This is a genomic window from Natronorubrum thiooxidans (genome assembly GCF_900156475.1).
GTDB classification, from domain to species: domain Archaea; phylum Halobacteriota; class Halobacteria; order Halobacteriales; family Natrialbaceae; genus Natronorubrum; species Natronorubrum thiooxidans.
Map to the genome: position 1 here is coordinate 112,353 of NZ_FTNR01000004.1, position 170,794 is coordinate 283,146.

167 protein-coding genes, 2 tRNA genes, 1 rRNA gene and 5 pseudogenes (1 of these 175 running past the window's edge) are annotated in these 170,794 nt (G+C 63.2%); 72 read left to right on the forward strand and 103 right to left on the reverse strand.

Annotated features, from left to right (window positions below; all coding sequences use genetic code 11):
- Window positions 1-343, forward strand: the 3' portion of a protein-coding gene (locus tag BW940_RS07285; protein WP_076608536.1) for a DUF7344 domain-containing protein. The gene continues 224 nt to the left of window position 1, outside the view; 343 of the gene's 567 nt are visible here — the last part of the coding sequence; its start codon lies off the left edge, out of view; the stop codon is at window positions 341-343.
- A 55-nt stretch (window positions 344-398) separates the two neighbouring features.
- On the opposite strand, the gene BW940_RS07290 is transcribed toward BW940_RS07285, so the two are convergent.
- Complete coding sequence (locus BW940_RS07290) at window positions 399-854, reverse strand: hypothetical protein (protein WP_076608537.1); 456 nt, start codon at window positions 852-854, stop codon at window positions 399-401.
- Between the two features lie 290 nt (window positions 855-1,144).
- Here BW940_RS07290 and BW940_RS07295 point away from each other — a divergent pair, with 290 nt between their 5' ends.
- The gene (locus BW940_RS07295) at window positions 1,145-2,326 is read left to right on the forward strand and encodes a redox-regulated ATPase YchF (RefSeq protein ID WP_076608538.1); all 1,182 of its coding nucleotides are present in this window, start codon (window positions 1,145-1,147) and stop codon (window positions 2,324-2,326) included.
- Window positions 2,327-2,391: 65 nt separating this feature from the next.
- Here BW940_RS07295 and BW940_RS07300 read toward each other — a convergent pair whose 3' ends face one another.
- On the reverse strand, window positions 2,392-3,252 hold the full coding sequence (locus tag BW940_RS07300; protein ID WP_076608539.1) for a UbiA family prenyltransferase: 861 nt from the start codon (window positions 3,250-3,252) through the stop codon (window positions 2,392-2,394).
- 130 nt (window positions 3,253-3,382) lie between these two features.
- Here BW940_RS07300 and BW940_RS07305 point away from each other — a divergent pair, with 130 nt between their 5' ends.
- Window positions 3,383-5,074, forward strand: a complete 1,692-nt coding sequence (locus BW940_RS07305; protein ID WP_076608540.1) for a thiamine pyrophosphate-binding protein — start codon at window positions 3,383-3,385, stop codon at window positions 5,072-5,074.
- Window positions 5,075-5,378: 304 nt separating this feature from the next.
- Entirely contained in the window at window positions 5,379-6,326 is a 948-nt protein-coding gene (locus BW940_RS07310) for a hypothetical protein (protein ID WP_076608541.1), read from the forward strand.
- Window positions 6,327-6,431: 105 nt separating this feature from the next.
- Here the strand turns inward: BW940_RS07310 and BW940_RS07315 are convergent, their stop codons facing one another.
- Window positions 6,432-7,895 carry an FAD-binding oxidoreductase gene (locus tag BW940_RS07315; protein ID WP_076608542.1) on the reverse strand — a complete coding sequence of 488 codons (1,464 nt, stop codon included), beginning with the start codon at window positions 7,893-7,895 and terminating at the stop codon, window positions 6,432-6,434.
- A 172-nt stretch (window positions 7,896-8,067) separates the two neighbouring features.
- On the opposite strand from BW940_RS07315, the gene BW940_RS07320 reads away from it, so the two are divergent.
- On the forward strand, window positions 8,068-8,394 hold the full coding sequence (locus BW940_RS07320; RefSeq protein ID WP_076608543.1) for a hypothetical protein: 327 nt from the start codon (window positions 8,068-8,070) through the stop codon (window positions 8,392-8,394).
- A gap of 54 nt (window positions 8,395-8,448) precedes the next feature.
- Window positions 8,449-9,525, forward strand: coding sequence for a TIGR04024 family LLM class F420-dependent oxidoreductase (locus tag BW940_RS07325; RefSeq protein WP_394329398.1), 1,077 nt, complete (start codon window positions 8,449-8,451; stop codon window positions 9,523-9,525).
- A gap of 27 nt (window positions 9,526-9,552) precedes the next feature.
- Here BW940_RS07325 and BW940_RS07330 read toward each other — a convergent pair whose 3' ends face one another.
- From BW940_RS07330 to BW940_RS07340, 4 genes are all read right to left on the reverse strand, one after another.
- On the reverse strand, window positions 9,553-9,810 hold the full coding sequence (locus BW940_RS07330) for a DUF5789 family protein (protein ID WP_076608544.1): 258 nt from the start codon (window positions 9,808-9,810) through the stop codon (window positions 9,553-9,555).
- 123 nt (window positions 9,811-9,933) lie between these two features.
- Window positions 9,934-10,899, reverse strand: coding sequence for an NADPH:quinone reductase (locus tag BW940_RS07335; protein WP_076608545.1), 966 nt, complete (start codon window positions 10,897-10,899; stop codon window positions 9,934-9,936).
- 65 nt (window positions 10,900-10,964) lie between these two features.
- A complete protein-coding gene (locus BW940_RS21465) occupies window positions 10,965-11,114 on the reverse strand; it encodes a hypothetical protein (RefSeq protein WP_159440159.1) in 150 nt (49 codons plus the stop codon).
- A 59-nt stretch (window positions 11,115-11,173) separates the two neighbouring features.
- Window positions 11,174-12,295: a pyridoxal phosphate-dependent aminotransferase gene (locus tag BW940_RS07340; protein ID WP_076608546.1), complete on the reverse strand. Its 1,122-nt coding sequence runs from the start codon at window positions 12,293-12,295 to the stop codon at window positions 11,174-11,176.
- 145 nt (window positions 12,296-12,440) lie between these two features.
- Here BW940_RS07340 and BW940_RS07345 point away from each other — a divergent pair, with 145 nt between their 5' ends.
- Window positions 12,441-13,094 (forward strand): DUF6517 family protein, encoded by a 654-nt coding sequence (locus tag BW940_RS07345; RefSeq protein WP_076608547.1) that lies wholly within the window; start codon window positions 12,441-12,443, stop codon window positions 13,092-13,094.
- Window positions 13,095-13,218: 124 nt separating this feature from the next.
- On the opposite strand, the gene BW940_RS07350 is transcribed toward BW940_RS07345, so the two are convergent.
- Both BW940_RS07350 and BW940_RS07355 read right to left on the reverse strand, forming a co-directional pair.
- Window positions 13,219-14,082: a 2-oxoacid:ferredoxin oxidoreductase subunit beta gene (locus BW940_RS07350; protein ID WP_076608548.1), complete on the reverse strand. Its 864-nt coding sequence runs from the start codon at window positions 14,080-14,082 to the stop codon at window positions 13,219-13,221.
- On the reverse strand, window positions 14,079-15,836 hold the full coding sequence (locus BW940_RS07355; protein WP_076608549.1) for a 2-oxoacid:acceptor oxidoreductase subunit alpha: 1,758 nt from the start codon (window positions 15,834-15,836) through the stop codon (window positions 14,079-14,081). The genes BW940_RS07350 and BW940_RS07355 overlap by 4 nt, the downstream gene beginning before the upstream one ends.
- A 151-nt stretch (window positions 15,837-15,987) precedes the next feature.
- On the opposite strand from BW940_RS07355, the gene BW940_RS07360 reads away from it, so the two are divergent.
- On the forward strand, window positions 15,988-16,656 hold the full coding sequence (locus BW940_RS07360; protein ID WP_076608702.1) for a ferredoxin--NADP reductase: 669 nt from the start codon (window positions 15,988-15,990) through the stop codon (window positions 16,654-16,656).
- 85 nt (window positions 16,657-16,741) lie between these two features.
- The gene (locus BW940_RS07365) at window positions 16,742-17,134 is read left to right on the forward strand and encodes a hypothetical protein (RefSeq protein ID WP_076608550.1); all 393 of its coding nucleotides are present in this window, start codon (window positions 16,742-16,744) and stop codon (window positions 17,132-17,134) included.
- A 39-nt stretch (window positions 17,135-17,173) separates the two neighbouring features.
- On the opposite strand, the gene mce is transcribed toward BW940_RS07365, so the two are convergent.
- The 14 genes and pseudogenes from mce to grpE form a co-directional block, all read right to left on the reverse strand.
- On the reverse strand, window positions 17,174-17,557 hold the full coding sequence (gene mce / locus BW940_RS07370) for a methylmalonyl-CoA epimerase (protein ID WP_076608551.1): 384 nt from the start codon (window positions 17,555-17,557) through the stop codon (window positions 17,174-17,176).
- Window positions 17,558-17,765: 208 nt separating this feature from the next.
- Window positions 17,766-18,571: pseudogene (locus BW940_RS07375) on the reverse strand (aldo/keto reductase).
- 57 nt (window positions 18,572-18,628) lie between these two features.
- Window positions 18,629-18,814, reverse strand: a complete 186-nt coding sequence (locus tag BW940_RS07380) for a hypothetical protein (protein ID WP_076608552.1) — start codon at window positions 18,812-18,814, stop codon at window positions 18,629-18,631.
- A 151-nt stretch (window positions 18,815-18,965) separates the two neighbouring features.
- Entirely contained in the window at window positions 18,966-20,648 is a 1,683-nt protein-coding gene (locus tag BW940_RS07385) for an acyl-CoA mutase large subunit family protein (protein ID WP_076608553.1), read from the reverse strand.
- Window positions 20,649-20,764: 116 nt separating this feature from the next.
- A complete protein-coding gene (locus BW940_RS07390) occupies window positions 20,765-21,091 on the reverse strand; it encodes a hypothetical protein (RefSeq protein ID WP_076608554.1) in 327 nt (108 codons plus the stop codon).
- 4 nt (window positions 21,092-21,095) lie between these two features.
- Entirely contained in the window at window positions 21,096-21,680 is a 585-nt protein-coding gene (locus tag BW940_RS07395) for a GNAT family N-acetyltransferase (RefSeq protein WP_076608555.1), read from the reverse strand.
- A 96-nt stretch (window positions 21,681-21,776) separates the two neighbouring features.
- A complete protein-coding gene (locus BW940_RS07400) occupies window positions 21,777-22,712 on the reverse strand; it encodes a hypothetical protein (RefSeq protein WP_076608556.1) in 936 nt (311 codons plus the stop codon).
- Window positions 22,713-22,982: 270 nt separating this feature from the next.
- Window positions 22,983-24,374: a uracil-xanthine permease family protein gene (locus BW940_RS07410; protein WP_076608558.1), complete on the reverse strand. Its 1,392-nt coding sequence runs from the start codon at window positions 24,372-24,374 to the stop codon at window positions 22,983-22,985.
- Between the two features lie 192 nt (window positions 24,375-24,566).
- A complete protein-coding gene (gene hpt, locus BW940_RS07415; protein WP_076608559.1) occupies window positions 24,567-25,112 on the reverse strand; it encodes a hypoxanthine/guanine phosphoribosyltransferase in 546 nt (181 codons plus the stop codon).
- A gap of 78 nt (window positions 25,113-25,190) precedes the next feature.
- Entirely contained in the window at window positions 25,191-25,937 is a 747-nt protein-coding gene (locus BW940_RS07420; RefSeq protein WP_076608560.1) for an acyl-CoA synthetase family protein, read from the reverse strand.
- A gap of 94 nt (window positions 25,938-26,031) precedes the next feature.
- Entirely contained in the window at window positions 26,032-26,631 is a 600-nt protein-coding gene (locus tag BW940_RS07425; protein WP_076608561.1) for a DJ-1/PfpI family protein, read from the reverse strand.
- 163 nt (window positions 26,632-26,794) lie between these two features.
- Window positions 26,795-27,961, reverse strand: a complete 1,167-nt coding sequence (dnaJ, locus tag BW940_RS07430) for a molecular chaperone DnaJ (RefSeq protein WP_076608562.1) — start codon at window positions 27,959-27,961, stop codon at window positions 26,795-26,797.
- A 332-nt stretch (window positions 27,962-28,293) separates the two neighbouring features.
- Entirely contained in the window at window positions 28,294-30,204 is a 1,911-nt protein-coding gene (gene dnaK / locus BW940_RS07435; protein ID WP_076608563.1) for a molecular chaperone DnaK, read from the reverse strand.
- Window positions 30,205-30,369: 165 nt separating this feature from the next.
- On the reverse strand, window positions 30,370-31,326 hold the full coding sequence (grpE, locus tag BW940_RS07440; RefSeq protein WP_076608564.1) for a nucleotide exchange factor GrpE: 957 nt from the start codon (window positions 31,324-31,326) through the stop codon (window positions 30,370-30,372).
- Window positions 31,327-31,504: 178 nt separating this feature from the next.
- On the opposite strand from grpE, the gene BW940_RS07445 reads away from it, so the two are divergent.
- The gene (locus BW940_RS07445) at window positions 31,505-32,944 is read left to right on the forward strand and encodes a DEAD/DEAH box helicase family protein (RefSeq protein ID WP_143823876.1); all 1,440 of its coding nucleotides are present in this window, start codon (window positions 31,505-31,507) and stop codon (window positions 32,942-32,944) included.
- 17 nt (window positions 32,945-32,961) lie between these two features.
- Here BW940_RS07445 and BW940_RS07450 read toward each other — a convergent pair.
- Window positions 32,962-33,921, reverse strand: a pseudogene (locus BW940_RS07450) (TIGR03885 family FMN-dependent LLM class oxidoreductase).
- A 238-nt stretch (window positions 33,922-34,159) separates the two neighbouring features.
- Between BW940_RS07450 and BW940_RS22345 the strand changes: the two are divergent.
- Together BW940_RS22345 and BW940_RS07455 are read left to right on the forward strand one after the other, a co-directional pair.
- Entirely contained in the window at window positions 34,160-34,294 is a 135-nt protein-coding gene (locus BW940_RS22345) for a hypothetical protein (protein WP_268875530.1), read from the forward strand.
- A gap of 2 nt (window positions 34,295-34,296) precedes the next feature.
- A complete protein-coding gene (locus tag BW940_RS07455; RefSeq protein WP_076608566.1) occupies window positions 34,297-35,769 on the forward strand; it encodes a sodium/proline symporter in 1,473 nt (490 codons plus the stop codon).
- A 49-nt stretch (window positions 35,770-35,818) separates the two neighbouring features.
- Here the strand turns inward: BW940_RS07455 and BW940_RS22445 are convergent, their stop codons facing one another.
- Window positions 35,819-36,058: a hypothetical protein gene (locus BW940_RS22445; RefSeq protein WP_076608567.1), complete on the reverse strand. Its 240-nt coding sequence runs from the start codon at window positions 36,056-36,058 to the stop codon at window positions 35,819-35,821.
- Window positions 36,059-36,280: 222 nt separating this feature from the next.
- Here BW940_RS22445 and BW940_RS07465 point away from each other — a divergent pair, with 222 nt between their 5' ends.
- Window positions 36,281-37,813 (forward strand): DUF790 family protein, encoded by a 1,533-nt coding sequence (locus BW940_RS07465; protein WP_076608568.1) that lies wholly within the window; start codon window positions 36,281-36,283, stop codon window positions 37,811-37,813.
- 72 nt (window positions 37,814-37,885) lie between these two features.
- Here BW940_RS07465 and BW940_RS07470 read toward each other — a convergent pair whose 3' ends face one another.
- Together BW940_RS07470 and BW940_RS07475 are read right to left on the reverse strand one after the other, a co-directional pair.
- Window positions 37,886-38,392 carry a DUF7122 family protein gene (locus BW940_RS07470; RefSeq protein ID WP_076608569.1) on the reverse strand — a complete coding sequence of 169 codons (507 nt, stop codon included), beginning with the start codon at window positions 38,390-38,392 and terminating at the stop codon, window positions 37,886-37,888.
- The gene (locus tag BW940_RS07475) at window positions 38,389-39,300 is read right to left on the reverse strand and encodes an RsmB/NOP family class I SAM-dependent RNA methyltransferase (protein ID WP_076608570.1); all 912 of its coding nucleotides are present in this window, start codon (window positions 39,298-39,300) and stop codon (window positions 38,389-38,391) included. Before BW940_RS07475 ends, BW940_RS07470 begins: the two co-directional genes overlap by 4 nt.
- Before the next feature lie 134 nt (window positions 39,301-39,434).
- Between BW940_RS07475 and BW940_RS07480 the strand changes: the two genes are divergently transcribed.
- Window positions 39,435-40,175 carry a proteasome assembly chaperone family protein gene (locus tag BW940_RS07480; RefSeq protein ID WP_076608571.1) on the forward strand — a complete coding sequence of 247 codons (741 nt, stop codon included), beginning with the start codon at window positions 39,435-39,437 and terminating at the stop codon, window positions 40,173-40,175.
- 74 nt (window positions 40,176-40,249) lie between these two features.
- Here BW940_RS07480 and BW940_RS07485 read toward each other — a convergent pair.
- Window positions 40,250-40,375, reverse strand: a pseudogene (locus BW940_RS07485) (trimeric intracellular cation channel family protein); the annotation flags it as partial.
- 127 nt (window positions 40,376-40,502) lie between these two features.
- Here BW940_RS07485 and BW940_RS07490 point away from each other — a divergent pair.
- The 3 genes from BW940_RS07490 (at window position 40,503) to BW940_RS07500 (ending at window position 42,496) form a co-directional block, all read left to right on the forward strand.
- Window positions 40,503-41,345: an aldo/keto reductase gene (locus BW940_RS07490; protein WP_076608573.1), complete on the forward strand. Its 843-nt coding sequence runs from the start codon at window positions 40,503-40,505 to the stop codon at window positions 41,343-41,345.
- 101 nt (window positions 41,346-41,446) lie between these two features.
- Window positions 41,447-42,217 (forward strand): hypothetical protein, encoded by a 771-nt coding sequence (locus BW940_RS07495; protein WP_076608574.1) that lies wholly within the window; start codon window positions 41,447-41,449, stop codon window positions 42,215-42,217.
- An 87-nt stretch (window positions 42,218-42,304) separates the two neighbouring features.
- Window positions 42,305-42,496 carry a DUF7333 family protein gene (locus tag BW940_RS07500; RefSeq protein ID WP_076608575.1) on the forward strand — a complete coding sequence of 64 codons (192 nt, stop codon included), beginning with the start codon at window positions 42,305-42,307 and terminating at the stop codon, window positions 42,494-42,496.
- 118 nt (window positions 42,497-42,614) lie between these two features.
- Here BW940_RS07500 and BW940_RS07505 read toward each other — a convergent pair whose 3' ends face one another.
- The 3 genes from BW940_RS07505 to BW940_RS07515 form a co-directional block, all read right to left on the reverse strand.
- Window positions 42,615-43,586, reverse strand: coding sequence for a phosphoadenosine phosphosulfate reductase family protein (locus BW940_RS07505; RefSeq protein ID WP_076608576.1), 972 nt, complete (start codon window positions 43,584-43,586; stop codon window positions 42,615-42,617).
- 399 nt (window positions 43,587-43,985) lie between these two features.
- The gene (locus tag BW940_RS07510; protein WP_076608577.1) at window positions 43,986-44,564 is read right to left on the reverse strand and encodes a DUF2150 family protein; all 579 of its coding nucleotides are present in this window, start codon (window positions 44,562-44,564) and stop codon (window positions 43,986-43,988) included.
- 75 nt (window positions 44,565-44,639) lie between these two features.
- Window positions 44,640-45,488, reverse strand: a complete 849-nt coding sequence (locus tag BW940_RS07515; protein WP_076608578.1) for a TatD family hydrolase — start codon at window positions 45,486-45,488, stop codon at window positions 44,640-44,642.
- Between the two features lie 370 nt (window positions 45,489-45,858).
- Here BW940_RS07515 and BW940_RS07520 point away from each other — a divergent pair, with 370 nt between their 5' ends.
- A complete protein-coding gene (locus BW940_RS07520; RefSeq protein ID WP_076608579.1) occupies window positions 45,859-46,185 on the forward strand; it encodes a hypothetical protein in 327 nt (108 codons plus the stop codon).
- A gap of 407 nt (window positions 46,186-46,592) precedes the next feature.
- Here the strand turns inward: BW940_RS07520 and BW940_RS07525 are convergent, their stop codons facing one another.
- Window positions 46,593-47,081, reverse strand: coding sequence for an NYN domain-containing protein (locus BW940_RS07525; RefSeq protein WP_076608580.1), 489 nt, complete (start codon window positions 47,079-47,081; stop codon window positions 46,593-46,595).
- Between the two features lie 120 nt (window positions 47,082-47,201).
- On the opposite strand from BW940_RS07525, the gene gcvT reads away from it, so the two are divergent.
- Together gcvT and gcvH are read left to right on the forward strand one after the other, a co-directional pair.
- Entirely contained in the window at window positions 47,202-48,320 is a 1,119-nt protein-coding gene (gcvT, locus tag BW940_RS07530; RefSeq protein ID WP_076608581.1) for a glycine cleavage system aminomethyltransferase GcvT, read from the forward strand.
- The gene (gene gcvH, locus BW940_RS07535) at window positions 48,320-48,703 is read left to right on the forward strand and encodes a glycine cleavage system protein GcvH (RefSeq protein WP_076608582.1); all 384 of its coding nucleotides are present in this window, start codon (window positions 48,320-48,322) and stop codon (window positions 48,701-48,703) included. The genes gcvT and gcvH overlap by 1 nt, the downstream gene beginning before the upstream one ends.
- A 75-nt stretch (window positions 48,704-48,778) precedes the next feature.
- Here the strand turns inward: gcvH and BW940_RS07540 are convergent, their stop codons facing one another.
- From BW940_RS07540 to BW940_RS07550, 3 genes are all read right to left on the reverse strand, one after another.
- A complete protein-coding gene (locus tag BW940_RS07540) occupies window positions 48,779-48,979 on the reverse strand; it encodes a hypothetical protein (protein WP_235847778.1) in 201 nt (66 codons plus the stop codon).
- A 5-nt stretch (window positions 48,980-48,984) separates the two neighbouring features.
- Window positions 48,985-49,695 (reverse strand): helix-turn-helix domain-containing protein, encoded by a 711-nt coding sequence (locus BW940_RS07545; protein WP_076608584.1) that lies wholly within the window; start codon window positions 49,693-49,695, stop codon window positions 48,985-48,987.
- Between the two features lie 154 nt (window positions 49,696-49,849).
- A complete protein-coding gene (locus tag BW940_RS07550; RefSeq protein WP_076608585.1) occupies window positions 49,850-50,599 on the reverse strand; it encodes a competence/damage-inducible protein A in 750 nt (249 codons plus the stop codon).
- Window positions 50,600-50,948: 349 nt separating this feature from the next.
- Between BW940_RS07550 and BW940_RS07555 the strand changes: the two genes are divergently transcribed.
- Both BW940_RS07555 and BW940_RS21055 read left to right on the forward strand, forming a co-directional pair.
- Entirely contained in the window at window positions 50,949-52,310 is a 1,362-nt protein-coding gene (locus BW940_RS07555) for a hemolysin family protein (RefSeq protein WP_076608586.1), read from the forward strand.
- 251 nt (window positions 52,311-52,561) lie between these two features.
- Entirely contained in the window at window positions 52,562-53,722 is a 1,161-nt protein-coding gene (locus tag BW940_RS21055; RefSeq protein WP_076608587.1) for a CARDB domain-containing protein, read from the forward strand.
- Between the two features lie 234 nt (window positions 53,723-53,956).
- On the opposite strand, the gene BW940_RS07565 is transcribed toward BW940_RS21055, so the two are convergent.
- On the reverse strand, window positions 53,957-55,471 hold the full coding sequence (locus tag BW940_RS07565; RefSeq protein WP_076608588.1) for a hypothetical protein: 1,515 nt from the start codon (window positions 55,469-55,471) through the stop codon (window positions 53,957-53,959).
- A 474-nt stretch (window positions 55,472-55,945) separates the two neighbouring features.
- Between BW940_RS07565 and BW940_RS07570 the strand changes: the two genes are divergently transcribed.
- The 4 genes from BW940_RS07570 (at window position 55,946) to BW940_RS07585 (ending at window position 58,395) form a co-directional block, all read left to right on the forward strand.
- Window positions 55,946-56,176, forward strand: coding sequence for an AbrB/MazE/SpoVT family DNA-binding domain-containing protein (locus BW940_RS07570; protein WP_076608589.1), 231 nt, complete (start codon window positions 55,946-55,948; stop codon window positions 56,174-56,176).
- Window positions 56,177-56,551 carry a type II toxin-antitoxin system VapC family toxin gene (locus BW940_RS07575; protein WP_076608590.1) on the forward strand — a complete coding sequence of 125 codons (375 nt, stop codon included), beginning with the start codon at window positions 56,177-56,179 and terminating at the stop codon, window positions 56,549-56,551.
- A gap of 43 nt (window positions 56,552-56,594) precedes the next feature.
- Window positions 56,595-58,088 (forward strand): replication factor C large subunit, encoded by a 1,494-nt coding sequence (locus BW940_RS07580; RefSeq protein ID WP_076608591.1) that lies wholly within the window; start codon window positions 56,595-56,597, stop codon window positions 58,086-58,088.
- 106 nt (window positions 58,089-58,194) lie between these two features.
- Window positions 58,195-58,395, forward strand: a complete 201-nt coding sequence (locus BW940_RS07585; protein WP_076608592.1) for a hypothetical protein — start codon at window positions 58,195-58,197, stop codon at window positions 58,393-58,395.
- Here BW940_RS07585 and bioD read toward each other — a convergent pair.
- From bioD to bioB, 4 genes are all read right to left on the reverse strand, one after another.
- Complete coding sequence (gene bioD, locus BW940_RS07590; RefSeq protein WP_076608593.1) at window positions 58,392-59,087, reverse strand: dethiobiotin synthase; 696 nt, start codon at window positions 59,085-59,087, stop codon at window positions 58,392-58,394. The two genes, BW940_RS07585 and bioD, sit on opposite strands and share 4 nt — an antisense overlap.
- A 3-nt stretch (window positions 59,088-59,090) precedes the next feature.
- A complete protein-coding gene (locus BW940_RS07595; protein WP_076608703.1) occupies window positions 59,091-60,299 on the reverse strand; it encodes an aminotransferase class I/II-fold pyridoxal phosphate-dependent enzyme in 1,209 nt (402 codons plus the stop codon).
- A gap of 157 nt (window positions 60,300-60,456) precedes the next feature.
- Entirely contained in the window at window positions 60,457-61,566 is a 1,110-nt protein-coding gene (locus tag BW940_RS07600) for a transcriptional regulator (RefSeq protein ID WP_076608594.1), read from the reverse strand.
- Between the two features lie 24 nt (window positions 61,567-61,590).
- Window positions 61,591-62,697, reverse strand: coding sequence for a biotin synthase BioB (gene bioB / locus BW940_RS07605; RefSeq protein WP_076608595.1), 1,107 nt, complete (start codon window positions 62,695-62,697; stop codon window positions 61,591-61,593).
- Between the two features lie 172 nt (window positions 62,698-62,869).
- On the opposite strand from bioB, the gene BW940_RS07610 reads away from it, so the two are divergent.
- Window positions 62,870-63,763 (forward strand): haloalkane dehalogenase, encoded by an 894-nt coding sequence (locus tag BW940_RS07610; RefSeq protein WP_076608596.1) that lies wholly within the window; start codon window positions 62,870-62,872, stop codon window positions 63,761-63,763.
- A 3-nt stretch (window positions 63,764-63,766) separates the two neighbouring features.
- On the opposite strand, the gene rbcL is transcribed toward BW940_RS07610, so the two are convergent.
- On the reverse strand, window positions 63,767-65,017 hold the full coding sequence (gene rbcL, locus BW940_RS07615; RefSeq protein ID WP_076608597.1) for a type III ribulose-bisphosphate carboxylase: 1,251 nt from the start codon (window positions 65,015-65,017) through the stop codon (window positions 63,767-63,769).
- A 295-nt stretch (window positions 65,018-65,312) separates the two neighbouring features.
- Here rbcL and BW940_RS07620 point away from each other — a divergent pair, with 295 nt between their 5' ends.
- Window positions 65,313-66,152, forward strand: a complete 840-nt coding sequence (locus BW940_RS07620) for a hypothetical protein (protein WP_076608598.1) — start codon at window positions 65,313-65,315, stop codon at window positions 66,150-66,152.
- 98 nt (window positions 66,153-66,250) lie between these two features.
- Here BW940_RS07620 and BW940_RS07625 read toward each other — a convergent pair whose 3' ends face one another.
- Entirely contained in the window at window positions 66,251-68,356 is a 2,106-nt protein-coding gene (locus BW940_RS07625) for a hypothetical protein (protein ID WP_076608599.1), read from the reverse strand.
- A gap of 139 nt (window positions 68,357-68,495) precedes the next feature.
- Between BW940_RS07625 and glyA the strand changes: the two genes are divergently transcribed.
- From glyA to BW940_RS07640, 3 genes are all read left to right on the forward strand, one after another.
- A complete protein-coding gene (gene glyA, locus BW940_RS07630; protein ID WP_076608600.1) occupies window positions 68,496-69,743 on the forward strand; it encodes a serine hydroxymethyltransferase in 1,248 nt (415 codons plus the stop codon).
- A 114-nt stretch (window positions 69,744-69,857) separates the two neighbouring features.
- On the forward strand, window positions 69,858-70,670 hold the full coding sequence (locus tag BW940_RS07635) for an alpha/beta fold hydrolase (protein WP_076608601.1): 813 nt from the start codon (window positions 69,858-69,860) through the stop codon (window positions 70,668-70,670).
- 100 nt (window positions 70,671-70,770) lie between these two features.
- Window positions 70,771-71,664 carry a bifunctional methylenetetrahydrofolate dehydrogenase/methenyltetrahydrofolate cyclohydrolase gene (locus BW940_RS07640; protein ID WP_076608602.1) on the forward strand — a complete coding sequence of 298 codons (894 nt, stop codon included), beginning with the start codon at window positions 70,771-70,773 and terminating at the stop codon, window positions 71,662-71,664.
- A gap of 10 nt (window positions 71,665-71,674) precedes the next feature.
- Here BW940_RS07640 and BW940_RS07645 read toward each other — a convergent pair whose 3' ends face one another.
- On the reverse strand, window positions 71,675-72,400 hold the full coding sequence (locus BW940_RS07645) for a DUF7117 family protein (protein WP_076608603.1): 726 nt from the start codon (window positions 72,398-72,400) through the stop codon (window positions 71,675-71,677).
- Between the two features lie 370 nt (window positions 72,401-72,770).
- Between BW940_RS07645 and BW940_RS07650 the strand changes: the two genes are divergently transcribed.
- The 6 genes from BW940_RS07650 to BW940_RS07670 all read left to right on the forward strand — a co-directional run bounded on the left by BW940_RS07650 (window position 72,771) and on the right by BW940_RS07670 (window position 78,095).
- The gene (locus BW940_RS07650; RefSeq protein ID WP_076608604.1) at window positions 72,771-73,439 is read left to right on the forward strand and encodes a cupredoxin domain-containing protein; all 669 of its coding nucleotides are present in this window, start codon (window positions 72,771-72,773) and stop codon (window positions 73,437-73,439) included.
- Window positions 73,440-73,794: 355 nt separating this feature from the next.
- Complete coding sequence (locus BW940_RS21750) at window positions 73,795-73,941, forward strand: hypothetical protein (RefSeq protein WP_173834864.1); 147 nt, start codon at window positions 73,795-73,797, stop codon at window positions 73,939-73,941.
- 565 nt (window positions 73,942-74,506) lie between these two features.
- The gene (locus tag BW940_RS07655; protein ID WP_076608605.1) at window positions 74,507-74,782 is read left to right on the forward strand and encodes a PadR family transcriptional regulator; all 276 of its coding nucleotides are present in this window, start codon (window positions 74,507-74,509) and stop codon (window positions 74,780-74,782) included.
- Between the two features lie 202 nt (window positions 74,783-74,984).
- Window positions 74,985-76,277 (forward strand): MgtC/SapB family protein, encoded by a 1,293-nt coding sequence (locus BW940_RS07660; RefSeq protein ID WP_076608704.1) that lies wholly within the window; start codon window positions 74,985-74,987, stop codon window positions 76,275-76,277.
- A gap of 46 nt (window positions 76,278-76,323) precedes the next feature.
- Window positions 76,324-77,667: an aminotransferase class III-fold pyridoxal phosphate-dependent enzyme gene (locus BW940_RS07665; RefSeq protein ID WP_076608606.1), complete on the forward strand. Its 1,344-nt coding sequence runs from the start codon at window positions 76,324-76,326 to the stop codon at window positions 77,665-77,667.
- A gap of 56 nt (window positions 77,668-77,723) precedes the next feature.
- A complete protein-coding gene (locus BW940_RS07670; RefSeq protein WP_076608607.1) occupies window positions 77,724-78,095 on the forward strand; it encodes a hypothetical protein in 372 nt (123 codons plus the stop codon).
- On the opposite strand, the gene BW940_RS07675 is transcribed toward BW940_RS07670, so the two are convergent.
- From BW940_RS07675 to BW940_RS07690, 4 genes and pseudogenes are all read right to left on the reverse strand, one after another.
- The gene (locus BW940_RS07675; RefSeq protein WP_084776739.1) at window positions 78,083-78,997 is read right to left on the reverse strand and encodes a CPBP family intramembrane glutamic endopeptidase; all 915 of its coding nucleotides are present in this window, start codon (window positions 78,995-78,997) and stop codon (window positions 78,083-78,085) included. The two genes, BW940_RS07670 and BW940_RS07675, sit on opposite strands and share 13 nt — an antisense overlap.
- A gap of 93 nt (window positions 78,998-79,090) precedes the next feature.
- Window positions 79,091-80,383: a phosphoribosylamine--glycine ligase gene (purD, locus tag BW940_RS07680; protein ID WP_076608608.1), complete on the reverse strand. Its 1,293-nt coding sequence runs from the start codon at window positions 80,381-80,383 to the stop codon at window positions 79,091-79,093.
- Window positions 80,384-80,456: 73 nt separating this feature from the next.
- Window positions 80,457-83,150, reverse strand: coding sequence for a DEAD/DEAH box helicase (locus tag BW940_RS07685; RefSeq protein WP_076608609.1), 2,694 nt, complete (start codon window positions 83,148-83,150; stop codon window positions 80,457-80,459).
- A pseudogene (locus tag BW940_RS07690) lies at window positions 83,150-84,712 on the reverse strand (ribonuclease H-like domain-containing protein). The gene BW940_RS07685 and the pseudogene BW940_RS07690 overlap by 1 nt, the downstream one beginning before the upstream one ends.
- A gap of 116 nt (window positions 84,713-84,828) precedes the next feature.
- On the opposite strand from BW940_RS07690, the gene thyA reads away from it, so the two are divergent.
- From thyA to BW940_RS07720, 6 genes are all read left to right on the forward strand, one after another.
- Window positions 84,829-85,845, forward strand: coding sequence for a thymidylate synthase (gene thyA / locus BW940_RS07695; RefSeq protein ID WP_076608610.1), 1,017 nt, complete (start codon window positions 84,829-84,831; stop codon window positions 85,843-85,845).
- Window positions 85,842-86,381, forward strand: coding sequence for a dihydrofolate reductase (locus tag BW940_RS07700; protein WP_076608611.1), 540 nt, complete (start codon window positions 85,842-85,844; stop codon window positions 86,379-86,381). Before thyA ends, BW940_RS07700 begins: the two co-directional genes overlap by 4 nt.
- 353 nt (window positions 86,382-86,734) lie before the next feature.
- Complete coding sequence (locus BW940_RS07705) at window positions 86,735-87,151, forward strand: calcium-binding protein (RefSeq protein ID WP_076608612.1); 417 nt, start codon at window positions 86,735-86,737, stop codon at window positions 87,149-87,151.
- Between the two features lie 575 nt (window positions 87,152-87,726).
- Complete coding sequence (locus tag BW940_RS07710; protein ID WP_143823878.1) at window positions 87,727-88,341, forward strand: calcium-binding protein; 615 nt, start codon at window positions 87,727-87,729, stop codon at window positions 88,339-88,341.
- 231 nt (window positions 88,342-88,572) lie between these two features.
- The gene (gene acnA, locus BW940_RS07715; protein ID WP_076608614.1) at window positions 88,573-91,308 is read left to right on the forward strand and encodes an aconitate hydratase AcnA; all 2,736 of its coding nucleotides are present in this window, start codon (window positions 88,573-88,575) and stop codon (window positions 91,306-91,308) included.
- Between the two features lie 109 nt (window positions 91,309-91,417).
- Window positions 91,418-93,595, forward strand: a complete 2,178-nt coding sequence (locus tag BW940_RS07720; protein ID WP_076608615.1) for a thioredoxin domain-containing protein — start codon at window positions 91,418-91,420, stop codon at window positions 93,593-93,595.
- A gap of 50 nt (window positions 93,596-93,645) precedes the next feature.
- Here BW940_RS07720 and BW940_RS07725 read toward each other — a convergent pair whose 3' ends face one another.
- Both BW940_RS07725 and BW940_RS07730 read right to left on the reverse strand, forming a co-directional pair.
- A complete protein-coding gene (locus BW940_RS07725) occupies window positions 93,646-94,017 on the reverse strand; it encodes a TlpA family protein disulfide reductase (RefSeq protein WP_076608616.1) in 372 nt (123 codons plus the stop codon).
- Between the two features lie 74 nt (window positions 94,018-94,091).
- The gene (locus tag BW940_RS07730) at window positions 94,092-95,729 is read right to left on the reverse strand and encodes a globin-coupled sensor protein (RefSeq protein ID WP_235847779.1); all 1,638 of its coding nucleotides are present in this window, start codon (window positions 95,727-95,729) and stop codon (window positions 94,092-94,094) included.
- A 223-nt stretch (window positions 95,730-95,952) separates the two neighbouring features.
- On the opposite strand from BW940_RS07730, the gene BW940_RS07735 reads away from it, so the two are divergent.
- A complete protein-coding gene (locus BW940_RS07735) occupies window positions 95,953-96,927 on the forward strand; it encodes a PLP-dependent cysteine synthase family protein (RefSeq protein ID WP_076608617.1) in 975 nt (324 codons plus the stop codon).
- A gap of 110 nt (window positions 96,928-97,037) precedes the next feature.
- Window positions 97,038-97,727: a hypothetical protein gene (locus BW940_RS07740; protein WP_076608618.1), complete on the forward strand. Its 690-nt coding sequence runs from the start codon at window positions 97,038-97,040 to the stop codon at window positions 97,725-97,727.
- Between the two features lie 102 nt (window positions 97,728-97,829).
- Here BW940_RS07740 and BW940_RS07745 read toward each other — a convergent pair whose 3' ends face one another.
- The 3 genes from BW940_RS07745 to BW940_RS07755 all read right to left on the reverse strand — a co-directional run bounded on the left by BW940_RS07745 (window position 97,830) and on the right by BW940_RS07755 (window position 100,911).
- The gene (locus BW940_RS07745; protein ID WP_076608619.1) at window positions 97,830-98,384 is read right to left on the reverse strand and encodes a DUF5804 family protein; all 555 of its coding nucleotides are present in this window, start codon (window positions 98,382-98,384) and stop codon (window positions 97,830-97,832) included.
- A gap of 40 nt (window positions 98,385-98,424) precedes the next feature.
- Window positions 98,425-99,603, reverse strand: a complete 1,179-nt coding sequence (locus BW940_RS07750) for a tRNA sulfurtransferase (protein ID WP_076608620.1) — start codon at window positions 99,601-99,603, stop codon at window positions 98,425-98,427.
- A 78-nt stretch (window positions 99,604-99,681) separates the two neighbouring features.
- Window positions 99,682-100,911, reverse strand: a complete 1,230-nt coding sequence (locus BW940_RS07755) for an MFS transporter (protein WP_076608621.1) — start codon at window positions 100,909-100,911, stop codon at window positions 99,682-99,684.
- A gap of 231 nt (window positions 100,912-101,142) precedes the next feature.
- Between BW940_RS07755 and BW940_RS07760 the strand changes: the two genes are divergently transcribed.
- Complete coding sequence (locus BW940_RS07760) at window positions 101,143-101,481, forward strand: DUF7344 domain-containing protein (RefSeq protein ID WP_076608622.1); 339 nt, start codon at window positions 101,143-101,145, stop codon at window positions 101,479-101,481.
- 106 nt (window positions 101,482-101,587) lie between these two features.
- A complete protein-coding gene (locus BW940_RS07765) occupies window positions 101,588-102,268 on the forward strand; it encodes a DUF4336 domain-containing protein (protein ID WP_076608623.1) in 681 nt (226 codons plus the stop codon).
- 36 nt (window positions 102,269-102,304) lie between these two features.
- Here BW940_RS07765 and BW940_RS07770 read toward each other — a convergent pair whose 3' ends face one another.
- Both BW940_RS07770 and cyaB read right to left on the reverse strand, forming a co-directional pair.
- Window positions 102,305-103,510 (reverse strand): methionine adenosyltransferase, encoded by a 1,206-nt coding sequence (locus tag BW940_RS07770; protein WP_076608624.1) that lies wholly within the window; start codon window positions 103,508-103,510, stop codon window positions 102,305-102,307.
- Between the two features lie 94 nt (window positions 103,511-103,604).
- On the reverse strand, window positions 103,605-104,150 hold the full coding sequence (gene cyaB / locus BW940_RS07775; protein WP_076608625.1) for a class IV adenylate cyclase: 546 nt from the start codon (window positions 104,148-104,150) through the stop codon (window positions 103,605-103,607).
- Between the two features lie 88 nt (window positions 104,151-104,238).
- Between cyaB and BW940_RS07780 the strand changes: the two genes are divergently transcribed.
- Window positions 104,239-105,204, forward strand: coding sequence for an FKBP-type peptidyl-prolyl cis-trans isomerase (locus BW940_RS07780; RefSeq protein ID WP_076608626.1), 966 nt, complete (start codon window positions 104,239-104,241; stop codon window positions 105,202-105,204).
- A gap of 98 nt (window positions 105,205-105,302) precedes the next feature.
- Here the strand turns inward: BW940_RS07780 and BW940_RS07785 are convergent, their stop codons facing one another.
- A complete protein-coding gene (locus BW940_RS07785) occupies window positions 105,303-105,929 on the reverse strand; it encodes an RAD55 family ATPase (protein ID WP_076608627.1) in 627 nt (208 codons plus the stop codon).
- 213 nt (window positions 105,930-106,142) lie between these two features.
- Here BW940_RS07785 and pyrB point away from each other — a divergent pair, with 213 nt between their 5' ends.
- The 3 genes from pyrB to BW940_RS07800 all read left to right on the forward strand — a co-directional run bounded on the left by pyrB (window position 106,143) and on the right by BW940_RS07800 (window position 108,773).
- Window positions 106,143-107,093, forward strand: coding sequence for an aspartate carbamoyltransferase (gene pyrB, locus BW940_RS07790; RefSeq protein WP_076608628.1), 951 nt, complete (start codon window positions 106,143-106,145; stop codon window positions 107,091-107,093).
- The gene (gene pyrI / locus BW940_RS07795) at window positions 107,086-107,574 is read left to right on the forward strand and encodes an aspartate carbamoyltransferase regulatory subunit (protein WP_076608629.1); all 489 of its coding nucleotides are present in this window, start codon (window positions 107,086-107,088) and stop codon (window positions 107,572-107,574) included. Before pyrB ends, pyrI begins: the two co-directional genes overlap by 8 nt.
- A gap of 359 nt (window positions 107,575-107,933) precedes the next feature.
- Window positions 107,934-108,773, forward strand: a complete 840-nt coding sequence (locus BW940_RS07800) for a hypothetical protein (RefSeq protein WP_076608630.1) — start codon at window positions 107,934-107,936, stop codon at window positions 108,771-108,773.
- 231 nt (window positions 108,774-109,004) lie between these two features.
- Here BW940_RS07800 and BW940_RS07805 read toward each other — a convergent pair whose 3' ends face one another.
- From BW940_RS07805 to BW940_RS07825, 5 genes are all read right to left on the reverse strand, one after another.
- Window positions 109,005-109,481 carry a hypothetical protein gene (locus tag BW940_RS07805; RefSeq protein WP_076608631.1) on the reverse strand — a complete coding sequence of 159 codons (477 nt, stop codon included), beginning with the start codon at window positions 109,479-109,481 and terminating at the stop codon, window positions 109,005-109,007.
- Between the two features lie 68 nt (window positions 109,482-109,549).
- Window positions 109,550-110,317, reverse strand: coding sequence for an enoyl-CoA hydratase/isomerase family protein (locus BW940_RS07810; protein WP_076608632.1), 768 nt, complete (start codon window positions 110,315-110,317; stop codon window positions 109,550-109,552).
- A gap of 213 nt (window positions 110,318-110,530) precedes the next feature.
- Window positions 110,531-111,205, reverse strand: coding sequence for a helix-turn-helix domain-containing protein (locus BW940_RS07815; protein ID WP_076608633.1), 675 nt, complete (start codon window positions 111,203-111,205; stop codon window positions 110,531-110,533).
- A 147-nt stretch (window positions 111,206-111,352) separates the two neighbouring features.
- Window positions 111,353-111,874 (reverse strand): molybdopterin-guanine dinucleotide biosynthesis protein B, encoded by a 522-nt coding sequence (locus BW940_RS07820; RefSeq protein ID WP_076608634.1) that lies wholly within the window; start codon window positions 111,872-111,874, stop codon window positions 111,353-111,355.
- 230 nt (window positions 111,875-112,104) lie between these two features.
- Window positions 112,105-112,770, reverse strand: a complete 666-nt coding sequence (locus BW940_RS07825) for an MBL fold metallo-hydrolase (protein WP_076608635.1) — start codon at window positions 112,768-112,770, stop codon at window positions 112,105-112,107.
- A gap of 305 nt (window positions 112,771-113,075) precedes the next feature.
- On the opposite strand from BW940_RS07825, the gene BW940_RS07830 reads away from it, so the two are divergent.
- Window positions 113,076-114,611: a hypothetical protein gene (locus BW940_RS07830; RefSeq protein WP_449406676.1), complete on the forward strand. Its 1,536-nt coding sequence runs from the start codon at window positions 113,076-113,078 to the stop codon at window positions 114,609-114,611.
- Between the two features lie 188 nt (window positions 114,612-114,799).
- Here the strand turns inward: BW940_RS07830 and BW940_RS07835 are convergent.
- Window positions 114,800-114,873: transfer RNA gene (locus BW940_RS07835), tRNA-Lys, on the reverse strand.
- 171 nt (window positions 114,874-115,044) lie between these two features.
- Between BW940_RS07835 and BW940_RS07840 the strand changes: the two genes are divergently transcribed.
- A complete protein-coding gene (locus BW940_RS07840; RefSeq protein ID WP_076608637.1) occupies window positions 115,045-116,493 on the forward strand; it encodes a DHH family phosphoesterase in 1,449 nt (482 codons plus the stop codon).
- Between the two features lie 4 nt (window positions 116,494-116,497).
- On the opposite strand, the gene BW940_RS07845 is transcribed toward BW940_RS07840, so the two are convergent.
- The 10 genes from BW940_RS07845 to BW940_RS07890 all read right to left on the reverse strand — a co-directional run bounded on the left by BW940_RS07845 (window position 116,498) and on the right by BW940_RS07890 (window position 127,968).
- Complete coding sequence (locus BW940_RS07845; protein WP_076608707.1) at window positions 116,498-116,791, reverse strand: PRC-barrel domain-containing protein; 294 nt, start codon at window positions 116,789-116,791, stop codon at window positions 116,498-116,500.
- A gap of 236 nt (window positions 116,792-117,027) precedes the next feature.
- Window positions 117,028-118,170, reverse strand: a complete 1,143-nt coding sequence (locus tag BW940_RS07850) for a phosphotransacetylase family protein (protein WP_076608638.1) — start codon at window positions 118,168-118,170, stop codon at window positions 117,028-117,030.
- Window positions 118,167-120,263 (reverse strand): acetate--CoA ligase family protein, encoded by a 2,097-nt coding sequence (locus BW940_RS07855; protein WP_076608639.1) that lies wholly within the window; start codon window positions 120,261-120,263, stop codon window positions 118,167-118,169. The genes BW940_RS07850 and BW940_RS07855 overlap by 4 nt, the downstream gene beginning before the upstream one ends.
- A gap of 84 nt (window positions 120,264-120,347) precedes the next feature.
- The gene (locus tag BW940_RS07860; protein ID WP_076608640.1) at window positions 120,348-121,460 is read right to left on the reverse strand and encodes a metal ABC transporter permease; all 1,113 of its coding nucleotides are present in this window, start codon (window positions 121,458-121,460) and stop codon (window positions 120,348-120,350) included.
- Window positions 121,457-122,200 carry a metal ABC transporter ATP-binding protein gene (locus BW940_RS07865; RefSeq protein WP_076608708.1) on the reverse strand — a complete coding sequence of 248 codons (744 nt, stop codon included), beginning with the start codon at window positions 122,198-122,200 and terminating at the stop codon, window positions 121,457-121,459. Before BW940_RS07865 ends, BW940_RS07860 begins: the two co-directional genes overlap by 4 nt.
- A 148-nt stretch (window positions 122,201-122,348) precedes the next feature.
- Window positions 122,349-123,725 carry a metal ABC transporter substrate-binding protein gene (locus tag BW940_RS07870; protein WP_076608641.1) on the reverse strand — a complete coding sequence of 459 codons (1,377 nt, stop codon included), beginning with the start codon at window positions 123,723-123,725 and terminating at the stop codon, window positions 122,349-122,351.
- A 162-nt stretch (window positions 123,726-123,887) separates the two neighbouring features.
- On the reverse strand, window positions 123,888-124,565 hold the full coding sequence (locus tag BW940_RS07875; protein ID WP_076608642.1) for a hypothetical protein: 678 nt from the start codon (window positions 124,563-124,565) through the stop codon (window positions 123,888-123,890).
- A 233-nt stretch (window positions 124,566-124,798) separates the two neighbouring features.
- Window positions 124,799-125,221 carry a hypothetical protein gene (locus BW940_RS07880; RefSeq protein ID WP_076608643.1) on the reverse strand — a complete coding sequence of 141 codons (423 nt, stop codon included), beginning with the start codon at window positions 125,219-125,221 and terminating at the stop codon, window positions 124,799-124,801.
- A 93-nt stretch (window positions 125,222-125,314) separates the two neighbouring features.
- Window positions 125,315-126,433, reverse strand: a complete 1,119-nt coding sequence (locus tag BW940_RS07885; protein ID WP_076608644.1) for a YhjD/YihY/BrkB family envelope integrity protein — start codon at window positions 126,431-126,433, stop codon at window positions 125,315-125,317.
- 65 nt (window positions 126,434-126,498) lie between these two features.
- Window positions 126,499-127,968 carry an aldehyde dehydrogenase family protein gene (locus tag BW940_RS07890; protein WP_076608645.1) on the reverse strand — a complete coding sequence of 490 codons (1,470 nt, stop codon included), beginning with the start codon at window positions 127,966-127,968 and terminating at the stop codon, window positions 126,499-126,501.
- Window positions 127,969-128,174: 206 nt separating this feature from the next.
- On the opposite strand from BW940_RS07890, the gene dpsA reads away from it, so the two are divergent.
- Window positions 128,175-128,720 (forward strand): DNA starvation/stationary phase protection protein DpsA, encoded by a 546-nt coding sequence (gene dpsA / locus BW940_RS07895; protein ID WP_076608709.1) that lies wholly within the window; start codon window positions 128,175-128,177, stop codon window positions 128,718-128,720.
- Window positions 128,721-128,907: 187 nt separating this feature from the next.
- On the opposite strand, the gene BW940_RS21755 is transcribed toward dpsA, so the two are convergent.
- Window positions 128,908-129,075, reverse strand: coding sequence for a hypothetical protein (locus tag BW940_RS21755; protein ID WP_173834865.1), 168 nt, complete (start codon window positions 129,073-129,075; stop codon window positions 128,908-128,910).
- 114 nt (window positions 129,076-129,189) lie between these two features.
- On the opposite strand from BW940_RS21755, the gene BW940_RS07900 reads away from it, so the two are divergent.
- Both BW940_RS07900 and BW940_RS07905 read left to right on the forward strand, forming a co-directional pair.
- On the forward strand, window positions 129,190-129,702 hold the full coding sequence (locus BW940_RS07900; RefSeq protein ID WP_076608646.1) for a macro domain-containing protein: 513 nt from the start codon (window positions 129,190-129,192) through the stop codon (window positions 129,700-129,702).
- A gap of 155 nt (window positions 129,703-129,857) precedes the next feature.
- Complete coding sequence (locus BW940_RS07905) at window positions 129,858-130,280, forward strand: universal stress protein (RefSeq protein WP_076608647.1); 423 nt, start codon at window positions 129,858-129,860, stop codon at window positions 130,278-130,280.
- Between the two features lie 90 nt (window positions 130,281-130,370).
- Here the strand turns inward: BW940_RS07905 and BW940_RS07910 are convergent.
- A tRNA-Trp gene (locus BW940_RS07910) sits at window positions 130,371-130,545 on the reverse strand.
- Between the two features lie 52 nt (window positions 130,546-130,597).
- A complete protein-coding gene (locus BW940_RS07915) occupies window positions 130,598-131,500 on the reverse strand; it encodes a DUF5794 domain-containing protein (protein ID WP_076608648.1) in 903 nt (300 codons plus the stop codon).
- 550 nt (window positions 131,501-132,050) lie between these two features.
- On the opposite strand from BW940_RS07915, the gene guaB reads away from it, so the two are divergent.
- Window positions 132,051-133,553: an IMP dehydrogenase gene (guaB, locus tag BW940_RS07920; protein WP_076608649.1), complete on the forward strand. Its 1,503-nt coding sequence runs from the start codon at window positions 132,051-132,053 to the stop codon at window positions 133,551-133,553.
- 88 nt (window positions 133,554-133,641) lie between these two features.
- Here guaB and BW940_RS07925 read toward each other — a convergent pair whose 3' ends face one another.
- From BW940_RS07925 to BW940_RS07950, 6 genes are all read right to left on the reverse strand, one after another.
- On the reverse strand, window positions 133,642-135,315 hold the full coding sequence (locus tag BW940_RS07925) for an AMP-binding protein (protein WP_076608650.1): 1,674 nt from the start codon (window positions 135,313-135,315) through the stop codon (window positions 133,642-133,644).
- Between the two features lie 88 nt (window positions 135,316-135,403).
- Complete coding sequence (gene cmk / locus BW940_RS07930) at window positions 135,404-136,015, reverse strand: (d)CMP kinase (protein WP_076608651.1); 612 nt, start codon at window positions 136,013-136,015, stop codon at window positions 135,404-135,406.
- 132 nt (window positions 136,016-136,147) lie between these two features.
- A complete protein-coding gene (locus BW940_RS07935; protein ID WP_076608652.1) occupies window positions 136,148-136,612 on the reverse strand; it encodes a hypothetical protein in 465 nt (154 codons plus the stop codon).
- Between the two features lie 17 nt (window positions 136,613-136,629).
- Window positions 136,630-138,225 (reverse strand): sodium/proline symporter, encoded by a 1,596-nt coding sequence (locus BW940_RS07940; RefSeq protein WP_076608653.1) that lies wholly within the window; start codon window positions 138,223-138,225, stop codon window positions 136,630-136,632.
- Entirely contained in the window at window positions 138,218-138,718 is a 501-nt protein-coding gene (locus tag BW940_RS07945; RefSeq protein WP_076608654.1) for a hypothetical protein, read from the reverse strand. The genes BW940_RS07940 and BW940_RS07945 overlap by 8 nt, the downstream gene beginning before the upstream one ends.
- 291 nt (window positions 138,719-139,009) lie before the next feature.
- Window positions 139,010-139,489, reverse strand: coding sequence for a cupin domain-containing protein (locus BW940_RS07950; RefSeq protein WP_076608655.1), 480 nt, complete (start codon window positions 139,487-139,489; stop codon window positions 139,010-139,012).
- 128 nt (window positions 139,490-139,617) lie between these two features.
- On the opposite strand from BW940_RS07950, the gene BW940_RS07955 reads away from it, so the two are divergent.
- Window positions 139,618-140,097 carry a hypothetical protein gene (locus BW940_RS07955; RefSeq protein ID WP_084776741.1) on the forward strand — a complete coding sequence of 160 codons (480 nt, stop codon included), beginning with the start codon at window positions 139,618-139,620 and terminating at the stop codon, window positions 140,095-140,097.
- A gap of 147 nt (window positions 140,098-140,244) precedes the next feature.
- Here BW940_RS07955 and BW940_RS07960 read toward each other — a convergent pair whose 3' ends face one another.
- Window positions 140,245-142,008 carry a YcaO-like family protein gene (locus BW940_RS07960; protein ID WP_076608711.1) on the reverse strand — a complete coding sequence of 588 codons (1,764 nt, stop codon included), beginning with the start codon at window positions 142,006-142,008 and terminating at the stop codon, window positions 140,245-140,247.
- 130 nt (window positions 142,009-142,138) lie between these two features.
- Here BW940_RS07960 and BW940_RS07965 point away from each other — a divergent pair, with 130 nt between their 5' ends.
- Window positions 142,139-142,339 carry a hypothetical protein gene (locus tag BW940_RS07965; RefSeq protein WP_076608656.1) on the forward strand — a complete coding sequence of 67 codons (201 nt, stop codon included), beginning with the start codon at window positions 142,139-142,141 and terminating at the stop codon, window positions 142,337-142,339.
- Window positions 142,340-142,378: 39 nt separating this feature from the next.
- On the opposite strand, the gene BW940_RS07970 is transcribed toward BW940_RS07965, so the two are convergent.
- From BW940_RS07970 to BW940_RS08005, 9 genes are all read right to left on the reverse strand, one after another.
- Window positions 142,379-142,816, reverse strand: coding sequence for an RNA-binding protein (locus tag BW940_RS07970; RefSeq protein WP_076608657.1), 438 nt, complete (start codon window positions 142,814-142,816; stop codon window positions 142,379-142,381).
- Between the two features lie 48 nt (window positions 142,817-142,864).
- Window positions 142,865-143,068, reverse strand: a complete 204-nt coding sequence (locus BW940_RS07975) for a DUF1918 domain-containing protein (protein ID WP_076608658.1) — start codon at window positions 143,066-143,068, stop codon at window positions 142,865-142,867.
- 73 nt (window positions 143,069-143,141) lie between these two features.
- Window positions 143,142-143,438, reverse strand: coding sequence for a hypothetical protein (locus BW940_RS07980; protein ID WP_076608659.1), 297 nt, complete (start codon window positions 143,436-143,438; stop codon window positions 143,142-143,144).
- Complete coding sequence (locus BW940_RS07985; RefSeq protein WP_076608660.1) at window positions 143,435-144,244, reverse strand: succinylglutamate desuccinylase/aspartoacylase family protein; 810 nt, start codon at window positions 144,242-144,244, stop codon at window positions 143,435-143,437. The genes BW940_RS07980 and BW940_RS07985 overlap by 4 nt, the downstream gene beginning before the upstream one ends.
- Window positions 144,245-144,374: 130 nt before the next feature.
- Window positions 144,375-144,551 carry a hypothetical protein gene (locus tag BW940_RS21760; protein WP_173834866.1) on the reverse strand — a complete coding sequence of 59 codons (177 nt, stop codon included), beginning with the start codon at window positions 144,549-144,551 and terminating at the stop codon, window positions 144,375-144,377.
- Window positions 144,552-144,685: 134 nt separating this feature from the next.
- Entirely contained in the window at window positions 144,686-145,366 is a 681-nt protein-coding gene (locus BW940_RS07990) for a type 1 glutamine amidotransferase domain-containing protein (protein ID WP_076608661.1), read from the reverse strand.
- Between the two features lie 145 nt (window positions 145,367-145,511).
- Window positions 145,512-146,516: a DHH family phosphoesterase gene (locus BW940_RS07995; protein ID WP_076608662.1), complete on the reverse strand. Its 1,005-nt coding sequence runs from the start codon at window positions 146,514-146,516 to the stop codon at window positions 145,512-145,514.
- Between the two features lie 128 nt (window positions 146,517-146,644).
- A complete protein-coding gene (locus tag BW940_RS08000) occupies window positions 146,645-146,860 on the reverse strand; it encodes a hypothetical protein (RefSeq protein WP_076608663.1) in 216 nt (71 codons plus the stop codon).
- Window positions 146,861-147,072: 212 nt separating this feature from the next.
- Entirely contained in the window at window positions 147,073-147,498 is a 426-nt protein-coding gene (locus BW940_RS08005) for a DUF3054 domain-containing protein (protein ID WP_076608664.1), read from the reverse strand.
- A gap of 131 nt (window positions 147,499-147,629) precedes the next feature.
- On the opposite strand from BW940_RS08005, the gene BW940_RS08010 reads away from it, so the two are divergent.
- Window positions 147,630-148,325 carry a J domain-containing protein gene (locus BW940_RS08010; RefSeq protein ID WP_076608665.1) on the forward strand — a complete coding sequence of 232 codons (696 nt, stop codon included), beginning with the start codon at window positions 147,630-147,632 and terminating at the stop codon, window positions 148,323-148,325.
- Here BW940_RS08010 and BW940_RS08015 read toward each other — a convergent pair whose 3' ends face one another.
- The 9 genes and pseudogenes from BW940_RS08015 to ligA all read right to left on the reverse strand — a co-directional run bounded on the left by BW940_RS08015 (window position 148,326) and on the right by ligA (window position 155,717).
- On the reverse strand, window positions 148,326-148,949 hold the full coding sequence (locus BW940_RS08015) for a toll/interleukin-1 receptor domain-containing protein (protein WP_076608666.1): 624 nt from the start codon (window positions 148,947-148,949) through the stop codon (window positions 148,326-148,328). It abuts the gene before it with no gap.
- A gap of 43 nt (window positions 148,950-148,992) precedes the next feature.
- Window positions 148,993-149,409, reverse strand: coding sequence for a hypothetical protein (locus BW940_RS08020; protein WP_076608667.1), 417 nt, complete (start codon window positions 149,407-149,409; stop codon window positions 148,993-148,995).
- 78 nt (window positions 149,410-149,487) lie between these two features.
- On the reverse strand, window positions 149,488-150,132 hold the full coding sequence (gene tpiA / locus BW940_RS08025; protein WP_076608668.1) for a triose-phosphate isomerase: 645 nt from the start codon (window positions 150,130-150,132) through the stop codon (window positions 149,488-149,490).
- 178 nt (window positions 150,133-150,310) lie between these two features.
- Window positions 150,311-150,856, reverse strand: a complete 546-nt coding sequence (locus BW940_RS08030; protein ID WP_076608669.1) for a multiprotein bridging factor aMBF1 — start codon at window positions 150,854-150,856, stop codon at window positions 150,311-150,313.
- A 63-nt stretch (window positions 150,857-150,919) separates the two neighbouring features.
- Entirely contained in the window at window positions 150,920-151,531 is a 612-nt protein-coding gene (locus BW940_RS08035) for a CDP-alcohol phosphatidyltransferase family protein (protein ID WP_076608670.1), read from the reverse strand.
- Complete coding sequence (locus BW940_RS08040; RefSeq protein ID WP_076608671.1) at window positions 151,528-152,064, reverse strand: adenylate kinase family protein; 537 nt, start codon at window positions 152,062-152,064, stop codon at window positions 151,528-151,530. Before BW940_RS08040 ends, BW940_RS08035 begins: the two co-directional genes overlap by 4 nt.
- Window positions 152,061-153,188: a histidinol-phosphate transaminase gene (gene hisC / locus BW940_RS08045; protein WP_076608672.1), complete on the reverse strand. Its 1,128-nt coding sequence runs from the start codon at window positions 153,186-153,188 to the stop codon at window positions 152,061-152,063. Before hisC ends, BW940_RS08040 begins: the two co-directional genes overlap by 4 nt.
- A 182-nt stretch (window positions 153,189-153,370) precedes the next feature.
- Window positions 153,371-153,933: pseudogene (locus BW940_RS08050) on the reverse strand (OsmC family protein).
- Window positions 153,934-154,022: 89 nt separating this feature from the next.
- Window positions 154,023-155,717 carry an ATP-dependent DNA ligase LigA gene (ligA, locus tag BW940_RS08055; protein WP_076608673.1) on the reverse strand — a complete coding sequence of 565 codons (1,695 nt, stop codon included), beginning with the start codon at window positions 155,715-155,717 and terminating at the stop codon, window positions 154,023-154,025.
- Window positions 155,718-155,829: 112 nt separating this feature from the next.
- Here ligA and BW940_RS08060 point away from each other — a divergent pair, with 112 nt between their 5' ends.
- The 9 genes from BW940_RS08060 to BW940_RS08100 all read left to right on the forward strand — a co-directional run bounded on the left by BW940_RS08060 (window position 155,830) and on the right by BW940_RS08100 (window position 164,606).
- Entirely contained in the window at window positions 155,830-157,383 is a 1,554-nt protein-coding gene (locus BW940_RS08060) for a hypothetical protein (protein ID WP_076608674.1), read from the forward strand.
- 137 nt (window positions 157,384-157,520) lie between these two features.
- Window positions 157,521-158,102: a TetR/AcrR family transcriptional regulator gene (locus BW940_RS08065; RefSeq protein WP_076608712.1), complete on the forward strand. Its 582-nt coding sequence runs from the start codon at window positions 157,521-157,523 to the stop codon at window positions 158,100-158,102.
- Window positions 158,099-159,613, forward strand: a complete 1,515-nt coding sequence (locus tag BW940_RS08070) for an MATE family efflux transporter (protein WP_076608675.1) — start codon at window positions 158,099-158,101, stop codon at window positions 159,611-159,613. The genes BW940_RS08065 and BW940_RS08070 overlap by 4 nt, the downstream gene beginning before the upstream one ends.
- Before the next feature lie 242 nt (window positions 159,614-159,855).
- Window positions 159,856-160,848 (forward strand): 2-phospho-L-lactate transferase, encoded by a 993-nt coding sequence (gene cofD, locus BW940_RS08075; protein WP_076608676.1) that lies wholly within the window; start codon window positions 159,856-159,858, stop codon window positions 160,846-160,848.
- A 3-nt stretch (window positions 160,849-160,851) separates the two neighbouring features.
- Window positions 160,852-161,604: a tRNA-dihydrouridine synthase gene (locus BW940_RS08080; RefSeq protein WP_076608677.1), complete on the forward strand. Its 753-nt coding sequence runs from the start codon at window positions 160,852-160,854 to the stop codon at window positions 161,602-161,604.
- Between the two features lie 65 nt (window positions 161,605-161,669).
- The gene (locus tag BW940_RS08085; protein ID WP_076608678.1) at window positions 161,670-162,521 is read left to right on the forward strand and encodes a triphosphoribosyl-dephospho-CoA synthase; all 852 of its coding nucleotides are present in this window, start codon (window positions 161,670-161,672) and stop codon (window positions 162,519-162,521) included.
- On the forward strand, window positions 162,518-163,135 hold the full coding sequence (locus BW940_RS08090; RefSeq protein WP_076608679.1) for a DUF447 domain-containing protein: 618 nt from the start codon (window positions 162,518-162,520) through the stop codon (window positions 163,133-163,135). The genes BW940_RS08085 and BW940_RS08090 overlap by 4 nt, the downstream gene beginning before the upstream one ends.
- Window positions 163,136-163,214: 79 nt before the next feature.
- Window positions 163,215-164,192: a hypothetical protein gene (locus BW940_RS08095; protein WP_076608680.1), complete on the forward strand. Its 978-nt coding sequence runs from the start codon at window positions 163,215-163,217 to the stop codon at window positions 164,190-164,192.
- Window positions 164,193-164,414: 222 nt separating this feature from the next.
- Window positions 164,415-164,606 (forward strand): 30S ribosomal protein S17e, encoded by a 192-nt coding sequence (locus tag BW940_RS08100; protein WP_076608681.1) that lies wholly within the window; start codon window positions 164,415-164,417, stop codon window positions 164,604-164,606.
- A 224-nt stretch (window positions 164,607-164,830) separates the two neighbouring features.
- Here the strand turns inward: BW940_RS08100 and BW940_RS08105 are convergent, their stop codons facing one another.
- Complete coding sequence (locus BW940_RS08105) at window positions 164,831-165,088, reverse strand: hypothetical protein (protein ID WP_076608682.1); 258 nt, start codon at window positions 165,086-165,088, stop codon at window positions 164,831-164,833.
- A gap of 222 nt (window positions 165,089-165,310) precedes the next feature.
- Between BW940_RS08105 and asd the strand changes: the two genes are divergently transcribed.
- Window positions 165,311-166,345, forward strand: a complete 1,035-nt coding sequence (asd, locus tag BW940_RS08110) for an aspartate-semialdehyde dehydrogenase (RefSeq protein ID WP_076608683.1) — start codon at window positions 165,311-165,313, stop codon at window positions 166,343-166,345.
- A 151-nt stretch (window positions 166,346-166,496) separates the two neighbouring features.
- Entirely contained in the window at window positions 166,497-166,871 is a 375-nt protein-coding gene (locus BW940_RS08115) for a DUF7344 domain-containing protein (RefSeq protein ID WP_076608684.1), read from the forward strand.
- 9 nt (window positions 166,872-166,880) lie between these two features.
- On the opposite strand, the gene BW940_RS08120 is transcribed toward BW940_RS08115, so the two are convergent.
- Complete coding sequence (locus BW940_RS08120; RefSeq protein WP_076608685.1) at window positions 166,881-167,312, reverse strand: universal stress protein; 432 nt, start codon at window positions 167,310-167,312, stop codon at window positions 166,881-166,883.
- Window positions 167,313-167,450: 138 nt separating this feature from the next.
- Complete coding sequence (locus BW940_RS08125; protein WP_076608686.1) at window positions 167,451-168,470, reverse strand: D-2-hydroxyacid dehydrogenase; 1,020 nt, start codon at window positions 168,468-168,470, stop codon at window positions 167,451-167,453.
- 122 nt (window positions 168,471-168,592) lie between these two features.
- Between BW940_RS08125 and BW940_RS08130 the strand changes: the two genes are divergently transcribed.
- Window positions 168,593-169,984 carry an NAD(P)/FAD-dependent oxidoreductase gene (locus BW940_RS08130; protein ID WP_076608687.1) on the forward strand — a complete coding sequence of 464 codons (1,392 nt, stop codon included), beginning with the start codon at window positions 168,593-168,595 and terminating at the stop codon, window positions 169,982-169,984.
- A gap of 541 nt (window positions 169,985-170,525) precedes the next feature.
- Here the strand turns inward: BW940_RS08130 and rrf are convergent.
- Window positions 170,526-170,647, reverse strand: a 5S ribosomal RNA gene (rrf, locus tag BW940_RS08135).
- Between the last annotated feature and the right edge of the window lie 147 nt (window positions 170,648-170,794).

The window sequence follows — 170,794 nt, forward strand, 5'->3', positions numbered from 1 at the left end:
CGAAAACCTGACTTCGAGTCAGCGCCAGCGCGTCTACATCTCGCTGTACCAGACACATCTCCCGAAACTCGACACGCACGGGATCATCGAGTACGACAAGGATCGAGGCACGATCGAGCCGACGTCGCGTGTTTCCGAACTCGTTCCGTATCTGACCGGCCTCGAGACGTCGACCGACCGCGATCCATGGCCTCGCCGGTATGCGGGAGCTGTGGGGTGTTGTGGGCTGATCGTCGGAGCGATCGCGGGCGGACTCGTCTCGATCCCGTGGGTCGTCGCTGCGGTGAGCATCACCGTCGTTTTCACGCTGGTGACGACTCTTCATGCTTATTCTGTCCAGTAAGCTCATCTCGGTCTCGAGGAGACGCGACGAGAACACGGCGACAGTGCGACGACCGTCAATCGGCGCGGGAGAGTGGGGTCGCCGTGTTCGAGTCGTGGGCGTGTGCGTCAAGCGCCCGATGGGCGTAGAAGGCGACCGAGAAGTCCTGTGGGCTGGGAATCGCACAGGCGAGCCACCCGATCCCGACCGTCGTCACGATCGGTGACTCGGCTGGGACGATGCCACTTGCACCCAACCCGAAGACGGGAACCGCGAGGGCGAGTGGCGCGAGCGCAGCAACTCGGAGGACCATGGCCGACTCTCGGCCGGTCGGGTGCGGCTGGACGACAGCCCACGGACAGCTCGTCAAAAGCCCGACGATGCCGTCGGTTCGTCCAGGAGCGTAGGTCACGGTGTAGTCGACGCTGGCGAGGGTCAAGACCAGCGCGTGTGCACACTCGTGAGCCACCAGGCCAATGACGACCGTCAGGACGAGGAGACTGCCAGCAACAACCACATTCGTTCCAATCATGGCGATGCGTCAGACGGCCACCGGTCGGCGTGCTCCTGTGGGGCCATCCCACGCACTTGGTGTGAGGGAGTGGGGCCGCAAACCCATCCGGATTCATTTGTTCGAGTATTAATTACAGCCACACTGCTGGCCAACGCGTGCTGTATCGACCGCTTGCGACCACGAATGGGTCTCTCCCGGCCGAGATCGGGTGCGACGACCGAACGCAGCCCGCACGGTCGATGCGATCACGGAGTTCCTCGAGCGCGGGAATCGAAAGACAGTTTGAACGGACGATGCTACGGGGAGGCATGCTTTCGATCGCGCTTGCCGGAAAGCCAAACGCCGGCAAGTCCACGTTTTACACCGCGGCGACGATGGCGGAGGTCGACGTCGCCAACTACCCCTTTACGACTATCGACGCGAACCGGGGCGTCAGCTACGTTCGAACCGAGTGTCCCTGCCTCGAGCGCGAGGAGCGCTGTAACGCCGACAACTGCGAGGACGGCAAGCGCTACGTCCCGATCGAACTGTTAGACGTCGCGGGGCTCGTTCCCGGAGCCCATGAGGGGAAAGGTCTCGGCAACCAGTTCCTCGACGAACTCACCAATGCGGACGTGATCATCAACGTCATCGACGCCTCCGGCGGCACGAACGAGAAGGGCGAACCCGTCGACATCGGCGCACATGACCCACTCGAGGACATCGACTTCGTCGAAGAGGAGATGGACCTCTGGCTGGCGGGCATCGTCGAGAACAACTGGGAGTCCGTCGAGCGCAAGTCTCGCTCGCCCGATTTCGACATCGACGAGGTGCTTGCGGACATGCTCTCGGGCTTTGGCGCGTCGCCGACCCAGATCGCGATCGTCCTGCGAGATCTCGACTACCCCGACGACCCCATCCAGTGGGAGGACCACCACCGCGAGGCGCTCGCCCGTGACGTCCGTCAGCGCACCAAACCAATCGTCGTCGCGGCGAACAAGATCGACATCGCGCCCCAGGAGAACGTCGAAAAACTGCTCGACCTTGACAAACCCGTCATCCCCACCACCGCGGAAGGCGAACTTGCGCTTCGCCGGGCCGCAGAAAACGGCCTCGTCAACTACGACCCCGGCGACGAGGACCTCGAGATCGACGATAGCGTCACTGACGCCCAGCGGGAGGCCCTCGAGGGACTCGCAGAAACGATGGCCGACCACGGCGGCACGGGCGTCCAGTCCGCGCTTGATTACGCCGTCTACGACCTGCTCGAGCACATCACCGCGTACCCGGTCGAGGACGCCTCGAAGTGGTCGGATGGCAGCGGGAACGTCCTCCCCGACGCCTTCCTCTTGCCCGACGGCTCGACGCCCGTCGATCTCGCCTACACCGTCCACTCCGACATCGGCGACGGCTATCTCCACGCCGTTAACGCGAAGTCGAGTCGAGAGGTCAGCGACAGTTACGAACTCGAGGAGGGTGACGTGATCAAGATCGTTTCGACGGCTTCCTGACACCGACGACGGAGCAGTCGGCTACTGAGAGACAGTCTGTGTTTGATCGCCAATGACCTCGTGCTTCAGATGAGCGGAGCCAGCGGCTCGAACCAGACCGCGGCGACGAGGACGGCCAGAAACACGTACGAGCCCCGAATGAGCAACATCGTCGCGATTTCGGGCGTGGCTCGCCGGGCGACAAACCCGACCGCGGCAAAGGCGAGCGCCGCGAGCATCGCCGTCGGGGGAAAGACGCGAGCGATCGCGAGGGCGACGACGGCGAGCAACGCGGCTCCCATCATCCCGTAGGCGATCGCGTGCGCCCGTCGCGGCCCGACCACTACGGCGACGGTTCGTTTCTGGATCGAACGATCGTAGTCGTAATCCTGTGCGTCGTCGATGACTTTGATCCCCGAGAGGAGCACGAGGAAGACGAGCGCAAACCCGAGCGGGACAGCGGTGAGCGTCTCGGCCTGGACGTAGAACCCGCCGACGAGCGAGAGCGCGATGCCCAATGGGTAGCCCACCGTCGCCGTCACGGGGTGCATATCGAGCTGAGGTGCGTGATGGTAGGCAATCACCCACGTCGGCAGCGCTAGTGCGGCTGCGACCCAGTCGACGAGGACGAACAAGAGGAGACAACACAGCGCGAATGTCGCCGTCGAGAGTGCGAGTGCGACTCGACAGCCGCGTTCGGTCAGCGGATGGTCGTCGTCCTCGCCACGGATGTGGAAGTCCACGTAGCCGTCTTTGACGTGGGCGGTGTAGACCGCCGCGAACATCGCGACGACGTGGACCGCTGCAAGCGTTGCCTCGAGGTGCCCCGCCAGAATCGCCCCGAACAGCGACGCTGCAAGCGGCGGCGTCATAAACACGGGATGGACCTGCGACCAGAACGCCCGCGCGGTCGCGTCGATACCGTGGTCAGCTCTCGCGAGGGCCATGCCTCGAGCGACAACGAACTGAAATATAATACCCTGCCCGGTATGGCACTCGATGCAATCGGCAGCCGACGATCGCGGGTCGTTCTCCGAAACACACAGGTTGATGTGTGGTCCCGTACCACAGTCTGCCATGACAGCAGCATATACCGGTGCTGATCTCTTCACTGACGCACTCGAGTCCTACGGCGTCGACTACGTCTTCGGCAATCCGGGGACGACGGAGTTACCGATCATCGAATCGATCGGCACGAGCGACCTCGAGTACGTCCTCGGATTGCACGAGGACATCGCAGTCGGGATGGCCTCGGGCTACGCCCAGACGCGACGCTATCATGCCCACCATGACGACTCGATCACGCCTGCCGGCGTGGTAAACCTCCATATTGCGCCGGGGCTGGCCCACGGGCTCGGAAACCTTTATGCTGCCAAGATCACCGGCGCGCCGCTGGTCGTCACGGCGGGCAACCACAGCACCGATTTCCGCCACGAAGAACCGATTCTGAGCGGCGAGCTCGCCGGGATGGCCGAGCAGTTCTGCAAGTGGTCCGACGAGGTGTTGGACGTCGCCGCGTTGCCGACGATGCTCCGGCGGGCGTTCCGCGTCGCGATGACGCCGCCGACCGGGCCCGTCTTCCTCGGCCTCCCGTTGGACGTCATGCTGGCCGAAACCGACGCCGAGCCCGAACGCCTCGGCCCGATACCGAACGCCGGCAGCGGCGACCCCGCCCAACTCGAGCACGCTGCCGACCTGCTGGTCGAGGCCGACAACCCGGTGCTGGTCGTCGGCGACCACGTCGCACGGTCGGGGGCAGCGGCGGTTGACGCGGCGGTCGACCTCGCGGAAGCGACCGGCGCTCGTGTCCACGGCGAAATCCTCGCCTCCGAGGTCGACTTCCCCACCGACCACGACCAGTGGGTGTCCTACATCCCGCCGAACGAGGACCTCGCCAGGACGTTGCTCGACACCGACACGGTCGTCTTCGCCGGCTGTTCGACCAACACGACGCTGACCCGCCACGAGGAGGCGCTGGTCGACTCGTCGACGACCTGCATCCATCTCAGCGACGACGACTGGCAGGTCGGCAAGAACCAGCCCGCCGATGCAGCCATCGTGGGTGATCCTGGCCTGATCTTTCAGGGGCTGCTCGAGCGCGTCCAAGAGCGCATATCCGACACGACCGTCGAAGAACGCCTCGAGCACGTCGACGCGGTCAAAGCGATGGCCGAACCGAAGCTGTCCGAGATGGGGATGGGCGACGCCGAGGACGATCCTCGAGCGTCGAAAGCCGAACTGGTCGACGCGATGGAGCGCGTGGCCGGCGACGCGTCCGTCGTTGATGAGGGGATCACCTCGAAGTACGCGATGCTCGCCCGCTGGGACCTCGCACCCGAGCAGTACATTTCGAACAAGGGTGGTGGCCTCGGCTACGGGCTTCCCGCATCCGTGGGTGCAGCCATCGCCGAAGGCCAGCGCGACGAGCCCCGTGATGTCGTCGGCTTCATCGGCGACGGCTCGTATCTCTACTATCCCCACTCGATCTACAGCGCGGCCCGCCACGACGTCGATCTAACGGTCGTTATTTCGGACAACCGCAACTACCGCATCCTGAAGGACAACACGCTGAAGCTCATGGGTGGCGCGGAGGACGACTACGCGTTCACCGGCATCGACTTCGAGCCGGCCGTCGACTTCGTCCAGAACGCAAAGAGCCACGGTGCTCGAGCCGAGCGCGTGGAATCGCCCGACGAGATCGAAGGGACACTCGAGGAAGCACTGGCGCATGAAGGCGTCGACGTGCTCGACGTGTTGGTCCACGACTGACTCGAGCGGATCGGTGGTCGCCGCCGGCAGCGAAAACTGACGTCCGGTTGGTCTCGTCGCTATCGACCGTCGCTACATACGCGCTGTCGAAATCGGTCAGTTATTGTTAACCAGCCGATAGGATGATGATCCATGAGGTGGTAGCGAACACTCCACCCGCTATGGCGAGTGTGTCCGCTTATCGACCGCTTGTACTCCCGTCAGCTACCGATGACGTGCAGCGCCATACTGAGTGGTGGGCACGTACGGGAAGTACGCTCGCCGAGAGAGTTACCTGCTCGAGCGGATTCGAGAATATTCACCAATGACACGAAAGCACACCCGAGAGCGAACGCCGGACGCCGACCGGTTCACGTTCGGGAGGCGTCAGTTCGTCAGGGCCGTGGCTGCGACCGGCGCGGTCATCGGAACGAGTGGGCTGGCGAGTGCCGCCGCCGATGACTTTCCCCCGGCCGACACGACCGTGTGGGGAGAGCCCGTCACCCTCGGTAACGGTGAGGCGAAGACGTTCACAACGGTTACGCGACCGGGGGTCCCGAAGTGTTACGGGCTCTTTCTGGAGCGGGCCGCACTCGAGGGGCTCCCGTCGGCCGCCGAACTCGCGAGTTCCGGCGACGACGCCTACACGGACAAATATGGTTCGAACGGTGCGTCGGCGATCATCCACCACAAGTGGTCCCTGGAGTTTTTCCTTCCGTTCCCGGAGCCGGACGCGACGCCGTTTACGTTCCTTGGGCTGAACTGGAACCCAACCGGTCACCCGCCGGACAGCGTCTGGACGGAACCACACTTCGACGTTCACTTCCACATGCTGCCGACCGAGACTGTCGACGCCATCTCCGGGCCGGCCGCGCCAACGTACGACCTTCCGGCCAGATACATTCCCGAGGGATACACTCGAGACCCGGTCGTAGACGAGCGGGTCATCACCGACATGGGCGAACACATGGTCGACCCAACCGTGCCCGAGATGAACGGTGGGACGTTTACGAACACGCTCATCTGGGGTACCTCCGACCCGGACGGTGACGGCACTGCGGAGCCGACGTTCGTCGAACCGATGCTCACCCGGGCGTATCTCCGGGCGCACTCCGAAACCGATCGGCGAACCATCGCGCAACCCGAAACGTACGCCAGAGCCGGCCGCTATCCGACGACATACGCGGTTCGTGACCTCCCAGCGCGGGATGCGATCGCCGTTACCATCGAGAGCTTCGAGCAATTCCACGGAGACGACGACAGTAGTCACTGACCGTCACTGCGTCCCGTCGCGGGCAGTACGAACCCGACGACAGAACGAGTGTGCTGTCGATAGCGGCTGCCACTCGAAGACGTCGGTTACGGCTCGCAGGCGCTCTCAACGGTCGCTGTGGTGACGTTCGTCCTCCGTCGCCTCGAGCGCGCTGTCCTCACGAACCCGCTCACCCTGTGCCGTCTCGGGGAAGATCTTCCCCGGATTCAACGTCCCCGTCGGGTCGAGTGCGCGTTTGATCCGGCGCATCGTTTCGACTGCGCCAGCACCGTGTTCAGCCTCGAGATATTCGCGTTTGCCCTGCCCGACGCCGTGTTCGCCGGTCGCTGTACCGCCCAACTCGAGCGCCTGTTTGACGACTGCCGCGTAGAGTTCCTCGCCACGCTCGACCATCGCTGTGTCGTCCGGATCGACGAGGACGGAGTAGTGGAGGTTGCCGTCACCAGCGTGGCCGAAACAGGGGACGAGCAGGTCGGACTCCTCCCCGAGCCGTTTCGCTTCGTGGACGATCTCGGGGTAGGAACTGATCGGCACCGTCACGTCGCCGGGATGGAGCGATTCGAGATCGGGATCGTAGCGCTCGACTGCGTAGGCCAGTTCGCGACGCGCTCGCCAGAGGGCGTCCATCTCGGCGTCGTCGTCGCTCATCTCGAAGCGAGCGACGTCGTGGTCCTCGAAGATCGTCCGACAGAGGTCGATCTCCTCGTCGACGCCGTGGTTGGCGTGGAACTCGAGGAAGACCATCGGCGCGTCCGGCAGGTCAGTGCCGAGATACGCGTTGGCCATCCGGGCGCTCAACCCGTCGACGAGTTCGATCCGGGCGACGTCGACGTCCGTCCGAACCGTATCGAAGACGGCCTCGGCGGCGTCGTCGAGCGTCTCGAAGATGGCTCGTCCGCCGCGGATCTGCTGTGGACGGCCTGCCAGTTCCAGCGTTGCCTCGGTGACGACCGCGAGCGTGCCCTCGCTGCCGACAATGATGTCGGTCAGGTTGTAGCCACTCGAGGTTTTGACTGCTCTCGAGCCCGTCTGGATGATGGTGCCGTCAGCGAGGACCGCCTCGAGGCCGAGTACCCAGTCGGCAACCTCGCCGTATCTGACGGTTTTCATCCCGCTGGCGTCGGTGGCGATCATCCCACCAACCGTGGAGATATCGCCCGAAGACGGCAGTGGCGGGAAGGAGAGGCCGTCGGGGGCGATGTACTCGTCGACGGCCGACCCGATGATCCCGGGGCCGACATCGATCTGGAAGTCGTCGGGTCGGTAGTCGACGACGTCATCCATCCGGGTTAGATCGAGGCTGATCCCGCCGTCGGCCGGCACGGCGTTCCCCTCGAGGCCGGTACCTGCCGCGTAGGGCGTGACGGGAACGCCGCGGTCGGTCGCCGCGGCGAGAACGGCCGATACGTCGGCCGTAGATTCGGGCCAGACCACTGCGTCGGGCTGGACGCCTTCGCCGCGCTGTTCTGCGCCCCAGTCGGCGGCGTGTGCGTCGCGCCGACTCTCTGCGATCGAGCACTGGTCGTCCTCGAGGTCGAGTGCCTCGAGAAACGAACAATCGTGTGTCATACGCCCACGTTGGCGGCGTTCGGTATCAACGTTTTCCACGTCTCGGCTCGCCCTCGAGGTACCACCGTCGAACGAACCGAGTCGCGAATCGACCGTCGCCGAAGGCGACGAGCCGCGACTGATCGCCAGCCGCCATCCAACAGTTACGGGACTCGCCGTCGTACCCCCACCAATGACTGACGACTCGCCCCCAGCGGCAGCCGACGACAACGAAAGCGGGGTCGCCAGGCAGGCCCGACAGCTCCACCACCAGCTCGAGGCGACCGCCGAGTTGCCTATCGACCGGGAGGCGAACCGCTGGCTCGGTGAAGCCGAAGCAATCGCCGCAGACGCCGCGACGAGCGACCTCGAGGACGCGACAGTTCGCGAGCGCGTCGCGACGGTACAAGACCTGCTCGCGGAGATCGACGACACCGGCCACGACGAGGCCGACGACCACCTCGAGGCGGCGAAACGGATCTGTCGGGCGATCCTCGAGTCCCCGGCCGACGAGCAGTGACGGCGCTCGATCGCACTCGGGGCGCGCTTCTCGAGACCGCTACACTTTATGGGAGTGGCTGACGCGGTAGCTGATGATGCACAACAGTCACACGAACCGACAGTCACCACGGAGGGAGCACGCGTGAACGCCGAACTGGACCTGCTGGTGAGTCTCAACGATTACGAGACCCCACAGGACGTCGCCGATCGAGCTGTTCAGGCCGAAGAGATGGGATTCGACCGGATCACCGTCGGCGAGACGACCGGCTGGAACATCGTGCCGCCGTTGACGCTCGCCGCGGATCGCACGGACGACCTCGGTATCTCCAACGACGTCATCTCGCCGTTCGGCCGCTCGCCGGCGATGCTCGCCCAGACGGCGCTGACGCTCCACGACGCCTCCGACGGCCGGTTTCGGCTCGGGCTCGGGCCGAGTTCGCCCGCGATCACCGAACGCTGGCACGGGAAGCCCTTCGAGCGCCCGCTGCGTCGCACCCGCGAAGCCGTCGAGATCATCCGTGCGGTCTACGAAACCGGCTCGCCGGCCTACGAAGGCGAGATCTTCGATATCGCCGGCCTCAACTACGAACGCGACGTGCCCGAGAGCCCACCACCGATCGACATCGCAACCCTCGGGCCGAAAGCGACCGAGATGGCTGGCCGCTTCGGCGACGGCTGGGCACCCCAGATGTTCACGAAAAATGGCCTCGAGGATCGCCTCGAGGATCTAACTCGTGGGGCCGACCTCGCGGATAAGTTGCTCGAGGACCTGCGCGTCGCGCCGATCGTCCGTGGCATCGCAAGCGAAGATCGCGAGGCCGCACGCGAGAAAGCCCGCTCGACGATCGCGTTCATGCTCGGTGCCTACGGTCCCTACTACGGCGATTCAGTTGCCGATCAGGGGTATCCCGAGGTCGTTTCTGAGATCCGAGACGCGTGGGGCGAGCGCGATACTGACGCGATGGCTTCCGCCCTGCCCGATACCGTGCTCGACGAACTGGCGCCCGCGGGAACGCCCGACGAGGTACGGGAGTGGGTCGCCGACTACGCCGCCCTCGACGGTGTCGACGCCATCCGCGTCGGCTTCGTCGACGGGCTGACCGAAGCCGAAACGGAGACGACGATGGACGCGGTCAGCGAACTGGTGTAACGGGCACACTCGCCATCGCCGTTCCCCTCACCCTTCTCCTTCGGACTGGTACGGTTCTCCGACGGCGTTTCGGGGAAGCAGGTTGAACACCTCCGTTTCCAGATCGTCCACCGACTCGAAGGAGTCGCCGTTCGAGTCTGCGATGATGTCACCGAGGTTCACCTCTCCCTCGGCGAGGATTAGTGTCACGTCGTCACACTGATCGACAGCTGCGGTCTGCGAAATCGGGTAGTCGAGTTCCTCGAGCACCGTCTCGAGGGCATTGAGCTTGACAGCTTGTGCCATAGGACAGCCACGACTGCCGTCGGCTTAGCGGTATGGATGAGTCAGATTTCGGGATCGTCGTGACGGCTCTCGATCGGAAGTCGAACCACTCGATTCGACGCTCACCTGCAGTACTCGGCCGTCTTAGGGCACGATGACAAGCTTCCCGAGGAAGCTGTCGCTCATCACGTCACGCTGGGCTTGTCCAGCCTCCTCGAGGTCGTACGTTCGCGCGAGCTCGACCGAGAGCGCGTCCGTCGCCATGAGATGGCCGACACCCCGCAGCGGGACGCGCAGATCCGGCGTGTTGAACATACTCATGAACTGGTAGCTGACGTCTTTCGACCGAGCGGCCCCATCGTTCGTAAACGCCGGATCAGGACTGTTCTCGCCGATACCGACGACGCGGGCTCCCGTCGCGGCGACGTCTGCATCGAACTGGAGGTAGTCGTCCAGCCGGTGGTCGAGGATCGCGTCGACACCGCCGTCACTGGCCTCGAGCGTGGCCTCGGCGAGGTCGTCGCGCGCGTAGTCGAGGACGGTTTCGGCACCAAGGGCCTCGAGGTCGTCGTGATAGTCCTCGGCGGCGGTGGTGAGCACGCGGGCACTGACCGCAGCCCCGATCTGGACGGCAGCGTGGCCGACGCCGCCGGAGCCGCCGTGGACGAGACAGTACTCGGCGGGATCGAGAGCCGCGTGGTCGACCAGCGCGCGCCAGGCGGTGACGGCGACGACGCCCGCCGCGCCAGCCTCAGTCAGGTCCGCATCGTCGGGCAGGTGGACGACGCGGTCGGTCGGAATCGTCGCGTACTCGGCGTAGGCTCCTTGCGCCGAGGCGTTGCCGATGCCAGTGCCGAAAACGCGGTCGCCTTCCTCGAACGCCGTGACGGCCGCGCCAGTTTCCGCGACGACGCCAGCGACGTCGACGCCCGGCGTGAAGGGGACCGAAACCGGTTCGTAGGAGCCGTCCCGGAAGTAGGTGTCGACGGGATTGACCCCTGCTGTGGCCACCTCGACGAGCAACTCGTCGCTGTCGGGCTCGGGTCGATCGATCTCGTCTACCTGCAGTACATCCGCGTCGCCGTGTTCGTGAAGGCGTACAGCTCGCATGACGTTCGAGCACACGCCACAGAACGGTATAAGCGTACAGTTCCGCGCCGCTTGCCGGACCCATGTTACCTGTCGTCCGACTCGTCGGTGTCGTGATTCTCAGCTGATCGGTTTGCGCTCCACCAGTCGATTGCGAGCCAGGGAAGCGAGAGAGTGACAAGCCCCGCGATAACCGCGAGTGCGAACACCAGCGATTCAATGAGACTCTCGGCCATATCCGACTCGACGTGTTCGATTCGCTAAAAATCACCACCCGGTTCGGTCGTGCTCAAGTCTATCGCACGGCCTGTGTCGCCTCGTCGATGATCTCGAGCGCCTCTTTCAACTCGTCCATCCCCGTCGCATACGAGAGTCGGGCATAGCCCTCGCCGTTCGCGCCGAAGGCGTCACCGGGCACGACAACGACACCTCGCTCGAGCACCTCCGCACACCAGCCCTCGGGCACTTTCGGCATGACGTAGAACGCCCCCTCGGGTTTCGGGACCTCGAGGCCGGCGTCCTCGAGGCCGTCGAGCACGACGTCGCGACGCTGCTCGAAGGCGTCGACCATCTCGGCGACGGGCTCCTGTGGCCCCGTCAGCGCGGCTTCGGCGGCGTACTGTGCGGGCGCGGAGGCACAGGCCTGTCCATACTGGTGGACCCGCAGCATCCGTTCGATGCGGCGGTTCGAGCCGGCGACCCAGCCGAGTCGCCAGCCAGTCATCGAGTAGGTTTTCGAGCAGGCGCTGACGACGACGACGTTGTCCGTCTCGGCGAACTCGAGTGGCGAGCGATGTGTCCCCTCGAAGACGATGTGTTCGTACACCTCATCCGAGAGACAGAGCACGTCGTGTTCGTCGGCGATGCGGGCGAACTCGCGCATGTCGTCCTCGCTCTGGACGGCTCCGGTTGGATTGGCGGGGCTGTTGACGACGAAGACGGCGGTGTCGTCCGTAATGGCTTCCTCGACGGTGGTGGGATCGAGCGTCAGGTCCTCACGCAGCGGGACGGGTTTTGGTGTTCCGTCGGCGATTTTGGTCAGCGCGTCGTAGGAAACAAAGCCCGGATCAGGGAAGATCACTTCCTCGCCCGGATCGACGTGGGCCTGGAGGACGAGATGCAGCGCCTCGCTGCCTCCCGAGGTTGCGATCATGTCTTCGGGATCGATTTCGAGGCCGTAGTCACGGTCGTACTTCGCCGAAATCGCTTCGCGAAGGCTGCGTGTCCCCTTGTTCGAGGTGTAGGCGTCGGTCAGGCCGGATTCGATCGCCTCGATCGCACCGCGGCGGGCGTGGGCGGGCGTTGGAAAATCCGGTTGGCCGATGCCGAGGTTGATTGCGTCATCGCCTGCGGCCTCGAACACTTTCCGAATGCCGCTGATCGATACCTGCTCGACTCGATGTGCGAACTCAGTCATGCCTAAACCGGGGTCGGCGACCCCGATAACTCTTGATGTGTGAGCATTCGATCCAGTGTTCGATCGTTCTCGTTTCGTGACGTTCTTGTCTACAGAACTGAACGTGGCGAAACCACTATACAGCCGCCAACGCAGTACTCTGGTAATGACATACTCTCGACGACGCCTTCTCGCTGCCGGTGCAACTGGAACGCTCGCGTTGACGGCTGGCTGTCTCGATTTCGTTCGTGGCACCGGTCCGCTCGAACTCGAGGCCGAACGAGTTGCCCCGACCGACGAGGCGCTCGCCGAAACCGGCTACGGCGAACGGGAGATCTCGGATAGATCGCTCGAGGAGACGGTCGAACTCGGTGTCGAACGCGACGTTCGAGCAACGATCTGGACCTCGGTGTACGCAAAGGAGATCGAGTACCAGGGACATACCCACGAGGGAAGCGTCTTCGCTGCCGTCTCGATCCCGGACTTCTCGGTGCTCGGTTACTCGGCCAATCCGATCGCCAACATGGACAACGAGGACCTCCTCGAGGAGTTCATGAGCGAACTCGAGGGCGACCGCTCGATCGAGAACGTCACCCACCAGGAGTCGTTCGACCTCGAGATCCTCGGCGAAGGGCGGGACGTCGACGTCTTCGAGGGCGAACGCGAGCTCGAGGGCGAATCGGTCGACGTCGAAATCGTGCTCTCCTCGTTCAGTCACGACGACGACATCATCGTCTTGTTGGGCAGTTATCCCGCCCCGATGGCCGAGGAGTCGGCAAACACCGAGATCCTGATGGAGTCCGCCGAACACCCCGTCTGAGCGGTCTCGAGTCGCGAATTGTCTGACGACCTCTTGTGGCTGTCGCTCGCTGTCTCTCGTCTCAGTCGTCGCTACTCGACTCGAGAGCGGCCGAAAAATCGATCTGCGAGGCGTCGAGGGCGAGTTAGTAGAACTCGCGGACGAGGTCCATCGCGTCGTCGGGTGCGCCGTCTGGAATCTCGGACATGTTCTCGGTGACGCCGTGTTGTTCGTGGTACGGGACGGAGGTTTCGTCCTGGTACATCACGCCCTGATACTCCTTGTCGCTGTCGAGGATGACCTCTTTGGCGGCCTCGTAGTCGGTTGGGTCGTGGCCCTCTTCCTCGAGGTCGACGAGGTTGTCGCGGAAGTAGTCGTAGGTGTCGACGTCGTTGAACGTGACACACGGGCTGAAGACGTTCACGAAGCCGAAGCCGTCGTGTTCGACAGCCTTCTGGACGATTTCCTGGTGACGCAGTGCGTCGGAGGCAAACGACTGCGCAATAAAGGATGCCCCGGATGCGAGCGCGAGCGCGAGCGGGTTGACCGGCGGCTGTTTCGATCCTTCGGGGGTCGTCGAGGTCTCGAAATCGGATCGCGAGGTGGGCGAAGCCTGTCCTTTCGTCAGTCCGTAGATGCGGTTGTCCATGACGACGTAGGTCATGTCGACATTTCGGCGGACGGCGTGGACGAAGTGGCCGGCACCGATCGAGTAGCCGTCACCGTCACCGCCAGCGACCATCACTTCGATGTCCGGACGGGCCATCTTGACCCCGGTTCCGACGGGGAGTGCACGGCCGTGAACCCCGTGGAGGGCGTAGCTGTGCATGTAGGTCCCGATCTTGCCGGAACAGCCGATCCCGGCGACCACGAACGTGTTGTCGGGGTCGTTGCCGGTTTCGGCGAGGGCTTTCATCATGCCGTTCATCGTCCCGAAGTCACCGCACCCGGGACACCAGGTCGGCTGTTTGTCGGATTTGAAGTCTGTGAATCGAACGTCGGAGCTCATTGTGCTGGCACCTCTTCGGAGAGTTTTGCGGTAATCTGTTCGGCGAGTTCGTCCGCCTTGAAGCGGACGCCGGTGTACTTGTTAATGCGTTTCACACGGGTAAGGACATCGTGTTCGATCAGGTCAGCGAACTGTCCCGTGGCGTTACACTCGACGACGATCACGTCGTCTGCGGCCTCGATCTCGTCGGTGAGATCCGGTCGCGGGAAGATGTATGGGACCGTGATGACGCGGATATCGATACCGTCTTCCTCGAGGTAGTCGAGTGCTTCGGCGAGTGCGCCCTCGTTGGACCCCCACGAGATGACGAGGTTGTCGGCGTCTTCGGTGCCGAATTCGCGGTAGTCCCAGTCTTCTTTTTCCTTGGCGGTTTCGACCTTCCGAGCGCGCTTGTCGACCTGTTCGACGCGCTCGTCCTCTTCTTCGGTCCGGCGACCGAGTTCGTCGTGTTCGAGACCCGTACTCATATGTGCGCCATCGGTCATCCCGGGGATCGCCCGCGGGCTGACACCGTCGTCGGTGACGGCGTGGGCGCGGAAGTGGCCTTCCTCGTCGAGCCACTCCTCGACTTCGTCATCGTCAACGAGTTTGCCGCGGTCGATCTCGACCTCGTCCATGTCGAACGCCTCCGGCGGGAACGTCTGTTCGGTGACAGACATTGCCAGATCGGAGATGAGGAACACCGGCGTCTGGTACTTCTCGGCGAGGTTGAACGCCTCGACGGTCTTCCAGAAACACTCAGTGATCGACGTGGGTGCAACGACAAAGCGCGGGACCTCACCGTGACCAGCGTACAGCGCCATGTTGAGGTCGCCCTGTTCTTGTTTCGTCGGCATCCCCGTCGAGGGGCCGGATCGCTGGACGTCACAGATGACAAGCGGCGTCTCGCTGGTTGCGACCAGACCGAAGGTTTCGGTCATGAGGTCGATCCCAGCACCGGACGTCGCGGTCATCGATCGGGCACCGGCTCGAGCGCCGCCGAGGGCCATGTTGATCGCCGAGAGTTCGTCCTCTGCCTGGACGACGTGGCCACCGTAGTCCTCGATTCGGCCAGTCAGATACTCCATGATCGACGTCGCGGGCGTGATCGGGTAGCCGGCGTAGAATCGGCAGCCGGCAGCGAGTGCACCCATCCCAATCGCTTCGTTGCCGTTGAGCAGGATGTAGTCGTTGTCGGTCGTCTCGAGGTTGTAGCCGAGGTGATCTAAGTCGTAGTGCTCTTGGACGTACTCCTGGCCGGCGCGGGCAGCCTTTTTGTTGTTCTCGACGATCTTCGAGCCCTTGCCACCGAAGCGTTTCTCTAAGGCTTCGTCGAGGTACTCGACGTTGAATCCGGTGATCTCACACGCGGCACCGAGTGCGACGATGTTGCGCATGATTGCGCCACCGGCCTCTTCGGCGAGGGATTTTAGCGGGACGTCGACTGCGTTCATCTCCTCTGGAATCTCGGCCTCCCACGAGCGCTCGCCGTCGTAGATGATGGCACTGTCCTCGTGGAGTTCGTCGAGATTCTCGTCGATGGTCCGCTGTGTCAGTGCGACCAGGATGTCCAGTCGGTCGACGACGCTCTGGACCTGATCGACGGAGGTGCGAATCTTGTAGGCGGTGTAGCCACCGCGGATTCGCGACGCGAAGTCTTTCGACGTGAATACGTGTCGTCCGGCTCGGGAAAGTGCCTGAGCGAAGATTTTACCGGTGGAGTCGATACCATCGCCGGCTTCGCCTCCGACCGCCCAGTTGAGATCCTCAGCCATGTTATGCAGAACGTTGCTCCCAGTAAATGAAAAGGCTTCTGAAACCTTAACCGGTTCACCCCCCTGTATCAAGCTATTTACTCTGGCATGAGTATATCGCCCGGCAGATCGAACGGAACGGCTTTTCATGCTCCCGCCGAACTACTTCGGCATGAAAGGGACGCCAGTTTCCGTCGAATCGGTACGCGAAGTCGGTCCCGGGACCGTTGCACTCGAGCTCGAGACACCCGCGGAGTTCGATGCGGTCCCCGGCCAGTTCGTCTTGCTCCGGGCGGTCCCCTGGGACGTCGATGACAATGCGGAGATCGACGAGGACGACGTGGTCAAGCGCCACTACACGCTCTCGTCGCCGGCCGTTGGGGAGACGTTCGAGATCACGGTCGGAATCGATCCCGACGGCGACCTCTCGCCATGGCTGGCCGGCCTCGAGGGCGGTGAAACCGTCCACATCGACGGCCCCTTCGGAGCGATCACGTACGAACGCGACGAGGCTGTCGTCGCCATCGCCGGCGGCCCGGGGATCGGCCCCGCAGTCGCCATCGCCGAAGCGGCCCACGAGTCGGGCCACGACGCCGCCGTCATCTATCAGGACGACGAGCCAGCTCACCGCGACCGACTCGAGGCCCTCGAAGATGCGGGTGTAGACGTCGTGCTCCTCAAGGAAGACAACGACGATGGGCTGGCCGACGCGATCGAAACGCACCTCGAGGACGGCCAGGTCTACGCCTTTGGCTTCGAGGCGTTCGTGACGTTCGTCGCGGACACGATCGAAGACGCCGGCGGCGATCCGGACGAGGCGCTGATCGAGAACTTCGGATAATCGCTCCCCGCAGTTCGCGCTGGCTGCAGTTCCCGTTGTTCGCAAGCACACGTTTCTCCATCGCTCCCACACTAGAACCAGTCGTATGGTTGACGACGACCTCGAACTCGAGCGTGACATCGGCGACGCGACCATCGTCTACGACGACCCCGACGAGGGGACGGTCGAGAAGATGGTCCCGAACGAACACGTTGCCTACTTTCAGGATCACTGGATCATCAAGACCGACGAGGACGATCAGGGCCACGATATCGTTCGGCGGATTCCGTCGACCCGCGTCCACTACGTCGAACGCTCGGTCGAGCAGTTCGAAGATGAAGTCGAGACGCTGGTCGATCGGGTCCAGTCGTTCGCCAGTGATCTCCAGACGAAGATTCCAGTCGGCGGCGGCAGCGACGAACGCAGTGACCCACACGAACCACACCGTATCGACGTCGAATCCGGGGCCGTCGACGAGCACGACGATCCGGATCGATAACTCACTCGAGGCACGCTCGGTGACGCCGGTCGGCCGCGATCAGTGCTCGACGAACTCGACCAGAATGCCGCCGGTGTCTTTTGGGTGTAAAAAGGCGACCTCGTGGCCCCACGCACCGGGTCGTGGCTCCTCGTCGATCAGCGCCACGTCGTGGTCGCGTGCGCGCTCGAGTGCCCCCTCGATGTCGTCCGTCGCGAGCGCGAGGTGGTGGATGCCAGCCCCGTTGGACTCGAGATAGCGTGCAATCGTCCCCTCCTCAACGGGTTCGAGCAGTTCGAGATAGCTCTCGCCACACTCGAGAAAGACGACGCGCATCCCGTCGAACTCCTCTTCGTGGACGGCCTCGAGGCCGAACAGATCCTCGTACAGCGTTGCGAGCTCCCGTGCGTCTTCGGTCGCGATTCCCGCGTGATCGAAGTGCATTGGTTGCACGTCCGCGAGGTTCCAGTGTTATTCTTGTGATTTACTCGCATCCGTTCGGCTCGAGTTCGCTTCAGGCACACGACCGAACGCGGTCACTGATACAGTCTGCTGTACGTCATTTCCGGTGCGACCGCGAACTGTCCTGTGGTCGCGCCGGTAAATCGTTACAGCAGACCGTATGAAGCCCCAGCGTGGCCGCCAGCCGATTCTAGCGACCATCGCCGATCTCGGCGACAGCTGCCAACTCGTCACTCGAGAGTTCGAAATCGAAGACGGCCGCGTTCGCTTCGAGATGTCGGCGACTCGCCGCCTTTGGAATCGCCGCGACGGCCGGCTGCTGGAGCAGCCAGCGCAGCGCGACCTGTGCTGCCGACTTCCCGTATGGCTCCCCGATCGCGTCGAGTCGCTCGTCTCCCGGCACGGCTCCCTCCGCAAGCGGGCTGTACGCGGTGAGACAGATTCCGTGGTCGACACAGTACTCGAGCAGCTCGTCCTGATGGTGATAGGGGTGTACTTCACTTGATTCGCGACGATCGGCGTCTCGGAGTGCTCGTGGGCGGCCTCGAGGTCATCGACGCCGAAATTGCTGACGCCGATATGATCGACCGCCCCTTCGTTCTGGAGGTCGTTCATCGCATCGAGCGTCTCCTCGAGCGGGACCTGCTCGCTCGGGGCGTGGAGCAAGAGGAGGTCGACGGTCGACAACTGCAGTCGCTCGAGACTTTCGCGAGTCGACTCGAGGACGGCATCGAAGGCAGCGTTGTCAGGATGGACTTTGGTGACGACGAAGACGTCGTCGCGGGCGACCTCGCTTGCGGCGACGGCCGCGCCGACTGCGCGCTCGTTGTCGTACAGTTGTGCGGTGTCGATATGGCGGTAGCCAACCTCGAGCGCGGTCTCGACGGCCCGGCGACAGTCGGCACCGGTCATCCGGGCGGTACCGATACCGAGTGCCGGCATTTCGGCCCCACCGGCGGATACCGTCGCTGTCGAAATCGTCGTGTTCGGATCCATACGATGACAATGACCAGCCCAGCTATTCAAACCGGGTCAGAAACATACGGGATTGGCTCACGCGCCCGTCGAGGAGTCGCTGAGCAGGTTCAACTCCCGCATGTCGACGAGGACGCCGAACTCGTCGGGCGCGTCCTCGAGCGCCGCTCGAGAGTCGGCAGCCCACTCACGAAGCTCTTGCTCGTCTATCTTCCCGGCGAACGTGATCTGAAACCCGAACGCCATCTGCTCAATCGTATACATTAGTGAACGATCTCGGTGAGAGGACATATCACAGTATTATCGTTTCGATATTCGCCACCGCTGTTCGCTATCGTGCACGCATGGACCGAGAAATAGCCGCTTCGACTCGAGTACAGAGCTGTGCTGCGACTATGGTACGTCGATTCCGGGGCTAGACTGCGCTGCCGGGCTGGTACTCGCCGAACTCATCACGGAAGACGTTACAGATCTCGCCGACGGTCGCGTACGCTTTGACCGCGTCGATGATGTACGGCATGAGGTTCTCGTCGCCCTGGGCCGCTTCGCGCAGGGCCTCGAGTTTCGCTTCGGCTTCCTCGTCGTCGCGTTCCTCGCGGGTTTTCTCGAGGGTTTCGATCTTGCGCTGTTCGTCCTCTTTGGTGACCTCCTCGACGTCCATCTCGACGTCTTCTTCGACTTCGAACTCGTTGACGCCGACGATGATGCGGTCTTTGTTCTCGATCTCTTTCTGGCGGTCGAACGCGGTGTCCTGGATCTGGCGCTGGACCCACTGCTGTTCGATGGCCTCGAGCATTCCGCCGTGCTCGTCGACCTCGTCTAAGAGTTCGTAGGCTTCCTCCTCGACCTGGTCGGTGAGGCTCTCGACGTAGTAGCTGCCGGCCAGCGGGTCGATGGTGTCCGCCGCGCCGGATTCGTGGGCGAGGATCTGCTGGGTCCGCAGGGCGGTGCGGACGGATTCTTCGGTCGGCAGCGCGAGGGCCTCGTCTTTGCCGTTGGTGTGGAGGCTCTGGGTGCCACCGAGGACGGCTGCCAGGGCCTGATAGGCCACGCGGACGACGTTGTTCTCGATCTGCTGGGCGGTGAGCATCGAGCCCGCCGTCTGGGTGTGGAACTTGAGCTGTTTGGATTTCGGATCGTCGGCATCGAAGCGCTCGTCGATGATGTCGTGCCACATCCGACGGGCCGCGCGGAACTTCGCGACCTCTTCGAAGATGTTGTTGTGGCCGTTGAAGAAGAAGGATAGCTGTGGGGCGAACTCGTCGACGTCGAGTCCGGCGTCGATCGCCGCCTCGACATACTCGATCCCGTCGCCGAGCGTGAAGGCAAGTTCCTGGGCTGCCGTCGCACCCGCCTCGCGGATGTGATAGCCCGAAATCGAGATCGTGTTGAACTTCGGCGTCTCCGCCGAACAGAACTCGAAGATGTCCGTGATGATCCGCATCGACGGCTTGGGCGGGTAGATGTAGGTGTTCCGCGCGCTGTACTCTTTGAGCACGTCGTTTTGGATCGTTCCACGGAGTTCCTCGCGGTCGACACCCTGTCGGTCACCTACGGCGATGTAGAGTGCCAGCAACACCGAGGCGGGCGCGTTGATCGTCATCGACGTCGAGACCTCGTCGAGCGGAATACCGTCGAAGACGGTCTCCATGTCGTCGAGCGAGTCGATTGCGACGCCGGCTTTCCCGACCTCGCCGGCGGACATCGGCGCGTCCGAGTCGTGGCCCATCTGGGTCGGCAGGTCGAAGGCCATCGACAGCCCAGTTTGGCCCTGATCGAGCAGGTAGTGAAATCGCTCGTTGGTGTCTTCCGGCGTCGAGAAGCCGGCGTACTGACGCATCGTCCAGAGCCGACCGCGGTAGCCCGTCGAGTACACGCCGCGCGTGTACGGCGGCTCACCCGGATAGCCAAGATCCTCATCGTAATCGAGGTCGGCGACGTCGTCGGGCGTGTAGATCCGATCGACTTCCTGCCCGCCCGTATCCGTCGTGAACGTCTCCTTTCGTTCACCGAACCGATCGATGACTGGCTCTACTTCGTTTTCGTGCCACTCCTCCTCGTTGGCACGAATCTCCTCGAGTTCATCAGCGTCAAACATTATCGTTACCGTTGGTGGGGTGGGGCTTGAAGGTTGATGAATGCGACCGACGCTGTCGTGTGTTGGGAACCTCGATGGTATCGCTGAGCGCCCGATGTGAGCGCACAACCGGTCGATCACACGTTGTCGTCCGGGTCGTGTTGCTCTGCCATTCGGCGTGCTTCCGTCGCGTATCGCTCTCGAGTCGTGGAGTCATCGACGGTACCGAGTGCATCGGGTGAGACGCACAGGCCGGCTTTCGTTTCTCGAGCGGGACCGGTAAAACTCGTCAGTGCACGCTCCCGTCGGTGATAGCGGCTGCCGTCTTCGGTGGCATACACCAGGATGATCAGGTTCAGCTCGTCGTCCGAGTACGTCCGCTCGACGAGCCAGACGCGGGTGTCGTCGTCGGATTTATTCCCGTCTCGATCTGCCTCTATCGTCTCCGACTCGGTTGCAGTCATTGGGTTAGCGACCGGTATCGTACTTGTACGTCGCCGTCTCGGGATCGATACCGAAATCCTCGGCGGACTCCTCGTCCGAGGACTCCTCGCGCCCTTCTGGAGCGCGCTTGAACGCCTCCCGAAGCTCCTCGGACATCCGGAACCGGGAGACGTCGATCTCGAGGGGGACAGCATCTGGATCGACGCCATCGCGTTTGTCCGCCAGACGCTGCTGGAGGGGCTCCGGAAGCTGTGCGTCGTCGATTCGCCGGAAGCCGAACTGGGCGAGGTAGCTTCCCTCGCCGGTCAGCGCGTAGACAGTGTCGAACCCCTCGTCGCTGGCGTACTCGACGAGTCGTTCGACGACGTGAGCCCCGACGCCCTGGTTGCGCCACGCCTCGAGGACGCCGATGCTGGTCAATTCACAGACGTCATCGTCGTCGCCGACTCGGTGGATTCGGATCCGCCCGAAGCCCGCCTTTTCGCCGGACGCTTCGTCGACTGCGACGACGTAATCGCGCGAGCGGAACGCCGTCTCGTCGAGCCCCATCGCCTCGATGTGGTCGAGCAGCCAGACCTCCTCTCTGTTTTTCGCGTCCCGCACGTACATGACTGGAAGTACGGGTCGTGCGGTCAAAAGTATTTGCGAGCCGTAGACACGGGAATCCTGTCGACGACCCCCATCTCGGTTTTCTGCCCGTCTGAACTACGTCGCCGTCAGCGCCTCCTCGAGTCGCTCCTCGATCTCCTCAAGCTCGTCACGTAGTGGTTCGCCCTCGGCGTCCTCGAGTTCCGCGAGCCGGTTGGCAAGCCCCTGAAGCCGGGCGTACTTTTCGTCCTCGTCGACGCCGATTTTCTGGACGTAGACGTCTTCTGTGGTGTCGTAGACCTCGTCTGCGGAGAGATCGGTGACGGAGAGGACGACGTCCAGCTTTCTCGAGTCGACGCCAAGCACCCACTCGCGGGGGATGCCACGGTCATCGAGGGCGGCGAGGACGGTTTCGTCGGCTTTTGGCTGCCGACGAGTGCGGGTCGTCCGCCGGACCGTGCCAAAGTGGCCGTGGAGTTCCTGGTCGGGACCGAGCCGCTCGAGCAGTTCGTCTCGAGCGCCGGTCCGAATCCCGTCGGCCCCGCGTTGTACGTCCGAGGCGAGGACGTAGTAGTCGGTCAGCGAGTCGGTCGCGAGCCCCTCGAGCGCCGACGGCTCATCTACCTCGAGGCGGTCGATAAGGTGAGCCAGCAACACCGCGTCATCGTGGACGCGCTCGGGCGGCGTCCGTGCCTCGGCTGCCGGGACGAGAAACGGACTCTCGCCGCCGGTGGCGTTCGCGGGTGCGTTGACGATCGTGTCGTCGTCGACGGTGTACGCCGCCGAGAGCGTGAGCACCGCGGCGTAGGGCTCGACACCCGGCTGGAGATCGTCGATCGCCATCGCCTGCCCCTCGAGTTGGTCGTCGAAGACGCCGAACTGCTCGCGCCAGAGCGGCCGCGTTTCGTCGCTGTCGCCGAACCGAACGACGATCCGGTCGGCCTCGATCGAGTCGACCGTGAACGGCCGCTCGGACAGCGGCGTCACCAGTTCGGCTCCGGATTCGATTGTGTCACACTGTGAGCGTAGTTCGGACCACGCGTCGTCGTTCATGTCGTCTCTCTCCAACGGATGCGGACAAAAAGCAGCGGGTGCGCGTTCTGCGCGGTCGCGGATGGTGCTCTCGAGCGAAGCCACTTCACTTGAGGACGACGGTCGGATGGTTGTCGCTGACAATCCCGAGCGGGTACTCGAGCGAGCGAACTACTGTCGTCAATTACCACCGATCACCGACCCGCCTCTGGTGATCGGCGGTAACTCGTTACAGCAGACCGTATCAGGGACCGAACACGAAGGCGAGCAGTCGCCGGCTCTCGAAATAGCTTAATCGTCGCTTGGGCCGACCGCAGCGTCGGGTTCCGATGTCGAACCCGTGTCGACGGCGTCGAACAGCGGGCTCTGCTCGCCGGGGACGAACGTGTTGAGCAGGAGTGCCGACAGCGCCGTCATGATAACGGGTTCGCCAAAGAACGTTTCCGCCGCGTTTGGGAGTCCTGACAGGGCTTCTGGCGTCGTTGCGACGCCGAGGCCGAGACCGAGCGAGACGGCCACGATGACCATGTTCCGACGGTCGAGTTCGGTATGCAGGACGATCAGGCGGACGCCGCTGGCGGCGACCATCCCGACCATCAGCAAGACGGCACCGCCAAAGACCGCGCTGGGGATGGTCGTCACGACGGCCCCCACCTTCGGGCTGAGACCGAGAATCGCGAGGATCACGCCGCTGATCCCGACGACGTGACGGCTCATCACACCCGTGAAGTTGACGATCCCGACGTTCTGGGAGAACGACGTAATCGGGAACGCAGCGAAGATGGACCCGATCGAACTCAGGAGGCCGTCGTTGAACAGTCCACCACGGAACTCCTCGTCGGTCGGGTTGCGGCCCTCAGCGGCCGTGACACCCGACATGTCGCCGACCGTTTCCATCGCGGAGACGAGAAAGAGGAAGGCAAAGACGACGATTGCGACCGGTTCGAACTCGAAGCCGAATCGGGTCGGCGACGGGACGGCGACCCAGGCGGCGTTGCCGACGGGCGAGAAGTCGACGAGTCCGAGCGCGACGGCGACGATGTAGCCGATACCGATGGCGGCGAGGATACTCAACAGTCGTGTGACACCCGCGGTAAACATGTTGAGTCCTACCGCGATGGCCAACACGAGCGCAGCCAGTCCGATGTGGTGGAGCGCGCCGAATTCGCCGGCTTCCTCCGCTGCAGCACCACCTGCAGCGTAATCCATACCGACCGGAATGAGATACAGGCCGATGATGACGACGACGAGACCGGTCACCAGTGGCGGGAAGAAGGGGTTGATGCGTTTGAACTGCCAGCCGATGAGTCCCTCGACTGTGAACCCGGTAACGAGGATCGCCCCGAACACCGCGGCCATCCCGTAATCGACGCCGATCGTGATCGCCGCGCCGACGAACGTGAAACTCGAGCCCATCACGATCGGCAGTCGTGCGCCGACCGGGCCGACGGTGTAGGCCTGGACGACCGTCGCCAGACCGGAAAACAGCAGCACCATCTGTACGATGTACGCCGTGTCAGCAGGGTCGAGGCCAACACCACCGGCGACGACGAACGCCACGGCCGTCGCCGGGACGATCATCACGGCGACGTGTTGGAGACCCAGTAAGATCGACTTCGGCCACGGCGGTCTGTCGTCGAGTTCGTATTCGAGTTGAATGCTCCCGTCCGTATCGTTTGCCATGCTATACGCGCCCTGTAGCGAATTGAACCACAAAAAGTCTCGTATCTATGCCTACTACGTGTCTCATCTGCTGTGAAAATATTCACATATGTGGATACTCAATCGACACTCCATTCGCGTGCCGTTGACACCACTCGCGAGCTCGAGCGGCTCACACTGCTCGCGTCTGCCCCACCAGTCGGACTGCAGGATTTAGTGGACGGTCACTTCGCCGTCTTCGACGGTGATATCGATCAGGCTCGTCGCCTCGAACTCGGTGTCGTCCAGTGCGGACGGTCCGACCTTCCGCATCACGACGGCGATATCGACGATCTCAGCACCGATATCGTCTAACGCGTTACAGATGGCTGCCAGCGTCCCACCCGTCGAGAGCATGTCGTCGACGATGACGACGCGATCCCCGTCCTCGACGTCGTTGATGTACATCTCAGACTCCGAGTAGCCCGTCTCCTGGTGCAACGAGACTTCGCCCTCGAGGCCGTATGCTCGCTTGCGGATGACGACCAGCGGAATGTCGGTTTGCAACGACAGCGCGGTCGCGAGGTGAATGCCCATCGCCTCGGGAGCGACGATCTTGTCGACGTTCAGGTCGATCGTCCGCATGACCTCGACGACGACCTCCCGCAACAGGTCGGGATCGAGTCTCGGAACGCCGTTGCTGATCGGATGCACGAGGTACTCGTAGCCGTCTTTGTCGATAATCGGTGCGTCGTCAAGCGATGCGAGGAGTCTCTCCATGGAGACGATTGGGGAAATCGAGGCAAAAACGGTTCGTTCTCGGCGTCTCACGCCTTCGACTCGAGCGTGTCCTCCCTATCAGGGAAGCGAGACGTCGTCCAGTTCGATCCGCGTCGACTCGGGAACTGACTCGCTCGAGACCGCATACGCGCCGTCCTCGGTTGCCGTCTCCGCGTCGTCGCCCGCCAGCACGATCACACCCTCCGCGAGCAACGGCGTGAGGACGCCCGCAACCACGGCTCGAGGATCCGAAAGCGGCGCGCGAACAACCACGCGGTCGCCGGCCTCGAGCCCATAGTCGTCGATCAGTTCGGCTGCGGCCTCGAGTGCCGTTTTGTGAGTGACGGTTCGATCGCCGTCGGTCAACAGCACCGTCTCTGGGTCGATGTCCAGCGGCGGAAACGAGGGGTTCTCGCTCCAGACACCGGCGTCGAAATGGTGAATGTCGGGTTCAGTCGGTTTCGCCCCGTAGCCGACTCGCTGGGCACCACGCGGAAGGTCGTAGCGTCCGGCCTCGAGGTCGTCGACCGGCGCGACGAGCGCCCGGACATCGTCTACGTCCGTGAGGTCGGTCGGTGGCTCGAACCGTGTGGTCCCCTCGAGCATCGAAGTGCCGAGAAAGGCGAGCAGCGCGAGCGGGTTCTCCCCGACGATGCCGACGGTGACGCCCTTGCGAACGCCCGAATGTCGCAGGAAGTTCCCGGCTTTCCAGGACGTCGTACACAGCCAGTGGTGGTCGAACTCGCGGCCCGTCGCATCGACGAGTGCCGTGCGATCGTCCCGGAGTTCACGCGTGAGAAGTTCGTCGACTGTCACGGCGGTCATACATCGTCCTCAGTACCCAGCCGAAAAAAGCGCGCCGACTCGAGGCCAACGGATGCCCGTCATACGACGGCGGTGTCACACGCGCGGTCGTCTGTCAGTCGTCCGCGGCCGCGGGAGCAGTGTCGGCGTGATCGATCTCGGTGCCCAGACAGTCGAGGAACTCGGCGAGCCACTCGGGGTGATCCGGCCACGCCTGTCCCGTCACCAGGTTCCCGTCGCGTGTTACCTCGCCCGTCCACTCCCCGCCCGCACCGCGGACGTCGGCCTCGAGCGCCGGATAGCCGGTACAGGTCCGTCCCTCGAGGACGTCCGCAGCGGCGAGGATCTGGACGCCATGACAGACCGCCGCGACGGGTTTCTCCGCCTCGAAGAAGTGCTGGACGATCTCGAGGACCTCGTCGTATGTTCGGAGATACTCGGGCGCGCGGCCGCCTGGGACGACCAGTGCGTCGTACTCGCTGGGGTCGACGGCGTCGAAATCGTGGTTCAACTCGAAGTTGTGCCCCGGCTTTTCGGTATAGGTCTGGTCACCCTCGAAGTCGTGGACGGCGGTCGGACAGGTGTCGCCGGCTGCTTTCTCCGGACAGACGGCGTGGACGTCGTGGCCGACCATCTCGAGTGCCTGAAACGGAACCATTACCTCGTAGTCCTCGACGTAATCGCCGGCGAGGAGCAGGATCTGTTGTGCTGTCATTGGTATCCGTCCGGTACTACGGTCGCATCAGTCATAACGTCTGTTAGGCGATACCATGACACTTACCCTGGCGGACGTGTACTGCTTGCGTGACTAATCGCGGTCGTGTGCGCGAACAGCAACGAACACGTCACGAGGTACTGACGAGGACGTCGAAGACGACCTAGAACGCCCGCTTGATCTTCTCGAAGAAGCCTTCCTTGACTTCGATCTCGTCGCCGCCGGCCTCGGCGAACGCCTCGAGAGCATCGCGCTGTTCCTCGTTTAAGCTCTCGGGGGTGACGATCTGTACCGTCACGTAGAGGTCACCCTGTCCGCGGCCGCGAAGTCTCGGCATGCCCTTGTCCTCGAGGCGGAACGTCTCTCCGCTCTGGGTCCCCTGTGGAATCTCGAGTTCGACGGAGCCGTCGAGCGTCGGCACTTCGACGGTGTCACCGAAGGTGACCTGCGGGAACGAGACGGCGAGTCGGTGTCGAAGGTCGTCGCCCTCGCGTTCGAACGTGTCGTGCTCGCGGACCGAGACGTCGATCAGCAGGTCGCCGCGACGGCCGCCCTCGGGACTGGGCGCGCCTTCGCCTTCCATCCGGAGTGTCTGGCCGTCCTGAATGCCCGGCGGGACCTCGACGGTTAGCGTGGCCTCGCTGCGAACGTAGCCCTCGCCGCGACACTCGTCGCAGGTCTCGGAGTACAGCGTTCCCTCGCCTTCACACTGTGGACACGTGGTCGTCTGCTGGACTCGCCCCAGTGGCGTCTGCTGGACCTGGGTCACCTGGCCGCGGCCCTGACACTTCGAACAGGTCTCGGCGTCCGCGTCTGCTGGATGCCCCCTCCCATCACAGACCTCACACTCCTCGGGTCGCTCGACGGTGAACTGCTTTTCGGCACCCGCAAACGCCTGCTCGAGATCGATCTCGAGTTCGGTTCGGAGGTCACGACCTTTCCGTGGTCGTCGTCGCCCGCGGCCGCCACCGCCGCCGCCGAAGACCTGCTCGAAGATGTCGCCGAGTCCGCCGCCGCCCATGCCGCCACCGCCGCCCATCCCGCCGAACGGGCCACCCCCCATCCCGCCGGCACCGGCGTCACCGGCGTCGAAGCCGTGCTTTTCGGCTTGTTCGTAGCGGTCGTGGCCCATCCGGTCGTAGGCCTGGCGCTTTTCCTCGTCGGTCAGGACCTGCTTTGCCTTCTGGATCTTCTTGAACTTCTCTTCGGCGTCAGGGTCGTCGCTGACGTCCGGATGGTACTCCGTGGCCTTCGTCCGGTACGCCTGTTTGATCTCCTCAGTCGACGCGTCGGAACTCACGCCGAGCACGTCATAGAAGTCCTCGCTCATTCGTTGTCACACCGATACTCGGTTGAACCACTTGAAACGAACGTTCCAGCACCGAACTGTTTCCGCGTCGGGTTCGACTGTGGCGAACCGCTTGCGCAAAAACGTCGATGAAAAAGGCCACTCGCAGGTCAATACATTGTCAGACGGAGTCTGACGGGCTGACGAAAACGACTCAGTCTTTGTCGTCTTCAGCTACTTCGAAAACTCACTTCGTTCGTTTTCGAAACTACGGAAGGCTCACTTCGTTCACCTTCCGAGCCGACGAAGACTCGTCCTTTCAGTCCTCGTCTTCGTCGACGTCGTCAGACTGCGTCTGACGGGCTGAAGACGACTTACTCGTCGTCTTCAACGTCTTCGAAGTCCGCATCAACGAACTCCTCGCCCTCGTCGCCTGCTGCGCCGCCTGGACCTGGGTTCGGACCGCCACCCATGCCGCCCATGCCGGCACCTGCGCCCGCCGCACCGCCCGCTGCGCCGCCAGCGCCTGCCGCACCAGCCTGTTGCTGGTAGATCTGCTTGCCGATCTCCTGAAGCTCTTTGCTCAGGCTCTCGGTCGCCTCCTCGATGGCTTCGGCGTCCGCATCGCTGTCGTCGATGGTTTCCTCGAGTTCCTCGACGGCTGCCTCGATGTCTCCACGAAGGTCGTCGTCGACCTCCTCTTCGTTCTCCTCGAGCAGCGTCTCGGCGCGCTGGATCGTCGCTTCGGCCGTGTTGCGGGCCTCAATGCGCTCGCGTTTCTGTTTGTCCTCTTCGGCGTGTTTCTCGGCTTCGGCCTGCATCTCGTCGATTTCGGCGTCGGAGAGGCCGGCACCGCCCTCGATGGTGATCTCCTCGCTTGCGCCGGTCCCCTTGTCCTCCGCACTCACGTTGACGATGCCGTTCTCGTCGATGGAGAACGTAACCTCGATCTGTGGGGTCCCAGCCGGTGCTGGCGGGATGTCGGTCAGGTGGAACTCGCCGAGCATCTCGTTTTTCTGTGCGAGTTCACGCTCGCCCTGGAAGACGCGGACTTGCACGGAGGTCTGGTTGTCCGCCGCGGTCGTGAAGATCTTCGACTCCTCGGTCGGAATCGTCGTGTTCTTCTCGATGAGTCGCTCGAAGAGGCCACCCTTGACCTCGATGCCCAGCGAGAGCGGCGTGACGTCGAGCAGGACGATGTCGTCGACCTCGCCGCCGAGGACCCCACCCTGAATCGCCGCGCCCAGCGAGACGGCCTCGTCGGGGTTGACGTTCTTCTGGGGCTCTTTGCCCGTCAACTCTTCGACCTTCTCGCCGACCTGTGGCATTCGGGTCGAGCCACCGACGAGTAGCACTTCGTCGATGTCGTCTTTGCTGTATCCGGCGTCCTCGAGTGCCTGCTCGGTCGGCTCGACGGTGCGCTCGATCAGGTCACTGGTCAGCGACTCGAACTTGGCGCGAGTCATGGACTCCTCGAGGTGGATCGGACCGTCGTCGGTCGCCGTAATAAAGGGCAGATTGATCTCGGTCTCCTTGCGCGAGGAGAGTTCGATCTTGGCCTCTTCGGCGGCGTCTTTGAGCCGCTGGAGGGCCTGCCGGTCCTCGCGGAGGTCCATGCCGTGTTCGGCTTCGAACTCCTCGGCGAGCCAGTCGATGATGGCCTCGTCCCAGTCGTCGCCACCGAGATCGTTGTCACCGTTCGTTGCGACGACTTCGTAGACACCGCCGCCGAGATCGAGAATCGAGACGTCGAAGGTGCCACCACCGAGGTCGTAGACGAGCACGGTCTGGTCGGAGTCGTCGTCGAGACCGTAGGCCATCGACGCAGCCGTCGGCTCGTTGATGATGCGCTCAACCTCGAAGCCGGCGATCTCGCCGGCGTCTTTGGTCGCCTGGCGCTGTCGGTCCGAGAAGTACGCGGGGACCGTGATGACAGCTTTCTCTACCTCATCACCGAGATACTCCTCGGCGTCGCGTTTGATCTTCTGGAGGATCATCGCCGAGATCTGCTCGGGCGTATACTCCTCGTCGTCGATCTCGACGGTGTAGTCGTCCTCGCCGATGTGGCGTTTGATCGAGGCGATCGTCTTTTCGGGGTTCTGGATCGCCTGATTCTTCGCCGGTTTGCCGACGAGTCGCTCGTCGTCGTCGGTAAACGCGACGACGGAGGGCGTCGTCCGCTCACCTTCGGCGTTGACGATGATCTCCGGGTCGCCACCTTCCATCACCGCGAACGCGCTGTTCGTCGTCCCAAGGTCAATTCCGAGAATTTTGTTGCTCGCCATCGTGGGGGGCTATTGTGCGCACTTTGTTTTAAAGCTTACTAGGGCGTATTGCGAGTCGAATAAAATACAGCGAAACAACGATAGACGCCACTCTCGAGGGGGTTAAACGGTCGAAACAGAATTCAGCAAAATCGGACCGGAGCTGTCAGACGCCGATAGACTCCGTCAGTCGGTCGTTTCGTCGGCCGCGTCCTCGTCGCCGGCTCCGCCATCGTCGCTATCGGCGGCCGTCTCCGAGTCGTTTTCGTCCACATCGCCCTCGAGTTCACCGTTCGAGACGGTCACCTGTGCGTTCTGGATGACCTTCTCGCCCATCTCGTAGCCGGGCGTAAAGACGTCGGCGATGGTCCCCTCGGGCTGGGCGCTGTCGACTTGCATCATGACTTCGTGGCGCTGTGGATCGCTCTCGGTGCCGGGCTCGGGGTCGATCTCCGAAACGTTCTCGTCCTCGAGTACTCGGTCGAACTCGCGGAGTGTCATCTCGACGCCATCACGGAGGCTGTCAGCGTCGCCGCTTTCTTCCTCCAAGGCGCGTTTCATGTTGTCGCGGACACCGAGCAATCGTTCGACGAGGTCCTCGGTGGCGCGATCTTTGATCTGCTGTTGGCGCTTTTTCGCGCGTTTCTTGTAGTTCTGGAAATCGGCCTGCTTGCGCTTGAGCCGACTCTGAAGGTCGTCGATCTCGGTGTTGGCTTCCTCGAGGTCGTCCTGTAACTCCCCGATGGTCTCGGCCTGTTCTGCGACGCGCTCGGAAAGATCCTCGAGTTCCTCGCGCTGGTCGGCGACGGTAGCGTTTACCGCCCGGGCGTCCTCGACGACGGCGGTGACCTGGTGGGCGAGGTCGTCGTCGTACTCGCTGACGCGATCCAGGAGTTCCTGGACGTCTGCGCTGGTTTCCGGGATGGCCGCCTCGGCGTTCGACGCCGCTACCGAACCGGTAGTTGTCTCCTTGTTCGACTCGCTCTCCTCGGCTGGTGAGTCCGTGCCGGGTGAGTCGGCTTCGACGGCCGATCCGTCCGGCCCACTCGCTCCAGACTCGACGTCGGCCGTCTCGCCGTCGTCGGATTGCTCCTCGGACGGGACACCCTGGGCCGTCGCGTTCGTGCCCTCGTCTTCGCTCATGTGCCAGTCAACGAACAGCGATAATAAAAGGGTTGAGGTACGGTGCGCAGGTCGGTGGTCGTCGCCGGCCACGATTCTCGAGCCCGCAGTCCGTTTCAACAGCCGACGGCATCCACTCCGCTCGAGCGGGTCGGGAGACACCAGACAGTATTTGTCACTCCCGTTCCGACCACTGGCCGTGAAGCGACCTCAGGACAACCCCGTGGGTTCGGAACCGACGACACTCCGGTACGAAGACGGCACTGTCCGAATCGACGGCCTCGAGACGGACGTGCTGGCTGCCGTTCGTGAGTCGGTTCCCGACCTCGAGGCCGACCCGCGAACCGACGGCTGGCGGGTGCCTGCCGTTCGCTACGCTTCCCTTCGCGCAGCCCTCGCTGATGGCGGTGTCCGGATCGACGACCGCGTCCTTGACCTCGAGTCGCTGCCGGCGCTCCGGTCGGCGTACGAACTCCGCGACTACCAACAGGAGGCCCTCGAGGCGTGGCTCGAGACGGATCGCTGGGCCGAGAGCAACGGCGTCGACTCGCTCACTCGAGCGCCCGGGGGCGTCCTCGAACTCCCGACCGGCAGCGGGAAGACCGTTATCGCCATCAAGGCGATCGAGCGACTCTCGGTGCCGACGCTCGTGGTCGTCCCGACGATCGACTTGCTCGAACAATGGCAACGGGAACTCGAGCGCGAGTTCGACTGCGAGATCGGGCGCTTCGGCGGCGGCGAGCAGCGCTTCGGCCCGATCACGGTCTCGACGTACGACTCGGCGTATCTGAAAGCCGATTCGGTCGGCAACCGGTTCGGACTCGTCGTCTTCGACGAGGTTCACCACCTCGGCGGCAAGGGGTATCGCGAGATCGCTCGCCTGCTCGCCGCGCCCGCTCGACTCGGGCTCACCGCGACGTTCGAACGGCCCGACGGTGCCCACGAGGTAATCGAGGACGTCGTCGGCCCGCTGGTCTCCCGCGTCGACGTCGACGAACTGGCCGGCGACCACCTCGCGTCATATGACCTCAAGCGCCTCGAGGTGGCGCTTTCGCCCGCGGAACGCGAGGAGTACGACCGCAAGCAGGACGTGTTCACGAACTACCTCGCGCGCTCGAACATCCAAATGCAAAGCGGCTCGGACTATCAGGAACTCGTCAAACGCTCGGGCAACGACCCTGAGGCCCGCGAGGCGCTGCTCGCGCGCCAGCGCGCACGCGAGATCATGCTCGGCAGCGAGGCCAAACTCGAGGCCCTCGCCGACATCCTCGACGATCACCGCGGGGAGCGGACGATCGTCTTTACGGCCCACAACGACCTCGCCTACGACGTCAGCGAGCGGTTTCTGATCCCGACGGTCACCCACCAGACCGCCGCTGGGGAGCGCCGAGAAATCTTAGAGCGGTTCCGTGCGGGAACGTACACGCGTATCGCGACCTCGAACGTCTTAGACGAGGGCGTCGACGTCCCCGATGCGTCGGTGGCAGTCGTGCTCTCGGGCAGCGGGAGCGAACGGGAGTTCATCCAGCGACTCGGGCGGATTCTTCGGCCGACTGACGACGGCACTCGAGCCGTGCTCTATGAGGTCCTCTCGGCGGAGACGGGCGAAAAACGAATCGCGGATCGTCGCCAGAGCTGACGGCCGCGAACACTCCGTCACTCGAAGGCAGGGATCACCTCGTCGCCGAACGTCTCGACGAACGCCGCCTGATTCGTGTTGACGTTGTGGACGAACACCCTGTCAACGTCGAGTTCGAAATCAACCTCGAGCCATTCGATGTGCTCTTCGGGGGCCGCCGAGATGCGAACGTTTGCTGCAACCTGTTGCTCGTCGACTGTCTCCGACAGTTCGTCGTACTGCTCGGGCGTCCAGAGCTCTTGGGTCACCGTGCCCGGAACACAGTTGGTGTGCCACTATTCGTAAGCGCCCTCGAGTGCGGCGTCATCCGTGTCGGCGTAGGAGTGTTGGGCCTTGAGGTAGACCGGCTTCTCGGGAGCCGTTTCCCGGAAGGCCTCGACGCGGGCGGCGTCGGCCTCGTGATCTGACGTCGCGATCGTGATCATGCCGTCGGCCCACTCGCCGAGCCACGCCGCCGTCTCCTCGGAGAGTGCGGCCCCGATCAGCGGCGGCGCGGTTTCGGGGCGGGAGTAGAGTTGGGCCTGCTCGACATCGATGCGGCCGTGGTGAGTCACCGCCTCGCCGTCCCACAGTCGCCGCATGATCCGGGCACACTCCTCGAGGCGGGCGTTTCGCTCGCGCTTGACCGGCCAGTCGGTGCCCGTGATGCCTTTGTTGAGCAGTTGGCCGCTGCCGACGGCGAGCCAGAACCGCTCGGGGTACATTTCGCGCAGCGTCGCCGCGCCCTGGGCGATGATCGCGGGATGGTAGCGATAGCCGTGTGCGTTGACCGTCCCAAAGGTCAGGTCGGTCGCCTCGAGTGCCGAGCCGAGCCACGACCAGACGAACCCGGATTTGCCCTGCTGTTCGCTCCAGGGATGGAAGTGGTCCGACGCAAGGGCGTGGTCGAAGCCGACGTCGTCTGCGAGCTGGGCGTACTCGAGGAGCGCACTCGGTGCGAACTGTTCGTGAGAGGCGTGGTAGCCGAGGTTGGTCACGGGACCGCCCACCCCCGATCGAAATCGCGTTCGTGATCGGTCAGCACGGTCTCAGACTCCACGAAATGAGACTTAGTCCCACGGCGTGCGTGTGCTGTCCTCGCAGTCTGCCTTCCGCTCGAGCGAGGGTGACACCGCCGTCTACGCCGTCCTGTTTCCTGCCTAACGTGAGGTATGGGCTCCGTAGCGCCGTTCTCGAGTCGGTACGTATATAGTGAAATGGCCGTGATGGATGGGCATGCTATCCGAATTGCCAGCTGGGAGTACGATCGCCATCCTGCTGATGCTCCTGGTTCCAGTCGGAACGCTCGCGCTGTACTGGCTCGATCGAACACGAAACGACGGCTACGTCTCCGTCCTCGGGAGGCAATAACGATGTCGACGCTGCAACTGACGTTCGGCGCGTACCTGCTGGTCTTGCTCGCGATCGGCCTCTACTTCTATTTCAACACCGAGACGCAGCGGCTCTCGGAGTATCTGCTCGCGGATCGTGACGTCGGAACGTGGCCGATCGCCATCTCCGAGGTGTCGTCGGTGGCAAGCGGCTGGACGTTCTTCGCATGGGTTGGTGTCGGCTTTACCACCGGCCTGAGTGGCCTCTGGTTCTCGGTGACGATGATCTTCATCATCGTTTTTATGTACCGCTACGCTGGCTCGCGGTTTCGACGGCAGTCGGAGAGCCTCGGGAGCATCACGATCGCAGATCACCTCTCGCTTGCCGTCGACGACGAACGGCTCAGTTTCTACATCCGTGCCGTTGCGACGGTGTCGATTCTCGTCTTCATGGGGGCGTACATCGGCGCCCAGATCATCGCGGTTGGCGAGGCGATGGATACCGGAATTGGGATCGATTACTTCGCCGCGGTTGCCGTCGGTGGCATCGTCGTCGGCCTCTACACCACTCTCGGTGGGTTTAATGCCTCGATCTGGACGGACGTCTTTCAGGGGATTCTCATCTTCGTCGCCGCGGTGACGCTGCCCGTGCTCATGATCATGGAAGTCGGTGGCTGGTCGGCGTTTCTCACCGAGGCCGCAGCGATCGAGGACGCAGCGTTGCTCGATCTCAACGCTGGCCTGGCCGGACAGGCGATGGTCATCGCGACGCTTGCGTGGGTGACCTTCGCGTTCGGGACGATCGGCCAGCCGCATTCGTTGATGCGCTTTCAGGCGATCCGCTCCGAGCGCCACCTGAGCGGCGCAGCCGTCATCGCCGTCGCCTTCCAGTCGCTGCGACTCACCGTCCCGCTGCTGATCGGCATCGCCGGGCGTGTCATCTACGGCTCCGTCGACGATCCAGAAAGCGTCGCGATGATGGCCATCGTCGATTTCTTCCCGGCCATCATCGCCGGTATCCTACTGGCGGCCATCATTTCCGCGATCCTCTCGACGTCGGACTCGATGCTCATCGTCGCGTCGTCGGATCTGACGCGGTTCTACGAGGCACGGATCAACCCCGAAGCGAGCGATACCGAACTCATCCTGCTCGGTCGCGGCGCGATCGGCGTGCTCTCGATCGGCGGGATCGCGCTCGCGTTCCTCCGCCCTGGAACCATCTTCGACATCATCGAGTTCGCCTATGTCGGCCTCGGCGCGACGTTCGGCCTCCCGCTGCTGTTCTTGCTGTTCTGGGAGCGAACGACCGGTGAAGCCGTCCTCGCCGGCATCGTCACCGGACTCCTCGCCTCGATCGGCAACCTCTATCTGGTCCCCGATCTGTTCCCGATCCTCGTCTGGCCGCTCTGTCTTCTCGTCATCGTCGGCGTCACGTTCGCAACCGCTGAGAACGGATCCGGCGTCGCCGACATCCCCAACCCGACCTCGAGAAGCGCCGACCCGGCCGACGACTGATTACACCCGAGTCGACATCCACAGTCGTTTCCGTGCTATCCCGGGCCGCTCAGGACGAGGCGCGTGGATTCCACTCGCCACCAAGTGCCGTTCGAATAGTTGACTCGAACGACCCATTCTCGAAGCGTGTCACACGCCCGGTTTCTTCGCTCAGCGTCGATACGACGTTCGGTCGTCGCGAGGTGTCGAGCGCGCTCATGTGACGCGACCCCATCCAGCCCTTGTACGGCGGTGCGTCAGTTCCGCCGTCGTCCAGTTCCTTGGGAATGCGGTCGGTGAACCGAACCATCTGGGTTCGATGACGCTGTCGACACCGACCACGACTGCACCGTCCCATCACAGGGCGACGTTCCGTTCGACCCCGACGAACGGGCTCCAGTCCACCTGAACGCGTCGACAGCGATCCGTCGGCAACCGGTTTCGTAATCCTATCGGCCAAACGAGTACCGGGACTTGCCCGCGCTGGCACAGCAACAGGGTCTTTTTGCCCCTCCCGCGCCGACACCCCGACATGCTGACGAAGGATCTGCTCCGTGTCTCGAGGGCCGGTGGCAGCTACCATCCCCAGTTCGCCGGCCGGGAACACCGGCCGTTGGCGGCCCGTGTCATCGGCACGTATCAGGGCCACGTCGGCGAACCGCGAGCCACCCTCGAGGACGCACTCGCCGACCTCGAGGCCGACGCGCCGGATTTTAAACTCGTCCGCGGGTTCGCCGCGCTGCTCGAGCGCGAGGCGACGTTCGAAACGGACGCCGTAGTCGAACCCGAACGCGCCCGCCGAGCCGCCTTCGAGGCTGCCGAGGCCGTCGGCGTCGTCAGCGAGGACGACCGAACGATGGCGCTCATCCGGGCCGGCGAGTCGCTGTCGTGTTCCGCGGACGCCCTCGAGCGCGCGCTGTACGCCGACCTCGAGGAGCGACAGATGCTCACCGCGTTCGACCCACGGTGGGGCCCCGACGACCTCCTCGCCCAGTACAATCTGTCGCTCGCTCAGACGACGCTGTTCGACGCGACCGAACTGCGGGTTCGCTCGAGCGATCCGAAGGCGCTGATTTCGGCGATCAAGCGCCTCCGACTGATGTACGAGATTCGCCGCCTCGAGGGCGAAAACGCGGGCGAACACACGGGGATCGCCAAACGCGAGGTGATCGTCACCGGCCCCACCCACCTCTTCCGGGCGACCCGTCGGTACGGCACCCGTTTCGCCCGACTCCTGCGAACGGTGACGAAAGCCACCGAGTGGTCGCTCGAGGCGACGATCGACGACCGCGGGACCGAGCGGACGCTGTCGCTGTCCCACGACGATCCCGTCCGCGCGCCCGACGCCGACCCCGTCGCGGACGTCTCGTTCGACAGCGGCGTCGAGGCCGACTTCGCTGGTCGGTTCTCGAACCTCGACCTCGAGTGGGACCTCGTGCGCGAACCCGAACCGCTCGCGACGGGGACGCGGGTGATGATTCCCGACTTCGCTTTTGACTACCAGCACAGCGACTTCCGCGTCTACTTCGAGATTATGGGCTTTTGGACGCCCGAGTACGTCGAGAAGAAACTCGCCCAACTGGCCGACCTCGAGGACGTCGAACTGATCGTCGCCGTCGACGAGTCACTCGGCGTCGGCGAAGAGATCGCCGCACGCGACTTCCGGGCGATTCCCTACTCCGGGACGGTTCGGCTGAAAGCCGTCGCCGACGTGCTCCGGGAGTACGAGCGCCAACTCGTCGCCCAGAGCGCGACCGCGCTGCCCAACGAACTGCAGCCAGACGACGACGTCGTCTCACTCGAGTCGCTGGCCGAGCGCCACGGCGTCAGCGAAGACGCCCTCGTGGACGTCGCGTTTCCCGACCACGAGCAGGTCGGGCGGATGCTCGTTCGGCCAGCCGTGCTCGAGACACTCGCCGACGAGATCGAGGCGGGGATGGCGCTTTCGGAGGCTGAGGCCGTCTTCGAGGACGTCGGCATCGGGGACTCGAGTGCGACCCTCGCCGAACTGGGCTATCGCGTCGAGTGGGAGGGGCTGGCCGGCGGGACGATCCGTGAGCGATAGCGATTCAACTGTTCTCGTGTCGGCACGAACGGCAGGAAAAAGCGGCACTGACGATATTCGAGCGGCGGCAGTTCAGATGTCTCGCTGGCGGCCTTTCGGCACCATCGATCGCAACTCGCCGTGGACGTAGAGGCCGATCCCGAGCGGCTCGAGGTCGCCTGCAAGTTCGTGCGCAGCGATGAGGTATCCCCAGTCGCCGTCCCACCACTCGAGGTTCTGATCCTCGCCGGCTGCGAACGCTCGCGCCTGCTCGCGCTCGAGTTCGATCACGCAGTCGGTGGCGAACTGGCCGAAACGCTGGACGAAGTCCGTCGTCGGCTTCCAGTGTTCCTGTCGCGTGCGGAGGCAGGTCATCCCGATCGCTTCGATCCCGAGCGGCGTCGATGCCTCGCCCGCGTAGATCCAGATCTTGCCGGCCCCTTTCTCCCAGAAGGTGTAGTCTGCGAACGTCTCCGGTGGGATGCCAAAGCGGTCCTCGAAGTAGTCGATCACCTCCTCGCGGCTGGCTCGGCCCTCGACGGTTCGCTCCGCTGCCGTCGCGGGGAGTCGGTCGAATTGCTGCCCGTCGTTGTCGCTCATTCGGCGGTCACCTCCAACTTCGCGAGGAAAAAGCCGCCGGTGTCGTTCTGGTGAGGGTAGATCCTGGCGGCGCGCTCGAGTGCGTCGTCGAACGTCTCGCCGTCCCACTCCGACAGCCCTGGCGAGTGCTCGAGGCCGAGGTCGAAGTCGACGACGCGACAGGACTCGTTATCGAGGGTGTGCTGGACAACGGCCTCGTTCTCCTCGGGGGCGAACGTACACGTCGAGTAGACGACGGTGCCGCCCTCGCGTGTGGCCTGGACGGCCCGCCGGAGAATGCCTTTCTGGATGCCCGAGACGGAGCTGATGTGGCCTTCGTTCCAGTTGTCGAGCGCGTCGGGGTTCTTCCGGATCGTCCCCTCACACGAACAGGGGGCGTCGACGAGCGCCCGATCGAACTCGTCGAACGGAAACCGCTTGAGCGAGTAGGTTCGGGCGTCGGCGTTGGTTACGGCGAGACTCGTCGCGCCGAGTCGCTCGGCGTTGAATCGCAGCGCCGAGATCCGGCCGAGGTTGTTGTCGTTTGCGACCACGGTTCCGCGGTCGTCCATCAGCGCGGCGAGCTGGGTCGCCTTCCCGCCCGGTGCGGCACAGCTATCCCAAACGCGCTCGCCGGGTTGGGGATCGAGGACGACCGGCGGCACCGCCGACACCTCCTCCTGGCCGTGGGTCAGGCCGTGAAACGACGTCCACGTTGATCCCGGCGAGTCCGTCTCGAGGCGCACCACGCGTGGGTTCCAGTCGGCCTGCTCGTACGCGATGCCGTCGTCGGCTAGGGCCTCGAGCGTTCGCTCGACGGACCCCTTGATCGTGTTGACGCGCACGGTGTTGCCGAGTGGCCGCTCGCATGCAGCGAGAAACGCCTCGAAATCGTCGATAATCGGTCGATACCGCTCGAGTGGCTCCATTGGGCCGAAATTCGAGCGCCCGTCGTTTGTGGGTTTCGAAGGCGTGGCGGGGTCGGTCGTCTCGGCCCCGTTCGCTGTTGCTGGCCGAACACACCAGCACCGTCTTTATGCGACCTGCGTGCGATTGTCTCTGTATGGCTGGATTGTGCACCAAGGGACCGGAACCGGACCTCGAGGAGCCGACGCTCGTCGAAGGGTTCCCCGGTATCGGGCTCGTCGGCAAGATCGCGACCGACCACCTCATCGACCAACTCGAGATGCGCTACTACGCGAGCATCGACTGTGAGGGCCTCCCCCGGATCGGCGTCTACCGGGGCGGCGACCGAACCGCTCGCCCACCGGTTCGCCTCTACGTCAGCGACGAGCACAACTTACTGGCGCTCCAGAGCGACGTGCCGATCGTTTCGGCTGCCGTCAACAACGTCGCCGACTGCGTGACGCGCTGGGTCGTCGACCACGACGCGACGCCGATCTATCTCAGCGGCCTCCCCGCAGAGCGCGAGACGAAACCGGATCTGTACGGGATCGCGACCGGCAGCGCAAGCGAGACGCTCGACGGCCACGATATCGCCGCACCACCCGAAGACGGCGTCATCACCGGGCCGACGGGGGCGCTGATCGACCGTGCCGCACACCTCGACCACGACAGCTACGGCCTCGTCGTCGAATGTAGCCCCCAGTTTCCCGACCCCGAGGCCGCAAGCGTGCTCATAGACGAGGCAATCGCGCCGATCGCCGACCTCTCGATCGAGACGGACGACCTTCTCGAGCGAGCCGAGGAAATCAAAGCCAAACGAGAGGCGTTCGCCCAGCAGATGCAGGCCATCGGACAGGAAGAAAGTTCGCAGGCTCAGCCGCTGCGGATGTACCAGTAGCGCTCTGAAGCCACGCTTTCCTCGTGGCGAGTCGGTCACTCGAGAGAGCCACCCTGCTGCTTGCCGACGTCGTCGCCGACGGCGTCGGAAACCAGCGTGATCGGGTGATTGTCGGGGGACTCGAGGGCGTGATAGAGGCCGATCGCCAGACCGATGCCGACCACGCCGAGGCTGCTCTCGCCCAGCGATTGAATCGCCAGCCCGATCGTGTTCACCACGACGAACGGATCGGCCGTGGGGCGACTCGATATACGGCCGTCACGAACGGAAACCGAACCACTAGCCGCAACCCAAATCCCTTTTCGCACGCTGGCTCTTCTCTCACGTATGGGAACAGAAGACGCCACAGCTGTCACTCCTGAAACGTGTCCAACCGCAGACGATATGCCGATGCTCGGCCTCGGTACCTGGCAGAACGAAGACCCCGAGCAGTGTGCCGAAAGCGTCCGAACGGCCCTCGAGACGGGATATCGACACATCGACACCGCCCAAATATACGACAACGAGGCCGCCGTCGGCGAGGGGATCGCTCGAGCCGACGTCGACCGCGAGGAGGTCTTCCTCGCGACCAAGATCTGGATCTCGAACCTCGAATCCGACGACGTCCTCGAGACGGCCCGCGAGAGCCTCGACCGACTCGGTGTCGAGTACGTCGACCTGCTGTACGTCCACTGGCCGGCCCGGACGTACGACCCCGAGGCCACCCTCGAGGCCTTCTCAGAGCTGTACGACGAGGGTCTGATCGAGAACGTTGGGGTGAGCAACTTCGAACCCGAGCAACTCGAGGAAGCCATCGAGGTCTGTGACGTCCCGATTCTGGCGAATCAGGTCGAACTGCACCCACTGTTGCCCCAGGAGGAGCTTCGAGAAACCTGCGAGCAACACGATATCGAACTGGTCGCCTACTCGCCGCTGGCCCGCGGTGGCGTGTTCGACCAGCCCGAGATACAGGCTATCGCGGACGAACACGGCGTTAGCGAGGCACAGGTCAGCCTCGCCTGGCTGCGCGAGAAGGGCGTTACCGCGATTCCGAAAGCGACCGGAGAGGCACACATCCGAGATAACTGGGCGTCGCTGGCGCTCGAGTTAGCCCAGGAGGATATCGACGCGATCGACAGCATCGAGGAGCGGAGTCGGGAAGTCGATCCCGACTTCGCACCCTGGAACTGACGTCACTGTTCAGTGTCTGCACGCTCCAGTCGGTTCGATCGACATCTAGCAGATCCAGAAAAGCAGGAAAGTTTACGGTACGCCGGCTTTTTGGCTCGCGTATGTCTACCCGCTCACGACAACGTGGCGGCGGTGGGGTCGTCGGGGCGATCAAAACCGACGTCCAGCGGTTACACGGTGCCTGGATGGAACTCGTCTTTCCACGCCAGCGTGGCCGCGGCCACTCCGTCATGGGGAAATGGCAACCCGAAACGGTCCCCCAGCGCATCGCCTACCGGGGCTGGAGCGTTCTCGGACTGCTCGGCTTGCTGGTCCTGTATCCACTGACCGTTATCGGCTTTGGTACCCGCTACTATGCGGCGAAACTCGACTCGACGCGGACGCGTCTCGGCATCATCGGCGTCACGGGCATCGCCCTGCTCGGCTGGGGGCTGTTGACGCTCGCCTGGGGCGCGATGTCCTACATGGAACAGGTCGACATCCCGTTCGACGCGGTGCTGGCCGTCGCCGCGGCCAGTGGCGTCGCGACGGTGTCGACCGCGCTCGCCGCCACGTGCTCGAAGGTCGGCGGTCGATGGCTCACGGTCGTCCTCGCCTACCCCTTCGCGATGACGGCGCTGTTCTTGCCGCCCGTCGTCGCCGCACTCGTCACGCCGTCGCTCGAGGGCGTCATCTTGGAACCCAGCTACGACTTCGCCGTCTGGGTGCTCGACAACGTGCTCTACGTTGGCGGCATCAACGAGTATCTGCGGGGGAACTTCGACCTCGAAGGGGCGGCCTACGCGGCGATGTGGACCGGCATCTCGTTCCCGCTCGGCTGGTTCCTCGGCGTCGTCACCGCGCTGGCGAACCTGGTCCGACCAGCGCAATAATGTCTCGTTTTCCGGCCTTCGACCAACCGATGTGAACGGACTGCCGATTCCCGGCAGCATTAGGTGTCCGATTGCTAACGACCACGTATGGAGTTCAACCTCCCGACGACAGCAGGTGTATTTCTTCTCGTGATCGCCATCGGCGTCGGCGGCTTGATCGCTGCCCCCATGATGACCATGAACACCGTACTGATGATGGTTGCGCCGTCGATGATCGTCTTCGGACTGCTCATGCTCGCGATTGGCGTCAAACACGGCGAGCACCGCGCACAGCACTGATACGTTCGGAATCCGATTCTGACCCAACTCGAGCACTGACGCGATTGCTGTCGCTCGAGTCCGATGACGTCCGCACAAAAATCGATCGCACAGCGATGTGATGACGAGTCGGCCGAGTCTACATGTAGCCGAGGTCGCGCAGGCGCTCCATCAGGTCCTCTTTGTCCTGGGCGCGGCCCGCACGCTCGGTCGTTCCCTCGAGGTCCTGCAGCCAGGCGGGGTCCTCGTCGCTCTTTTCGGTGCTGATCTCGCTGCCGAGCGAGCGGAAGCCGGCGAAGTATTTGGGCGAGACGGGGATGTCGTCCTGGCTCAGGTCGTTCGGCAGGTCCGTGTCGCTCTGTGGGATGTAGCCGTCGTCGGGGAACTCGGGGACGGTGTCGGGCACGACGAAGTTCCAGAACGCCTCCCAGACGGCAGCCTCGTCGAACTGCAGGATGGGCTGGACGCGGTCGTGGGGTGGGTAGATGTCGGGGTCGTGACGCGGCGAGAAGAACGTCTCGTCGGCACGCGCTTCCTGTTCGTCCCAGCGGACGCCGGAGATGACGCCGTCGACGGCGTACTCCTCGAGCGCGTTGTTCAGCGCGACCGTCTTCAGGAGGTGGTTGCCGACGTAGGTGTCGAGCAGGAACGGGAACGTGTCTTCCTCGTACTCGAGGATGTTCTCGACGTGATGCTGGTTGTGCTCGGAGAGGTCCGGAATCTCGATGTCGTCGCCGGGCTCGAGACCGTGTTCGTCGACGTACTCGCCGATGTCCTCGTTGCGCGCGTAAATAACCTCGAGATCCCACTCGTCGGCCCAGTGGTCGACGAAGTCGTGAATCTCGTCGAAGTGCTGGTAGTGGTCGATGAAGATCGCCGGCGGTACCTCGAGATCGAAGCGGTCGGCGACTTCCTTGACGAAGTAGAGGACGAGCGTGGAGTCCTTCCCACCGGTCCACATGACGGCTGGGTTCTCGTACTGCTCGAGCCCCTGTCGGGTGACTTCGATCGCCTTCTCGATTTGGTCCTGAATGTGTGGATAGTCCGCGGGCGTTTCGCCGGTGCCGTCGTCATAATCGACGTCGACGTACTCGGGGAAGTTCGCTGGCATGAGTTGTAATTAGATATAATTACCACGGTTAAACGCTTTGTGGGAGCGGAAACGTCTGTCGGAAGCTGCGACGATGGCTTGACACTATCGTTCGGCCGCAGTACTCGAGAATTTTGAGTCGGAACACAGTGGGAAACGCCGTAATCAGCCGTGTACCACTGCTTTATGACTATCTATCATCGAGTTCAGAACAGAGCCTTTCGTCTCGGAAACGGTGTGGAATGATCACAAGACGACCGCTCCGGCGGCAGAGTCCCACCAGCTCGAAGGCGAACAGAAGCGACAAGTAGTGGCGTGATCAGAATCGGCTGTCACTACCGATCGCCGGGGTATGTAGACTGCTGCCGTGACAGACCGCAGAACACAGCTGCGCCGGGTCGTGCGTTCCCGAGTGCAACTCTACTCGTCTTCCTCGACGACTTCCGGATCGCTCATCGCGCTCTGGAGGCTGTCGAGGCCGTTGATCCACTCCGTGACGAGTCCGTACTCGAGGTCCTCTGCGATGGAAATATCGAGTTCCTCGCCGTCGATGATGAGTGTCCCAGCCTGTGCGGCGTAGCCGAGTGCGGCGTCGAGATCCTCTTCGGCTTCGGCGTCGGCCGCAGCGCCGAGATAATCGCCGACGCTGCCTTCGTCTGCAGGGCCACCGGCGATGAACTCCTCGGCGGCGAAAAAGACACAGACGAGACTTGTCTGGACGCCGTCGACGAGGATCAGTTTCTCTTCGTCTTCGATATCAACTTCGCCGAGGACGATCTCGCGAACGTCGCCGATCTCCGCGAGCGCGTCCTCTTGTTCGAGGTCCCCATCGTCGTAGGCGGCGACGATCTTGGCGATCGCGATCGCCGTATCGTCCTGCAGGTTCAACAGGAGTCGGGCCGACGATTCGTCCTCCGGATCGATCTCTTCGTCTTTGATGCGGCCGATCCAGTTCTGCCAGCGTTCCTCCGAGTAGAACTCGGTCGGGGGATTGCTCATACAGACACCTACACCGGCCGCTTGAAATGCCTTTCTCTACTGTGCGTTGATCCGAACGAACGCCTATCACCGGTTTCAGGGCCGCTCGGGGCCGTCTTCGGTGTCGATGCCGTAGACGAGCGCGGGCGTTTCGACGTGTGCGTTTCGGACGGCGTCCTCGTGGCCGTTCTCGAGCAGCCAACTGACTCGCCGCGGCACCGTTTTCGGCCCTAACACGGCCCCCGGGCGGTCGGGATCATCGATATAGTCGGTCTCCATCAAAAAGGGCTCGCCGCGCTCGGCGGCCGTCTCGAGGTCGTCTTTGTCACAGATCACGCTCGGAATCGGCCCCTCGAGTCGCCCGCCAGCGTAGTGCTTGACGACCTTGTGCGCCGGGAGCCCGACCGCCTCGGCCCAGTCCGTGACCTCGGTCATGTCCTCGCTCCCCTCGGCGTGGAGTTGCACGGCACACTCGAGATCGCTCGCGCGCTCGAACGCGTGGCGCATGACGGCGTTCGAGGCCGCCCAGACGGCGTCATCGACCTCGTAGTGGGGCCGGCCGGATTTCAGCGCCAGCGCCTCGCCCGCGTCGACGTACTCGGCCGCGACGTCGATTCCGGCTTGCATCAGGTCGCGCGCGTCGTCGGGACTGAAGCCGCGATCGTCGACCAGCCGCGAGATCAGTCCAGGGTGGATGCCCAGGATGGGCCAGGCTCGCCCCTCGAGTTCGCTCGAGGCGTCCTCGACGACCTCGATGGTTCGCTCGAAGACGGCCCTGAAGTCCTCGCCAGTCTCGGCTTCGACACCGAGATGCCACGAAGGTTTGTTCACCACGAGCAGGTGGGTGCCGCCAACGCGGGCGAAGTCCCGGACGGCGTCGATACCGCGATGATGGTCCGGATCGAGGTGGAGGTGGTTGTCGAGCACCGGCATCTCGTCGATCATGGCCGCTACTGTGGCTGCCGTGCGTGAAAAGTCACCGACTTCGAATGCCTCGGCCGTGGGACGTGTGTGACTGCAGGCCTGCTTTCCGACGGTCTCGAGTGCTGTCGTTTCAGCCGTGTCTTCGCTCGAGAGAGACGTTCACTACAGGCGCGTATTGATCGCCGAGATTTCTACCAGTACAACGAACTGTTCCAACAGCCGTGCGAGATACAGCGCACTTGTCTTGCAGATCTTCGCGGTTTTGAGCCGTAGATTCGGCACACAGCGGTGGTGACCGTTTTCTATTGTTTTCGGCGGTGGAACCAGCTGACAGAGCCTGTACGACGACTTCACGTCAGCATATTATATGTTTCGACCCTATAATCGAGGTATGAAGACAATCATTACCGAGAAAGATGACCTCATGCTAGCGCGGATAGAGGATGATGATCGGGTGTTCGAGGTGAACTTCGAGTCGATCGAGCCAACCGACGTAACTCTCCGGTTCCTGCGGAACGATGACCGTGTCGGGAGCATCTACAACGACGACGGCACCAGCCGAACAATGGCGCGGCTGACGACGGGGCGTGACGGAACCGATTTTATCGGTATTGAGGTACCCAAAGAGTTCGTTGCCGAACTGCTCGACGCCGCAGTTGAGGCCGGACGGGTTACTGATGAGAGCGCTATCGAGGGATACCGACTGCGAGTGCTATGAGCGCCGCTGGCGGATCTCATTCGCTTGGGTCGTGATTCCGCTTTGGAGAATCGCCGAGTGCGTCGGCCACTGGTTCGCATTCTGTGTTTGCTGAACTCAAACTCTGTCTCTCGCACGCGGTTTCCGGCAAGGGATGGGTAGCCCACAATCCGTCGCGCTACATCCCTCATGAAGACGGTGGGGTAGAATACGTCTCAAGGCCTAATTCGGCGGATCTTGGATTCCGTTGGTCATACAGGAATTAGTCAGCTGATTTTCATTAAATAAGAGATAGAAAGATAGATCGGCCGTAGAACTGGGATTGGCAAATACAGGATCTGTGAAGACGTCTTCACCACCGTCTTCATCTATCCTTCCCGGATCAAAATCAGCACGGATGCTCCCCAGAGGTTGTGACGGACCCCACCTCAAGACTCGAGCGTGATCGCCTCGTCGGCCGCGTTTCGCAGCGCGTCCGAGCGGCCGTACTCGCCCGGAGCAACCGCGATCGTTTCGACGCCGAGGGTGCCCGCGTGCTCGAGGACGGGTTTGAAATCCGTATCGCGAGAGACGATCGCGAGTCGATCGAGTGTGCCGTCGCCGGCGAGAGCGGTCGAGTCGACAGCGAGTTTGACGTCGACGTCGCCGCTGGTGATGATCACTTCGAAGCCGCGGGCTTCGGCCGCCTGAATGAGCCCGGGCGTGGCGTGTTCGTCGAGATAGAGCCGGATCACGCCGACACGACCGAGCTCGCGGGCGGCATCCCGGAGGTCGTCTAAGTCGACGTCGAACTCCTCGCGAAAGACGTTCGGCCCGTCGACGAACAGGCCCACTGTCGGCTCGGTCTCAGTCTCGGGTTCGGGTTCGGGTTCGGGACCGATGAAGCGGGCGAGACGGGCGCGAACGCGGTCGAACATGTACTGGCGTTTCCCCGGCCGCGAAATAGGTGTGACGAAACGCGACGCGAGGTGTAACCCGGCCACAACGTCGGTCGACCGACGAAAAGACATTACTACTCCGGGCGTGTCGTCTCCAGTATGCCGCTTCAGACGCCGCCGTTACGTGGGGCGCACGACGAGCGCGGAGCGAAGTTTACGGAGTTTGGCGGCTGGGATATGCCGGTCGAGTTCGATTCGATCCGAACGGAACACGCAGCCGTTCGTGAGGATGTCGGCGTGTTCGACGTCTCGCATATGGGCCAGATGCACGTCACTGGGCCGGATGCGACGACACTCATGCAACGGCTCACCTCGAACGACGTCAGCCGACTCGCAGTCGGTGACTCCCAGTACGCCGCGATCACCAACGAGGAGGGGATCATCATCGACGACACCGTCGTCTATCGGCTCCCGAACGAGACCACGGCGTCGAGTGGCGAGCACGGCGAGCCGACGTATCTCTTCGTTCCCAACGCTGGCACTGACGAGGAAACCCACGAACGCTGGATCAGCTACCGCAACGAATGGGGTCTCGAGGCGACCGTCGACAATCGAACCGACGAGTACGCCATGTTCGCGGTACAGGGACCGAACGCACCGACACTCGTCGACGAGTTGACCGACGAGTCCGTCGCCGATCTGGCCCGGTTCGAGGCCCAGTATGCGACCATCGACGGCGTGACCTGTTGGATCGCTCGGACGGGCTACACCGGCGAGGACGGGTTCGAACTGATCATCCCGTGGTCCGAAGCCGAGCACATCTGGGGACTCATCGACTGTCTCCCGTGCGGACTGGGCGCGCGAGACACGCTGCGGATCGAGGCCGGACTCTTGCTCTCCGGCCAGGATTTCGATCTCGAGTCGAACCCGCGAACGCCCTACGAGGCCGGCATCGGGTTTACGGTCGACCTCGAGACCGAGTTCGTCGGCCGGGACGCCCTCGAGCAGGTCGACGTGGAGGGCGTCGACGAGAAACTGATCGGCCTCCAGCTGATCGATCGCGGCGTTCCACGACACGGCTACGACATCACGAACACCGACGGACGGGTCGTCGGTACCGTGACCAGCGGGACGATGAGCCCGTCGCTCGACAAACCGATCGGGCTCGGCTACGTCCCGACCGAGTATGCAGAGCCGGGGACGACCCTGCAGGTCGTCGTCCGCGGCCAGTCAAAAAAAGCAAGAGTTGAGACGACACCGTTTATCGACACAGTATAATGAGCTTCGACATTCCCGACGACAGACAGTATCTAGAATCGCACGAGTGGGCACTCGAGACCGACGGCGTCGTTCGCGTTGGCATCACCGACTTCGCACAGGACGAACTCGGTGACGTCGTCTTCGTCGAACTCCCCGGCGAAGGCGACCACCTCAAGCAGGAGGACGACCTCGGCGTTATCGAGTCCATCAAAGCCGTCTCGGACCTCTATGCGCCCGTCAGCGGTGAGGTAACGGCGGTCAACGAGGCCCTGTTCGACGCCCCCGAACTCGTCAACGAAGATCCCTTCGGCGAGGGCTGGATGCTCGAGATTGACGCCGACGACACGGCCGAACTCGAGGCGCTCCTGACCGCCGAGGCGTACGAAGACCAAATCGCCTGAGACGGCCTGCTGTACCGATGTCCCGGCGCGACCGCCGTCCTGCGGTCGCGACAGAATCGACTAAAGTCGTTCGTATCAGTCGTCCGGCGGTGGCTCCGAACGGTTTGCGAGCACGAGTGCAGTTCCCGCGAGTACCACCATCGCAGTCCCCCAGACGAGCCACACTACTGGACTGGCCAGGGACACCGTAACGGCTAGCGTGAGGACGAACACAGCCGTTAGTGCGACGGTCAGCCGCTCCGTTCGATCGAGCATGCCGTGTCTCCGTTCGCTCACCTGTGTTACTCCAAACTGACGAGGTACTCGAGCAATGCGTCTAAATCACCGTCGGCCACGGCAAGCGAGTAGCCGTCGATCCGGGCCAGATCGGCCGCGTGATCCCACAGTTCGTCCTCGTCGATGCCGTGTAAAATCACGGCGTTCGGCGTCGGGTTGACGACCCGCAGGGCGACCAGCGGCGACTCGCCGCGGGTGACGCCCGTAAACACCAGGACGCGATTCGTGCTCTGGCCGTACAGCCGGAAGAACTCCTCACTCGAGAGGCGGGTGATCGCCTCGATACTGTTGATGACCGTGTGGCCACTGATGCGGTCGGTGCTGCCGGCGGCGACCTCGGTCGCGCCGATATCGTCGTACAGTTTCACCAGCGGGATCGAGGTCGCATACTCCCGGAGGTCGTAGACAATGTCGCTTTCGAAGCCGGCCGACAGCACCCGGCCGTACTGGCGGATTCGGTCACCGCCCCGTCGTTCGTCGATTGCGAGCAACCCCGTAACGAGTCGGCGAACGACGCCGATACCGGGGCTCTCCCGACGCCCGCTCTCGTAATCGGAGATGACCGACGAGGAGATATCCAGTTCCGACGCGAGATCCGTCTGCGAGACACCGAAGTCGGTTCGCCACTTTCGCAGCGTCGCACCGGGATCGTCACTCAGCGTGATCTCCCCGGCGATCTTCTCTGCGAGTTCCCGTTTTGGCCCACGGCCGCTCATATGAATCCGTCATCCGGTCGACTCAAGTAGCTACTGGAGACCGGCCGTCACGACGACCTGTGCTGTGCCCGTTCGGATGGGGTGCTGTCCCGATGTCCCGGCGCAATCGCGACCCGTCGGCGGGCGCGCCGGCACTGACTGACAGTAGACCGTCTCAGTCGTTGGCCGCCGGTGGGTCCGTCGTCTCGACTCGCGTTCGGAGCCACGCCACTGCGTTCTCGACCGTCGTCTCGTCCGACCCCGTGACCCGGATTCGACCCGGACGATTCTCGCTGCGCGGGTAGCTTCCGACGGCCACGTCGAACGCCTCGGTCACGCCCTCGAGTGCGTCGTAAAGCGCTCCCTCCGGCGCTGGCGTAAAGATTGTCCGGGCGATGCCATCGCCGGTGAACTCGTCGGCAACAGCCTCGAACATGGCCTGCATCTCCTCGGGAATGCCGGCAAAGACGTAGACGTTCTCGACGACACAGCCCGGGGCCCAGGCCTCGTCGACGACGATCGGTGTCGCGCCTTCGGGGATCGACGCCGCGGCGTCGAAATCGAGTTGGAGGTCGTGCTCCGCGACCAGTTCCGGGTTCGCCTCGCGGAAGGCAGCCGCCTTCTCGAGCAGTCCGTCTTTAATCCCGCCGTGAACAACGAGGTCGCGTTCCAGCCCGTCCGCGACGCCTTCGACGGTCACGTCGTCAGGAGTGCCACCGATCCCGCCAGTGGCGATGACGGCATCGAACGCGTCGGCCCAGCGAGCGACGGTGTCGGCGATCAGGTCCCGGTCATCAGGGATCGTCAGGATGCGTTCGACCGTGCTCCCTCGATCAGTGAGCCGTTCGGCCAACCACGCGGCGTTCGTGTTCGTCGTCGATCCGGCGAGAATCTCATCGCCGACGGTGACGATTGCGACGTTCATGGGCGACGTTTGCGCTCTGGACAATTAGCCCCATGGTGTGATCGCGTCTCGATTCGAGACCGCGGCCGGACGTTTTCGCAACGATTAATTGGTCATCAAAAAACCCATCGCCGGCTGTAACCGTCGACGCTCGCCATCGACGGCACCACGGTTTTATAATTCGTTTCCCAAGTGATCGTATGATTGTATTCACGGGAGCAGGGGTTGCCACCGCGACCCCGTCGCTGAACGATACCGCCTGTTCCACCGGCAGAAGCGTCAGTCGGTACGGAACTGAGGTTCGGAGCCAGTGCGGTCCCGGTGTGACACCACGGGTCCCGCATCACTCGAGTCGGGTGGGCGTGGTTCGATGGTAGACCTCGCCTTCTCGCTCGGTCGACTCGTCTTTGCGCTCTTTCTGGTCTTCCTGAACGGCTTTTTCGTCGCTTCGGAGTTCGCATACGTCCGAATTCGTTCGACGCAGATCGAGACACTCGTCAAGGAGGGTCGATCGTCGGCAAAGCTCGTCCAGGAGGCAGAAGAAAACTTAGACGACTATCTCGCGACGACCCAACTCGGCATCACGATCGCTTCCCTGGGACTTGGCTGGGTCGGCGAACCGGCCATCGCCTCGCTGCTCGAGCCCGTGCTGGGATCGGTGCTTCCCGCGGGTTCGATTCACCTGGTCGCCATCGCGATCGGGTTCAGCGTCATCACGTTCCTGCACGTCGTCTTCGGGGAACTCGCACCGAAGACGCTCGCTATCGCGGACGCCGAGCGGATCGCGCTGCTGGTCGCCGCGCCGATGAAGTTCTTCTACTACCTCTTTCTCCCCGGAATCATCGTGTTTAACGGGACGGCGAACTTCTTTACGCGACTCATCGGCGTCGCTCCGGCCTCCGAGCGCGACGAGAGCCACAGCCAGGAGGAGATCATCCGCATCGTCTCGCAGTCAGGCAAACAGGGAGCCGTCGACATGGACGAGGTGGAGATGATCAAGGCGGTCTTCGATCTGAGCGACACGGTCGCCCGCGAGGTGATGGTTCCGCGACCGGACGTCGTTACCGTCCGCGCGGACACGCCCCTCTCGGAGCTTCGGCGTATCGCCGCGAGCGGCAGCTATAGCCGATTCCCCGTCGTCGACGAGGACGCCGACCAGCCCGTTATCGGGTTCGTTCACGCGAGAGACGTCCTCCAGGCTATCGAGACGGCGAATGGCGACGGCCGCTCATCGGACGCGGATCAGCGTGAGGAACCAACTGCGCGCGAGCTCGCTCGTGACGCCCTTATCGTTCCCGAAACCCGTCGGATCGACGAGATTCTCGCCGAGTTTCGTCGACAAAATGTTCACCTCGCCGTCGTCATCGACGAGTGGGGCGCGTTCGAAGGCGTCCTGACAATCGAGGACGTGATCGAGGAAGTCATCGGCGAGATTCGAGACGAGTTCGACGTCGCGTCGACGGAGCCATCGATCGACGAACGCTCCGACGGCCGCTACGTCATGGACGGCGGCGTTTTGCTCGCGGACGTCAACGAAATCCTCGGCACGTCGTTCGAGAGCGACGCGTTCGAAACTATTGGAGGACTGGTGTTGAGCCGTCTCGGTCGGCCACCCGACGTCGGCGACGCACTCGAGGTCGACGGCTACGAGCTGACCGTCGAAGACGTGGACGGAACGCGAGTCTCGGAAGTGGCTGCTCGCGAAGCGGGGGCTGGGGTGTCGACCAACTGAACCGCCAGCGTCGAGCCGACCCTCGACGGCGATACGTTCGACGCTACCGGGGCCGGTGGCGAGCAGCCACGGTCGCGCACCCACGGTCGGCGACGAAGCGCGAGGGACCGGTATGGTCGATCCAGGCAGTCCCGAATACATCGATGAACTGACGCATATTCGTCCCGGACGGTCAGGTCCGCTTTGATGATTGTAATCAAACATGAAATATTTACTACATACTTATATTTCCCGACGCGCTGTTGAAGGATATGGAGCGCCGGACGCTCATCACCGCCGGAGTGGGAGTGGGACTCGCGGGGTGTATCAATATGAATCAGAACGAGACGGGCAACGGGAACGACTCGAGTGACGACGGGGATGCCGGGACCGACCCGCCGGTGGACAATGGTGAGGCCACGGTCGGTAACTCAGGACGGGACGTCACGTTTCACTCCTGTTCCCGGGCGACGGTAACCGGGACCTTCGATGCCGGCGACGTCGCCTTTGCAAGTACCGACTTCTACGACGAGGGGCTCTACGGCAATACGATACTCGAGAACGGCGTCGTCTTCGGGGAGGACGTCGATGCGCCCTTCTCCGGGACCGTTGTCTTCGAGATTACCGGCGACTCGAACGTCCGCGAGGGAACCGACGAGATTGGCATCGAGGTGCCGGCCTACGGCAGCGACGGGACCGTCATCTCGTCGCTGACCACCCGGCAAGCGGACTATCAGCGCGTCTCCGCCACCCACGGGAACCCCCACGCCAGCGACTGTCTCGAGGAAATCTCGCCAGCCGACGGCGGCGACACGACGTTCGTGATCGACTCTCTCGAGACGAACACCCCCATCGACGCGGGGCAGTACCTCGAGGTCCGAGCCGACGTTCGGAACACGGGCGACGCCGCGGGAACCCAGAGCGTCGAACTGGTCGTCGGCAACGATCCCGAACGGGTCGAGGTGCAACCGGTCACCCTCGACCCGGGAGCACAGACCACGGTCTCGATGGGGTATGTGACCCCGCGAGTCGAGAACGACCAAGCGTTTCCCGTACGGGTCCGGTCGGCCGGTGACAGCGACGAGCGGTCCGTGACCGTGTACGGAACCGACGGCGACGGCCGCGCCGAGGCACACTTTGATGTCGGTCCCCTCGAGACGAACACTCCCGTCGACGCGGGGCAGTACCTCGAGGTCCGAGCCGACGTTCGGAACACGGGCGACGCCGCGGGATCGCGAGATGTCCGACTCGTCGTCGGCAACGACCCCGAGCAGGTGGACGTCCGGTCGGTCGCCCTCGAGCCGGGAACGTGGACGACGGTTACGATGGGGTACACGACCCCGCGGGTCGAGAACGATCAGGAATTTCCCGTGGGGATCGAGTCGGGCGACGACAGTACGACCGAGTCCGTGCTCGTCTACGGGATGGGGTAGTTCGCTGCCCGTCGCCGGGTTGTCTGGTTGTCTCACGCTCTCGAAGCGGCACACGGTGATCGCAATCACATCGGGCGGCTTTCGAACCGAGGCCGATCGCAAGCGACTCGCTGTCTCCTCGAGTAGCCCACCAGAGTGACGATGCGATCATGGACATTGCGCTCCGGCACTCATCAGCGTACTACGCCCGCCACGTGCGGCCACTGGCCGCGGTCCTCGTACTCTGGATACCGATCAAGACCACTGGACGATCGGGTCGCCGGTCTTCGACCGACGGATGTATTCGGTTTGCATCTCGTGGACGGCGTCGTCGAATCGCGTGCCTGCATCGAGGTGGTCGCGGACGCGAGTGAGCTTCCAGCGACTCGGTGTCGTGCCCTCCGTCCAGCGCGCCTCGAGCGGTGAGAGATACTCCTCGATGGCATCGTCGGGAACACCCTGCTCGCGGAGGCCGCGACGAGCGAACTCGAAGAGTTCCTCGTAGATCACGGCTCGGTCGGTCGTTCGGTCGCCGTCGACGGTGACCCAGGCGAGATCGGCCTCGAGTCCGTCTTCGACCGCGCTGTAGAAGCTCCGTTCGGCGGCGTCTCGCTCGAGGCTCACGAGCGGGTGATCGACCGCACAGAGCCCACGGATGAGTCCGGCCACGAGCCACTGGAGCCCGATGTTTTCGATGATCGTCGGCTGCGTGGGGAGCGGTCGGTATTCGATACGGATCGACCAGTGGTCGCCCTGCCCGACCGGCTGGCCGCCGATGACGGCACGAAGCCACCGCCAGTAGGTCCCTCGCTTGTGATTGAGCTCCCAGAACCGGTCCGTGAACGTCTCGCGATCGCCGTCCGCGAGCCACTCGCGGAGAAACGGCGCACACGTCGGGTCGGCAACGAGTTCGTCGATCGTCTCGGCTGTACTCCGTATCTCTTCGGGGAAGCACACTTTCTCCCACGCCTGATTGATCGACTGTTCGAACACCGGAATCCGAAGTTCGTGAAACGTCTCCTCGAGCACGCGGTATGGATCGTCGAGATCGTACAGATCCGGTGGGAGAAGCGGGGCGTTAGTCGCCAACGCGAGCACCGGCCCCAGCGTCCGGACGGCGGTGTTGTGGTAGCGGGGAAACGCCTCGACGTCAGGAACCTGAACGTGGGGCTGAATCGAACTGGCGAGCGACTCGAACAGGATCGACGGGAACCGACACTCGGCTCCTGGAACTGAGAGGGTGATCGGTCCCCCAGTTCGGTCCAGCACGTCGTTGTCGATCGCGCAGTATCGCGGCGACGGCGTCATGTTCTCGGCGATCGTCATCCCCTCGCGTTCGCGGACGTCCGAGAGGTACGCGCGCGTGCCCTCCTGCGGTGGAATCGTCCACATGGCGTCCAGAACGATCTCCGTGCCCGCTCGCTCGGCAGCCTGCTGGACGCGCTGATAGTGCCGGCGGAGCCGTGCCGCCTGCGCGGCGGCCCCCTCACCGTCGAACGGGCTCGGGCTGGTGTTGAACTCGACGTTGTGCCGTCCGAGTTCCTTCTCACAGGGCCCCTCAAGGACGGTGTCGGGGACGCGAGCGACCCGGCCCGAGTCGTCGACGACGTACGCCTCGAGTTCGATCCCGAGCCCGAAGCTGGGGTTGTCGAGTCGGCCTGCACGAAGGGCGTCGGTGAGACGGGCGGCTTGTTCGTCGACGCGACGGTCGAACTCGCGTCGTGTCGCGTCCTCGAGTGATTGCCTGACAAGGTCGATGCGATCCACCATTACCTGCACAAAGCCATCCCAGTTGCTTAGAACTATAGTAGCCACTGAACGTCAATGTACACCGCATCGCACGACTACTGTGCGATGCGTGTGTAAATCGTTTCAGTTGTTACTATACAGTGTCACGCACCGCCTGCGGTGACCGCTGGCTGCGACCTCGGTGCTATCGGCGAGCCAACGAGCGTCGCGATCGGCCACGGCCCCGCAACCACTAAACGCAACTCACCCTAATCAGTTCCCAATGAGCGACTGGACCGAGAAGTCGAGAAAATACGATGTAGATTCGATGTGCAGAGAGGGATTATCGTAGCCACCCGGAGTTCCAAGACCCGACCTTCGGCGGGACATCTCGGTTCTTCGGCGGGTAACTATGAATTTCTACGATACTGCTTATAAATTCCGGCCAGTGGACACAGGATGGGTATATCCGTATATCGGGGAACAGTTTTGTTTTCGCCCACCGTACACCAAGACATGTCAGACGTAGCCCTGGACGACCGTGGTCGCCTCACGCTCCCGAAGGAGGTTCGAGAGCGATACGGGGACCGATATCACGTCGTTCAGCTTCCCGACGGAGTCAAATTGGTTCCTGTCGCCGATGACCCGCTCGAGGCGCTCAGAGACGAATTTGCGGATGTTGAGAAGTCGGCCGACGAACTTCGTGAAGAAGCACGTGAAGCAGCGCTCGACGAGGCCGGACGATAGATGTATGCGGAAACCGATTTCCTTCTCGCGCTGATTAAGGACGATGACTGGCTCGGAGACGCCGCCGAGTCAGTCTACCGAGACCACCACGACGAGTTATGGACGTCGCAGTTCACGCTCATCGAACTCCTGATGGTCGCCTACCGTGAGGAACGTGATACCGAACGCGTCGTCTCGAACGCCGCCAGCCTTGTTGAGGTACGCGGTGACGTAGAGACGGTCGTTACGGCGGCGACGTATGTGGAAGACCACGGGTTCACACCGTTTGACGCGCTTCACCTTGTCGAATCGAATGGGGATACCATCGTCTCGAGCGACGATACATACGAGGACGTGACGTCCCGGCTTGACCTGAAGTCCGTCGACGAGGAGTAACGCTCCGCAACCACTAAACGCGACTCACCCCAATCAGTTCCCAATGAGCGACTGGACCGAAAAGTACCGTCCGACGACGCTGTCGGAGGTACGTGGGAACAACAAGGCCCGCGACCAACTCGAGGAGTGGGCGCGGACGTGGGACGACCACCGAGAGTCGGTGATCGTCCACGGGAGTCCGGGCGTCGGGAAGACCTCAGCCGCCCACGCGCTGGCCAACGACCTGGGCTGGCCCGTGATGGAGCTCAACGCCAGCGACAGCCGAGGGGCGGACGTCATCGAGAAGATCGCCGGCGAGGCCGCCAAAAGCGGCACGCTGACCGGCGGCGAAGCGGGTCGCCGGCTTGTCATCCTGGACGAGGCGGACAACTTCCACGGCAACGCCGACTACGGCGGCTCGGCCGAGGTCACGCGGGTTGTCAAGGACGCGAACCAGCCGATCGTCCTCGTGGCAAACGAGTTCTACGATATGAGCCAGTCGCTGCGAAACGCCTGCGAGACGGTCGAGTTCCGTGACGTTTCGGCGCGGTCGATCGTGCCCGTTCTTCGCGATATCTGCCGTCGCGAGGACATCGAGTTCGAGGACGCTGCGCTCAAAAAGATCGCCGAATCGACCAGCGGCGACCTGCGGTCGGCGGTCAACGACCTGCAGGCGGTCGCCGAGACGGCCGATCGCCTCACTGTCGAGGACGTCGTCACGAGCGAACGCGACACCACCGAGGGAATCTTCGACTTCCTCGATGCGCTCATCAAGGAAGAAGACGCCGAAGGCGCGCTGCGGGCGTCCTACGACGTCGACGAGAACCCCGACGAGATGCTAAACTGGATCGAAGACAACGTCCCGAAAGATTACGAAGGGGAAGAACTGGCCGATGCCTACGAGTTCCTCTCGAACGCCGACCGCTGGCTCGGCCGCGTTCGGGCGACTCAGGACTACTCCTACTGGCGGTATGCGACCGACAACATGACCGCCGGCGTCGCCGCCTCCCGTCGCGGAAACAAGGGTGGTTGGACCCGCTACGGCCCGCCGAGCTACTGGTCGAAACTCGGCCGCACCAAAGGCACTCGGAACACCCGCGACGCTATCGCCGAACGCATCGCCGAACGCGAGGGGACAAGCGTCGCGACCGCGCGCCGGGAGATCCTCCCGTTCCTCTCGGCGATGACCCACCACTGCAAAAACCGCGAATTGACCGTCCGAATGGCTGCCGTCTACGAACTCGATGAGGCGGAAGTCTCCTTCGTCACCGGCAGCGGAAAAGACACGAACAAGGTCCAGTCGATCGTCGAGGACGCCGAAGACCTGCTCGCTGAAGAAACAGTCGAGCACTCAGGGGGCGCGTTTTTCGATGCCGGTGACTCGAGTACTGATCGCGACGGCGACGGCACTGCCGAAACGGATGCCAGCGACGACTCGAGCGATCAGGAGACGCTCGCGGCAGCGACTGACTCGGGGAGCGACACGACCCCCTCGGAGTCGGAGACAGCGGCCGACGATACCGACGACGGTCAGGCGGGACTGAGCGACTTCATGTAGTCCTCTTAGTCGACTGGACTGTCCATCAAGCTGGACGTGTCGACACATATTACAACCAACACTATCATCTTGCAGAGCCATGGTAACACGTGACGGTGAAGGACGAATGAACAACCAACACAGCTGTCCCCTCTGTACGGAAACGTACGACAAACGGACCTCCCTCCACGTGCACCTCGAGGTCGAGCACCGAAAATCCGAAATCGTCTCCGAATTCATCGAATTACACGATACCGGGTTCGACAGTTCGATCAACGATGAGCCACGGGTAGTCAGAACGGAACCGCCGATGCCGTCGGCCGACTAAGGCTGCGTCAGTTCGTCGTCCGCCACAATCCGTTCTAAAAACGCCGCCGAAAACGCGTCAGCGACGCCCTCAGCCAACGCTCGTGGTGGCTCGTCCTCGAGCGGTGGCACCGTTGTAACGTCGTGGCCGGTCATCCGCTCGAGTTCGGCGGGGTTGGTTCGCTCGGCCACCGTCGCGCCCGCATACTCGTTGCAGACGATCCCGGCGATGTCGACCCCGCGGCGCTCGAGTGCTTCGACCGAGAGCGCGGTGTGATTGAGCGTGCCGAGTCCGGATCGCGTGACGACGAGCGCCGTCGCCTCGAGGTCGGCAACGAGGTCGATCACCTCGTGGTCGCCAGCAAGCGGCACGCGAAGACCACCGATACCCTCGACGAGCGGCTGTTCGGCCTCGGTGATTGTCTCCCGACAGGCCGTCAGAATCGACTCGTACGTCAGTTCGTCGCCACTCTGAGCGGCGGCCACGCGCGGCGCGAGCGGTGGCTCAAGATATCGGCAACAGATCGCAGCGTCGGGATCGCCACAGGCCTCGGCGACGAATCCGGCGTCGTCGTCCGGTGGAAATCCGGTCTGGGCTGGTTTGATTGCTCGAGCGTCGACACCCTGATCGCGGAGCCAGCGCGTCAGGCCCGCGGTCACGACGGTCTTACCGACGCCGGTATCGGTGCCGACGACGGCGATTGGAACGTTCATCGCTCAGAGCAGCCCGATATCCTCGCCCGCCGCCCGAAACGCCTCGAGGCAGGTGACGATGTCGTCCTGGTCGTGAGTCGCCATCGGAACGACCCGAATCCGACTGGTTCCGTCGGGGACGGTCGGTGGCCGGATCGCCGGCGCAACGATGTCTCGCTCCCGAAGCCCATCAGCGAGGGCGAGGGCGTCCTCACGGTCGCCGACGAGGACGGGGAGGATCTGTGATTCACCGATGACCGTATAGCCCATCGACTCGAGGCCATCCCGCAGATGGGCGACGTTCTCCCAGAGCCGTTCTCTGGCGTCGCTGTGGCGGGCGATATGCAGTGCCTCGCTTGCAGCCGCGGCGGCCGGCGGCGCAAGGCCAGTCGAGAAGACGAACGAGCGAGCGTCGTTGATCAGACACTCGATCAGCGCCTCGCTGCCCGCGACGTAGCCGCCCTGGCTTGCGAGCGCTTTCGAGAGCGTTCCCAACTGGATCTGGATCCGATCCTCGAGTCCCTCCGCCTGCACGATGCCGCCGCCGTTGGCGTAGAGCCCGGTGGCGTGGGCTTCGTCGACCATCACCCACGCGCCGAACTCCTCGGCGAGGTCACAAATGGCTGCAAGCGGCGCGACGGTACCGTCCATGCTGAACACCGAGTCGGTGACGATCAGCCACGATTCGCCAGCGCCCTCAGCCGTGGCCGCCCGCGCCTCGAGTTTCGAGCGCAGGCTCGAGGCGTCGCAGTGGTCGTAGACGACCGTTTCGGCACTCGTGAGCCGACAGCCGTCGATGATACTCGCGTGATTGAGTTCGTCCGAAAAGATCACGTCCGGCTCGAGGGCCGTGATCGTGCCGACGTTCGCGGCGTACCCCGAGGAAAAGGCGAGCGCGCGCTCGGTGGCTTTCGTCTCGGCCAGCAGCCGCTCGAGGTCGTGGTGTACCATCGTATCGCCGGTGACGAGCCGGCTCGCGCCGGCACCCGTGCCGACGGTCGCGGCAGCCTGTCGGGCCGCGTCCTGCACACGCTGGTCGTCGGTCAGCCCGAGATAGTTGTTCGCGGCGAACACCAGTGCTTCGTCCGAGTCGAGAACCGGCAGCCCACCGCCGGCGGGGGCGGCAAAGTAGCCCCGCTCGGCGACTCGGTCGACGGGTGATAACGATCGTTTCAGCGTTGCGTTCTCGAGCCGCTCGAGTCGGTCCTCGAGGTCGAACCCGCGGTTTTCCATTCGGGTGAACGGTGTCATCGCCATGGTTTCACTCTCACGGTTCTGCCTGAACTCCCCGTTGTGCACGCGCTCGCCTGCACTCGTCGCGTCGCGGTGGCGACGGGTGGTCGCGTCTGCGGTTTTAGGCCCGTCTGCACGTCGTTTCGGCCCACCCGAATCAGAAGCCGGGCATCAGTTCGGCGGGGCCGAAGACGCCGTACTCGCCGGCCCGGTTCCGTCGGACGCCGGTCTGTAGATACCCCAGCGCCGGGCCGTTGACGTTGGCCTCCATGCTCGTCTCGTCGCCGAGCTGGAACGTGTTCGTCGCCGTCTCGCCGTCGAACGTCCGCCCTGTCACGGACACAGTGGTCGTCGTCGGCTTCTCGTCGCTGCGAACGTCTAAGATTCCGCCGACGATGACGTCTTCGGCATCACAGATGCCAGCGCGCTCGAGCAGAATGTCGTCGGCGTGTTCCATATCCTCGAACTCGATGACGCCGTCGTGGTCGTCGATGATCGCCTCGATCTCCTCGTCGGAGAGGTTGCGAGCGGTGTCGATGTCGTACTCGGGCAGGTGGGCGATGTCCTCGCGGACGGTGCCGCGGTTGTCCTCGTAGCCCGATTTGAGACCGACGCCCCAGTGGATGTCGATCTCCGTGACCTCGACGAACGACTGGGCAGCGAGTGCAGCCGCGCCGGTCAGCAGGCCGGGCGTCGCTCCAGCGCCACAAATGAAGGTGATGCCGGCGTCCTCGAACGCCTCGCGGCGTTCGTCTAACATGTCGATCACGCGCGAGCGTTTGAGCACGTCGATCATGACGCCGGAGTAGCCGCCCTCGAGGAAGCGGTCGGCCGTTCGCGGGATGAAGTCGTGTTCGTAGTTCGGCAGTGCCAGCAGGACGGCGTCGATCCCGTCACCGTGGTCGATGACGTCCTGAATCGAATCCTCGCTGGACTGGGCTTGCTCGGAGGCGACGACGCCTTTGTTTTCGCCGTGTTGTTTGACGCCGCCCTCGGTGTCGGCGGTCGCCGCTCCGCCGTCAGAGCGAAGTTCTGCCGAGGATCGCGACCCGTCAGTTCGCTCACCGCCGTCCGTCGCGACCTCGTTGTCGATGTTCCCCTCCGTCGCCGCCAGCAGTTCGTCGATATCGAGGCCGTCGAAATCGATCGCGGTGCCGTGGCGGTCACACGCCGCGACGGGGGTCAGCGCGTCTTTGTGCTGGCTCACTTCGAGTGCTCGTCGGCCGATACCACCGGTTCCAACCACTGCAAACGTGATTTCGTCCATGTGTCTCTGTGGGTTGTCTCGTCGTCAGTCGTCGCTCGGTTCTGCGCCTGTACTCGCTGTCGAGTCGGTCGACGACTCCGCGGCGTCGCGATGGCGGGCCTTGACCGTCTCGGGGTCGAACTCGTTTATCTCCTGGTTTGGCTCGAGGCCGGCGCGTTCGATGATCTCGATGTCGTCGCCGGGTGACTGGCCCTCGGTGGTGAGGTAGTCGCCAGTGAGCAGACCGTCTGCGCCGGCCTCGAGTGGAAGATGCTGCTCGTCGGGGTCGAGATTGACTTCGCGGCCGCCGGTGAGTCGCACGCGGGACTCGGGATGAAGGAGTTTGTACACCGCGACCGTCTTGACGATTTCTTCGGTCGAGATGGCGGCCCCCTGTTCGTATAGCGGCGTTCCCTCGACCGGATTGAGCACGTTCACCGGGAGCGAGGAGATGCCGATCTCCTGGAGCGCGATCGCCGCGTCGACGCGGTCGGTCGGCGTCTCGCCCATGCCGAGGATAACGCCGGCACAGAGGTCCATGCCGGCGTCCTTGGCGACCTCGAGCGTCTCGACCCGATCCTCGAAGCTGTGGGTGTCGACGATCTCGGGGAAGTATTGCGGCGAGGTCTCGATGTTGTGATTGTAGTGGTTGATCCCCTCCTCGACCAGGATCTCGGCTTCCTCCTCCGTGAGGATGCCGAGGGAGGCGTCGATCTCGAGGGCACACTCGTCTCTGACGAGTCGGATGGCCTCGAGCACCTCCGCCCACTCGCCGGGTCGGTGTTCTTTCGAGACGCCCTTTTCGGCGACGACGATCCCGAATCGCTGTGCACCGTCGTGTTCGGCACGTTTCGCGGCTTCTAAGACCTTTTCGGGGCCGATGAACTCGTACGTGTCGATGCCGGTATCGAAGTGGACCGACTGCGCACAGAAGCCACAATCCTCGGCGCAGTTACCCGCCTTTGCGTTGACGATCGAGCAGGCGTCGACCGTCCCATCGCCGAAGTGATCGCGCACGGCCGCGCCGGCCTCCGCGAGCGGTTCGACCGGTTGGGCAAGCAACGCGAGCCCGTCGGTTCGATCGAGTCGCTCGCCGGCGAACACTCGCTCGAGGGCGTCGTCGACCGTCTTATTGTCTGTCTCGTAAACCACAGTTCGAATGGTGGTTAACGACATTATAATTGTTGTGGAATGTCGCGTTATTTGCAACGGCACTGCGGTGGTGTTAGTGGTCGGACAGGTTCCCACGCTCGAGCGCCGCAGTGTCGCGGGGCGACAACTTGGCATTCCAAACGCTTGTGTGATGAGGTGTCATAGCACGATCATGGTTATCCGGATATCCGAGGAGCGATTCGAGGAGCTACCAGAATTCGACTACGGCCACGACTACGTCGACGTCGGTGACGTCCGGATGGCGTACATCGAGGCGGGGCCGTCGGCGGATGTCGCCGACGAGACGTTCCTCTGTCTGCATGGCGAACCAACCTGGTCGTATCTCTACCGAAAGATGATCCCGACGCTGGCCGAGCGCGGTCGCGTCGTCGCGCCCGATTTCATCGGCTTCGGGCGCTCAGACAAGTATGAGGACCGCGACGCATACTCCGTCGAGATGCACTACGAGACCCTGCGGACGTTTGTCACGGAACTCGACTTGACAAACGTCACGCTCGTTTGCCAGGACTGGGGCGGTCTGCTCGGACTGGCACTCGCAATCGAACAGCCGGAGCGATTCGCGCGGCTCGTCCCAATGAACACCGTCCTCCCCGACGGCACCCAGGAGATGCCCGAGATCTGGCACCGTTTCGCCGAGACGGTCGCGACAGCCGACGAGCTAGATGTCGGTCGTATCGTCCAGAACGGCTGTTATAATGATCTCCCGGCGGACGTCCTCGAGGCCTATCGCGCGCCGTTTTCCGACGAGCGGTCGCTGGCTGGGGTTCGGACGTTTCCGGGACTGGTGCCACAATTGCCGGAGGATGCCGGTGCGGACCGCTTTGCCGAGGCTCGCGAGCGACTCGCCGACTGGGAGAAGCCGGCGTTCGTCCTCTTCGCCAGAAACGATCCGATCATGTCCGGTTTCCGGGATCCGATGCGTGAGCTGATTCCGACCGCGAGCGACCAGCCCGACGTCTGGATCGACGAGGCTGCACACTTCCTCCAGGAGGACGCCGGTGAGGAAATCGCCGAGCACATCGTCGCCTTCGTCGACCGAACCTGAGTGCTATCGCGGCGTCTCCGCACCCCACTTCTCGAGTGCCGTTGCCAACTCGTCGTGGTCGTCGGCGTAGGCCTCGAGTGCGACGCCCTCGAGGCTGGCCTCGACGGACTGGCGGAGCGCTTTCGCGCCGGCGTGTGTGCCGTCGGGGTGGCCGTGGATGCCGCCGCCGGCCTGAATGCAGATGTCGGTGCCGAGCGCGTCGATCAGTTGGTCGACGACGCCGGGATGGAGGCCGCCGGAGGCGACCGGAAGCACCGGGTTCGTGCCATAGAGGTCCGACGTAAGCCACTCGTTGATTCCCGGCGTGTCCTCGTTTGCGAGTTTGCCCAGCCCGGCGGTGCCGGTGTGGATGTGATCGACGCCACAGAGGCGTGCGATCTGGGCGAGCACGCGCATCGAGACGCCGTGGTGCTCGAGGCGGTCGAAGGCGGCGTGCATGGCACGATGGGCGTGGATCGCGAGGCCCTGTTCTTCACAACGCTCGCGGACCGTCTGGACGGCCGACCAGCCGCTGGTGATCACGTCGACCATGACGAAGCCGCCGCCGTGTTCGGCCACGAGGTCGACGCGTTCGAGCATCTCGTTCGTCTCCGCAGTCACGTTCACGAGGTAGTCTTTCCGCTCGCCGACGTCGTCCTCGACGCGGTCTCGAGCGGCGAGGCTATCGACGAGTCGGTCCTCGAAGGGGTTGAACGCCTGGTCGGTGAGGTTTTCGTCGTCTTTCAGCAGGTCGACGCCGCCGCGCCAGGCGTCCTCGCCAATCTGGACGTGGGCGTCCGTCGAGAGCCCGACTTTGGGTTTGGGTACCGTCGCGAGGATCGGCCGGTCGCCCGCATCGAGTTTTTCGTGGGCGACGCTGGTCCCGAACTGCGGACCGGGGAAGCCGGAAACGATGGGTTCGGGCCAGTGACAGTCCTCGAGGCGGATCGTCTCGACTGCCTTCATCCCCATGATGTTGCCCGCGATACACGAAAGGATCTGGGCCATGCTGCCGCCCTCGAACAGGGCCGCGGGGTAGGCGACAGTAATCTCGTGGCCGTCGATCGCACACGCGGTCGCCCCGAGATCGGTCAGTTCGTCTTCGTCGACGTGTAACGCCGCCCAGGTTCCGTTGGAGGACTCCGAGGCGACCCGACTCGCCGCCGCCTCCATCGACATCCCTTCGGCCGGATCGATCGAAAACTCACAGACGAGATCCGTTTCTGCGGGGTCGTACTCGAGGTCGAGGAAGTCGTCGTATTCGATGCCAGTCATAGCAACCTCTGGATTTCAACACACTGAGTAATAGGGTTTGTGCCGAGTTCGAACGGCTAGTTCGGAAGAAGGACGAGCACCCACGAACGCGGTCGCGGTCCTCCAGCGAGCGACATGCAACCTGAACTTCCAGAAATACCGGATGGCTAACTCCTTCTAAACAATTGTCAACTTTTGTCGGCAGCCATCTCGGAAAATGGCCGTCACACTAATACCGTATCAGCTTTTGTCACCAGCAGTGAAAAAATTCCGAAAGTTAAAGTCATGTGATTATGTAATATCACAGAAGGAGTCTATGACTGATAGTACGATAAACACGAACTCGAGTGAGGGCGCACTCGACGTCGGGGCGACGACCGACGATCTGTTCGGCGAGATCGAAGAGGGGGTGCCAGAGGGGGAGCCGGTCGACGGGGGATCGACGGGCACTGAGGAACCAGCGGACGATGAGCCGGAGCCGTCAGACGGCGGCGTCGAGGACCAGACGGCTGCGACGGTCTTTGGGAACCTCCAGAAAAATGGTTCTACGGCCGACGATATCGACGACGTCCTCGATAATGAGAGTCCCGAGGATATCATCGCGAGTGCAGACGAGCCAGAGCCGGAACCGGCTGACGACGAGTTGCTCGTCGATGAGGGAGCGCTCGAGGAACTCCTGTTGACCGACCGCACGAAAGACCAGGAGTTCCTCTGGATCGATGCCGACGACACCGACGAGTCCGCCGAGACGCCAGCTGACACAGCAGCGTCGTCGGAGACCGACGCTGTCGATGCCTCGACTACCGACGCCGACGGCGAGTTGTCCACCGACGACCCCGTCGAGTCGACGGCCGATACGGACGCTCCGGAGTCGGCCTCGAGCGACGATGCTCCGGACGAGCACGCCGCTGAGGCTGCGGTCGCAGACGAGCACGAAAAGACGGAGACACCGCTCGAAACCGAATCGGACGTCGAACCGGATGCCGAATCGGACGTCGAACCGGATAGCCAGCCCGACATCGAAACGAGCGAGACGACGGAACTCGCCCTCGCCGACGATGAACACACGGCTGTCCCCGCGACGACCGACGATGACGACACCACAACTGGGGTCCTCGGCTGGCTTCGCGCCAAGCTTGGTGGACTGTTCTCCTAACGGTCTCCGACTCTCCACGGGATCACAGTCCCGAGTAATCGGCGGCCAGATGACAGTGAAACGCCGTTCAGCCTCGGTCTTCCCCACTCGAGGAGCCGTCAGGTCTCGAACTGTGGTGCCAACGTTTTCGACCAGTAGAGGTCGCCGTCGTAGATGACCGAGGCATCGGTTTCACGCAGCAACGAACCGACACCCGATTCTCCGAGGGTAAAACTCGAGTCGGTTCCACAGAGATACGCGAGGTCGTTGGTGTCAATCCGTGGAACGTAATATGAGCCGGTCGTGCGCGTCGAATAACAGTCGAGTGTGACCAGATACTCGTCCGGGCCGTCAGTGAGCTCCTCGATGGTGATGGTGACCGGCAGCCGTTGGTCACGCTGGCTGAGCGAGTGGGTGCCGTCGCCGACGACGGCGTAGTCTTTGCCCATCATGATCCGGCTGCGGGCAAGATCCAGTGCGCGTTCGATGCTGAACCCGTTGATCAGGAGTTGTGCAAACGTCGAGCCAACCTTGATCGCGTGGTCGTTCAACACCTTGCGAACGGTCACCCCGCCAGCAACGCTCCCCTTTTCGATCAGTCGCGTTCCTTCGTGGTACGAGCCACAGGCGTTCAAAAAAAATGTCTGGGCGTTACACTGGCTGAGGCTCGCCGTCGAGAGCGAGCCGTCTGGACAGCGCAAGCCCTCGTGTTCACAGTGGCCGATATAATGGACGAACTCGGACTCGCGTTCGAACACCCGCGCGAGTTCGGCCGTCGAAAGCGACTCCTCGACGATGACGTCCATCGCCACCTCCTCGGCGCGCTGGCGATAGATCTCGGCGACATCGTTGTATTCGCCGGCCATTTCGGGATCGTTCAACACGACACAGACCGACATCGACTCGCTCGAGCGCTCGAGGTACTCGAGTCGGTTGTAGTAGGCCTCAGGTGTGGTCTTGAAGACGTCGATCGGGACGCCATCCGCGTGCCAGCCGTGGGCTCGGCCGTTCCGGAGGTCGGGTTTGACGATGTCGACAGCGGCGACGTTCCCGGCGCTTGCTCTGGCCGAGCCGTGGGTCGCCGGCTCACCGCCGCCGCGATAGAAGTCCTCCAGGGACCGCTCGATCAGCTCCTGTCCCTCGAGCGTGGACGTCCGGGGCATGGAGATCATGCTCAGCCGGTCGAGCAAGAACGGGAGCAACTCGACGCTGTCGTAGTCGGGCGTGACGTACGTCGAGAGATGCCAGTCCGGTAGCCGGTGTTCGATCGCCTCGTAGGCGACGTCGAGGTACGTTGCGAGTCGCTGCTGTGGGCTGGCGTCATAGAGCGCCCCAGCGTCGAGGTCGAGCGTCTCGAAGATGCGTTGTTCCGCCAAATCCACGCTGTACGGCCCTGCATTTCGAACGAGACAGTCGAGAAAGACTGTCTTGCGCAACAGCCGATCGACGTCGTACTCGAGGTCGGGCATCGGGGAGAGTCGTTTTTCGATGCCGAGGTCGGGAAGGCGGAGTCGTGGCCCGCCGGACCTGACACTGGAGTCGGCGGTCCGGAGGGTCGCTTGCAGGTAGTACGCCAGTGGGGCGGCCACGAACAGCGATTCGTACGTCGGAGAAACGACAAGTTCGATTCCGGAATCGGATCGCGCCGCTTGCAGTTTGTCGGGAACCTCGAGCGTCTCGCCGCGTTCGAGCAGCGCCGGATGCCCGCGAAGGGCGGGATCGCTTCGATCCGGGCTGGCCGTCTCGTGGGCGCCAGCGAGCTGAGTGATGGCGGCTGCGACCCCATCGGGGGAGTCCGGAACGGTGATCGTGTCCGCCGGGAGGTCGTGATGGCGTCTGAACCCGACGGTGACGCGAGTGCGATCTGGGAAGGAGACGCGGATGGCCTCGCCGTCGTCGGTGTGCTCGATCCTCACTGCGCCCGAAAACTGGAGGGACGTCTCGACCGCCGCGTTGATCGTGACGAGATACTCGTCTGGAGGCAGCGAGAGTGGTGTGTCTCCGGACCCGAGGTCGTGGTGCTCACTCGAATCACGCGAGCACACGGAGACAGCTGCGTGTGGGAACTGGAGGTCGGCCGTCGCAACGACGAGCGTCTCCTCGACCGGCCGGGACATCGCCGGCGTCGCCTCCTCGGCGACGAGATCAACACCGTGGACGGCTAACCCGGTGGTATCGCCGTCCCTGAGGTGGAGGGTCCTGTCGTCGATTTCCCACGCTATCATTCGAGATACTGAATGTCACGCTGGGAAGTTAGTTGTATCGGGTTGTTTCCCAGCCGACATATCCGCTGTCGATGTGGCCCCGTCACATCGCTCGCCGAAGACGGGTACACTTATACTGTCGCCAGCCGGCACATCGGACATGGAACACGAGCACGTCCGGGACGTCGATCCCGCCGTCGCTGATGCACTCGAGGGAGAGGTAGATCGCCAACGAGAGTCGCTGCAGATGATCGCCAGCGAGAATCACGTCAGTGAGGCCGTCCTCGACGCACAGGGCAGCGCCCTGACGAACAAGTACGCTGAGGGGTATCCCGGCTCGCGCTACTACGGTGGCTGTGAGTTCGCCGACGAGGTCGAACAGCACGCCATCGACCGCGCCCAGGAGCTGTTTGGCGCAGACCACATCAACGTCCAGCCACACTCGGGCACACAGGCCAACCAGGCCGTCTACTTCGCGATGCTCGAGCCCGGCGACAAGATCCTCTCGCTAGATCTGACCCACGGCGGCCACCTCAGCCACGGTCATCCAGCGAACTTCGTCGGCCAGCTCTACGACGTCGAGCAGTACGAAGTCGACGCCGAGACGGGCTATCTCGACTACGAGGGCCTCGCAGAACACGCCGAGGAGTTCGAACCGGATATCATCGTCTCGGGCTACTCCGCGTACCCACGCGAGATCGAGTGGGGGCGCATTCAGGCGGCCGCCGACAGCGTCGACGCGCTTCACCTCGCCGACATCGCCCACATCACGGGGCTCGTCGCCGCCGGCGTCCACGACTCGCCGGTCGGCATCGCCGACTTCGTCACCGGCAGCACGCACAAAACCATTCGCGCCGGCCGTGGCGGCATCGTCATGTGTGACGAGGAGTACGCCGACGACATCGACGCGGCGGTCTTCCCCGGCGGACAGGGCGGCCCGCTCATGCACAACATCGCTGGCAAGGCCGTCGGCTTCAAGGAAGCCTTAGCGCCTGAGTTCGAAGACTACGCCGAACAGACGGTTGCCAACGCGAAAGCTCTCGGTGAACGACTCGTCGAGAACGGCTTCTCGCTGGTCTCCGGCGGCACCGACAACCACCTCGTGCTCGTCGACCTGCGCGAGAGCCACCCCGACACCTCCGGCGGCAATGCCGAAGAGGCGCTCGAGGACGCCGGCATCGTCCTCAACGGGAACACAGTACCCGGCGAGACGCGCTCGGCGTTCGACCCATCCGGCATCCGTGTCGGCACGCCAGCGCTGACGACGCGCGGCTTCGACGAGGACGACTGCCGCACCGTCGCCGACCTGATCACGCGCGTCATCGACACCCCCGACGACGAGGCCGTCCTCGCCGAGGTCCGCGAGGACGTCGAGTCGCTGTGTGACGCGAACCCGCTGTACGAGTAACGAACGCGCCCGTTTGGGGTCGGTCGGCGACGTCTCCCGATCGTGGCGACCGCCGCTGAAACGAGACTGTCCGGTTCGCACAACGTTTTATTGTGAGCCGTGTTCTCAATTAACATGACTGAGTCGACCGCGACGGCAATGTACCGGACCAGAACCGACGCGCTGACGACCGATGTCGGCGAGGGACAGCCGGTCGTCTTCGCCCACGGAACCCTGATGGATCGAACGATGTTCCAGCCCCAACTCGAGGCGCTGGCCCCCAACTACCGGGCCGTCGCTTACGACCTGCGGGCGCGGACGGATCGGTACGCGTCGGCGTACGACCTCGCGGATCTCTCGGCTGACTGTGCCGCGGTACTCGACGGCCTCGGCGAGGAACGCGCCGTCATCGGCGGGATGTCGATGGGCGGATTCATGGCGCTGCGCTTTGCGCTCGCCAACCCCGAGCGGGTTGACGGACTGATCCTGATTGACTCGATGGCGGCTCCCCACGAGCCCGCCGAACGCGAGACCTACCGCCAGCTCGTCGAGCCACTCGAGGGCTCACACGATCCCGTGCCGCGGTCGCTGGCCGAGGGCGTCGTCGGCTACCTCTTCGGTGAGACGACACGTGAGACGACCCCCGACCTCGTCGAGACGTGGGTCGATCGCTGGGCCACCTATCCCGGCGCGGCGCTGTACAACGAACTGCACTCCTGGCTCGAGCGCCCGGACGTCACCGACCGACTCGCGGAGATCGACGTCCCCGTGCTCGTCGTCCACGGCGAGGAAGATCCGTCGATCGACCCCTCGCGAGCCGAACCGATGCTGGCTGAGCTTCCCGACGCTCGCATGGAGCGTATTCCGAACGCGGGTCACACGTCGAACCTCGAGGCCCCGGATCGGGTCAACGAGGCGATCACGTCGTTCCTCGACGATCGATTTTGAGCGGAGTGTATGCATGATTGTGGATATGTATGCGAGTGTCAACGGCTATTCTGAGCACGAACCCGAGGGTTGATTAGCCTCGCGGCCACCCACTCGAGTAATGACCGAGATCATCGACGGCAACGCCGTCGCAAGCGAGATTCGTGACGACCTGACGGACGCGATCGAGACGCTCGCCGATGCGGGCGCTCGACCCGGCCTCGCGACCGTCCTGATGGGCGACGACCCGGCCAGCCAGACGTACGTCAACATGAAACAGCGCGACTGCGAGGAGGTCGGCATCGAGAGCCACCACGTCGACGTCGCTGGTGACGCTGCCCCCGAAGAATTGTACGACACCATCGCCGACCTCAACGCCGACCCCGAGATCCACGGCTACATCGTCCAGGCTCCCGTCCCGGACCACGTCGACTACCGCGAGGTCATCCGCCGTGTCGATCCCGCGAAAGACGTCGACGGCTTCCATCCCGAGAACGTCGGCCGACTCGTCGCCGGCGACGCCCGATTCCGTCCCTGCACGCCCCACGGGGTGCAGAAATTACTCGAGTCAGCCGACGTCGACACCGAGGGCAAAGACGTCACAATCGTCGGTCGCTCTGATATCGTCGGCAAGCCCCTCGCCAACCTGCTGATTCAGAAGGCCGACGACGGCAACGCGACGGTGACGGTCTGTCACTCCCGAACTGAGAATCTCGCCGCGAAGACTCGCAGTGCAGATATCGTGGTCGCCGCCGTCGGTGTCCCCGAACTCATCGACGGCTCGATGATCAGCGAGGGCACGGTCGTCATCGACGTCGGCGTCAACCGCGTGGATGCTGACACCGAGAAAGGGTACGAACTCGTCGGCGACGTCGAGTTCGAGAGCGCGAAAGCGCCCGCCAGCGCGATCACTCCCGTTCCGGGCGGTGTCGGTCCGATGACGCGCGCGATGTTGCTCTACAACACCGTGAAAGCCGCGAGCCTACAGGAAGACGTCGACGTCGACCTGCCCTGAGCCGTCGTTTCTACTCCATTTCGCCGAACTCGAGGCCCTCGAGTCTATCTTGGGCCTGGGTAAACGCCAGTTCGTCGCCTCGAAGTCCGTTCGCGAGGTCCCGAGTCGCCTCGACCAATCGGTCGGCCGTCTGCGGGTCGACGTCGCCGTCGAGCATGCGAATGCGGGTGACGTGTTCCCCGAGCGTCTCGAGGGCACCCCGTTCGGCGCTCGTCAGGTCGCGGTCGTCGGCCCACGTCCGAATATCTCGGCGGTACTCGCGGACGGCGTTTGCAGCGGCGAGTCCGCGAGCCCCTCGCAGGGTGGGTGGGATCTCGGCGGCAGGCGGCCGCGCACCGGTATCGGCGTCGCGGAGCAACGAGAGAAAGTAGAGCTCCTCGCGTTCCTCGAGGCGGCGATCGCGGCCGATGATGTCGGCGACGTGATGGAGTTCGCTGGCAGCGAGGTAGGTGTTATCGAGTTCGCGAAGCGTCCCGGCGTTGACGAAGCCACGTCGGCGGACGTACTCGCGACACTCCTCGCGGGCTCGAGCGGCGAGGTCATCGGTCGAGAGATCGTCGATCGCGTTTCGCACCTGTGTGAGATCGAACGTCACCTGTAGATCGGTGTGTTCGGTGCGCTCGTCGATGCCGACGCTGCGAAGGCTCCCACAGGCCGGACAGCCCACGCTGCCGGTTTCGTAGTACGACCACCGCGTGCCACACTTCTTGCACTCACGCTCACCCCGGACTTTCATGGGTGACGGTACGTGCGCGACCCCAAAAACCACACCGGAGTCACTCGAGTGGGGGGCTAACGCATTCGATTACCGAGCGCGGTCGCCAGCACGAACGGCGAAGTGATCGTCGCCACTGACTGTCACTCCACACTCCTTTGCACGACGGGAGCGCGGTTCGACGCGACCACCGGAGTGAGACCAGCTCACGAACGAGGCGGACGCCACAGTTCGATGGATGCTGATTGTTACCATAATTCATGGAGGCGTTACTCGCTGAACGGTACAAAACCGATGATGCTCACGCGATCTGGAACGATGTTTAACAGGTCATTAACAGACGGCAGTTGCAGGCCGCACTGGGACCAACGGGAATATCCTATCCAGAGATATGTCCGATCCGAAACTCAACCGACGTAAATTCGTTACCGCTGCAGGAACAGCAACCGCGCTCGTCATCGCCGGGTGTGCCGACGAAAGTGGCGACGAAAGCAACGGTGACGGAAACGGTGGCGGAAACGGCGGCAACGGTATGGACGACGGCGCTGGAAACGGCGACGAAGAAACCGACGACGAGCCACTCGACCCGAGCGAGACGATCGAACTCGGCGCGGAAGTACAGGCGTGGATGGGCCAAGCCCCCGACCAAATCGCTGACGAAGAGAATCCGACACTCATCCTCCAGGAGGGCGAATCGTATCAGTTCACCTGGGAGAATCTCGACGGCCAAGAGCACAACATCGAGATCGTCGATGACAACGACGAGGTCGTCGACGACTACTCGACAGATAACATGAGTGAGGAAGGCGAAACGCAGGACCTCGAGGTCGACGAGATCACGAGCGAGATGGCCGAATACGTCTGTCGTCCACACGAGAGTACGATGCGCGGTGAGATTCAGGTCGAGAGCGGGAACGGTGAAGAGAACGGCGAGGAAGAAAACGGTGAGGAGAATGGCACCGGCAGTGAAAACGGCGACGAAATGGAGAACGGCGAGGAAGAAAACGGCAGTGAGACCGAGAACGGTGATGAGAACGACAGCGAAGACGACGAAATGTGATCGACTGCGGGTCGCGACGCGGTGATCGAACAAGTACCAGGCGATTGATCGACTGAACGGCTGCGTGTCCCTACTGTTTTTGACGCCGAATCGCCGATCGCTGCGAGCAGCCCCCATCACCGGACCGGTTGCAGTCTGCGTGTGACGGGACTGATCGGGCGATTAGCGGCCTTTCGCACGCGAATCGCCAGGCCACGCCACCATGAGACACTGAACTGTTCGTCCGATCGTTGTCGATTCGAAATCGGTAACTGACTGCTGAAAGTGACGGCAATCGTGAGATGCGAGCACCCTAATCAGTGATTGGGTTTGCAGCCGGCGACCTTTTTTGCGTGCCCAGCGTGTAGCGCTTCGTATGCGAGATGAAGATGAAATCCGCGAACAGTACGAGTTTCTCACAGAACACCTCGAGAGCGAGGAGATGCGCCACGACGGCGTCAGAGAGATGTTTACCTACTACAAACGTGCACTCGGCTGGGTCCTCGAGGAAGAGCACATCTGAATCGAACTCCAGCCGGTGGACGTATTCGGGCACGGACGAAACGTATCACAAGTTCACCTATTGTCGTTAGTTTTAAGTACACTCGGCAGAATCTGTCACGTGACGCTTCGCTTGGAGGGCCGAAGCGTCAGCGGGGACCAATTCAGGGCGGCAAGCGATCGCGTGACATTTTTCCGTCACGCGATTTGCTTTCCTGTTTCCACACACGGTAATAGAGTCGCGACTGTCCTTTCGATGGCTTCAGAACGAGAGACAACCGATCCGATCGGCTGTCGCTGTGTCTCAGAACCTCGTACGACGGTTTTGGGTGCGTCGGAATCAACGTGAGCCGCCAGTGTGAGTCCGTTCGTGTCCCTCGATTCGCTCGTATAATCATCCAGAAATAATCTATATGGACTGTAAACATGATACCCACAGTAGGTATTTCCCGGTTTGAACCCCTCACGGTGGTTATCTTTTGAGACAGCCCGAGATGACGATTCTCATCGGTAATATCGCGGTTTCGATCGAAACAACCCGATAGCCTTATTAAAATTCGACAGTAAGTGCGATTGGTACTTTCCCAATGTACGACCTGACAGGATTCCAGCGGGACTTGCTGTACGTCATCGCCGGTGAAGAGGAACCGCACGGACTGGCAATCAAAGAAGAACTCGAGAACTACTACGAGAAGGAGATCCATCACGGCCGTCTCTACCCAAATCTCGACACGCTCGTCGACAAAGGGCTCGTCGAGAAGGGGCAACGCGACCGCCGGACGAACTTCTATACGCTCACCCGGCGTGGCCGCCGGGAACTCGAGGCCCGCCGGGAGTGGGAGGCGCAGTACGTCGACCTGTAGAGTGTGGTCCAGTCACGAACGATCACCGCGTTTGCGGGACTGGTGCCTGCTGCTTCTCTCGTTCGTCCCGATCCTCGTCCGCCAGAGCCGATCGGCAGGCGATACCGAACAGACATGAGTATCGATAGTGAGTGGCTGCATCCGGGTTCGAATCGGTCGTTTCGGCGCGACGCTTATATAGGGTCACAGTGAAGTGGCCACAGTGACCGAGGTCTCGCTGCAGATCGCCGGTGCGTCGCTGGATAACACCGTCCTCCGGATCGCGCTCGCCGGAGCGCTCGGGATGTTTCTGGGCTTAGAGCGCGAGTGGTCACAGAAGTCCGCCGGCATTCGGACGTTTTCGCTGATCAGTCTCCTCGGGGCGGTCTTTACGATGTTCGCTGTCGAGACCGATATCGGCGAGGGACTGCTCGTTCTCGGCGGCGTGCTCGTGATTATTCAGGGCGTATTGCTCGCGGCGCAAGGCCTGCTGAGCGATGACGACGCCGGCCTCTCGCTGACGACCTCCGTCTCGATGCTCGTCGCCTACGGTGTCGGCGCGCTGGTCGCCGCTGGCTTCATCATCGAGGGCGTCACGGTCGCCGTGCTCTCGTCGCTGTTGCTCGTGCTCAAACGGGAACTCCACGAGTTCGCGTGGGGACTGTCCCGCGAAGAGATGCGCTCGACAACCGAGTTCGCCATCCTGGCCTTTGTCATCTACCCGCTGTTGCCCGCCGAGATCACCCTCGAGGTCGGCGGGTTGGCGCTGCCACTCGAGCCACAGGTCATCTGGCTGATGGTCGTCGCCGTCGCGGGAATCGGCATCGTCAACTACGCGATCGTCTCGACCTACGGCGGCCGCGGCATCGCCGTGACGGGCTTTTTCGGCGGGCTCGCCTCTTCGACAGCCGTTGTCGGGACGATGCTCGATCACGTCAGCCAGCGACCGGAGGCCTCCTCGTATGCCGTCGCGGCGATCCTGCTCGCGAACGCGGCAATGGCGGCCCGAAACCTCGCGATCGCCGTCGGGTTCACCATGGGAGGCGAGACGGCAGTTCTCCTCGAGGCGATCGTCCCGCTCGGGGCCGTCATCGTGATCGCGTTCGCCGTTGCGGCGATGACCGCCGACTGGCACGAATCCGGCCCGATGGAACTCGAGAGCCCGTTCTCGATGAAAAACGCGCTCGCGTTCGGGGCCGTCTTCCTCGTCGTCCTCGTCTTCGGCTCGCTCGCTGAGACGTGGTTCGGGACGGTGGGGTTCTACGCGACCGCCGTCGCGAGCGGCTTCGTCTCGAGTGCCGGCGCGACGACGTCGGCAGTCGTCCTCTATCGTGGCGGCCAACTCGGTCCCGGTGAGGCGACGATCGCGATCTTGCTCGCGACAGTCTCGAGCATCGTCGTCAAGACCCTGCTCGCGTCGACGTCCTCGAACACCGGCTTTCGCAACCAGGTCGCAGTCTACAGCGGACTGTTGCTGCTCGGTGGCGCGCTGGCATCGATTCTCGTCGTCATCTAGTGCAACGGGCGGCGACTTATTTTAACGGCGCGCGCTATCATACAACATGGACCGCGCCACGGTCGAACCCGACGTCGAGACGATTCCGGGCGAGCGAGCCAGACGGTGGGTCGACTACCACCACCAGTTCGCTGCCCCGAGTACGTACGTCTACGAGTTCGTCTGGGACGTCGGCGCGGACGCGATCGGGCCGTTCTGCACCGACGTTGACGGCAACGTCTTGCTCGATTTCACGAGTCACGTCGCCGCCGCACCCCTTGGCTACAACAATCCCGCCCTGCGCGAGAAACTCCGCGCGTTCGACCTCGTCGATCCGCTGAAGATCGCTGGCCAGGACTTCTACGTCAGCGGCAGTGGACCACCTGAGGACCCTGATATCCCCGGCCCAACGCAGTTGATGGACCGACTGGTCGCGATGACGAATCACTACGGAATGGACCGCGTCTTCCTCTCGAACTCCGGCGCTGAGGCCGTCGAGAACGCCATCAAGATCTGCTATGCCGCGGGCGGCCACCGCGCGTTCACCTTCGAGGGAGCCTTCCACGGCCGCACGCTCGGCGCGCTTTCGCTCAACCGATCGAAGACCGCCCATCGACGTGGCTTTCCCGAAGTTCCCGGCGTGATCAGTCTCCCCTACCCCGCGACACAAGACGAGTACGAGCGCCGCTGGCTGACCGACGGCCCCGGCGGCAACGTCGTCGCCGACAGGCTTCACCCCGACCGCGGTACCGTCGACCCCGACGAGATCGCCTTTCTCATCCTCGAGCCGATTCAGGGCGAAGGTGGCTACCGCGTCGCCCACCCCGAGTTCGCCCGCGACCTCGAGGCGCTGCGCGAGCGTTACGACCTCCGAATCATCGCCGACGAGATCCAGTCCGGCCTCGGCCGAACGGGCGAGCTATGGGCGATCGATCACCTCGAGCTCACTCCGGACGTCATCACCAGCGCGAAGGGCTTGCGCGTCGGCGCGACAATCGCCCGGTCGGACCTGTTCCCGACGGAGCAGGGTCGACTCTCCTCGACGTGGGGGGCTGGCGATCTGCTCGCCGCGATGCAGGGTGTGTTGACGATCGATATCATTCACGAACAGAATCTCCTCGCGAACGTCCGAACCCGGGGCCGGCATCTCCGCGACCGACTCGAGGAACTCGAGTCCGAGTCGATCGTCGACGTTCGCGGTCGCGGGCTGATGCTCGCCGTCGAGTTCGACACCAACGCGCGCCGTGATGCGGTCCTCAAGGCGGCGTTCTCGCGGGGCCTGTTGACGCTTGGCTGTGGGTACAAGACGTTGCGACTGTTGCCACCGCTGGACGTCACGGAGCGGGAGATCGAACTTGGCGTGCGGTTGCTCGTCGAGTCGATCGAGGCGGTCACACCGTCGGATTTCTGACTGTCGTCGTACGAAGGCCCCATCCTCTTCTCTCGTCCGAGTCAACCCGGAATACGATGATTGGGGCACTTACAGTCGGCAAAAAAGCAGTGATGTTCGGCTACAAACGCTACGGCGTTCCGGGCGCAATCGCGTCAGGCGGGATCGCACTGGCAGGCTACGTCGCCGTTCGCCGAGCCCTCCAGTCAGCGACGAACGCCGACGAGGACTCACTCGGCGCGGCCATCAACGCTGACTCGCTCGAGGCTGCGATCGATCAAGGAGGACTACAGGCCGTGACCGACACCGGGACGCTCGACGAGGTCATCGACACAGAGCAACTGCGCTCGAACGTCGATATGAGCGATATCCAGTCGTCGGTGAGCGAGAAAACTGACGCGTTCACGGCTGATGGAAACGGACCGAGCGCTTCGGATCACTCGGAGTGAGCACGAGAGCGCCCGGTCGACGCTCCCCTCTCGCCGTCCGTCGCGACGGGACGCGGCCGTTCCCACCCGCGAAGCGAGCGCGGACTCCAGCCGACGACCAGCACGAGCGCCACGAGGGCAGTTCCGACGTGGGCGTACGGATACAGCTCCGGACTGAAGCCGAGCGTCTCGCCGGTGAGGTTGCCGGCGAAGTGGAGTCCGATCACGGCGAGGACGCTCCGCTCCGTGTTGTTGTAGACCCACGTGCCGATGATCGCGGTGAGGACAATACTCGGGAGCCACCACCACAGCTCGGGATCGAAGGTCGTCCCCTCGTAGTAGCCAGCCATGTAGACAAGCGGCACGTGCCACGCCGCCCACACGCTCCCGAGAATCAGACTCGCCACCAGCGCGCTCCAGCGCGCCTGTAGCTGATCGAACCAGTAGCCCCGAAGCCCGATCTCCTCGATTGTCGGGAAGACGAGCGCGACAGCGACGAGTAGGACGACCGCTGTCGGATCGACCAGTCGACTGACTGTGATGACCTCGAGCGGCGACGAAACCCCCGTCACAAGCGCGATACCGGCAACGGCCAGATTGAACGCGGGATAGAAGCAGCCGATCACCAGCCACCAGCGGGGCGCGATGCGATCGCGATCGGTCAGCCGTCGCCACAGCGAAGCGAAGCCCGCGCGGCCGGCCTCGAGCCACAGCAGGCCGAGTCCCGCGAGCAACGGACTCAGCCCGCCGACGAGGAACAGGCCGACGTTCGGGGTCGACCAGACTGACTCGCCGGAGGCGACGATCGGGAGCCAGCACAGGTACGCCCAGCCCAGATACAGTGTTGGAAAGGCCCACGGCTGCGAGCGCTCGAGCGCCCGGCGCACTCGTGTCCGGGCTGTCGATCGTGACGTGGCGTCCATACTGAACGTTATGACTCGCTGAAACGATGAAGGCGCACACTCGATCTCACGGACTGGGAACGAGAACAGGACTGACAGAACGCAGCGACGGCGTTACTCGCCGCGAAGCTCGTTCATGTGGTCGATACGGCGCTGGACGAGGTCGACTTTCCCGATGTCGTGGCGCATGTGCAGTCCCTCGTCGCCGGCGACGGCGAGTGCGTCCTCGGCGATCGCCTCGGCTTCGCTGATCGAGTCGGCGACGCCGACGACGGCGAACGAGCGGGAGGTCGTCGTATAAATACCGTCGTCACGCTCGTCGACGCTGGCGTAGTACAGCAGAGCATCACCCGCGCTCTCTTCATCAACCTGAACTTTCGCACCGGCTTCGGGGTCCGTCGGGTACCCCTCTGGCACGGCGTACTTACAGACCGTCGCCTGGGAGGCAAAGTCGAGTTCTGGCGGGGCCTCGCCGTCACGCGCAGCCGTAAGCACGTCGAGGAACTCCGTCTCGAGGACGGGCAGCGTGTTCATCGCTTCGGGGTCGCCAAAGCGGGCGTTGAACTCGATGACCTTCGGCCCCTCGCTCGTGAGCATGAACTGGCCGTAGAGGATACCGCGATAATCGTCCAAGGCGTCGACGGTGGCCTCGATGATCGAGACGGCCTCCTCGTAGTCGTCCTCGGTCATGAACGGCAGTGCAGCAGTCGCGTCGGAGTAGCTGCCCATGCCGCCCGTGTTCGGTCCCTCGTCGCCCTCGTAGGCGCGTTTGTGGTCCTGTACTGCGGGGGCCGTCTCGAACGCGCCGTTGGCGACGAAGGCTTGAATCGTCACTTCCTCGCCGATCAGGCGTTCCTCGAGGACGATCCGATCGTAATCGGAGTCGCGGATGTACTCCTTGCCCTCCTCGGGGGTAACCTGGTCGCCGATGACTTTGACGCCCTTGCCGCCCGTGAGACCGGCGGGTTTGATTGCCAGGTCGCCATCGTACTCGTCGATAAAGTCGCAGGCGGCGTCCATGTCGTCGAACGTCTCGAAGTCCGGACAGCCGGGGATGTCGTTTTCCGCCATAAAGCGGCGCTGGAACGCCTTGTCCGTCTCGATTCGGGCGTCGTCGGCTTTCGGCCCGAACGCGTAGATGCCCGCGTCCTCGAGTGCGTCTGCGACACCGGCGTCGAGGGGTGCCTCGGGGCCGACGACGGCGATCGTCGCCTCGACGGTCTCGGCGTAGTCGACGACTGCGTCCGGGTCGGTCGTCTCGAGCGTCTCGAACCCGGCCGCGATCCGGGCGATGCCCGGGTTTTTGTTGCCCGCACAGGCATAGAGGTCGGCTTCACTGTCCTCGAGTGCGCGAGCGATGGCGTGCTCGCGGCCACCGCCGCCGATCAGGAGTACGTTCTCTCGCATGGTCGATAGCGGAACGCACGAACCTGTAAACGTTGCTCTTTGTTCGAGCCGAAGATGTGCACGCCTGTGGGTATCAGGAATAAAACAGCGGCGGTCGTCGCTCACCGCCGTACTCGTCGTCCGGCCGGTATGCCTCGAGCGTCCCGTCCTCCGTGTTCCCGAGCAACTGGTCTAACACGTCCACCGCGGCGTCGCGGTGCAGCGGCTGATTGTCGTTGCCACACTGGTCATCCATCACACAGGCGGGACAGCCCCCGATGGAGTTACAGTCACAGCCCGCGATGAGTTCGCGCGCCCGCCGGGCGACGGCCTCGAACTCCTCATAGATCGCCCGCGAAAAGCCGAGTCCGCCGTCGATGCCGTCGTAGATGAACCAGCCGCTCGCAGGCTCGCGCTCGAGGCCGCTGGCGATCTCCCTGACGGTCGCCTCCGCGGCGGCGATATTCTGGGGCGCAGCCCCCGCCGTTCCGTCGGTGTCCCGATCCCGGCCGTCGGTGTCGTGCTCGAGATGCGAGTCGATCGTCAGCGTCGCGAGCCCGCCGAGGTCGCGTTTGTCGACCAGCAACTCGAGCGGGGCGACGCCGATCGTGGCGTGTTCGGCCGCGTGAAGCCCGCCCGCGTAGCCGAGGTGGGCCGTTTCCGCGAGGCCGTCCTCGAGGTCGGGCAGGGAAAAATCGCGGTACTTCTCGATCAGCGCCGTCTCGACGCGCTGGGGAACCTCGAGCCAGCAGAGCTGGGTGTCCATCGACAGCGGCGGATTGTCAGTCGGGATCGATTGGGCCTTCTGTTTCCCGCCGTGGATCGCGACCTCGTCGTAGGTGCCGTGATAGACCAGCACCCGGCCGCGACCGAAGTGCAACGTAAAGTCGCCGATCTCGCGGGACCGCTCGGAGACGGCGTCGAGCACCGTCACGTCCGTCCGCGTGCGCGTGTAGTAGTCGACGTCCGTCGGCCGAAGCGTTACCGACGGCCGCGGCGAACCGTGCTCGACCGCGGTTACTTCGTACTGCTGACCCTGGTGGAGCCGCACCGCACCCTCGTGGAAGTCCCGCAGGACCCGTTCTTTCGCCAGCGGCTCCATCTCCGGATCGTGTTCGTCGTCGACACCGTCGGCGAGTCGCACCTCGTACTCCTCGCCGGTCGTCGAATACAGCGAAATCGAGCCCTGTGGTCGGGGCGGGCCAGTGTACGAGACCCCCGTCTCGAGCGACCCGATGAGTCGGCCGGCGCGTCGCCACATCTCGACGGCCCGCTCGAGTCGGTCGCGCTCGACGAACGTCCCAGCGTCGTCGGCCTCGAGTGCGAGTTCGTCGGCCGCACACAGCAAGTGCTGGGCGAAAACCGCGTCGTTGTCGATATCGACGACGGCGTCCTCGACGTCGGTCTCGAGCAGATAGGCGGGGTTTGCGGCGATGTACTGATCGAGCGTGCGGTGTTCGGCGACGAGCACCGAGAGCGCACGGTTGGTTCCCCGCCCGGCTCGGCCGATCTGCTGCCAGAACGACTGGCGCTGGCCGGGATAGCCGAGTTGGACCGTCGCGTCCATCTCGCCGACGTTGATCCCCAACTCGAGGGCGTTGGTCGAGGCTACCCCGTCGAGGACGCCCGTTTTGAGCTGGTGTTCGGTGCCGTGGCGATTCCGCCGGGAGTGGCCAGCGTGGTAGGGTTCGATGGCGGCGCCGCGTTCGGGGTTCGTGTAGTACCGGCTGCGATCCCGCCGATGTTTCGACGCGCGCTTGACCGAGAGTTCGGCGAGCTTTCTCGAGGGGGTAAACAGCAGCGTCTGGGCGTCGTGGTAGGTCAAATGCGAGAGCAGCTTCGGGGCCTCGACGGTGGCCGGGACGCGTTCGACGACCGTGTCGTCGGCATCGCCATCCGGTGTCTTGTCAACCTCGCCGGACGGATCCCGTCCGTCGCCTGTCCCCTCGCGCGCACGCGGCGGCGGGTTCCAGAGCACCAGCTCCCGCGGCCCCGTCGGCGAGCCGTCCTCGTCGACGACGGTCACCGGCTCGTCGAGCAGTGCCCGCGAGTGCGCGCCGGGGTTGCCGATCGTCGCGCTTGTGAGGACATAGCGCGGGTCGGCGTCGTAGTAGGTAAGAACTCGTTTCAGCCGGCGAACGATCCAGGCGACGTGCATGCCGTGGACGCCGGTGTAGGTGTGCGATTCGTCGATCACCACCAGCTCGCAGGCCGAGAGAAAGCGCGCCCAGCGGTCGTGGTCGTGGAGGTACGTGTTCACGCCAGCGAAGTTCGAGATGATGACGTCGGCCTCCTCGCGAATCCGTCGTCGCGTCTGGCCTCGTTCGGTGTCGCCGTCGTAGACCCGAACCGAAATCTCGAGGCCGAGGGCGTCGAAGAAATCGTTCAGTTCCCGCTCCTGATCTCGAGAGAGCGCTTTCGTCGGATAGAGGACGTACGCCGTGGCGTCCTCGCCGCGGGCCCGGGCCTCGAGGACGTTACGGGCGATCTGGAGGGCGTAAATTCGAGTTTTCCCGGAGGACGTACTCGTGGCGACACAGACGTTCTCGTCGCGTGCGAGCGCCTCGAGGGCGTCGGCCTGGTGTGTGTAGAGGTCGTTCTCGAGCGGGGCCGCGAGTTCGGGACGGAGTACGTCCCCGTTCGGGACCGTCACAGCCTCTCGACCCGGGAGCTCGAGGCGCGTGACGTCGTTCGGGTCGTGATACCGTGGAAACGTCTCGAGCAACTCGTCGCCGGTGATCGGGATCGTCGCCCGCTCGTCGCCTCGCGTGTCGTCGGTCTCGTGCATCAAAAGTCACCCAGTCCGGTTTGTTCGCTGTCTGCCGTCTCGTTCGCGTCGTCCCGCGTCGCGTGCGCCGTCGTACCAGAACCCGTCGCATCGTCGCTCGAGGTGGCTGCCGCGTCCCGCAGTCGCTCGTAGACGTGCCACAGCGCCCGGCAGTCGTCCTCGCAGTAGGCCTCGTGGCGGTCCCACTCGAGTGGCTCTCCGGTTCGCATGAATCGCTGGTACGCCGCGGCCGTCTGCGCTCCGTCGAGGCCGGTCGCCGCCCCCTCGTAGCCGAGCGCGTCGGCGACGACGGCGAGTTCGTTCGTCCGCCCGGGGAGGATCGCGTGCTCGTTATGGACGGCCCAGGCGTAGAGGTCGAACGTCGGGATCGACTCCCAGTCGTCGACGTAGTAGGGGACGTATCTGGCGATAAACGAGCCGAGGTGGCGGTAGTCGAACCGTCAGCCGTTCCAGGTGAGCAGCGCCCTGTCGGGGTGGATCCCGAGCAGCCAGTCACAGAAGGCCTCGAGCACCGGTCCCGGATTGCTCGGCTCGTCGCGTTCGACGAACGCTCGATAGGTGTCGGTTACGGGGTCGTAGACGCCGATCTGCCAGATGATCGTCGGCGAGAGCCCGTCGGTTTCGATGTCGAGACACAGCGGCGGCGTCGACCAGCGCTCGCCCGGGAGCGGCTCGTCGGTGCGTCGGCGCGGCTCGCCCGTCTCGAGAACCGTGGCGTGTTGGTGGATCGTCCGCGCACGGTCGCGGCCTACGCCGGGAAGTTCGGCCAGCGTTTCGAGGGGGAGCTCGAGCAACTCGTCGCGTGTAGTCACGCCGCGTTCGGCGAGGCGAGTCGCAGTCTTCGGGCCAATGCCGGAGACGGCCTCGAGGCCGAAGTCCGTCACCGAGTACGTCTCCACGCCCTCGATACCGTCGGCGGACAGCGCCAGTTTCGCGATCGAGCGGTCGCTACCGTAGCCCTCGACGGGGCCGCCACCCCGAACGCGGACGGAGACGCAGTCGTCGCCGGCCGGGGAACAGGCCACTTCGGGCTCGTGATCGACGGCGCGGACGACACCCGTGTCAGCCTCGAGGTGCCACAGTTCGTCGTAGCCGGCCGGCTCGCTCCCCGTCAGCAGCGTCGTCACGCGGCCGGTCGGCAACGCCGCGGCGAGGGTGGCCGCCCCCTCGAGGCTCGTCTCGAGCGTCGTCGGTCGCACGCTCGTGGCGACGTCGTCACAGACGAGCGCGACAACGTCGGTCGACTCTGTGAGCGCACTCGAGACGGCCGATGGCTCGGCCTGCAGCGCTCTGCGTCCGTGGCTGACTGCGATCTCGAAATCGTCGCTCCCGAACTGCTGTCGGGACAGCGGCCCGTCGCCGGTCTCGAGCGGCGGATGGAACGTCGGCGCGTCGAACACCCGCCGCGCGCGGGCGAACGCCTGTGGCTCCCGGTCGGGGCCGAGCACCCAGACGGCGTCCGGCTCGAGGGTCGCGTCGACGTCCGCGAGCGTCTCGACTGGTCGGTTGATGAGCGCCGACGGTGGGAGAGCAAGCAGCGACACGTCGGCTCGAGCGGTCATCGGTCGTCGGGAGGCGGGCAGGACCAAAGAGGGTTTGGACAGCGGAGTGAAAGTGAAGCGGCCCGAGCGACCGAGAACTCGAACGCATATGTATGCCCGTTCCAAATGAAAGGCTAATGCAACAGTACCTCGAGCTCGTCGACACGGTCCTCTCGGAGGGCACCTACAAGCCGAACCGGACCGGCGTCGACACAATCTCGTCGTTCAGCGAGCACTACGAGGTCGATCTTCAGGAGGGGTACCCCCTGCTGACGACCAAGCAAATGGATGGCTACCGCTGGAACTCGATGCTCCACGAGGTGTGCTGGTATCTCTCCGGCGAGGAACACGTCACAAACCTCCGTGAAGAGACCAAGATCTGGGACGCGTGGGCCGACGAAGAGGGCCGACTCGACACCGCCTACGGCCGGTTCTGGCGACGGTATCCGATTCCCGAGGATGACGCCCAACTCGAGGGCGAAACGTGGCCCGACGAGGCCCACCGCTGGGTCACCGGGGAGGAAGACGGGCGGAAGACCTTCGACCAGCTCCAGTACGTCGTCGACACCCTCTCGGACAGCCCGAACTCGCGTCGACTCGTCGTCAACGCCTGGCACCCCGCGAACGCGGCTGTCTCGACGCTGCCGCCGTGTCACTACTCGTTCGTCTTCAACGTGCAGGGCGACCGGCTGAACTGCCATCTCACCCAGCGCTCCGGTGATACCGCACTGGGGATTCCGTTCAATATCGCGGCCTACGCGCTCCTGACGAAGGTCGTCGCCCAGCAGACGGGCTTCGAACCCGGAACCTTTGCCCACACGGTCGTCGACGCCCACGTCTACTGCGGCCGCGGCGCGCGCGGGGAGTGGTACGCGGACAACCTCGAGGCGCTGCAGTCTCGCCTGGCCGACGCCGACGAGCGTGCGGACTATCTCGCCGTCCGCGAGTGGCTCGAGACCAACGCGCCCGCCGAGGCCGAGGGTGACGAGCGACTCGACCACGTCCCCGGCCTGCTCGAGCAACTGTCCCGAGAGCCACTCGAGCGCCCGACGCTCGAGATCGGTGACGCGTCGATCGACGACCTGGCCTACGAGGACGTCGAATTGCAGGATTACGACTGCCACGACGGGCTCACGTTTTCGGTGGCCGAATGAGCGACGAGCGCGACCTCGAGCCCGACTGCGAACTCGTCGGCATCGTCGCCGTCGCGGACAACGACGTCATCGGCAAGGATGGCGACATGCCCTGGCACATCCCCGCGGACTTGCAGCATTTCAAGAAGACGACAATAGACCACCCGGTCATCATGGGCCGGGTCACCTACGAGGGCATCCTCGAGGCGCTTGGCGAACCGCTGCCGGGTCGGACGACGATCGTCCTGACGAGTCGGGACCTCGAGACGCCCGAGAACGCCGTCGTCGCGACCGACCTCGAGGCCGCACTCGAGGCGGCCGAGCGCGCGGCCCGCGAGCGCCACGACACCGATCGTGTGTTCGTCGCCGGCGGTGCGACGGTGTACGAGCAGTTCTTGTCCGCACTCGACCGACTGGTCGTCACCGAAGTTCACGACGACCCCGACGGCGACACGCGATTCCCGACGTGGGGCCGCGAGTCGTTCCGCGAAGTCTGGCGGGACGAACGCGACGGATTCGCGTTCGTCGAGTACGCACGACGAGAGCGTATGGACTGAGCCCACGGACGGCGCGTCGTTCGGCCAGTTGACGACCGTTTCGAGGCTGTCTGATCGGCTTTCGACTCTTCGCCTGTGGTCATTTCTGTCCTGTTCACGGCGACACAATGGTTCGTTTTGTGCCTCACCGTGAGAATTACCCGAGACACGAAGGCCACGCTCCATCGGCGAATCGGGTCGTCCAGCGGGGGTTCTCGCTCGCCAGCAGGTCAAGCATCGATCCCTCGCGAACTGGTCGCTTCGCCACCGCTTGTCGAGTACAGTTCGTCTTAGACGATGAAACAATGGGGCTCACTTATGCGAAAATCGGGTCAAGAGGCGCCTACCCCGAGTAGCGGGGGCAAGTGAGAAACATGACAGATACCAATAGCGGACTGTTCGACGACTCGAGACGGTCCTCCTTGAAGAAAGGCGCACTCGCCACGACGGCGGTCGCCCTCGGCGCAAGCGCGGCCACCGCACAGGAGGACGACACAGTGCTCGTGTACGGCGACAACTATTACCCCGGCGTCGACTTCGAAGTAATATCGGCGCTCGAAACGGCGACGAAAGAGGATCTAATCGACGACTCCGGCTCGGCGGACGACGTGTTCGACGACCCGGACGACTGGGACGCCTACATCATCAGCTACGATCTCGGCTCGGACGCCCCGACGTGGGGCGTTCTGTTTACCGAGGATGCCGACCTCAGCGCTGGCGATAGCGAGACGATGGGTGACGACGGTGAGTTCCGCGATACGCAGCTGGATCTCGTCGAAGCCAGTTTGTAGTTCCACACGAACTCACTCGAGGACCGTCTTTCTCGCCGATCTGTTCGGTCGTCTCGCTCGGGTCAGCCCGCACTCGATAGTCGACTGCCGTCGAACGGCCCCGGCCTTCCGCGTCACGAGATTGGCCATCGCTGTAGAGAGTCGCGGATTGTGACCGGTTCTGCGTGCTGATTTTCCGGCTGAAAGTTCGAGGAAATCGTTTGTTTTGCTGTATGATGAGTCCCGATCTGGACAGCTCTGACCCTCTCTCGGTACGAACGAACGGCTGAAGCCTCGGAATCGCAGGTTCAGGCGGACGTCTCGGTGTGGCAAGCGAGCTCGGTCGCACTCTCGAGTAACGACATGTTTTAATCGGGGCCAACACGTCCGCTCTGCCTCCGCTTCGATCGATAAACAATCATTGCTGATAGCTCTTCACCGTGATCCCGCAAACTGTCGAAACACGGCGGTATAGACGCATAATACACTTCTTGAGTGATTTCAGCCCGTCTTAGACGGTGAAACAATGGCAGTCACTTATGCGAAAATTGGGTCAAGAACTGTCTACCCCAAGCAGGGGAATTCAGGTGAGAGACATGACAGACAACAATAGCGGACTATTCGACGACTCGAGGCGATCGTTCATGAAGAAAGGGGCGCTCGCCACGACGGCGGTTGCCCTCGGCGCGAGCGCGACGTCGGGAACCGCGGCCGCCCAGGAGGACAGTGACGGGACGGTGCTCGTGTACGCAGACGACTACCAGCCTGGCATCGATTTCGACGTGGTTTCGGCGCTGAACACCTCGACGAAAGAGGATCTGCTCGCGGAATCCGGGTCGGAAGACGACATATTCGACGACCCAGACGACTGGGACGCCTACATCATCAATTACGACCTCGGCACGGACGCCCCGACGTGGGGCTTCCTGTTCACCGAGGATGTCAGCCTCAGTGCCGGTGACAGCGAGACGATGGGCGACGACGGCGAGTTCCGCGACCCCCAGCTCGATCTGATCGAGGCCACGCCCGGTGCGTCCGGCAACGGGGGCGACACCAACGGTAACGGCGACGAAGAAGAGATGGCCGAGGAGGAACCGATGGACGAGGAAGAAGACGGAGCTGGCGCGGGCGGTAACGGCGGCGCGGATGCCGGCGGTAACGGTGGCGGCAACGGCGGTGCCGACGACGGCGGTAACGGAGCCGGCAACTAACGCGACACCACGATCGCGACCCAACGAGCTGTTTTTTTGATCGCGGACGGTCACTGACCGATCGCAACTGATCTGATAGCTGTCACAATCATCGACCGGAGACGAGACGCCGCGCTGTCGTTTTCGTTGCCGTTCGTCCCGAGATCGTGCCATTACGACTCACGGAGGGTATATAATGGTTTTACAGATGTGTCTCGGGAGATTGAAATCCCCCCCGTTCGAAAGCTGTGTATGGCAATGGATTCGTTCTCGGATGCGATCCGGGAGTTCGAACACGACGGCGAGACGTACAAGATGGCCGACTTGACGGTCCTCGAGGAGGAAGGCCTCTGTGACCTCGAGAAACTGCCGGTGAGCATCCGGATTCTGCTCGAGTCGGTGCTGCGAAACGCAGACGGCGACCAGATCGACGCCGATTCGATCCGCGCAGCGGCGTCGTGGGAACCCGACGTGCCGGACGCCGAGGTTCCGTTTACGGTGTCGCGTGTCGTCCTGCAGGACCTGACTGGTGTGCCCGCAGTCGTCGACCTCGCGGCACTTCGCTCTGCGGCCGACCGCAAGGGCGTCGACCCGACGGTTGTCGAGCCCGAAGTCCCCTGTGACCTCGTGATCGACCACAGCGTGCAGGTCGACCACTTCGGCACCTCGGACGCCTACGAGAAAAACGTCGAGATCGAGTACGAGCGCAACGAAGAGCGCTACCGCGCGATCAAGTGGGCCCAGCAGGCGTTCGACGAGTTCAACGTGGTGCCCCCAGGAACCGGGATTGTCCACCAGGTCAACCTCGAGCACCTCGGCCGCGTCGTCCACGAGCGCGAAGTCGACGGCGAGCAGTGGCTCGTCCCCGACACGCTCGTTGGCACGGACAGCCACACCCCAATGATCGGCGGCATCGGTGTCGTCGGCTGGGGTGTCGGTGGCATCGAAGCCGAGGCCGCACTGCTCGGCCAGCCAATCAACATGAGCCTGCCGGAAGTCGTCGGTGTCCGCCTGTCGGGTGAACTCCCAGACGGCGCAACCGCGACTGACCTCGTGCTCCACATCACCGAAAAGCTGCGCCAGGTCGGCGTCGTCGACAAGTTCGTCGAGTTCTTCGGCCCCGGCGTTGCCGAGCTGTCGGTCGCAGACCGTGCGACCATCTCGAACATGGCCCCCGAACAGGGCTCGACGATCAGTATGTTCCCCGTCGACGAGAAGACCCTCGAGTACCTCGAACTCACGGGTCGCGACGAGGACCATATCGACCTCGTTCGCGAGTACTTAGAGGCACAGGGCCTCTTCGGCAAGCAGGACCCAGAGTTCACCGAGGTCGTCGACTTCGACCTCGGCGAAGTCGAACCAAGCCTTGCCGGCCACAAGAAGCCCCACGCCCGCATCCCAATGGGCAACCTGGACGAACACTTCCCAACGCTGCTCGAAGAGCAGGGTGTTCTCCCATCGGGCGCTGCTGAAAGCGACGGCGGCCTCGTCGCCGAGCAGACGCCATCGCTCGACGAGAAGGTCCCCATCGAACTCGAGGACGGCACCGAGATCGAGATCGGTCACGGCGACATCCTCGTCAGCGCGATCACGTCCTGTACGAACACCTCGAACCCGTCCGTGATGGTCGCGGCCGGCCTGCTCGCACGCAACGCCGCCGAGCAGGGTCTCGAAGTGCCCGAGTACGTCAAGACGAGCCTCGCACCTGGCAGCCGCGTCGTCACGGAGTATCTCGAGCGTGCAGAACTGCTCGACGACCTCGAAGAGCTCGGCTACCACGTCGTCGGCTACGGCTGTACGACCTGTATCGGGAACGCCGGCCCACTGCCGGAGCCAGTCGAGGCAGCCATCGACGAGCACGATCTCTGGACGACGAGCGTCCTCTCGGGCAACCGGAACTTCGAAGCCCGCATCCACCCGAAAATCAAGGCCAACTACCTCGCCAGCCCGCCGCTGGTCGTCGCCTACGGCCTCGCAGGTCGCATGGACATCGACCTCGAAGAGGAGCCAATCGGCACGAACGACGAGGGCGAGCCGGTCTTCCTCGAGGACATCTGGCCGGACACCGAGGAAGTCCGACAGACGATCCACGAGAGCGTCTCCCCCGACATGTTCGAGGAAAAATACTCGAGCATCTATGAGGGCGACGAGCGCTGGGAGGCACTCGACGCGCCAACCGGCGAGGTCTACGACTGGGACCCAGAGTCGACGTACATCCGCGAGCCACCGTTCTTCCAGGACTTCCCGCTCGAGGAACCCGGCGTCGACAACGTCGAGGGCGCACGCGCGCTGTTGACCCTCGGTGACACCGTCACGACCGACCACATCAGCCCTGCGGGGCCGTTTAGCGAGGACCTGCCCGCCGGCCAGTGGCTCAAAGAGCGCGGCGTCGAACCGTACGCGTTCAACACGTACGGCTCCCGTCGTGGGAACCACGAAGTCATGATGCGTGGCACCTTCGCGAACGTCCGCATCAAAAACGAACTGCTCGACGGCAAGGAGGGTGGCTACACGATCCACCACCCAACCGGCGAGGAGACCACCGTCTTCGAAGCCTCCGAGCGCTACCGCGAGGAGGAGACGCCGCTGATCGTCATGGCCGGCGAGGAACTCGGAACCGGCTCGAGCCGTGACTGGGCCGCGAAAGGAACCGACCTGCTCGGTATCCGCGCGACCATCGGCAAGAGCTACGAGCGCATCTACCGTGACAACCTCATCGGCATGGGCGTCCTGCCCCTGCAGTTCCAGGACGGCGAGGGCTGGGAAGAGCTCGGCCTCGAGGGCGACGAGCACTACTCCATCGAGGGTCTCGAGGACGGCCTTGAGCCGAACGCCGTGCTAACCGTCACCGCCGAGGACGATGACGGCGAGACCACCGAGTTCGACGTGACCGCACAGGTCGACACGCCGATGGCTGTCGAGTACGTCGAGAACGGTGGCGTGCTCCACCTCGTGCTCCGCAAACTGCTCCAGGAAGAGACGGCCTAACGGACTCGATCGACACACCGGACCACCGCGAGCGGTTTTTTGACGCCGATACCGGCACAGGAGCGGGTCGTACGTCGGGCTTTTACAATTCCCATCCGTAGCTGAGCGTATGACCACTCCGACCACACGGAACCGCCTCGATGAGGAGGAGAGTCCGTATCTGCGCCAGCACGCGGATAACCCCGTCAACTGGCAGCCGTGGGACGAACAGGCCCTCGAGACGGCACGAGAACACGACGTGCCGATCTTCCTCTCGATTGGCTACTCGGCGTGTCACTGGTGTCACGTCATGGAAGATGAGAGTTTCGCCGACGATGAGGTCGCCGAGATGCTCAACGAGAACTTCGTGCCGATCAAAGTCGACCGCGAGGAGCGCCCGGACGTCGACAGTATCTACATGACCGTCTGCCAGCTCGTCACCAGCCGGGGCGGCTGGCCGCTCTCGGCGTGGCTCACGCCCGAGGGCAAACCGTTCCACATCGGGACCTACTTCCCGAAAGAATCCAAACGCGGCCAGCCCGGCTTCCTCGACGTCCTCGAGCGCCTCGCCGAGACGTGGGAGACGGATCGCGAGGAAGTCGAAAACCGCGCCCAGCAGTGGACCGACGCAGCGACGGATCAACTCGAGGAGACACCAGACACCGTCGCTGCTGCCGAACCACCATCCAGCGACGCCCTCGAGACGGCAGCCGACACAGCCGTTCGCAGCGCCGACCGCCAGCACGGTGGCTTCGGCTCCGGCGGGCCGAAGTTCCCACAGCCCTCCAGACTCCGCGTGCTCGCCCGCGCGTTCGATCGGACGGGGCAGAGCGAGTATCTCGAGGTGCTCGAGGAGTCCCTCGACGCGATGGTCGACGGCGGCCTCTACGACCACGTTGGCGGCGGTTTTCACAGGTACTGCGTCGACCGAGACTGGACGGTCCCTCACTTCGAGAAGATGCTGTACGACAACGCCGAAATCCCGCGAGCGCTGCTTGCGGGCTACCAGCTCACGGGCGAAGAGCGCTACGCCGAGGTCACTGCGGAGACCCTCGAGTTCGTCGAGCGGGAACTCACCCACGACGACGGTGGCTTCTTCAGCACGCTCGACGCCCAGAGCGAGGATCCAGAGACGGGCGAGCGCGAGGAAGGTGCGTTCTTCGTCTGGACGCCCGACGAGGTCGCTGAGGTGCTCGAAGACGAAACTGACGCCGACCTCTTCTGTGCGCGCTACGACATCACCGAGTCAGGCAACTTCGAAGGGCAGAACCAGCCCAACCGCGTGCAATCGATCTCGAGTCTCGCCGAGGCGTTCGACCTCGAGGAGCGCGAGGTCGAAACGCGACTCGAGGCCGCCCGCGAACGACTGTTCGAGGCCCGCGAGCAGCGGCCACGACCGAACCGCGACGAGAAGGTTCTCGCAAGCTGGAACGGCCTGCTGATCGCGACCTACGCCGAGGCAGCGCTGGTGCTGGGCGACGACGAATATGCCGAGACCGCTGTCGACGCCCTCGAGTTCGTCCGCGATCGGCTCTGGGACGCCGACGAAAAGCGACTCTCCCGGCGGTATAAAGACGGGGATGTCGCCGTCGACGGCTACCTCGAGGACTACGCGTTCCTCGCGCGCGCTGCGGTGGGCTGTTATGAGGCCACCGGCGACGTCGACCACCTCGCCTTTGCACTCGAGTTGGCTCGCACCATCGAAGCGGAGTTCTGGGACCCCGAGGCCGGGACGTTGTATTTCACCCCCGAGAGCGGCGAGTCGCTGGTCACGCGGCCACAGGAACTGAACGACCAGTCGACGCCCTCGGCGGCCGGCATCGCCGTCGAAACGCTGCTCGCACTCGATGGCTTCGCGAACGAGGAGTTCGAGGCGATCGCCGAAACCGTCCTCGAGACCCACGCGAACCGCATCGAGGCGAATCCGCTCCAGCACGCCTCGCTCTGTCTGGCCGCCGACCGGCTCGAGTCGGGCGCACTCGAGCTCACCGTCGCCGCCGACGAACTGCCCGATGCGTGGCGCGACCGCGTCGCTGAGACGTACTATCCCGACCGGCTGTTCGCCCGCCGACCGCCGACCGAGGACGGACTCGAGACGTGGCTCGAGCAGTTAGGGCTCACGGACGCGCCGGCGATCTGGGCCGGCCGTGAGGCGCGTGACGGCGAACCGACGCTGTACGTCTGTCGCAATCGGACGTGCTCGCCGCCGACCCACGACGTCGAGGATGCTCTCGAGTGGCTGGGCGAGAAGGCGAGCGCAGACACGACTGACGAAACGACGAGCGACGGACCTGAAAGTCCGTTCTAACGCCGACACGTCGGCGTCGAAAAATCCGCGTCGAAACCGTTTCGGACCGGTTACAGCTTTTTGTCGAGTTGCTCGGCGAGCCAGACGGCTGGCGGGAGATCCTCCGACTCGACGAATCGCGTCACTTCTTCGCCGTCGTCGGTTTCGACGACGACAGTCGGGATGTACTCGATGTCGTACTCCTCGACACCGGGGCCTTGCTTGTCCTGATCGAGGGCGATCTCCTCGATGCGCTCGTCGGGAACCTCGGCGGCCTCGAGTGCCGCGCCCAGGTCGGGCAGGAGCTTTCGGCAATCCTTACACCAGTCGCCGCCCCAGACGGTGTACACCAGTTCGTCGTTGTGCGCTGTGAGCGTGTCGACAGCCGCCTCGTAGGACGCGGCGTCCCACGTCGGATTTGGCTGCATGGTCTCGAGACTCATACCCCCGGTAGCGTATCCGGCGGCTTAACCGTCCTGTTTCCGTCGGGGTTTCGTCGAGTCGCCCAACAGTGTCCCTACACCGTCCGTTCGTCGTAGCGGACGGTCTGCTGTTGGCCTTCGTTGACCAGTTCCGTCAGGACGTTTTCGATCATCTCCACTTTCGAGAACTGCTCTTCGATCTCGCCGGTGACGGTCTCGACGTCGTCGTTGATCGACTGTGCTTCGTCGTCGATCGTCTCGATCCGGGTTGCCATCTCCTGTGTGTTCGAGGCCTGCGCGTCGACGAGCGCCGAGAGTTCGTCGACGTCCGTCATAAAGCCGTGTGCGCTCTCGCGGACGGTGGTGAGGTCATCGGTCAGCCCCGAAAGCTCCTGTCGGCTGGTGGCGACCCGTTGTTGGTTCTCCGCGACCGCGTCGAGTGTGTTGTCGGCTCGTTTGCGGAGCGTTTCGACTCGCTCGTCGATCTTCTTTGTTCGGCGTGTCATCTGCTCGGACAGTTCCTGGAACTGGTCAGCGACGACGTTGAAATTGCCGTCGTCACCCGACCGCTTGGATTCGACGTTCGCGTTGACCGCGACCATGCGCGTCTTCTCTGCGGTGTCGGCGATCTCGTCGTTGAGCCTGTCGATCTCGTCGACTATCTCTTCGAATGCTTCGACCTCGTCGTGAATGTTTTGTTCGGAATCTCGGAGTTCGGTTATTGACTCCGTCGCCTGCTCACAGTGTTCCTCGCTGCTTTCGACGCGGTCCAGTAGCCCATCGTCACGTCCGGCGATCGTGTCCGTCGTCGTCGCGAGTTCCTCGATCGAGACGCTAATATCTTGCATTTCCGACGACGCCTGTCGGGTCTGTTCGGACTGTGCCGTGACGGATTGGCTGATGTCGTCGATGCTCGTTGCGATCGCTTCGCCGGCCATGGAGATATCCTGCAGCGCGTGGGACACCTTGTTCGTGACGTCCTGTTGTTGATTCAATAACTCCTCTGTGTTGGAGTAGGAGTCGATGTACGTGTCGATCGCAACCTGCATGTCCAGGTTGATGATCTTCAGCAGCGAGTGGAGTTCGTCGATGCGCTCATCGATGCGCACCGAGAGTTCGTCCTCGAGTTCCGAGATCGTGGTGTCGAACGCCTCGTCTTCGTCGTCGTCACCGCCACGACCGAGCAGGGAGGACAGCCGACCACCGCTATCGTCTTCGTCGTCTTGCAGCTCCGACTGCCGTTCGACCGCGTCCCTGATCGCCATCGAAATATCCTCCTGTATCTGATCGGCGATGATCGGCAACAGGAGATTGTAGTAGACGCCGTACTGACCGATGTAGTGTTTCACCGGCATCTCGAGCATATCGTGTAACTTCCCGATCCGGGCACGATTCTCGAAGTACTCCTGGTCGTACGACCCCGTTGCGAGGGTCACCAGGTACATCTGCTGGGACCATTTGAGCTGTTCGATGCTTCGCGGCGACCGATCGAGAATCTCGAGGACTTGTGGATTGTCTTCAATTTTCTCGTAAAACATCTCCGCCACGTCGTCGCCACGTTGGTTCAGCGTCTCCTCGTACCGACGTAACCGTTCGACGTCGTCGTCGGTAAACTCAATGAACTGCTTTCGCCACTCGATTTCGTCCGCAGAGAGCCCAATCCGGTCGACGAGTTCCCCTGCATCGACACCCCTGCTGTGCCCCACGGAACCGAACTGCTGAGATCGATCCATGTTGACTGCTGACACCTCGTATATAAAGGCGTACTGGCCATCTAGTAAGGGAGTGCCGACGCGAGAGTGCTTCGGCTCCAGCTACATCGGCGTGCGAAAGCCATTAATGCCGATCTCCAGGTCTTTCGTCCGATCGATTGCGTTACGGGCTTGATGACAGGTATCAGACAGTGGATCTCCTGGACAGCAAACAGTATACGTCTCGACTGTTTAGCGATCAGCAATGAAGGGAAGCATTCTGGACACGATCGGCTCGCCGCTCGTCCGGGTCGATTCGCCGGCAGGGGTGACCGTCGCCGCGAAAGTCGAATCCTTCAACCCCGGCGGCTCGGCGAAAGACCGGCCGGCCCTCCAGATGATCCGATCAGCCGAGCGCGACGGCGTGATCGAACCGGGCGACTGGCTCGTCGAACCGACCAGCGGCAACACGGGGATCGGCCTTGCACTGGTCTGTGCCGCCCGGGACTACGACCTGACGATCGTCATGCCAGCGAGCAAGTCCAAAGAACGCCGCCAGATCATGGCCGCCTACGGGGCCGACCTCGAGTTGGTCGATGGCGATATGACGGCTGCTCGAGAGCGTGCCGACGAACTCGAGGCCGAGGGTGCGACCCAACTCGGCCAGTTCGAGAACCCGGCGAACCCCGAGGCCCACTACAAGACGACCGGCGAGGAGATCATCGAGCAAGTTGGCGACCGCGAGGTCGACGCGTTCGTCGCCGGCGTCGGCACTGGTGGAACGCTCTCGGGCACCGGCCGCCGCCTCCGCGAGGCGTTCCCCGAGATGGAGATCATCGCCGTCGAACCGGAACGCAACGCCGTCCTCTCGACGGGCGAGGCCGGCAACGACGACTTCCAGGGAATGGGGCCCGGCTTCGTCAGCGACAACCTCGATGTCGACCTGATCGACCGCGTCGAGACGGCCCGTCTCGAGGACGCCGAAGACGAGTGTCGCCGACTCGCCCGCGAGGAAGGGGTTCTGGTCGGCCAGTCGAGTGGCGCGACGAGTCTCGTCTCCCAGCGTATCGCCCGCGAACTCGCCGACCCTGACCAGACCTGTCCCGAACCCTCGAGTGCGTTCGACGACCCGACGCCGCCCGAAGCCGACGGCGGCGAGCCGGCCGACGACTGCCCGCTCGTGGTGACGGTCTTCTGGGACAGCGGCGAGCGCTATCTCTCGACTGGGCTGTTCGACTGAGAACCGGCTCGAGCGAGGTGCTCTCCTAACTCGACTGCGGGTCACGACGGAACAATCGCGGTTTCACCTTGGCTACTCCTTTTTATCCGGTGCCGTGTCAGTTTCGAATAATGGCATCTCCATCCAGACGGACGCTGCTGTGTGGTACTGCGGGTCTGTTCGTCCTCTCAGCCGGCTGTCTCGACGCAGCTGATGTCGACGCGTCGGCACCCGAAAACGACGCGGATGACACCACTGCGTCCAGCGCTGACGGTTCGAACGCACCCAGCGAACCCGACGCTGGCGGCGCGAACGGGTCCGATCCCGAGCAAACTGCCAGCGAGACGACCGATGGGGACGACACCGTCCCGTTTCGCCACGCCGACGCGCCGACGGCACCCGATGCGAGGCTCTTCGGCAGCATCGACCGCGCCGAGCAGTGGCTCGAGGAGCGTCCTATCCGCGACGACCAGCCCCTCGAGTTCGTCGCCGACACCGACTTCGAGAACAGTGCCCTGCTCGCTCTCGAGGCCGACGCGCCGCGGCTCGACTACGAACTGGTCCTCGAGTCGGTGACGCTCGAACACGACGACGGTGAGCCACGGCTCGTCGTTGAAGCGAGCGTCAGCGAGACGGCGGGTGATGTGGGTGCGACCCAGTTGGGTACGGTGGGACGCCTCATCCGAGCGACGGCCGACGGCGAGCCAGTGACCAGCGCCACCGTGACGATCGTCGACAGCAGCGGTCGAAAACACAGGTCGAAACTCACTGTCGATCCGGCGAGCGAATCGGCGTCCGGCAGTGAACGCGACGACCGCTGATACGGCGCGCTGATGTACCGGTACGACCGCGATCCTGCTGTGGGTGTGCTGGCTGACCGTCGGTGGGACATATAAGAGTGCCAACCCTCGAGTGCAGCCCACTCAGGGCGAGTGTTCGGCTTCGGTGAGCCGTACGACGAGCGTCTCGTCGACGTCTCTGAGATCGTACTCGGGGAGTTCGCCACCGGTTCGACGCACGTACAGCGGTTCGACGAGCCGCCAGGTCGCCACCCGCTCGTGTTCCGACTCGCTCGAGTCGGCTTCGTCCGCGTCGTCGGCCGTCGCAGCCGATTCCGGCTCATCCTCGTTGGCCTCCCCGCCCACGCGCTCGAGGCCGTAGATCTTGCAGAACTCGGCCGTTTCTTCGGGCTCTATAGCCCCGTTTCGAAGCTGTTCGGCGAGTGACCGCGAGAGCCACTCGTCGTCGCTGACGCTCGGTTCCTGGACGAGCGCCTCGTCGACGAAACGCGTGAGATACCAGTTCAGGTCGTTCAACAGCGAGACGGCAGCGCCGACGCTGACCGTCCGAAGGGCGATCGTGTTCTCGAACGGCCGCGTGAGATCGTACGTCGCAAGCGCCTCGCGGGACGTCTCCCGGGAGAGGAGTTCGTACTGGAGAGTGCAGCCGTCGGTCCCGATGAGACAGACACGAGTCACTGTTCTGTGGTCGGTGCGTCTGTGTAATGTCGGTTACGGATCAGGGCTCGATCAGAGTCGCGTTCGTCGCCGCTTCCTCGGCTCGCTCGAGCAGGTCGTCCGGCTCGGCCGCAAGCAGCGGCTCGAGGCGGGCGTTGGTTTCGACGCGGTCAGGAGCGACGCGGTTGCAGCCGGCGTTGATCGTCGAGTCGGTGAACGTGCCAATCTCGCGAGCCTTGGCGACGATGTCCTGTTTGTCCCAGGTCAGCAGCGGCCGGTGAATCGGCAGCCGAGTAGCTCGACTGGTGACGCCGAGGTTGCGGACGGTCTGGCTCGATTTCTGGCCGACCGCCTCGCCGGTGACGATCCCGTTGGCGTTGACGCGTTCGGCGAGGGTTTCGGCGGCCCGGTAAAAAAAGCGCCGCAGCGAGAGCATCCGCCCCTGGTTCATCTCTTCGACCAGCAGGTCGACCGTCTCGCCGCCGGGGATCTTGTAGACCTGCATGCCGAAATTGGGTGCGTATCGCGAGAGTTTTCGCACGGTTTCCATCGCGCGCGCTTCGTGGTCGATGCCGCCGTAGTCGCCAAGATCGACGTAGGCAGGGATGACAGGACAGCCACGCCGCATCATCTCGTAGGCCGCGACGGGCGAGTCGATGCCGCCGCTGATCAGCGCGATCACCGGCTCCTGTGCGCCAAGCGGCAGCCCGCCCGGCCCGGAGACGTGCTCGAGGTAGATGTACGCGACCTCCGACCTGACCTCGACGCCGAAGGTGAGGTCGGGGTCGTCGAGGTCGACTTCGGGCTCGAACTCGTCTTCGACGGCGTCCCAGATCGCGTTGCCGGCGTCTCGAGCGAGGTCTTCGCTGTCATAGGGGAGCGTCTTGTCCGCTCGGCGTGCGTCGACGGCGAACGTCCCGCCGTCGTAGTGTTCGTGAGCGGTTTCGACGAGCGCCTCGATGATCCGCGCTTTTTCGGTACTAACGACCAGTGTGGGGCTTGCGGAGACGACACCGAACGCGTCCGCTGCGGCCGCGGCCGCATCCTCGACGGCGGCTTCGGTCGTATGAATCAGCGGCCGGTTCCAGCCCTGTTGGACGTCGCCGGGGATCGAGCGGTCCTCGAGGAGCGCTTCGATGTTCTCGACCAGCAACTCCCCCATGTACCGCTTGACCGCATTACTCTTCGTGTTGACGTCCCCGTGGCGGAGGAGGACGGTATCGGCTCCCGGCGGGTGCATGAACTGGCATAGATGACCGGGGCTATAAGGGAATTACGAGGCGAGCGTCCGAGAACCGCGTGTGAGCATCCATCACGGTTAGTTGACCGACTCACTGATCGTCGGACTCAGCCGTCCCGTGTGAGCGTAGATCCCGACAACCAGGACGACTCCGGCGAGCATCGGCACGACAGCGCTGATTCCGTAGATCAACTCGAATCCGAGGACATCGATCAGCGGGAGCGAGACCAGCGGCCCGAGGCCGCCGCCGACGTCCCCGAGGACGTTGTTCGTCCCCATCGCGCGACCGACGCGATCCTCGGGCGTGAGATCCGCGAGCAGCGCCGTCAGCGGGCCACCGACGCCGCCCTGTCCGGCACCGATCAGGATGCAGGCGAGGACCAGGACCTCGACCCTCGAACCGAAAGCCAACACGACAAAGCCGAGACACGAGGTCACCAGAAAGGCGAGCATGACGGGGACGCGCGCCCCGACGGAGTCGCTCAGTGCGCCGCCACCGAGGGTGAACACCGACCCTGCGAGCACCGTGATCGCCATCAACATCCCCGAGGAGCCCTGCGCATCGAGGCCGAAAACCGTGATCGAACGCTCGCCAAGCAAGAGTACGAGCGTCGAAAAGAGCACGCCGATGTACGCGAAGTAGAGCCCGAAGTTGACGAGCCCGATCGTCAGCGCAGGCAGCGTCGTCTCGAGATCCCACGGCTTGACCGACTCCTGTTCGTCTTCGACGTGGGTTTCGGGGACGATCAGATAGGCGATGACGCTCGCGAGACCGGCGAACGAAGCCGCGAGAACGAACGCCTCGACGTTCCCCCAGAGGTCACTGACGACGCCGCCCAAAACGAGGCCCGCGGGAAAGCCGAACGTGATGCCGGCGCGAACGATGCCCATACTGGTCCCTCGAGAATCAGCCTCGCTGACGTCGGCTGTGATCGTGTACGCGGTCGCGAAGACGAGCGCGCTGCCGATCCCCCAGAGAATCCGGGCGATCAGAAACCAGAACTCGGGCAGCGATGAGAGGATCGCGACGACGTACATGAACGTCGCGACGGCCTCGATCGCGAGCCCAGCGATGAACGGTGTTCGTGTGCCGATGCGATCGATGAGGACGCCGGCTGGCGCGTTGGCTACGAGCCGGGTAAACCGGTTCGCGCTCAGGATGACTCCGACCATGAACGCCGAGATACCGAGCACCTCGCCCAGATTCGGCAAGATCGGGAAGATGACACCGCCACCGAAGCCGACGAAGAAGGTACTCGCGACGACGGCGAGGACGATCCGGTTCGAACTGGCTGATGGCAGGGACACTGGCAATCGCTCTCGAGCGCTGTTTCGAGTCGAAACTCGCTACGCGTCTCTGACAGGCGTGGCATAAAGGGCCTATCGAAAGCGGTGCTCACTCGGTCACGTCGCTTCCGTCTCGAGGCCGTACTCGAACTGCGAAAATCCCACGCTGCAGGCCAGTATCGGCCGGCTGCGCGGTAATTGAGACAGTTACCTTCGACAAGCGTTATCATACGAAGACGCATACTAACCCACGTGGTGTCGTTAGACCGAGTATTCGAGCTTCTAAGCAAAGAGCGGCGACGGTACGCGCTGTATTATCTCGAGCAACGAGGCGGGCCAGTTCCCATAGAGGAGGTCGCTGAGCAAGTTACCGAGTGGGAGACTGAGGGCGTCCCGGAATCGATTCCGGAAGAATTGTTCGAACGCGTTGAGTGTAGCCTCCGTCATACTGATCTGCCAAAAGCGTCCGAAGCAGAATACGTCGAGTATGACCCTGAGAGAGGAGTCGTTGACGTTACCGGCACACCCCCTGAGGTGGACGCCATTCTCACCGTGGCCAAGGTCATCGAACGTCCAGATCGGAATCCATAGTCTGTCACGCCTACACCGACCGCCGTGGCTGTCATCTTCATCTGTTGTGCACCTCGAGCGAACCGACGAACACGTATATCCGCGTGTGGTGAGCGGACGAATACAGATGCTCGAACAACGGGACGACAGATTCTGGACGTCCGAAGAACCGCTTCGGTTTCTCGGCCTCGAGTTCGGCCGTATCATGTCCGTGATTCGACTCTCGAGCGGCGGGCTCTTCGTCCAGTCGCCGGCCGAACTGACTCCCGAACTGCGAGCGGCACTGGACGACCTCGGCGACGTGCGCTTCGTCGCGCCGGCGAGCAAACTCCACGGGCATCTCTACATGGAACAGTACCGGGCTGTCTATCCCGACGCCGAACTGCTGGCTGCACCTGGACTTCCCGCACGGCGGCCCGACCTCCAGTTCGATCAGCTGTTGGGTGACACACCCGACCCACGGTGGGCTCCCGACATCGATCAAGTCGCGATCGTCGGCCATCGGTGGCTCACCGAACTCGCCTACCTCCATCGCCCGAGTCGAACGGTGATTCTCGGCGACGTCGGCTTCCACATCAGCGAGGGGAGCCCGCTCACGACTCGGCTCGTGGCCCGCGCATTGCGAGTTTATAAGCAGGTTGGGCCACCGCTCGAGTTCCGGCTCACGATCGCAAACGAGCAGTCGTTTCGCCGGTCGATACAGGACGTCCTCGCGTGGGAGTTCGATCGGGTCGTTCCCGGCCACGGGGAGATCATCGAGACTGGCGGCAAACGGGCCGTCCTCGAGGGATACGACTGGCTGCTCTAGATCGTTAAAAAACGAACGCCGTCGAACAGGCCGTCCTCAGAACGTCGTCAGTTCGCCGTCGATCACGCGACGAGTGATGTCGGTGACGTTTGTGAGTTCCGTATCGACGATCGCTTCGATCTCGGCTTCGACGTCGCTGAGTTCGACGCCGTCCTCAGTGACGACGTGGACGTCAGCGACGTGGGGTTGGTCGATCGGGCGGCCGATCTGGCTGAGCAGGCGCACGCGCAGGTCACGAATGCCGTCGACCTCGCGGACGACCTCCTCGGCGATCTCGGTCGAAAGCAGGTTGTAGATCTTGCCGATGTGGTTGACCGGATTCTTCCCGCTCGTGGCTTCGATCGACATCGAGCGATTGGGCGTGATGAGGCCGTTCGCACGGTTACCGCGACCGACGGAGCCGTCGTCGCCCTGCTCGGCGGAGGTGCCGGTGACGGTCAGGTAGATCGAGCCCTCCTCGTAGTCGTCGGCCGTGTTGACGTGGACGTTGACGTCACGGTCGGTGTGTTCGCTCGCCACCTCGGCGACGAACTCGCGGACGGATTCAACGGCCTCGGCGTACGCGTCCAGATCAGCGATATGCTCGTCGATCATCGCCGCCGCGACGGTGACGTCGATCTCGTCGCCCTCGCGTTTGCCCATGATTTTGATGTCCGTTCCGACGTACGGGTTCTCCTCGGCGAACTCGCCGTTGAGTCGGCGCTCGGACTCGAGGACGATCTGTTCGGTTTCGGTCAGCGGCGCGTGGCCGACGCCGAAACTCGTGTCGTTGGCCATCGGGACGCTCACTTCGTCCTCGCCGAAGACGTCCTGCAGATCGCCGCTGCCTTCGCCGAGTCTGACGTCGACGACGATATCCTCGCCGACGGTGAGCTGTGGGATCTCGGACTCGAGGTACTCGCGGGCAGCCCGCAGTGCGATGGTCTCGGCGGGGATGGTCTGGCCGTTGTAGTGTTTGGTTGCACGGCCGACGATCAGCAGATAGATGGGGTCGACGACTTCGCCGCCGCCGAAGGCGGGTGCGGCTTCGCCTGCGACGAGCTGGCTCTCGTCGGTGTTGAAGTGGAGCACTTTGCCAACGCGGTCGAGATACTCCCGGGCCAGCGCGCCGGCGACGGCCTCGGCGACCCCGTCGCTGATCGAGTCGGGGTGGCCGATCCCCTTTCGCTCGACGATCTCTACTTCCTGGTCTTCGACTGCCTGTCGGTCGATCGGCTCGACCCGAATGTTCCGCTCACTCATTACCGGACGTTGGCGGACCGTGGTTCTATAACTTGCGGAAACAAAATCGGGTGAAAAATGTCTAACAGTAATATGAACTCGAGCGGTGTCCGGCTCAGGACTCGAGCAAGAGCCCCAGATACGACGTTCGAAGCTGGTCGTCCGGCTCGAGTCCCAGCCGCTCGAGGACGTCGTAGGCACCCTCGCGGGCCGACTCGAGGTCGGCTTCGCGCTCGACGTCGGTTTCGACCTCGACGTACTCGCCGACGTCGTCGACGGCATCGAGCGTGATCGTATACCCATCGAAGGAGAACCGGTCGCGTTCTTTGCGGACCGTCGCGGCGGGCGCAAAGCCCAGATTCGTCAGGATGGCATCCATCGTCTCGCCATCGTCGACTGCGGTCTCGAACTCTTCGCGGCTCTTGGATTCGCCGTCCAGCAGTGGTCCCTTGTAGGTAACGCGTGTCTCCTCAGCTCCCGACTCGGGGGTCGACTCCCGGCGGATTCGCAGCGCTTCGTCGGTTTCGACGAACTCGCGGTGCGGGGCGTCGTAGTACGTATCCGCCTGCACGATGGTCCGCTCTCGAGTCGCACCCAGTTCGTCGAGCTGTGTTCGAACGGCCTCGAGATCGGCGGGAACCTTCGTTTCGACTTCGTACATGGCCGAGGCCACGGGAAGCGATCGTAAGTATCGGTCGTTCTGGGGCAAAAACGTCGACCTTAAATGTAGACGGCGGGACGTACAACGTATGACCGAGGATCAGGAGGCCGAGCTCGAGGAGCAGGCCGATGACGTCGAAGCAGCAGTAGACGACGAGGAAACCGAAGAAGCCGAGGGGCTTCAACACGGCGACTTCGTCGAGATCGACTACACCGCATACACCGCCGACGGCGACCAGTTGGTCGACACGACCGACCCCGACGTCGCCGAGGAAGAGGGTGTCGACGACCAGGGCCAGGAGTTCAAGCCCCGAACGATCGTGCTGGGCGAGGGCCACATCTTCGACGGCGTCGAAGAGGCACTCGTCGGCAGCGAAGTCGGCGACTCCGGAACCGTGACGATCGATTCCGAGGATGCCTTCGGCGCGTACGACCCCGACGACGTCCAGACCATCAGCGCCGAGAAGATCGACGAGGACGACCGCTACCCCGGTGCGAACGTGCAGGTCGACGGCCAGCAGGGCTATATTAGCACGATCATCGGTGGCCGCGCCCGCGTCGACTTCAACCACCCGCTTGCGGGCGAGGACGTCGAGTACGAGTACGAGATTCTCGACGAGGTCGACGACCGCGAACAGCAGGCCGCCGGCCTGTTCGAGATGTACCTCGGGATGGAGCCCGAGCTCTGGATCGAGACGGACGAAGTCGAAGAGGAAGTCCCCGTCGAGTCCGACGACGATGACGAGGACGCCGAGCCCGAGTTCGAGACCGAAACCGTCGAGAAGGAGACGGTCTACCTCGAGGCCACGCCACAGATGACCATGAACCAGCAGTGGATGATGGGCAAACAGCAGATCGGCCAGGACATCATCGAGAAGATCGGTGTCGACCGCGTCATTGTCCAGGAAGTCATCGACGGCATGGGTGGCATGGGAATGGGCGGTATGATGGGCGGCATGGGCGGTATGGGCGGCGGCGACATCGAGGAGGCCCTCGAGGACGCTGACGTCGACGCCGACGAAATCGTCGACGAACTCGAAGGCGCAGACGAGTAAGCCGGTTCCGTTCTTTTCGGGTCGACAACCAGGGGTAGCACCAGCAGTCGTTGCTGGGTCACATTCGAGACCGGTCGAGAAACGCGTTCGGCTCCGGATTAGGCAATATCCCGGCTCGTGTCGATCGCCACTTCTTCCGTGAGTTCGAGTTTGATCGCCTCGGTCGGCTGGCCGCCGCCGCGGAACTTCGGGATCGTGAGGTGGCTCTCGAGTTCGGCACCCGTGATCTTCGTCCGGAGATCGAAGACGGCGTCGGCCATATGGATCGTCCGAGAACGGTTTTCGGGGGTCGACTCGCTTTTCAGGCAGTGTAACACGGCGATCGAGCCCGTCTCGAGCATCTGCGATTTGAGGTCGTTACAGAACTTGATATACTCGTCGGTGTCGGTTCGCTCCAACACGTCCATGGTGTCGATAATCAGGTTCGCGCCGTCGGGCAATGCGCGGATGAGCCGGGTTGCCTCCTCGAGCGGGTCGGCGCTGGTAACCTGTCTGACGGTCGGACTGCCGACTGCAGATGGGGAGACATCAATTGCGTGATCGACGGCGGCGTCAGAGCGTTCAGTCGTGAGATACAGCGTCCCGCGGGCAGCTGTTAGCTCGTATAAGAGTAGCTCCGACTGACTGGCCGGATCAGCGCTGTAGGCGACGATACAGCCCGGTGGCAACCCGCCATCGAGCTTCCGATCCAGCACGTCGATTCCGGTATCTAGCCGCCCGACCATTCAATTGTGACCAGTTACTGCAGCGTCCGAATAACTCTTTGGTTTCATGTTCAATCAGTTATTTAAGAATAGTGTACGCAGAAAAAGAGAGAGTCAGCCGACACCGATGGTGGTACCGGAACCCGCTTCGTGTCGTCGCCATCACGTATCACTCGAGTCATGGCGAGTTCGAATGGAGAGATTCAAGGGCACAGCAAGAGCCAACACGAACGAATGCGCCACGATCACCTCATCACGAGCAAACAACTCTCACGGGCGGACATCGAGACCGTCCTCGACCGGGCGGCCGAGATCGATGCCGATCCGTCGGCCGTCGCCAACCGACACGCGAACTCGGTGCTTGGACTCCTGTTTTTCGAGCCCAGCACGCGAACGAAGATGAGTTTCGAGACCGCGATGAAACGCCTCGGCGGCAGCGTCGTCGACATGGGCTCGATCGAGTCCTCGAGCGTCAAAAAAGGCGAGACGCTCGCTGACACCGTCCGCGTCACGGAAGGCTACGTCGACGCACTCGTCTTGCGCCACCCAAAACAGGGGTCGGCCGCCATGGCCGGTGAGTTCGTCGACGTCCCGCTGTTGAACGCTGGCGACGGCGCGGGCCACCATCCCACACAGACGCTGCTCGACCTGTATACGATCCGGGAGAACGCCGGGCTGGACGACCTCACAATTGGGATTATGGGCGACCTGAAGTACGGCCGGACCGTCCACTCGCTCGCCTACGCGCTGACGAACTTCGACACCCGTCAGCATTTCATCAGTCCCGAGAGCCTCCAGTTGCCACGCGAGGTCGTCTTCGACCTTCATCAGGAAGGCGGCGGCACACAGATCCGCGAACACGACTCGCTCGAGGAGATCCTCCCCTCGCTGGACGTGCTGTACGTGACCCGGATTCAACGCGAGCGGTTCCCCGACGAAAACGAGTACCAGAAGATCGCCGGCGAGTATCAGATCGACCTCGAGACGCTCGAGGACGCCCGCGACGAGTTGACTGTGATGCACCCGCTGCCACGGGTCGACGAGATCGCCCCGGAGATCGACGACACCGACCACGCGGCCTACTTCGAACAGGCCCACAACGGCATTCCGGTTCGGATGGCACTGCTCGATATACTGCTCGAAAACAACAGCGACGCCGACACTCGAGGTGAGACCGATGAGTGAGAACCACGACCACCACGACGGCCAGGACGACCACGAACTGCGGGTCAGCAAGATCCGAAGCGGGACCGTCATCGACCACGTTCGTGGCGGCCAGGCACTGAACGTGCTGGCGATCCTTGGGATCGACGGCACTGACGGTGAGGAGATTTCGATCGGGATGAACGTCCCTTCGGACCGATTTGCGCGCAAAGACATCGTCAAAGTCGAGGGCCGCGAGCTCAGTCAGGACGAAGTCGACGTCCTCTCGTTGATCGCCCCGGACGCGACGATCAATATTATCCGTGAGTACGAAGTGGTCGAAAAACACCGCGTCGAACGCCCTGACGTCGTCGAAGGGGTGCTCTCCTGTCCGAACTCGGCGTGTATCTCGACCGGTGACGAGCCGGTGGCATCCCGGTTCGAGGTGCTCGACGACGGTGTGCGGTGTGCCTACTGCGAGACGATCGTTCGGGACGAGATCCCGTCGCTGATCGATACCTGATCGCGGTCGTTCGAACGCGCGACCGACTGCCAACGATCAGCAAAACCGTCGACAACGCATCGAACGGCCGTCGCTCTGGCGATCGGTCGAATGCGACTCAGGGAGTCCGTCCTTCGCACCCAGAGAACTATCCAGAATATCTAAGTGTACACCGGCCGACCATCTAGGCGTACATGTCACGTACAGTCAAAATCCTGGTTGCCCTGTTCGTTATCGCTGTCCTCTGGAAAGTCGTCTCCGGCGACTCTTCGGACGTCGATATCGAAGAGATCGAGTACGAACCAGCAGAGTAACGTCTCGAGGCGACACTCCCCGTTCGATTCCGAACGGCTTACGAACGCGGCGCCGTACGATAAGCTATGTACGGCGTCGTCACGCGTAACGCTGAAGAAGTCCGGTGGCCGGAGTTCGACCGCGGATTTTACGAAGTCAAAGACGTGACCGGCCGGTCCGCCGAACCGATCGAAGACGGTGTGAACATGGTGTCCTGTTTCGGCGACAACGCCGCCGCGGACGCCGATCCGTCGCTCATCGCCGTCGACGACTTCGGACGACCGGCCACGCGGGATCGATCGTACTTCGACTGGGCCTATATTTGTCCGAGCCGCGAGGATTATCGCGAGGGCCTGTTCGACATCATCGACGACTGTGTCGAGGCCAACGAGGACGTCCGCCTCGACGACATCGGATTTCCGCGAGCCGAGTACTGTCGCTGTGGCGTCTGCGAGGAGTCGTTCAAAGCGAGCGAGTACGAGGATCGCTTCGAGTGGCGCGCCAGCGTCATCACCGAGTTCGTCGAGGAAGCCGTCGATCGCATCCCTGGCCGCGTCTACATGACGCTGTACCCCGACCCGTATCCCGGCCATCTCTACGAACGGGCCGGCATCGATCTCGAGGCTCTCGAGGAACACGTCGACGAGTTCGTCGTCCCGCTGTACGACATGGCCTACGAGACGACCTACTGGCTCGAGACGATCGCGAAGGGGTTCGAAAGCGCACTCGAGACGCCGTTCAATATCGAGTTATACGCGGTAAACATCGATATCGATAAGTTGATTCACGCGACCGAAGTCGCCGAGGCCTACGGAAACAACGTCTTCTTTGGCTACGAGGCGAGCAACGCACGAGGGGCGCTACGGCGTATGCGGGCGGACGAACGAGACGGTGTGACACACGGCGATCCGGAAACGGACACCTGATAACGCCGGTCGTCCGTCTCAGGAGTTGGTATCGTCCCGTTTTCGACATGCATCCCGCTGACATGGCGTCTCGCCGATGGCTGGGCCTCGAAACGACCGCTCGAGCGAGATGGAGCATCGTGACTCGTCGACTCGAGTGGTAACTCGCCGTCCGAGGTGGCTTATCGAACGAAGGCAACGGGTCGAGAATCAACTGACAGATCGCTGCTCGAGTCGTCGTCCGACGGGTGGCTATCGGGTTCGGGTGGTATCGTCATCGTCACCGATGAGGTCGTCGTCATCATCGCCGATCAGTTCATTATCGTCGTCACCGATCAGATCGTCGTCATCGTCCGTCATACCCTGATCGTCATCGTCACCGATGAGGTCGTCGTCACGCATCCCCGTGTCTCGATCGGTCTCTCGCCCGCTGTCTGTTTCCATCCCGGTCGAACGGCTGGTGCTGGTGGCACCGCCGCCTGTTCCCGAGAGGTCGCTCTCGAGGTGAACCGCATCGTCTGTCACTTGAGCGACGGAGTCCTCCTGGAGCGGGTACGCGTCTTCGTCGGTTCCGCCCCAGCCGAGTTTCGCTTTGATCGTATCGGTAATTCCGGGATCCGGTTCGACGTGTGCTGTGCCGTGCTCGACATCCGCGACGAGCCCGACTTCCTCGCCGTTGGCGTTGACGACGCGCTTGCCGATGTCGTCGTCAGTAAACTCAGATATCATTGCAATATACCAAACGCCTACCGGAAGGAAGTTGGTGGTGCTTGCGTTGGCTTGCGACGGCGACTGGCCTACGTCTCGAACTCCGGTTCTCGACCCTCGAGGAAGGCGCTGACACCCTCTTCGTGGGCGTCGGTGGTTCGGGCCTGTACCTGCAGCAGGTTCTCGTAATCGAGTGCCTCCGACCAGGGACGGGCCATGTTTTCGTGCATCGCCTGTTTCATCAGGCCGATGATCTCCGTCGGCCGCTTGCGCAGTTGGGCGACGGTTTCGTCGACTCGATCGTCGAGTTCTGCGGCAGGGACCGCGTCGTTGACTAACTCGAGGTCGGCTGCCCGCTCGGCACCGAAGAACTCGCCGGTGAACGCGAGTTGCTTTGCGGCTCGCAGGCCGATGATGTGTGGGAGCATGAACGTGCCGCCGGTGTCCGGGATCAGCCCAACGCGGACGAACGCACAGGAAAAGGTTGCGTCCTCGGCCGCGTAGGCGATGTCCGCGAGGGCGACGATCGCCAGCCCAGCCCCGATAGCGTCGCCGTTGACCTTCGCGACGATCGGAACGGGACACTCGAGCATCGCCTCGACGACGCGGCCGAACGTGTCGGTGACCGATTCGTAGGCATCCCGGGTCGACTCGGGGGCTTGCGACAGCGCCTGCATGTCGCCGCCGGCGCTGAAGGCATCGCCTTCGCCCATGATGACGATCGCGTGGTACTCCTCGACCGAGGCAGCTTCGATCGTTTCGGCCAGGCTTATGGCCGTCTCTTTCGTGAGCGCGTTGAGCGCGCCCGGTCGGTCGAATGCGATCCGGCAGATTCCGTCGTCACTGTCGACGTTCATGCTCGAACGGTTATCCGCACGATAAATAATGGTACTTGTTGATCGTCGGATGTTCAGCGGTCCACTGTGGTGCCACTCGAGTAACTGGTGTCGGCTGGTGGCCGAGCCACCGTGAACAACATCGAGCGGGACGGAGGACGTGGGTGTGGGCGTGTCACGGTCCGAATCGACGACCGACCGGCGGGCCCACCAGTCTATGGACAACAGACCGTCTCAGTCGGACGGCATCGGCGGTGCGACGGTTTCGTTTTCGGAGACGTTCAGTTCCGACGTGACGAGAGCCCGGTAGGCCCGACGAAGCCGTTCTGACAGAGCTTGATGGGAGATATCCAGCTCCTCGGAGAGTTCCTGCATCGATACTTCGCGGGGAATCTCGAAGTAGCCGTGATCGATCGCTGCGACGAGCGTTTCGTACTGTCGGGTGGTGAGCCCACACTGTGAGCTGGCTTCCTCGGCCAGATCGAACAGCCGGACGACCGTCGGTGTCACTCCCTCGTCGTCGAGCCGATCGTAGAGCGAACTGACACAGTCACGGTCAGTAAACCGAATGCTCAGCAACCACGTGTCACTCGAGGCCGAAGCACTCAGTACGGTTCCGCCTTCCTCGAGGACGACTTCGAAGACATCGATGGTGTCGGGTTCAAACTCGATGTCGTACAGCCACCGATCGTTGTCGTCGTCGCTATTGATCAGCGAGTACGCACCGACCGCGCCAGCCTTGTCCAGTGCGGTTTCGATCGCGTCCTGCGATGGTCCTGAGAGCCACAGCCCGTGGCCACTCGAGGCAATTACCCGCTCCATCTCACAGGTCAGCGACGGGACCGCCTCGAACAGTTCTCCGGTTCCGGTTCCATCGGCTGGAATCTCGATGTCTGCGATTGAGGTCATGTGTTCAGACAGTGGTACAGCGAGGATCCAGATAACCCCATTTCCAAAGCGATTAGCAACGACAATGGCGAATAACACGATCGCTGATCAATTGTACTGCTTACGGGGTCGGCACCTCGGCCGCCGTCCGACGGCCCTCGTGGTGGGTCACTCGAGGGGCGCAAGCGGCTCGAGTTCGAGGATCGCCTCCACGAGGTCGTCGATCCCGTCCGTACTGTGGCCGACCACCTCGCCGCCGACCGCAGCCGGATCGCGGTCTCCGACGAGAATCGTCGGCAGTGGGGCTGTTGTAAAGCCCTCGACGACGACGAACGCATAGCCCCGTCGCTCGAGGCGTACGAGCGTGCTCGCAAGCGCCTGCAGTTCGTGATCGTTGGACTCGGGCAACCGGTCACCGTCGGGTGCTGGCGGTGGGTCCCGTTTTCCGTGTGTGCTGATGTCGAAGGTGAGTTCGGGGGTGATCCCGACGACGGTCTCGGCACCCGCCGTTCGGTGGCGATGGGTATCGGCACCCGGCGTATCGATCTCGATATCGTGGTGGATCGATTTGACCGTTGCGACGCGCCCGTACGCGGCCAGTTTTGGCACGAGCTGCTCAACGAGCGTGGTCTTTCCCGAGTCGCTCGGCCCGGCGAGACAGACGACCCGAACTGTCGGCTCTTGGCTCATTGTGGCTGGGTTTGGGTGGCGGATACAAGATTTGTTCGACCGGTTGCGTTCGATACTGCGCTCGAGGCTCGACCGGCAGTCGAACGATTGTGGCTCGAGCGTCGCCTCCGAACGCGGCTGTACGTCATCGGGAGTCTCGTCGCCAGCCGGGTGTCGCTGCCCGGACGTGCAGTTCCGGCGCGGCCACGAACGGCAGACGGTCACGTCAAGACACGGGGACAGCCGCGGTATCAGAACAGTTCGACGCGAATCCCGTCGGCCTCGAGTTCCTCGGCGAAGGCCTCGGCGTCAGTTTCGACCGCCTCGAACGTGTCGTAGTGTTCAGGCAACACTAGGTCGGGCTCGATGCTGCGAGCCAACGCTGCCGCCTCGTGGCGGTCCATCGTGTAAGTGCCGCCGATCGGTGGCACAAGTACGTCCGCGCTGATCGACTCGTGGTGCTCGAGGACGTCCGTATCCGACGGGAAACAGATCGTCGTCCCCGACAGCGTGAGAACGAGGCCGATGACCTCTCCCTCAGCGTGGAACGGGTTCCCATCGTCGTCGACGTGGTCGCCCTCGGGGTCGTTGTAGGCGGGCATTGTCTGCACGTCGATCCCGTCGACGGTCGTCTCGCCCTCGAGGGGCAGGTCGATGACGTCGAACGCGAGGTCGGCCGTGTCGACCGCCTCGTAGACCGCGACCGTGGCATCCGGCCCCGCAACGGCCTCGATTCCGTCCGGATCGTAGTGATCGAAATCGTCGTGGGTGACCATCACGATATCGCCGTCGCCTGGCTCGCCCTCGAGGACGTTGCTCCACGGGTCGACGTAGATGACGAGTCCATCGTCGGTCTCGAGGCGTTTGCTTGCGTGGCCGAGTCGCTCGAACGTGATTCCGTCATGGGTGACAGGCATGCTCGCTCGAGACATACGCAGTCGTAGTTCTTATATTTCGTCACAAGCGGTCACGATATCGAGACGACCGACTGGATAGGTTTCTGATGTATCTCTTGACAGTCGGTTATTTGTCAGTACTGACGTCACTATTGTCCTTCGAATCAGCACAACTGTTGCACTCGTCATTAGTGCCGACCTATTCGCGTACTTCTCTGGGAAGCGCTCGAAGGGCCGCTGTGCCACCTATCGCTTCCGGGGGATCGTTTCCGCACCAGAACCGTTTCACAAACTGTTCGGATACTGTGACAGTTTCGGGACGGATTATGACAGATATAGATAATATAGTATATCGCCGAACGGCAGACGTGACTTCGAACAATTCACACCGTCAGTTCGGTCGACGGTCGTATTTGAGAGGCTGTCTCGTCGGGCTTGGGACGCTTTCGGTCGCCGGTGTGGCGTCCGCAGACGGTCTCGAGGAAGGCTACGAGACCGTGGTCGACGTCGCCGAAAAAGGGGCGGATACCGAGGGCACCGAATCGATCACGCCAGTCTTGCGAGACCTCGTCGACGACGACACGCTCCTCAAATTCCCGCCGGGGCGGTACTACATGGACGAACAACTGCGGTTCACCGGGTTCGAGAACGTCGGCTTCGTCGGCGAGAACGCGACACTGGTTCCGGCGACCTATCACGAGTTCGACGGCCCACAGTATCGCCTGTTCCGGCTGGGCACCAGTGACAATCCCGGTCGCAAGCTCCGATTCGAGCAGTTCGACGTCGACCAGACCGCCGCGGAGACGGGGATTCGAGTTATCAACGCCGAGGTCGAAGACGGTCTCTCCGTTCGCGACGTCACAGTCTACGGCGTCCACGACAGCGGAACGTGGGGGCCGGGACTGTTCAACGTCACCGACCCCGACGGCGAGGGCCTCGTCCACTGCTTCCGTGCGCCCGACGGTGCTGCCCACATCGACGAAACACCAAACCAAGGGAACATGTGGCGCGGTGCGACCGGCATCACCGTCAATCAACACCACCGCGGGACGCTCGTTTTCAGGAACTGTACGCTGGGCGGATTCCCGGACAACGGCTTGTACGCGTCGAACGAGACCGGTCGAGTCGGTGTCGACGGCGGCCGCTTCCAGAACAGCGGGACGGCCTCGATCCGTCTCAGCGGAACAGCCGGGAAGATCGCGGACGCGACCGTCGTCATCGACGAGAACCCACATGGATCGAACGGCCAACACGCGATCCGACTCGACGGTGGGGATCAGTTCGAACTCGACGGCCTCATCGTCGATCTGCCGCGGCCCAACGGCGACGCGATTAGGATCATGCGCGACGTCGACGAAACGTCGATTACGAACTCACAACTCACCATCGGTCAGCAGCCGAACAACGGCATTCGAATCGATGCCGGAGCGGGGCCGACATCCATCGAGCGCGTCGATATCGACATCGACGGGAGCGCCAATGCAGTGCGGATTCTCGGCCGAGACGCCGGTGTGGTCGATCTTGAGGGCGTTCAGATCACCGGCGACGCCAGGGGGACCAGAAATCGTCACGCGATCTTCTGCGAGCGAAACGCGTGCCGGTTCGTCGATCTCTCGATCGAGCAGTCGGGCGATGATAAGCGACGCGGCCTCGAACTCCGCGGCGAGGATTCCCTCGTCGCCGATAGCGAGTTCGAGACGACACACACGCCGATCGTCGTCAACGGCGCGGACGGCGTCCGGATCGAGAACTGTGTCGGCCGATCGCTCGAGGACGGCTCCTCACTCCGTCTTACGAGTGACTCCGGGTCGGTATCGCTCGCTGATAACGAGTTCCCCGACGGCGTCCGCGACGATCGATGACGTCGTCGATACCGCCGCTGTGTGTGATCGCCTCGTGATTCGACTCGCTCGAGTCGCTTTGCTCGGCGTAAAAGCGGGCCGGGCGCGATTGTGAACTCCGCCCAGAAATGCTCGCTCCGCTGCACCTTTCTGGTCTAGTTCAAACCGCGGAGCCGTTTTGCCACTCGCGAGTTTGCTCGTGGCAAAAGCGGGCCGGGCGCGATTTGAACACGCGACCGTCTGATTAAGAGTCAGACGCTCTGCCGGACTGAGCTACCGGCCCTGTACCACATACTTTCGGATAGGAACTAAAATACGTTTCCTTTGGGCGGCGTTATGCCAGAGAGCAACAGGCGCTGTGCTGCCTCGAGTCACCCGCTCATTCCCCGACAAATCCGTCATGATGTAATACTCTTCGGGAGCATTAAGTGTGGTCGGGCCGACCACTCGACCAATGAGTACGGGGGTTACAATCTCGTCGATCTCTGACTACGCGATCTTGGGCTGTGGGAGCGTCGGCTACGCCGTCGCAGAGGAGCTCGTCGAACAGGGCAAAGACGTCCGCATCATCGATCGTGACGAGAGTCGTGTCGAGTCACTCCGCGATCAAGACTTAGACGCCCGTACCGCAGACATCCGCGAGCCCGAGGCGGCCGAACTCGTCGCCGACCGCGACGTTGTTCTCATCCTCGCCTCGGACGTCGAATCGAACAAACGCGCCGTCGAACACATCAGAGCCGCCGACGACACCCAGTTCGTCGTCGCCCGCGCGAGCGATCCCGTCTCCGGGGACGAACTCGAGGAACTCGGCGCGGACATCGTCATCAACCCCTCCTCGGTTATCGCCGAGTCGGCGCTGCGTGCCCTCGAGTCGGGCGAACTCGAGTACAACGCGGGCAAACTCGCCCAGCTGTTAGAGGAGACGGAGACGCGACTGGCGATCGTCACCCAGGACAGCCCGGATCCGGACTCGATCGCCAGCGCGGCGGCGTTACAGGCGGTTGCCGACCATCTCGGGATCGACTCCGATATCATCTATCTGGGCGATGTCGGCCACCAGGAGAACCGTGCGTTCGTCAATCTGCTGGGGATCGATCTGGTCCAGTGGGACGAAATCGAGGATCACTCGATATATGACACCGTCGCACTCGTCGATCACGCGACGTCGACGGAGATGGATCTCCCGGTCGATATCGTCATCGACCATCACGAATCCGACGCGGAGTTCGAACCGGAGTTCGTCGACATTCGACCCAACATGTCCTCGACGTCGACGATCATGACGAAGTACATCCAAGAGTTCGATATGAACGTCTCCGAGGAAGTCGCGACGGCGCTTCTATACGGTATCCGCGCGGAGACGCTGGATTTCAAACGCGACACGACCCCCGCCGATCTCACCGCCGCGGCCTATCTCTACCCGTTTGCGAACCACGATACCTTGGAGCAAGTCGAGTCGCCGTCGATGTCTCCCGAAACGCTCGACGTCCTCGCCGAAGCGATCGCCAACCGCGACGTCCAGGGGAGTCATCTCGTCTCCAACGCCGGCTTAGTCCGTGATCGGGAGGCGCTGACCCAGGCCGCGAGTCACCTGCTGAATCTGGAGGGCGTCACCACGACCGCCGTCTTCGGCATCGCCGACGAGACGATCTTCCTCGCGGGGCGCTCGAAAGACATCCGCATCAACATCGGCAAGGTGCTCGAGGACGCCTACGGCGAGATGGGTGAGACGGCGGGCCACTCGACACAGGCCAGCGCCGAGATCCCACTCGGCATTTTCACTGGCATCGAAATCTCGGAGGATACCCGGGACACGCTGCTCGAGTTGACCGAAGAAGCGGTCAAACGGACGCTGTTCGACGCGATGGGCGTCGATGGCAGCGAAGGCTCGAACGGCAGCTAGATCGTTACGCGATCAGTTCGTCTTCTTCGTCGTCGGGTTTGCGGACCCGTTCGACAACGTCGTTGATCAGGATCACGTCGCCGACGGACCGGACCCATCGGTAGGGGACGATGACGCCCTGACCACCGTGGGCGGCATCCGCGAACAGTTCGGAGTTCAAGTTGCCGAGTGCGAGTCCGGTCACGGCTTCGCCGTCGACGTTCAGCCGCAGGTCTTCGACGTCGCCGACGAAGACGCCGTTGTTCGAGTACACCTCGCGTCCGACGAGAGAGGTAATCTCCTGGGGAGTATCGTCCATGTCTGGCTTCATGCAGGGTGGACTCTTAATTCTTGGTCAGACGTGACAGTCACCGAGCGTCGGGTCTCGGTCTTGGCGAGAACAGTGTGGTATCCACACGGGTGATACGGTCTGCTGTACCGATGTACCGCCGATCACCAGAAACAGGGTCGGTGATCGGCGGGAATTGACGACAGCAGTCCGTCTGACACGGGCCACCGATCACGTACCGGGTAACGATGGAGGGTGCGTTGTCTTCAGTGACTCCCCTCGATGTCGACGCCCAGGATCGAATCGACCGTGGCGTGGTCGGTGAGGAGCTGTTCCATCCGGTCGACCGTTTCGACGTTGCGTGTCCGCCCGCTTCGGACGATGTCCTCCGCGCGCTCGACGGTGGTGAGAGTGTCCGTCTGTACCGAGAGGATCGGCGTTTCGCTCTCCGTCGCCTGTCCGATGATCGTTCCCGACGGCCGGTGGCCGCCGGTCAAGATGAGACACCGAATGCCGGGGGCCTCGAGCGCAGCCGTGTGGATCTCGGCGCGGTCGCCGCCGGTGATTACGGCGGCATCTTTCGTTCGGCGGAAGTGACGCAGGGCGCTGTCGCCCCCCATCGCGCCGACGGTGAACCGTTCGATGTAGGCGTCTTGTCCGGCGTCGACGAGCGTCGACGCACCGAGTTCATCCGCCAGTTCCGCGACGGTCACCCCCGAAAGCGTCCGCTCGCTCGGAAGGACGCCAAAGACCGGGATCCCCTGCCCCTCGAGGAAGGGGACGACGTCGGTCTCGAGGGGATCGTAGACGGCGTCTGCGATGTCGTTGAAGATGACGCCAGCGAGTCGGTCGCCGAAGGTCTCGGCCGCGGCCACGACGTCGTCGATGTCGCTGGGGACCGCGTAGGGGGCGACGAGGACGACGCGGGCATCCAACAGGGCCGCGATGGCAGCGTCAGTGAGGTCGACGATGCCGCCGATGGTGTACTCGCCACCGCCCTCGAGAAACAGCCGGTCGGTGCCGTCTGCGAGCGTTTCGAACGCCTCCGAAACGCGCGCTCGTAGCTCCGTCGGGTCCTCGCGGCCGCGGATGGCCTGCTCGATGAACGTCGGCGAGTAGACGATCGGCTCCAGATCGTGCATCTCCGCCTCGAGATCGAGCAACTCGCGGGCAAGCAGTGGGTCCTCGTCGAGGGTTTTCCCGACGTTGCTCTGCAGACGGGTCCCTTTCGGTTTCATGTAGCCGACGCTGTCGCCCTCGCCCTGTGCGATACGGGCAAGCGCGAGCGTGATGGCGGTTTTGCCGGTGCTTTCCTCGAGCGAGCTGACGAGGATGGTGTCGGGGCTGGCGTCGGTCGGTTCGGTGCGCTCGGTGTCGTCGTCAGTTTCCGTGGGTTCGGTGTCGGTCATAGGGTCTCCGTGTCGACGGTAAGTCTGAGGTCGATCGCCTGTACGCCATCGGGGCCGGCCACGAGCGGATTGATGTCGAGTTCGAGGATCGCCGGGAAATCCGTCACCAGCTGTGAGAGCCGCTGGATGGTCTCGACGATAGCATCGATATCTGCGGGATCGCGCCCGCGAGCGCCGCGTAACAGCGGCGTCGCCTGAATCTCCTCGACCATCTCGTGGGCCTCGCTCTCGCCAATTGGGGCGACCCGAACCGACGTATCCTCGAGGATCTCGACGAAGATGCCGCCGAGACCGAACAGGAGAAGCGGGCCGAACTGCGGATCGCGGTTCATTCCGACGATCGTCTCGGTGGCGACGTCAAGGTCGACCAGTTCCTGGACCTGCACGCCGAGGATCGTCGCGTCGGGCTGGTAGTTACGCGCTCGAGCGACGAGGTCTTCGTAGGCGTCGTAGACGTCGTCGTCGGCGACGCCGACTTTCACGCCACCGATATCCGACTTGTGGGAGATGTCGGGGCTGACGATTTTCATGACGACGTCGCCGTCGATCCCAGACGCGACCTCGCATGCCCGCTCCGGATCGTCGACGATCTCGCCGTCGGGGGTCGGAATGCCGTAGGCCTCGAGGAGAGCCATCGATTCGACGCCCAGCCGGTTGTCGTCGCGGTCGGCTGCGCGCGCCAAGATCTCACGGGCGCGCTCGCGGTCGACGTCGAACCGTTCGGGCTCGTCGATCGTCTGTTCGCGAATATCGCGGTACTGAGCCAGCGCGTCGAGGCCCGAGACCGCACGTGCTGGATCGAAGTAGTTCGGGATCCCGAACTCGCGGAGGACGTCCTCGGCGGCACGGGCCCGCTGTCCTCCCATCAGGGAGGTGACGACGGGCGTCTCGTACGCGTCGCGTTTCTCGATTACGGTCTCGGCGAGGGTGTCGTACTCGAGGACGGCCGTCGGCGCGCTGACGACGACCGCGCTGCCGACGTTCGGATCGCCGAGTGCGATGTCGAGTGCCTCACCGAAGCGCTCGGCGTCGGCGTCGCCGATGGCGTCGATCGGGTTGTAGACGTTTGCCTCCTCGGGCATCGCCTCGCGCAGTTCGTCGAGCGTCTCGTCGGTAAAGTCGGCCATCTCGAGGCGCGCGTCGCCGACGGCGTCGGTCGTCAACACGCCGGGGCCGCCCGCGTTCGTGACGACCGCAACGCCGTTCGAATCGGGTTCAGACAGTCCCGACAGCGCCCGCGCATAGTCGAACAGCTCCTGGACGGAGTTGGCCCGAATCACGCCGGCCTGCTCGAGGCCGGCCTCGTAGGCCCGCTCGCTGCCGGCAATCGCGCCCGTGTGTGAGGAGGCGGCCTGTGCGCCGGCGTCAGTGCGGCCGGATTTGACGAGCACGATCGGCGTCTCCTCGGCCACCTCGCGGGCCGCCTGGATGAACGCTCCTCCGTCGTCGATCCCCTCGAGATAGCCGATGATGACGTCCGTGTCAGGGTCATCACCCCACTCACGGACGAAGTCGGTCTCGTCGAGGACGGCCTTGTTGCCAAGCGAGACGACGTCCTGAAAGCCGATCCCCTGCTCGTTGGCCCAGTCCAGGACGGCCGTGATGAACGCGCCGGACTGGCTCATAAACGAGATCGAGCCCTCGAGGGCGGTTTCGGGGCCAAAAGAGGCGTTCATCTCGTTCGGTGTCGACATAATCCCGAGACTGTTGGGGCCGACGACGTTGAGGTCGTGTTCGTCGGCGAGCTCGCGCAGTTGGCGCTCGCGTTTGGCTCCCTCGCTGCCCGTCTCCGAGAAGCCGGCGGTGATGACAACGACGTTTTTCGTCCCGGCCGCGGCGATATCGCGGATCGACTCGATCACGATATCGGGCGGGACGACGACGACCGCCAGATCGATCGGCGGCGCACTCGACACAGCTGCATAACACTCGAGCCCGAGGATCTCGTCGCGACTGGGGTTTACCGGCACGACCTCGCCTACAAAGTCGTCCTGTAGGTTCTCGAGGATCGCGCGGCCGACAGCACCGTCGCGGTCGGTCGCACCGACTACGGCGACGGTCTCGGGATCGAACAACGCGGATAACCGTCCCATCGCTCGATGAGTCGACCCGAGAGGAATTAAAGGCGTGCCCTGCTCCCACCCATTGGGCACACGTGTGTTCGTTGGACGCTAGTCTCAGTGCATCGTGATCGACGACCCGGTGCGATCCGAGACGGCGATCGCAAGCACGTAGAAGCCGATTGCAACGACGACGATCGAGCCACCGGGTGGGAGACTCGCGCCGATCGAGAACGCTAACCCACCGAGGATCGCGGCTTGACCGAACAGGACCGAGAGATACAGCGTTTCACGGAAACTCTGAGAGAGCTGTGACGCGGTTGCGACCGGGATTACGAGCATCGCCGCGACGAGAATCACGCCCAGAATCTGCATCGCACCGACGACGACCACGGCAGTCATCACAATCAGCAGCGTATTGTATCGATCGACATTGAGACGTGCAACACGGGCAGCCTGTTCGTCGAACGTGATGAACAGCAGTTGCTTGTACGTGATGGCGATGACGGCGACGACGGCCACGCTGAGGACGGCGACCATCTGTGCCCCCTCAGGACTGACGATCGAAAGGCTCCCGAACAGAAAGCCCTCGATGTCGACCGCCATCGAGGCGAAGTCCCGGCCCCAGCTGATGAGCAACGTCCCGACCGCAAAGCTGCCGCTGAGCATGATCGCGATGGGAACATCGCCGTAGGTGTTCGTCCGTTCGGTCAGCTTCTGGAGTCCGATCGCACCGAGTGCGCTCACGACGAGCGCGACGAGCAGCAACGAGCCGTCCCAGCCGGTCACGGCGATGAACAACAGCCCAATGGCGACACCTGCGAACGCCGTATGGGCGAGCGTCTCGCCGATGAGTGCCATCTGGCGGTGAACCAGATAGGTGCCGACGAGCGGCGCGACGACGCCGATGAGCACGCCCGTCGCGAGCGCCCGCCACATGAACGGATGCTGGAAAACGTTCGTCCCGAGATAGAAGTCCATCCACTCTCCGACAATTAGAAACTGACCGAACAGCATGTCCGCAAGCGGGCCGACACCCGTCCAGCCGGGTGCGAACCGAAGCCAGTCGAACAAAATAAAACCAATCATCGCGACCGCGAGCGCAGCCGTCGCGACGATGCCGGCGAACTCGAGGCGTTCCCGTTTCGAGCCCGCGACGAACCATCCGAGTCCACCGGTCGCTCGAGCGACCGATTCGCCGTCGTCGGACCGTTTCGTGTCGAGGCTCATGAGTGATCGTGCTCGACGACGCCGTGGGCAGCGCCGTAGGCCTCGGCGAGTGCCTCGCTCTCGAGGAACGAGACGGTGTCCCCGTGATGGTACAGCTCTTTGTTGATACAGGCGATTTTGTTCACGTGTTTGGTGAGGATATCGATGTCGTGTTCGATGAGAATAATCGAGATTCCTTGTGTGTTGAGATCATCAAGCAAGCCGTAGAACTGATCGCGAGACTCGGCGTCGACGCCGACCGTTGGCTCGTCGAGCGCCAGCAGGTCGGCTTCAGAGGCAAGCGCCCGGGCGATGAACGCTCGCTGGCGCTGGCCGCCCGAGAGCTGGTTGATCTGGCGGTCGGCCAGATCAGCGATATCGACGGTCTCGATGGCCTCGTCGACGATTTCGTAATCGTTCTCGGACAGCCTCGAATGACCGACGTGTGCAAACCGCCCCATCGTCACCGCTTCGCGGACGGTAATCGGCATCGTTCCGCCCCTGTCGGTCGATCGCTGGGCAACGTAGCCGATTCGTTCGCCGTCTTCGAACGCCTCGGCCGGTTCGCCGAACAGCTCAATCGAGCCGCTATCGGGCCGCTGTAAGCCGAGCATGAGATGTAACAGCGTCGTCTTTCCGGAGCCGTTCGGACCGATCAGCCCGAGGAAATCCCCTTGCTCGACCGACATCGAGATGTTCTCGACGGCGGTCTTTTCGCCGTAGGCAAACGTCACGTCGTCGATGTCGATCACCGGTTTCACTGTGGTCTCGACGGACGTTCGACCGGCACTGTGTTGAGTGCTTCCATCTGCTGGCTGCTCGCGATCCGTTATCGAACCGACCCGTGAATCGGGCGAACTATCGGCCGAAAGTACTCCCGTAATCGCCCGTCGAACCCCATTCATGTGCTCACTCATCGAGTGCCTGCTGTAAGGAGGGAATGTTGATTTCTCTCATCTGCTCGAGATATCCCCAGTCGCGCTCCTGCCACTCGCGTGTGGTCCCGGACATGGGCGTGATCGGTTCGGCGTTCGTCGCATCGCTTTCCTCGAGCAGCGTCTGTGCCTCGCTCGGGATCTCATCCTGTGACCCAGTTTCGAAGGGATCGTAGAGGATCGTATTGATGTCGTGAGTCTCGATCACGTCGATCAGATCGGCGACGGCTGACGGCGACATTCGTTCGTTCGGCGAGATTCCTACCGGCGTCCGGAAGTCGAAACCGTACCGGTGTTCGAGATACTGAAACGAGTCGTGGCCGACGAAGACGGCCACATCGCGCTGGGCAGTCTCGGTGAGTTCTCGAAGCTGGTCATCGATCGCCGACAGCTGCTCGATGTATGCCGTCGCGTTCTCTCGGTAGGTGTCTTCGTTGTCGGGATCGGTCTCGGTGAGCGCGTCGGCGATCGTCTCGACGATTCGCTGGGCGAGTACCGGATCGACCCAGACGTGCGGGTCGTGGAACTCGTCTGCCCCCTCCGATAGCTCTTCGACGACGTCAACTCCGAGCGCTTCCTCGTCGGTCTCGAAGACGACCTCCCCGTCGCGACGAAGTTGGAGGATGACCGCGGTCGATCCGAGGGCCGTGCCATGAAACGCCACGTGATCTCCGTTCGATTCAATCTCGACGACACCGTCCTCGGCTCCGTCGGCGAGTCGAGCGTCGAGTTGGAACTGCTCGTCTGCTCCCAGCGGGAGGACCCGTCCCTCAGTGTCCTCGATCACGACTCCGATCGGGACGCTCTCATCGAGCGGAACGTCGGGAATCCCGCCATGCCAATGTTCGATGTGCCAGTAGCCGAGCACCTCGTTCGATCGAAGATCGACGTGATCGAACTCATCGAGTTGCAGGTCCTCGAGGACGAAGTCGTGGTCCGTGTCGGGTTCCGGAACCGGCTCCGCGTCGAACGGGAGTAGATACGGCCCTAATCCCTCGAGCCCATCGATCACGGTGACACTGTCATCGTAGTCCCGCTCGAGGTCCGATACGATGTCCTGTGCCCACGAAAACTCGGGCGTATCGAGATAGACGAACGCCTCACTCGAGGCGATTTCCGGAGCGAGGTTCCCGTCCGGCTCCCAGCCATGGCCCATCTCGCCCGCGTCGATAGGGTTCTCGAACGCCATCTCATCGCCGCCGACCTGATTGGCCCAGTCCCAGAGCGCAAAGAAGGAAGCATATCCACCTTCCCCGCCTCCGCTGTCGGGACTGCTTAGACAGCCAGCGAACGCACCCAGTGAGACGGCACCAGCACTACGTTTGAGTACTGACCGCCGTGTCAGATCCATATCGGACGGTGGAACCGCGCGACTAAAAGTATTATTATTCTAAAAGCCTTAGTTAATAACACGTGGTAGCACGATCGGGTCCGTTGGTAACCGCCCGAGAGACGGGATGGCCGTTGCTCGACAAGCACCAAATCGGCAAAAACCGTCGTCGAACGCTTCCGATCAGGCGGTGCTGGCGAGTCGAAGCACCGTCGTTCCCTCGTGAATGTCGACAACGTGGTAGGCTTCGATCCCGTCACAGCCGTCGACACCGGATTCCTCGTGTTCTGTGTGACCGTCGAGCGCCTCGAGTGTCCCTTCGACATCGGTGAAAAAGGCGAAGGTTCCGTCCTCGTCGCTCTCGAACCCAACGTACCCTTCCTCGCCTTCGATCGTGACCTCGTATGGCTGGTGGGTCTCCGAGATCGTCGGCGCGTCCTCGGCCGACGAGCCCGCAGTCAGCGACTCGGACTCGTCGTAGTCCATATGGCCGCAAGCATGGTCGATATCGACCCCATGGTCGTCGTGGCCGTCGTCATGGTCGTCGTGGCCGTCATCATGGTCGTCGTGACCGTCGTCATGGTCGTCGTGGCCGTCATCATGGTCGTCGTGGCCGTCATCATGGTCGTCGTGACCGTCGTTATGCTCGTCGTGACCGTCGTTATGATCGTGGCCACCGACTCCTTCCACGAGAAGGGTCATAGTCGACTCTGTCGTTTCGTCACCGTTGCCGCCGTTGTCTTCATCGCTGTTGTCTCCGTCGTCGTCGTCACCGAGACAGCCCGCGGCACCAATGAGCGCGATCGAACCGGATGTTGCAAGCAGCTTTCGGCGGGATGTCGAGTGTGGGTTTGTCGTCATGAGGAGTTACCAGCAGTTGCTTATGACTTGTTGGTAATGAACTTGACGATATTATTAACAGGAAACAATGCTATACAGATCAATAACAGATACTGGTATAGAAGAAGCGACAGTGACTAACTCGAGCAACTCCGTCGGCCGACGCGACTGCTGACGACTGTCTCATCGATTTCTGATAACACTGCTACTCTGGATGCTCGCCGCGAGATGGTACCAGTATTCGCACCCGAATCTCACCGGAGGGATATATCGAGGCAAATCCCGTCCCGGCGTCGATACGCCGGCGGCTGTTCGGGATCGTCATCACGGACGACCTCGAAGGCATCGAACCGAACGACGAGCCGCCCCGGTTCGATCGTCGCTCGCAGTATCGGGCCACGACTCGTGACGACGACGTACGGCGGCGCTGGGACTGGCTGGGCGCGCAACTCATATCCCATCGCCGCGACGACGTCTGCAAGCACCAGTGGGAGCTGCTCGAGCAGGCCCGTCGCCTCGAGTGCCGACCGAAGCCGCTCGGAAACCGCATCGCTATCGGTGGTCCGGGCGGTGTCCCAGGGCTCGGCGACCTGTTCCGCACAGTGGGCGATTCCCTCGATGATCGCGGCATGTTCGTCTTCGATCCGTCGTCGAGCGTCTCGTACCGGGCGCGACACGACTGTGCGTGCGTGGAGGAGTTACTAAGCTGTCCCGACTCCATCAGCGAGCGCAATGCCCACCCATCGAGACCATCGCCGTCGGGATCACCGTCAGTTTCGTTTGCTGACCGCGATATTGACTGTCTGGACGCGATTGAGCACCGCTTGCGCGAGCTGTCGCCACGCCGGTTCCTGTCGCGTCTGGACCTCGAGTTCGGTCCGCAACCGTTCGTTTTCGGCCTCGAGCGTGCTGGTCGTCTCCTCGAGAGCCGTCACTCGGTCCTCGAGACGGGCTCGACGCTCGCGCTGGGCGTGCAGGTCGAGCCGGAGCTTATCGCGTTCGCGCTCGAGCCTGTCGGCACGCTCGGTGAGGCACTCGCGTGCACGTCGATCGTCGTCGACGAACGGTTCGGTCGCGTCCGACTCGGGCTCGTCGCGTTCGGGCTCGAGATAGCCGGTTCCGATCGCGTTGACGACGGCACCCGACAGCAGGATCACTCCGCCGAAGTAGAGCCACGTCAGCAACAGGAGGATGGCCCCGACTGGTCCCGCACCCTCCGAATCGGCGGCAAAACTCACATAGACACGAAAGAGCGACTGAAGTGCCATCCAGCCGACGGCTGCGAGAACGACGCCGGGGAGGATCTCCCGCCGAGTGGCATCGACGTCAGGGAAGTAGTAGTACATCGGGTAGAACGCTGCCGTGAGAACGACGACGAGGAGAAGCGACTGCACTACGCCCAGCCCCGGAATCGACGGCAGGAACGCGAACGCGATGCCCGTGGCGGCTGCCACGACCAGTGCCCCGCCGATCGCACCGAAGACGATCAGCGCATCGCGGAGTTGTTCGACGAACGAGTTCTCCCCAGTTGTGCCGTAGATCTCCGAAAACGCCGTATCGAGCCCTCGAAAAATCTTCAGCGAGCCCCACAGGAGCACGACGACCCCGATCAGTGACGAGCCCGCCGTCGCGGGCGAGTCCTCGATAGCGTCCTCGATCAGCAACTGGCCGCTTTCGGGGAGAAATCCCTCGGTCGTTGCCGTGACTTCGGCCGCAAACGTCTCGTCGCCGACGATCGTGACGAGAAAGAACACCAGCACGAGCAACGGCAGTAACGAAATAAACGCCTGATACGCGATACTCGCGGCCATGAACGGGACGTTCTTTTCCTGGATCCCGCTGACGACCGTCTTTCCGAACGAAACCGCGTCTCGAGCGGCAGTGGACATACGGAAGAAAGCGGAACGAACCGTCATAGGCCGTCGGCTTGCAGCAACCGTGTCCGTTTCCGTTTTCAGAGCACGATACTCTTCTTGCGCATCATTGCGTGGATGGAGGCGTCGAGCCCCTCGCGACCGATGCCGGAGTCTTTGTTACCACCGAAGGGAATGTCGCCGAGACCGTGACTCGGTGCGCCGTTGATCCGGACCGCACCGGCATCGATGCGCTCGGCCATCTGCATCGCGCGCTTGTAGTCGTTCGTGAAGACGGCCGCGTCGAGTGCGAGGTCGGAGCCGTTGGCGAGCTCAAGCGCCTCGGCCTCGTCTTCGAAGGTGGTGATGGCGGCGATCGGGCCGAACTGCTCTTCGTCGACGATGCGGGCGTCCTGGGGGACGTTCGCGAGCAGCGTCGGCTCGAAGAACTGGCTGCCGAGTTCGTCCGGGACACCCTCGGGGGCGCGGCGTTCGCCGCCACGGACGATTTCGGCTCCTTTCTCGACGGCGTCCTCGACGAGTTCCTCGACCCAGTCGGCCTGATCTTCGGAGATAAGCGGGCCGAGCGCGGTGTTCTCGTCGAAGAGGTCACCGGCTTGCCAGGCGTCCATCTGCCCGTCGATCAGGTTGACGAGGTCGTCGTGGACGTCTTCGTGAGCGAGCACGCGCGAGATGGCCGAGCAGCGCTGGCCGGCGTACTTGAACGACCCCTTCGCGCAGTTGCCCGCGACGTCGGTGAGATCAGCGTCGTCGAAGACGATCGCTGGGGCGTTGCCACCCAGCTCCATGTGGAGGTTGACCATGCCGCTCTCGCGGGCGACGTGTTTGCCAGCGCCCGAGGAGCCAGTCATGGCGATCGCGTTGATGCGGTCGTCACCCGACAGCAGGTCTCCGATCTCGCTCGCCTCGCCCGGGACGAAGTTGAACGCCCCGTTCGGGATGCCGTCGACGTCGGCGATGACGTCCGCGAGGATCGCAGCCGAGATCGGCGTCTTGCTCGCGGGTTTGAGCAGGACGCTGTTGCCGGCGGCGAGTGCAGGGGCAACCTGTAAGGCCGTCGTCGCCAGCGGATAGTTATACGGCGTGATACAGAGCACTGCACCGATCGGCTCGTGTTTGACGATCGCCTGCCAGCCCTCGTGGCCCTCGGTCGAGCCTTCGCGATACTCGCCACTACTGACGACGGTTCGGGCCTCTTCGGCCGCGCGGTCGAACCGCGTCGCGGCCTGTTCGACCTCGCCGCGGGCCGATGAGATCGGTTTGCCAGCCTCGCGGACGATGACCTCTGCGAGTTCCTCTTCACGTTCACGAAGCCCTTCGGCGATCGTCTCACACCACCGCGCGCGCTCGACGACCGTCGTCTCCCGCAGTTCGGGTTTGATTTCGTGGGCCGCCTCGAGTGCGGCGTGTGCCGTTGCTGGGTCCGTGGCGGCGACCTGTGCGAAGCTGCCACCGTCGGCGAGATCTGAGACCGAGATGACGCTCTCGGTTTCGAGCCACTCCCCGTCGACGTAGATCCGCTCTCTCCGCTGTGCGACTCTCGTTGCCATACGAACTCCTTGAACCTCCACCCTAAAAATGTTTACTCATACTTGAAAAAATACAATCGCGGTGTAACGTAGTACGCACTATTTCGCGCACGTTCTATATACGGAAATCTATCAGCAGCATTCAAGAACAATAGTTTCTGTATATAGAAAAAATATTCCGTCATGGGTAATCTTTAAGTGGAATGCGCGTGTACCTGTGTAATACGATGAGCACCCAGAAGACCGTCCGTCAGCAGGCCGACACCGTCGAAGAAAACGAGCTTCGTCTCGAGCAAGACAAAGCCGAACAGCTCGTCGATGCGCTGAATACGGAGTTGGCAAACGCGTATGTGCTGTATCACCAGCTCAAAAAGCACCACTGGGTCGTCGAGGGTGCGGAGTTCCTACCGGTCCACGAGTTCCTCGAAGAGGCCTATGAACACGTCGAGGACGGCGCAGACGTCATCGCCGAGCGCGCACAGGCCCTCGGCGGCGTCCCCGTCTCCGGTCCGACCGCCCAGGAGCGACGGGCGACCGTCGAGTTCGAGGGTGAGGACGTCTACGACGTCCGCACGATGTTGGAAAACGATCTCGAAATGTACGGCGATATCATCGAATCGATGCGCAACAGCATCGAACTCGCCGAAAACCTCGGCGACTACGCCACCACCGAGATCCTCCGTGAAATCCTCGTCACGCTCGAGGAAGACGGCCACCACTTCGAGCACTACCTCGAGGACGACACGCTGGTGCTCGAAGAAGCAACGAAATAACAGGTCGGACGGCGACGGTAACGGTCGAGGTTCCATTTTCAGCCGGTCGAACACGAGATGTCACCAGCCCGTCAGCCCGTTCTTTGACGAGCGTCGCGATCAGACGACGGAGCCACACCGGTCGCTGAATGCGGTCACAGCATGAAACGTGATCAGCGGACCACCAGCCCTCGATCGATGTGTTTGTTCAGGGCTCGAGATCGACAGTAAAATCCGTCGCGATCCAGCCGTCGGTGTTGTCGCGTTCGGTAAAAACCATTTTGCCGGGGCGGGTCTCGTGGCTAGTCACGATTACTGCCGACTCTTCCGGTTTCTCGTTGGGTTCAGCGTCTTCCCGTCGGGCAGGCACGTCCATTACGTGGACTTAGGCGAGCCTAAATCTAAAAAGGTTTTGGTCGGCCTAAGTTTATACCATCCCCACGCGTCCCCGTGGCACACTTTCAACTCCGTCGCGCTCGTTACCTCGAGTATGGAGTTCGACGTCGTTCAGGGCGATATCGCCGCACAGTCCGCCGACGCGCTCGTCAACGCTGCCGGGACGAGTCTCCGGATGGGCTCTGGCGTCGCCGGCGCGCTCCGACGTGGCGCGGGCGCGGAGCTCAACGAGGAAGCCATGTCGAAGGGGCCGGTCGACCTCGGCGCGGTCGCGGTCACCGACGCCTACGATCTCGACGCCGACTACGTCATCCACGCCGCCGCGATGCCCCACTACGGTGATGGGCAGGCAACTGCCGAGAGTATCCGTGAGGCGACGCGGAACTCGCTCGAGACGGCCGACGATCTCGGCTGCCGATCGCTCGTGATCCCGGCGCTTGGCTGCGGTGTCGCCGGTTTCGACCTCGCCAGCGGTGCCGAGATCATCGGCGAGGAAATCAGCGCGTACGAACCGGCGTCGCTCGAGGACGTCCGGTTTATTACTTATACTGACGAGGAGTACGAGACGATTCGTTCGGCGATCGATGGGAATCACAGTCGAGACTAAACGAAGCGCGTGATTCGATTCGAGACCGACCGTCGACAACCGCTCTGCCCCCGTCGCTTACGGCGTGGCGGGAACTGGGTACTCGTTTCTATACATTGAGAATTGCTACCAGCTTTACTATGGTCTGTCTCCCATCAGTAAGTGGGTGAACGATAATGTACGATACGATCCTTATCCCGACCGATGGAAGCGAACAGGCCGCTCGTGGCGTCGAGCAGGGTCTAAACCTCGCCACACAGTACGACGCAACGGTCGTGTGTCTCTACGTTGTCGACGAACGTCGCCACGGGCGACCGCCGGCGCTCGGGAGCGTCGAGGCCGAACACGAAAAAGTCGAGGATGAGGCCACCGAGATGCTCGCAGAGATCGAAGCACGTGCCCAGGACCTCGGACTCGAGGTCGACTGCGAGTGCTGTCGAGGGCTTCCGTGGGAAGAGATCATCACCCACGCTCAGCAGCACGATGCCGACCTGATCGTGATGGGGCGTCGAGGAGCGACCAACGATCGGGGAACACCGCTGGGAAGCGTCACCGAGCGAGTGATACGGCTCACCGAGATTCCCGTCCAGGCAGTCTGACGGTATCGCGATCAGGGGTTCAACTCAAACGCTGATATCTTCGCCTGAACGACAGCGAACTCGCTCACGAAGTTGTTCGCGGTGAGGAAATGGGGTCGGAGGGATTTGAACCCCCGATCGACTGATATCTCCGGTGCGCCTCGGAACTCCAGAGGGTCATCACACGGACACTGATCAGGTGTCCGATCAGTATATCAGTCTGGAGTGTCGTCCCGGGCGCGTTGCCTCTGGAGTCAGTCGCCATCCCTGGCTTGGCCACGACCCCTCGTCATCCAGTTGGGGGATGTTACCTAAAGTGGTTTCGATTCGGAACCGCGTTACAGCCACGGGGCGCGGCCCTCGGTATCCGTCGAATCGTCGCCCGGATACGTCCCCTCGTCGGGTTCGTCAACTGGCTCGAGGTCCACATCGTCGAGTTCCGGCTCCCCGTCGCCGCCGTCTGCTACCGGTCCACTGTCGTCTTCGGGGGTGTCGTCCGACGGACTCGAGTCGCGCTCGAGTGGCAGATCGATCGCGAAGACGGCGGCGACGACCAGCGCTGCGAGGGGGGCCTGCCCGAAGGCCATCCCGAGCATCGAGAGCGGGAGCAAGCCGAGCGCGACGGCGCTGCCGAAGCGGAAGCGGTCAATGTCCATGTATTCGCGCAGGTACGGCCCACCGAGGGCTATCGAAAGCGCGAAGCCGACGCCGACGCCCGCGGCGAGGACGGCGTTGGCAACGAGTGCGGGGTCGTCCATCACGACGATGGATGCGCCGTTAGGGTCGAAACTCGCGACGAGTCCAAGCCCGATGATGACGACGGGGTTTGGCAGATACTCGCCGATCGTCGCGCTGGCGGTTTTGGCCGCGATGGCGAGGATGACTAGTGCCGCGAATCGCGTGATGATGACGTTATCGAGGACGCTGCCGATCGCCGGCGCGAGAGCGGCCTGGACGGCCGCAAGCAGTATCAACGGGATGCCGACCACCAGGACGATCGCCGTCTGTTCACGCGGCGTACCGGTCATATCCGCGAGGATCACCGCAACGGTGGCGCTACCACCGAAGATCAACAGCCCGACCTGGATCGCGCCAAGTGGATCGTCCAACGCGCCCGCGAGGATCAACGCCGGAAAGACGCCGTCGATCAGCGGCAGCATCATCACCAGCGCCAACAACCGCGCGTCACCACCGACTACCCGCTCGAGACGGAGGGCAACCGGGTGTCGTGACGTACTCATCGGTCAGGGCCGATGGCCATGACCCGAGGCCGGTGGGTAATAGGGTGGACGATCCCGAAGGGAGTGGTGGGTGAGCCACCAGTTCGTCCGATTGCGACCTCGTGCTGTGAGTTTTGTATGCTGATTCCCGAATGTAAATTTGGAGGCGGAGTGACGGCTCATCCGACCACCGGTTCGGGATTCACTGGAACTCACAGCGTACATACCCAGATAATACACCGGAGTGTCAATAAACGTTGTGTGGGAAACCGTTGCACAACTCGTCGTGTTTTCGGCACTGACGCCCATATCTGCGAGTAAATGTACGGGCTTGCGATCGAATACCAGCGTTTTGATCGGCTCCTGGTAGACAATCGTCTTCTTTTGAAACTGTTGATGAGCACTCACGAACCGGGAGAGTGCCACCGAACTCGAGCGGTCGAGACCCAGCTACTGCTGTCGAACGTGTGAGGACGCTGAACACGCCGAATCGGCCGTTGACGGCCGCGTCAACCGTTGACACCCAAATATATCTCGCAACGCTTTTTGCCCACGGGTTCGGACGGTTTACATGGCGAACGACGTTCCCGAAGAGGGACAATATTCTTCGAAACTGGCAGTACCGGAAGCGCTAACGTTCGACGACGTGCTCCTTCGCCCGAAGGAGAGTCGCGTCGAACCGGACGATGCTGATCTCACCTCGCAGGTCTCGAAAAACGTCGAGGTCTCCGTCCCGATCCTTTCGGCGGCGATGGACACCGTCACCGAAAGCGGGATGGCGATCGCGATGGCCCGCCACGGCGGCCTCGGCGTGCTCCACCGCAACATGAACGTCGACGAGATGGTCGAGGAGATCGAACGCGTCAAAAGCGCCGACGAGCTCATTATTCCCCTCGACTCGGTCGTCACCGTCGCCCCCGAGATGAGTGTCCGCGAGGCAGACGAACGGATGGCCCGCAACGGCGTGGGTGGCGCACCGGTCGTCAACACCCGTGGTGAAGTGCTCGGGATCATCTCGAGTACCGACATCCGGCCCCACCTCGAGGTCAACGAAGACGACCCGGTCACTGCGGCGATGACCGACGAAGTCATTACGGCACCCGAGGAGATCGACCCTCGCGATGCGTTCGAACTGATGTACGAGCACAAGATCGAGCGCGTCCCGGTCGTCGACGACGAGAACCTCCTCGTCGGCCTCGTGACGATGCAGGGCATCCTCCAGCGCCGGGAGTACAAAGAAGCCGTCCGCGACGAGGACGGCCGGCTCCGCTGTGGGGTCGCTGTCAGCCCCTTCGAGCAAGACCGCGCGGAGGCCGCCGACGAGGCCGGCGCTGATGTGCTGTTTATCGACACCGCCCACGCGCACAACCTGAACGTCATCGACGGCGCTCGAGAAATCAAAGAATCCGTCGACGCCGACGTCGTGGTCGGCAACGTCGGGACCCGCGAGGCGGCTGCCGATCTAGTCGACTTCGCGGATGGGATCAAGGTCGGTATCGGTCCGGGTTCGATCTGTACGACGCGTGTCGTCTCCGGTGCCGGCATGCCCCAGATCACCGCCGTCACACAGGTCGCGGACGTGGCGAGCGAACACGACGTGCCCGTGATCGCCGACGGCGGCATCCGCTACTCCGGCGATGCGATCAAAGCGGTTGCCGCCGGCGCGGACGCGGTCATGCTCGGTTCCTACTTCGCTGGCACCGACGAGGCCCCCGGCCGCGTCGTCACGATGAACGGCAAGAAGTACAAGCAGTACCGCGGCATGGGAAGCGTCGGCGCGATGAAATCCGGCGACAGCGACCGATATCTCAAGGACGAACCCAACGAGGACGACGAGTACGTCCCGGAGGGTGTCGAGGCCGCAACGCCGTACAAGGGGACACTCAAATCCGAACTCCACCAGCTCGCTGGCGGGATGCAGTCGGGCATGGGCTACGTCGGTGCCGAGACGATCCCGGCGTTCAAAGAGCGATCTGAGTTCGTCCGCATCTCCTCGGCCGGCCAGGCTGAGAGCCACGCCCACGACGTCGTTATCACCGACGAAGCGCCGAACTACTCGCCCGACAACAGCTAAACGATTCATACGGACTGCTGTCGTCACTGACCGCCGATCACCGACCCCGTCTCTGGTGATCGGCGGTAACTCGTTACAGCAGACCGTATCACTCCGTCGTGAGTTCCGTTCGCCGAATCTTCCCCGTGGTCGTCGTTGGCAACTCCTCGCGAAACTCGATCTTGCGCGGGTACTCGTAGGCCGCCAGCCGCTCGCGAACGAACTCGCGAAGCTCGGCTCGTAACTCGTCGGTTGCCGACGCCTCCGGTGCGAGTTCGACGGCTGCTTTGATTATTTCACCACGTCGCTCGTCAGGCACACCCACGACACCGACCTGCGCGACGGCGTCGTGGGTGAGCATCGTTTCCTCGACCTCTCGCGGCGCGACGCGATACCCGCTCGTGATGATAAGGTCGTCGTCTCTCGAGATGTACCAGAGATACCCCTCGTCGTCTCGCTCGGCGAGGTCGCCAGTCAGATGCCAGCGGTCGCCATCCGGCCCGTCTGAGAGCGTTACTGCATCCGTCTTCACCGGGTCGTTCCAGTACGACTCGAAGATCACGGGATCGTCACCGCGGCGAACCGCAATTTCACCGACTTCGCCCGCCTCGACCCGCTCGCCCGTCTCGGGATCGAGCACCGCAACGTCGTGGCCGGGCACTGGTTTCCCCATACTGCCCGGTTTCGCCGGGAACCACTGCCGGCAGTTCGTGACGAGCAGGTTCGCCTCCGTCTGCCCGTAGAGTTCGTTGACGATCACGCCCGCGAGTGCCTCGTCGGCCCACTCGAGGATCTCGTTCGTCAGCGGTTCACCACCGGAGCAGATCGCCTCGAGCGAGAGATCGTAGCGCTCGGTCGGGTCGTCGACGTCCATCAGCATCCGGATCGCGGTCGGCGGAAGAAAGGCGTTCGTCACGTCTTCTGCGGCCATGAGTTCGAACGCGCGCCCGGGATCGAACGGTCCCATGGGATAGCCGACGACCGGCTGCCCGTAGTGCCAAGCGGGAAAGACGAGATCGCCGAGTGCGCCGATCCAGGCCCAGTCGGCAGGCGTCCAGTAGACGCCGTCGCGGACGTCGCGTTCGAAGTAGAGCTGAAACGCCGGACAGTGGCCGAGCCAGACGCCGTGGGTGTGAAGGACGCCTTTGGGCTCGCCGGTGCTGCCGCTCGTATACATGATGATCGCAGGCGTGTCGACGTCGGTGTCTGCCTGCTCGAACGTCGTCTGCTCCCAGTCGACCGCGTCATCGAACGGCTCCATTGCGGTCCTGCCGACTCGCTCGCTATCGAGGGATTCAGCGCTCGCGCCGTCGACCACGAGGACGGCCTCGAGTGCCGGACAGTCGGGTGCGACCTCGCGAATCGTCTCGCGCTGGCTGGCGTCAACGACGGCGACGCGAGCGTCGCTGTCGGTCAGCCGGTATCGGAGCGCGTCGTCGCCGAACAGCACCGACAGCGGCAGCGAAATCGCCCCCAGCTTCCAGCAGGCGAGATGGGTGAGCACGTTCGCCGGCTTTTGTGGGACGACGACAGCGACACGGTCGCCGTGTTCGATACCACGCGCCTCGAGCGCGGTCGCGACGGCGTTCGACCGTGCGTCGAGGTCGCCGAACGTGTACGTCGTCCGCGAGCCGTCGGCGCTCACCTGCACCAGTGCGGGCTGGTCGCCGTCGTGTTTGCCGACTAGATCCACAGCCGCGTTGAAGCCGTCGGGAACGTCCCACGAAAACGACTCGCGAGCCGCCGCGTCCGTCTCGCCGTCGACCGTAACGTAGTACGACATGCCATGGTGTTTGTCGACATATCACAAGAAAGAACCGGCGTCACCGGCCAAGCAGGTCAGCAATAACTCGGGCCGAACGCGCCTTGAGTTATAGATCGACGGTCGGTGTTTCGAACGCCCCCTCGTCGGCTTCGGGATCGTACTCTTCTAAGGCGGCGCGGACGAGTTCGAACACGCCGCGTTTGCTCCAGCGTGCGGTGTTGATGTTGAGGTCGTAGAACTCGCGTTCGTCGATGTCGATCTCGTAGTAGGACTTGTAGCGGCCAGCCTCGCTGACCTCCCGGACGCGCATCTCGGCTTCCGTTTCGCCGCGGTCTTCGATGCGAGCGAGTCGGACGTCCTCTGGGGCATCCAGCCAAATCCGAAGATCGGCGCGCTCGCCGGCGAGCCAGCCGGCCAGCCGCGACTCGAGGATGAACGGCTTGTTCGCCATCCCCCATTCTTCGGCGATCGACTGCAAACGCTGATCGATCGCCCGATCAATCTCGTCGGATTCGTCAGCTTTCGCCGTCAGCTGGTTGAGTGTCATCTCCTGTTCGTCCGCGATCTCGCGGAAGATGTCCCCACCGGAGACGTACGGGCAGCCCATCGCCTCGGCGAGTTGAGTACACAGCGTCGTCGCCCCACAGCCCGGTGGCCCGGAGACGGTGATGAACAGTGTGGTGTCAATTTCGGCCGTCGACGGATTCTCTGTGGACATACAGGAATACTCACCGTTCAGGGTGAAAAGATATCCGGCTGACGACGCACTCGAGTCTCGGTTGCGATCGACACCGCAGGGTCTCGCTGTGAGAGCGGCAGCGAGCGGGAACACGTGTTCCCGAACACACCGTCAGAAAAACGGCCAGCGCCGCGTGTCGAGTTCGATATCGACGTGCTCGAGGCGTGGATCCTCCGCGAGGGAGGCGACGATGTCCCGTTGTGCGTCGGCGTCACTGGTGCTGACTAGCGTCATCTGTCCGTCATAACGGCTGTCGGCATCGTCCCGCCATTCGAGTTCGAGTTTGGCGCGGCGGAATCGTGTGCCCGCAACGAGTCGAATCGATTCGAGGGCCTCGAGCGGGATCTCGAAGTTCTCCTCGGCGAGGGCCTCGAGTTCGTCCAGCTTGCTGTCGTCGACGATCGCCCGGTCGCGTTCGCCCATATCCGCTCGCAACAGCATCGAGCGGTAGGATTCGCCGACGAAACACCAGACGACGCGGTCGTCGGTCACGACCAGCTCCCAGAACTCGATCGAGTTCGGCCGCTGACGGAGCCAGTGCGTGAGTCGGGCGATCGGGGTGTCGGTCTCAGTCATAGCCTCGAGAGACGGTGTCATCGCTCGAGCAGCGCATGTAAGTCAGTCGGCACGCTTCGGTCCGTTGTGACCGTCTGGACGTACAACGAGACGCCGACGAACAGGACGGTGGCGACCAACAGTGCGACCGTGCCGACCGGGAAGACGTCCGGGTATGGGTACCACCACATGATCGATGCCGCCAGCCCGTCGAAGCCGGCGACCTCGAGCGCCATGGGGACGGCGCTAAAGAGGATGTTGATGCCGAGCCCGGCGACCAGTGCGACGATCGCGCCCTCTTTCGTCGCGCCCTTCCAGTTCAGCCCGAAGACGACGACGGGGACGAACGCGGCGGCAAAAAAGCCCCAGCCAATCGTGCCGAGAATGCCGACCAGCGCGTCAGAGTAGTAGACGACACCGGTCGAGAGGATCGTCAACGCGGCCAGCGCACCCTGTGTGACGCGGAGTTCAGTCTGGTCGTCCGTGATCGGGTGGCCGAGCGCTCGCGGGATATCCCGCGAGGCAGCTGCCGCGCCGATGTTGAGGAACGAGTCACTCGTAGACATGATCGCCGCGAGCAGTGCCGCGAGGATGAGCCCGGCGACGACACTCGGCGTGTACTCGAGGACGAAGACGGGGCCGACCTCAGAGGCAGCGAACGTCTCGCCGATCTCGCCGGCTTCAACCATCGACCGCATCGAGAGCCCCGCCGAGAACGCGATCAGACTCGAGATCGCATAGGAAATCGCCGCGATGGGGGCACCCCATTTCAGGATCGTCATGTTCCGACTCATGTAGAACTTGGTGATCAGGTGGGGTTGGCCGGCCGCACCGACGGAGAACAGGATCCACCACGCGATTCCCACGAGGACGGCCGCGCTCGCAGAGCCCATCGCGCCGAACGGAGAGATGAGGTTCGGATCCGCACTCGCCAGGTTCCGCGAGATGGTGCCCATGCCGCCACCAAAGGAGAGGGCGTAGGCGAAGACGAAGCCGGCTCCGATGATCATCGTGATCGCTTGTAGGAAGTCCGTCCAGACGCCGGCGATCATGCCACCGAGCATACTGTACAACAGCAAGATCAACGCGCCACCGAGCAGGCCCCAGATGACGGGGATGCCGAAGATCGCCCGCATGACGAACTGGAGGGCGGCGAGATTCGTCGCGAGGTAGGCGACCACGCCGATCATAACTGCGACCCCGGTCAGGCCACGGACGGTGTCGCTTTCGTAGCGGGCGTACATCGCGTCCGCGAGGGTCAACACGTTCCGGACGTCCGCCATCAGTCGCATCCGCTTTGCGAGGACAATCCACGTAAGCAAGAAGCCAAGCGGCGCAGTGAAGAAGATCCACAGCGCGGTCGTCCCGAACGAGTAGACGAGTTCGGGGCCGCCCACGAACCCAAAGCCCGACTGAATCACCGAGAATGCGGTCAGCGCGAGCACCCACGTGCCGATGTTTTTCCCCGTAATCAGAAAGTCACTCGTCGAGTTCGTTCGCATCCAGCCCCAGACGCCGATCAGCATCACGACGAACAGATACACAACCCCAAACCCGAGAATAACGGGATCGTCAGCGACGGGAATACCGCCTTCCTGCAGCGGGATCGGCTGCACGGCGGGTGCGTTACTCATCGTTCACCTCACCCCCATCGGCCACTTCGGTCGGCCGTGACGGCTGCTCCGGTGCCAGCGGAAACGATGTCTGGCGCTGGTGTTTGCGAGCCGAGTCGATGATGTCGTCGACGATCTCCTCGCCTGCGATTCGATCGAAAATCAACGAGTAGTAGACTGCGGCAGTAAGTGGCAACAGCCAAATAAACCCGAAGTAGATGAGCGTCGGAATCGGGATCCCGAGAGCGTAGGTGTATTCGGTCACACCCGGCTCCCACGTCAACCAGATTCCACCCAGCCCGAGCAACAAAAACGCTGTCAGCCCACCGATCAGCCCGGTGTACGGTTGGAGATCGAAGTCACGCTCACCTCGTTCGATCGTGGCCGAGGCGATCACCGAGAGGATGAACGCAGCGCCGATGAACGAAAACACCCGATACAACCCGAGACTTGCCGTTACCAGCGCGCCAAGCGAGAGCACACTGATAACACCCATAATTCCATTTCGTGTCATTATTATCACTCATGTCATGCGGCTGGTTCCGTCCGCAAAGCGGTCACGACAATGACTCGAGCCCGAACTGTCTCGAGTCCGGGAGCGACCATGCCCTATCGTGAGACCGCTCTCGACCGCCGCGATGCTAGTGAACATGTTAGGGAGCCCTGAGAAGCTGTCCGTTAACATGTCAACAACCACCGTGGATGTCAGCACTCGAATAGGACGAAGTATCAAAAGTAATATAAAAATTGAAGCGGGTGCACAACCGGAACGGCGACGACCGGCCCTCGGACGCGCCGACGACGGTCAGTCCAGAACGAACGAGTTGTCGCAGCCGCCACAGGTGAGTCGGAACGCGCCCTCGTCGGTAAGCGAAAGGCCGTGGCCGACCTCCGCCTCGCAGTTCCGACAGTAGACCAGCGACTCGATTTCGTCCCAGTCGTGTTTCGCCCCGGGCGCGCCGAAGGCGAACCCGACGACTCGCTCGTTGGAGTCGTTATACCCCTGCTGGAACTCCCCCGGCGCGAACCGAATCACGTCGTCTGCTTCGACGGTGACCTCACCCGCTTCAGTGTCGAACGTGGCGACACCCTCCTGAACGTAAAAGACCTCCTCCTGATCGTGGTGTGTATGAAAGCCACCCGAGAACGACTCGCCGGGCTCGAGTTCGAAGTAGTTCATCGCGAAGTCTGTCATGCCAAGCGCCTGTGAAACCGGCCGTCTGACCGAGTGGACCCCCATCGGGTTGGGTTCGACGTCGACGTCGTCGATCGTGACTTTCTCCATATGCAGGTGTTTCTCTATCACGGGATAAAACCACACGATTTAACATCCGCTCGGAAAACCGAGCGCCGAGGACGAGAATGAGCCGGCGAAGGGTAACGCCTACGTTTATCCACCCCTGAGAAGCGACCGTGAACCGCCGTAGGGTACTTCAGGTCATCGGGGTAGCTGCGACCGCTGGGCTTGCAGGCTGTGTCGACGGCGTCAAAGAGCATTTCGGGCTACAGGGGATCATCCCCCTCGAGATCCACAGCGAAGCCGATCGCACGCACAATCTCCACCTCGAGGCCTACGAGCGCGAGGTGGACCGGAAAAGCTACCAACAGAGTATCTCCGTGTCGCCGGGTGAGACGGTCGGTGCACCGAACCTCGACAAAACCGCCCAGAGCCTTCGCGTTGCCAGAATCGCCAACGAGGAACAGTCGGATGTCGAAGCGGTGTCGCTGACAGAGAACACCACGCTGGTGGTGATTACGCTCTACGACGACGGGTTCGAAGTCGATGTACGAGAGAACGAGTCGGCTGCGGCCACCGCGAACGAAACGACAGCAAACGAATCCGACGGAGACGCCGACGCGAATGAATCCGACGACACGGCCGGCGACGAGTAGTCCCGACCGCGGACTGTTTTTTCCGACGATCTGTGCGATGTACCGGCGCGATCGCGAGCAGTCTGTGATCGCGCCGGAACTGACTGACAGCGGTCCATCTCAGGAGGCGACCTGAACGAGCACAGCGACAGTGGTCGTCTGGGTTCCTTACGGGTACGGGTGAAACGCCCGCTCGAGCCGTGGCTCGAACCCGAGGTCGTCCGGCACCTGCCGGACTCGCTGTCCGAAATAGGGCGCGCCCGTAAACAGCGGCTGTGCGCCGGGGACGACGACTCGAACCGCCTCGAAGCCGATCTCCTCGACGTCTCGGGTCGTGAGCCGGGCGGCATACGGCGTCAGGCCGGCGTCGGTCGTCCGGGAGATGAGTGCCTCGAGTGCCGCCCCTCCCGAGGGAACCGGATCCGGGCCGACACTGGCTGCGGGGATCGTCCGATCGACGTCGGTGAACGCTTGCGCAGCGTCGGGGAAGGCTGCGTACTCACCGATCGCCCCCGACGCCTCGGCGGCCTCCTCGGGCCCCAGATTCCGGAGTTCCATCCAGTTTTGCAGGGCCTCCTCGAGCGCCGACCGCGCGGCAGCCGTGGCGTCGAGTCCGGCCGCGGAGCCGACGGCGAACGCCGGCCACTCGTCGTCGCCGGGGTCGACGTCGCTGTCCAGCGTCTCAGGCTCTCGATGGACGGCGACGGCGATTACGGGCACATCGACGTCCTGCGTGACGAGCAGCGGCGTCACCGACAGGCCCTCACTCTGTGCACGGCGCTCGAGGGTCGCGAAGGCGTCGTCATCGACGGCCAGCCCGAGCGGGTCGAACGTCGAGTACCACGCCAGCATCGTCGCATCGCGCTCTATGACCTCGGTCAGCCCCGAAATAAGCGCATCGACGGTCGAGGAGCCGAGTCCGAGCCCGGTTGTGATCGAGGGCACGAGCGCCGCGCCGGGCTGGGGAAACTGGACCGCCGCGGCGGGCAGGTGAACGGACTCGCCGGTCGCGAGCTCCTCGCCGGGAACCCACCGGTACGTCTCGCTCGAGTCGTAGGCGGGCGCGTCGGCGGGCCGAACGAGATCAGTGGGTGAAACAGCGCGCTCTAAGTCGTCCTCGCTGGCGTGGACGAACTCGTCGTTCAGATAGACGCCGGCACAGTAGCGCTCGAGGCCCTCGCCGACGGCTTTCATCAGCGCCGCGTTCCAGTCGTCCGCGACGCCGGCCGCCTGTGTCGGCGCGCTGGCGTCGCTAAAGCCCGACGTGTCCGCCGTCGTCGCCAGATAGTACGGCGCGGGGAACGACTCGATCTCGCCAATCGTCTTGACGATGCCTACGCGGTCGTCGATCGCCGCTTCCGCGTGTTCGACGGCCGCGTCCAGGGCGAGCGAGTCGTCGTCGCGCTCGAGCGTTCGTGTTCGTGGCTCGGATTGGCAGTCACAGCCCGGCACGGGTAAGAATCGCCGTCTGTTGTGGGGGAGTTCGACCGTCTGTCCGATCACCGAGCGGTCCTCACCGGAGAGCACCCGGACACACTCCCGGCCGGCGACCGCGCCGGCGAGTCGAGCGGCGCTGCGATCGGCCTGCGGGCGGTCGCTCGTCGCCCCGTCCTCGAGATTCGATGCGACGCGGTGGCGAAGACAGTCAAAACAGCCCGTCGCCGGGGCAAAGCCCGAGACGGCCGCGTCGACGTCGGCGAGCGGGTAGCCGCCGACGCCGCCAATTTCGACGGCGATCCACGGGGTGTTCCCCGCCCGCGCGGCCTCGTTCGCCCGTGTGAACGTCCCCGAACCAGCGACGTCGCTGACGACGGCGAATCTGGCGTCGGCGAGGTCGTCCGGACTGGCGTCTTCGACGGCGATATCGACGTCTCCGAGCGCGGCGACGACGGCCGCACGAACCGGGTCGTCACCGACGACGTGGATGTCCATACGAACACGGTCACAGGCCGGCGTCAAAAGCGCCGCGCTCACGGATCGGCCCGGGTCGGTGGCGTTCTCGAGCTGGCCGACACCTGCAAGCACCCACCGTTTGTCGACGGACGACATCGAGTCGTCTACGATGACCACCACTCGAGATCGAACGGATCTGTTGAAAGACGCAAGTACCGTCACGACGCTCATCGATGCCGCCGTCGAGTTTGTAAACGGTCGCAAGCGCAGCGCCCTCCTGTTGCTCGGTGCGGCCGCCGCCTCCACTCGCGTCCCGGGGCTCGGCACGGCAGTTTCGGTGGTGCTCCGAGCAGTTCGTCGGCTTCGCTAAGCGAGGTTCACGAACAGCCACCTCGAACGAACCGGCCGATTACTTTTCGTCGCGCAGTCGCTCGAGGACGTCCTCGGCGTTGTCGACGGCCTGGGCCTTCTTCGCCGGGTAGGCTTCGACCTTGCCGCGGAAGGTGATCCCATCACCCAGGCGGACGTCGCCGCCGAAGGCGGCCTGCTTGTCCAGTCGTAAGAAGAGTTCGGTGTTCTCGGTGACCCGCTCGTCGAGTTCGTCGATCACCTGGTCGAACGACTCGAGGTCGGCGAGCCGGGACAGGACGTGACGAACGTCGTCGGCGCTCTCGACGCGGGCCGAGAGAACGAGAATGCGGTCGCCGTAGTGGCCTTCGCTCTCGACGCGTTCGATTTCGAACTCCTCGGGGAGGAAGGTTCGGAGCGCCTCCTCGACGCGTTTCTCGTCCTCGGTGGCATAACAGAACGTGCGTAAATCGACGTAGTGAAGCGGGATCTGTGGCATCTGTGGGGTACGGTCGCGGTTCGAGTGACTGGCGAGCCAGTCGCTCGCTTATTCTTCGTCTTCGTCGTCGTCCACGTCGGCTGCCTCGAGGGCGTCCTCGGGAACGCCGGCTTCCTGTCCGTCCTCGAAGCTGATCGTGTAGGTGACGTCGCCGAACATCGACTCCATCGTCTGCGTGATTGTGCCGGTCTCTCCGTCGAACTCGCTGTGCTCGTCGTGTAGGACGACGTGGTCGTCTTCCTCGAAGCTCATAGCCGATGATTCCCCACCGCCGCGTAAAAAGGGACTGATTCGCGGCAAGGCCGAGCGGACCGATCGTCCGTCGTTACAGGCCGCCATTCGAGGCTGCACGCTGCTCGCGCCACCACTCGTAGCCAGCGCCGATTGCGACAGCAATCGCGTAACAGCCGCCGAGAAAGGGAACCCAGTAGACCCAGAAATCAAAACGCGGCGCGATGGCGTTGCCGATCGCCGTGCCGACAGCGTAAATCACGTAGCCCGGCAGCGCGAGCGGCGAGTACAGCGCCGTCGAGAGCGAGCCCAGTGCGAACGGGACGACGAGGGCCAGATAGGTCGCGACCGTCGCCGGACTCGAGACGGCCCGCCGAAAGACCCCGGTCATCGCTCCACCTCGGGCTCGAGCACATCGTGCAACGAGAGTACGTGTGCAGTCGCCAGTCGCGTCAGGTCGACTCGCGTCTCGCGGTCGAGCAGGAACTCGGTCGTCTCGAAGAGATACGTCGGCACCTCGAGGTCGCGAGCGACTTTTTGGAAGAGCAACGATCCGGAAAGGCTCGTTTCGCGGGCGGTAAAGCGGTGAAAGGGGAGATACCACGGCACGCCGTCATCGGTGAGCGACTCGGCGAGCGTCTCGCCGTGGGCGTCCGGCGAGTGGAGGATCAACTGGCCGACGTACTCCCGGTGGAGTCCGTAAATTCCGAGCGAGCGGTGGAGATCGAGGACGACGTCAGGGTCCTGAGCGACGACGGTGTCCCAGATGCCGCGGGCGAGGTCGGTTTCCGGCTCTCGACCGGCCGGAAAGTGGCGGTTCAGGTCACCGTATTCACCCTCGCGTTCGTCGTTGTCGACGGCCACGCGGTTGGTCTCGGGGACGACGACGAGGGTGCCCGCGTCGGGATACCAGTCGGTAATCTCGTGGGCGACTGTAATGCCGCTTCGCTCGTCGCCGTGGACGCCGCCGAAAACCATCGCCGTGGGGCCATCGCGTGGCGCGTCGATTTCGTACAGCGGCGTTTCGTGTACGGTTCCCGAAAAGAGTCGTTCCGTTCGCCGCCGGGGCTCGCCCGCATCGCCGGGTTCGCGAGCCGCTGCAAACAGTCCCTCGTCAGCCGCCGGCTGACTCACGACGCCAGCCGTCACCGTTCCCGCAAGTGCGCTGCCAGCAGCTAACAGTCTCCGTCGCCTCATCGACTCCGTCAACGGCCGGCCGCCTAAAGCGAGTTGCTATCGGCGAACCGCGTGTCTCCTGCTTGACGGGACGCGATCGAAACGCAGACTGGCGTCTGTTCCGGGTTCGAGACGGACTGTCGACGCACGCTTAGCGCATATTGTCGAGGGCAACGACGGTATCAGACATGAGCCACGCCTCCTCGCTCGAGGCGTCTTCGATGCTGAGGGCGTAAAACGACTCGCGGCCGTCGTCGACGGTGATACGGTAGCTGTGACTCTCCAATGGGTCGGGTTGTGCGGGCGTGTTCGGTTCGGCGGAGACCACAGCAGAACTCAGCAATGGCCGTGTATAACTGGCTCGGTCCCGGGTCCGTGCGGGTCGCGTGCACACGAGTCGTCGCAGAAACCGGCCGCGGCTGGTGAGTCAGTGCAGTCGAGGTGTGTCGCGTCGAGCGCCGGTTAGACGCCCAGTTCCTCGAGCAGCGTCTCGGCGGCCACAGTCGAGGATGCGGGACCACGGCCGGTGATGAGATCGCCGTCGACGGTGACGCTCGTGTCGGACTCGAGGTCGGCGTCCCAGTTCCCGCCGGCCGTTTTGACCTCGTCTTCGACCCAGTAGGGGAGCTTTCGGCCGTTTGGCATGCAGTCGTTCTCGTCGACGATCCCGTCTTCCCACTCGTTGGGGAAGCCGGTCACGTCACGACCGGTGACGATGAACGCACCCTGGCTGTCGCGGGCGAACGCGAGAATGCCGACAGCGTGACAGACGACGAGCGCTTTGCCGTCGTCCCCGGCGACGATATTGCGGAGCAGTCGACGGGCGTCGCTGTCCTGATTGACGTCCCACTCGGTGCCGTGGCCGCCGGGGAAAACGACGGCGTCGTACGCCTCGGCGTCGGCCTGGGCGGTCGGAATCGGATCGTTCAGTCGCTCGTCGGTCTCGTGGACCTCCCGGACGTGTTCGGCGGTCTCCTCGCCGACCTGTTCGGGATCGATCGAGCGCTCGTCGATCTGCGGCGGGTTGCCCGACGGCGTCGCGACCGTAATCTCGACGCCGGCAGCGGACAGCGTCTCGAGCGGCTCGACACACTCTTCTCCCCAGTATCCTTCCTCGCTGACGACAAATAGTGCGGTTGTCACAGGGGTGTTACGCACAGGAGCCCCAAAACGGGCGGCCAACCCCTCGATTCTGCCGCAACCGGTCCGAGTGACACGTTGAGTCGATAATCGGTCGTCGAACAGAAAGTGACCGTTTTCCCGTTGAACGCGACCGATATCGGAGTGACTACCGCTCGTTGTCGAGGTTCAACGCGTCGAAAAACCGATGCGTAAGGCGACCGCCGGCGAACTCGAGCAACACGTCTGCGTCGTCTGCATTGTCGGCGAACAGTCCGAGTCCGATCCGTCCGCCGGCCATATCGTGATGGCCGCCGACCTGCCCGAGTTCATCGAAGCCACTCACCAGCGTTTCGCCGATGTGGATCCGCGGATCGATCGAGCGGGCACTCAGTCGGATCGCATCCTCGACGATGCCGTAGACGAGGACCGTATCGACCCCCTCGAGATTCAACAGATAGTCCGCTGCCTGCGGAAGCGCGTCCGTTTCGGCGGTCTTGCCGACGTTCGACACCAGTGCAGAGCCCCGCCGTTCGCGAGCGGCGATCGCCTTCCCGATCGCATCGAGCGTTCCCGGCGAGAACGCACTGCCGTACAGTTGCTCGAGCGTCTCGAGGTCCGCATCGGAGTAGACTGCGAGTGCTGCTTCGTACTCCCGTCTGGTAGGTTCGCGGACGAAATCGAGTCGCTCGCGGTGGAGCGCAAAGAGCAGTGCCGAAGCGAGCCGCGTCGTCAGTTCGACCTCGAGATCGGTGAGATACTCGACGAAGATGGTGGCTGTCGCGCCGATTCGGACCCGGACGTCCTCGAAGGCGGCCCCGATCGGCTCACCCGGATGGTGGTCGACGATGACGTCAGGAACGACTCGGGTGGGCAGTTCGGTGTTCGCACCCGGCTGTGAGTGGTCAACGAATCCGATGCAGTCGTATGCATCGACGTTGGTGTCTTCGATCGGCTGGAGTGCGATCTCGAGCATATTGACGAACGCGCGGTTTTGTTGGTGGGAGATCTCCCCACCGTAGGTGATCGTCACCTCGTCGACGTCGTGGTCGCTCGCGATTGCCTCCAAGGCCAAGGCGCTAGCGAGACAGTCCGGATCCGGATTGTCGTGACAGACGATCACCAGCGACTCGGTCGTCTCGAGGACGGACGCGAGTTCGGCCGCGCGGGACATGAATCGCCATACGGGAGCGAGACGCTTGAATGCCGTGTCGGAACACACCACGAAAAAGTCGGAAACAGCGTCTCGACTGCCAGTAGCGTCTCGAAACGAGAGAAACACCTGAAGAATCCGGAGACCGGTCAGTCGGCGTTGAGCGGCGGTCGTGCGGATCGAGCCTCGTCGGCGCTGTCGACCGGGCCGTTGACGAACATCGCGTGGCCCATGATCGCAATCGCGATGGCCGAACCGATCGGAATCGCTGCGGTCAACGACACGCCGACAACAGTAAGTGCTGCGGTGATACCGAGCAGTGCGACTGGGATCAGGCCAAGAACAAGGTCGTAGTATCCAGTCATAATCTGATATATGGTATGTGAAATAACTATATAAGTGTTTCTCGTAATTGTCTGATAGTGAACGTAAATTGAGTTAGTATCCATGGAATTGAATTTCCATAACTTATGGATTCCATATAGAGTCGTGACCGGAGAAAGCAGACGGCGTATACTCGAGCAGTTTCGAGTGAAAATCCCCGTTCAACTGAAGAGCGATCGGGGGCTCCGACGGCCTACGACGCGCGATGGAGAACCGCCGTGTAGCCGAGACGCCAGCCAACCAATAGAATGAGTCCGAAGCCGGTTATGACGAGCGGGAACGGCCATGTCGCCGTGTCACCGAACACTGACTGGCGAAGCAGCAAGCCGACGTTCGCCGCTGCGATCCACGTGACCGTCGTCAGCCGCGCGACTCGAGTCACCGACGAGACGACGGCCCGCGTATAGATCCCCGCCAGGGTCGCCATGATGAGCCAGCCGACCACGAAGGGAGCGATCGCCTCGAGCGATGCGATCGGCTGTGTGATCGGATTCACACCGTGGCTGAGTTGGCCAACGATGACGAGACCGGCGAGCAGCACGACGTCTCCGACGCCGAGCACGAGCGACTCCCGATCGACCGATCGGGAACGGTCGTCCGTTCGAACTGCTGAGTCCATAGCTGTCCTTCGAGGCCGGAGCCATATTGCATTCCCGATTCGGCCAGCGGGAACTCGAAGTTCGCGTCGGTCGACAGGTCGGACCCTGTCAGAAGAAGAACTAATAAAGGATGAATACAAAAACGCGAACAATGGCTGTGGCTGATGACCATCACGCAGGCTGTGATGGCTGTGGCCGATCGGTTCCACTCGAGGAACTGACGGTAGTGACGATGCCGGACGGCGAGCACGTCGCCTGCTGTTCCCGCTGTGAACCACACGCCCGCGCGGCCGCACAAAAATACACCTCGCTTGATCAGCGCCGTGGAACCTGTGATGGCTGTACCGGAACCTATCTGGAGGCCGAACTCGAGGACGTCGTGTTGAACGACGGGACGGTCATCTCCTGTTGTCCAACCTGCGTGGCAAACGCGCCAGACACTGACTCGGAGACGACCACCACGGGGTCAAACAGCGACACGAACGGGGCAGCGACGGACGGCGACGGCGAAGACGACGAAACCACAGCCGATGAAACCCTCTGTACGCAGTGTCACGAGTGGGTCAGCGCCGAACTGTTTCGCGTGACGACCATCGATGACCGAACCGAACGACTCTGTCCCACTTGCAAAGACACCGCCGAAGACGACGGGATCATCAAAGACATTGAAATCCGGAAAACGAGAGCCCGCGAGGTTCTCGGCGTCGAACCGGGCGCAACCGACGAGGAGCTTCGAACGGCGTTTCATCAGCAGGTAAAGCGTGCCCACCCTGACCAGCAAAGCGGGAGCAAGTCGGCGTTCCAACTCGTCAGAGACGCCTACGAACGACTCACCGAAGACACGTAGTCACGTGTCACTGTCAGCGCCCCCATCGTCGCGACGGACGTATCCGATCGTGGCCGGATCGAAGGCGTACGTCGATTCACAGCGCTCACACGACGCGGTGAGTACCTTGCCGTGTTTGGATCGCATCCAGAGTTTCGTCTGATCCTGCTTGATCTCGAGTGTCACCGGATGGCCACAGTCGGGGACGGTACAGGGAAACCGAACGTACCAGTTCGGGACCGAAAGCGCTCCGAGTGGCGCGAGTTCGCTCCGGAGCCGACTCAAGAGATTGAAAATCGTCACCGACGGCTCCTGGCGGTCGATTGTCACACCGTCGACGTCCTCGACGAAGCCGCCACGACAGCGTTCATCGTCGTACAGCGGGAGCACGGGGATTCCCTTGGCGACGGCGTAGCCGATCTCCTGGTTGATCCACTGGCTGTCAGCCGACGCTGCCGTCAACACCGCAACCACGACGTCGCTGTTTGCAAGTCGTCCCTCGAGTCGACGTCGCGACCGGCCTGATTCGACCGCTTCGAAGGTGATGTGGACGCCGAACGGGAAGTTCTTCACCGTCGAAAACAGCTCCTGGACGAGTTCGAGGTCACCGGGCGCGTGCGAGACATAGATTTGTTCGCCGGTCATTCGTCTCTTACACCAATGGGTGTGGCAGACAGTATGAATCTACCTACATGTGGACCGCGTCGGTCCGGATCGTCTCGAGCACCCGCTGTGAGAACTCTACGTCATCGATTTCGAGTCCCAGCCCGTCGAACCACGCTCGTTCGACGTGCCAGCGGCCCCGTACTGTGCCGTCCGTGGTCAGCGACGTCGCCTCGAGTCGGCCTGGGGCCCAGTCGCGTTCGCCGGCGACGTCGAGCAGCGTCCGGACCACCGCGCCGACCTCCTGACTATCGACGCCCGACGATTCAGACACGGTTTCGTACTCGAGGGCGAGGCCGGTCCCATCCGGGAGGTCGTCAGCAGATCCGCCTTCGTCGATTGTCCCATCGTCTTCCGAGAGCGGCACACACTCGGTGACGTAGATCCCGTGGCTCATGAGTCGGTTCTCGAGTGCGACATCGATGGGGCGATGGTCGGTCATGGTGACTGGTACCACTCGCGGAGTGAAAAGTTGCCGGGCGACACAGGGTCAACATGGACACCGAAACTGGGCGCGAGCTTACAGTGGTTCGACCAGGTCCTCGAGGGCCGCTGTCGGATCGTCGGCTTTCGCGACGCCGCTTGCGAGCAAGACGCCCTCGGCACCGAGGTCGCCGGCTGCGACTGCGTCCTCGCCCGTACTGATACCGGCACCACAGAGCACCGAGACGTCCGTATCGACGGCCTGGGCTGCCTCGACGGCGTCCTCGACGATATCCGGATCGGCCTGACTGACCGGCGTGCCGGTGCCGATCAGTTCCGGCGGTTCGACGGCGACCGCGTCCGGGCCGAGTGCCGCTGCCGCACCGATCTGGGCCGGGTTGTTGGCACAGACGACGGTCTCGAGGCCGGCGCGCTCGGCGGCCCGAACGGCACCGTCGACGTCGGCGAGTTTCAGTCGCTGCTCGGAGTGGTTGACGAGCGTCCCGACCGCACCCGCCTCGGCGACGGATTCGGCGAGCGTGTGCCCCGTGTTGCTCCCGTAATCGATCGGATCGACGTGTTGGGCCCACGTTTCCGCACCCGTCTCGGCGACCCGCTCGAGGTGGGCGGCCTGCGGGGCGACGGCGACGCGGGCGGCAGTGGATTCGTTGACGTCACGGACGGCTTCCGCGACGGCGACTGGATCACAGGGGTACGTCTTCAGATTGACAAGGACGAACATATCACGACAGCCACTCGCCCGGAAGAAATAGTTTGCGAGTCGACGATACCGACCGACGACGGAGACGACGGCGATACTCAGTCACTCGATCGGGCAGCCGATGTGGCTGGCCGAACAAACGGGCTCGACGGCCCGTTGTGCATCGATAGCGAAGCAAGAGAGACGTTCGTTCAGTGGCTCAATCCTTGCGCTTGACGACGTCGCCGAGCGTGTAACTCCCCGACGAGGAGCCACCCGACCACTCCGAGTCGTCGGCTGAGCCACCCTCGGCGCTCAAAGTGATCTCGAGGAAGTCCTCGAGTTTCGACTGCACCTCGTCGCTCGGCAACGTATCGCCGCGTTCGATCTTCCGAATCAGGCTGGCCTTCTCGTTGAGTTCGTTCGCGAGGTCAGACTGGCTGAGCCCCCTGTTCTCACGGGCGTTGCGAACGCGGTTGTCGTAATCAGTCGCCAGCTCGTCCATGTCGTCGAACATGTCCGAGCGTCGCTGGCTACTCGAGCCGCTCGAGCCCGTACTCCCGGCCGAACCCGAGGTGCTCGATCCACCGCTGGAACTCGAGGACGAACTCGAGGTCGAGTACTTCGTCGAGCCACCGGAGCTCGAGGGCTGTTTGACTTCAGTGCCGAAATCGGTGCAGTTCGAACATACGTCTAACTTCGCACCCTCGACCTTGATAGTCTTCGGAGACGACGTCTCAGCGCCACACATCTCGCACTGGACCATACCCGACACTATATCGCGGCGAGTGATAAACCATGCGGGCGCTGCCGAACAGGGAGACGGCGGTCACTCGAGGGCCGACCAGGAGTAGACGAACCGCTGGAGTGCAGTCAGATGGCCGACGACTGCGAGGAAGACGAGCAGCCAGCCGATCAGCGTGAGGCCGCCGTAGGTTCCCGAGGCCGGATAGGCGAGAAAGCCGACGAGGCCGATGATCGCCAGCCGGTCTGCACGCCCGACCAGCCCGCCGTAGACTCGGTCGAGGCCGACCGCCTGGGCCTGTGTGCCGAGATAGGACGTCATCACGACACCCGTCACCGCGAGGAAGCCGAGGAGGAAGTCCCCGACGCCCGCAGCCAACCCGCCGATGACGACGATGTCCGCGTATCGGTCGAGGACGTGATCGAGCAAGTCTCCGCCCGCAGAGGCGACGTTTTGCTCGCGGGCAAGCGCCCCGTCGATGATATCGAGCCAGCCGTTGAGGAAGACGAGCGTCGCGGCCACAACGTACCAGATCGGGGCCGCTTGTCCACCCAAAAAGAACGCGACGGCGGCCAGAATCGCCATCCCGAACGCCAGTACGCTCACCCCGTCGGGGCTCATCCCGACGCGGTCGAACCCCTTGACGAACGGATCGAGAAACTTCGAGACGTACGGTCGGAACTTATCGAGCGTCATGTCAGATACCCCATGAAGTCTACCTCGCCGGCGCTTGGCTCCCGCTCGCCCGTCACGACCGCCTCGAGGGCGTCCGCAACTGCCTCGGGGTCGCGGTCGGTCGTGTCGATTTCGTAGACCGACTCGAGGCCGTGTTCGTCGACCGCTTCCGAGAGGACGACGTCGAGGGCCTCACTTTCGGCGTTCTCGGCCGCCTTCGCCTCGGTCTCGCCACGCTCGAGCAGGCGCGCCTCGAGCATTTCGGGGGCACACCGGAGGACGGCGACCCGGTCGGCGTCGAAGTGATGGGCGAGATGGGAGTCGACGACGGCGTCGTCTCGACCCTCGAGCCACTCGGCAAGCGCCTCGAGGTCGGCGATCTTGCTCCCTCGGTCGGCGTCGACCTCGGTGTAGAGGCCTTCCGCGTCGAGGACGCTGTTCAGGTGGATGACCTCGAGGTCCGGCAGCGAGTCGTCGTCGGCGAGCCGAGACGCGAGGATATTCGTCGCGGTCGTCTTCCCGGTCCCCGGAGTGCCAGTAACGGTAATTCTCACGTATTGGCCACCTCCGAGTCGGTGTCGCGTGCGAGATCGTCGAGGACGGCGTTGAGCGTCTCGACGGCGCGGCCGGTCTCGTCGTCGGTTCCGCAGGTGATTCGGATACAGCCCGGCAGGCCGAAACTCGAGCAGTCCCGGACGATGACGCCACGCGCTTGCATTTCCTCGGCCACGGCCGTTGCGTCGCCGACGTCGACGAGCACGAAATTCCCCTCGCTCTCCCAGACGTGAGCGTCGATTTCCTCGCGCATGGTCTTTCGGGACTCGAGGGACGTCTCGACGGTTCGCTCGACGTGTTCGTCGTCGCCGATGGCGGCCAGTCCGGCCCGGCAGGCGAGTTCGCTCGCCGCAAACGGCGTGTTCACGCGAGCGTAGGCGTCCGCCCACGCGTCGGGAACGACGGCGTAGCCCAGTCGCACGCCGGCCAGCCCGTAGGCCTTCGAGAACGTCCGCAGGACGGCGATGTCGTCTCTGGCATCGAACCCGTTTCGGCCCTCAGTCAGTGAGAGGGCGCTCTCGCCGTCGGCGAACTCGCCGTAGGCCTCGTCGACGACCACGAGCGTCTCCTCGTCGGTTTCGTCGGCCAGCCGATTGATCTCTTCGAGCGCCATCGTCGACCCAGAGGGATTGTGCGGGCTCGTTACCCAGACGATCCGGTCGCCGTCGTAGCTCTCGAGGACGGTGTCGGCGGTCTGCTCGAAGTCGGCCTCGCGCTCGAGGGCGTACTCCCGGACGTCGCCGTGGTGGAACCGGGCGCTCATCCCGTAGTAGGCAAAGCCGGGGTCGGGGACGAGAATCGTGTCGTCGGGCTCGAGTGCGGCGCGGTGGAGGTAATCGATCGCGCCGTCGCCGCCGTTTGCCAGCCAGACCTGCTCGTCGTCGACGGCCCAGCGCTCGGCGACGGCGGCGGTGAGGTCGGCGTGGGCGGCTTTCGGGTAGGAACTGACACTCGAGGCCGTCTCACGAATGGCCACGGCGGCCGCTGGCGAGGGGCCGTGGGGGTTCTCGTTGGAGGCGAGTTTGACGAACTCCGAGGGATCACGCCCGAGTTCGCGGGCGACTTCCTCGATCCCTCGACCCGCCTCGTAGGCGACGTGGTCGGACAGGTCTCGCGGTTTCATATGAGGATCCAGTTTGTGACGGGTCTTAAGAGTGCTTACATATGGTCAACGTGGCCATCGTCGCCTGTCCGCGCTGCTGTGGTACGTACTGCTCGTAACGAACGACAGCTATGTACTGACCGCTCAACGGAGACAGCAGCTGATTTCGTTACGATGAAAAATATGGTGGCGCGGTCGGTCGTTCACTCACTGATGAGGTGGGTTTCGAGGGGCACGTCAGTGGTGATAACATCCATCAGGGGCGACGTCGCCTCGACGCGGTCGCGCAGTTCCTCGAGTTGTTCCTCGGAAATCGGTGGAGACGTACGTCGTACACCGGATCGTTTCGTAGCCGGGGCGGACGTCCTCGGAAATTCCGAGGAAGCCACGGAGGTCGACGTCGCCCTCTATCTCGAAGCGGAGGTCGTCGAGTTCGATGTCCATGGCTGCGGCGTTCGCCGCGTAGCCGACACTGAGACACGATCCGAGTGCGCCGAGCAGGAGTTCGACGGCGTTCGGCGCCGTTCGCTCTCCCAGAATTTGCTCGGGTTCGTCGCCCTGAAGCGTGAACTCACGGGTGTGGATCTTCTCGCCCGCTTGCTCGAACGCATCGATCGTCGTTGTCGCCTTGAGGGCGTCCTCCCACTCGGTCTCAGCCCGGAATCGGAACCTGCCGACATCGGTGTCGTCGCTAATCGCTTCGACTGCCCGCCTCGAGGGCGGACACGTCGACACCGTTGATTTCGGTCTTTTCAGTAGTTGCCATACGGACTCACCATCTCACGAGCAGCAGCATAATCTAGCTAGATACACTCATACATGCATTCAGGCCACTCCGTTGAACGGAGCGGTCGGCTACGCCCGAAGGCGCTCGAGGCGCTCGAGGCTATCGGCATCCGCGGGATCCTTGTCGTGGCGGACCCCCTGGAATCGCGGGAAGCGAAGCGCATACCCCGAGGAGTACGTCGGCGACGTCTGGATCTCCTCGTAGCCGACCTCCAAGACGATTTCGGGCTCGAGGTCGACGTCTTGCCCGTCCTCGGCGACGATGTAGGGCTCGAGGAGGTCCGTCAGGTCGTCCAATTTTTCGTCGGTGATCCCGGTCGCGACTTTGCCGACAGTCTCGAGGGTGTCACCGTCGCGAACGGACAGTTCGAACGTCCCGAGGAACGTCGCCCGCCGCCCTTCGCCCCACTCGGCCCCTGTGATGAGACAGTCGAGCGTTTCGACGTCGGGCTTGCGCTTGCGCCAGTGTTTGCCCCGCCGGCCCGGCGAGTACGTCGACTCTGGGTCTTTGAGCATGATCCCCTCGTGGCGCGCCTCGAGAGCCTCGGCGTCGATCGATTCGATCCTCTCGGGGTCGTCGGTGCGCCAGCACAGAGAGAGGCCGTCGACGGTCTCGGGGTCCTGCGTCTGGTCGTCGGCGAGCAGGGCCTCGAGTCGGTCGTGGCGCGTCGTCAACGGTTCCTCGAGCAGGTCGTCGCCGTCGGCGTGCAGACAGTCGAAGAAGACGGGCCGGACCTCAATGTCCTCCCGGGCCTTCGCGACGTCGTGTTTGCGCCGGAAGCGTTTGAGGACTTCCTGGAACGGCAGCGGCGCGCCGTCGTCATCGACCGCGACGACCTCGCCGTCCAGAATCGTGGGCTCTGTGAGTGTCGCCTCGGCGAACTCGACGACTTCCGGCAGGGCGTCGGTGACGTCCTCCATGTTCCGCGAGAAGACACGGGTGGTTGCCACGTCTGCGCCGTTTTCGGGATCGTAATGCAACTGGATTCGAGCCCCGTCATATTTCCATTCGACAGCGGCTTCGTCCCACTCCTCGAGCGCGTCGGTCACGGTGCCGGCCTGTGCGAGCATCGCCTGGACGGGCCGGCCGACCTCGAGATCCATCGCGTCCAGTCCCTCGAGACCGTCATCGCGGGCGACTCGAGCGACCTGCCCGTAGTCGTTCGACACCTGCAGCGCGCGTTCGACGCGTTCGCCCGGCACGTCGAAGGCCTCGCTGATGGCATCCCGAACGGCCCCCTCGCCGACGCCGATACGCATCTCCGAGAGCACGAGGCGGGCGAGATATCGGGCTTCCGCGCTTTCACAGCGGTTGAATAGGCCAAAGAGGAGGTCGACTTTCGTGTCGTGACTGCCCGAGCCGTCGGCGGCGGCTAGGTCGGAAAGCGTCTCGAAGACCTCGCGGACGGTCAGCGGGTCGCTCGCGCCGCCCTCGGTGAACGCGCCCAGCCCCTGCTGGCCGCCGAAATCGTAGCCGGCCGCCACTTCGCCGATCTCGCCGATCTCGGCCAGCCGGTCCTCGACGTCGGTGGCGCTGACGTTCGTCCCCGCGGCGCGAGCGATCGCCTCGTAGCAGGTGGTCGGCCCGATATCGAGCGTCCTCGACCGCCAGGCCGGAAACACCCGTCCCTGCACGAACCGGGCGACGATCTCGAGGTCGTCGTTCGCGTTCTCGAGGAGATCCCTGACGTGGGCGACGATCTCGAGATCGGCGGGTTCGGCGTCGATCGCAGCGGCACGGTCGGCGAACGTGGCGAACTCCATCGGCGGTGTGTATCGTCGGCGAGTGTAAAACGGTTCTGAGAGACGGCGCGACGGTTCAAGCCGGCGCTCGGGAGGGACGGATTTAAAGGTAGTCGCGCCCGCAGGGGGAGGTATGCCAGAGGAGGAACTCGCAGCGCGGGTTGCAGACGTGCTGTCGGTGGATGACGAGGTGTTTCGCGAGCGGGCCGAACGGGATGGCGAGGTGATCAAAGACGCCATCGGCGACGGCGTCTTCGACAACCCGCAGGCGATCATCGGCTTCGAGTACGAGTTTTACGCGATCAAAAACGACGACTGTGCGCTGCGGCGAGTGCCACGTCGCCTCCTCGAACTCATCGGGTTCGAGAAGGAACTCGGCCTGCACAACGCGGAGATGACGACCAGTCCACAGCCGCTGAACGCGTACGGACTGCTCGCCCAGGAGTCAGAAGTCAAAGCGCGGCTGCAGACGGCCCTCGACGTCACCCAATCCGAGCGCATGCGACTGGTCAGCGACGCGCTCTGGACGATCCCGCCCGAAGGCGAGGATGCGAGAACCTACCTCACCGACAGCATCGAACGGACGATCACGGACGCAGACGGGAGCGAACGGCCGATCCGCGTTGCGACCAACATGAGTGACTCCGCCCGCTATCACGCGATGGCCAACACCGACCGGGCCGACGTCGCCGGGATGCATATCGACGCCCCACACGTCTCACTCGAGGCCGACACCGTCATGCCCGAGAGCCTCATCACGTCGATCCAGCCCCATTATCAGGTGTCACACGCCCCCGACCTCCCGCAGTATTTCAACTACGCGCTGCGCGTTGCCGGTCCCCTCCTCGCACTTGGTGTGAACTCGCCGTTTTTCCCGGCGGATCTGTACGACGACGACGCGACGGCAGACGACATTCTCGCGGACGGCTGGATGGAACACCGGATCAGCGTCTTCGAAACCATGCTGAACGATCCCGCGACGGGCGGAGGCAAGGTCCGATTCCCCCGCGACCTCGAGACCGTCGAGGAGGCTATCGATCGGATCGCCGCCGATGCCACGATGGTTCCGATGCCGGTCGAGCAAGGCGAGCGCTTCGACGATCAGTTCCCGCACTTCCGGCGCAAACACGGTACCTACTGGCGGTGGGTCCGCCCGGTCTTCGGCGGCCCGACTCGGTCCGCTGCCAACGCCCGCATCGAGTTCCGGCCGATCCCCGCCCAGCCGACCGTCAGAGACTCGATCTCCTTTCTCGCTGCCTTCGCCGGCCTGATGGAGAGTCTGGTTCGTCTCGAGCACCCCGTCGTCGAACTCGACTGGGAACTCGCCCGGGAGAACTTCTATGCGGCGATGCGAGACGGTCTCGCAGCCGACCTAACGTGGATCACCAACGACGGCAAGGAGACGACCGACTGTCTCGAACTGTACGAGGACCTGCTGGCCCACGCCGAAGACGGCCTGACCAACCGCGGCCTCACCGATGAACAGGCCGCAAAGTACCTCTACCCGCTCCGACGGCGAGTTCGCCAGGGGGTCACGCCCGCCTCCTGGAAACACGACCACGTCAGTGAGGCCGTCGCGGACGGCACGTCGCTTCCGGAGGCGATCGAGACGATGCAACGCCAGTACGTGCGTCGGCAAACAGAGACGCTCCTCGAGGGGAGTTTTGCCGACTGGATCGGCGAGTAACCGCGTCTTCGAATCGTTCGGTCAGTAACTGGGTTCGCTCTCGAGCGAGCAAATCCGAAGATACTTGACTGACTGGCCAGTCAGTTAGGACAGTATTGACTGATCAGCCAGTGAGCACCGAAACGGCCGACGAACTCATGGACGCGACCTATACCGCGTTGTGTAAACACGGCTACGCGTCATTGCGGATGCAAGATATCGCGGACGAGTCGTCGAAGAGCAAAGCCACGCTCCACTATCACTACGAGAGCAAACAGGACCTCCTCTATGCGTTGCTCGACTACCTGACGGACTCCTTTGCCGACCGAATCGAGACGCTCGAGGGCGAGACACCGATCGAGCAGTTACGATCGCTCGTCGAGACGTCTCTCGAGCCGAGCGAGGACGATGCGCGCAAGCAGTTCCGGACGGCGGTGCTCGAGATCAAAGCCCAGGGACCGTACGACGACCGGTTTCGAGACGAGCTGACGGCGTTCGATCGATTGCTTCATGACCGGATCCGGATCCTCCTCGAGGACGGCCAGGACGCGGGACTCATTCGAGACGATATCGATCCCAACGAAACGGCCGAATTCATTGTGACGGTCCTGAACGGCGCACAGACGCGTCACGTGGCCGTCGGACACTCACTCGAGTGTACGCGCGCCATGCTCGAGACGTACGTCTGCCACCAGCTGCTTGCGGAGGACGTCGATCGCACGGAGGTCGGCTTCGAGTGACGCTTCGCGACCACATGGATGCGATCTTCAAATCGCCCGACGAACTCGATCTCACGTCGGGCGGGATCGCAAAACCGCTGATCTACCTCTCCATTCCGCTCATCATCACGAACCTGCTGCAAGTCACCTACAACCTCGCGGACACGTTCTGGCTCGGCCAGCACAGCACGACCTCGCTTGCGGCGATCAGCTTTGCGTTTCCGATGGTGTTTTTCCTCATCGCGCTCGCACTTGGCGTCTCGGTCGCCGGGAGCGTGCTCGTCGCCCAGTACACCGGCGCTGGCAGGGACGACGAAGCGACGTACGCCGCCTCGCAGACGGTCATGTACTCGGTCATCGCCTCGCTCGCACTCGGTGCCATCGGCTACGTGTTCGTCGAGGACGTGCTTGGGCTACTCGGCGCGTCCGACGACGTCGCGCCGCTGGTCGCCGACTACATGGAAGTCTACTCGCTCGGACTGATCGCAGTCTTTGGCTTTTTCGTTTTCCTCGCGCTCATGCGCGGCTACGGCGACACTGTCACACCGATGCTCGTGATGTTCGGCTCGGTCGTGCTCAACATCGTCCTCGATCCGTTTCTCATCTTCGGGTTCGAAGCCAACCCACTCTTTGGCTATCTCGGATTGCGCGGCCTCGAGACCGAACTGTTCGCGCTCACCGGCTACGCTGGCTCGGGGATCGAAGGCGCGGCGATCGCCACCGTCTTCTCCCGGGCGCTGGCGTTCGCCGTCGGCCTCGCGATCATGTTCCGCGGGACCCACGGCGTCCGGATCAACATCTCGCAGATGCGCCCCGATATCGAGTACGCCCGGCGGCTCGTCGACATCGGGACCCCGGCATCCGTCGAGGGGACGGCGCGGGCGCTGTCGATCAACCTGCTGTTGGTCATCATCGCGATCTTTCCCGAAACAGTCGTCGCCGCGTTCGGGATTGGGACGCGGGTGTTCTCAGTCATCTTCCTCCCAGCAATCGCATTCTCCCAGGGGATCGAGACGATGACGGGACAGAACATCGGTGCCGGGAACCAAGACCGTGCAGAACGGACGAACCACTTCGGCGCGACGGTGTTGCTCGTCACGCTCACCGGCCTCGGGGTCCTCGTCTTCCTTGCCGCCGCGCCGATCGTCTCGGTCTTTACGACCGATCCCGCAGTCGTCGACGAGGGCGCTCTGTTCCTCCGGTACACCGCACTGACCTTTGGCTTTATGGGCGTGATGCGCGCCTACAGCGGCGGCTTCCGCGGTGCCGGAAAGACGCTCATCGCCGCCGCGATCTCAATCCTCACACTCGGCGTGATCCGCTTTCCGCTCGCTTGGCTTGGCGCTGAATACCTCGGCTCGAGCGGAGTCTGGCTCGCCTTCGCCGTCTCGACCGTGATCGGCGGCGCGATTGCGTACGTCTGGTTCACCTGGATCGATTGGCTCGATGGCGGACTCACGGACGACAACGTCGCAATCAGCGCCAAAAACGCCGGCGACACTGCCAGCGACAATGTCGGTGGAGACGACTGATACGGTCTGCTGTAACGATGTACCGGCGCGACCACAGGACGGCTCGCGGTCACACCGGAAATGACGGCAACGACCGACAGCAGTCTGGATGAGAAACGGGATGTTTGATACTCGAGCGAGCACTGGACACTGGGGGACTGTTTTCCACCGGCGATATAAACGCGACCGACACGCGCGACGTCCCGCGTGCCGGCCGAACGCGGCCGCAAGCCATTAAGTACTCACGCTCGAGAAGGATGGGTATGGTAACTTTCCTCTCAGGGGGCACCGGAACGCCGAAACTACTCGACGGTGCTGCCGCCGCGTTCTCGCCGGAGGAAACCACCGTCGTCGCCAACACCGGCGACGACATCGAACTCGGAGGACTATTCGTCTCACCGGACGTCGACACACTGCTCTTTCAGGGTGGTGGGGTGCTCGACCGCGAGACGTGGTGGGGAATCGACGGCGACACGCATCGAACCAACACGGCGCTGTCGGATATCGCCGCCGCTGCTGGACTGCCTGACGGCCCGCAGTATCTCCCCGACGACAAACAGACCGCAGGGCGCGACCTCGCAAACTGGCGGCGCTTTTCGGGGACGGCCGAGTTCATGACGATCGGGGATCGTGATCGGGCCGTCCATATCACGCGAACGAGCCTGCTCGATCAGGGCCAGCCGTTGAGTGAAGTGACGCGGCGACTCGCCGACGCCTTCGGACTCGAGATCGACCTGCTGCCGATGAGCGACGACCCCGTCGCCAGCCTCATCCACACTGACGACGGGATGATGCACTTCCAGGAGTACTGGGTTGCCCACCGTGGCGAGCCGACCGTCGAGACCGTCGAGTTCCGCGGGTCGTCGCACGCCGAGCCCGCACCGGGCGTCCGCGAGGCGCTCGAGGACACGGTCGTCGTCGGTCCGTCGAACCCCGTCACGAGTATCGGCCCAATGTTGACGCTGCCCGGCGTCGCCGACACGCTCAGCCAGTCGACAGTCGTCGCCGTCTCGCCGTTTCTCGGCGACGACGCCTTCTCCGGCCCCGCCAGCGATCTCATGGCGGCGGTCAACGCGCCGCCGAGCACCGAAGGACTCGCAACGACCTACCCGTTCGCCGACGCGTTCGTCATCGACGAGACCGACGACGCCACGTTTGATCGGCCAACGATACAGACGGACATCCGTATCGACTCGGCCGACGACGCCGCACGAGTCTCACGAGCCGTCAAAGACGCGATCGACCTCGTCACCTGATCCATGTTCTCCCCACCACTCGCACTCGCGAGTCTTAGCGGCGAGGCCGACGCCGACTGGGCCCGCGCTGGAGCCCACTACGCTGGCGCGGCGTTTCTCGGCGGAATTGCCCTCGACGACGACTCGAGAGCTGCTGCCCGCGAGCTCGTCGATCGCGACCGACGCGAGTTCCTCCCCAACGATCCGATCGCCTTTATTGACCGCGAACTCGCTGCCCTCGAGGCCGTGCCCATCCAGCCCGTCTTCAACGTCCGAAGCGCGACCCCCGATCCGATCCCCGACGCGGCGCGGGTCTGCCGGGATCGAGACGCGTTGCTCGAGGTCAACGCCCACTGTCGACAGGACGAGTTGTGTGCGGTCGGCTGCGGCGAGACGCTGCTGCGAGATGCCGATCGTCTCTGTGACTACGTCGAACGCGCAGCCACCACTGGGGCGGCCGTCGGCGTGAAAGTCCGCACCGAGGTCCCCGGCGTCGACCTGCCCGCGCTTGCACAGGGACTCGAGGCCGCGGGCGCTGTGTTCGTCCACGTCGACGCGATGGACAGCGAGTCGGTCATCCGCGACGTCGTCGACGCGACAGATCTGTTCGTCATCGCCAACAACGGCGTCCGAGACGCCGACACCGTCCGAGAGTACGTCGAGTACGGCGCTGACGCGGTCAGTGTGGGTCGCCCCAGCGACAATCCGAACGTCTTGGCGCGCGTGCTCGCGGCCGTCGAGGAACAGTACGGTCTCGAGGCGGAGCCCTCGCCGTAGCGTCCCCGACCATCGTGCGACACCGAAAGGACAGTCCTTACGTCATTCACTCCCTAGCGGCTGCCATGCGAACGCCGGCGCAAAACGCTGAACTGGCGCTCTTGCTCGAGGTCGCGGGCACGCCCAAACCGGGCAACATCGACCGTCACCGTGAGCTCGAGGACCTGCGATTTGAACACTTCCTCGCGGGCACAGTCGGTGCTCGTGACGGTCTCGAGTTGGCGGCGAACGGCAGTGCGATCGGCCCAGCGTTCGAACGCGCGATCGAGGGCATGGCTACACAGGGCGGGGGCAACACCCAGTTCGGGGCGCTGTTATTGCTCGTCCCGCTAGTCCGGGCGGCCCGCGACGAGTGCTCACAGCCGATCGTCGAGGCCGTCTGTGAGGAGACCACCGTTGCCGACGCGGCCGGCTTCTACCGCGCGTTCGATCACGTCGACGTCTTCGTCGCCGATCCTCCGACAGACATGGAACCGCTCGACGTGCGCCGCGGCAGCGACGCGATTCCCGCACTCGAGGCTCGTGGACTGACGCTATTCGACGTCATGGACCACAGCGTGCCGGGCGACGACGTCGCCCGCGAGTGGGTGACCGGATTCGAGCGGTCGTTTACCGCCGCCGAACGCCTCGCCGACGCCGACGGGCCGCTGACGGATCGCGCTGCGACGGTCTTTCTCTCCTTGCTTGCCGACCGACCTGATACGCTCGTCGTAAACCGCCACGACGAGGCTATCGCCAAAGAGGTAACCGAACGCGCGGGTGAGCTGGTCGACCGAAACGCTCTCGAGACCGACCGCGATGCCGTCGAGGCCTTCGCCGACGAACTCGTCGACCGCGGCGTCAACCCGGGCACGACGGCAGATATCACGGCAGCCGGGCTGTTCATCGCCCTCGAGCACGGGGCGGTCTCCGTATGAGCGACGACCGTGACGGTGACGACGACACGGCGGGCGCTGAACGCGCCGACTGGCCCGTCTCGCTGTCGGGCGTCACCGAGTCCGTCGTGACGACGCTCGGCCCAAACGGGCTGTGGAACGCCGCGCCACTGGGGCTGTTCGCCGATGATGGGGATGGTCGGATTACCGCGCGAACGTGGGGGAAGACCCGCACTCGAGGCAACTTCCACCGACAGGGCGAATGCTATGTTCAGTTTGTCGACGACCCCGTCGTCTTCGCCGACGCCGCGCTCTCGATCGTCGAACACGAAGAGCCGATCCTCGAGGCCGCAAACGCGTGGGCCCGGGTCACTGTCGAGTCGCTCGAGTCGGGCACCGACGACGGAACTGACTGGGAACGGTGGGCACTGCGCCCCGTCGACGCCGAGATCCGAGCCGAGCGCGTGCCGACGATCGACCGTGGCTTCGGGGCCGTCATCGAGGCGACCGTCGCCGCCTCGCGACTCGGCGTTGCAGGCTACGACGACGACGACCTTCGCGACCGCCTCGAGTACTGTGCGTCGGTCGTCGACCGCGCCGGTAGCCCGCGCGAGCACGAGGCACTCGAGCGCGTGCGCGAACACGCAGACTGGTGAGCCGGTAACTGGGGGCGACACCTCCGTACTCAGCCACGCCCGCAGGTTTATGAGCGAAGCCGCGCCCAAGCGGGGGCAGATGAAACTTCACTTCAGACAGGCGACGAGCGTCTTCAGAAAAACGCTGCCGTTCGTCTTGCTCAGAATCGGCGTCGGCCTCCTGCTCGGGGTCGTCTCCGTCCTCTACTTCGGCATCACCCTCTGGATCGGATACCGACTGCTCGAGGCGGGCACGATTTCGGGATGGATTGCGGCGATCGGACTGCTCGTGGCGGTCGGCCTGTTTGTCTGGGGCTGGCGGCTGTTCAGCCGGTACGTGCTGTATCTGGTCAAAGTAGCACATATCGCCGTTATCGCCCACATCGTCGACACCGGCGAGGTTCCCCCAGACCAGCTTGCGTACGGGAAAGCACAAGTGACGGACCGCTTTGCGGAAGCGAGCGCGCTCTTTGCCGTCGATCAGGTCGTCACGGCCGTCGTCAAAGAGTTCAACAGTGGTGTCGTCTCGTTCTCGCGGCTGTTCAGCGCCGTGCCAAGCCTGAAAAAGCTGATTCGACTGGTCGGGAACGCGATCGCGATCGCGGCCACCTACATCGACGAGGCGATCATCGCCCACATGTTCATCAGCGACGACAACCCGTGGCGCTCGGCCAGAGACGGCGTCGTCCTCTATGGCAAGACCTGGAAGCCCGTTCTCGGTTCGACACTCCTGATCGTGCTCGGACTGTACGCCGCCGCGTTCGTCGTCTTGCTGGCGTTGACACCGATCGCGAGCGTGTTCGGCGGACTCTCGGCGACAGTCGAAGTCGCCGGCTGGATCGTCGTTGGCGGCGTGTTTCTCACGGTCTACACTGGCTTTCTCAAACCGTGGGTGAAAACCGTCGTGATTACCACGTTTCTCGTGGAGTCACGGGAGCAGACCCCCGATAGCGAGACGATGGATCGAATCGCTGCGCGATCGGATCGGTTTCAGGAACTCGTAGATACCGCCGAACGTGAGACAGCCGTCGAACAGCCAGCACAGCCCGGAGACAATCCCGTGCCGAACAGCACCTGAGGCAGTCTGCTGTCCCGATATCCTGGTGCACTTGCGACCCGCCGAGGTGTACCAGCATTGACTGACAGCAGTCCGTCTGAAATCGTGTCGACGGCGCTGCTCGAGCGCATCGGTCGCCAGACTGGGCACCCAGCGTTTTCCCCCGTGACGCTACTCCCCCAATCGCCGTCTTCCGGAGCGTGAAAAGAAGACATTAAAAGCCTCTAGACGGAACCTCACAGTATGGCAATCAAACCGGCCTATGTCAAGAAGACCGGGACCCTCCTGCTGGAACGGTACCCGGACGCGTTCACGACCGATTTCGAACAGAACAAAGACAGCGTCGAGAAGCTCACCACCGTCGAGTCCAAGGGCGTCCGCAACCGCATCGCGGGCTACGTCACCCGCAAAAAAAGCGCCCAGGTTCCCGCATAATCCACGTTCTCCCTCGAGTTCTGCCAGTCGCGAGCCGTTGCTTCAGACGGTCTGCTGGACCGATGTACTGCCGATCGCCAGAGACGGGGTCGGTGATCGGCGGTCAGTGACGACAGCAGTCCGTATCTGTCTTCGCCTGACAGCGCAGTCGCTTCGGCGGTCGCGTACGTCACGAAAATTGCATAGACGGGGAGACAGCGGCCAGTGTCGCAGTACTCGAGTCGTTAGTGGTCGAAGCCGGGTTCCATGTAGAACGCGGCGATGAGCGCAACGACACCGAAAAACCCTGCGAGCATGAGGCCGGCCATACCGGAGACGATATTCAGCTCTGTTCCGACGAGGATGAGCGTCGATTCCTGATAGCCCGTCCAGCCGAGGAAAATCGCGACGAGGAAGCAGACCGCCGAGAGAACGGCGGCACCGGTCTGAAACCGGCTCTCGAACGGCCCGATACCGTTCGAGTTTGCAGTCGAGTTCGTCACCGGGATCCCCCCGCATCCGACTCGGATCGAACCTGTTGTGAGTGCATCGACCGATAGATTCCGCTCCGTTTTCTTAACCTCTTCTATACTCACGCACGCAGAAATCGCCACGCGACACGCCCTGACAGATATCAACGCGGCCCCGACCGATCAAGGCGGACAAACGGTGACGAGCGACGGAAACCCAAACGGTTTTGCGGTCGCAACTCCGACTCCCGGAAAATGGCAGTACGAGTTGGCGTTCTCGGTGCGACCGGTGCCGTTGGACAGCGACTGATTCAGCTTCTCGACCCCCACCCGGAGTTCGAGATCGCAGCATTGACCGCGAGCGACGCGAGCGCGGGCAAGACCTACCGACAGGCCGCCAAGTGGCGCGTCGACAGTCCGATCCCGGACGACGTCGCAGAGATGACCGTCACCGCGACCGACCCCGATGAGGTCCCAAACGATGTCGACTTGCTGTTCTCGTCGCTTCCCTCGAGCGTCGGCGAGGCCGTCGAACCGGGCTTCTGTGAGGCCGGCTACGTCATGTCCTCGAACTCCTCGAACGGTCGGATGGACGACGACATCCCCCTCGTCATCCCCGAAGTCAACGGCGACCATATCGACTTGCTCGAGGTCCAGCGCGACGAGCGCGGCTGGGACGGTGCGATGGTCAAAAACCCGAACTGCTCGACGATCACCTTCGTGCCCACGCTCGCCGCCCTCGCCGAGTACGGCTTAGAGAAAGTCCACGTCGCGACCCTCCAGGCGGTTTCCGGTGCGGGCTACGACGGTGTCTCCTCGATGGAGATCATCGACAACGCGATTCCCCACATCGGCGGCGAGGAAGACAAACTCGAGACTGAATCGAAGAAACTGCTGGGCAGCTTCGACGGCGCGGCACTCTCGCTCAACGACGTCGAGGTCGGCGCTTCCTGTAACCGTATCCCGACGATCGATGGCCACTTAGAGAACGTTTTCGTCGAGACCGCGGAGGATCTCTCCCCTGAGGAGGCAGCCAAAGCAATGCGGGAGTACCCCGCACTTGACCTGTACTCCTCGCCGGAGCAGCTGATCGAGGTCTTCGAAGACCCCGAGCGGCCACAGCCACGCCTCGATCGCACCCTCGGCGACGGCATGTCCATCTCCGCCGGCGGTATCCGCGAATCGACGTTCGGCCTGCAGTACAACTGTCTTGCCCACAACACGATGCGCGGCGCAGCCGGCGCGAGCGTGCTCAACGGCGAACTGCTGCTCGAAAACGGCTACCTCTAGACCAGCCTCGAGTTGCGTCTCGATCCGATCACCCATAGCGAGATCCGTCGCGTGAGGAACCAAAGGACGTGTCAGTAGCAACGACACTCACAGGAGTCGGCCCTGATCACTTCGGCGGCGTGTACAACTGCAACCGATCCCAAAAGCAGGTATGCTTCCCGTTACTGCTGACCCTGAATCCCTGACACCGCCGTCTTCGACGGGTTTGACCGACGAGACGGATGCGACGGTCGAGCTCCTCGCCGATCAGCGACGTCGGGCCGTGCTCCGGTATTTAGACGACCACGACAATCCGGTCTCGCTGTCCGACCTGACGGAGCACGTCACCCTTGAGCAACGAGGGCGAGCGAGCAGCCGCGTCGCCGCAACTGGCGACGCACTGCTGGGGACACGTCGACGCGTCCAGCTCTCGCTTCGTCACGTTCACCTGCCGAAGTTAGCGGCGGCCCACGCTATCGAGTACGATACCGACACGAACACCGTCTCCCTGTGCGAACAGGCAGTTGAACTCCTCGATCGAGTCTAATATGTGTCGTTAGGAGTCGTCAGACGGCAGAGCGACGACCGGAACCGAAGCCTCCTTGATCAGTCGCCGCGCGACGTCACCGGTGAGCAACTCCGCGAGCCGATTCCCCTCTCGAGGCGTAAAGACAACGCTGTCGGCGTTTCGCGCCTCCGATTCGGCGAAGATCCGCTCGACGACATCAGTACCGTAGAGCACGTCGGTCTCGACTGTCGCGTCTGTCGACTCGAGTGCCCGTCGGACGCCCTCGAAGATCTCTTCGGCGTACTCCTCACGCTGTTCCATGGGGGCTTTGTCGGGGACACCACCGCCTTTTTCGATCACGTTGACAGCGATGACCGAACTGGTCGGTGTGAGGTATTCGGCGAGGGCCGTCGCTGTCCGTTCGCCGTCGTCCGGACTCGCTACGGGAACGATGACTGTCCCGTCAAACGAGAGTGTCATCGTCCTTCCTCCATTCGATCCAGCCGGTTACGAACACGCAGCAGGACACACCCGAGCAGTGATAATCGTTCCATACTCGGCGTTCGGCCCATCGAGTGAAAAAGCTGCAGTTCTCCGCGACCGGACGCTCGCGTATGATCAGGGCCTGACCTGATTCTCGAGGGTCGCGTTCGGCTCATCGGCAACCCGACGAACGTTTTCAGCGACGATGTCGGCGAGTCGCTCATAGTAGTTCGGCGTGTGCCCCGCGTTGTGGGGCGTGATCTGGACGTTCCCGAAGGTCCACAGTGGGTGGTCCTCGGGGAGCGGTTCGGGGTCAGTGACGTCCAGCGACGCGCCACGGATCCGGTTCGAGCGCAGTGCTCCGACAAGTGCGTCGGTGTCGACAACCGGCCCGCGGGCGACGTTGACGAGGACGGCGTCGGGATCGACCGTGGTGAACGCCTCGTGGTCGATCAATCCACGAGTGGTCTCCGTAAGCGGACACGCAAGTACGAGATAGTCGGTCCGAGCCAGTGCCTCGTCGAACGCCTCCCCCTCGAAGCCGATCACCTCGTCGGTCGGGCCGCCTTTCTCCGGCGTGTACCGCACGCCAATCGTCTCGACACCGAACGGCTCGAGCCGTTCACAGACCGCTTTTCCGATCGCGCCCAGGCCGACGATCGTCACCGTCGATCCCTGTAGCTCGTAGGCCTTGTAGTGGCGCCACTCTCGGCGGCGTTGCTGGCGCGCGCCAACGTGGAATCGGCGCGTAAACCGAAGGATCGACCCGAGAACGTGTTCACCGATGTTGGGGCCGTGAACACCCGACGCGTTCGTGACTGTCACGTTCCGCTCCTCGAGCGCATCGAGCGGGAGATGGCCAGTCCCCGCGTAGGCACACGCGAAGACCTCGAGGTTTTCAGCGGCCTCGAGGAGGCCCTCGTCGAGAGTCATTCCGGTGACGAACCGTGCGTTTTCGATCGCCACGCGCTCGTCAGCGGGCGTCCGCGCGAGAGCAACCGTCTTCCCCGGAAGCCGATCACGAATCGCGGCGGCGTACTGTTCGACCGGCATTCCGTGAGTCCCGTTTCGGAGGACGAGCACATCAGGCGCGTCCGTCTCGACGGCAGCATCGCTGCTTGCACCAGTTTCGACATCATTCTCCGAGTCAGTCATGTACACTCCCTCGAGCGGGCCCGTCAAAAACGTTCGTCTCAATCGACGCCATCCCAGCGTTGTGTTTGTCCCTGATCTGAATTTCACGCAGTTTAATACGCGCGACGGAGTCTCAATGGAGTATGGAACGCGTTGATGTCGCGATCGTCGGTGGCGGTCCTGCGGGTGCGTCCGCGGCCGAACGGGCCGCTGCCCACGGCGCTGAGACCGTCCTTTTCGAACAGGGCGTCCCGCGGGAAGACCGCGATGGAATCGGCCCGGATTCGACCGACGCCGCTGGCATGCTCGACTACTGGATCGACATTATGGAGTTCGACCACCGGGAGATTCCCGACGAGGTTATCCACCGAGAACTCGAGGCCACGGAGTTCGTCGGTCCCAACAGCACTGTCACGCTGACGACGACCGGCATGGAAGCCACCTACCCGAAATTCGGGTACACCTTCCACCGCGCACGCATGGACGACTGGCTCTACGAACGCGCCGCCGACGCCGGCGCCGACCTCCGCGTCGGAACCGGTGTGAAAGACCTCGAAACCGATCTTCGGGCCTCGAGCCCGAAGGGACCGACCCACACGCTAACGCTCTCGAACGGCGACCATCTCGAAGCGCAGTACGTCGTCCTCGCTGACGGGCCACAGCGTCGAATCACCCTCGATGCGCTCGACCAGTTTACGGCCCCCGGCCGCAGCGTCTCCGACCATCTCTCGCCACCGAACGCCAACCACATCGCCTATCAGGAGTACCGTGAGTTCCCTGCAGAACTGTTCGAAGAATTCGAGGACACCCTCAAATTCTGGTGGGGCTACATGCCCGGCGAGACCGCCTATCCGTGGGTATTCCCCAACGACGGCACGGTCGCCCGCGTCGGCCTGACGATGCCGATCGGCATGGAACTCGAGGACGTCGACAACCCCGACTCCTACGCGCTGCTCGAGCCGTCCGACGAACAGCTGCCGTCTGGTTCGGAATACATCAGCCGTCTGCTCGAACAGGAGTACGGCGACGAGTATGACATCGAAGCGGACATCCCGATCGTCGAGGACCGCGGCAAATCGAAGGGAACGGAAACGTATCCGATCTCATCGACACGACCCATCGAATCGCCCGTCGGCGCGAATATCGCCGTCGCCGGCGGTGCAATGGGGACGACGTCGGCTTTCCACGAAGGCGGCTATCACGTTGCCGTCCGGACAGGGAAGATTGCCGGCCGACTGGCCGCAACCGATTCCCTCGAGAACTATAACGACGTCTGGAAACGAGCCATCGGCGACGAAATCCTCCGCAACGTCGCGTTCGCTGACCTCGTTCGCGAGTACGACCCCGACGACTGGGACTGGGCGTTCGACGTGATCAGCGACATGCAGGAAACTGGATCAGAAACCGCCTTGCTTAGCCGGGGGTACTCCGCCGGTCTCGGGGCCTCGAAAATCCTGCTCGCGTATAAAAAACGGAAATTCGCACACCGCAACGGCGGTTACGTCCAGCTACGCGAAGACGAGTACTTCTACTGACTCGAGTCGGACACCCCTCCGACTCCGACATCTGCCATTATACTGCTGGATAGTAGTCAGTTCGATCGATCGATGGTTAAACGGTCATATGTGACAGTGTGTCTTGAGTATCGGTTTTGGCCAACTGAGAACACGACACCGAACTCGAAGGGGCCATCCTCGAGCAGTGCTCTGTCCCTATCGCTCATTGAAAGGGTTAAACCGCTCACGCCCGTAGCTCAAGTGCGTGCCTTCAGTCCCCGTCCGAGCAAACCCATTCGGGTGCGATGACAGTACGGCGAACCCGGGCACGCAACAGTAATTCGGTGGGCGTCGCTCACCCGGTTGAGGGCCGATATACTTCCGCCCGGCACGAGGGTTAGCCAGCCGACGCGGCATGCCGCCACGGGATGAGGCTGGACGTTAGTGTTCCGGGTGACACCGTTTCTGAAAGCATGAGCAATGCATATCCTAAATATCGAGGCGCATGTTGTCACTGAGTAATAAATACGAAATTCCCAGCGAGCCAGAGCTGTGGCTCACTGAGGGAAATAAGTATGAATGGAGGCGGCGAAACGAGTTTCCCAGAGGGTCGCCCACTCCAGTACTCACCGTAACGCAGGCGAGCTTATCTTCCGTGTTCGGGATGGGTACGGGAGGAACCCCGCCGCTGTGGCCGCCGTAACGCCGATCAACGGAATCGAACCGCTGTCACACCAGTATCGGTGGTCTCTCAGACCGTGTGTATGTGTAGTCCAGTTTGCGTCCGGACCCGTTCACGAATCACGGATCCAATGCGATGTAATATGAATGTGTGGCTTGGCCGATTAG

Bases quoted from the DNA above. Each gene is read 5' to 3' on its own strand.
- BW940_RS07290 (WP_076608537.1), bottom strand. From the start codon at position 854: ATGATTGGAACGAATGTGGTTGTTGCTGGCAGTCTCCTCGTCCTGACG.
- BW940_RS07295 (WP_076608538.1), top strand. From the start codon at position 1,145: ATGCTTTCGATCGCGCTTGCCGGAAAGCCAAACGCCGGCAAGTCCACG.
- BW940_RS07300 (WP_076608539.1), bottom strand. From the start codon at position 3,252: ATGGCCCTCGCGAGAGCTGACCACGGTATCGACGCGACCGCGCGGGCG.
- BW940_RS07305 (WP_076608540.1), top strand. From the start codon at position 3,383: ATGACAGCAGCATATACCGGTGCTGATCTCTTCACTGACGCACTCGAG.
- BW940_RS07310 (WP_076608541.1), top strand. From the start codon at position 5,379: ATGACACGAAAGCACACCCGAGAGCGAACGCCGGACGCCGACCGGTTC.
- BW940_RS07315 (WP_076608542.1), bottom strand. From the start codon at position 7,895: ATGACACACGATTGTTCGTTTCTCGAGGCACTCGACCTCGAGGACGAC.
- BW940_RS07320 (WP_076608543.1), top strand. From the start codon at position 8,068: ATGACTGACGACTCGCCCCCAGCGGCAGCCGACGACAACGAAAGCGGG.
- BW940_RS07330 (WP_076608544.1), bottom strand. From the start codon at position 9,810: ATGGCACAAGCTGTCAAGCTCAATGCCCTCGAGACGGTGCTCGAGGAA.
- BW940_RS07335 (WP_076608545.1), bottom strand. From the start codon at position 10,899: ATGCGAGCTGTACGCCTTCACGAACACGGCGACGCGGATGTACTGCAG.
- BW940_RS21465 (WP_159440159.1), bottom strand. From the start codon at position 11,114: ATGGCCGAGAGTCTCATTGAATCGCTGGTGTTCGCACTCGCGGTTATC.
- BW940_RS07340 (WP_076608546.1), bottom strand. From the start codon at position 12,295: ATGACTGAGTTCGCACATCGAGTCGAGCAGGTATCGATCAGCGGCATT.
- BW940_RS07345 (WP_076608547.1), top strand. From the start codon at position 12,441: ATGACATACTCTCGACGACGCCTTCTCGCTGCCGGTGCAACTGGAACG.
- BW940_RS07350 (WP_076608548.1), bottom strand. From the start codon at position 14,082: ATGAGCTCCGACGTTCGATTCACAGACTTCAAATCCGACAAACAGCCG.
- BW940_RS07355 (WP_076608549.1), bottom strand. From the start codon at position 15,836: ATGGCTGAGGATCTCAACTGGGCGGTCGGAGGCGAAGCCGGCGATGGT.
- BW940_RS07360 (WP_076608702.1), top strand. From the start codon at position 15,988: ATGAAAGGGACGCCAGTTTCCGTCGAATCGGTACGCGAAGTCGGTCCC.
- BW940_RS07365 (WP_076608550.1), top strand. From the start codon at position 16,742: ATGGTTGACGACGACCTCGAACTCGAGCGTGACATCGGCGACGCGACC.
- mce (WP_076608551.1), bottom strand. From the start codon at position 17,557: ATGCACTTCGATCACGCGGGAATCGCGACCGAAGACGCACGGGAGCTC.
- BW940_RS07380 (WP_076608552.1), bottom strand. From the start codon at position 18,814: ATGTATACGATTGAGCAGATGGCGTTCGGGTTTCAGATCACGTTCGCC.
- BW940_RS07385 (WP_076608553.1), bottom strand. From the start codon at position 20,648: ATGTTTGACGCTGATGAACTCGAGGAGATTCGTGCCAACGAGGAGGAG.
- BW940_RS07390 (WP_076608554.1), bottom strand. From the start codon at position 21,091: ATGACTGCAACCGAGTCGGAGACGATAGAGGCAGATCGAGACGGGAAT.
- BW940_RS07395 (WP_076608555.1), bottom strand. From the start codon at position 21,680: ATGTACGTGCGGGACGCGAAAAACAGAGAGGAGGTCTGGCTGCTCGAC.
- BW940_RS07400 (WP_076608556.1), bottom strand. From the start codon at position 22,712: ATGAACGACGACGCGTGGTCCGAACTACGCTCACAGTGTGACACAATC.
- BW940_RS07410 (WP_076608558.1), bottom strand. From the start codon at position 24,374: ATGGCAAACGATACGGACGGGAGCATTCAACTCGAATACGAACTCGAC.
- hpt (WP_076608559.1), bottom strand. From the start codon at position 25,112: ATGGAGAGACTCCTCGCATCGCTTGACGACGCACCGATTATCGACAAA.
- BW940_RS07420 (WP_076608560.1), bottom strand. From the start codon at position 25,937: ATGACCGCCGTGACAGTCGACGAACTTCTCACGCGTGAACTCCGGGAC.
- BW940_RS07425 (WP_076608561.1), bottom strand. From the start codon at position 26,631: ATGACAGCACAACAGATCCTGCTCCTCGCCGGCGATTACGTCGAGGAC.
- dnaJ (WP_076608562.1), bottom strand. From the start codon at position 27,961: ATGAGCGAGGACTTCTATGACGTGCTCGGCGTGAGTTCCGACGCGTCG.
- dnaK (WP_076608563.1), bottom strand. From the start codon at position 30,204: ATGGCGAGCAACAAAATTCTCGGAATTGACCTTGGGACGACGAACAGC.
- grpE (WP_076608564.1), bottom strand. From the start codon at position 31,326: ATGAGCGAAGACGAGGGCACGAACGCGACGGCCCAGGGTGTCCCGTCC.
- BW940_RS22345 (WP_268875530.1), top strand. From the start codon at position 34,160: ATGCTATCCGAATTGCCAGCTGGGAGTACGATCGCCATCCTGCTGATG.
- BW940_RS07455 (WP_076608566.1), top strand. From the start codon at position 34,297: ATGTCGACGCTGCAACTGACGTTCGGCGCGTACCTGCTGGTCTTGCTC.
- BW940_RS22445 (WP_076608567.1), bottom strand. From the start codon at position 36,058: ATGGTTCGGTTCACCGACCGCATTCCCAAGGAACTGGACGACGGCGGA.
- BW940_RS07465 (WP_076608568.1), top strand. From the start codon at position 36,281: ATGCTGACGAAGGATCTGCTCCGTGTCTCGAGGGCCGGTGGCAGCTAC.
- BW940_RS07470 (WP_076608569.1), bottom strand. From the start codon at position 38,392: ATGAGCGACAACGACGGGCAGCAATTCGACCGACTCCCCGCGACGGCA.
- BW940_RS07475 (WP_076608570.1), bottom strand. From the start codon at position 39,300: ATGGAGCCACTCGAGCGGTATCGACCGATTATCGACGATTTCGAGGCG.
- BW940_RS07480 (WP_076608571.1), top strand. From the start codon at position 39,435: ATGGCTGGATTGTGCACCAAGGGACCGGAACCGGACCTCGAGGAGCCG.
- BW940_RS07490 (WP_076608573.1), top strand. From the start codon at position 40,503: ATGGGAACAGAAGACGCCACAGCTGTCACTCCTGAAACGTGTCCAACC.
- BW940_RS07495 (WP_076608574.1), top strand. From the start codon at position 41,447: ATGTCTACCCGCTCACGACAACGTGGCGGCGGTGGGGTCGTCGGGGCG.
- BW940_RS07500 (WP_076608575.1), top strand. From the start codon at position 42,305: ATGGAGTTCAACCTCCCGACGACAGCAGGTGTATTTCTTCTCGTGATC.
- BW940_RS07505 (WP_076608576.1), bottom strand. From the start codon at position 43,586: ATGCCAGCGAACTTCCCCGAGTACGTCGACGTCGATTATGACGACGGC.
- BW940_RS07510 (WP_076608577.1), bottom strand. From the start codon at position 44,564: ATGAGCAATCCCCCGACCGAGTTCTACTCGGAGGAACGCTGGCAGAAC.
- BW940_RS07515 (WP_076608578.1), bottom strand. From the start codon at position 45,488: ATGATCGACGAGATGCCGGTGCTCGACAACCACCTCCACCTCGATCCG.
- BW940_RS07520 (WP_076608579.1), top strand. From the start codon at position 45,859: ATGAAGACAATCATTACCGAGAAAGATGACCTCATGCTAGCGCGGATA.
- BW940_RS07525 (WP_076608580.1), bottom strand. From the start codon at position 47,081: ATGTTCGACCGCGTTCGCGCCCGTCTCGCCCGCTTCATCGGTCCCGAA.
- gcvT (WP_076608581.1), top strand. From the start codon at position 47,202: ATGCCGCTTCAGACGCCGCCGTTACGTGGGGCGCACGACGAGCGCGGA.
- gcvH (WP_076608582.1), top strand. From the start codon at position 48,320: ATGAGCTTCGACATTCCCGACGACAGACAGTATCTAGAATCGCACGAG.
- BW940_RS07545 (WP_076608584.1), bottom strand. From the start codon at position 49,695: ATGAGCGGCCGTGGGCCAAAACGGGAACTCGCAGAGAAGATCGCCGGG.
- BW940_RS07550 (WP_076608585.1), bottom strand. From the start codon at position 50,599: ATGAACGTCGCAATCGTCACCGTCGGCGATGAGATTCTCGCCGGATCG.
- BW940_RS07555 (WP_076608586.1), top strand. From the start codon at position 50,949: ATGGTAGACCTCGCCTTCTCGCTCGGTCGACTCGTCTTTGCGCTCTTT.
- BW940_RS21055 (WP_076608587.1), top strand. From the start codon at position 52,562: ATGGAGCGCCGGACGCTCATCACCGCCGGAGTGGGAGTGGGACTCGCG.
- BW940_RS07565 (WP_076608588.1), bottom strand. From the start codon at position 55,471: ATGGTGGATCGCATCGACCTTGTCAGGCAATCACTCGAGGACGCGACA.
- BW940_RS07570 (WP_076608589.1), top strand. From the start codon at position 55,946: ATGTCAGACGTAGCCCTGGACGACCGTGGTCGCCTCACGCTCCCGAAG.
- BW940_RS07575 (WP_076608590.1), top strand. From the start codon at position 56,177: ATGTATGCGGAAACCGATTTCCTTCTCGCGCTGATTAAGGACGATGAC.
- BW940_RS07580 (WP_076608591.1), top strand. From the start codon at position 56,595: ATGAGCGACTGGACCGAAAAGTACCGTCCGACGACGCTGTCGGAGGTA.
- BW940_RS07585 (WP_076608592.1), top strand. From the start codon at position 58,195: ATGAACAACCAACACAGCTGTCCCCTCTGTACGGAAACGTACGACAAA.
- bioD (WP_076608593.1), bottom strand. From the start codon at position 59,087: ATGAACGTTCCAATCGCCGTCGTCGGCACCGATACCGGCGTCGGTAAG.
- BW940_RS07595 (WP_076608703.1), bottom strand. From the start codon at position 60,299: ATGGAAAACCGCGGGTTCGACCTCGAGGACCGACTCGAGCGGCTCGAG.
- BW940_RS07600 (WP_076608594.1), bottom strand. From the start codon at position 61,566: ATGGACGAAATCACGTTTGCAGTGGTTGGAACCGGTGGTATCGGCCGA.
- BW940_RS07610 (WP_076608596.1), top strand. From the start codon at position 62,870: ATGGTTATCCGGATATCCGAGGAGCGATTCGAGGAGCTACCAGAATTC.
- rbcL (WP_076608597.1), bottom strand. From the start codon at position 65,017: ATGACTGGCATCGAATACGACGACTTCCTCGACCTCGAGTACGACCCC.
- BW940_RS07620 (WP_076608598.1), top strand. From the start codon at position 65,313: ATGACTGATAGTACGATAAACACGAACTCGAGTGAGGGCGCACTCGAC.
- BW940_RS07625 (WP_076608599.1), bottom strand. From the start codon at position 68,356: ATGATAGCGTGGGAAATCGACGACAGGACCCTCCACCTCAGGGACGGC.
- glyA (WP_076608600.1), top strand. From the start codon at position 68,496: ATGGAACACGAGCACGTCCGGGACGTCGATCCCGCCGTCGCTGATGCA.
- BW940_RS07635 (WP_076608601.1), top strand. From the start codon at position 69,858: ATGACTGAGTCGACCGCGACGGCAATGTACCGGACCAGAACCGACGCG.
- BW940_RS07640 (WP_076608602.1), top strand. From the start codon at position 70,771: ATGACCGAGATCATCGACGGCAACGCCGTCGCAAGCGAGATTCGTGAC.
- BW940_RS07645 (WP_076608603.1), bottom strand. From the start codon at position 72,400: ATGAAAGTCCGGGGTGAGCGTGAGTGCAAGAAGTGTGGCACGCGGTGG.
- BW940_RS07650 (WP_076608604.1), top strand. From the start codon at position 72,771: ATGTCCGATCCGAAACTCAACCGACGTAAATTCGTTACCGCTGCAGGA.
- BW940_RS21750 (WP_173834864.1), top strand. From the start codon at position 73,795: ATGCGAGATGAAGATGAAATCCGCGAACAGTACGAGTTTCTCACAGAA.
- BW940_RS07655 (WP_076608605.1), top strand. From the start codon at position 74,507: ATGTACGACCTGACAGGATTCCAGCGGGACTTGCTGTACGTCATCGCC.
- BW940_RS07665 (WP_076608606.1), top strand. From the start codon at position 76,324: ATGGACCGCGCCACGGTCGAACCCGACGTCGAGACGATTCCGGGCGAG.
- BW940_RS07670 (WP_076608607.1), top strand. From the start codon at position 77,724: ATGATTGGGGCACTTACAGTCGGCAAAAAAGCAGTGATGTTCGGCTAC.
- BW940_RS07675 (WP_084776739.1), bottom strand. From the start codon at position 78,997: ATGGACGCCACGTCACGATCGACAGCCCGGACACGAGTGCGCCGGGCG.
- purD (WP_076608608.1), bottom strand. From the start codon at position 80,383: ATGCGAGAGAACGTACTCCTGATCGGCGGCGGTGGCCGCGAGCACGCC.
- BW940_RS07685 (WP_076608609.1), bottom strand. From the start codon at position 83,150: ATGCACGAGACCGACGACACGCGAGGCGACGAGCGGGCGACGATCCCG.
- thyA (WP_076608610.1), top strand. From the start codon at position 84,829: ATGCAACAGTACCTCGAGCTCGTCGACACGGTCCTCTCGGAGGGCACC.
- BW940_RS07700 (WP_076608611.1), top strand. From the start codon at position 85,842: ATGAGCGACGAGCGCGACCTCGAGCCCGACTGCGAACTCGTCGGCATC.
- BW940_RS07705 (WP_076608612.1), top strand. From the start codon at position 86,735: ATGACAGATACCAATAGCGGACTGTTCGACGACTCGAGACGGTCCTCC.
- BW940_RS07710 (WP_143823878.1), top strand. From the start codon at position 87,727: ATGACAGACAACAATAGCGGACTATTCGACGACTCGAGGCGATCGTTC.
- acnA (WP_076608614.1), top strand. From the start codon at position 88,573: ATGGCAATGGATTCGTTCTCGGATGCGATCCGGGAGTTCGAACACGAC.
- BW940_RS07720 (WP_076608615.1), top strand. From the start codon at position 91,418: ATGACCACTCCGACCACACGGAACCGCCTCGATGAGGAGGAGAGTCCG.
- BW940_RS07725 (WP_076608616.1), bottom strand. From the start codon at position 94,017: ATGAGTCTCGAGACCATGCAGCCAAATCCGACGTGGGACGCCGCGTCC.
- BW940_RS07730 (WP_235847779.1), bottom strand. From the start codon at position 95,729: ATGGATCGATCTCAGCAGTTCGGTTCCGTGGGGCACAGCAGGGGTGTC.
- BW940_RS07735 (WP_076608617.1), top strand. From the start codon at position 95,953: ATGAAGGGAAGCATTCTGGACACGATCGGCTCGCCGCTCGTCCGGGTC.
- BW940_RS07740 (WP_076608618.1), top strand. From the start codon at position 97,038: ATGGCATCTCCATCCAGACGGACGCTGCTGTGTGGTACTGCGGGTCTG.
- BW940_RS07750 (WP_076608620.1), bottom strand. From the start codon at position 99,603: ATGCACCCGCCGGGAGCCGATACCGTCCTCCTCCGCCACGGGGACGTC.
- BW940_RS07765 (WP_076608623.1), top strand. From the start codon at position 101,588: ATGCTCGAACAACGGGACGACAGATTCTGGACGTCCGAAGAACCGCTT.
- BW940_RS07770 (WP_076608624.1), bottom strand. From the start codon at position 103,510: ATGAGTGAGCGGAACATTCGGGTCGAGCCGATCGACCGACAGGCAGTC.
- cyaB (WP_076608625.1), bottom strand. From the start codon at position 104,150: ATGTACGAAGTCGAAACGAAGGTTCCCGCCGATCTCGAGGCCGTTCGA.
- BW940_RS07780 (WP_076608626.1), top strand. From the start codon at position 104,239: ATGACCGAGGATCAGGAGGCCGAGCTCGAGGAGCAGGCCGATGACGTC.
- BW940_RS07785 (WP_076608627.1), bottom strand. From the start codon at position 105,929: ATGGTCGGGCGGCTAGATACCGGAATCGACGTGCTGGATCGGAAGCTC.
- pyrB (WP_076608628.1), top strand. From the start codon at position 106,143: ATGCGCCACGATCACCTCATCACGAGCAAACAACTCTCACGGGCGGAC.
- pyrI (WP_076608629.1), top strand. From the start codon at position 107,086: ATGAGTGAGAACCACGACCACCACGACGGCCAGGACGACCACGAACTG.
- BW940_RS07800 (WP_076608630.1), top strand. From the start codon at position 107,934: ATGTACGGCGTCGTCACGCGTAACGCTGAAGAAGTCCGGTGGCCGGAG.
- BW940_RS07805 (WP_076608631.1), bottom strand. From the start codon at position 109,481: ATGATATCTGAGTTTACTGACGACGACATCGGCAAGCGCGTCGTCAAC.
- BW940_RS07810 (WP_076608632.1), bottom strand. From the start codon at position 110,317: ATGAACGTCGACAGTGACGACGGAATCTGCCGGATCGCATTCGACCGA.
- BW940_RS07815 (WP_076608633.1), bottom strand. From the start codon at position 111,205: ATGACCTCAATCGCAGACATCGAGATTCCAGCCGATGGAACCGGAACC.
- BW940_RS07820 (WP_076608634.1), bottom strand. From the start codon at position 111,874: ATGAGCCAAGAGCCGACAGTTCGGGTCGTCTGTCTCGCCGGGCCGAGC.
- BW940_RS07825 (WP_076608635.1), bottom strand. From the start codon at position 112,770: ATGCCTGTCACCCATGACGGAATCACGTTCGAGCGACTCGGCCACGCA.
- BW940_RS07830 (WP_449406676.1), top strand. From the start codon at position 113,076: ATGACAGATATAGATAATATAGTATATCGCCGAACGGCAGACGTGACT.
- BW940_RS07840 (WP_076608637.1), top strand. From the start codon at position 115,045: ATGAGTACGGGGGTTACAATCTCGTCGATCTCTGACTACGCGATCTTG.
- BW940_RS07845 (WP_076608707.1), bottom strand. From the start codon at position 116,791: ATGGACGATACTCCCCAGGAGATTACCTCTCTCGTCGGACGCGAGGTG.
- BW940_RS07850 (WP_076608638.1), bottom strand. From the start codon at position 118,170: ATGACCGACACCGAACCCACGGAAACTGACGACGACACCGAGCGCACC.
- BW940_RS07855 (WP_076608639.1), bottom strand. From the start codon at position 120,263: ATGGGACGGTTATCCGCGTTGTTCGATCCCGAGACCGTCGCCGTAGTC.
- BW940_RS07860 (WP_076608640.1), bottom strand. From the start codon at position 121,460: ATGAGCCTCGACACGAAACGGTCCGACGACGGCGAATCGGTCGCTCGA.
- BW940_RS07870 (WP_076608641.1), bottom strand. From the start codon at position 123,725: ATGGATCTGACACGGCGGTCAGTACTCAAACGTAGTGCTGGTGCCGTC.
- BW940_RS07875 (WP_076608642.1), bottom strand. From the start codon at position 124,565: ATGACGACAAACCCACACTCGACATCCCGCCGAAAGCTGCTTGCAACA.
- BW940_RS07885 (WP_076608644.1), bottom strand. From the start codon at position 126,433: ATGTCCACTGCCGCTCGAGACGCGGTTTCGTTCGGAAAGACGGTCGTC.
- BW940_RS07890 (WP_076608645.1), bottom strand. From the start codon at position 127,968: ATGGCAACGAGAGTCGCACAGCGGAGAGAGCGGATCTACGTCGACGGG.
- dpsA (WP_076608709.1), top strand. From the start codon at position 128,175: ATGAGCACCCAGAAGACCGTCCGTCAGCAGGCCGACACCGTCGAAGAA.
- BW940_RS21755 (WP_173834865.1), bottom strand. From the start codon at position 129,075: ATGGACGTGCCTGCCCGACGGGAAGACGCTGAACCCAACGAGAAACCG.
- BW940_RS07900 (WP_076608646.1), top strand. From the start codon at position 129,190: ATGGAGTTCGACGTCGTTCAGGGCGATATCGCCGCACAGTCCGCCGAC.
- BW940_RS07905 (WP_076608647.1), top strand. From the start codon at position 129,858: ATGTACGATACGATCCTTATCCCGACCGATGGAAGCGAACAGGCCGCT.
- BW940_RS07915 (WP_076608648.1), bottom strand. From the start codon at position 131,500: ATGAGTACGTCACGACACCCGGTTGCCCTCCGTCTCGAGCGGGTAGTC.
- guaB (WP_076608649.1), top strand. From the start codon at position 132,051: ATGGCGAACGACGTTCCCGAAGAGGGACAATATTCTTCGAAACTGGCA.
- BW940_RS07925 (WP_076608650.1), bottom strand. From the start codon at position 135,315: ATGTCGTACTACGTTACGGTCGACGGCGAGACGGACGCGGCGGCTCGC.
- cmk (WP_076608651.1), bottom strand. From the start codon at position 136,015: ATGTCCACAGAGAATCCGTCGACGGCCGAAATTGACACCACACTGTTC.
- BW940_RS07935 (WP_076608652.1), bottom strand. From the start codon at position 136,612: ATGACTGAGACCGACACCCCGATCGCCCGACTCACGCACTGGCTCCGT.
- BW940_RS07940 (WP_076608653.1), bottom strand. From the start codon at position 138,225: ATGAGTAACGCACCCGCCGTGCAGCCGATCCCGCTGCAGGAAGGCGGT.
- BW940_RS07945 (WP_076608654.1), bottom strand. From the start codon at position 138,718: ATGACACGAAATGGAATTATGGGTGTTATCAGTGTGCTCTCGCTTGGC.
- BW940_RS07950 (WP_076608655.1), bottom strand. From the start codon at position 139,489: ATGGAGAAAGTCACGATCGACGACGTCGACGTCGAACCCAACCCGATG.
- BW940_RS07960 (WP_076608711.1), bottom strand. From the start codon at position 142,008: ATGGACATCCACGTCGTCGGTGACGACCCGGTTCGTGCGGCCGTCGTC.
- BW940_RS07965 (WP_076608656.1), top strand. From the start codon at position 142,139: ATGACCACCACTCGAGATCGAACGGATCTGTTGAAAGACGCAAGTACC.
- BW940_RS07970 (WP_076608657.1), bottom strand. From the start codon at position 142,816: ATGCCACAGATCCCGCTTCACTACGTCGATTTACGCACGTTCTGTTAT.
- BW940_RS07975 (WP_076608658.1), bottom strand. From the start codon at position 143,068: ATGAGCTTCGAGGAAGACGACCACGTCGTCCTACACGACGAGCACAGC.
- BW940_RS07980 (WP_076608659.1), bottom strand. From the start codon at position 143,438: ATGACCGGGGTCTTTCGGCGGGCCGTCTCGAGTCCGGCGACGGTCGCG.
- BW940_RS07985 (WP_076608660.1), bottom strand. From the start codon at position 144,244: ATGAGGCGACGGAGACTGTTAGCTGCTGGCAGCGCACTTGCGGGAACG.
- BW940_RS07995 (WP_076608662.1), bottom strand. From the start codon at position 146,516: ATGTCCCGCGCGGCCGAACTCGCGTCCGTCCTCGAGACGACCGAGTCG.
- BW940_RS08000 (WP_076608663.1), bottom strand. From the start codon at position 146,860: ATGACTGGATACTACGACCTTGTTCTTGGCCTGATCCCAGTCGCACTG.
- BW940_RS08005 (WP_076608664.1), bottom strand. From the start codon at position 147,498: ATGGACTCAGCAGTTCGAACGGACGACCGTTCCCGATCGGTCGATCGG.
- BW940_RS08010 (WP_076608665.1), top strand. From the start codon at position 147,630: ATGGCTGTGGCTGATGACCATCACGCAGGCTGTGATGGCTGTGGCCGA.
- BW940_RS08015 (WP_076608666.1), bottom strand. From the start codon at position 148,949: ATGACCGGCGAACAAATCTATGTCTCGCACGCGCCCGGTGACCTCGAA.
- BW940_RS08020 (WP_076608667.1), bottom strand. From the start codon at position 149,409: ATGACCGACCATCGCCCCATCGATGTCGCACTCGAGAACCGACTCATG.
- tpiA (WP_076608668.1), bottom strand. From the start codon at position 150,132: ATGTTCGTCCTTGTCAATCTGAAGACGTACCCCTGTGATCCAGTCGCC.
- BW940_RS08030 (WP_076608669.1), bottom strand. From the start codon at position 150,856: ATGGTCCAGTGCGAGATGTGTGGCGCTGAGACGTCGTCTCCGAAGACT.
- BW940_RS08035 (WP_076608670.1), bottom strand. From the start codon at position 151,531: ATGACGCTCGATAAGTTCCGACCGTACGTCTCGAAGTTTCTCGATCCG.
- hisC (WP_076608672.1), bottom strand. From the start codon at position 153,188: ATGAAACCGCGAGACCTGTCCGACCACGTCGCCTACGAGGCGGGTCGA.
- ligA (WP_076608673.1), bottom strand. From the start codon at position 155,717: ATGGAGTTCGCCACGTTCGCCGACCGTGCCGCTGCGATCGACGCCGAA.
- BW940_RS08060 (WP_076608674.1), top strand. From the start codon at position 155,830: ATGCCAGAGGAGGAACTCGCAGCGCGGGTTGCAGACGTGCTGTCGGTG.
- BW940_RS08065 (WP_076608712.1), top strand. From the start codon at position 157,521: ATGGACGCGACCTATACCGCGTTGTGTAAACACGGCTACGCGTCATTG.
- cofD (WP_076608676.1), top strand. From the start codon at position 159,856: ATGGTAACTTTCCTCTCAGGGGGCACCGGAACGCCGAAACTACTCGAC.
- BW940_RS08080 (WP_076608677.1), top strand. From the start codon at position 160,852: ATGTTCTCCCCACCACTCGCACTCGCGAGTCTTAGCGGCGAGGCCGAC.
- BW940_RS08085 (WP_076608678.1), top strand. From the start codon at position 161,670: ATGCGAACGCCGGCGCAAAACGCTGAACTGGCGCTCTTGCTCGAGGTC.
- BW940_RS08090 (WP_076608679.1), top strand. From the start codon at position 162,518: ATGAGCGACGACCGTGACGGTGACGACGACACGGCGGGCGCTGAACGC.
- BW940_RS08095 (WP_076608680.1), top strand. From the start codon at position 163,215: ATGAAACTTCACTTCAGACAGGCGACGAGCGTCTTCAGAAAAACGCTG.
- BW940_RS08100 (WP_076608681.1), top strand. From the start codon at position 164,415: ATGGCAATCAAACCGGCCTATGTCAAGAAGACCGGGACCCTCCTGCTG.
- asd (WP_076608683.1), top strand. From the start codon at position 165,311: ATGGCAGTACGAGTTGGCGTTCTCGGTGCGACCGGTGCCGTTGGACAG.
- BW940_RS08115 (WP_076608684.1), top strand. From the start codon at position 166,497: ATGCTTCCCGTTACTGCTGACCCTGAATCCCTGACACCGCCGTCTTCG.
- BW940_RS08120 (WP_076608685.1), bottom strand. From the start codon at position 167,312: ATGACACTCTCGTTTGACGGGACAGTCATCGTTCCCGTAGCGAGTCCG.
- BW940_RS08125 (WP_076608686.1), bottom strand. From the start codon at position 168,470: ATGACTGACTCGGAGAATGATGTCGAAACTGGTGCAAGCAGCGATGCT.
- BW940_RS08130 (WP_076608687.1), top strand. From the start codon at position 168,593: ATGGAACGCGTTGATGTCGCGATCGTCGGTGGCGGTCCTGCGGGTGCG.